The sequence below is a fragment of the Paraeggerthella hominis genome (genome assembly GCF_021044775.1).
Classification (GTDB): Bacteria; Actinomycetota; Coriobacteriia; order Coriobacteriales; family Eggerthellaceae; genus Paraeggerthella; species Paraeggerthella hominis.
Map to the genome: position 1 here is coordinate 57672 of NZ_JAJNOQ010000003.1, position 230686 is coordinate 288357.

The 230686-nt window shown below is 63.3% G+C and carries 183 protein-coding genes, 2 tRNA genes and 1 riboswitch (2 of these 186 only partly in view); of the genes, 145 read left to right on the top strand and 40 right to left on the bottom strand.

All coding sequences use genetic code 11. The features are described 5' to 3' along the window. From rpoB to glmM, 4 genes are all read left to right on the top strand, one after another. Positions 1–1406: the 3' portion of a DNA-directed RNA polymerase subunit beta gene (gene rpoB, locus LQE90_RS04170; protein ID WP_114567895.1), read on the top strand. Its footprint begins 2131 nt before the window's first position; the window shows 1406 of its 3537 coding nt (coding positions 2132–3537); its start codon lies off the left edge, out of view; the stop codon is at positions 1404–1406. After that, positions 1407–5813: a DNA-directed RNA polymerase subunit beta' gene (locus LQE90_RS04175; RefSeq protein WP_216528955.1), complete on the top strand. Its 4407-nt coding sequence runs from the start codon at positions 1407–1409 to the stop codon at positions 5811–5813. Between the two features lie 141 nt (positions 5814–5954). After that, positions 5955–6455, top strand: a complete 501-nt coding sequence (locus LQE90_RS04180; RefSeq protein ID WP_114567897.1) for a phosphoribosyl-ATP pyrophosphatase — start codon at positions 5955–5957, stop codon at positions 6453–6455. 108 nt (positions 6456–6563) lie between these two features. After that, positions 6564–7898 (top strand): phosphoglucosamine mutase, encoded by a 1335-nt coding sequence (gene glmM, locus LQE90_RS04185; protein ID WP_216528954.1) that lies wholly within the window; start codon positions 6564–6566, stop codon positions 7896–7898. 119 nt (positions 7899–8017) lie between these two features. On the opposite strand, the gene ppk1 is transcribed toward glmM, so the two are convergent. Both ppk1 and LQE90_RS04195 read right to left on the bottom strand, forming a co-directional pair. Further along, positions 8018–10642, bottom strand: a complete 2625-nt coding sequence (gene ppk1, locus LQE90_RS04190) for a polyphosphate kinase 1 (protein ID WP_439651865.1) — start codon at positions 10640–10642, stop codon at positions 8018–8020. 201 nt (positions 10643–10843) lie between these two features. After that, positions 10844–11767, bottom strand: coding sequence for a Ppx/GppA phosphatase family protein (locus tag LQE90_RS04195; RefSeq protein ID WP_216528952.1), 924 nt, complete (start codon positions 11765–11767; stop codon positions 10844–10846). A 228-nt stretch (positions 11768–11995) separates the two neighbouring features. Between LQE90_RS04195 and LQE90_RS04200 the strand changes: the two genes are divergently transcribed. The 18 genes from LQE90_RS04200 to lysS all read left to right on the top strand — a co-directional run bounded on the left by LQE90_RS04200 (position 11996) and on the right by lysS (position 34877). Continuing rightward, positions 11996–13738 carry a polyphosphate--AMP phosphotransferase gene (locus tag LQE90_RS04200; RefSeq protein WP_216528951.1) on the top strand — a complete coding sequence of 581 codons (1743 nt, stop codon included), beginning with the start codon at positions 11996–11998 and terminating at the stop codon, positions 13736–13738. A gap of 357 nt (positions 13739–14095) precedes the next feature. Further along, positions 14096–15346 (top strand): class B sortase, encoded by a 1251-nt coding sequence (gene srtB / locus LQE90_RS04205; protein ID WP_216528950.1) that lies wholly within the window; start codon positions 14096–14098, stop codon positions 15344–15346. Then, the gene (gene purF, locus LQE90_RS04210; protein WP_216528949.1) at positions 15343–16830 is read left to right on the top strand and encodes an amidophosphoribosyltransferase; all 1488 of its coding nucleotides are present in this window, start codon (positions 15343–15345) and stop codon (positions 16828–16830) included. The genes srtB and purF overlap by 4 nt, the downstream gene beginning before the upstream one ends. A gap of 23 nt (positions 16831–16853) precedes the next feature. Continuing rightward, on the top strand, positions 16854–18002 hold the full coding sequence (gene purM / locus LQE90_RS04215; protein WP_216528948.1) for a phosphoribosylformylglycinamidine cyclo-ligase: 1149 nt from the start codon (positions 16854–16856) through the stop codon (positions 18000–18002). A 10-nt stretch (positions 18003–18012) separates the two neighbouring features. Then, positions 18013–18624, top strand: coding sequence for a phosphoribosylglycinamide formyltransferase (gene purN, locus LQE90_RS04220; RefSeq protein WP_216528947.1), 612 nt, complete (start codon positions 18013–18015; stop codon positions 18622–18624). After that, complete coding sequence (locus LQE90_RS04225; protein WP_216528946.1) at positions 18621–19610, top strand: XdhC family protein; 990 nt, start codon at positions 18621–18623, stop codon at positions 19608–19610. The genes purN and LQE90_RS04225 overlap by 4 nt, the downstream gene beginning before the upstream one ends. Before the next feature lie 107 nt (positions 19611–19717). Continuing rightward, positions 19718–21286 (top strand): bifunctional phosphoribosylaminoimidazolecarboxamide formyltransferase/IMP cyclohydrolase, encoded by a 1569-nt coding sequence (gene purH / locus LQE90_RS04230; RefSeq protein ID WP_216528945.1) that lies wholly within the window; start codon positions 19718–19720, stop codon positions 21284–21286. Positions 21287–21527: 241 nt separating this feature from the next. Then, positions 21528–22355 carry a J domain-containing protein gene (locus tag LQE90_RS04235; protein WP_216528944.1) on the top strand — a complete coding sequence of 276 codons (828 nt, stop codon included), beginning with the start codon at positions 21528–21530 and terminating at the stop codon, positions 22353–22355. A gap of 123 nt (positions 22356–22478) precedes the next feature. Then, positions 22479–23627, top strand: a complete 1149-nt coding sequence (locus tag LQE90_RS04240; RefSeq protein ID WP_216528943.1) for an ATP-grasp domain-containing protein — start codon at positions 22479–22481, stop codon at positions 23625–23627. Between the two features lie 29 nt (positions 23628–23656). After that, on the top strand, positions 23657–24859 hold the full coding sequence (locus LQE90_RS04245; protein ID WP_225748768.1) for a lysylphosphatidylglycerol synthase transmembrane domain-containing protein: 1203 nt from the start codon (positions 23657–23659) through the stop codon (positions 24857–24859). A 141-nt stretch (positions 24860–25000) separates the two neighbouring features. Beyond that, positions 25001–26479: an extracellular solute-binding protein gene (locus tag LQE90_RS04250; protein ID WP_216528942.1), complete on the top strand. Its 1479-nt coding sequence runs from the start codon at positions 25001–25003 to the stop codon at positions 26477–26479. Positions 26480–26520: 41 nt separating this feature from the next. Next, positions 26521–29586: an EAL domain-containing protein gene (locus LQE90_RS04255; RefSeq protein ID WP_231088197.1), complete on the top strand. Its 3066-nt coding sequence runs from the start codon at positions 26521–26523 to the stop codon at positions 29584–29586. 108 nt (positions 29587–29694) lie between these two features. Next, positions 29695–30120 carry a PaaI family thioesterase gene (locus tag LQE90_RS04260; RefSeq protein ID WP_114567910.1) on the top strand — a complete coding sequence of 142 codons (426 nt, stop codon included), beginning with the start codon at positions 29695–29697 and terminating at the stop codon, positions 30118–30120. A 208-nt stretch (positions 30121–30328) separates the two neighbouring features. Next, positions 30329–30405 (top strand) — tRNA-Pro (locus LQE90_RS04265). Positions 30406–31247: 842 nt separating this feature from the next. Beyond that, the gene (locus LQE90_RS04270) at positions 31248–32090 is read left to right on the top strand and encodes a CpsD/CapB family tyrosine-protein kinase (RefSeq protein WP_216528941.1); all 843 of its coding nucleotides are present in this window, start codon (positions 31248–31250) and stop codon (positions 32088–32090) included. A 365-nt stretch (positions 32091–32455) separates the two neighbouring features. Then, positions 32456–32719, top strand: a complete 264-nt coding sequence (tatA, locus tag LQE90_RS04275; RefSeq protein WP_114567912.1) for a twin-arginine translocase TatA/TatE family subunit — start codon at positions 32456–32458, stop codon at positions 32717–32719. Between the two features lie 174 nt (positions 32720–32893). Continuing rightward, the gene (gene greA / locus LQE90_RS04280) at positions 32894–33364 is read left to right on the top strand and encodes a transcription elongation factor GreA (RefSeq protein WP_114567913.1); all 471 of its coding nucleotides are present in this window, start codon (positions 32894–32896) and stop codon (positions 33362–33364) included. 16 nt (positions 33365–33380) lie between these two features. After that, positions 33381–34877 (top strand): lysine--tRNA ligase, encoded by a 1497-nt coding sequence (lysS, locus tag LQE90_RS04285; RefSeq protein ID WP_216528940.1) that lies wholly within the window; start codon positions 33381–33383, stop codon positions 34875–34877. Between the two features lie 464 nt (positions 34878–35341). On the opposite strand, the gene LQE90_RS04290 is transcribed toward lysS, so the two are convergent. Next, positions 35342–36055: a hypothetical protein gene (locus LQE90_RS04290; RefSeq protein ID WP_231088198.1), complete on the bottom strand. Its 714-nt coding sequence runs from the start codon at positions 36053–36055 to the stop codon at positions 35342–35344. A 1097-nt stretch (positions 36056–37152) separates the two neighbouring features. Here LQE90_RS04290 and LQE90_RS04295 point away from each other — a divergent pair. The 9 genes from LQE90_RS04295 to LQE90_RS04335 all read left to right on the top strand — a co-directional run bounded on the left by LQE90_RS04295 (position 37153) and on the right by LQE90_RS04335 (position 46448). Beyond that, positions 37153–39717 carry an ATP-dependent Clp protease ATP-binding subunit gene (locus tag LQE90_RS04295; RefSeq protein ID WP_216528938.1) on the top strand — a complete coding sequence of 855 codons (2565 nt, stop codon included), beginning with the start codon at positions 37153–37155 and terminating at the stop codon, positions 39715–39717. 69 nt (positions 39718–39786) lie between these two features. Continuing rightward, the gene (ispD, locus tag LQE90_RS04300; protein WP_114567809.1) at positions 39787–40629 is read left to right on the top strand and encodes a 2-C-methyl-D-erythritol 4-phosphate cytidylyltransferase; all 843 of its coding nucleotides are present in this window, start codon (positions 39787–39789) and stop codon (positions 40627–40629) included. A gap of 40 nt (positions 40630–40669) precedes the next feature. After that, positions 40670–41176 carry a 2-C-methyl-D-erythritol 2,4-cyclodiphosphate synthase gene (gene ispF, locus LQE90_RS04305; protein ID WP_216528989.1) on the top strand — a complete coding sequence of 169 codons (507 nt, stop codon included), beginning with the start codon at positions 40670–40672 and terminating at the stop codon, positions 41174–41176. 72 nt (positions 41177–41248) lie between these two features. Continuing rightward, entirely contained in the window at positions 41249–41920 is a 672-nt protein-coding gene (gene cysE / locus LQE90_RS04310; RefSeq protein WP_225748773.1) for a serine O-acetyltransferase, read from the top strand. Next, a complete protein-coding gene (gene cysS / locus LQE90_RS04315; RefSeq protein WP_216528937.1) occupies positions 41917–43419 on the top strand; it encodes a cysteine--tRNA ligase in 1503 nt (500 codons plus the stop codon). The genes cysE and cysS overlap by 4 nt, the downstream gene beginning before the upstream one ends. Before the next feature lie 174 nt (positions 43420–43593). Further along, complete coding sequence (locus tag LQE90_RS04320) at positions 43594–44838, top strand: peptidase U32 family protein (RefSeq protein ID WP_216528936.1); 1245 nt, start codon at positions 43594–43596, stop codon at positions 44836–44838. A 118-nt stretch (positions 44839–44956) separates the two neighbouring features. After that, the gene (locus tag LQE90_RS04325; RefSeq protein ID WP_216528935.1) at positions 44957–45790 is read left to right on the top strand and encodes a TspO/MBR family protein; all 834 of its coding nucleotides are present in this window, start codon (positions 44957–44959) and stop codon (positions 45788–45790) included. A 103-nt stretch (positions 45791–45893) separates the two neighbouring features. Continuing rightward, entirely contained in the window at positions 45894–46193 is a 300-nt protein-coding gene (locus tag LQE90_RS04330; RefSeq protein ID WP_114567804.1) for a CDP-alcohol phosphatidyltransferase, read from the top strand. A 179-nt stretch (positions 46194–46372) separates the two neighbouring features. After that, positions 46373–46448 (top strand) — tRNA-Ala (locus tag LQE90_RS04335). Positions 46449–47307: 859 nt separating this feature from the next. On the opposite strand, the gene LQE90_RS04340 is transcribed toward LQE90_RS04335, so the two are convergent. Further along, entirely contained in the window at positions 47308–48153 is an 846-nt protein-coding gene (locus LQE90_RS04340; RefSeq protein ID WP_216528934.1) for an Mrp/NBP35 family ATP-binding protein, read from the bottom strand. Between the two features lie 142 nt (positions 48154–48295). Between LQE90_RS04340 and LQE90_RS04345 the strand changes: the two genes are divergently transcribed. The 4 genes from LQE90_RS04345 (at position 48296) to modD (ending at position 53350) form a co-directional block, all read left to right on the top strand. Next, positions 48296–49597: an amidohydrolase family protein gene (locus LQE90_RS04345; protein WP_216528933.1), complete on the top strand. Its 1302-nt coding sequence runs from the start codon at positions 48296–48298 to the stop codon at positions 49595–49597. A 254-nt stretch (positions 49598–49851) separates the two neighbouring features. Then, positions 49852–50463 (top strand): RNA polymerase sigma factor, encoded by a 612-nt coding sequence (locus tag LQE90_RS04350; protein WP_216528932.1) that lies wholly within the window; start codon positions 49852–49854, stop codon positions 50461–50463. After that, positions 50460–52076: a DUF4179 domain-containing protein gene (locus tag LQE90_RS04355; protein WP_216528931.1), complete on the top strand. Its 1617-nt coding sequence runs from the start codon at positions 50460–50462 to the stop codon at positions 52074–52076. The genes LQE90_RS04350 and LQE90_RS04355 overlap by 4 nt, the downstream gene beginning before the upstream one ends. 431 nt (positions 52077–52507) lie before the next feature. Next, positions 52508–53350: a ModD protein gene (gene modD / locus LQE90_RS04360; protein ID WP_216528930.1), complete on the top strand. Its 843-nt coding sequence runs from the start codon at positions 52508–52510 to the stop codon at positions 53348–53350. A 43-nt stretch (positions 53351–53393) separates the two neighbouring features. Here the strand turns inward: modD and LQE90_RS04365 are convergent, their stop codons facing one another. Then, positions 53394–53735 (bottom strand): hypothetical protein, encoded by a 342-nt coding sequence (locus LQE90_RS04365; RefSeq protein ID WP_216528929.1) that lies wholly within the window; start codon positions 53733–53735, stop codon positions 53394–53396. A gap of 317 nt (positions 53736–54052) precedes the next feature. On the opposite strand from LQE90_RS04365, the gene LQE90_RS04370 reads away from it, so the two are divergent. Next, positions 54053–56125, top strand: a complete 2073-nt coding sequence (locus tag LQE90_RS04370; RefSeq protein WP_216528987.1) for an elongation factor G — start codon at positions 54053–54055, stop codon at positions 56123–56125. Positions 56126–56274: 149 nt separating this feature from the next. On the opposite strand, the gene LQE90_RS04375 is transcribed toward LQE90_RS04370, so the two are convergent. Beyond that, a complete protein-coding gene (locus tag LQE90_RS04375) occupies positions 56275–59229 on the bottom strand; it encodes a prealbumin-like fold domain-containing protein (protein WP_216528928.1) in 2955 nt (984 codons plus the stop codon). A 474-nt stretch (positions 59230–59703) separates the two neighbouring features. On the opposite strand from LQE90_RS04375, the gene glmS reads away from it, so the two are divergent. The 16 genes from glmS (at position 59704) to LQE90_RS04455 (ending at position 78508) form a co-directional block, all read left to right on the top strand. Further along, the gene (glmS, locus tag LQE90_RS04380; RefSeq protein WP_216528927.1) at positions 59704–61533 is read left to right on the top strand and encodes a glutamine--fructose-6-phosphate transaminase (isomerizing); all 1830 of its coding nucleotides are present in this window, start codon (positions 59704–59706) and stop codon (positions 61531–61533) included. Between the two features lie 13 nt (positions 61534–61546). After that, positions 61547–62104, top strand: coding sequence for a holo-ACP synthase (acpS, locus tag LQE90_RS04385; RefSeq protein ID WP_231088199.1), 558 nt, complete (start codon positions 61547–61549; stop codon positions 62102–62104). Between the two features lie 584 nt (positions 62105–62688). Beyond that, the gene (locus LQE90_RS04390; protein ID WP_216528926.1) at positions 62689–63627 is read left to right on the top strand and encodes an NAD(P)H-hydrate dehydratase; all 939 of its coding nucleotides are present in this window, start codon (positions 62689–62691) and stop codon (positions 63625–63627) included. 48 nt (positions 63628–63675) lie between these two features. Next, on the top strand, positions 63676–64203 hold the full coding sequence (locus LQE90_RS04395) for an HdeD family acid-resistance protein (protein ID WP_114567792.1): 528 nt from the start codon (positions 63676–63678) through the stop codon (positions 64201–64203). A 115-nt stretch (positions 64204–64318) separates the two neighbouring features. Beyond that, entirely contained in the window at positions 64319–66478 is a 2160-nt protein-coding gene (ligA, locus tag LQE90_RS04400; protein WP_216528925.1) for an NAD-dependent DNA ligase LigA, read from the top strand. 179 nt (positions 66479–66657) lie between these two features. Further along, positions 66658–68307 carry an ABC transporter substrate-binding protein gene (locus LQE90_RS04405; protein WP_216528924.1) on the top strand — a complete coding sequence of 550 codons (1650 nt, stop codon included), beginning with the start codon at positions 66658–66660 and terminating at the stop codon, positions 68305–68307. Positions 68308–68323: 16 nt separating this feature from the next. Next, entirely contained in the window at positions 68324–69316 is a 993-nt protein-coding gene (locus LQE90_RS04410) for an ABC transporter permease (RefSeq protein WP_114567789.1), read from the top strand. Next, complete coding sequence (locus LQE90_RS04415) at positions 69309–70193, top strand: ABC transporter permease (protein WP_231088200.1); 885 nt, start codon at positions 69309–69311, stop codon at positions 70191–70193. The genes LQE90_RS04410 and LQE90_RS04415 overlap by 8 nt, the downstream gene beginning before the upstream one ends. Positions 70194–70210: 17 nt before the next feature. Beyond that, complete coding sequence (locus LQE90_RS04420) at positions 70211–71104, top strand: ATP-binding cassette domain-containing protein (protein ID WP_216528923.1); 894 nt, start codon at positions 70211–70213, stop codon at positions 71102–71104. Positions 71105–71231: 127 nt separating this feature from the next. After that, on the top strand, positions 71232–71837 hold the full coding sequence (locus LQE90_RS04425; RefSeq protein ID WP_216528922.1) for an ABC transporter ATP-binding protein: 606 nt from the start codon (positions 71232–71234) through the stop codon (positions 71835–71837). 257 nt (positions 71838–72094) lie between these two features. Beyond that, positions 72095–73003 (top strand): molybdate ABC transporter substrate-binding protein, encoded by a 909-nt coding sequence (locus LQE90_RS04430; RefSeq protein ID WP_114567786.1) that lies wholly within the window; start codon positions 72095–72097, stop codon positions 73001–73003. A 120-nt stretch (positions 73004–73123) separates the two neighbouring features. Continuing rightward, the gene (gene modB / locus LQE90_RS04435; RefSeq protein ID WP_216528921.1) at positions 73124–74500 is read left to right on the top strand and encodes a molybdate ABC transporter permease subunit; all 1377 of its coding nucleotides are present in this window, start codon (positions 73124–73126) and stop codon (positions 74498–74500) included. After that, a complete protein-coding gene (locus LQE90_RS04440) occupies positions 74497–75609 on the top strand; it encodes a sulfate/molybdate ABC transporter ATP-binding protein (protein WP_216528920.1) in 1113 nt (370 codons plus the stop codon). The genes modB and LQE90_RS04440 overlap by 4 nt, the downstream gene beginning before the upstream one ends. Before the next feature lie 155 nt (positions 75610–75764). After that, positions 75765–76766: a GTP 3',8-cyclase MoaA gene (moaA, locus tag LQE90_RS04445; RefSeq protein ID WP_216528919.1), complete on the top strand. Its 1002-nt coding sequence runs from the start codon at positions 75765–75767 to the stop codon at positions 76764–76766. A 116-nt stretch (positions 76767–76882) separates the two neighbouring features. Then, positions 76883–77380 carry a cyclic pyranopterin monophosphate synthase MoaC gene (moaC, locus tag LQE90_RS04450; protein ID WP_216528918.1) on the top strand — a complete coding sequence of 166 codons (498 nt, stop codon included), beginning with the start codon at positions 76883–76885 and terminating at the stop codon, positions 77378–77380. A gap of 207 nt (positions 77381–77587) precedes the next feature. Beyond that, positions 77588–78508 (top strand): diacylglycerol/lipid kinase family protein, encoded by a 921-nt coding sequence (locus LQE90_RS04455; protein WP_216528917.1) that lies wholly within the window; start codon positions 77588–77590, stop codon positions 78506–78508. A 111-nt stretch (positions 78509–78619) separates the two neighbouring features. Here LQE90_RS04455 and LQE90_RS04460 read toward each other — a convergent pair whose 3' ends face one another. Both LQE90_RS04460 and bfr read right to left on the bottom strand, forming a co-directional pair. Beyond that, the gene (locus LQE90_RS04460; RefSeq protein ID WP_114567780.1) at positions 78620–79786 is read right to left on the bottom strand and encodes a phosphoglycerate dehydrogenase; all 1167 of its coding nucleotides are present in this window, start codon (positions 79784–79786) and stop codon (positions 78620–78622) included. Between the two features lie 281 nt (positions 79787–80067). Next, positions 80068–80532, bottom strand: coding sequence for a bacterioferritin (gene bfr, locus LQE90_RS04465; protein ID WP_114567779.1), 465 nt, complete (start codon positions 80530–80532; stop codon positions 80068–80070). A gap of 236 nt (positions 80533–80768) precedes the next feature. Between bfr and LQE90_RS04470 the strand changes: the two genes are divergently transcribed. The 6 genes from LQE90_RS04470 (at position 80769) to LQE90_RS04495 (ending at position 85146) form a co-directional block, all read left to right on the top strand. After that, the gene (locus tag LQE90_RS04470; RefSeq protein ID WP_114567778.1) at positions 80769–81569 is read left to right on the top strand and encodes a YebC/PmpR family DNA-binding transcriptional regulator; all 801 of its coding nucleotides are present in this window, start codon (positions 80769–80771) and stop codon (positions 81567–81569) included. A 265-nt stretch (positions 81570–81834) separates the two neighbouring features. Beyond that, positions 81835–82458, top strand: coding sequence for a crossover junction endodeoxyribonuclease RuvC (gene ruvC / locus LQE90_RS04475; RefSeq protein ID WP_114567777.1), 624 nt, complete (start codon positions 81835–81837; stop codon positions 82456–82458). Then, positions 82455–83045: a Holliday junction branch migration protein RuvA gene (ruvA, locus tag LQE90_RS04480; RefSeq protein ID WP_216528916.1), complete on the top strand. Its 591-nt coding sequence runs from the start codon at positions 82455–82457 to the stop codon at positions 83043–83045. The genes ruvC and ruvA overlap by 4 nt, the downstream gene beginning before the upstream one ends. A gap of 39 nt (positions 83046–83084) precedes the next feature. Next, entirely contained in the window at positions 83085–84149 is a 1065-nt protein-coding gene (gene ruvB, locus LQE90_RS04485) for a Holliday junction branch migration DNA helicase RuvB (RefSeq protein ID WP_216528915.1), read from the top strand. A gap of 97 nt (positions 84150–84246) precedes the next feature. Then, positions 84247–84747, top strand: coding sequence for a hypothetical protein (locus LQE90_RS04490; RefSeq protein ID WP_216528914.1), 501 nt, complete (start codon positions 84247–84249; stop codon positions 84745–84747). Between the two features lie 195 nt (positions 84748–84942). Continuing rightward, positions 84943–85146 carry a cold-shock protein gene (locus LQE90_RS04495; protein ID WP_102375198.1) on the top strand — a complete coding sequence of 68 codons (204 nt, stop codon included), beginning with the start codon at positions 84943–84945 and terminating at the stop codon, positions 85144–85146. 164 nt (positions 85147–85310) lie between these two features. Here LQE90_RS04495 and queA read toward each other — a convergent pair whose 3' ends face one another. Continuing rightward, the gene (queA, locus tag LQE90_RS04500) at positions 85311–86396 is read right to left on the bottom strand and encodes a tRNA preQ1(34) S-adenosylmethionine ribosyltransferase-isomerase QueA (RefSeq protein ID WP_216528913.1); all 1086 of its coding nucleotides are present in this window, start codon (positions 86394–86396) and stop codon (positions 85311–85313) included. 128 nt (positions 86397–86524) lie between these two features. Further along, positions 86525–87328 carry an epoxyqueuosine reductase QueH gene (locus LQE90_RS04505; RefSeq protein WP_216528912.1) on the bottom strand — a complete coding sequence of 268 codons (804 nt, stop codon included), beginning with the start codon at positions 87326–87328 and terminating at the stop codon, positions 86525–86527. Between the two features lie 82 nt (positions 87329–87410). Here LQE90_RS04505 and LQE90_RS04510 point away from each other — a divergent pair, with 82 nt between their 5' ends. The 3 genes from LQE90_RS04510 (at position 87411) to secD (ending at position 92773) form a co-directional block, all read left to right on the top strand. Continuing rightward, positions 87411–88280: an HAD family hydrolase gene (locus tag LQE90_RS04510; RefSeq protein WP_216528911.1), complete on the top strand. Its 870-nt coding sequence runs from the start codon at positions 87411–87413 to the stop codon at positions 88278–88280. A 2-nt stretch (positions 88281–88282) separates the two neighbouring features. Continuing rightward, on the top strand, positions 88283–89428 hold the full coding sequence (tgt, locus tag LQE90_RS04515) for a tRNA guanosine(34) transglycosylase Tgt (RefSeq protein ID WP_216528910.1): 1146 nt from the start codon (positions 88283–88285) through the stop codon (positions 89426–89428). Positions 89429–90097: 669 nt separating this feature from the next. After that, positions 90098–92773 carry a protein translocase subunit SecD gene (secD, locus tag LQE90_RS04520; protein WP_216528909.1) on the top strand — a complete coding sequence of 892 codons (2676 nt, stop codon included), beginning with the start codon at positions 90098–90100 and terminating at the stop codon, positions 92771–92773. A gap of 41 nt (positions 92774–92814) precedes the next feature. Here the strand turns inward: secD and LQE90_RS04525 are convergent, their stop codons facing one another. After that, on the bottom strand, positions 92815–94245 hold the full coding sequence (locus LQE90_RS04525) for a helix-turn-helix domain-containing protein (RefSeq protein ID WP_216528908.1): 1431 nt from the start codon (positions 94243–94245) through the stop codon (positions 92815–92817). Between the two features lie 241 nt (positions 94246–94486). Here LQE90_RS04525 and LQE90_RS04530 point away from each other — a divergent pair, with 241 nt between their 5' ends. From LQE90_RS04530 to LQE90_RS04540, 3 genes are all read left to right on the top strand, one after another. Next, positions 94487–96241, top strand: coding sequence for an FAD-dependent oxidoreductase (locus LQE90_RS04530; protein WP_114566761.1), 1755 nt, complete (start codon positions 94487–94489; stop codon positions 96239–96241). A gap of 18 nt (positions 96242–96259) precedes the next feature. After that, complete coding sequence (locus tag LQE90_RS04535) at positions 96260–96685, top strand: cytochrome c3 family protein (RefSeq protein WP_231088201.1); 426 nt, start codon at positions 96260–96262, stop codon at positions 96683–96685. Between the two features lie 203 nt (positions 96686–96888). Beyond that, positions 96889–97212 carry a DUF1292 domain-containing protein gene (locus tag LQE90_RS04540; protein ID WP_114566763.1) on the top strand — a complete coding sequence of 108 codons (324 nt, stop codon included), beginning with the start codon at positions 96889–96891 and terminating at the stop codon, positions 97210–97212. Between the two features lie 38 nt (positions 97213–97250). Here LQE90_RS04540 and LQE90_RS04545 read toward each other — a convergent pair whose 3' ends face one another. The 6 genes from LQE90_RS04545 to LQE90_RS04570 all read right to left on the bottom strand — a co-directional run bounded on the left by LQE90_RS04545 (position 97251) and on the right by LQE90_RS04570 (position 101469). Beyond that, complete coding sequence (locus LQE90_RS04545; protein ID WP_114566764.1) at positions 97251–97445, bottom strand: hypothetical protein; 195 nt, start codon at positions 97443–97445, stop codon at positions 97251–97253. Positions 97446–97719: 274 nt separating this feature from the next. After that, positions 97720–98133, bottom strand: coding sequence for a pyridoxamine 5'-phosphate oxidase family protein (locus LQE90_RS04550; protein WP_216528906.1), 414 nt, complete (start codon positions 98131–98133; stop codon positions 97720–97722). A gap of 40 nt (positions 98134–98173) precedes the next feature. Beyond that, positions 98174–98974, bottom strand: coding sequence for an energy-coupling factor transporter transmembrane component T family protein (locus tag LQE90_RS04555; RefSeq protein WP_216528905.1), 801 nt, complete (start codon positions 98972–98974; stop codon positions 98174–98176). Beyond that, positions 98967–99932, bottom strand: coding sequence for an energy-coupling factor transporter ATPase (locus LQE90_RS04560; protein ID WP_216528904.1), 966 nt, complete (start codon positions 99930–99932; stop codon positions 98967–98969). Before LQE90_RS04560 ends, LQE90_RS04555 begins: the two co-directional genes overlap by 8 nt. Continuing rightward, entirely contained in the window at positions 99908–100729 is an 822-nt protein-coding gene (locus LQE90_RS04565) for an energy-coupling factor transporter ATPase (RefSeq protein ID WP_216528903.1), read from the bottom strand. Before LQE90_RS04565 ends, LQE90_RS04560 begins: the two co-directional genes overlap by 25 nt. 143 nt (positions 100730–100872) lie before the next feature. Then, positions 100873–101469 (bottom strand): ECF transporter S component, encoded by a 597-nt coding sequence (locus tag LQE90_RS04570; protein ID WP_216528902.1) that lies wholly within the window; start codon positions 101467–101469, stop codon positions 100873–100875. A gap of 138 nt (positions 101470–101607) precedes the next feature. After that, a riboswitch (FMN riboswitch) is annotated at positions 101608–101773 on the bottom strand. A 2-nt stretch (positions 101774–101775) separates the two neighbouring features. Between LQE90_RS04570 and LQE90_RS04575 the strand changes: the two genes are divergently transcribed. The 4 genes from LQE90_RS04575 to LQE90_RS04590 all read left to right on the top strand — a co-directional run bounded on the left by LQE90_RS04575 (position 101776) and on the right by LQE90_RS04590 (position 105925). Further along, on the top strand, positions 101776–102069 hold the full coding sequence (locus tag LQE90_RS04575) for a hypothetical protein (RefSeq protein ID WP_216528901.1): 294 nt from the start codon (positions 101776–101778) through the stop codon (positions 102067–102069). Positions 102070–102119: 50 nt separating this feature from the next. Continuing rightward, entirely contained in the window at positions 102120–102623 is a 504-nt protein-coding gene (locus tag LQE90_RS04580) for an L-2-amino-thiazoline-4-carboxylic acid hydrolase (protein WP_216528900.1), read from the top strand. 164 nt (positions 102624–102787) lie between these two features. Further along, positions 102788–104236 (top strand): alanine/glycine:cation symporter family protein, encoded by a 1449-nt coding sequence (locus LQE90_RS04585; RefSeq protein ID WP_216528899.1) that lies wholly within the window; start codon positions 102788–102790, stop codon positions 104234–104236. A 273-nt stretch (positions 104237–104509) separates the two neighbouring features. Further along, on the top strand, positions 104510–105925 hold the full coding sequence (locus tag LQE90_RS04590; protein WP_216528898.1) for an alanine/glycine:cation symporter family protein: 1416 nt from the start codon (positions 104510–104512) through the stop codon (positions 105923–105925). A 119-nt stretch (positions 105926–106044) separates the two neighbouring features. On the opposite strand, the gene LQE90_RS04595 is transcribed toward LQE90_RS04590, so the two are convergent. Next, entirely contained in the window at positions 106045–108849 is a 2805-nt protein-coding gene (locus LQE90_RS04595; protein WP_216528897.1) for a metallophosphoesterase, read from the bottom strand. A 926-nt stretch (positions 108850–109775) separates the two neighbouring features. Between LQE90_RS04595 and LQE90_RS04600 the strand changes: the two genes are divergently transcribed. Then, positions 109776–111065 carry an aminoacetone oxidase family FAD-binding enzyme gene (locus LQE90_RS04600; RefSeq protein ID WP_231088202.1) on the top strand — a complete coding sequence of 430 codons (1290 nt, stop codon included), beginning with the start codon at positions 109776–109778 and terminating at the stop codon, positions 111063–111065. Next, entirely contained in the window at positions 111058–112761 is a 1704-nt protein-coding gene (locus LQE90_RS04605) for an NAD(P)/FAD-dependent oxidoreductase (RefSeq protein WP_216528896.1), read from the top strand. Before LQE90_RS04600 ends, LQE90_RS04605 begins: the two co-directional genes overlap by 8 nt. 112 nt (positions 112762–112873) lie before the next feature. Here LQE90_RS04605 and LQE90_RS04610 read toward each other — a convergent pair whose 3' ends face one another. Then, a complete protein-coding gene (locus LQE90_RS04610; RefSeq protein WP_216528895.1) occupies positions 112874–113272 on the bottom strand; it encodes an MGMT family protein in 399 nt (132 codons plus the stop codon). A 137-nt stretch (positions 113273–113409) separates the two neighbouring features. Here LQE90_RS04610 and LQE90_RS04615 point away from each other — a divergent pair, with 137 nt between their 5' ends. The 32 genes from LQE90_RS04615 to LQE90_RS04770 all read left to right on the top strand — a co-directional run bounded on the left by LQE90_RS04615 (position 113410) and on the right by LQE90_RS04770 (position 151119). After that, complete coding sequence (locus tag LQE90_RS04615; RefSeq protein WP_216528894.1) at positions 113410–114918, top strand: efflux RND transporter periplasmic adaptor subunit; 1509 nt, start codon at positions 113410–113412, stop codon at positions 114916–114918. Between the two features lie 4 nt (positions 114919–114922). Then, on the top strand, positions 114923–115630 hold the full coding sequence (locus LQE90_RS04620) for an ABC transporter ATP-binding protein (protein ID WP_114566777.1): 708 nt from the start codon (positions 114923–114925) through the stop codon (positions 115628–115630). Next, positions 115627–116817 (top strand): ABC transporter permease, encoded by a 1191-nt coding sequence (locus LQE90_RS04625; RefSeq protein WP_216528893.1) that lies wholly within the window; start codon positions 115627–115629, stop codon positions 116815–116817. Before LQE90_RS04620 ends, LQE90_RS04625 begins: the two co-directional genes overlap by 4 nt. Positions 116818–116939: 122 nt before the next feature. After that, the gene (locus LQE90_RS04630; protein ID WP_114566779.1) at positions 116940–118082 is read left to right on the top strand and encodes an ABC transporter substrate-binding protein; all 1143 of its coding nucleotides are present in this window, start codon (positions 116940–116942) and stop codon (positions 118080–118082) included. A gap of 83 nt (positions 118083–118165) precedes the next feature. Then, entirely contained in the window at positions 118166–119176 is a 1011-nt protein-coding gene (locus LQE90_RS04635; RefSeq protein ID WP_216528892.1) for a FecCD family ABC transporter permease, read from the top strand. Continuing rightward, entirely contained in the window at positions 119169–119951 is a 783-nt protein-coding gene (locus LQE90_RS04640; RefSeq protein WP_181792550.1) for an ABC transporter ATP-binding protein, read from the top strand. The genes LQE90_RS04635 and LQE90_RS04640 overlap by 8 nt, the downstream gene beginning before the upstream one ends. Beyond that, positions 119948–121315, top strand: a complete 1368-nt coding sequence (locus LQE90_RS04645) for a nitrogenase component 1 (RefSeq protein ID WP_216528891.1) — start codon at positions 119948–119950, stop codon at positions 121313–121315. The genes LQE90_RS04640 and LQE90_RS04645 overlap by 4 nt, the downstream gene beginning before the upstream one ends. Positions 121316–121398: 83 nt before the next feature. Continuing rightward, positions 121399–122622 carry a nitrogenase component 1 gene (locus LQE90_RS04650; protein WP_216528890.1) on the top strand — a complete coding sequence of 408 codons (1224 nt, stop codon included), beginning with the start codon at positions 121399–121401 and terminating at the stop codon, positions 122620–122622. After that, positions 122619–123368 carry a nucleotide-binding protein gene (locus tag LQE90_RS04655; protein WP_216528889.1) on the top strand — a complete coding sequence of 250 codons (750 nt, stop codon included), beginning with the start codon at positions 122619–122621 and terminating at the stop codon, positions 123366–123368. The genes LQE90_RS04650 and LQE90_RS04655 overlap by 4 nt, the downstream gene beginning before the upstream one ends. Before the next feature lie 286 nt (positions 123369–123654). Beyond that, positions 123655–129234, top strand: a complete 5580-nt coding sequence (locus tag LQE90_RS04660) for a DUF4430 domain-containing protein (protein WP_231088203.1) — start codon at positions 123655–123657, stop codon at positions 129232–129234. Positions 129235–129460: 226 nt separating this feature from the next. Beyond that, positions 129461–130357 (top strand): energy-coupling factor transporter transmembrane component T, encoded by an 897-nt coding sequence (locus tag LQE90_RS04665; RefSeq protein WP_216528886.1) that lies wholly within the window; start codon positions 129461–129463, stop codon positions 130355–130357. Beyond that, positions 130345–131814 carry an ABC transporter ATP-binding protein gene (locus LQE90_RS04670; RefSeq protein WP_216528885.1) on the top strand — a complete coding sequence of 490 codons (1470 nt, stop codon included), beginning with the start codon at positions 130345–130347 and terminating at the stop codon, positions 131812–131814. The genes LQE90_RS04665 and LQE90_RS04670 overlap by 13 nt, the downstream gene beginning before the upstream one ends. Beyond that, complete coding sequence (locus LQE90_RS04675) at positions 131811–132545, top strand: ECF transporter S component (RefSeq protein WP_114566787.1); 735 nt, start codon at positions 131811–131813, stop codon at positions 132543–132545. The genes LQE90_RS04670 and LQE90_RS04675 overlap by 4 nt, the downstream gene beginning before the upstream one ends. A gap of 57 nt (positions 132546–132602) precedes the next feature. Further along, a complete protein-coding gene (locus LQE90_RS04680) occupies positions 132603–133211 on the top strand; it encodes an L-threonylcarbamoyladenylate synthase (protein WP_114566788.1) in 609 nt (202 codons plus the stop codon). A 129-nt stretch (positions 133212–133340) separates the two neighbouring features. Then, positions 133341–134324: an alpha/beta hydrolase gene (locus LQE90_RS04685; protein ID WP_114566789.1), complete on the top strand. Its 984-nt coding sequence runs from the start codon at positions 133341–133343 to the stop codon at positions 134322–134324. Further along, positions 134303–135799, top strand: coding sequence for a glycerol kinase GlpK (glpK, locus tag LQE90_RS04690; RefSeq protein WP_216528884.1), 1497 nt, complete (start codon positions 134303–134305; stop codon positions 135797–135799). The genes LQE90_RS04685 and glpK overlap by 22 nt, the downstream gene beginning before the upstream one ends. 16 nt (positions 135800–135815) lie before the next feature. Then, positions 135816–136256 carry a ribose 5-phosphate isomerase B gene (rpiB, locus tag LQE90_RS04695; protein ID WP_123192387.1) on the top strand — a complete coding sequence of 147 codons (441 nt, stop codon included), beginning with the start codon at positions 135816–135818 and terminating at the stop codon, positions 136254–136256. A 68-nt stretch (positions 136257–136324) separates the two neighbouring features. Next, positions 136325–137581 (top strand): serine hydroxymethyltransferase, encoded by a 1257-nt coding sequence (glyA, locus tag LQE90_RS04700; protein WP_216528883.1) that lies wholly within the window; start codon positions 136325–136327, stop codon positions 137579–137581. 12 nt (positions 137582–137593) lie between these two features. Beyond that, a complete protein-coding gene (gene upp / locus LQE90_RS04705; RefSeq protein ID WP_114566793.1) occupies positions 137594–138238 on the top strand; it encodes a uracil phosphoribosyltransferase in 645 nt (214 codons plus the stop codon). A gap of 178 nt (positions 138239–138416) precedes the next feature. Beyond that, entirely contained in the window at positions 138417–138878 is a 462-nt protein-coding gene (locus LQE90_RS04710) for a deoxycytidylate deaminase (protein WP_114566794.1), read from the top strand. Positions 138879–139117: 239 nt separating this feature from the next. Then, positions 139118–139399 (top strand): hypothetical protein, encoded by a 282-nt coding sequence (locus tag LQE90_RS04715; RefSeq protein ID WP_114566795.1) that lies wholly within the window; start codon positions 139118–139120, stop codon positions 139397–139399. 18 nt (positions 139400–139417) lie between these two features. Continuing rightward, the gene (gene atpB / locus LQE90_RS04720; protein WP_216528882.1) at positions 139418–140188 is read left to right on the top strand and encodes a F0F1 ATP synthase subunit A; all 771 of its coding nucleotides are present in this window, start codon (positions 139418–139420) and stop codon (positions 140186–140188) included. A gap of 123 nt (positions 140189–140311) precedes the next feature. Next, positions 140312–140530, top strand: a complete 219-nt coding sequence (gene atpE / locus LQE90_RS04725) for an ATP synthase F0 subunit C (protein WP_114566797.1) — start codon at positions 140312–140314, stop codon at positions 140528–140530. Between the two features lie 116 nt (positions 140531–140646). Beyond that, entirely contained in the window at positions 140647–141204 is a 558-nt protein-coding gene (gene atpF, locus LQE90_RS04730) for a F0F1 ATP synthase subunit B (protein ID WP_253288144.1), read from the top strand. Next, complete coding sequence (gene atpH, locus LQE90_RS04735; RefSeq protein WP_114566799.1) at positions 141194–141772, top strand: ATP synthase F1 subunit delta; 579 nt, start codon at positions 141194–141196, stop codon at positions 141770–141772. Before atpF ends, atpH begins: the two co-directional genes overlap by 11 nt. After that, positions 141766–143340, top strand: coding sequence for a F0F1 ATP synthase subunit alpha (gene atpA / locus LQE90_RS04740; protein WP_231088204.1), 1575 nt, complete (start codon positions 141766–141768; stop codon positions 143338–143340). Before atpH ends, atpA begins: the two co-directional genes overlap by 7 nt. A gap of 12 nt (positions 143341–143352) precedes the next feature. Beyond that, positions 143353–144258, top strand: a complete 906-nt coding sequence (gene atpG, locus LQE90_RS04745) for an ATP synthase F1 subunit gamma (RefSeq protein WP_114566801.1) — start codon at positions 143353–143355, stop codon at positions 144256–144258. Continuing rightward, positions 144259–145710: a F0F1 ATP synthase subunit beta gene (gene atpD, locus LQE90_RS04750; RefSeq protein WP_114566802.1), complete on the top strand. Its 1452-nt coding sequence runs from the start codon at positions 144259–144261 to the stop codon at positions 145708–145710. It abuts the gene before it with no gap. Further along, entirely contained in the window at positions 145711–146115 is a 405-nt protein-coding gene (gene atpC, locus LQE90_RS04755; protein WP_114566803.1) for an ATP synthase F1 subunit epsilon, read from the top strand. A gap of 269 nt (positions 146116–146384) precedes the next feature. After that, positions 146385–149846 carry a DNA polymerase III subunit alpha gene (gene dnaE / locus LQE90_RS04760; RefSeq protein ID WP_114566804.1) on the top strand — a complete coding sequence of 1154 codons (3462 nt, stop codon included), beginning with the start codon at positions 146385–146387 and terminating at the stop codon, positions 149844–149846. Between the two features lie 245 nt (positions 149847–150091). Beyond that, positions 150092–150883, top strand: coding sequence for a tRNA pseudouridine(38-40) synthase TruA (gene truA / locus LQE90_RS04765; RefSeq protein WP_231088205.1), 792 nt, complete (start codon positions 150092–150094; stop codon positions 150881–150883). Between the two features lie 38 nt (positions 150884–150921). After that, positions 150922–151119, top strand: coding sequence for a hypothetical protein (locus LQE90_RS04770; protein ID WP_216528880.1), 198 nt, complete (start codon positions 150922–150924; stop codon positions 151117–151119). Positions 151120–151170: 51 nt separating this feature from the next. Here the strand turns inward: LQE90_RS04770 and asnB are convergent, their stop codons facing one another. Then, positions 151171–153126 (bottom strand): asparagine synthase (glutamine-hydrolyzing), encoded by a 1956-nt coding sequence (gene asnB / locus LQE90_RS04775; protein ID WP_216528879.1) that lies wholly within the window; start codon positions 153124–153126, stop codon positions 151171–151173. Between the two features lie 206 nt (positions 153127–153332). On the opposite strand from asnB, the gene LQE90_RS12390 reads away from it, so the two are divergent. The 15 genes from LQE90_RS12390 (at position 153333) to LQE90_RS04850 (ending at position 175679) form a co-directional block, all read left to right on the top strand. Continuing rightward, entirely contained in the window at positions 153333–154025 is a 693-nt protein-coding gene (locus LQE90_RS12390; protein WP_305072021.1) for a TetR/AcrR family transcriptional regulator, read from the top strand. Between the two features lie 460 nt (positions 154026–154485). Further along, complete coding sequence (locus LQE90_RS04785) at positions 154486–156351, top strand: ABC transporter ATP-binding protein (protein ID WP_114566808.1); 1866 nt, start codon at positions 154486–154488, stop codon at positions 156349–156351. Continuing rightward, complete coding sequence (locus LQE90_RS04790) at positions 156335–158107, top strand: ABC transporter ATP-binding protein (protein WP_216528878.1); 1773 nt, start codon at positions 156335–156337, stop codon at positions 158105–158107. The genes LQE90_RS04785 and LQE90_RS04790 overlap by 17 nt, the downstream gene beginning before the upstream one ends. A 23-nt stretch (positions 158108–158130) precedes the next feature. Next, positions 158131–159120 carry a helix-turn-helix domain-containing protein gene (locus LQE90_RS12505; protein ID WP_216528877.1) on the top strand — a complete coding sequence of 330 codons (990 nt, stop codon included), beginning with the start codon at positions 158131–158133 and terminating at the stop codon, positions 159118–159120. Positions 159121–159249: 129 nt separating this feature from the next. Beyond that, entirely contained in the window at positions 159250–159861 is a 612-nt protein-coding gene (locus LQE90_RS04800; RefSeq protein ID WP_216528876.1) for an MptD family putative ECF transporter S component, read from the top strand. Positions 159862–159910: 49 nt separating this feature from the next. Continuing rightward, the gene (locus LQE90_RS04805) at positions 159911–160645 is read left to right on the top strand and encodes an energy-coupling factor transporter transmembrane component T (protein ID WP_216528875.1); all 735 of its coding nucleotides are present in this window, start codon (positions 159911–159913) and stop codon (positions 160643–160645) included. Further along, positions 160642–162231 carry an ABC transporter ATP-binding protein gene (locus tag LQE90_RS04810; RefSeq protein WP_216528874.1) on the top strand — a complete coding sequence of 530 codons (1590 nt, stop codon included), beginning with the start codon at positions 160642–160644 and terminating at the stop codon, positions 162229–162231. The genes LQE90_RS04805 and LQE90_RS04810 overlap by 4 nt, the downstream gene beginning before the upstream one ends. Before the next feature lie 463 nt (positions 162232–162694). Next, positions 162695–163354: a Crp/Fnr family transcriptional regulator gene (locus LQE90_RS04815; protein WP_216528873.1), complete on the top strand. Its 660-nt coding sequence runs from the start codon at positions 162695–162697 to the stop codon at positions 163352–163354. Between the two features lie 386 nt (positions 163355–163740). Next, positions 163741–164373 carry a ubiquinol-cytochrome c reductase iron-sulfur subunit N-terminal domain-containing protein gene (locus LQE90_RS04820; RefSeq protein WP_216528872.1) on the top strand — a complete coding sequence of 211 codons (633 nt, stop codon included), beginning with the start codon at positions 163741–163743 and terminating at the stop codon, positions 164371–164373. A 152-nt stretch (positions 164374–164525) separates the two neighbouring features. Then, entirely contained in the window at positions 164526–168455 is a 3930-nt protein-coding gene (locus tag LQE90_RS04825; RefSeq protein ID WP_216528871.1) for an MBG domain-containing protein, read from the top strand. 95 nt (positions 168456–168550) lie between these two features. Further along, positions 168551–169663, top strand: a complete 1113-nt coding sequence (locus LQE90_RS04830) for a substrate-binding domain-containing protein (protein ID WP_216528870.1) — start codon at positions 168551–168553, stop codon at positions 169661–169663. Between the two features lie 3 nt (positions 169664–169666). Continuing rightward, positions 169667–170914 carry an ABC transporter permease gene (locus LQE90_RS04835; RefSeq protein ID WP_216528869.1) on the top strand — a complete coding sequence of 416 codons (1248 nt, stop codon included), beginning with the start codon at positions 169667–169669 and terminating at the stop codon, positions 170912–170914. Beyond that, complete coding sequence (locus LQE90_RS04840) at positions 170902–171501, top strand: ATP-binding cassette domain-containing protein (protein WP_216528868.1); 600 nt, start codon at positions 170902–170904, stop codon at positions 171499–171501. Before LQE90_RS04835 ends, LQE90_RS04840 begins: the two co-directional genes overlap by 13 nt. Beyond that, a complete protein-coding gene (locus LQE90_RS04845) occupies positions 171498–171707 on the top strand; it encodes a nitrate ABC transporter ATPase (protein WP_114566820.1) in 210 nt (69 codons plus the stop codon). The genes LQE90_RS04840 and LQE90_RS04845 overlap by 4 nt, the downstream gene beginning before the upstream one ends. A 9-nt stretch (positions 171708–171716) precedes the next feature. Then, entirely contained in the window at positions 171717–175679 is a 3963-nt protein-coding gene (locus LQE90_RS04850) for an acyl-CoA dehydratase activase (protein ID WP_216528867.1), read from the top strand. A gap of 86 nt (positions 175680–175765) precedes the next feature. Here the strand turns inward: LQE90_RS04850 and LQE90_RS04855 are convergent, their stop codons facing one another. Together LQE90_RS04855 and LQE90_RS04860 are read right to left on the bottom strand one after the other, a co-directional pair. Continuing rightward, the gene (locus LQE90_RS04855) at positions 175766–178201 is read right to left on the bottom strand and encodes an FtsX-like permease family protein (RefSeq protein ID WP_216528866.1); all 2436 of its coding nucleotides are present in this window, start codon (positions 178199–178201) and stop codon (positions 175766–175768) included. A gap of 7 nt (positions 178202–178208) precedes the next feature. Beyond that, positions 178209–179018 carry an ABC transporter ATP-binding protein gene (locus LQE90_RS04860; RefSeq protein ID WP_123192363.1) on the bottom strand — a complete coding sequence of 270 codons (810 nt, stop codon included), beginning with the start codon at positions 179016–179018 and terminating at the stop codon, positions 178209–178211. A gap of 377 nt (positions 179019–179395) precedes the next feature. Here LQE90_RS04860 and LQE90_RS04865 point away from each other — a divergent pair, with 377 nt between their 5' ends. Next, the gene (locus LQE90_RS04865; RefSeq protein ID WP_231088206.1) at positions 179396–180184 is read left to right on the top strand and encodes a rhomboid family intramembrane serine protease; all 789 of its coding nucleotides are present in this window, start codon (positions 179396–179398) and stop codon (positions 180182–180184) included. A gap of 90 nt (positions 180185–180274) precedes the next feature. Here the strand turns inward: LQE90_RS04865 and LQE90_RS04870 are convergent, their stop codons facing one another. Genes LQE90_RS04870 through LQE90_RS04880 form a run of 3 tightly spaced genes read right to left on the bottom strand, consistent with a single transcriptional unit; the run spans position 180275 to position 183281 of the window. Continuing rightward, positions 180275–180931 (bottom strand): DUF6320 domain-containing protein, encoded by a 657-nt coding sequence (locus LQE90_RS04870; protein ID WP_114566824.1) that lies wholly within the window; start codon positions 180929–180931, stop codon positions 180275–180277. Further along, entirely contained in the window at positions 180928–182289 is a 1362-nt protein-coding gene (locus tag LQE90_RS04875; RefSeq protein ID WP_114566825.1) for a phthiocerol/phthiodiolone dimycocerosyl transferase family protein, read from the bottom strand. Before LQE90_RS04875 ends, LQE90_RS04870 begins: the two co-directional genes overlap by 4 nt. Further along, positions 182262–183281 (bottom strand): alpha/beta hydrolase, encoded by a 1020-nt coding sequence (locus LQE90_RS04880; RefSeq protein ID WP_114566871.1) that lies wholly within the window; start codon positions 183279–183281, stop codon positions 182262–182264. Before LQE90_RS04880 ends, LQE90_RS04875 begins: the two co-directional genes overlap by 28 nt. Positions 183282–183700: 419 nt before the next feature. Between LQE90_RS04880 and LQE90_RS04885 the strand changes: the two genes are divergently transcribed. From LQE90_RS04885 to LQE90_RS04905, 5 genes are all read left to right on the top strand, one after another. Continuing rightward, positions 183701–184123, top strand: a complete 423-nt coding sequence (locus tag LQE90_RS04885; protein ID WP_114566826.1) for a 6-pyruvoyl trahydropterin synthase family protein — start codon at positions 183701–183703, stop codon at positions 184121–184123. Between the two features lie 303 nt (positions 184124–184426). Further along, entirely contained in the window at positions 184427–184822 is a 396-nt protein-coding gene (locus LQE90_RS04890; RefSeq protein ID WP_181792559.1) for a metal-dependent transcriptional regulator, read from the top strand. Positions 184823–184931: 109 nt separating this feature from the next. Beyond that, the gene (locus LQE90_RS04895; protein WP_216528865.1) at positions 184932–185477 is read left to right on the top strand and encodes an FmdE family protein; all 546 of its coding nucleotides are present in this window, start codon (positions 184932–184934) and stop codon (positions 185475–185477) included. Beyond that, positions 185474–186604 (top strand): FecCD family ABC transporter permease, encoded by a 1131-nt coding sequence (locus tag LQE90_RS04900; RefSeq protein WP_231088207.1) that lies wholly within the window; start codon positions 185474–185476, stop codon positions 186602–186604. The genes LQE90_RS04895 and LQE90_RS04900 overlap by 4 nt, the downstream gene beginning before the upstream one ends. Then, the gene (locus tag LQE90_RS04905; protein ID WP_225748826.1) at positions 186601–187476 is read left to right on the top strand and encodes an ABC transporter ATP-binding protein; all 876 of its coding nucleotides are present in this window, start codon (positions 186601–186603) and stop codon (positions 187474–187476) included. The genes LQE90_RS04900 and LQE90_RS04905 overlap by 4 nt, the downstream gene beginning before the upstream one ends. A 275-nt stretch (positions 187477–187751) precedes the next feature. On the opposite strand, the gene LQE90_RS04910 is transcribed toward LQE90_RS04905, so the two are convergent. Continuing rightward, positions 187752–188897, bottom strand: a complete 1146-nt coding sequence (locus tag LQE90_RS04910; RefSeq protein ID WP_216529995.1) for an ABC transporter substrate-binding protein — start codon at positions 188895–188897, stop codon at positions 187752–187754. A 265-nt stretch (positions 188898–189162) separates the two neighbouring features. Between LQE90_RS04910 and feoB the strand changes: the two genes are divergently transcribed. The 5 genes from feoB (at position 189163) to LQE90_RS04935 (ending at position 195744) form a co-directional block, all read left to right on the top strand. Further along, positions 189163–191751, top strand: coding sequence for a ferrous iron transport protein B (feoB, locus tag LQE90_RS04915; protein ID WP_216529994.1), 2589 nt, complete (start codon positions 189163–189165; stop codon positions 191749–191751). A 118-nt stretch (positions 191752–191869) separates the two neighbouring features. After that, positions 191870–192580 (top strand): response regulator transcription factor, encoded by a 711-nt coding sequence (locus tag LQE90_RS04920; protein ID WP_231088208.1) that lies wholly within the window; start codon positions 191870–191872, stop codon positions 192578–192580. 495 nt (positions 192581–193075) lie between these two features. Continuing rightward, positions 193076–193999 (top strand): ABC transporter ATP-binding protein, encoded by a 924-nt coding sequence (locus LQE90_RS04925; RefSeq protein ID WP_216529993.1) that lies wholly within the window; start codon positions 193076–193078, stop codon positions 193997–193999. After that, the gene (locus tag LQE90_RS04930) at positions 193990–194766 is read left to right on the top strand and encodes an ABC transporter permease (RefSeq protein WP_114566832.1); all 777 of its coding nucleotides are present in this window, start codon (positions 193990–193992) and stop codon (positions 194764–194766) included. The genes LQE90_RS04925 and LQE90_RS04930 overlap by 10 nt, the downstream gene beginning before the upstream one ends. Positions 194767–194781: 15 nt before the next feature. Next, positions 194782–195744 (top strand): sensor histidine kinase, encoded by a 963-nt coding sequence (locus LQE90_RS04935; RefSeq protein ID WP_216529992.1) that lies wholly within the window; start codon positions 194782–194784, stop codon positions 195742–195744. Here the strand turns inward: LQE90_RS04935 and LQE90_RS04940 are convergent. Next, the gene (locus LQE90_RS04940) at positions 195630–196742 is read right to left on the bottom strand and encodes a helix-turn-helix domain-containing protein (RefSeq protein ID WP_231088209.1); all 1113 of its coding nucleotides are present in this window, start codon (positions 196740–196742) and stop codon (positions 195630–195632) included. The genes LQE90_RS04935 and LQE90_RS04940 overlap by 115 nt on opposite strands. A gap of 150 nt (positions 196743–196892) precedes the next feature. Here LQE90_RS04940 and LQE90_RS04945 point away from each other — a divergent pair, with 150 nt between their 5' ends. Then, the gene (locus LQE90_RS04945; protein WP_216529990.1) at positions 196893–198308 is read left to right on the top strand and encodes an MATE family efflux transporter; all 1416 of its coding nucleotides are present in this window, start codon (positions 196893–196895) and stop codon (positions 198306–198308) included. 143 nt (positions 198309–198451) lie between these two features. On the opposite strand, the gene LQE90_RS04950 is transcribed toward LQE90_RS04945, so the two are convergent. Beyond that, the gene (locus LQE90_RS04950) at positions 198452–199360 is read right to left on the bottom strand and encodes an NAD(P)/FAD-dependent oxidoreductase (RefSeq protein WP_216529989.1); all 909 of its coding nucleotides are present in this window, start codon (positions 199358–199360) and stop codon (positions 198452–198454) included. 245 nt (positions 199361–199605) lie between these two features. Between LQE90_RS04950 and thrH the strand changes: the two genes are divergently transcribed. Further along, a complete protein-coding gene (thrH, locus tag LQE90_RS04955; protein ID WP_231088210.1) occupies positions 199606–200271 on the top strand; it encodes a bifunctional phosphoserine phosphatase/homoserine phosphotransferase ThrH in 666 nt (221 codons plus the stop codon). Here thrH and LQE90_RS04960 read toward each other — a convergent pair. The 5 genes from LQE90_RS04960 to LQE90_RS04980 all read right to left on the bottom strand — a co-directional run bounded on the left by LQE90_RS04960 (position 200252) and on the right by LQE90_RS04980 (position 205778). Beyond that, the gene (locus tag LQE90_RS04960; RefSeq protein WP_231088215.1) at positions 200252–202201 is read right to left on the bottom strand and encodes a heavy metal translocating P-type ATPase; all 1950 of its coding nucleotides are present in this window, start codon (positions 202199–202201) and stop codon (positions 200252–200254) included. The two genes, thrH and LQE90_RS04960, sit on opposite strands and share 20 nt — an antisense overlap. A gap of 617 nt (positions 202202–202818) precedes the next feature. Beyond that, positions 202819–203094, bottom strand: coding sequence for a metal-sensing transcriptional repressor (locus LQE90_RS04965; protein WP_114566838.1), 276 nt, complete (start codon positions 203092–203094; stop codon positions 202819–202821). Then, complete coding sequence (locus tag LQE90_RS04970) at positions 203091–204338, bottom strand: MFS transporter (protein WP_216529987.1); 1248 nt, start codon at positions 204336–204338, stop codon at positions 203091–203093. The genes LQE90_RS04965 and LQE90_RS04970 overlap by 4 nt, the downstream gene beginning before the upstream one ends. A 209-nt stretch (positions 204339–204547) precedes the next feature. Beyond that, entirely contained in the window at positions 204548–204970 is a 423-nt protein-coding gene (locus tag LQE90_RS04975; RefSeq protein ID WP_114566840.1) for a flavodoxin, read from the bottom strand. A gap of 115 nt (positions 204971–205085) precedes the next feature. Further along, on the bottom strand, positions 205086–205778 hold the full coding sequence (locus LQE90_RS04980) for a DUF3793 family protein (protein ID WP_216529986.1): 693 nt from the start codon (positions 205776–205778) through the stop codon (positions 205086–205088). Between the two features lie 368 nt (positions 205779–206146). On the opposite strand from LQE90_RS04980, the gene LQE90_RS04985 reads away from it, so the two are divergent. Together LQE90_RS04985 and acs are read left to right on the top strand one after the other, a co-directional pair. Then, positions 206147–206797: a hypothetical protein gene (locus LQE90_RS04985; RefSeq protein WP_216529985.1), complete on the top strand. Its 651-nt coding sequence runs from the start codon at positions 206147–206149 to the stop codon at positions 206795–206797. Between the two features lie 28 nt (positions 206798–206825). Next, the gene (gene acs, locus LQE90_RS04990) at positions 206826–208820 is read left to right on the top strand and encodes an acetate--CoA ligase (protein WP_216529984.1); all 1995 of its coding nucleotides are present in this window, start codon (positions 206826–206828) and stop codon (positions 208818–208820) included. A gap of 166 nt (positions 208821–208986) precedes the next feature. Here the strand turns inward: acs and LQE90_RS04995 are convergent, their stop codons facing one another. Continuing rightward, positions 208987–209805, bottom strand: a complete 819-nt coding sequence (locus LQE90_RS04995) for a MerR family transcriptional regulator (protein WP_216529983.1) — start codon at positions 209803–209805, stop codon at positions 208987–208989. A gap of 290 nt (positions 209806–210095) precedes the next feature. On the opposite strand from LQE90_RS04995, the gene LQE90_RS05000 reads away from it, so the two are divergent. Together LQE90_RS05000 and LQE90_RS05005 are read left to right on the top strand one after the other, a co-directional pair. Next, a complete protein-coding gene (locus tag LQE90_RS05000) occupies positions 210096–210839 on the top strand; it encodes a MarR family transcriptional regulator (RefSeq protein ID WP_114566845.1) in 744 nt (247 codons plus the stop codon). Next, positions 210826–211581: a GNAT family N-acetyltransferase gene (locus tag LQE90_RS05005; protein ID WP_147269863.1), complete on the top strand. Its 756-nt coding sequence runs from the start codon at positions 210826–210828 to the stop codon at positions 211579–211581. Before LQE90_RS05000 ends, LQE90_RS05005 begins: the two co-directional genes overlap by 14 nt. 21 nt (positions 211582–211602) lie before the next feature. Here the strand turns inward: LQE90_RS05005 and LQE90_RS05010 are convergent, their stop codons facing one another. Then, positions 211603–212628, bottom strand: a complete 1026-nt coding sequence (locus LQE90_RS05010) for an LCP family protein (protein ID WP_114566847.1) — start codon at positions 212626–212628, stop codon at positions 211603–211605. A gap of 378 nt (positions 212629–213006) precedes the next feature. Between LQE90_RS05010 and LQE90_RS05015 the strand changes: the two genes are divergently transcribed. From LQE90_RS05015 to LQE90_RS05035, 5 genes are all read left to right on the top strand, one after another. Next, positions 213007–214389 carry a sodium-dependent transporter gene (locus tag LQE90_RS05015; protein ID WP_216529982.1) on the top strand — a complete coding sequence of 461 codons (1383 nt, stop codon included), beginning with the start codon at positions 213007–213009 and terminating at the stop codon, positions 214387–214389. Positions 214390–214692: 303 nt separating this feature from the next. Beyond that, positions 214693–215757 carry a redox-regulated ATPase YchF gene (gene ychF / locus LQE90_RS05020; protein WP_114566855.1) on the top strand — a complete coding sequence of 355 codons (1065 nt, stop codon included), beginning with the start codon at positions 214693–214695 and terminating at the stop codon, positions 215755–215757. A gap of 87 nt (positions 215758–215844) precedes the next feature. Next, on the top strand, positions 215845–216972 hold the full coding sequence (locus LQE90_RS05025; RefSeq protein WP_216529767.1) for an aldo/keto reductase: 1128 nt from the start codon (positions 215845–215847) through the stop codon (positions 216970–216972). Positions 216973–216981: 9 nt separating this feature from the next. Further along, a complete protein-coding gene (larE, locus tag LQE90_RS05030; protein WP_231088211.1) occupies positions 216982–218241 on the top strand; it encodes an ATP-dependent sacrificial sulfur transferase LarE in 1260 nt (419 codons plus the stop codon). A 99-nt stretch (positions 218242–218340) separates the two neighbouring features. Next, positions 218341–219654 (top strand): amidohydrolase family protein, encoded by a 1314-nt coding sequence (locus LQE90_RS05035; RefSeq protein WP_216529768.1) that lies wholly within the window; start codon positions 218341–218343, stop codon positions 219652–219654. A gap of 48 nt (positions 219655–219702) precedes the next feature. Here LQE90_RS05035 and LQE90_RS05040 read toward each other — a convergent pair whose 3' ends face one another. Both LQE90_RS05040 and LQE90_RS05045 read right to left on the bottom strand, forming a co-directional pair. After that, positions 219703–220464, bottom strand: coding sequence for a DUF1918 domain-containing protein (locus LQE90_RS05040; protein WP_216529769.1), 762 nt, complete (start codon positions 220462–220464; stop codon positions 219703–219705). Beyond that, positions 220454–220909 (bottom strand): RNA polymerase sigma factor, encoded by a 456-nt coding sequence (locus LQE90_RS05045; RefSeq protein WP_231088212.1) that lies wholly within the window; start codon positions 220907–220909, stop codon positions 220454–220456. Before LQE90_RS05045 ends, LQE90_RS05040 begins: the two co-directional genes overlap by 11 nt. A 290-nt stretch (positions 220910–221199) precedes the next feature. On the opposite strand from LQE90_RS05045, the gene LQE90_RS05050 reads away from it, so the two are divergent. Next, the gene (locus LQE90_RS05050) at positions 221200–223221 is read left to right on the top strand and encodes a RecQ family ATP-dependent DNA helicase (protein WP_216529771.1); all 2022 of its coding nucleotides are present in this window, start codon (positions 221200–221202) and stop codon (positions 223219–223221) included. Positions 223222–223358: 137 nt separating this feature from the next. After that, positions 223359–224057 carry a pirin family protein gene (locus LQE90_RS05055; protein WP_216529772.1) on the top strand — a complete coding sequence of 233 codons (699 nt, stop codon included), beginning with the start codon at positions 223359–223361 and terminating at the stop codon, positions 224055–224057. Positions 224058–224131: 74 nt separating this feature from the next. Here LQE90_RS05055 and LQE90_RS05060 read toward each other — a convergent pair whose 3' ends face one another. From LQE90_RS05060 to LQE90_RS05070, 3 genes are read right to left on the bottom strand one after another with little or no spacing between them, the layout of a single operon-like run. Continuing rightward, entirely contained in the window at positions 224132–225172 is a 1041-nt protein-coding gene (locus LQE90_RS05060; protein ID WP_216529773.1) for a DUF4097 domain-containing protein, read from the bottom strand. After that, positions 225159–225797: a DUF1700 domain-containing protein gene (locus LQE90_RS05065; RefSeq protein ID WP_216529774.1), complete on the bottom strand. Its 639-nt coding sequence runs from the start codon at positions 225795–225797 to the stop codon at positions 225159–225161. The genes LQE90_RS05060 and LQE90_RS05065 overlap by 14 nt, the downstream gene beginning before the upstream one ends. After that, positions 225794–226108, bottom strand: coding sequence for a PadR family transcriptional regulator (locus LQE90_RS05070; RefSeq protein ID WP_114566865.1), 315 nt, complete (start codon positions 226106–226108; stop codon positions 225794–225796). The genes LQE90_RS05065 and LQE90_RS05070 overlap by 4 nt, the downstream gene beginning before the upstream one ends. Before the next feature lie 659 nt (positions 226109–226767). Between LQE90_RS05070 and gatC the strand changes: the two genes are divergently transcribed. The 4 genes from gatC to LQE90_RS05090 all read left to right on the top strand — a co-directional run. Further along, positions 226768–227079 carry an Asp-tRNA(Asn)/Glu-tRNA(Gln) amidotransferase subunit GatC gene (gene gatC, locus LQE90_RS05075; protein ID WP_114568032.1) on the top strand — a complete coding sequence of 104 codons (312 nt, stop codon included), beginning with the start codon at positions 226768–226770 and terminating at the stop codon, positions 227077–227079. Further along, the gene (gene gatA / locus LQE90_RS05080) at positions 227079–228704 is read left to right on the top strand and encodes an Asp-tRNA(Asn)/Glu-tRNA(Gln) amidotransferase subunit GatA (RefSeq protein WP_216529775.1); all 1626 of its coding nucleotides are present in this window, start codon (positions 227079–227081) and stop codon (positions 228702–228704) included. Before gatC ends, gatA begins: the two co-directional genes overlap by 1 nt. 2 nt (positions 228705–228706) lie before the next feature. Then, entirely contained in the window at positions 228707–230281 is a 1575-nt protein-coding gene (gene gatB / locus LQE90_RS05085; RefSeq protein WP_216529776.1) for an Asp-tRNA(Asn)/Glu-tRNA(Gln) amidotransferase subunit GatB, read from the top strand. Positions 230282–230344: 63 nt separating this feature from the next. Beyond that, positions 230345–230686, top strand: partial view of an alanine/glycine:cation symporter family protein gene (locus LQE90_RS05090; RefSeq protein WP_114568029.1) — the 5' portion only. Its footprint extends 1173 nt past the window's final position; 342 of the gene's 1515 nt are visible here — the first part of the coding sequence; its start codon is at positions 230345–230347; the stop codon falls past the right edge of the window.

A 230686-nucleotide genomic window follows, 5' to 3' on the forward strand; every position in this document is an offset into this window, starting at 1 on the left:
AGGACCTGCTCACGTCCATCCACATCTCCGAGTACGAGGTGGATGCCCGCGACACGAAGCTGGGACCCGAGGAGATCACCCGCGAAATCCCGAACATCTCCGACGACATGATCGGCGACCTGGACGCCGACGGCATCATCCGCGTGGGCGCCGAGGTGTTCCCGGGCGACGTGCTGGTGGGCAAGGTCACGCCGAAGGGCGAAACCGAGCTCACGGCCGAGGAGCGCCTGCTGCGCGCCATCTTCGGCGAGAAGGCCCGCGAAGTCCGCGACACGTCGCTCAAGGTGCCTCACGGCTCCGGCGGCCGCGTCATCGGCATGAGCCGCTTCAGCCGCGACGCCGGCGACGAGCTGGCTCCGGGCGTGAACGAGCTCGTCCGCATCTACGTGGCTCAGAAGCGCAAGGTGCAGCAGGGCGACAAGCTGTCCGGCCGTCACGGCAACAAGGGCGTTATCTCCCGCGTGCTGCCGGTCGAGGACATGCCGTACCTCGCCGACGGCACCCCCATCGACGTCATCCTGAACCCCCTGGGCGTTCCGTCCCGAATGAACGTGGGCCAGCTGCTTGAGAACCACCTGGGCTGGGCCGCGAAGTGGGGCTGGTCCGACGAGGAGGAGACCGAGGAGGTCGTGGAGGGCCCGATGCACGTGGCCACGCCCGTCTTCGACGGCGCTACGGAGAAGGAGATCTCCGACGCCATCGAGAAGGCGAACCGCAACCTGATCAACTACAACCATTACAAGTACGGCGAGAAGGCCCGCGACGAGTTCGTGCCGCAGCTTTCCCGCACCGGCAAGACCTGGCTCTACGACGGCCGCACGGGCGAGAAGTTCCGCGAGCCCATCACGGTTGGCCAGAGCTACATCCTGAAGCTGGGCCACATGGTGGACGACAAGATCCACGCGCGTTCGACCGGCCCCTACAGCCTGATCACGCAGCAGCCTCTGGGCGGCAAGGCCCAGTTCGGCGGCCAGCGCTTCGGCGAGATGGAAGTGTGGGCGCTGTACGCGTACGGCGCTTCCAACGTGCTCCAGGAGATCTTGACCGTGAAGTCCGACGACACCGCCGGCCGCGTCAAGTCCTACGAGTCCATCGTCAAGGGTGAGAACATCCCGGCTGCCGAGGTGCCCGAGAGCTTCAAGGTTCTGGTCAAGGAAATGAAGTCGCTCTGCTTGAACGTGGAGCTTGAGGGTCACGACCACCAGACGATCGACGTCACCAAGGACATCGATCGCCAGGATGACGGCGACCGTGCGCTGTACGAGGCCATCGCGGCCGACGCGCGCAAGACGGAAGAGGACGACGCGGCGAACGCTCTCGACAGCATTGCCGCTGAGCTGGGAGAATTGATGGGCGAAAGCAACAACGACACGAACGACCTCATCGGTGAAGGAGAGGAGCGATAAATGACGACGGAATTCGACGTTAACAATTTCGACGCTTTGCGTATCTCTCTGGCCAATGCCGAGGACGTGCGCAGCTGGTCGCGCGGCGAGGTCAAGAAGCCCGAGACGATCAACTACCGCACGCTCAAGCCGGAGAAAGACGGCCTGTTCTGCGAGAAGATCTTCGGCCCCACGAAGGACTGGGAGTGCGCGTGCGGCAAGTACAAGCGCGTCCGCTTCAAGGGCATCGTCTGCGAGCGCTGCGGCGTGGAGGTCACGCGCAGCAAGGTTCGCCGCGAGCGCATGGGCCACATCGAGCTGGCCGCGCCCGTGAGCCATATCTGGTACTTCAAGGGCAGCCCGAGCCGTCTGGGCTACCTGCTGGACATCCCGCCGAAGGAGCTGGAGAAGGTTCTGTACTTCGCCTCCTCCATCATCACGTCGGTTGACAAGGAAGCTCGCGAGGAGGACGCCGACGAGCTGCGCGACGAGCTGGCCGCCGACCTTGAAGAGCTGGACGCCGAGCGCGATCGCCTCGTCGAGGCCACGCGCCGCCTGTCCGTGGACTACGTGCCCGAGGACGACGATTTCGTCGACGACATCGACGAGGACGAGCGCATGACCGCTGAGGAGGTCGACGAGGAGATCGCCGACATCTACGAGGAGTTCAACGAGCGCAAGTCGCTGCGTCAGGACGCCTTCGACGCCTTCATGAAGGTCGAGCCGAAGCAGCTCGTGCCGGACGAGGCCCTGTATCGCGAGATGCGCCTCAACTACCGCGACTACTTCACGGGCGGCATGGGCGCCGAGTCCGTGCGCGACCTGCTGGACGCCATGGACCTTGCGGCCGTGTCCGAAGAGCTGCGCGACACCATCGCCAACGGCAAGGGTCAGAAGCGCGCCAAGGCCATCAAGCGCCTCAAGGTGGTCGACGCGTTCCTCAAGTCCGAGAACAAGCCGTCCGACATGATCCTGGACGTTATCCCGGTCATCCCGCCCGACCTGCGCCCCATGGTGCAGCTCGACGGCGGCCGCTTCGCCACGTCGGACTTGAACGACCTGTACCGTCGCGTCATCAACCGCAACAACCGTCTCAAGCGCCTGCTGGACCTGGGCGCTCCCGAGATCATCGTCAACAACGAGAAGCGCATGCTGCAGGAGGCCGTCGACAGCCTGTTCGACAACGGCCGCCGCGGCCGCCCCGTCACGGGCCCGGGCAACCGCCCGCTGAAGTCGCTGTCCGACATGCTCAAGGGCAAGCAGGGCCGCTTCCGTCAGAACCTGCTGGGCAAGCGCGTCGACTACTCCGGCCGTTCGGTTATCGTCGTCGGCCCGCAGCTCAAGCTGCACCAGTGCGGCCTGCCGTCGCAGATGGCGCTCGAGCTGTTCAAGCCCTTCGTAATGAAGCGCCTGGTGGAGCTTGAGTACGCCGCCAACATCAAGGCTGCGAAGCGCGCTGTCGACCGTGGCGCCAGCTACGTGTGGGACGTGCTGGAAGAAGTCATCACCGAGCATCCGGTGCTGCTGAACCGCGCGCCAACCCTGCACCGTCTGGGCATCCAGGCGTTCGAGCCGGTGTTGGTCGAGGGCAAGGCCATCAAGCTGCACCCGCTGGTCTGCACCGCCTTCAACGCCGACTTCGACGGCGACCAGATGGCCGTGCACGTGCCCTTGGGCGCCGAGGCCCAGGCCGAGGCCCGCGTGCTCATGCTGTCCGCCAACAACATCAAATCCCCGGCTCACGGCCGTCCGCTGACCGTGCCGACGCAGGACATGATCATCGGCCTGTACTACCTCACGGCCGCTCGCGACGGCTTCGAGGGCGAGGGACGCGCGTTCATCGACTTCGCTGACGCGCTGAACGCCTACGACGCTCGCGCCGATCTTGACCTGCAGGCCAAGATCTGGGTGCGCCTGAGCAAGGACACCCAGGTGGCAACGGCTTTCGGCAAGTTCGAAGAGCACAAGGCCGGCGAGCGCATCGAAACCACCATCGGTCGTATCACGTTCAACAACGTGCTGCCCGACAGCTACCCCTTCTTGAACTACGAAATGAACAAGAAGGAGATCAGCCGTCTGGTGGAGGACGTCTGCAGCCGCTACGAGCTGTCGAAGGTGCCCGCCATCCTCGACGGCCTGAAGGACGCAGGCTTCCACTACGCCACGCGCGCTGGCGTTACCGTTTCGGTGTACGACGCCACCGTGCCGCCGCAGAAGGGCGAGATCCTGGCTGCTGCCGACGCGAAGGTCGCGGCTATCGACGAGGACTACGAGATGGGCCTCATGAGCCCCGACGAGCGCCACAAGCAGGTCGTCGACATCTGGAACGAAGCCAACGAGGCGGTCGGCGACGCGATGGCCGAGAACTTCGACAAGTTCAACCCCATCTACATGATGGCGTTCTCCGGTGCACGAGGCAACATCAAGCAGATCCGCCAGCTGGCCGGTATGCGTGGCCTCATGTCCGACCCGAAGGGCGAGATCATCGACCGACCCATTAAGGCGAACTTCCGCGAGGGCCTGTCGGTGTTGGAGTACTTCATCTCCACGCACGGTGCTCGTAAGGGTCTGGCTGACACGGCTCTGCGTACCGCCGACTCGGGTTACCTGACCCGTCGTCTGGTGGACGTGGCGCAAGACGTCATCATCCGCGAGATCGACTGCGGCACCACCGACGGCGTGCCCTATCCGCTGCACAACGACAAGGGCGAGGTGGACGAGAACCTGATCGGCCGCTGCCTGCTCGAAGACGTGAAGGGCGCCGACGGCACCGTTATCCTTGCTGCGGGCGAGTACATGACCAGCATGGACCAGCTGCGCGCCATGGACGCTGCGGGTGTCGAGGAACTGATCATCCGCACGGTCATGACCTGCCATGCCGACCAGGGCGTATGCCAGAAGTGCTACGGTTGGGACCTTGCTACGGCGCGTCCGGTGAACATCGGCACGGCGGTGGGCATCATCGCCGCCCAGTCCATTGGCGAGCCGGGCACCCAGCTTACCATGCGTACGTTCCACACCGGCGGCGTCGCAGGCGAGGACATCACGCACGGTCTGCCTCGTGTTCAGGAGCTTTTCGAGGCGCGCAAGCCGAAGGGTCTTGCCGTGCTGGCCGAGATCTCCGGTACGTTGCAGATCTCGGGCGACAAGCAGTTCAAGACGCTGACCATTCATGACCAGCAGGGCAACTTCCGCGAGTACGTGGTAAGCGCCCGCGCCCAGATGCTTCCGGGCGTGAGCGACGGCTGCCAGGTCAAGGTGGGCCAGCAGCTGACGAAGGGTTCCGTGAACCCGCACGACCTGCTGCGCCTGACCGACCCGAACACCACGCTGCGCTACATCGTGAGCCAGGTCCAGGGCGTGTACGTGTCCCAGGGCGTTGACATCAACGACAAGCACATCGAGGTCATCGCGCGCCAGATGCTGCGCAAGGTGGCCGTGCTCGACGCGGGCGATTCCGAGCTTTTGCCGGGTCGCCAGGTCAACCGCTTCGAGTTCGAAGGCGTTGCCAACGCGCTTATCGCCGAAGGCAAGGAGCCGCCCGTGGGCCAGCCGCTGCTGCTGGGCATCACGAAGGCTTCGCTGGCCACGGATTCGTTCCTGTCCGCCGCATCGTTCCAGGAGACCACGAAGGTTCTCACGGACGCTGCCATCGAGGGCAAGATCGACCATTTGGCCGGCCTGAAGGAGAACGTCATCATCGGCAAGCCGATCCCGGCGGGCACGGGCCTGACGCGCTACCGCGAAGTGGGCCTTACCTACAAGGGCCGTCCGGTTTCCGGCGTGGCGGGCGAGACGCTTCCCGACTTCGCTCCGGATGCGTTGCGCGAGATCGAGGAGCTGCTGCCGCAGCCGCAGGATTGGTCGCTTGACGGCGACGGCTACCTCAACATGGGCTCGAATTACGGCAGCTACTACAGCGGCCTGTCGCTGGGCCATCGCGGTCCGCAGCTGTCCGACGAGGATGCGCGTCTGTACATCTACGACGACCTGGGCGTGTCCCAGCGCTGGGCCAACAAGTTCAGCGAGGCCGGCATCGAGACGGTGGCCGATTTGGTGGGCCACACCGAAGAGGACCTGCTGCGCATCGAGGGCATTGGCGTGAAGGCCATCGAAGAGCTGAAGGAGGGCTTGGAGGAGCGCGGTTTGACGCACGTGATCGAGGACGATCTGGCGGCTACGAGCGACGACATGTCCCAGCTGCTCGACATGGTGTTCAGCCCGGACGACACCGTCCTCATCGGCGGCGACGAGCCTGCCACCTTCAACACCGAAGGCGAGGACATGCTGGGCGAGGCTTTGCCGCCTCGTTCCTACCAGCGCAACCTGGAGGAATTGGATGCGCTGCTGGGTTCCGTGGGCTCGCTGGGCTTCGGCCTGACGGGCAAGGAGGAAGAGGAAGCCTCCAACGCGGACGACGCGGAGTAACAGCTGCAAGGGGCGCGCTCAGGCGCGCCCCTTTTGCATAGGCCCGTGCTCGGGTTGGGAGATGCAGCGTTTCGGCGCTGCAGCGCGCTGCGCATGCCCCGCGACCGAGCATGTCGGCGAATCGTCGAGAAAGGTTGCCCAGTGTCACATAAGACCTACATTCCGGCTGGCGAAACGCCGCCGGCTTCCCCTATAGGCGCAACGCTCGAGTCTTTGAGCGGCGCCATCGCCGCGCGGCGCGAGGCGGGGGAGGAAAGCTACACGCACCGCTTGCTTTCCGGTTCCGTCGACGACGTGCTGAAAAAGATCATGGAAGAGGCGGGCGAAGTTGCGCTCGCGGCCAAAGACGTGGAGTCTTGGGCATGCTCGTCGCTGGCTGCTGCGCTGGCATGCCAGGCGGATTCGGCGCAGGAAGAGGAGGCGACGTCGCTTGACGTGGACCTTCCGACGGAGTATTCCGACGCCGTCGACCATCTGCGCTACGAAGCGGCCGACGTGGTGTACCATCTGTTCGTTCTGCTTGAACGCTACGGCATCGACCTGGACGAATTTGCAGCCGAACTCAACAACCGCATGACGGACGAGGAGCGCCCGTGCGGCGGCGTTCGCCTGCACGAAGCGTTCGTGAAAAGGGGAAAGTAAACGGTCCCGACGGCCTTGCGGCTATCGAAGCGGTCCGGCGGCGCGGGCTTCCGACCTCCGACCTTGCTGACCTTTGCTGAACCTGTTGGACTAGAGAGGGACATCATCATGGCACGACTATTCGGAACCGATGGCGTTCGCGGCATCGCCAATACGGAACTCACGTGCGACCTGGCTTTCAAGCTGGGGCAAGCCGCCGTGGCGTTTCAGGGGAAGACCATTTTGATCGGCAAGGACACCCGCTTGTCGGGCGACATGCTGGAGTCGTCCGTTGCTGCGGGCGTCATGTCGATGGGCGGCACGGCGCTGTTAGCGGGGATCATCCCCACGCCCGCCATCGCGCTGCTGGTGCGCGAGCTGCACTGCGACGGCGGCGTGGTCATTTCCGCTTCCCACAATCCGCCGGAGTACAACGGCATCAAGCTGTTCGACGCCCAGGGCTTCAAGCTGCCCGATGCGGTGGAGGACGACATCGAGGCGTTCGTGGTGCGCGGCGGCGCGGCGGCTGAGGAGCTGCCGGCGGGCGATGCCGTGGGCGTTTCGCTGCCGGTCGAGGATGCGTGCGAGCTCTACATCGCCCACGCCGTGTCCACGGTGACGCGCGACGGGATTGACCTGGCGGGCTTGAAGGTGGCCCTTGACGTGGGGCATGGGGCTTCGTGCATGACCAGCGCCGAGGCGCTGCGCCGTTTGGGCGCCGACGTGGTGGTCGTCAACGAGGACTTCGACGGAACCGACATCAACGTGCAGTGCGGATCGACGCATCTGGGTCCCGTGCGCGATCTGGTGGCCGAGATCGGAGCCGATGTGGGCATCGCGCATGATGGCGACGCCGACCGCGTCATGTTGGTGGACGCGCGGGGCAACGAGATCGACGGCGACGTGGTGGAAACGGTGTGCGCCATCGATCTGAAGCAGCGCGGCCTGCTGCCCGGCAACACGGCCGTGTCCACGGTCATGTGCAACCTGGGCCTCACGCATGCGCTGCGCGATGCGGGCATCGAGCTTATCCAGACGAAGGTGGGCGACCGCTACGTGTTGGAGGCCATGCGCGAAGGCGGGTTCGTCGTCGGCGGCGAGCAGAGCGGCCACATGATCTTCCTCGAGCACAACTCTACGGGCGACGGCTTGGTGACGGCGCTTCAGTTCTTGGCCGCCTGCAAGCGTGCCGGGAAATCCGTCGAAGAGGCCGCCTCCGTCATGACGCGCTTCCCGCAGACCCTCATCAACGTGAAGGTGCAAGACAAGCATGCCGTGGACGACAACGACGCCGTGCAGGCCGCCGTCCGCGCCGCCGAAGACGCCCTGGGCGATTCCGGGCGCGTGTTGCTGCGACCTTCCGGCACCGAGCCGGTGGTGCGCGTGATGGTGGAGGCTGCAAGCGCTGAAGACGCCGAACGCCATGCGGCGGCGATCGCCGCGGTGGTCGAGCGCGAGGTGTAGCGCTTTTTGTTGCTGCGAAAAGAAACCCGCCTGGCGGGTTTCTTTTTTAGCGCGCCGAGCATGACGCGCGTTTCCAACGGATGAAAGTCCCGAGCGCCGCGCTCGGCAGCGGGAGGCGGCTACTTTCTCACGAACAGGCTGAGGAAGCGCACGAGCAGGCTCGGCTTCTTCTTGTCGGGCGCTGTCGCGGCTACGATCTCCTGATGGGAGGCCGACTCGTCGCCCTCGTTTGCGGGCGGCTCTATCGCATCCGCTTCGAGCGCTTCCGCCTGTGCCGCTTCGTCGGCTGCGGCCGCGGCCGCCTCGACCTGCTCCTCGGCTTTGACCGCTCGCACCGCCTCGGCGGCCTGGGCAGCAGCGCGCGCCGCCGCCTCGGCGGCGAGTTCGGCGGCCTTGTTCGCGGCAGCTGCGATGACCTCGGCTTCCCGGGCTGACGCCTGCGCGTCGGGCATGGTGGGAACTGCGGGATGCTCGTCGTCTTCCGCGAGCGCGGCGGTTTGGCGGCTGGGGGCCGCATCGGGCGCGGACTCGTCCCGCGCCGCCATCCTGCGGCGGCTCGCATCGCGCGCCGCTTCGTCCTCGGCCGCTTCCAATCGGCGTTTCTGCGCCTGCTTGATGAAGAACTCCTGCGACTCGAACAGCGCGGTCTCGCTGTTGTCGTCCTGCTTGGCAAACGAGCCGAGCGCCGTGTAGCTTTTATCGGGCAGCAGTTCGCGCAGCTTCGCCGTGTCCGCCATGCTGACGTCCAGGTATCCCAGGATCTGCTCGCGCAGCTCTTCGTCGAGCACGGGCCATGCGATCTCGATGCGCTTGTCCATGTTGCGCGTCATGAGGTCGGCGCTCGACAGGTACAGCTTCATGTTGTCGCGCGGGCCGAACCCGTAGATGCGGCTGTGCTCGAGCAGGCGCCCTACGATGGACACCACGCGCACGTTCTCGGTAAATCCCTCAAGCCCGGGCACGATACACGAGATGCCGCGCACGAACAGGGTGACCGGAACGCCCGCCTGCGACGCCTCGACCACTTTCTCGATCACGTCTTTGTCGGTGACGGAGTTGGTCTTGAAGAACAGGCCGCACGGCTCGCCTGCGCGAGCGCGCTCCATTTCCCGGTCGATGCCGGCAAGGATCATCGGCTTGATCTGCAGCGGGGCAACCCACATGATGTCGTAGTTGTCCGACGTGTTCTCAAGCGCCATGTTGCGGAAGAACTCGGTGGCGTCGCGGCCGAACGTCTCGTCGGTGGTGATGAACGCCAGGTCGGTGTAGAGCTTCGCCGTCTTCTCGTTGTAGTTGCCGGTGCCCAGCTGGGTGATGTGCTGCAGGCCGTGCTCGGTTTGGCGGGTGATGCAGCAGATCTTCGAGTGCACCTTGAAGTCGCGGAACCCGTAGATCACCTTGCATCCGGCCTGTTCGAAGCGCTGCGACCACTCGATGTTGTTGCTCTCGTCGAACCGCGCGCGCAGTTCGAACAGCGCCGTCACCTCCTTGCCGTTCTCGGCTGCCGCGATGAGCGCTTCGGCCAGGTGGGATTGGCTTGCCAGGCGGTACAGCGTGATCTTGATGGAAATGACGCTTGGGTCGTTGGCGGCCTCGCGCAGAAGTTGCACGAACGCGTCCATCGTCTCGTACGGGTAGGACAGCAGCACTTCCTTTTCGGTTACCTGGTCGATGACCGGGCGGTTGCGGTCAAGGCATCCCGGCCACTGCGGCGTGAAGGGCACGTTCGTCATCTTGGCGCGTTCCTTCTCGGGCAGGCGGCTGCCCAGCCCCCAGGTGAAGCTCATGTCAAGCGGCACCGACGTGACGAATGCCTGGTGAGATTTCAGTCCCAAGCGCTTGAGCAGCAGCTTTTCCAGGGTTGACGAAAGGGGTCGCTCGCTTTCGAGGCGCACGGGAGCCAGGCGCGCACGCTTCTTGAGGATGCGCTTCATGTGCTCGCGGTAGTCCTCGTCGCTTTCGTCGGTGCCTTCGGTGGCGTCAAGGTCGGCGTTGCGCGTCACGCAGATCACGTTGGTGTGCTTGACGGCGTACATGCTGAAAATCTCGGACGCCACCATCTCGATGGCGTGCTCCAGCAAGATGAACTGCAGCCCGTCGCCCGGCAGCTCGATGACGCGCGCGCATTGCTTCGGCATGGGCACCAGTCCCAGCGTCACGCCTTCGGCTCCAAGGTTTTTCGCCTTGTCGGGCTTGGCCGCCTTGTCCGCGCCCTTCGCCTTCGCGGTTTTCTTGCCCAGGTTGATCTCCTCGTTCAGGCGCACCACAACGTACAAGGCTCCGTTTTCAAGATGCGGAAACGGGTGACGCGTGTTGATGATCTGCGGAGACAGAAACGGCAGGACGTTTTGCTGAACGTGGCGCGACAGGAAGGCGCGCTGGTCGTCGGTGAGGTCTTCAGGGCGCAGATGGCATACGCGGCGCTCACGCAGCAGGCGGCGAACCTCCTCGAAGGTCCGTTCCTGGATGGGGTAGAGCTCGCGGCAGCGCGCGTAGATCGCGTCGAGCTGCTCGGCGGGCGTCATGTTCGACTTCGAGTCGATGATGTGCTTTTTCACCAGGGCCAGGTCGGTCAGGCTGCCCACGCGCACCATGAAGAACTCCTGCAGGTTGCTCCAGAAGATGGAGATGAAGTTCAGCCGCTCGAGCAGCGGCACCGTTTCATCGGCTCCCTGGTCGAGCACGCGCTCGTTGAACGTGAGCCACGACAGCTCGCGGTTCTGCAGGTAGGGCGCCGCCTGCATGCGCTCGCCCGCAACGCCGTCCGCGGCGGATGCATGGGCGGCTGGCTCCTGGTGGTCGGGAACGGCCGGGCTTGTCTTCGGATGGCCCGCACCCTGCTTGGGGGTGGTTTCGATCGACGGCTTCTTGCTTGCTTCCATGAGCTTCCCTTCCCGTACGTTCCGTCAACGTGCGCTGATGCGCGTGATGGCGAATCGGTTCCTTTAGAGCAGCATGCGTTCGATCAGGTATCCTTCGCGAACGCCGTATTTGCAGATTTCCAGGCGCTGCGCGCCGAAGGCGTCGAACAGCGCATGGAGAATGATGCAGCCCGGTACTAACGTATGCACGCGCTCGGCAGAGGCTTTGAGCGCGGCATGGGCAAATGCGTCGGGGTCGATACGGCACCACTTCAGTATCGCATGAATATCGTCGCGCGTCATGGTTTTGGGCCGGGTTGCCGAGCCTGTGGCTTGTTGCAGCATCTTGGCGGCGGCGCGCGTGCTGCCGCCGATGCCGTACAGGGTGTCCGCTCGGTACGCCTCAGGGTGCGGCAGCTTGTCCAGATGGTCGCGCAGCGCGCGTTCGATGGCGCGCATCTCGGGGTCTGCGGGCAGGATGGCGCGCACGTAGCGCGCGAACGACGAGAGCGACCCTTGCCCCAAGCTGACGTTGTCGAAGTCGCGGCCGTCCTCGATGCGTGTGAGCTCGGTCGACCCGCCGCCGATATCCACCAGGGTTCCGCGGACGACCGATCGATCGCAGGTGGCCCCCACGAATCCCAGGTGGGCTTCGTCTTGCGCGGAAAGCAGGGATATGGGCAGCCCGGTGCGCTCCTCGATCTCGGCTACGGCCTGGTTGCAGTTCGAGGCGTTGCGCAGCACGGCGGTGGCGAACACCTCGAGCTTTTTGCAATCGAAGTACCGCGAGCGCTTCGCGTGGCCCTTGAGCACGTTGACGGCCCGGTCGATGCCCGCCTGGGTGAACGCGCCGTCAACGACGTAGGCGGAAAGGCCGGCCATCACCTTGTCGTTGATGAGGCTTTTGAAATCCTTGTTCGTGTACGTTTCCCGGCGGTCGTCCTTCACTTCGTATATGACGAGGCGAATAGAGTTCGATCCGAGGTCAATTACTCCGTAGTTGGGCATGATGGCTTCTTCGTGGGTCGTTCGGCCGCTGCGGCAGGCGCCGCGTAAGCGACGTCGTGCGCCGCGCCGCGCTGGTTGGTCATTGATTCCATTGTAGGCAAACCGTGGCTGGTCGCAAAGCGCGCTCGCGAACCCGGCACCAAGATTTTACCTTGAGTTGATGCAGCGGAACGGCCCGATTTCCCGCTGTGCTATGATGGGGTGCACCCCCGGAGAAAGGATGCGCGCATGCTGGAGACCGTCGATTTCTCGCTGGAAGCCCTGCCGAAGGATGAGTACAAGCTGCGTCGCGACCAGCTCATGGACCGGCTTGTGGTGCTGCAGCAGCAAGCGCGCACGCAGGGCGTGGGCCTCGTGGTCTTGTTCGAGGGTTGGGACGGGGCGGGCAAGGGCAGTCGCATCTCCGATCTCCTCTATCATTTGGACGCACGCGCGACCAGCGTGCACGTCACGGAAAACCTTGACGTCAAGGCTGCGCGGACCTTTGCGGGCGCACCGTACGGCGTCACGGGATTCTACCCGATCATGCAGGAGTTCTGGCAATCGCTCGGCATGCGCGGCACCACCACGTTCTACGACCGCGGCTGGTACACCGCCGCAGTCCAGCACATGCTGTACGCCGAATACGGAAGCCTGACCATGGCTCAGGCTGAAAAGGCCACGGGCAAGCGCAAGGCCGTGGCTGCCGCCATGGCCGAGGCGCGCGACGAGCGTCACATCAGCGCGCTGCGCCGCCACCTTACGTCGGCGGCCGACTTCGAGCGCCAGCTGGTGGACGACGGCTATCTGGTGGTGAAGTTCTTCGTGCACGTGACCAAGGAGGCGCAGAAGAAGCGCCTGACGCGCTTGCACGACGATCCCGCCACGCGCTGGCGGGTGAGCGAGGAGAAGCTTGCGCGCATAGGAAACTACGAGGAGGCCTACCGCCTGTACGACAACCTGCTGGAAGGCAGCGACTTCGCGTACGCTCCCTGGCATCTGGTCAACGGGGAGGACAAGCGTCGCGCGAACCTGCAGATAGCCGAAACGCTGGCGGACGCGCTGTCCGGCGCGCTTGCCGCGCAGCCCAACGCCGAAGCTGTGGCGGCGGCAGCGAAGGCGCAAGCCAATTCGGCGGGCGCTTTGGAGGAGGCCCCTCTGTTCGGCCGCGCGCCGGAAGAGGAGGCCCGCATCTTGGCTGCCGCGCAGAAAGAGGCTGACGAGGCTCGCGCCCGCGCTCCTCGCGCCTCGCGGTTTCGCCAGGTGGACGACCCTCCCGCGCTCGATCGGGTCGACCATGGCCTCGCGCTGGATCCGATGGCCTACAAGGAGCAGCTCAAAGCCCAGCAAGATCGTTTGAACAGGTTGGAAATGGAGATGTACCAAAAGCGCATCCCGCTCATGCTCATGTACGAAGGATGGGATGCGGCGGGCAAGGGCGGCAACATCAAGCGCGTCGCCCAGGCGCTCGATGCGCGCGCCTACACCATTTTCCCCAGCCCGGCTCCCACGAAGCCCGAACTGCTGCACCCGCATCTGTGGCGGTACTGGACGCGTCTGCCGAAGGCGGGGCACGTGGGCATCTACGACCGCAGCTGGTACGGGCGCGTGCTGGTCGAGCGCGTAGAGGGGTTCGCTTCGCCCGCCGAATGGACGCGCGCGTACGACGAGATCAACGAGTTCGAGCAGGAGCTCGTGCGCTGGGGCGCCATCCTGCTCAAGTTCTGGGTTGACGTGAGCCCGGAAGAGCAGCTGCGCCGCTTCCATGAAAGGCAGAACGATCCGGCCAAGCAATGGAAGATCACCGACGAAGATTGGCGCAACCGCGACAAGCATCCGCAGTATCAAGCTGCGGTCGAGGACATGTTCCGGCTGACTTCGACCCCCTTCGCTCCGTGGATCGTTCTGGAAAGCGACGACAAGCGTCATGCGCGCGTAAAGGCGCTCAAAATTATCAACGACGCTCTGGAAGCTCGCTTGCGCGAAGCCTGAGATCGCGTTACTATGGTCTGCAGCCATTAACGCCGATTGCGCGCTTTCGCGCGCTTGATTTAAGGGGAAGACATGACTCTGTTTGGAATGACCGTGCCCATGGAGGCCATCTGGGTCGTCGTTGCGATCATCGTGCTTATCATCGTCGTCTTCATTGCGAAGGGCTTTATCGACGAGATGAAGAAGTAGCTGACCGCGGGCGACGCCCGTAGTCGTGAAAATTGCGTTTTTGACTACATCGCGCCCTCGTTTCGGGGGCGTTTTGCTTATTATGGTAACGGTCTGGCAGCAGCGGGCGCGCCAAACGGTCGAGGACGATACAACGCCCGCGGTTCGACGTTCCTTCGAAAGGCGAACATGACCGACTATCGACAGTATCCCGATCCCGAGCCGCGCGGTCGTCACGCTCGTGCCCGGGTTCAGCAGGAAGCTGCGCATCAGCAGGCCGCAGGCCCCGGTGCCCGAAGGGCTCCGGCTCCCCAGCAGCCTGGCCAGGGGCAGTCGGCGCCGCAGTACCGGGCGCCGCGTCAGCAGGCTCCCCGTCAGCAGGCGCCGCGTCCGGCGCAGCCCTACGCGCAGCCGACGCAGCAGCAGGCTGCGTATCGGCCCCAACCTCAACCTCATCAGCAGGCATATCGTCCCGTGCAGCCCCAGGCGGGGCAGCAGGCGTACCGTCCGGCACCGGCTTCGTACGGATACGGCGGCGCCGGCAGGGGCCCGAACGGACCTGGGCCGAACGGCTCCGGGGCGAACGGGCGCAAGAAAAAGGGCGGGCCGTGGCGCGTGGTCTTCTGGATCGCGCTCGTGGTGTTCGTGGTGGCCCTGGCTGCCCTCGGCGCCATCGGATTCAGCTATTGGCAGGGCCAGCAGACGTACAAGGAAGTGGCCCAAGACGGCTTCAATCCGCCTGCGGACGTCGAAGGGACGTCGCTTGCCGACTTCACGGTGGATTGGGACGCGCTGAAGGCCATCAACCCCGATACGGTGGGCTGGATCTACGTGCCGGGCACGAACATCAACTACCCGATCGTGCACACGACCGACAACGAGAAGTACCTGACGCATGACTTCAAGGGTTCGGAGGGCTGGATCGCCACGTTCGGCGCTATTTTCCTGGCAGCCGAGAACGCCGGCGACTTCTCCGATGCGAACAACATCGTGTACGGGCATCACCTCAACGACGGATCCATGTTCGCGGCCATTGCCGGCATGGACGATCCGGCGGCGTTCAACGCCAGCCGCACCATCTACATCCTCACGCCGCAGGGCAACGTCAAGCTGACCACGTTCTCGCTCGTGCATTGCGCCGCCGACGACCCGCTTGCGCAAACCGCGTTCGCGTCCGAAGAGGAGCGCGTGGCCTACGTCCAGGACAAGATCGACCGTTCCGTGGTGAGCGTGTCCGACCTTCCCGCCGCTGCGGACATGAAGCAGACCTTCACGTTCGCCACGTGCGACAACCTGCCGACCGATGGTCGCTGGGTGCTGTTCGGCTACGTGGCCGACTCCACGATCGGGCCTGCGCCCGCCAACGCGGCCGAAGGCGGTTTGGCCGACCCCGACGCTGCGGCCGCCGTGGGCGACGTGTCGAAGGAGATCGCCTCATGAGCATGGCTGCGTTTCCGGGCGAGCGCCCCGATCGCCTTGAGGAGGAGTGCGCCGTATTCGGCGTGTTCGCTCCCGGCGAGGGCGAGGACGTTGCCCGTATGGCGTGCTTCGGCCTGCAGGCGCTTCAGCATCGCGGGCAGGAAAGCGCGGGCATTGCGGTGGGCGACGGCGAAACCGTTATGGTTGCCAAGGACTTGGGCCTGGTCACGCAGGTGTTCGACGAAGCGAGCCTGGCAGCGCTCGACGGGTTCGTAGCCGTGGGGCACGCCCGGTACTCCACAAGCGGCGCCGCGGCGTCGTGGGAGGCTGCGCAGCCGCATATCTCGGCCATCGACGAAGTGCTGATCGCGCTTGCGCACAACGGCACGCTCGTGAACACGAACGCGCTGCGCGCGCGCCTGGTGGGCGAGGGCGTGCAATTCCGCGCCGGCACCGACAGCGAAGTGGCTGCGAAGGCCATCGGGTGGGTCACGCAGGAAACGCACCATCTGCGCAACGGCATCCGCTACGCGATGGAGCATCTGGAGGGCGCGTACGCCATGGTGCTGGCCAGCCCCGACTCGCTGTACGCGTTTCGCGACCCGAACGGCATACGCCCCTTGTGCATCGGCCAGCTTCCCGACGGTCGCGGTTGGGCGGTGTCGAGCGAGACGTGCGGGCTGGACATCGTGGGCGCAACGTACCTGCGCGACGTGGAGCCGGGCGAGATCGTCCGCTTCAGCCGCGAGGGCATGCACTCCGAGCAGGGCGTACCCGCGGGCAAGCGCGCATCCTGCATATTCGAGTACGTGTACTTCGCGCGCCCGGATAGCGTGATCGACGGGCAGAGCGTCTACCAGGCGCGTCGCGCCATGGGGCGCATCCTGGCGCAGGAGGCGCCCGTCGAGGCCGATCTGGTGCTGGGCGTGCCCGACTCGGGCGTGCCTTCCGCCATGGGGTTTTCGCAGCAAAGCGGCATCCCGTATTCGGACGGCATCGTGAAGAACCGCTACGTGGGCCGCACGTTCATCGAGCCGACTCAGGCCATGCGCCAGTTGGGCATTCGCCTGAAGCTGAACCCGCTGCCCTCGGTTATCCGCGGTCAGCGCCTGGTGGTCATCGACGACAGCATCGTGCGCGGCAACACGTCGAAGAAGCTGGTGGAGATGCTGCGCGAAGCGGGCGCTGCGGAAGTGCACCTGCGCATCGTGAGCCCCGAGGTTCTGTGGCCGTGCTTCTACGGCATCGACACCGACACGCGCGATCAGCTGATCGCCGCCAACATGACGCTTGACGAGATGCGCTCTTGGATCGGGGCCGACTCGCTGGCGTTCATATCGCTGCAGGGTTTGCGGGACGCGTTGCCCGACGTGCGCGAGCAGGGTTTCTGCGAAGCGTGCTTCTCGGGGGACTATCCTGTGGCCATTCCCGAATCATTGTCCAAAAAGAGCTTCATGACGAAGAAGGATTTCGCAGAAGCGTACGATAACGAGGCGTCCGTCTGAAGGGCGGCAAGAAGGAGCTTGAGATGACCGAGAGAATCACCGTGAACGCGAACCAGAACGAGGACGGCCCCCAGATGCCCAGCTGGATGGACGAGGATGCGGTCACGTACGCGCAGGCCGGCGTCGATACGGCGGAAGGCGCGCGCGCCGTGGAGGCTATCAAGGGCGTCGTGCACGACACGTACCGTCCCGAGGTGGTGGGCGACATCGGCGGCTTCGGCGGCCTGTTCTCCATCGCGGCGGCCAAGGACATGGTCGATCCGCTGCTGGTGAGCGGCACCGACGGCGTGGGCACGAAGCTTAAGGTGGCCCAGCTGGCCGGCAAGCACGACACCGTGGGTATCGACCTGGTGGCCATGTGCGCCAACGACATTCTGGCCACGGGCGCCGAGCCGCTGTTCTTCCTGGACTACGTGGCTATCGGCAAGCTGAACGCCGAGAACATGGCCGAGATCGTGGCGGGCATCGGCGAAGGCTGCAAGCAGGCCGGCTGCGCGCTCATCGGCGGCGAGATGGCCGAGCATCCCGGCGTGATGGATCCGGACGACTACGACCTGTCCGGCTTCTGCGTAGGCGTGGTGGACCGCGTGAAGATGCTCGATCCGGCGGCCGTGCGCGAAGGCGACGTGCTGATCGGCCTGGCGTCGAGCGGCCTGCACTCCAACGGCTACTCGCTGGCGCGCAAGGTGTGCGTGGAGGGCAAGACCCACTACGAGCTGCGCATCGAGCGCGATGAGCTGGGCGGAGCCAGCCTGCAGGACGCGCTCTTGGCGCCGACGCGCATCTACGTGAAGCCGGTGCGCGCCGTGCTGGACGCCTGCCCGAACGCGGTGCGCGCGCTTGCGCACATCACGGGCGGCGGCATCACCGAGAACCTGAACCGCGCGCTGCCGGAGAACGTGGACGCGCAGGTCGACCTGGGCACGTGGCCGGTGCCTCCCATCGCGAAGTTCGTGTGCGAGGCGGCGCATCTGGACGAGTCCGAGGCGCTCAAGACCTTCAACATGGGCCTGGGCCTGGTGCTCATCGTAGACCCGGAGCGCGCCGACGAGGTGGAGGCCGCGCTGGCCGAAGCCGGCGAGCGGACCTATCGCGTGGGACGCGTCGTGTCCGGCGCGGCCGAGGTTCGCTACGCGAACGACGGCGCGCTGTACGGCTACGAGGCGGAATAGGAGAACTCGCATGACCACGCCGCTTACGATAGGCGTGCTGCTGAGCGGCAGCGGCACGAACCTGCAAGCTATCATCGATGCCGTGCGCGACGGGTTGCCGGTGAACGTCGCGTGCGTGGTGTCGTCGCGTCCCGACGCGTACGGCATCGAGCGCGCGAAGGCCGCGGGCATCCCGACCGTCGTGCTCAACCGCGACGTGTACGCCGATCCGCTGGCTGCCGATGCGCGCATCGTGGACGAGCTGCGTGCGGCGGGCGCGGAATACGTGGTCATGGCCGGCTACATGCGCAAGGTTACGCCGGTCATGCTGGACGCGTTCCCGGATCGCGTGCTCAACCTGCATCCGGCGCTCCTGCCTGCGTTCAAGGGCGCGCACGCCATCCAGGACGCCTACGATGCGGGCGTGAAGGTGACGGGCGTGACCGTGCATTTCGCGAACGAGGACTACGACAAGGGCCCCATCGTGGCGCAGCGCGCCGTCGAAGTGCGCGAAGGCGACGCGCTGGAGGATCTGGAGGCGCGCATCCATGAGGTGGAGCACGTCATCTATCCCGAGGTGCTGCGCCAGATCGCCGAGGGCCGCGTGACGGTGGGCGAGGACAGGAAGGTGCATATCGCATGATGAGGGACGTGCTCGCTGCGGTGGCGGCTGATCTGCGGGCGGGCCGCACGCCCGTCCTGTCCGCCGACGACTTCCCGTGCTTTTCGGCGGAGGCCCTTGCGGGCAACCAGCATGTCGATCCGTCGTACGCGGACGTGATCGCGCGCAGCTTGGGCGAAGCCGACGCCGTCGTGTTCGAACGCGCCGTGCGCGCCATCGACGAAGGCGACCTTGCCTGGGTAGGCTTCAAGGTGGTCTACGATGCACAGCAGGCCCAGGCCAACACCGACAACGAGGTGACGAAGAAGTACGGCGACCAAGGTTCCGCCGACGGCGAGCCGCTCGTGTTCTTCTGCAACGATGCGAAGGAGATCGTGGCGGCGCGCCCGCATTCCGCACGCGATGCGTTTCAGATGAAGGACGTCACGCGCGGGCCTTCGATGCACAACGAGCAGTTCGAAGGCCTCACCTGGCTTTCCGTCCCGCTGTTCGAGCAGGTGCGCGTGTGGTTGCTGGGCGCGTCGGACGCGGCCAGCGAAGTCGCGGCGCTGGCCGCGCACGTGGGCTTTCGCGTGACGGTGGTCGACTACGACCCCGCGTACGTGAGCGAAGCCCGCTTCCCGGACGCCGAGCGCATCGTCCTTCCCGGCGGCAGCTTCGATGCGCTGGACCAGTTGTCCTGCACGTCGGCGGACTACGTGTGCGTGCTCACGCGCGGCCACATGTTCGACCCCGAGGCCTGCGTGTGGGCGGCCAAGCACGGCGCGCATTACGTGGGCATGATGGGGTGCGCTGGCAAGAACGATCGCGTGCACGAGCTGGTTTTGGCGGCGGGCGCCACCGAGGACGACTGGGCGCGCGTCAAGCGCCCCATCGGCTTGAAGTTCGGGGCGAAGACGCCCGCCGAATTGGCGATAGCGATCGTCGGCGAGCTGGTGGACGTACGCTACCGGCAACGGTACAGTGAAGAAGCCCGCGCCAAGCACGAAAGCAGCTTGGGCAGGTAGATAGAGCGCCGGAGGCAATGCCGGTGCAGGGCAATAGGGCCCGCAGCGTCGAGTTGTTTCGTCGTTCGCAAGGCGGCGGAACCCAAAAGGAAAGGATGTAAGACCATATGAGCAATCCGAAGGTCAAGCGCGTTTTGATGTCCGTTACGGACAAGGCGGGCGTCGTCGATTTCGCCCGCGTCCTCGTGGAGGAGTTCGGAGCGGAGGTCATCTCCACGGGCGGCACGGCCCGCGTCATCGCGGAGGCCGGCGTGCCGGTCACGCCGATCGACGACGTGACGCAGTTCCCGGAGATGATGGACGGACGCGTGAAGACGCTGCACCCGCGCGTGCACGGCGGTCTGCTGGCCAAGCGCGACAACGAGGCCCACATGGCCCAGGCGGCCGAGCACGGCATCCAGATGATCGATATGGTGGTCGTGAACCTGTACGCCTTCGAGAAGACGGTGGCCGGCGGCGCCGACTTCGCAACCTGCATCGAGAACATCGACATCGGCGGCCCGTCCATGCTGCGCTCCGCCGCCAAGAACTTCGAGAGCGTGGCCGTGGTCACGCGCCCGGAAACCTACGACGACATCTTGGCCGAGATGCGCGCCAACGACGGTGCCACCACGCGCGATACGCGCGCGAAGCTGGCGCTCGACGTGTTCCGCACGACGGCCGCCTACGACGGCGCCATCGCCGCCTGGATGGGCGAGCAGCTCGAAGGCGACCAGAAGTACCCGGCCGCCCGCGCCCTCAACCTGACCAAGGTGCAGGACCTGCGCTACGGCGAGAACCCGCATCAGTCCGCCGCGTTCTACCGTCGCGACAGCTACGCGGGTGCCGAGCACAGCCTGGCCCACGCCAAGCAGCACCAGGGCAAGGAGCTTTCGTACAACAACTACCTGGACCTGGACGCCGCCTGGACGGCCGTGCGCGAGTTCGACGAGCCCGCGTGCGTCATCGTGAAGCACCTTACGCCGTGCGGCGTGTGCCAGGACGCCGACCTGGTGGCCGCGTACCAACGCGCGCATGCGTGCGACCCGGTCAGCGCGTACGGCGGCGTCATGGCGTTCAACCGTCCGGTCACGTCCGACGTGGTGGTTGCCATCTTCGAGAACAAGCAGTTCGTCGAGGCCATCGTGGCGCCCGAGTTCGCGGGCGACGCGCTGGACATGTACAGTGCCAAGAAGAACGCGCGTCTCCTGTCCACGGGCGGCGTGAACAAGGCCGGCGGGGAAGTGGAGTACCGCTCCGTCGAGGGCGGCCTGCTCGTGCAGGATTCCGACGGCGTGCTGGAGGATCCGGCTGCGTTCACGGTTCCCACGAAGCGCCAGCCTACCGACGAGGAAATGGCCGAGCTGCTGTTCGCTTGGAACGTGTGCAAGTCGGTCAAGTCCAACGCCATCGCGCTTACCAAGAACCATGCCACGGTGGGCGTGGGCGGCGGCCAGCCCAACCGCGTGAACTCCGCGCGCATCGCCGTCGAGCAGGCGGGCGAGCAGGCGAAGGGCTCCGTGGCCGCGTCGGACGCGTTCTTCCCGTTCCGCGACGGCCTTGACGCTTTGGCCGAGGCCGGCGTGACGGCCATTATCGAGCCGGGCGGATCCATCCGCGACGACGAGGTGATCGCCGCCGCTGACGAGCACGGCATCGCGCTCGTGTTCACCGGCCATCGCCACTTCAGGCACTAAGCCGGCAGCTGGCGCGCGGCCGAAGCCCGCAGCGCCCCCCAAGCACGCTTGATCGAAAAGCTGGATCCGCTTGTCGGGTCCAGCTTTTTTTGCAGGAAGGGCAACGGCCGCCTTTTCGCATCGATGCCGTAGCCGCGAACGTGTGAGCGTTTCGGGTATGGTTATGTTCCTTCCTTGTCGTAAAAGGAACATACTCGCACCGGGGGCGCAACGCGCAATGCGCTTCGGTATAGTGGGCGGCATGAAGAAATCTCAAGCGTTGAACATACTGAACCTGAGCGAGGGGGCTACCAACGACGAGGTCAAAGCCTCGCATCGCAAGCTGGTCATCGCCCATCACCCGGACAAATTTTCGCTTGATTCCGCCGAGCGCGCCGAAGCGGAAGAGCTGACCAAGCAGATCAACGAAGCGCGCGACGTGCTGCTCAACCGCTCGTGGACGCCGGAGTTCGACCCGCGTCGCGACCCGCGCCCCTATGCGGGCAACCCGTACGCGCATCCTACGGCGAACCCGTACGGATCGCCCCAGCAGGTCGAATGGGACCCGTTCGCGGATTGGCCGTTCGGGCAGGGTTCGTCGCAAGGGCAGGGCCGCACCACCTACGTATGGACCTCGTGGGACGGCGCCCGCTCCGCCGGCGAGGGCGCGCCCGGCGGCGTGCCGTTCGATCCATTCGACCCGTTTGCGCCGTTCAGGGCATCGGCTCCTCAGAAAACGCCGGAACAGGTGCGCGATGAGACGCGCCAAAGCATCAAGAAGGAAGGCGCCGTCGTGGCGGCGAAAGCGGCGGCTTTGGCGGTGCTGAGCTTGGCGGGGTCTCCTGCCACCGGGCTGTTCGTGTACGTGGTGGCGTCGTTCGTCTACGGGCTGTGGAAGCGTTTGGGCAGCTGTTTGATCGGCTTTTTCATTCCTATCGCGCTCGTGCTTGCGCCGTTCGTGTTCATGATCGCGCCGCGGCAAGGTGCGGTGACGATAGGGCTGGGCCTTGCGTTTGCGTTTGCGGTTCTTTTCGACATCACGAACGCGCGCGACCTTGTGCGCGTCTATCGTGCCGCCGGTCGGGAGTAGGGCTGCCGGGCGCGGCCGCGCCCATGCTATACTGTTTGTTTGTCGCCGCGCGGTGTTTGCGCCGGCGGATGCGCGAAGCGCTTCGCATGCTCGAAGCGCACCGATGAAGGAGGATTCGAAGCAATGATAGTGCTTGACGAGCCGTATGCATCAGAACCGCTGCTTGCGTGGATGGAGTCTTCGCAGCATCCCGTGCTCGACAACGAATTCGCGCGCACGACAGCCGCGGGCCGTGCGTTGAACCTGGTGTCGGCAGACGAAGCCGTGCGCCGTATTGATGCAGGCGAGCGCGTGTACACCAATTCCGAAAACGCCTTGGCGTGGATCGTCGAGAACGCGCATAACGAAAGCCTGTCGCGCGCTATCGGGCTGTTCAAGGACAAAGCCGCTATGCGGCAGGTTCTGGCTGCCCTCGACCCCGATCTGTTCTTCAAAACCTGCTCGGTTGACGAGCTGTTCAAGCTGGACTTCTCGAAGCTGGAAGCGCCGTTCGTGCTGAAGCCGTCCGTCGGATTCTGCAGCATGGGCGTGTACGCCATCCAAGATCGCGAAGACTGGGAGCGCGCGCTTGCCGACATTCAGCGCAACGCGTCCACCTGGCACGACATGTACCCCGAAAGCGTCATCGGGTCCGGATCGTTCATCTTGGAGGGCTACATCGAGGGGACCGAGTACGCGCTCGACGCGTACTTCGACGCCACCGGCGCGGCGCATATCCTCAACGTCTTGCGCCACGACTTCGTTTCAGCCGAGGACACGTCCGACCGCATGTACGTGACGAGCGCGCCTATCGTGCGCGAAACGTCCGCGCTGTTCACGCAATGGCTTGACCGCGTGAACGCGCTTGTGGGAGCGCGCAATTTCCCCGTGCATGTAGAGGTGCGCGTTCTCGACGGGCACGTGTGCCCCATCGAGTTCAACCCGCTTCGTTTCGCGGGTTTGGGCGGCACCGACGTCAGCTGGCACGGCTACGGGTATCGCACGTACGAGGCGTTCCTGGAAGATGCGCGCCCTGATTTCGACCGCGCGTTCGAGGGCAAGGACGATAAAGTGTACACGATGTCGCTGCTCAATCCGCCGGCCGACGCTACGGGGGACGAGCGGTTCGACTACGATGCGTTCCTCAGCCGTTTCTCCCATGTGCTCGAGATGCGGCCGTTCGACGTTCGACGCGTGGGCAATTACGGCTTCCTGTTCTTGGAGACGGATGCGGAATCGGCAGACGAGCTCGACTTCCTCATGCACTCCGACCTCAAGGAATTCCTCCGCTAGGCGGAGGCGTTCGGGGCGCGGGCAAGGCTGTGAAGCTCAACATCAGAAACCTGCTCATCGGGCTTGTTATCGTCATCGTGCTCGCGGTGGTGCTTTTGCGCGGCGATCAGCTGGTCGAGCTGGTGGAAACCATCAAGAAGGGCGCGGCCATCCCGCTGATCGCCGCGCTGTGCACTCAGCTGGGAAAGTACTTCGCGCAGAGCTTCGCGTATTCGTATGCGTTCGAAGCGGTTGACGAGCGCATGGATCCGCGCTCGACGCTGCCTTTGGTGTTCGGGACGTTTTTCATGAACACGATCGCGCCGTCGCTCAACCTGGCCGGTACGACGCTGGTGGTGGACGATGCGCGTCAGCGCGGCATTGCCCCGGGCAAGGCGACCAGCGCGGCGTTGCTCATGCAGATCACCATCGATTCGGGATTCGCCACCATCATGCTGATAGGCTTCGCCATACTGGCCGCCACGGTGGGCTTGTCGCCTTTGTGGTTCCTGCTCGGGCTGCTTGTCATCGCGCTGGTGGGGGCCATGATCACCATCTTAGTACTGGGCCGCAAGCGTCCGGCGCTCGTGCTGCGCGTGCTGCGGCCCATTGAGCGGTTGGTCAACCGCATTCTCGCCCGCTTCAAGAAAGGGCCGCTCGACCCGTGGGTGGAGCGTACCGTGTGCTCGTTTTCCGACGCGGCGGGCCTTATCGCGCACAATCCCAAGACCACGGCGAAATCCTTCGGGTGCTCCATTGCCGCAAGCGCGTGCGAGCTTGCCTGCTTCAGCTTGGTGGGCGTTGGGTTCGGCGTAACGGTTCCCGAAGCGCTCATCTGCGGCTATGTGGTGGCAACGCTGTTCGCTATGATCTCGATCACGCCGCAGGGCGTAGGCGTGGTGGAAGCTGCCGTGGTGGTGGCGTTCACGTCTTTCGGGGCGACTGCGGCGGCGGGGCTGTCCATTGCGCTCGTCTATCGCGGCATCGTGTTCTGGATGCCGTTTCTTATCGGCGCGATACTCATTCAAACAACCAAGACGTTCAAACGCGATGCCAAGCAGATGCTTAACGATCCGGATGCTGCCGGCCGCTTGTCGGGAGTGTCGGCGGTGGCGCGGCATCTTGACGAGCAGCGGGCTCCCTTGGACGTCGATCAGCCGTTGTGCGACCGTGACCACGAGCAAGCGGCCGTTCCCCGTGCTTCGGCGGCTCCGCGCGATGCGAAGCCTCCGAAAGCGCCGCGGGACTCGTAAGGGCCTGCCGCCAACCCAAAGCTTCCTGCCGTCTCGGCGCGTTCGCAAGTTCGTCGGCCGCAGCTCCGCTTCATGACTTAGAATGTTCTGAAACGTACGCATAGGTGCGGGGTGGTTGTGCGCGATGCAGAGGGGGAGCGGATGAGTGCGAAAAAGACGCTGAGGCAGGCTGCTGCGCTTGCTCTTGCGGGAATGCTGACCTTGGCGGGCTGCTCGGGCTCGGGCGCGGCTGCGTCGGGCAAAGACGCTTCTTCGCTGCTCGATCCCGCCGACCCCGTGCAGATCGAGCTGTGGACGTACTACAACGGAACCCAGCAGCAGGCGTTCGAATCGCTTGTCGACGAGTTCAACGCGACCCAGGGCAAAAGCGTGGGCGTGGTGGTTACCAGTTCCAGCCAGGGCGGCGTAAACGATTTGGCCGCAGCGGTGACCGGGTCGGCGCAGGAGCTTGTCGGGTATGCCGATATGCCCGACGCGTTCCTTTCGTATCCCGATACGGCTTCGCTTGTCGATAGCTTCGGGCGCGTGGCCGATCTTTCCGGATACCTGACCGACGAGCAGAAGGATCGGTACGTCGAGGCGTTTTTGGCCGAAGGGGATCTGGACGGCACGGGTTCTCTGAAGGTGTTTCCCGTGGCGAAATCAACCGAGACGTTTCAGATGAACCTGACCGATTGGCGGGTGTTCGCCGATGCAACGGGCAGCACGCTCGACGAGCTTGCCACCGTCGAGGGGATCGTGACGGTGTCGCAGCGCTATTACGAATGGACCGATGCGCAAACCCCGGACGTGCCGAACGACGGACGTGCGTTCTTCGGCCGAGATGCTTTGACGAATTACCTGGTCACCGGTGCGAAGCAGTTGGGTCACGAAGTGCTTTCCGTTCGTGACGGACGCATCGAGCTCGATCTTGATCGCGCTACGATGAAGGCGTTGTGGGACAACTACTACGTGCCCATGGTGCAAGGTTGGTTCTCTTCCGAAGGCAAGTTCCGCTCAGACGCCGTCAAGACCGGCGACCTGCTCAGTTACGTGGGGTCGTCCTCGTCGGTCGTGTATTTTCCCCAGACCGTGACGGTTGACGATCAGACCAGCTATCCCATCGAGGTGATAGCCTTGCCTGCTCCCACGTTCGAAAACGGCGTTCCGTGCGCCCCTCAGCAGGGTGCGGGCTTCGTGGTGACGAAGGCCGACGAGCGTACGGAGTGCGCGTGCGTCGAGTTTCTCACCTGGTTCACGGCCAAGGAGCAGAACGCCGGGTTCGCCGTGAAAGCGGGGTATCTGCCCGTGACCAAAGAGGCGATCGAGCCGGAGTTCTTGAAGGACGTCGCTCTGTCGCTGGGGGATTCTTCCCGCAACTACGCTGAGACCCTGCCCGCTGCGCTCGAGACCATGGACGCGGGGCTGTATCGGACGTTCCCGACTCCGAAGGGCAACGAAGCTCGTTCGGTGCTGGGCAAATCGCTGTTCGACCGGGCAGCGCAGGATCGGGCCGCCGTGCGCGCCCAGATCGAGGCGGGCGCCGATCCCGCCCAGGCCGTCGCCGCGTTTTTGGACGAATCGGTTTTCGACGCTTGGCTGGCTGATTTGAAGATGCAATTGGAAGCCGTCGTGGCATAGCGCCCGAGGGTGAGGATGTTGAAGGATAGAGCTACGAGGGCATGACGCTGGGCATGAAACAGGTGAAGGGCGCGCGGAAGGGCTTGACGTTCAAGGCCCTTGTCGCGCTGCCTTTCTGCATCGTGCTTATTTTGCAGGGCGTCATGAGCGCTGCGATTCTGTCCGGGAGTCGCGTGTTCGTCCAGATGGACGACGCTGCGTACGATCTGTTCTCGGAGCGCGTGGCCAGTCGGGCAAGCTACCTCGAAGGCGACATGGTCCTTCGCTGGTCGGACTTCGGCTCGACGCCCGACGTTGTGGCCGATCGTGTTGACGAGGTGCTGGCACAGCGCGGAGCTTCGGTGTCCGATATCGTTCCGGGTTCGGACGTGGCCTTGTCCATTATCGATTCGATGGCCGACGATCTGGTGTCTTTCATCCGGCACAACGAGGTGAGCGGCGCCTACTTCGTGCTGGCGAACGGCGGGGCGGAGGGAGAGGCCGCCGATGCTCGCACGGCGCTCTACATTCGCGATTCGAACCCGAAGGTCAACGCCGAAGGCGGCTCGGACCTCATGGTTGCATCGTGTCCGATCAGCGTGGGGCGCACTATGGAGATAGCCCTGGACAGCCAGTGGTCGGCAACGTTTCCGCTGGCTGCCGAAGGCAATCAGCGCAGCGCCTTCTACTACGAGCCCCTCCGTGCCGCCCAAAAGCATCCCGATGCAGAGACAAGCGATCTGGGGTACTGGGGCCGACCGGTTGATCTTGGCTGGGCGGGCACGCCTTCGGTGACGTACAGCGTGCCGATTCGAACCGCTTCGGGGGAATTGTGCGGAGTGCTGGGCGTTGAGATACGCCTGGATCGCATCGAGTCGTTTTTTCCGTATCGCGACCTGAACGAGCGAGGCGACGGCTCGTACCTGCTCACAACCGTGCAAGCCGCCGACTCCGAGCGCAGCGCCGGCGTGGAGCCCTTGCCGGACAAACCGCGCGCGTACGAAGTGCTGGCTACAAGCGGGGCGACGCAAAGCCTGTACGTCGAAAACGGCTCCATCGAGGCTTTTCTGGACAACCAGGCTCGCATGGTGGTCGATCCGGCTTTCGACTCGGCAGACCCGGACAAGCGCGCCGTGGCATCCGCGATGGAGCTGGCGCTGTACGACAGCACGTCTCCGTTCGCCTCCGACCGATGGGTGCTTGTGGGGATTGCTCCCGAAGAAGGGCTGTTCTCGGCTTCGCATGCGCTTTCCGAAAGCTTGTTCCGGTCGTTTCTCGTTGCCTTCGTCGTGGGCCTGATCGTGGCCGTGCTGGTGGCGTGGTTGTCGTCATCGCGTTTGCGCAACCTTATGAAAGAGGTTCGCGCAACCGGTCCTGAAGAGCCCATTTCGTTCACGCCTACCGGCATTGTCGAGGTGGACGAGCTTTCCGACGCGATCGAGTCGTTGGGAACCCAGGTTGCTTCGGCGTCTTCGCGCCTGTCCCAGATACTGCAGCTTTCCGATCGCAGCATCGGCGCGTTCGAGTACAACGCCATCCTGGAAACGGTCAGCTATACCGAGGGGTTGTTCTCTACGCTGTCCATCTTGGAGTGCCCCGAAGCGACGCGCTTCTGCGTGGGGCGCGCGGGCTCGGGCACCATGTCGGCGGATGATTTCGATCGGTTCATGGATTGGTACCGCGTGCGCGTCGAGCGCGAGGGGGACGATCGCTACCTGTTCTTCGACGAGCGCGGCACCACGTGGGTGCGCTTGGTCGTTTTGATGGATGAGGATCGCGGCGTGATGTACGGGCTGGTGGAAGACGTGACGCACGAGATTCGAACGCGTCGCCGCTTGGAGCATGAACGCGATCACGACATTCTGACCGGGTTGCTGAACCGCCGCGCGTTCGAGCAGCAGGTGACCGAGCTTTTGCGGGGCCGCAAGAGGCTCGGAGCCATGCTCATGCTCGACTTGGACAACCTCAAGTTCGTTAACGACACGTACGGGCACGATTGGGGCGACCAGTACATCAAGGCAGCTGCGCGCGCTGTGGAGTCGGTGTTCGGCAACAAGGGCCCTTGCTCGCGCGTGTCCGGCGACGAGTTCCTGGCGTTCGTCGACGTCTGTTCGGACCGAGCCGATGTCGAAGCGCTGTTCGCCGACCTGTGCCGTGCGTTCGACGAGAGCGTGCTGGTTGCTCCTGACGGGAAGGCGCTTAAAGTGCGCGCCTCCATGGGCGCTGCGTTCTGCCCCGATGACGCCACTGCCTACGCGCGCCTTCGCGAGTACGCCGACTTCGCCATGTACCTGGCGAAGAACAGCCGAAAAGGCGAGCTGTTCACGTTCGATCGCGCCAGCTACGACGAGAAGTCGTTCATCGTGAACACCGGCGAGGACTTGAACCGCCTGTTCGACGAGCAGCTTGTGGATTACCATTTCCAGCCGATCGTGGATGCTCGGGCCGGCGAGGTCATTGCCTTCGAGGCGCTTATGCGCCCCCAGCTGGAGTCCATTTCCACGCCGGATCGCGTGTTGGCGCTGGCGCGTTCGCAGTCGAAGCTTCACCATGTCGAGCGCATGACGTTTCTGGGAGCTTTGGATGCGTTCTCGCAGCGCTACGTAGGTCAAGGGTCTTTGCTGTTCGTGAACAGCATCGCCACGCAGCGCCTGTCCTCTGAAGACGAGCTGTTCTTGATCGAGCGTTACGGCGGCATGCTCAGGCACCTGGTCATCGAAATCATCGAAAGCGATTACAGTCGCGAAATGGCCGTGTACAAAGAAGCGCTGGCGCGGCGTTTGGGCGCCCGCCTTGCCGTGGACGATTTCGGCAGCGGATACAACGGGGAGACGTCCCTGCTGGACTACCACGTTGACTTCGTGAAGCTTGACGCATGCATCGTTCGAGGAATCGACTGCCAGAAGGACCAGCAGGACATTGCCCGCAATCTGGTGGGATACGCTCATGACCGCGGCATCCGCGTGATTGCCGAAGGGGTGGAGACCGAAACGGAGCTGCGTGCCGTGCTCGATCTGGGCGTTGACTACCTGCAAGGGTACCTGATCGCGCGTCCCGAGCCGCATCCTCGTGACATTCCGGACGAGGTCAAGCGCTTCATTAGGTCGTGTTCCGAGGGCGCTCGGTAAGGCCGGACGGCTTCGCGGGACTGGCCGGGGATGCTTTGGCGTTGGACGGGTATACTAAGGCTCGAACATGGTGGATCCGCGCGGAGCGGATCAGTAAGGAGGAGCCTTATGGCCTTGACCGATACCCTGCATATCGAGGCGACCGATGTCTGCGAAACCCGCGTTGAAGCGGTAATGCCCATCACGCCGGACCTGTACCAGCCGCATGGCTACCTGCACGGCGGGGCGACCATCGCCTTGCTTGAAACGGTGGCGAGCATCGGAACCGAGCAGAACACCGATTTCGATAACGAGCGTCCTTTCGGCATCGACGTGCATGTGCGTCATCGCAAGAGCGGGAAGAACGGCGTGCTGCGCGGCGTGGCCGAGCTTGACCGTCAGGAGCCTTCGAGCGCGGGCGGAGTCAAGCAGTATTGGAACGTGGTTGCGTACGACGAGGACGGCGACGTGGTGTCCGACGGCGTGATCATGACGAAGATCGTGCCGCTTGCGCGTCTTGCTCAGAAGGAGCAGGAGCGCGCCGCCGCGCGCTGACGACGGGGTCTGCACCGCGATCGTGGGCTTTTCCCGTTGGGCGGCGCGCTGCCGTCGTTGTCCGAAGCGGCCGTGAGGCTGCGGGAGAGGCGGCTGAAAGCGAGTCCGAGAAACGGGCGGGAAAATTCTGACGGAAATTCGGGTCATTTTTCCTTTTGCTTTTCGATTCGTTGTGCTATCATATCCGTCGCTGCTTGAAGCAGTACTTCGGGTTGTGGCTCAGCTTGGTAGAGCGCTGCGTTCGGGACGCAGAGGCCGCAGGTTCAAATCCTGTCAACCCGACCAGAACTTGCAGGTCAGTCGTTCGCGGCTGACCTTTTTGCATTTGGGGGAATGCCAACTTGGGGGAGTTGGCGAATTCGGCACCCCAGCCCCCGCGCACGGGCGCGGCGTGCGAGGCGGGCTTGCGGTGCGGCGGGCGCGGCGTGCGAGGTGGGCGTACGCGGCGGGCGTGCGGTGCCGGGGGCGGCGCAGCGCGATGCGACGCGCGCGATCGAGCCGCGGGACGGAGCCGGCCTTTCGCTGCGGCGTCGCGAAAGGCCGGGTTCCCATCGAGAGGCCGTATTCTGGTAGCGCTCTTGGTGTCCGCCAAGGCCTTGCGCACGAAAAACCGCCCTCGCTGGCAGGTTCTGACGGTTAGGGGTTGCCGAGCCGGCCGCCCTCTTCGCCGCTGCCGGACCCGTTTTGCGTTTCGCCTGGCCATGGCTCCTAGCTGCCGAGTTGCGTTTCCCCGGGCGCCCATCCTGCCGGGTCGAACGACCCCAAACCGTCAAAACCTGCCAGCGAGGGCGGTTTTTCGCGCGCGGCCGATGGGGGAATGGGGCGGATCGGCGGCCCGGGGGCTTCGACGGCGTAGAACTGGGGCTGCGGGCGCGTCCCGCAACTCGGAGCCGAGCTGCTGCCCGTCCGCAACGCGGGGCCGAGCCGCCGCCCGTCCGGGTCGCCGCCTCGTCGAGCGCGAGAGTCGGGGCTGCCGACGGTCGCAAAGATCTTCCGAGCGGTTTTCCTTTGACGTGAGCCGTCGAGGGGTCTATCTTCTACTCAAGTTAGAATAAGTGAACTTACGGTGCCCTGCTTGACGCGAGGAGCCGGGGCCAATGCAGCACGGCTGAACAAAGGAGCGACTTGTGGCCAGGAAAAAGAAATCCGCATCCAACGCGCTCGAAGTGCAGAACGCGGCGAAGACGCTCTTCGCGAACATTCGCTTCATGTCGCCCGACTCTCCGATACGGTCCATCGTGATTACCAGCTCGGTGCCGAACGAGGGCAAGTCGACGTGCTCGATCGAGCTTGCGCGCGCCATTGCCACATCGGGCAAGACCGTGCTGCTGGTGGAGGCCGACATGCGCCGGCGGGCCTTGGCCGACGCTCTTGGGGTGCGTCCTCCTGCAGGCGTGTACGCGGTGCTGACCGACGCCGTGCCGCTTTCGCGGGCCGTGGCCGCCACGCCCACGCCGAACCTGTACTTCCTGGACGTCGAGCCGAACATCCCGAACCCGGCCGACATCGTCTCGTCGAAACGCTATGCCAAGCTGGTGTCCCTTCTTGAGGAAAGCTACGATTACGTGGTGTTCGACACTCCGCCGGTGGGTACGTTCGTCGATGCAGCCATCCTGTCCACGTTGGCGGATGGCACGGTGATAGTGGTAAGGCCGAATCTGGCAACGCGTGCCGAACTGGTGGAAGCTTGCGAGCAGCTGCAAAAAGCCGATGCCAACATCCTGGGCATCTGCGCTACGTTCTGCGAAGGGACCGACTCCGAATACTATTACGCTTACTACACCAACGACGGCGAGCGCGTGAAGCGCGGCGATGATGCGGGCGCGACGCAGGGCCGTACTGCCGCCGATCGGCTGGAGCGCATCCAGGGGATTTCGCGATCTTCCGCAGAGGCCGAACGGCTGCGTGCGTCTTTGAACGGTGCTTCGCGGGCAGCTTCCTCGCGTTTTCGGAGTCGCGGCGATCGGTAGGGCGTTAAGGCGGCCACCTGCGAACCCTTTGCCGGGGCGCCTCTTCGTCAGTGCATACTATGGCGACTGCAAGGCAATTTCTCGCAAAATCGGGAAGCATGCTTCTCATGCTGGTGCATTTGCGGTAATATACCCAGAGTTGTCCGACGGTATCGCTTATACGAACCTCAGACGACGGCATGGCTTGGCTGCGAACCGCTTTGGGATGCGGGTCGCGATTCCAAGCCACGTCATCCCAGGTATGGAGCTTGGAAGGGATGTGCTTTTCTGCAACATCCCTTTTTTGCATAGGTACATCACCCTGACGAGCAGGGTGGGGCGGGGTCGTAAGGCGCGGCCTTTGCACGAGCAATTTGGAGGAACGTATGAAAATTTTGGGAATGGGGATGCCGGAGCTTCTCATCATCCTTGCGGTGATTTTGCTCATCTTCGGCCCGAAGAACCTTCCGAAGCTTGGCAGCGCGCTTGGCAAAACCGTCAAGAACCTTCGCGACGGCATGGGCAGCAAGTCCATCGAGGACGCCGACGATGAGGAAGAAATCATCGAAGAGGTAGTGGAAGAGCAGCCGGCCAAGAAGACGACGACGGCTCGGAAGACCACCACCGCCGCTAAGAAAAAGGCCGAATAGCTCAACAGTTTTGTTCGGTATGCGGTATGTGCAGGTCTGGCCTCGCACATACCGCTTTTTTCATATCAGTGCGGAAACACCGAAGCCGCGCATTTCATCACAGCGAAAAATATAAGGAAGCACGCTTGAAAGCACGAGCGTGCCTGTTTTTGTAATTGGGACAGGTGAGAAAACATGGCAGACGGAAACTTCATTCTTACACAAGAAGGCAAGGACAACCTCGAAAAAGAGCTGCACTACCTTGAGACCGAGAAGCGCGCCGAGATCGGCGAGCGCATCAAGGTTGCTCGCGAGTTCGGCGACATCTCCGAGAACTCCGAGTACGACGACGCGAAGAACGAGCAGGGCATGATGGAGGCGCGCATCGCCGAGATCAGCCGAATCCTCTCCGAGGCGACCGTGGTCAACACGCCGAAGCGCTCTTCGCGCGTGAACATCGGCTCGGTGGTGACGGTCACCATGGGCGGTCGCGAGCGCGTGTTCACGATCGTCGGCGGCGCGGAAAGCGATGCCGCCGCCGGCAAGATCAGCAACGAGTCTCCCGTGGGCGCCGCGCTGCTGGGCCGCAAGAAGGGCGATGTGGTGGAAACGACGGGCCCGACCGGCCGCCAGGTCACCATCACCATTGAGAAGATCGATCACTAAGATAAAGGAACCGCAGATGAGCGACACCACCGACCAGATCATCGAAGACGACCCCATTGAAGTGCGCCGCGCGAAGCGAGCGGCTCTCATCGCTGCGGGCAAGAACCCCTACGGCCACGCGTTCGAGTACACGCATCATTTGACCGATCTTGTCCAGCAGTACGCCGACCTTGAAGACGGCGCTTCCACCGAGGACGAGGTGGACGTGGCCGGTCGCGTCATGGCCAAGCGCGATCAGGGGAAGCTTGCGTTTTTGGAGCTGCGCGACTCGACGGGCGACATCCAGCTGTTCTGCCGCATCAACGTCTTGGGCGAGGATGCGTTCGCGGAGCTCAAGGATCTGGACGTGGGCGACTGGATCGGCGTGCACGGAACCATGATGCGCACCAAGCGCGGGCAGCTGTCCGTGGCCGTGCAGTCGTTCGAGCTTTTGAGCAAGAGCCTGCGCCCGCTGCCGGAGAAGTTCCACGGTCTGGCCGACAAGGAGACGCGCTACCGTCAGCGTTACGTCGACCTGGTCATGAATCCCGAGGTCAAAGAGACGTTCGAGAAGCGCTTCAAGATCGTGGCGGCCATTCGCCGCTACATGGAGGACCAGGGCTTCTACGAGGTCGAGACCCCGTTTCTGCATCCCATTCTGGGCGGTGCGAACGCCAAGCCGTTCGTCACGCATTTCAACGCGCTCGATCGCGATTACTATCTGCGCATCGCTACCGAGCTGCCCCTCAAGCGTTTGCTGGTGGGCGGATTCGAGAAGGTGTTCGAGATCGGCCGTCAGTTCCGCAACGAGGGCATGGATCCGTTTCATAACCCCGAGTTCACCACGATGGAGGCCTATCAGGCGTTCTCCGACCTCAACGGCATGATGGAACTCACGCAGGGCTACATTCAGGCTGCTGCGATGGCCGCATGCGGCACCATGCAGGTGACGTACCAGGGCCAGGAGATCGACCTGTCGGGCGACTGGCCGCGCAGGTCCATGATCGAGCTTGCCACCGAAGGGGCGGGCGAGCCGGTGAACTTCGACCGCACGCTTGAAGAGCTGGTGGCTATTCTGGAGAAGAACGGCGGGCACGCCGATGCGGCTTGGGGCAAGGGCAAGCTGATCGCCGAGATCTTCGAGGCCGTGGCCGAAGAGAAGCTTATCCAGCCGACGTTCGTGATCGATCACCCGCTCGAGGTGTCTCCTTTGGCCAAGAAGAAGGCCGACGACGAGAACCTGACCGAGCGCTTCGAGCTGTTCATCTGCGGGCACGAGTACGCGAACGCCTTCGGCGAGCTGAACGACCCGGTTGATCAGGCCGAGCGTTTCAAGGCGCAGGTGGCTGCAAAGGATCTGGGCGACGACGAGGCCATGGGCTACGACGACGACTACGTGCGCGCCCTCGAGTACGGCATGCCGCCGGCGGGCGGCGTGGGCGTGGGCATCGACCGCTTGGTCATGCTGCTGTCCGACGCTCCGTCGATTCGCGACGTGCTGCTGTTCCCGCACATGAGGGACGAAGCGAAGTAGAACCTGCATGCGAGGGCGCTCCGAAAGGGCGCCCTCGCTGCTTGTGCGGGTTCAAAGGCGCTGGCGTGTTGGCGGCCCCTCGCTTGGACAGCCGGACGCGCGCCGGGCGATGGCGCTTTCGGGCCGACGAGGCGGCTATGCGGGACTTCGCCTGCGTTCGGGCCGTCAGCGCACGAAAAAACGCGATCGCTGGCAGGTTCTGACGGTTTGAGGTCGTCGTTTCGGCCCTTCGTTTCGCAAGCCGCAAACACTTCAGTATCGTGCCTGGTCAGAAGCCCGATCGAAAATGAAGTTGGGGAAGGGCAGCGTGAGGCGCGCGCTCGGCAACCTCAAACCGTCAAAACCTGCCAGCAAGGGCGGTTTTTCGCGCGCAACGTGCCAGCCGCAATCGCTTTGCTTGCGACGTTGCTCCGAGCTTTGTCGGCTGCGCTGCGTGAGTTGTACGGTCGGAAGCGTTTCTGGCGTTACGCGAAAAGCCCCTTTTGACTGAGCAACTGCCGACGAAGTTCAAGCTGCTTGAGCGAATAGTCGGAGCAAGCGGGTCGTATCCGCGCTCCTAAGTGGCCGGCCAGAATACGTGCGAAGCGGTTGTATTCTTGGTAGTTTGCCACCTGGCGCCAAGTGGCGGTCACCACGGTCAGGCCGAGTGCTTCGAGCGCGTTGCGTCGGGACGCATCCTCGGCGATGCGCTTCGCGCCGGTATGGCAGAGGGTGCTGTCGTATTCGACCGCCACGCCCCTGTCTCGCCAAAGCAGGTCGCATCGAAAAGAGGAGCGGCTGGTTGTCCAGTTGCTGTGCTGCGGAATCGCTACGGTAGCGTTCATGGCGGGATGCTCCAACTTGCTTCCCCCGTACAGATAGGGAAGCGTTAGCAGTTCGGCGAGGGTCGATTCGCGCGGAGAAGCCGATCCGCCCAAAACGTGAGGAAGTGCCCGGCGGGCTGCTTTCGTTCCATGCAGGTATCCTGCGTTGTCTAGGTACGAGGCCAGCTTTCTCGGATTGGTCAAAGGGGGCCTGTTCCTGATTCCGTAGGGGTGCTGCTTGTCGGGGGCGAACGTGCCGCAGAACTCGTACCCCAAATGGACTGCGAGGGGAAAGCCGATCGCCGACGCCATGTGCACGAAAGTCAGTTCGGGGCAGGTGACGAAAACCGGTTCGTCGAATCCAGGGAAGAACACGGCCCTTAACGATCTTTCCGGTAGGGATTGCGCACGGTGAACGATGAGGGCCGAACTGGCTTTCCTGTTTTCCCGAGCAAGAACGTGGACGGGCAGGGACAATGTGCCGCCGCGAACGAGCGCATGCGTTCGCATATCGGAGCCGTGCGGAGCTTTCTCGGGCACGGTCGTGCTGCGGCATACGCTGCGCGCCGATCCGACGTCGCTGAGTTCGGATCGCCAGAATTCAAGGGCCGATGTATGGGTTAGGATGGTTTTCATGGTGTGAGTTTAGCACCACATAATACCAGGTCAATAGCTATTTTATGGTTTAGATTCCTGCTGGATTCGCGCTAAATTTCTGTTGGATTTCAGCTAGATCCGCGCTAGATCCGCGCTAGGTTTTTGCTAGATCCGTGTCAGACTCGCGCAACGTTTCCGCTAGATTCCTGCTGGATTTCGTTGCGAGCTGGAAGCTGCGCGCAAAAAACGGCGACCGCTGGCAGGTTCTGACGGTTTGGGGTCGTCGTTTCGGCTCTTCGTTTTGCAAGCTGCGAGCGCTTCGGTATCGCGCCTGGTCAGAAGCCCGGTCGAAAGTGGCGCCGGGGAAAGGCTGCCCATAGCGCGCGTTCGGCAACCTCAAACCGTCAGAACCTGCCAGCGAAGGCGGTTTTTCGTGCGCAACGTGCCGCCTGCAAGGGCAGCGGGGCTTCCTGCTCGTGGTGGCTTCGTTGCTGCGGCGCCTCGCACGCATGCCCGCACGCCCGCAGCGGCATCGGTGCCTGCTCGCATCGCCCGCCCGTCCGCGCCGCCGTCACCCGCCCGCGCCCGCCCGCCCACATTCGCGGCTCGCATCGCACGCCCGCCCGCACCCGCCACCCGCGGTTGTTCGCGCCCGCAACGCGCTGCGAGACGCCTTGGCAAATGCGGGCGTCTCGGGATAATCCGGCGGTTCGTGCACGTGGCGCGAAAGGTCGTGATACGATGGATCCCGTCGCCTCAACGGCTCGACTTGTGGAGCCGCCGTGTGCGGCGTCCAGGTGAATTGGCACTCGATCAGTGCGAGTGCTAACATGGACGAGTAACACTGAAGTATCGCCGCGAGAATCGAGGCTTACATGTCATTCGAGAAGTTCACGGACAAGGCGCGCAAGGTGCTCGTCCTAGCCCAGGACGAAGCGCGCTCGCTCCATCAGCCCTATGTGGGGACCGAGCACATCCTTCTTGGCCTTATCCAGGAGAAAGACGGCTTGGCTGCTCAGGCGCTCGATCGCCTGAACGTCAAGTACGACGCCGTGGTGCAGGCTATCCGCCAGGTGGTCGCCATCGACGAGGACACCGACGTGTCCGGGCACCTGTCCTTCACGCCGCGCGTGAAGCGCGTGCTGGAGAACTCCCTGCGCGAAGCCATGCAGATGGGGCAATCCTACATATCGACCGAGCACTTGCTGCTGGGCATCGTTCGCGAAGGCGACGGCACGGCGCTCGAAGTGCTCACGCGCCTGGGCGTGGCGGGCGACGACGTGCGCGCAGCCCTCAACGACCTGGTGGGGCAGAGCCCGGTGTACGCCGGTCGCAACCCCTTCGACCCGAACGGCGGCACGTCGGACAGCGTGCTCAAGGAGTTCGGCACCGACTTGACGCAGAAGGCGCGCGATGGCAAGCTCGACCCCGTCATCGGTCGCGCCGGCGAGATCGAGCGCGTGATGCAGGTGCTCAGCCGTCGCCAGAAGAACAACCCGTTGCTCATCGGCGAGCCGGGCGTGGGCAAGACCGCTGTGGCCGAGGGCTTGGCCCAGCTTATCGTGTCGAATCAAGTTCCCGATATCCTGCGCGGCAAGCGCCTGTTCACGCTGGACGTGTCCGCGCTTGTTGCCGGGTCCAAGTACCGCGGCGAGTTCGAGGAGCGCCTGAAGAAGTGCATCAAGGAAGTGATGGACGCGGGCGACATCATCCTGTTCATCGACGAGATGCACACGCTTATCGGCGCGGGTTCGGCCGAGGGCTCCATCGACGCCGCCGCCATCTTGAAGCCGCCGTTGTCGCGCGGCGAGATCCAGGTTGTCGGCGCCACCACCATCGACGAGTACCGCAAACACCTGGAGAAGGACTCCGCTTTGGAGCGTCGCTTCCAGCCCATCACGGTGGGCGAGCCGAACGAGGAGCAGGCGCTGCGCATCATGGAGGGCCTGCGCGATCGCTACGAAGCGCACCATCAGGTCCACTTCACCGACGAAGCCCTGCAAGCTGCCGTCAGCTTGGCGGGCCGCTACATCCAGGATCGCTACCTGCCCGACAAGGCTATCGACGTGCTGGACGAGGCGGGCGCGCGCATGCGCATCCGCAACATGACCCTGCCCAAAGAGCTGCGCGATCTGGACGAAGAGCTGCGCAAGCTTCGCGGCGAAAAGGACGCGGCTATCGGCGCGCAGGATTTCGAGCGTGCGGCGCAGCTGCGCGACCAGGAATCCGACCTCAAGAAGAAGCGCGAAGAGGCCGAAAAGCAGTGGGAGGAAGACGCGCAGAAGTCCGTCCATCAGGTGACCGTCGAGGATATCGCCGACGTGGTCTCCATGACGACGGGCGTGCCCGTGTCGAACCTCACGGAGGCCGAGACCGAGAAGCTGCTGCGCATGGAAGGCGTGCTGCACGAGCGCGTCATCGGCCAGGAGGAAGCGGTCACGGCGCTGTCGAAAGCCATCCGTCGTTCGCGCAGCGGCCTCAAGGACCCGAAGCGTCCGGCCGGTTCGTTCATCTTCCTGGGCCCTTCGGGCGTGGGCAAAACGGAGCTTTCCAAGGCGCTCGCCGAGTTCCTGTTCAATTCCGAGGACGCGCTCCTGTCCTTCGACATGTCGGAGTACATGGAGAAGCACAGCGTGTCGCGCCTGGTGGGCAGCCCTCCGGGCTATGTCGGCTTCGACGAGGGCGGCCAGCTGACGAAGGCCGTGCGCCAGCGTCCCTACTCGGTGGTGCTGTTCGACGAGATCGAGAAGGCTCACCCCGACGTGTTCAACATCCTGCTTCAAATTCTGGAGGAGGGTCGCTTGACCGACGCGCAGGGTCGCACGGTGGACTTCCGCAACACGGTCATCATCATGACGTCGAACGTGGGCGCGCGCGAAATCGCGCAGCCTACCACGTTGGGCTTCTCCACCGAAGAGCAGGCGGGCCTGTCCGACAAGGAGATCAAGAGCCGCGTCATGGCCGAGATGAAGAAGCTGTTCAGGCCTGAATTCTTGAACCGCATCGACGAGATCATCGTGTTCAAGTCCTTGAACGACGAGCAGATCGCCGAAATCGTCAAGCTCATGGTGGCCGACCTGCGCGAGCGCTTGATCGACCAGAACATGTCCATCAACTTGAGCGACGCCGCATGCCGGCTCGTCGCGAAAGAGGGGACCGATGCGGCGTACGGCGCTCGCCCCTTGCGCCGCGCCATCCAGCGCTTGCTGGAAGACCCCCTGTCCGAGGAAATCCTCGAGGGCAAGTGGACCAGCGGTTCGGTGATCGACGTGGACGCGGTCGACGGCGAGCTGGTGTTCACGTCGGGTTCCGGGTCTATCCCCGCGCCGCGGAAACGTGATAGCATAGCAAGAGACGCAGAATTGCTGCTGACGAACTACGACTTGGGCCATGCCGGCGTGTCCGGCGGCGGGTCCCTGTCCGGCGATGCAGCTGATTAACAAGATTCCGGCGGTCGAATGGCCGCCGGAACTGTATGATGCCACGAACGACCTATAAGAAGGAACGGTATGACCAAGACCATCGACCCCGTATTCTCCTCGGAGGTTCTGAAATCTCCGGAGCTTGCCTTCGACCACTTCGACTTCGATGCGATCTCGCAGGCGATGGGAGGCCTTAAAGGGGAGGTCGACAAGAACCCGCAAACCGCGGCCATCATACTGGCCGGCGGCACGGGCGACCGCTTCGGCAAAGAGGGCGGCAAGCAGCTGGTGGAGATTGCCGGCAAGCCTATTCTTACCTGGTCGGCCGAGGCGTTCGACGCGGTGGGCGACATCGGGCTCATCGTTATCGTGTGCCCGGAGGAGCGTTGCAGCGAATACCTCAAGCGCGCCATCGACCCGTTCCCGTTCGTGACGCCCGTGGTGGTGGCCCCTGCGGGTCCCAGCCGCCAGGAGTCGGCGTTTTCGGGCTTGGAGTACGTGCCCGACGACTACGGTTACGTCATCCTGCATGACGGCGCGCGGCCCCTCATCACGCCGGAGCTCATCTCGCACACCATCAACACGCTCAAGGGGAACATCGAGTCGGATGGCGCCGTGGTGGCGCATCCGGCGGTCGACACGCTCAAGGTGGTCGAAAACGGCGTCATCATGGGAACGCCCGATCGTCGCGTGTTCTGGAACGCGCAGACGCCGCAGGTGTTCCGCGCGGGCATCTACCGGCGCGCCCACGCGTCGGCGCTGTCCGACGGGTTCATGGGCACGGACGATTCGTCGCTCATCGAGCGTCTGGGCGGCAAGGTGCTCGTGGTCGAAGGAAAGCGCGACAACATCAAGCTGACCGTGCCCGAGGACTACCTGATGCTGGTAGCGGCGGTGCGGGCCATGTACATGAAGGGGATGGAAGAATAGTGGCGGGCGCGACGACTTTTCCGGAGGTCCGTTCATGAGCATGTCCTGCAGCGACAATCCGTTGACGAACCTGCGCATCGGGCAGGGCTACGACGTGCATGCGTTCGCCGAGGGTCGCAAACTGATTTTGGGGGGCGTGGACATTCCGCATGGTCGGGGGCTTTTGGGCCATTCGGATGCCGACGTGCTGGCGCATGCGATCTCTGACGCGCTCTTGGGCGGCGTGCGCGGCGGGGATATCGGAAAGCTGTTCCCCGATACCGATCCCGCTTACAAGAACGCCGATTCCCTCAAGCTTTTGGAAGCCGTGGCGGCGTTCGTGCGCGATCGCGGCTACGAGATCCTTGACGTGGACAGCGTGATAGCGGCGCAGGCCCCGAAGCTTTCGCCGTATCGCGACCAAATGCGCCAGAACCTTGCGCAGGCTATGGGGGTTTCGGTCGACAGCGTGGGCGTGAAGGCCACCACGACCGAGCGTTTGGGTTTCGAAGGCCGTGAAGAGGGCATATCCGCTACCGCAGTCTGTTTGCTCTGTCGATGTCGTTAGGGGTCGGCTGCCCCGAATTGCAGCCGGCACGCTTCGCTATGCTACAATTCCACATCGACAGTTAGGGTATTCATGAACATATTCAAAACCATTGGCGAGGACATCCGAGCGGTCAAGGACCGCGACCCCGCAGCTCAGAACTCGTTCGTCATCTGGCTGACGTACCCGGGTCTTCATGCCCGCTGGTCCCATGTGGTCGAACATTGGCTGTGGAACCACGGGCTGAAAAGCCTCGCTCGCATATCGTCGCAGTTCACGCGCTTTATGACCGGTGTGGAAATTCACCCGGCGGCCGTGATAGGCCGACGCTTCTTCATCGACCACGCCATGGGGGTCATCATCGGTGAAACCACGATCATCGGCGACGATTGCACGCTGTACCAGGGCGTCACGCTGGGCGGTACCGGCAAGGAAACCGGAAAGCGCCATCCTACGCTGGGAAACAACGTGCTGGTGGGCGTGGGTGCGGCGGTGCTCGGCAACATCACCATAGGCGACGGCTCGAAAGTGGGCGGCGGCGCCGTGGTGGTGAACGACGTGCCGCCGAACTCCACGGTGGTCGGCATTCCCGGTCGCGTGGTGGTGCGCGACGGGCACCGCGTTGAAAGCGAAGCGAAGGATGCGGCGCAGCACAAGGAGAACCTGCCCGATCCCATCGAGGAGCGGTGTGCGAACCAATGCGAGCGTATCGAGGCGCTCGAACGCAGGCTGAAGGAACTTGAGGAGCAGAAGGGGCGCTCATGATCAAACTCTACAACACCAAAGCGCGCGAAAAGGTGCCGTTCGAATCGCGCGAGCGCGGCAAAGTGGGCATGTACGTGTGCGGGCCCACGGTGTACAACTACATCCACATCGGCAACGCGCGTACGTTTATCAGCTTCGACGTCATCCGTCGTTACTTCATGTGGCGCGGCTTCGACGTGACGTTCGTTCAGAACGTCACCGACGTCGACGACAAGATCATCGCGAAGGCGAACGAGGAAGGGCGCGAGGCGTCTGCCGTGGCGGCCGAGTACACGGCTGCGTTCATCGAGGACATGCGCAAGGCGAACGTGCTCGATCCCGACATTCGGCCGAAGGCGACCGAAGAGATCCCGGCCATGATCGAGCTTATCCAGGAGCTGATCGACGGCGACCATGCGTACGAAGTGGACGGCGACGTGTACTTCGCCGTGCGGTCGTTCCCCGCGTACGGCCAGCTGTCGGGCCGTAACGTCGACGAGATGGAATGCGGCCACCGCGAGCTGCGCGCTGACGGCAAGGGCATCGAGGATCGCAAGCGCGATCCGCTCGACTTCGCGCTGTGGAAGGCGGCGAAGCCCGGCGAGCCTTCGTGGGAGTCGCCTTGGGGCCAGGGCCGTCCCGGTTGGCATATCGAATGCTCGGCCATGTCGCGCAGGTACCTAGGACTGCCGTTCGACATTCACGGCGGCGGCGCCGATCTGGTGTTTCCGCATCACGAGAACGAATGCGCGCAAAGCGAAGCGGCGTGCGGCTGCACGTTCGCGAACTACTGGATGCACGGCGGCATGCTGCAGATCAACGCCGAGAAGATGAGCAAGTCGCTGGGCAACTTCATGCTGCTGCGCGACGTGCTGGAAACGACGCGCCCCGAAGTGCTGCGCTTCCTTATGCTGCAGACGCATTACCGCAGCCCCTTGGATTTCTCCGACGAGCGCTTGGCCGAGGCCGAAGCGGCGCTCGGACGCATCGAGAACGCGGTTCGCAATCTGGATTGGCAGCTTGAGAACGTGGAGGACGTTCCGTCGCCGCTCGATACGCGCGAGCTGATGAAGCGCGCGAAAGAGGCCAAGATCTCGTTCATCTTGGCCATGGACGACGATTTCAATACGTGCCGCGCCCTGGGCGAGGTGTTCGACCTGGTGGCCGACGTGAACGCGCAGGTTACGGGCAAAACGCTCTCGCTTTCCGATGTGCCCATCGTGCGCGAGGTGCGCGATACCATCGTGGAACTGGTGGGCGTGTTCGGCATCGACGTGGCGGCGGCTGCCGACTGCGACGAGTCCGACGCGTATCCCGCCGAGGTTGTTCCCTTGGCGGCGGACGTGGCCGGTTACGTTGGCTCGGATGCGTCCGAGGCCGTGGAAGCGCTGCTGGCGGCTCGCACGGAGGCGCGTGCGGCCAAGGACTGGGGTCGTGCCGACGCCGTTCGAGACGGCCTGTGCGCCCTTGGGTTCGTTATCGAGGACACCCCGCAGGGGCCGCGGGTTTCTCTGGCTTAGGCTGTCTGTAGATTTGCCGGCTGACGAGGCCGGATGACGTTACGGGGTCGTGCAGCATCGGCTCCGTCGCTTGATCGCCGCTTTCGCGCGCTTGCCGTGCGTTCGGCGATGCATCGCGGCGGTTTCGGGCGCTGCACGGCCTTTTGCTCGCTTACGAACAACGAGGTTTCGACTATGCTTGGTCAAAATCGTACTCCCGAGTTGCTTGCCCCCGCTGGAGGGCGCGCGCAGCTGGAGGCTGCCGTGCGCTTCGGCGCGGACGCGGTGTACTTAGCTGCCGATCGGTTCGGGATGCGTCAGCGTGCCGAGAACTTCGCGCTATCCGATATCCCCGACGCGGTCGCGTTCGCGCACGTTGCGGGTTCTCGCGTGTTCGTGACCATGAACACGCTCATGCATGCAGACGATTTGGCGGCGTTGCCGGAATACCTCGAGGCGCTTGCCGCCGCACAGGTGGACGCGTTCATCGTGAGCGACTTGGGGGCGTTTCGCCTTGCGCAGAGGCATGCGCCCAGCGTGGCGCTGCACGTGAGCACGCAGGCTTCCGTAGCCAATGCCGAAGCGGCGCGCGTTTGGCATGAGCTGGGGGCGTCGCGCGTGGTGTGCGCGCGGGAAATGAGCGTGGAGGACATTGCGCGCATGTGCGCCGATGCGCCGCGCGAGCTGGAGATCGAGGCGTTCGTGCACGGGGCCATGTGCATGGCGGTGTCCGGTCGTTGTCTGATCAGCTCGGTCATGGCGGGGCGCTCGGGCAACAAGGGGCACTGCACGCAGCCGTGTCGCTGGAGCTACGCGTTGGTGGAGGAGAAGCGCCCGGGCGAGTACTATCCCATCGAGGAGGACGTGCGCGGCTCCTACGTCATGAACGCGCAGGACCTCAACATGCTGGCGCATCTGGACGACCTGGCTTCCGCGGGCGTGGATTCGTTCAAGATCGAGGGACGCAACAAGCGGGCGTTCTACGTGGCCTCGGTGGTGCACGCGTACCGCTCGGTGCTCGACGGGGCCGATCCGGCCGAGGTTGCTTCGGAGCTGCTTGCCATTTCCCATCGCCCGTACGGCACGGGGTTCTATTACGGCGACGCCGAGCAGGCGCCCGACCGCGACGGCTACCTGAAGGAATGCCTGCACGCGGGCACGGTCGAGTCGTGCGAGCCCGCCGGAGAAGGACTGTGGCGCGTGCGCGCGACCTGTCGGAACCGGTTCTGCGAAGGCGACTGCTTGGAGGTCCTCTCGCCTCGTCGGCCGGTGGGCTTCGTGTCGGCGCGAAACCTTGCGTGGGTTCCTCGGCCCGACGAGGACGATCCTTGCCCGGCGCCCGTGCCGGTGGCCGTTGCGAACCGCGCTGCCGAGTCTTATGCGTTCTTGGTCGAGGCCGAGCTTCGGCCGGGCGACTTCCTGCGCATCCGCATGAGCTGAGCGTACCGAAGCGATCCCTTATCGAGAGGGTCCCGTTACGCTTGTCGCGCCTGCTTGGGGCTATGCTGAGGTATCGATCCTCAGCAGCTTCAATGCTCCTAGAAAAGCGAGGTGCACCATGTCCGGTCGTGCGTATCGTGCTTCAACCGCATCCGTCGCCACGCGTCGTTCGTCCGCCGTCGAATCGGGCGGGCATCGCGGCCGCCTAACGCCCGAGACAGTGGTTATGTGGACTGCGTACGTGCTTACCGTTGCGGGAAACGTGGCCATAGAGGCCGGGCGGCTTGGGGGTGTTACGTCGGCGACGGTTGCGTACGGGGTGTTCGCCTGGTTCACACCGGCGGGCTACGTGTTTTCCATCTGGTCCTTGATCTATGTGGCGCTGATCGTGTGGCTGGTTTCCTACACCAAAGGCGCTTCCGCCCGACGTAGGCTCTTCACGCCGACGGCCGGCTTGTTCGTTGCGAGCAGCGTTTTGAACGTGCTCTGGCTGGTGCTGTGGCATTTCCAGATGATCGCTGCTTCCTTCGTCGTTATTCTGATCGACTGGTTTGTTCTGGCGGCGCTGTATTTGACCGTCAGGCGGGGGACCGATTCTCTTGCTGGCTGGGTTCCCGTTTCCATCTATACGGCATGGGTGACGGTTGCGACGTTGTCGAATCTGGCTATCGTGGTCACACGGGCGGTTGGAGGGGGCGTTCCGCTTTTGAACGGGTTGTCCGTCGTAGTGTTGACGGCGGGCGTTGTTTCCCTGGGTCTTTTCATGTGGGCGAAGTTTGGCGATGTGACGTTTCAGCTGGTGTTTCTATGGGCTCTGGTGGGCGTTGGCGTGCATGTGCTCGAGGTGTCGTCGGTGACGGCTGTGGCCGTATGGGTCCTCTGCGCTCTTGGCGGGCTGCCAATGCTTGTGTCTTTCGCGAAGTCGCGCAGCGCGTCGCGCGGGCGAGCCTAGGCGTTTCTTCGATTCGCGGACAGCTAATATTTGTTTTTCGACGAAACGCCCCGCGCTTCTTGCTATGATAAGCGCAAGGTAATCCCGGACGAAAGGGGTTGTTATGGGAACGAAAGCAGCGGAGGCGCTCGACGTATCCTTTGACGAGCTGCCGAACTACCTGCACGCGAAGCATTCCGTGTACATGGAGGTCGGCAGCGCAACGTACTACCTTACCGACGTGAACGACCGGTACTGGCGCGCTCAGGCTACCGATCGGCTCAACGACAAGGGGCACTATGTCGACGCGAGCGACCTGGTGCCTACGGTGAGCGAGTTCTTGACGCTTCCTTTTGCGGACGGGAAATCGATCGCCGACTTGTTTGACGAAGCGACATTCTACGCGTCCGAGAAAACCGAATAGCAAAGCCGAAAGGCGGTCGATCGAACGGCCGCCTTTCTTTTTTGCGCGCGAGGCACAGTGCGGCTGCTTGAGGGCGCTCGAAAGTGCTCGAGGGTGCTTGTGCCCATGCTCAAAAATTTTTTCAAAAAACCGCTTGACCCTCGATCTGATTCGGGTATACTAGTCCTCGCACTTTTGAAGGGGCCTTAGCTCAGCTGGGAGAGCGCATGGCTGGCAGCCATGAGGTCAGGGGTTCGATCCCCCTAGGCTCCACCATTAATTACGCAGGTCAGGCAGTGATTGTCTGGCCTGCTTTTTTATGTTTGGGGAAATATCACAAATGTGGGTCCCCCCATGAATTTTCACCGTACGTTCTCGTGAGCGGCGCGATGCGCACGGGACACGGGGTACAGCACGATATACGGCGATCGGCCTGTGGGGCACGCCGCGTCGCGCATGCGTATGGACTGCGAAATGGAACCGAGTTTTTTCGCGGTGCCGCGAAAGCTCGACCTTCTGTCAAAACGAGCGAGTTTTGCTGGTGAATTAACGTCTACAAGGAACTTGCGCACGAAAAACCGCCTTCGCTGGCAGGTTTTGACGGTTAGGGGTTGCCGAGCCGGCCATACTCTTCGCCGCCGCCGGACCCGTTTTGCGTTTTGCCTGATCATGGATCCTAGCTGCTGAATTGCATTTTCCCGGGCGCCCGTCCCGCCGGATCAAACGACCTCAAACCGTCAGAACCTGCCAGCGAAGGCGTTTTTTCGCGCGCTGCCGATGGGAATGGGGCGAAACGGCGACCCGGAGGGCGGTTGCGGCGCGGATCGACAGCCCGGGGAGCCGCAGCGCGGGTCGGCGACTCGGGAGCGACTGCAGCACGTCCGCGGTTCAGGGGCGACTACGGCACGTCCGCGACCCGGGGGCGGCTGCGGCGCGGCCCGGCGGCCCGGGGGGCGGCCGCGGGGCGCGTCCGCGACCCGGGGGCGGCTGCGGGGCAGGGCTGGGTCGCTCCTGCCCAATGGGCCCGCGCTTCTCCCTCAAAACCAAGAAGGCCTCCCCGAACGCTTGCAGCAACGTCCGAGGAGGTCTTCGTCGAGGTTGGGGAGGGGTGTCTAGCGATGCCTTGCCGGGTTCTCTATTCCGCGGCGCAGGCCTGCTCGATTTGGGCGATGATGGGGTCGAGCGCTCCGTCCACGTCGTAATCCTCCACGCGGCCGGCATCGCACAGGCGCGCGAACGCCGGATCGATGGGCAGGGTGGCGTAGGCGGGGATGTCGTAGCGCTCTGCCACGACGGAGCCCTGGGGCTCGCCGAAGATATGATGCTCCTTGTCGCAGTTGTCGCACTTGAAGTAGGCCATGTTCTCCACCAGGCCCAGCAGCTCGACGTTCATGTCGTGAGCCAGGTTCACGGCCTTGCCCACGATCATGGCCACAAGCTCCTGCGGGGCCGACACGGTGACGATACCGTCAACCGGCAGCGACTGGAACACGGTGAGCAGCACGTCGGAGGTTCCCGGAGGCATATCGACGAACAGGTAGTCGATCTCGCCCCAGTTCGTTTCGCTGTAGAACTGGCGGATGGCGTTGCTGACCACGGGTCCGCGCCATGCTACCGGCACATCGTCTTTCGGAAGCATGAGGTTGGTGGACATGACCTTGATGCCGCTTTGCGTCTGCGACGGCAGGATGCCGTCGGCGTCGGCTGCCAGGGGGTTGGTGATGCCGAACGTCTTGGGAATGGAAGGGCCGGTGACGTCTGCGTCCAGAATGCCCACGTTGAATCCGCGCTTCTGCATTTGGCTGGCCAGCAGGCTGGTCACGAGCGACTTGCCCACGCCGCCTTTGCCGGATACGACGCCGATGACGTGCTTGATGTTGCTGCGGGAGTTGGTTTCGATGGTGGAGGGACCTTGGGCCGTGCGATCGCCGCAACCGGACACGCCGCAGCTGCCGCACTCATGCGAACATTCTTCTGCCATGACTTCCTTCTTTCTGGGTTTTCAACGCCCGTCTGCGGCGGGCGCGTCTCTCGTCGTACCGCGCATGATAGCATAAGCTGAAGCAACGAAACGGATAGAAAGCGGGCTACGCACGATGCGGTCCGCGAAAGAAAGGGCGCGCATGCTGTTTGCAAATATCAATCTACTCGACGATAACCTGGACTTTCGCGAAAATCAATGGGTGGGTGTTGCGGACGGGCGCATTACCTACTTGGGCGACACGCCGCCCGAGTCCGCCGCCGCCCAAGCATTCGGCGAAGTGTATGACGGCCGCGAAAAGCTCTTGCTTCCCGCGCTGTATAATGCGCATGCGCACGCGCCCATGACGCTGCTGCGCGGCTACGCGGAGAACCTTCCCTTGCAGGCGTGGCTCAACGACGCGGTGTTTCCGTTCGAGGCCAAGATCACCCCGCAAGATTGCTACTGGGGCACGCTGTTGGCATGCGCCGAAATGGTGCGCTACGGCGTGGTGAGCTTTTCGGACATGTACTACCACATGCAGGAGGGCGCTCGCGCCGCCATTGATGCGGGCATCAAGATGAACCTGAGCGACTCGCTGATCGCGTTCGGCGACGTGGGGCTGGACGATTTGCCGCTGCAGTCGCAGCTCATCGACCTGATCGCGAATTTCCAAGGCGCGGCCGACGGGCGCATCGTGGTGGATTGCAACATCCACGCCGAGTATACGTCGAACCCGCGGGCGGTCTCCGACATGGCCGAGTTCGCGCGCGAGCACGGGCTTCGCTTGCAGGTGCATGTGTCGGAAACGCAGCTGGAGCACGAGGAGTGCAAGCAGCGCCACGGCGGCCTGACGCCCGTGCGCTACTTCGAGAGCCTGGGCGTGCTGGACGGCCCGGTGACCGCGGCCCACTGCGTATGGGTGGACGACGGGGACATCGACGTGTTGGCGGCCAAGGGCGTGCACGTGGCCGTCAATCCCGCGTCCAACATGAAGCTGGGCAGCGGCTTCGCCCCCGTCCCCAAGATGCTCGAGCGCGGGGTGAGCGTGTGCCTGGGCACCGACGGTATGGCCTCGAACAACAACCACGACATGTTCCAGGACCTGTACCTGCTGGCCCTGCTGTACAAGGGGTCGACGCAGGACCCGGCGGCGGTCTCGCCCAAGCAGGCGCTCGCCGCCGCCACGCGCGCGGGCGCGCTCTCGCAGGGGCGCGAGGACTGCGGCCTGGTGGCCGAAGGGGCGCGGGCCGACCTGTGCGTGCTCGACGCGTCGGGCCCGTCCTGGGCGCCCATGACCGACCCGCTCTCGAACGCGGTGTACGCGGGCCATGGTGCCGACGTGTGCCTGACCATGTGCGACGGGCGCGTGGTGTACCGCGACGGCGCGTGGCCCACGATCGACGTCGAGCGCGCCAAGGCCGAGGTGTCCGCGCGCACGAAGCGCATCATCGGGGAGTTGTAGAAAAAGGTTCTGATCAGGTACTTCTATTTCTTGTGCTTTAAGGGGTTCTGGCTGCTGGCCGGACGGTTCGGCTCCGAAATCCATAGGGGAGGGCTTTCGTGCGAAGGCCCTCCTTTTTCATTGCGGGCCGGTTCCGAGCGCGCCGCATTCTTCGCGTATTCGCCCTTTTTCGAGAAACCGGGCAAAAGCGCGTAACGTTTTTTCCGGCCGGGCCGTCTAATGATGAAACGGCCGAAGATGAGGAGGACGCGCTTTTGGAAGATTTGATGCAACGAGCCCGAAAAGGCGACAGCGAGGCGTTCGTCGCGCTGTTCGAGCGAAGCAGGCCTGTGCTATGGCGAGCGGTCTTGGCGGTGCTTGGGAATGAGTGCGATGCGGCCGATGCGCTGCAAGAGGTGGCCGTCAAATCCTGGCAGGCCATCCCTCGATTCGAAGGGCGCAGCAAAGTGGAAACCTGGTTCATGCGCATCGCGTTGAGGGTTTCCTTCGATATGCGCGACAAGCGAAGCCGCGAAGCCCCTTACGCTCCCGAGGCGTTTCAGACCGATGCGCCCTCAAGCCGCGACGACCGCGAGAGGGGCGGGGCCGATACGGTTCCTCTTGACGACTTTCGCGTGATCGCCGGGGGAAAGCACCGAGCCGACCGGGACGAAGCGATGGACGTGCGCCGCGCGATCGCCCAGCTTCCCCCTGACGATCGCCTGGTGCTCACGTTGTTCTACCTTGACGATTTTCCCACGCAGCAGATTGCGACCATGTTGAACGTGTCGGTTGGCGCAGTGCGCGCGCGGCTGGCGCGTGCACGCTCTCGATTCAAGGACGCGTACTGCGGAAACGACAACCAGAAAGCGGAGGTGGCCCGATGACGCACCCTATGAACAACGATGATGAACTGCGCCGCCTGCTGGCGCGCGGCATGAACGACCCGATGCCCCCCGAGGCCCGTGCCAAGCTTGAGCGCACGTACGCCTCGCTCGATTCCATCCCCCAGATGTCGGCGGTATCCGGGACGGCTGCGGGTTCGAATGCGTCGGCAAGTGAGGACGAGGCCGTGCATCCGGTTACGGGAAAGCGTCTGACCAGGCGCGGCTTTGTGGTGACTGCGGCCGCTGTTGCGGCGGCGGCCATGCTGGGCGGCGCGGCGTATGCGGGATCCCGTTTGCTGCAGATGCAGCCGGGCGACGCCTTGTTTTTCCAGGGCGGCAAGAACCTGCCCGTGTACAGTAGCTTGCAGAAGGGGGTTTCCAGCTTGCAGGCCGATGTGGGGCAGACGGCGGAAGTGGAAGGCGTGCGCGTGACGCTGGACTCCGTGTCGTGCGATCGCAGCATCGTGAACCTGTTCTTCACGCTTGAAAAAGACGGCGGCTTCGACTTGTCGGAGTTGTCGAACTACCAGGGTTCCCAGGAAAACGACTGGTCGAAGCTGCAGAACTTGGCTCCACGTTTTGGATACGAGCTGACGAGCAACGGCGAAACTTTGGGCACCGGCTCCGTTAACCAGCTTGACGCGTACATGGAGGACGGCAAGGTGAAGGTCATGCAGCGCATCGTGCCGGAGTCTACGCTGCCCGACCAGGTGGACGTCGTACTGAAAGGCTGGGCTCCTTGGAGCGCGGATGCCGAAAGCGGTACGGCGAACTTCTCGATGGACGCCGGCTTGGGTTTGAGCACGGTCGACCAGCCGCGCGAGCTGGGGTCGCAGGATTTGACGTTCTCCACGAGCGCAGGCGAGAAGACCATGGGCATCAAGCGCTTCACGTCGTCCGAGCTGGGCACGGTGATGGTGGTTCGCAACGACGAGGTGGAAACTACCGAGGAGAGCGGTCGGCCCCTGTACCGCGTGCCGGATAGCGCGCTGGCGCCCGGCATGCTCAAGGTGGCCGATGACCGGGGCAACGTATTGGTGCCGGTGGGAGCGGGCGATGGAGGGGGCATCGATTCGGCGGGGGACTACGTGGTGGAGTACGCGAACCTTTCCCCCGATGCGAAGAGCGTCACGTTCACGCCTATGTTGAACGCGGTGGATTGGGAGTCCCTCTCCGTTGACGAGCGCAAGGCGCTCGACGACGGGAACTCGCAGCAGATCGACGTTTCGCAGATAGGCGCGAAGCTGCCCACGAGCGAATACGGCGGCTACGAGCTGGCCGGCTGGGACGTGAAGGATAGGACGGTGAGCATCACGCTCAAGCCTTACGGCTGGCAGGCCATGGGCGGCTATATGGAGCTTATTCCCGAAGAAGATGCAACGCCCCTGGTGAGCACGTGGACGAATCCTGAAACCGGCGAGACAGGGCAAGGCTACCACTCGGCCATCGTGTGGAGGAAGCGCGATTACTTGACGGGCGAACTGGTGCAGATGACGTCGTATTATGCGGCGAGCGACGAAGAGCTGCGCGGGTTGACGAGCTACGGCTATCGCAGCGCGTTCGGTGAATACCGCGAGGAGTCGGATGCGGCGCAGACCGTGTCGTTCGCTTAAAGGTTCGCCGGTTGGCAACGCTTGCTTCGAGGTTGCCGAGCGCAGCGCATGGTCGCTGCGCTCGGCGGTTCCGGGCGTAGCCGCGTCGACTCTTGCTTGGCGGCCTGCACTCAGGAGGTGGGCGCGAATTGGCACGCGGTTCCGGTTGCGCTCGAAACTGTCACGGGTCTTCATTCGCGCCCGCATTTCGCGCGCCTGCTTTCCGCCTCGCATTCATGCTGGCTCGTCGGCAAGCGCGGGCGAGCCCCCGCGGCGCTGCGGAAAGTTCAGCTAGGCGAACGGGCGGAAAAGCACTATTCTGGATTGGTGATAATTCTGCAGCGGTCAAGCCGCCTGCCGTCTGCCGCGCGTCGCTCGTCGTCTGCTGCGCGGGCGTTGCGCGGCTTGGTTTGCGCTGGTGATCGAACATGTCGATGGAGGGAGCCGGTTCTATGCTGAGGATGCCCGATGCGCGAATCGATGGGTTCATTGCCGAGGACGTGCCGTACGTCGATTTGACGTGCGCCGTGCTGGGCATTGGCGACGAGTCGGGGGAGATGGACTACTTCACGCGCGAGGATTGCGTGCTGGCCGGCGTCGGAGTGGCCACGCGCATCATGGCGAAGCTGGGCTGCCAGGTGGTTTCGGCTGCGGCCGACGGGGATCGCGTGGCGGCTGGCGAGACGTTCATGACCGTGCGCGGTCGCTCGGCGGACTTGCATGCGGCATGGAAGGTGTGCCTCAACGTGTTCGACCATCTGTCGGCCGTAGCCACGAAGACGCGCGCTATGGTGGATGCCGCGCATGCGGAAAACCCTCGCTGCGAGGTGCTGACCACGCGCAAGAGCATGCCGGGTGCGAAGGATCTGCTGACCGAGGCCGTCATGGCGGGCGGCGCGTTCCCTCATCGGCTGGGGCTGTCCGAAACGGTGCTCGTGTTCGAGCATCACCTTACGTTCTTCGGCGGATTCGACGCGTTCGTCGAGCAGCTGTCGACCATCAAAGCCCGCTGCATCGAGAAGAAGCTGTTCGTAGAGGCGAATGCCGAGCAAGCGCGCACGTTGGCGCGCGCCGGGGTGGACGGCCTGCAGCTGGACAAGATCCCGACGGACGAGCTGGCCTTGCTGGTTCAGGAGCTGCGCCGGATTGACCCGCGCTGCACGCTCGTCGCAGCGGGAGGCGTGAATCCCCGCAACGCCGGCGCGTATGCTGCGACGGGCGTTGACGGGTTGGCTACGACCGCGCCGTTTTCGGCAAAGCCGCTCGATATGAGCGTGCGTATGCGCGCGGTGTGAGAGCGTCCGGTCTCGCCGTCGGAGCGTCCAGTCGCGTGCAGGGCTATTTGCCCAGGATCTTCTTGATGCCCTTCCCGGCGATGACGGCTCCGCCTCCTATGGCGACCAAGCCGGGGCCGGGCAAAACGAGCATGGGGACTCCCAGCAGCATGATCGCGCCGCCGACGACCGTTTGCACCGCGCCTCCTATGGGGTTGGGCTTGCTGGCGGCGGTCCCGTCTGCGCCTATGACCGTTGCCGAAGCGGCAGGGGCTGCGGGCTTCTTCGCCGCCTGCTTTCCGAACGACGGCGTCACGAAGCGATCGTGGCTGGAAGGCGTCTGACCTGCGTTGTCGCGTGCGCTGGCAACGGGGCTGACGTCGATGATGGGTGCGTGCTTGCTCATACGTCCTCGCTTGCGGTCGGCGGGCTGAACCCGCGGTGTGGTTTCCTCGATTATACGGGGCGCGTTTTCGCTCGGCATCCGATATTGCTTCTCTTCGCGGCATTGTCATCGTTCGGTAACGAATTCTTTGCGACTTCTTCAAAGGTCTGCGGTCATTATCTGCTCGCGACCGGCGCTTGCATGCGATACACTGATGGCAGCGGTTTTCGCGCATCGAGCGCGAGAGTGAAGTAGGCATGTAAGGCTCGACTGTGGTTCGCGCCTGGGAATTCATGGCGAAGGCGCAGGATCACGCAACACGAAAGTTGGTGGTCAACATGGCAGCTCCTGCTACCGAACACGTGCGCAACATTGTGCTGGTGGGCCAAGACGGCGCCGGCAAGACGTCGCTCGCCGAAGCGATGCTGCACGTCAGCGGTCGTACGCCCCGCATGGGCACGACGCACGACGGGAAATCCTACCTCGATTACGACGATGAGGAGATCCGGCGCAAATTCACCATCGGCACGTCCATCGCTCCCGTTCCGTACAAGGATTACAAGATCAACCTGCTGGACACTTCGGGGCACCCGGATTTCATCGGCGACACGTTGGCTACCATGCAAGCCGCTGAGATGGCCTTGTTCGTGGTGGATGCCGTGGCGGGACCGCAGGTCATGACCACCAAACTGTGGCGCGAGGCCGAGGACATGCGTCTTTCCCGCACCGTGTTCATCAATCATATCGATCGCGAGAACGCCGACTTCGACACCGCTATGGCGCTTCTGCATGCGCGCTTCGGGTCGCGTTTGGGCCCGGTGACCATCCCCATCGGCGTCGATGCGGACTTCAAGGGCGTCATCGACGTCATTCGCATGAAGGCGCGCTATTTCGACGAGGGCAGCGACGCGGAGCGCGTCGAGGACATCCCCGCCGATTACGCCGATGCGGTCCAGGCGGCGCGCGACAAGCTGTGCGACCTGGTGGCAGAGGCCGACGACGAGCTGATGATGAAGTACCTGGACGGCGAAGAGCAGCTTACGCAGGCGGAGTTGGAGCAGCTGCTGGACAAGGCTATCGCGCAAGAGCTGTTCATTCCCGTGTTCGTGGGATCCACCATCATCAAGCAGGGCATACAGGGCGTCATGGAAGACATCGCCACCTACTTTCCCCATCCGCGCCATCATGGCCGCTTCCGCTTGGCCAACGGCGAGGAAACGTTCGTGGACGAGACGGGCGAGCCTGCCGGATTCGTGTTCAAGACGGTATCGGATCCGTTCGTCGGTCGCTTGAGCTTCTTCAAGGTCATATCCGGCGTGCTCGAGCCGGGCATGGAGCTGGTGAACGCCCGCACGGGGAAGAAGGATCGGCTGGGTCACCTGTACGTCATGATGGGCAAGGAAGCCACGGACGTGAAGAGCGCGAAGGCGGGCGACATCATCGTGGTTCCGAAGCTGACGGACACGCGCGCCGGAGACACGCTGTCGAAGTCGGGCTCCGTGGCTATCGATCCCTTGCCGCTTCCCATTCCGCAGTACCCGGTTGCCATCGAGGCCGTCAACAAGAAGGACGAGGACAAGCTGGGCGCGTTCCTGACGCGCGCCGTCGAAAACGACCCCACGCTGCGCGTGAGCCGCAACGAGGAGACGCACCAGACCGTCGTGACCGCTATGGGCGATGCCCAGGTGGACACGTTGCTGGCCCGACTCAAGGAGCAGACGGGCGTCGAGGCGAAGCTGGTGCCCGTCCGCATTCCGTATCGCGAGACCATCTGCAAGGTTGCCGAAGCGCAGGGCCGTCACAAGAAGCAAACGGGCGGTGCCGGTCAGTTCGGCGATTGCTGGCTGCGCTTGGAGCCGAATCCCGGCGGCGGCTACGAGTTCTTGGACGAGATCGTGGGCGGCAAGATTCCGCGCGGGTTCATCCCGGCGGTCGACAAGGGCGTGCAAGACGCGATGACCGAGGGCTTCTTGGCCGGGTATCCCATGGTCGATGTCAAGTGCGCTGTGTTCGACGGCTCCTACCATGCGGTCGACTCCAACGAAATGGCTTTCAAGACCGCAGCGCGCATAGGCTTCCGCGCGGCATGCGAGAAAGCCTCTCCCATTCTGCTCGAGCCGATGGCCACGCTTGATGTGACCGTGACGGAGGAGTACGCCGGACCCGTCATGGGCGATATCTCCACGCGCCGCGGGCGCATCGTGGGCACCGACTCCAACGATGCGGGAGAGACGGTCATCATGGTGCGCGTGCCGTACGCCGAGGTGGTTACGTACACGAAGGATCTGCGCTCGATCACGCGCGGATCGGGGTCGTACTCCATCGAGCTGGAAGGATACGAGCCCGCGCCCGCCGAAGTGACGAAGAAGCTGGTCGAAGCGTATCAGGAAGCAAGGGCCGCAGGGAACTAGCATCGTTTGCGAGGTGCGTTTGCAAGGTCTGAGGCGCGCCGCCCGTTCGTTCGGGCGGCGCGCTTTTTCATGTGTTGAACCCGCGCTGCGCCAAGGTTTGCTCGACGTTGGGCTTGGCAGCTTCCGGGGCGCGTGCGGCGGCTGCGGGATCAGGCGCATCGGGTTCCCGCTCGGACGGAAGGCCCTGCAGCTTTTTTGAACGATGCGACTGCCAGGAAGGCCGCGGCGGCTATGATGCCCGTGATCGAGAGCGCTGCGGATTGCGCACCGTCCCCGGTTTCGGCGATAGCGGGTTCGGGCTGATCGTCAGGCAGGGGACTGTCGGCAAGGTCTAAGCGCGCTTCCACCAGGGGCGTCTCTTGATCTTGGTACGCAAGCTCCACGGGGTGCTTGGCCTCGTCAATCTGGTAGCCCTTCGGGGCTCGGATTTCGACCGCTTCGTAGCGGCCGAGCGGCAAGGGCGCGGTGGTTGCCGCTCCCGAATCGTCGGTGAGCAGCGTGGCCGCTACGTCTTCGGCTCGCAAAAGCACCGACCCGTCGGCGGCGACGATGTCGTGCGCTGCGCGAATCTCGTACAGCGCTTCGGCAAGCGGCTCTTTGCTGACGGCATCGGTTTTCGCGATGGTTATGCAGCCTTGGGCCGACTGGTTCGGGAACTGGACTTCTGCATGGACGCACGGCTGCGACGGGTCGCCGTAGGCAAGCTCGACCCGCAGGGGCTCGGTTGCGCGGACGTAGCCTTGCGGCGCCTGCGTTTCGATGATCTCGTACGCGCTCAGATGAAGCCCTGTTGCGCATGCCGAACCACTGTCGTCCGAGATCAGCGTTGCAACCGTTTCTCCTTGGGATACACGCGTGGTTCCGCCGGCGCTGACCACGTCTTGAGCGGCGCGCACTTCCCAGCTGATGCCGGGTCGGGCTAGGGGCAGCCCTGTTGCGGCATCGGTCTTGCGAAGGGTCAGGCAAGCCGTTTGGGGCTTGTTCTCGATCGCGACGACCAGGGGGTCTTTCGGATCGTGCCCGTTTCCGGCAGCGAGAGAGAACGGCACGGGATTTGCGTCCAGCACGTAGCCGTACGGCGGTGTGATTTCCTGCACCCAGTACGTTTCTCCGCCGTTGAGCTTTCCGGGCAGCAGGCAGCTGCCCGATTCGTCGGTGGCGAACTCGGTTTCGGCCTTCGCGTCGCCATCGCTATCGGCATTGAAGGGCACTGCATTGCCGAAGCGGTCCAGGATTCGAAACACGGTGCGTCCGGCTATCGTTCGGCCCGTATCCGCATCGCGTTTCACCACCTTCAGAAACGTCCCGGTATCGTTTTCGACCGTGTAGGAGTAGGTGCGCCCGTGATCCGCCACGGTGACGGGGAACGCGGGGGCGGCCTGGTATCCGGCGGGTGTGGTGGCAGGGTCTTCCTGCACAAGGTACGTGCCGAAGGGCAGCGCCCCCGCCTGTTCGGGGTCTTTCGCGTGCGCGGTGGCGGCGAGGCCTTGGTCGTCGGTGACGATGCGCGCTGCAACTTGCCCGCTTGCCTTGTGCACGATATCGAACGCCACGCCTTTGAGCGGGCGCTTCTCGGCCTTGTCTCCTGTGGTTCCTTCGCCGGCGCCTACCTTGAGGATGGCGATGTCTCCGCGAATTACCCGATCGGGTACTTCGGCGGCGTGAAACAGCGCGTCGAGCGGCTTGTCGCCCGATGCCGTGATCGGGCAGGCGAAGGCCGGCGATTCGGAAAGCAGGTACCCTTGCGGTGCCGAGACCTCGCGAACCACGAGGGTTCCCAGCGGCAGCCCCGATCCGGCGCCGTTCGACGGAAGCAAAGCGGGGTCGATACGCGCAACGCCTTGCTCGTCGGCGACGGCCGTGAGGGTGAGCGTGGGCGAGAGCCCCGATGCGGCGGCTTCTTCCGGCGTTGCGAACACGCCGGCAAAATGCTCAACTTGGAAAACCGCTCCGGCAAGGGTCGCATCGCCCTGTGCCTGCGAGGTCCCCGATTCCGCATCGATCTTTAGTGCGACGGGCTCGACAAGGGCAAGCTGCGGTTCGTCGACGACCCTTGCAAGGGGAGCCTTGCCGTCGAGGCAGCTTTTCACGCTTAGCGCAACGGGATAGCTTTGCGCATTCAGGGCGTAGCCTTTCGGTGCCGAAACCTCTTTGATCCAATATGATCCGGGCCATAGGGTTGCTTCGCTTTGCCCGAAACCGTTTGCGTCCGTTACGATGGTCTGCACCTGGTTGGTGCAAGCGGGGTCATCGTATACGCCGTACACGGCGCCGGAAAGGGCGTAGCAGGGGTTTTCGTTCGTTACCGCGGGTGCTGACGACGTCTTTTGCAGGCCGATGGATCCGGTCAAAGGAGGCTCCCAGCTGTTTGCGTAAGAGGTTTTGCCCCCTTCGACAACGATGGTCTGATCCGATTCGTCCAGGGCGTAGCCGGGCGATGCCGCGGTTTCCACCAGCCGGTATCGACCGAGGGGAACGTCGGCTGCCGTCGCTTTTCCCTTGGCATCGGTGGTCAGGGAGGCGCATGCCGAGCCGTCGGCGGCAACTAATTGGTACCGGGCTCCTTCGACGGACGCCTCGGGCACCGCGTTTTCGTACGCCGGGTTTCCGTGCTTTTGAAGTTCGACCGATCCGTGCAGGTAGATAGTGAATTCTCCGACGTTCTGCGCGCCTAGGGGCGAGTAGTGGTTCGGGTACATGCCCGCGTCCGAGCAGTCGATGGCGATCGCATAGCCGCCGTTGCCAAGGCGCGTTCCCGTGAACGGGTAGTGCCCCGGAAGCGGGGTTCCGTACATCGGGCCCGACGTGCAGTGCCCCGTGGCTTCGATTCCGTATTGCGGGAAGCGCACGACGAACGTGTTGCCTCCCATCGGCCCGTCGATTTCGGGGTTCGTGCATTCGACGTAGCAGGTGCCGTTGATGGTCGAGGGCGCGGCGTGCGCCGGTTGCGGCGCGCAGCAGGGAAGGCTTACGATCAGGGCTATGCCTAGTGCTGCGAGAAACCAAATGAGCGCTCCTCGGTCGGATGCTTCGGAGCGAAAGGGCTTCAGCTGTTCGAAGCCCTTTCCGCTTTCCGCACGGTTGTTTGCGCGACGCCGATCCATGGCCGTTCCCTTTCTCGCCGATGGCGGCACCAGCGCGATGCCGTGGCTCCATCATAGCGAGGCGTTCTAGCAGGTTCATGACGTGCGTCTAGCGAAAAACCACGCGGTTGTGCGCTGCCTCCAGCGCGCATGCAGTACGGTTCTTGCGCGGGGCCTGCGCGTATCTAGCGCGTTTCCGCCCCGATCCTTCCGCCGTTCTAGCAGAATTCTAGCGCGGATCAAGCGCGCGCTTCTCATCAGGTGAAACGACCTTGCAAAGCGGCCGGACGGAACGCGCGAAGCGGCGGTGGAGACGTGTCGCGCGCTTCGGCAAAGATGCGTTTATTGAGCAAATTCGCAACAACGCCGGACGCTCGCAGCTTTGGGCCGACCCCTTGAATTACAATAGCGCACGTCAAAAACGTCTTCGAGCCGCGCTCGAATCCCGATCGCGCGGCGTTTTCCGAATGACCCGCGTGCGTTAGGAGCATCGTCATGTGCGGAATCGTTGGATATACGGGGCGTCGTCCCGTTCAGGACATTCTCATCGAGGGGCTTTCGCGGCTCGAGTACCGCGGCTACGATTCGGCCGGCGTGGCCATCGAGCAAGACGGCAAGCTCGAAGTCGTTCATCGCAAGGGCAAGGTAAGCAGTTTGGCCCACACGCTCGGGCATTTCGATTTCACCGGCACCTGCGGTATCGGGCACACGCGTTGGGCTACGCACGGACGTCCGAGCGAAGCGAACGCGCATCCGCACACGTCGTGCAATGGTCGCATCGCGGTGGTGCACAACGGTATTATCGAGAACTTCGCCGAGTTGCGCGAAGAGCTGGAGGGGTTGGGCCACGTTTTCACCAGTCAGACCGATACCGAGGTCATTCCGCATTTAGTGGAGGAGGCGTATCGCGAAAGCCACGACCTCATGCAGGCCGTGCGCGAGGCTGCAGAGCGCCTGATCGGCGCGTACGCTATCGCGGTGGTCAGCTCCGACGAGCCGGGAACGCTCGTGGTGTCGCGCAAAGACTCGCCGCTGGTGGTGGGGCTTGCCGGCGACGGCGCGTACGTGGCCAGCGACATCATCGCCGTGATCGACGCGACGCGCGACGTGGCGGTGCTTTCGGACGGCGACATCGCCAAGCTGACGCCGGAATCCTCCGAGTTCTTCAACGTTCGCGGCGAGCGATTCCAGCCTGAGATCACGCATGTGGACTGGGACGTCGACGTGGCGGAAAAGGGCGGCTATCCCGACTTCATGCTCAAGGAAATCCACGAGCAGCCGCGCGTCATCCGCGACACGTTGGCGGGCCGCCTGGTCAACGGCGCGCTGGCTATCGACGAGCTTGATCTGTCCGTTGAAGAACTCAACTTGATCGACCGCGTGTACGTCATTGCGTGCGGCACGTCGTACCATGCCGGGCTGATCGCGAAGAACCTGATCGAGGGCTGGGCGCGCATCCCGACGGAGGTCGAGGTTGCCAGCGAGTTCCGCTATCGCAACCCCATCATCACGCCGACTACGCTGGTGGTTGCCGTGTCGCAGTCGGGCGAGACGGCCGACACGCTGGCCGCCATTCGCGACGCCCGCGTGAAGGGCGCGCGTGTGTTCGGCATTACCAACGTGGTGGGTTCGCCCGTTGCCCGCGAAAGCGACGGCGTGATCTACACGAAGGCGAACAAGGAGATCGCGGTGGCGTCCACGAAGTCCTTCTTGGGGCAGGTGGTGTCGCTGACGCTTCTGGCAATGCTGTTGGCCCAGGTGAAGGGCAAGCTCAAGATGAACCAAGTGCGTCTTCTGTTCCGCGAGCTAGCCGACACCGCCGATCAGGTCGAGCGCATCTTGGCCGACACGTCCGCTATCGACGAGGCGGCGCGCGCGTGCAAGGACGCGGCCAGCGCGCTGTTCGTGGGACGCGGCATGGGCGCCGCCATCAGCTACGAAGGCGCGCTCAAGCTCAAGGAGATCAGCTACCTGCACGCCGAGGCGTATCCGGCGGGCGAGATGAAACACGGCCCCATCGCGCTTCTCGACGAGGGCTTTCCCGTTATTGCCGTAGCTACGAAAAGCCCGGTCTACGACAAGCTGATCTCCAACTTGCAGGAAAGCAAGGCGCGCGGGGCCATGGTGGTGGCCATCGCCACCGAGGGCGACCAGGAGATCAAGCAGCACGCCGATCATGTCATCTACATCCCGAAGGTGCGCGATGCGTTTTCCGCCATCACCGCCAGCGTGCCGCTGCAGCTGTTCGCGCGCGCCATCGCCGTCGAGCGAGGATGCGATGTGGACCAGCCGCGCAACTTGGCGAAGAGCGTGACCGTTGAATAGGGAAGGGGAGTTCGTGGAGCAGGGAAAACGCGTGGATTCGTCCGATGCCGCCGGCATGTTCGATGCCGTGGAGGGCGCGGTCGGTTTGGGCATGGACATTGTGGAGATCGCTCGAATGCGGACGATCCTGCAGCGCACTCCCAGCTTCCGTACGCGCGTGTTCTCTGAGGACGAGCGCGCCTATTGCGACGCGACGGCTGCGCCCGAGGTGCATTACGCCACGCGCTTCGCGGCCAAGGAGGCCGTGGTGAAGGCGCTTGGCACGGGGTTCTCCCAGGGCATCGGCGTGCGCGACATCGAGGTGCGGCGCAACGCGAAGGGCCGTCCCTACGTGGTGCTGTCGGGTCGTGCGAAGGAGGTGGCGCGCGAGCAGGGCGTTCGCGAGCTTCCGTTGTCGCTGTCCTACACGCATACCGACGCGGTAGCTTGCGCGATGGCCATCACCGAGGATTCCGTGCGCGCGCAAGAGGAGCGCGTGAACCCCATGGAAGAGCTGGCGAAGCAGTTCAAGGAAGCGCGCAGCATGCTCGACGAGCTGGACGCGCCGAAGAAGGCCGACCCCGCCTCGTAGACGGGCTGCTTGGGGTGCGGATGCGGGCGTGGGCGCGGTCGCATGCGGCTTGACCGGGCGCTTCTGGCCTTGCTTGAAGATGTGCGGCAACCGGGTTCGCGCGCGGCGGCCGACGTTGGGCGCCGCGCGCGCCGTCGGACTCGATTTCGCGTCCAGCGAGCGCTGCCGAGGTCGATCTTGGGTCCAGCGAGCGTCGCTGGGATCGATCTGCGCCCAACGAGCGCTGCGGGGATCGATCTGCGCACGAAAAACCGCCCTCGCTGGCAGGTTTTTGCGTTTAGAAGTCGTTGAGTCGGGCCTCGCTTTCGTTGGCGTTCGCCGCGTTTCTCATTTTCCCTGGTCATAGCGTTGGGCTGCTGTGCTGCGTCTTCGCGGGCGTTCGTCCGGTCGGATCAAACGACCGCAAACCGTCAAAACCTGCCAGCGAAGGCGGTTTTTCGTGCGCGGGGGTGCGGCTCGCGCTTGTGCGCGCGGGCATGGAGCGCCACTTGTGCGCAGAGGCGTCGCTCGCGCTTGCACGTGCGGGACGTCGTTTCCGCTTGGAGTATACTGGCGGCATGAAACGTCTTGGAAAGGCGGTCGCTATGGACGATGTGCGTACCTATACCCCGGAAGAGCTGGCCGCGCTGCTCCCGTTGCCGGCCGATGACGCGAACAAGTACTCGCGCGGCAAGCTGGTGGCCGTGGTGGGAAGCGCGCGCTATCCCGGTGCGGCATGTTTGGCGTCGTGCGCGTCCGAGCGCATGGGCGCCGGTTACACCGAAACGTTCACTGACGAGGCGGCTGCGAACCTGGTGCGCGCCGCTAGCTACTCGCTTGTCGTGCGCTCGCGCGCGGCGTTGCAGTCGGGAGCCTTGGCGCCGTCTCGTCCGGGGAAGCCGTGCGCGTACGCAGTGGGCAGCGGCTTCGATGTGCAGGACGCGGAATCGACGCGTCTGGTTCATCTGCTGCTCAAGCACGCGGAGGCGCCCGTGCTGGTGGACGGCGGCGGGCTTGACGCGCTTTCGTCTGCGAAGGGTCGCCGGCTGCTCAAGCGGCGCTTCGTTCGAGGGCTTCCCACCGTGGTCACGCCGCATGCGGGAGAAGCCGCGCGCTTGGCCGCGCCGCTCGACCTGCCCACAGACGATCTGTGCGCGCTGGCGCGCTTGATCGCGCTTTCGTACGGCGTGATCGCCTTGGTGAAAGGCCCGATCACCTATATTTCAGACGGCGATCGGGTGGCGTGCATGCGCGAAGGCACGCCTGCTTTGGCGAAAGCGGGAACGGGCGATGTGCTGGCAGGCATGGCGGGCGCGCTTCTGGCGCAGGGGTTGGACGCGTTCGACGCAAGCGTGCTGGCCGCGTCGCTGCATGCCCGCGCCGCCCGGATTGCCGAGGCACGTTTGACGTCGGTGTGCGTTGTCGCGCAGGACGTTGTCGCGGCCATTCCGCAGGCTGTCGCGTCGCTCGCCGAATCAGGCGCGCAACAGTGCGAAAACGGTCTTCTGACAGTGACTCCGCTGCATGCGAGTGCGCTACAATGAATCGAGCGACGCCGTTGGGGCGTCGGAACGCTTGTGAAGGAGCCATCCATGGATACGACGAAAAAGCATGATTGGGGCCTGGTTGTCGCAGGTATCATGCTCATAGCATGCGCGTTCTTTTTCCTGCTTGCACCGGGTTTGACGCTTGTGACCATCACGGCCATCGCGGGTGCGGCGTTTCTCGTGTCCGGCGTGTTCGACATCATCAGCTACATCAGGTTCCATAAGGCCATGAACTTGTCGGGGTGGGTGATTGCCTATGCCGTGCTGGACATCTTGATCGGTTTGATGTTCTTGCTGCATCCGCTGGCCTTCGCCTCGGTCATCCCGTGGATTATGGGCGCGTTTTTCCTGGCATTCGGCGTGTTCGAGGTTGTCGGTGCGTTCAAGATCCGCAAAAGCGGCGTTCCCCTGTGGGGTTGGATGGCGTTCTCCGGCCTGGTGAGCGTGCTGTGCGGCTTGACGTTTTTCTTCTCGCCGGCTTCGTTCAGCGTGTTCTTGTCCGTGTTCGTCCTGATGCGCGGCGTGTCGATGATCTTCTACGGATGGAATGCTGGCAAGGCTATGATGGCATAAGGTTGCCGGCGTTCGCTGCGGGCGCGCATGGTAGAATCTCATATCGATACCAACGAAGGCCCCGAACTCATCGGGGCCTTCTTCCCGAATAGCGGCGAAGGCGGGAGAAGCGACCATGGCAGACGAACAGCAAACCCTGCTCGACGAGCGTGCGCTCGCGGAAGCGACCAGCGATCCGGCGGCGCGCGTGGAGGCGCTGCGGCACGAAATCGAGCATCATACTTATTTATACTACGCCAACGATGCGCCCGAGATATCCGATGCGGCGTTCGACTCGCTCATGCGCGAACTGCGCGAGCTGGAGGCGGCGCATCCTGACCTGATCGACCCCGCAAGCCCCACGCAGCGCGTGGGCGGCTACGTGGGCGACCAGTTCGCTCCCGTGCGCCATGCGCGCAGGATGTACTCGCTCGACAACGCCATGGACTTGGAAGAGTTGGACGCGTGGCTCGACCGCGTGGTCGAGGCGTTCGGCCGCATGGTGCCGGTGTGCTGCGAGCTCAAGATCGACGGATCGTCCATAGCCCTTACGTACGAAGGCGCGCGTCTGGTGCGCGCGGCGACGCGCGGCGACGGCACGACGGGCGAGGACGTGACCGCCAACATGCGCACGGTCAAGGACGTGCCGCTGCGCTTGCGCGAGCAGGGCATGGCGGGCTTGGTCGATCCGGACGGCTCCGTCGAGCTGCGCGGAGAGGTGTACATGCCGAAGTCGAGTTTCCAGTCCCTGAACGCGGCGGCCGAGGCTAACGGCAAGCAGGCGTTCGCCAATCCCCGCAACGCCGCTGCCGGCAGCTTGCGCCAAAAAGACCCCTCCATCACGGCTCATCGCGATCTGTCGACGTTCGTCTACGCGGTTGCCGACGAGCGCGGACTGCACGCCGCAGGGCAATGGGAGCTGCTGCAGTGGCTGCGCGAAGCCGGCTTCCACGTCAATCCCGACGTCGAGCTGTGCCAGACGGCTCAGGCGGTGCATGCGTTCTGCGAACGCGCGCTCGAACGGCGCGAGGAGCTGCCGTACGAGATCGACGGCGTGGTGGTCAAGGTGAACTCCTTCTCGCAGCAGGAATCGATGGGCTACACGGCGCGCGCGCCGCGGTGGGCTATCGCGTTCAAGTTCCCGCCCGAGGAAAAGACCACGCTTTTGCGTGACATCACCGTGCAGGTGGGGCGTACCGGCAAGCTTACGCCGGTGGCCGAGCTGGACCCGGTGGTCGTGGCCGGATCGACCGTTGCCCGAGCCACGCTCCATAACGAAGACGAGGTTCAGCGCAAGGACGTGCGCGTGGGCGATACCGTTATCATCCGCAAGGCGGGCGACGTCATTCCCGAGGTTCTAGGTCCCGTGCTGTCCCTCCGCCCGACCGACGCTGCGCCGTGGTGCATGCCGACCTCGTGCCCGAGTTGCGCAAGCCCTGTCATTCGCGAAGAGGGCGAGGTGGATTTCCGCTGCATTTCCATCGATTGCCCGGCGCAGGCTTTGGAGCGCCTGCTCCATTGGGCGAGCCGCGGGGCTATGGACATCGACGGCATGGGCGAGGAGATCGTGTCGCGCCTGGTGGAGAGCGGGCGCTTGACCGACGTTGCCGATTACTACACGCTGGACGAGGTGGAGCTTTCGCTTTTGGACATGGGTCGCGTCAATAAAGACGGCGATCCCATTCGGCTGGGATCGACCGTGGCGAAGAAGCTGGTGGCCGCTATCGACGAAAGTCGGACGCGCCCCTTCGCGCGCGCGTTGTTCGGCTTGGGCATCCGCCACGTGGGCAAGACCATCGCCGAGCTGCTGGCTGCTGCGTATCCGAGCGCCGATGCGCTTATGAAGGCCACCGAAGAGGACCTGGCCGCCATCGACGGCGTGGGCCCGAAGATCGCGCGGAGCGCGTACCTGTTTTTGCGCACGCCCGACAACGTGGCCGTGATCGAGCGTTTGCGCAAGCATGGCGTGGCGCTGAAGGACGAAGCCGCTGCTGCTGGCGATCAGCTGCCCCAAACGCTTGCGGGCTTGACGTTCGTGCTGACGGGGTCGCTTGTGGAAAGCGGGATGACGCGCGACGAGGCGGGCGGCGCTCTGAAAGCGCGCGGCGCCAAGGTGTCGAGCAGCGTGTCGAAGAAGACCAGCTTCGTGGTGGCTGGCGAGGCGGCTGGCAGCAAGTACGACAAGGCGGTTTCCCTGGGCGTTCCCATCTTGGACGAAGCGGCGCTGCTGCGCATTCTGGAAACGGGGGAGGCGCCCGCCGCTGCGATCGGCGCAACCGACGCGATCGACGCGTAGGGTCCTGCGGGTCGCCTTGCCGTTCGCGGCGGGAAGCGCGCGCCTACCGAGGAAGTTACGATATGAAAGTCCGTAACACCCGGTACCCGTTTTGCATGCTATAGTGTGTTACGCAAATAGAAACCGTAACACTACAAGTGTGCGGGAAGCTACGCGCTTTGTTCGCATGGGAGGTTTTCATGAACGGTATTACCCGAAGGGATTTCGCGAAGGCATCGGCGGCTGGCGTTGCCGCGCTTTCGCTGGGCGGCCTGCTTGCTTCGTGTGCATCCGACAACAACGCGGCGTCCAAGCCCGAAGCCGGCGCCGACGGCGCAACGGCTCCGAAGAACCAGGTGGTGGTGTCCATGACCACGGGATCGGAGCCGGCGGCGGGATTCGATCCGCTGGTGTCCTGGGGCTGCGGCGAGCATGTGCACGAGCCGCTGATCCAATCCACGCTCATCACCACGAACGCCGATCTGGAGTTCGTGAACGACGTAGCCACGTCGTACGAATGCGCTCAGGATGGCATGACGTGGACGTTCAAGATTCGCGACGACATCAAATTCACCGACGGCACGCCGCTCAAGGCGTCCGATGTCGCCTTCACCATCAACGGCATCTTGAACTCCGATGCGTCGGAATGCGACTTGTCCATGGTGAAGGCCGCCGAAGCGCCCGATGACACCACCGTGGTGATCAACATGGCCAAGCCGTTCAATGCGCTGCTGTACACGCTGGCGGTGGTCGGCATTGTGCCCGAGCACGCGTACGGTAAAGAGTACGGAGCCAACCCTATTGGCAGCGGCCGCTACATGCTGGAGCAGTGGGACAAGGGCCAGCAGGTCATTCTCAAGGCGAACCCCGACTACTACGGGGAGGCTCCGCGCATGGAGCGCGTGGTGGCGGTGTTCATGGAAGAGGATGCGTCGCTTGCCGCTGCCAAGTCCGGCCAGGTGGACGTGGCGTACACCTCTGCGACGTTCGCGGCGAACCAGCCGAGCGGCTACGATTTGCTGAACTGCAAGTCCGTCGATTCCCGTGGCATCTCGCTTCCCGTAACGGCTCCGGGCGGCACGAAGAAGGACGAGAAGGGCGAGTACGCCGTGGGCAACGCGGTCACGAGCGATCTGGCCGTGCGTCGGGCCATCAACTACGGCGTCGACCGCGACAAGATGATCGATGCCGTGCTCGGAGGCTTCGGCACGGTGGCGTACAGCGTCGGCGACGGCATGCCGTGGTCGTCGCCCGATATGAAGTGCGCGACCGATCGGGACAAGGCCAAGAAGTTGCTCGACGATGCCGGCTGGGCCGCCGGTTCTGACGGCATACGCGCGAAGGACGGTACGCGCGCGGCGTTCGATCTGTACTACTCGGCCAGCGACACGGTGCGCCAGGCGATCGCGTCAGAGTTTGCCAACCAGATGAAGGAGCTGGGCATCGAGGTGTCTGTCAAGGGCGTGAGCTGGGACGATTTGTACCCGCATCAGTTCAGCGACCCCGTGGTGTGGGGATGGGGCACGAACGCACCCACCGAGATCTACAACCTGTTCTATTCCAAGGGCACGGGGAACTACGCCTGCTACCAGAGCGCTACGACCGACCGTTATCTGGATGAAGCGCTTGCTCAGCCGCGCGTCGAAGACTCCTACGAATTCTGGAAGAAAGCCCAATGGGACGGCAGCGAAGGCTTCGCGCCGCAGGGCGAGGCTCCGTGGGTGTGGTTCGCCAACATCGACCACTTGTATTTCGCGAAGGACAACCTCAAAGTGGCCGAGCAGAAGCCGCATCCGCACGGTCATGGATGGTCGCTCGTGAACAACGTCGACCAGTGGGCGTGGATGTAGCGTATAGTATTCGTTCATGCCCCGGTTCATCTTTCGGAACATAGCGAAGTTCGTCTTGCTCATGATTGCGGTGAGCCTCGTAACGTTCGTCCTGGTAAGCGTATCGCCGGTTGATCCGGTGCAGGCGAACGTGGGCCAGGCCGCCTATATCAACATGAGCGAGGCGAAGCGTGCGCAGTTGGCGGAGTACTGGGGCGTGAACACGCCTTTGTGGGAGCGGTACGCGAACTGGGCGTCCGACTTCCTGCGCGGCGATATGGGCACGTCCCTGCGCTACAACGCGCCGGTGGCCGACGTCATCGGCACGCGCGCGCTGAATTCGCTTGCGCTCATGGCAACTGCTTGGGCGGTCAGCGGGGTGCTGGGGTTCGCCTTGGGCATTTTGGCGGGCGTGAACCGCGGCAAGCTGGTCGACCGGGTGGTGAAGGGGTACTGCTTTTTGCTGGCGTCCGTGCCGACGTTCTGGCTCGGCCTGGTGTTTCTTATCGTGTTTTCCGTGTGGCTGGGGTGGTTCCCGTTCGGCTTCTCGGTTCCCATCGGCGTGTCTGCGGCGGACGTGACCTTTGCCGACGCGCTTCATCATCTGGCGCTTCCCGCCCTCACGCTGTCGGTGGTGGGCGTGGCCAACATCGCGCTGCACACGCGCGAGAAGACCATCGACGTTTTGGAAAGCGACTACGTGCGCTTCGCTCGAGCGCGCGGCCTTTCCACGTGGGGCGCCGTTCGCCGGCATGGCTTGCGCAACCTGGCGCTTCCCGCCCTGACCTTGCAGTTCGCGTCGATTTCCGAGATATTCGGCGGGTCGGTGCTGGTGGAGCAGGTGTTCTCTTATCCGGGGCTGGGCCAGGCGGCCGTGACGGCCGGCCTGGGCGGCGACGTGGCCCTGCTGGCCGGGATCGCGCTTTTCTCGGCGGCGTTCGTGTTCGGCGGCAATTTGATTGCCAACGTCTTGTACGGCGTGGTCGATCCGCGCATGCGACGTTCGGAGAAAAGGGGGTCCCGTGTCTGATCTGGCTCGCATAGCCGGTGAAGCGCCGGCGCCCGTGCTCTATCGGCCTCGCAAGGCGCGCGTGGGCAATCGGAGGCTGACGCTGGCGGCGTTCGCGGTGGCCGTGGCTGCGCTTGCGGCCATCGTGGCGGCGGGCCTTGCGGTGACCGGCTCCGCCATGGACACCGATTTCGCGCTCAAGAACCTTGCGCCTAGCTGGGAGCATCCGTTCGGCACCGATTGGATGGGCCGCGACATGCTGCTGCGCACGTTGGCGGGCCTGTCGACCAGCGTGCTCGTGGGCTTGCTGGCTGCGGGCGTCTCGTCGGTGATCGCGCTGGTTCTGGGCGCGGCCGCCGCGCTGGGCGGCAAGAAGGTGGACGCTGTCGTCACCTGGCTTATCGACCTGATGATGGGCGTGCCGCACATCGTGCTGCTCATCTTGATATCGTTTGCGCTCGGCAAGGGCTTTTGGGGCGTGACCATCGGCGTCGCGATCACGCACTGGCCGAGTTTGGCTCGCGTCGTGCGCGCGGAGATCCTGCAATGCAAGGAATCGACGTTCGTGGCTGCAGCGCGCAAGCTGGGGCAAAGCCCTGCGCGCATCGCCGTGAAGCACATGCTTCCCTACGTGCTGCCGCAGTTCTTGGTGGGGCTTATCCTTTTGTTTCCCCATGCCATCCTGCATGAGGCAGCCATTACGTTCCTCGGATTCGGACTGCCGCCTGAGCAGCCTGCCATCGGCGTGATCCTCAGCGAATCGATGGGCTACCTTTCGGCCGGCATGTGGTGGCTGGCGGTGTTTCCGGGCTTGGCGCTGATCGCGACCGTGCTGCTGTTCGACGTGGCGGGCTCGAACCTGCGCAAGCTGGTCGACCCGCACAGTTCGCAGGAATAGGGGGGCGACGAGCGACTATGGAGCACGAGCTGACGCAACATGCCGATGCGCAGACCCACCATCATCACGCGCATGCGGAAGCGTCCCGGCACGATCACGGGCACCACCTGCTGCAAGTGGAAGACCTGAGCATCGGGTTTCGGATGTACGAAGAGGACGTTTCGTTCTTTCGAGCGAAGCAGCGCGAGGTCGAGGTCATTCGAAGCCTGAGCATTTCGGTGCACGTGGGGGAGATCGTGGCCGTGGTGGGTGCGTCGGGGTCGGGCAAGACGCTCTTGGCCGATGCGGTGTTGGGGCTGTTCGAGCCGAACGCCACCGTGCGCGGCCGCATCTGGTTCGACGGCCAGCTGCAAAGCGCGTCCGCGCTCGCGCATGTGCGCGGGCGCGGGATTTCCCTGGTTCCCCAAAGCGTGAATTACCTGGATCCGCTTATGAAGGTGGGCAAGCAGGTGGAAGGGTTTGCCCGGACGGGCGCAGCGCGGTCCGAGCGCCGCCGCAGGCGCGAAGAGCTGTTCGAGCGGTACGGCCTTTCCGCGGAGGTTGCGAACCTGTATCCCTTCGAGCTGTCCGGGGGCATGGCGCGCCGCGTGCTTCTGTGCTGCGCGCTCATGGACGATCCGCGCGTCATCATCGCCGACGAACCGACGCCTGGTCTTGATTTGGACCTAGCCGTTCGCGCGCTCGACGATTTCCGCGCTTTCGCCGATGCGGGCGGCGGCGTCATGCTCATCACGCACGACATCGAGCTGGCTTTGCGCGTGGCCGACCGCGTGGCGGTGTTTCGCGACGGGACGGTGGTGGAGGAGACGGCGGTTGCGAACTTCGCTTCGCCCGACTTGCTGCAGCACGAGTTCAGCCGTGCGCTTTGGCGCGCGTTGCCGGAGCACGGTTTTGAAGAGGGTGAGGTTTGATGCTGGCGATTCGCTCGAATGCGGACCGGAGCCGGTGCCGATACGGGAAGGCCGAGGACGCGGCGGGGCTTCGCTCCGTCGTTTGCACGACGGCATGCGCGACGCTTGCGATGGACGGAGGCGCGCCATGCTAGAGGCCTGCGGCATTTCCTATGCGTATCCCGGGACCGCCCGATTGCTGTACGAGGGGTTCGACTTGGCGGTTGCGCCTGATGAGCGCGTAGCCTTGTCGGCTCCTTCCGGATTCGGGAAGACGACGCTGTGCCGGTTGCTGGCCGGGTTCGAGCAACCGCAGGCTGGCCGGATCTTGGTGGACGGCAACCCGTTGCCCGATCGCGGGGCCAGCCCCGTGCAGATGATCTGGCAGCACCCGGAAACGGCTGTGGACCCGCGCATGCGCATGCGGAAAACACTTGAAGAAGCGGGTCCTGTATCCGAAGATCTCCTTGACGACCTGGGCATCCAGCGTCGTTGGCTTTCCCGGTTTCCTCATGAGCTTTCGGGCGGGGAGCTGCAGCGGTTCTGCATTGCCCGCGCGCTGGCGGTGCATCCGCGTTACCTGATCGCCGACGAGGTGTCTACTATGCTCGATGCCGTGACGCAGGCTCAGATCTGGCGCTTTTTGGTGAACGAGACGAAGCGCCGGGGCATAGGCCTGGTGTTCGTATCCCATTCGCCGGCGCTTACCGACCGCATTGCTACGCGCGTGGTGGATTTGACCGGGCGAAATTGATGGGTCGGGCAAAGCTCTGTCGGCCGAAAATCCGGGGGCTTGGCCGCTATGCAGCCTGGTGACCTGCTTGGTTTGCCTATCGCTTCCTCTGATCTTTTTAGAGAACATTTCCAATTGACTATATCTTCTTTTAAGAATAATATAAGGAACAGTCTCGGGTCTGCGACTGATTCCGTACGGTAGCTGCGGCTGCCGCTTGCTTGGCAGGCGCGGTGGATCCGGGGGATAGTCAAGAGAAGGCGCGAGAAAGGGATTTCATGAAGAAGCATACCCGCATCATGCTTGCGGCGGCGTGCGCGTTCGCCATGGTGGGCGCGTTCGCCCTCTTCGGCTGTTCGTCCGAGCCGAAGGCCGAAGAGCCTCAGAACGCGGAAAACCAATCCAACGCAGAATCGCACGAGGCCGTTGAGCTGCAGATATTCGCGGCGAACTCGCTGTCGAAGGCCATGGAAGAGGTTCAGGCCCTGTACAAGCAGGACCACGGCTGGGTTTCTTTCGCCGACACCCAGTACGAGGCTTCCGGTACGCTGAACGAAATGCTGGGAGCCGGTTCGTATGCCGACGTGTTGATTACGGCATCGAAGGCCACCATGGATACGGCCGTGAATTCCAACTACGTTGACGCGGCGACCCGCTTCGACATGTTCACTAACGAGTTGGTGCTGGTTACGGGCGAAAACAATGCCGCCGTCTCCGACATCAAGCTGGAAGATCTTTCGGCCGGGACCTACACGCTGGCCGTAGGCGACGCCAACGTTCCGGCGGGCAACTATGCCAAGCAGGCGCTGTCCACCACCGAACCGCCTTGCTGGATCAGCGCCGATGGCGCCGTCGGCAAGGAATCTTCCGGCAAGGAGGGCACCTTCGAGGGCACGCCGCTTGCAGGCAAGGTCACCGAGGGGTCCTCGGTGGGCAACGTGTGCTCGTACGCCAATTCCGGCGACGTGGATCTGGCTATGGTGTACAGCTCGGACGTATACCGCTTCGGCGGCGTGAAGATCGTGGGCACGGTTCCTGCGGATACGCACAAGAAGATCCTGTACCCTGCGGCGATCTGCGCCGATTCCAAGAATCCTGCAGCTGCTCAGGAGTTCTTGGACTGGGCCTTCACCAACGAGGGCGCCATCAAGATATGGCAGGAATGGGGCTTCGAGCTGGCAGCCTAGCGGACTCGCCAAGCTGGGGGCGCATGCAACTTTACAAGAAGGATGGGAGGGCCGGGTCTTCCCATCCTTCTTCTTTGTGGTACGATCGCGAAATCCGTGCGACGTGAAAGTGGGATCAAGATGGGAAAACGCATAGGCGCCTTCTTGCTGGCGGCGGTTTTGGCCTTCGGCGTTGCAGGCCCTTCCGTCGCGTTTTGCGACGAGCCTGCGGATGGCGGTTCGTCGGTCGAAACGTCGTCGGATACTGGAGGCGTGGTCGTTTCGGCTGAAGGCGAGTCCGCTCTGATCGAGGGCGCGACGTTCGCCGTCGACCAGTTTTCCCGCGCTCAGAAGGGCTCGAACCGCGAATTGGAAGGACGCTACCTGGGCTACAGCTACTATCAGGGAAGCTCTGCGGATTACGCGGTTGCCGTAGCCTCCGAGGAATACGTCGTGGTGTACGTCCCGCCGTCTGCGCACGGGCTGTGCGACGTTGCCGACCCTGCGTCCCAAAGTCAGCTGCGGGAGTACTTTCTTGCGCTTGACAAGGCCGCCCTCAACGGCGGCGTTGTGATGAGCGCCGACGTTCCCTGGCATTTCACGGACAAGCCCAGCTTCACGGTGGGCGGCATCGTGTACAGCTTCGCCGTCGAGGTCGGCACGGGAAAGTACTACGTCACGGCTATCGGCGAGGACGGTTCCGACGTGGTGTCGACGGCGGTGGACGGGCTGGTTCGCCCGACGCACGTCGACTTTCTCAAGATCGTCGAACCCGGTGCCGTCGACATAGCTCCGCCCGCAACGGGCGTGGCGTCGCTCGTCGAGTTTCTGCGCGGCATAGACTTGTCGCCGCTGTGGGTCACGCTCAAGACCACCGGCACGGCTATCGTGTTCATCTTCGTGCTGGGGCTTGCCGCGGCGTACTTCAGCCTGCGCATCCCGAAGCGCGCGCAGGACATCGCCGACGCCGTGTTCACCATTCCCATGGTGCTGCCGCCTACGGTGTGCGGCTTTCTCCTGCTGCTGGCGCTTGGAAAGAACACGGCGCTGGGACAGTGGTTCATCGACATAGGGTTCCCGCTTATCTTCAGCTGGCCGGCAACGGTCATCGCGGCGGTCGTGGTGGCGTTTCCCCTGATGTACCGCAGCGCTCGCGGTGCCTTCGAAAGCCTTGATCGAAACATGCTGGATGCCGCGCGCACGCTCGGCTGGTCCAATCGCAAGATATTCTTCAAGCTCATGATGCCGCTTTCATGGTCGTCCATCGCGGCGGGGACGGTGCTCTCGTTCGCCCGCGCTTTGGGCGAGTTCGGCGCCACGTTGTTCTTGGCCGGCAATTACGTTGGCGTTACGCGCACGGTGCCCATCGCCATCTACTTCGAGTGGATGAGCGGCAACGTGGACGTGGCGCTGTTCTGGACGTGCGTCATTTTGGTATTCAGCTTCGTGGTCATCCTGTTCATCAACTTGTGGGGACGGCGCACGACGAAGTATCGGCGAGGAGTTGATGCGCTATGAGCCTTGAGGTTGATATCAAGAAGAAGTTCTCGTCGTTTCAGCTGGACGTGGCGTTCGAGGCGGGCGACGAGACGTTGGGCTTTCTGGGGGCGTCGGGATGCGGGAAGAGCCTGACCATGCGCTGCATTGCGGGCATCGAAACTCCTGATGAGGGACGTATCGTGGTGAACGGGCAAGTGTTCTTCGATTCCGAGCGCAACATCAATTTGAAGCCTCAGGCGCGCAAAACGGCCCTGCTGTTCCAGAACTACATGCTGTTTCCCAATCTGACCGTGGCGGGCAACGTGGGCGCGGGCATCGGGCGGGACGTGCCGAAGGCCGATCGGGCGGCGCGCGTTGCCTCGGAGCTCAAGCGCTTCGGGCTGGAAGGGTTCGAGACCCGCTACCCTGCGCAGTTGTCCGGCGGCCAGCAGCAGCGCGTGGCGTTGGCCCGCATGCTGGCCGCGCGACCGGGCATTCTCATGCTGGACGAGCCGTTTTCCGCCTTGGACGCGCACCTGAAGAGCGTGCTCGAGCAGAACCTGGTCAGCCTGTTCGACGCGTTCCACGGAACCGTGCTGTACGTGAGCCACGACATCGACGAGGCGCTGCGCTTCTGCGACCGCATCGCTGTGGTGGAGTCGGGGTGCATCGTGGAGATGGGGACGGGCGATGACCTGGTCAATCGTCCGCAATCGACGGCAGGCATCAAGCTTTCCGGCTGCAAGAACGCCACGCCGGCGGAGCGCGCGGGCTCGCATCGGGTATGGCTGCCCAAGTGGGGCATCGAGGTTGACACGCAAGACGAGGTGCCGCAAAACGTGGAGACGCTTGGCGTGCGCGCGTTCTTCCTCGAACGGGCGGAGGGGCCGGGCCCCAATGCGTACCGGGTGCGGGTCGACCGAGTGAGCGATTCGCGCTTCGAGCGAACGGCGCTGCTGGGATTTCTCGATCGAGACGATCGGGCCGTGCCTACGGTGAAGCGTACCGACGATGAGATGAAGTACCTGCACCAGCACCTGTTCTGGCGCGTGGACAAGCTGACCGTTGCCGCGGACAAGCTGCCGCGCGAAGGCGACGAGCTATGGATGCGCATTCCGTCCGACAGGGTGTACCTGGTGGAGAAATAGGACGACGGAGCCTCCCGAAGCGGGAGGTTTCGTTTTCTCGGACGCGCGATCGGTTGCGATCGGGCTTCTGTGGTGCGATTGCGAAAGAAGTTCGACTCATAATGCTGGATCATGTCCTATACTATATCCTCAGACGAGAAGGGAGCGTGGTCTCCATGAAGGATACCCATGGTCGTACCATCGATTACTTGAGGATATCGCTGACGGATCGCTGTAATTTCCGTTGCATTTACTGCATGCCCGAAAAGGGCGTTCAGTCGCTTGCCCACGAGGACATCCTGCGCATCGAGGAGATAGAGCAGGCGGTGCGCGTGGCGGCCGGAATGGGCATCAGGAGCATCCGCTTGACCGGCGGAGAGCCGCTTGTTCGTCTGGGCGTGGCTGATTTGATTCGCGCTATTTCCGATACGCCCGGCATTGAGAACGTGTCCATGACCACGAACGGCGTCTTGCTGCCCAAGATGGCGGACGAGCTGAAGAATGCGGGATTGTCGCGCGTGAACATTTCCCTGGACACGCTCGATCCCGACCAGTTCCGCCAGGTCACGCGCCGAGGCGAGCTCCAGCAGACGCTCGACGGCATCGATGCGGCTTTGGAGGCTGGGTTCAATCCCGTCAAGATCAACGCGGTGGCCGTGCGCAGCTTGGACCAGGACTACCTGGCTTTCGCGAAGCTTTCGATCGATCGGCCGCTGCACGTTCGCTTTATCGAGTACATGCCCGTCGGCGAAAGCTCTGGCGGCCACGGGTGCGGTTGGGGCAAAGAGGACGTGGTTCCAAGCGAAGAGCTGTTCGACATCATCAACGAGCGTGCTCGTGCTGCGGGCATGGACGAATTGGTTCCTGCCGGCACCGATCGCCCGCTTGGATGGGGTCCCGCGCGCTACTTCGAGTTTCCGAACGCGCAGGGTACGGTGGGCTTCATCAGCCCCTTGTCGCGCCACTTCTGCAGCGAGTGCAACCGCCTGCGCCTGACGGCTGATGGCAAGCTTCGTCCGTGCCTGTTCTCGGACGACGAGTACGATTTGCGCACCGCGCTGCGCGAGGGCGGCGAAGCCGAGCAGCGCGCCGTGTTCGCGCGCGCGTTGGGGGCGAAGCCCGACGAGCACCACGACAAGGTGGGCACCGAAAGGGGCATGAGCCAAATTGGCGGGTAGCGGCTTTCGGCAATCCGCGGATTGCCGAGCCGTGTTTTCCGTTCGCCCTTCTTGCAGGCTTGCGAGTGCCAGCCTGCGGTTTTCAACCTGTGAGTTCACGAACCAAGGAGCACCTTATGACCGATCAGCACCTCACCCATATTGACGAGAACGGCGCCGTGCGCATGGTTGACGTGTCGCAGAAAGCCGACACCGAGCGCGTTGCCGTGGCGGAGGGGTTCATCGCCATGCAGCCTGAAACGCTTGCGCTCATCGTCGAGGGCAAGGCTGCGAAGGGCGACGTGCTGGCGTGTGCGCGCGTGGCCGGCGTGATGGCCTCGAAGCGCACGAGCGACCTTATTCCCATGTGCCATCCGCTCAACATCACGAAGGCGAAGGTTGAGTGCGCCCCCGTAGCCGAAGGGGAGCGCGCAGACGGGATTGTGGGCGTTCACGTGACGACCACCTGCGGCGTTACCGGAAAGACGGGGATCGAGATGGAGGCGCTGACCGCGGCCAGCGTGGCGTGCCTTACGATCTACGACATGTGCAAGGCCGTCGATCGCGGCATGGAGATCATGGACGTGCGCCTGCTCAAGAAAGACGGCGGCAAAACCGGTCTGTGGGAGCGCTAAGGTTTCGCGCGGGACCGCATAGGGCGCACAGGACTTGCCAGGTGCGTGGAGGCGGGGTCGAGCATTGCTGCTCGGCCCCGATTGTCGGCCGGGTTTGGGATTGAACGCATCTGCCCGGCGGCTTCTTTGCCGAGGGATCCCTTTCGCCTATAATGCGAAACCTATCGGGGCGCTATGCCCCTGCTTTTCGGGAATGGAAGGATCTTCATGTCGCCATCCGAGGGAACAATTCTGCTGATCGCGAATCCTGCGGCGCAAAACGGCAACGGAGCGGCGGCTGCCGACCGGGCGGCTGCCGCCTTGCGTGCGCAGCTGGGCGAGGATCGGGTGGTTCTTGCTCGCACGGCGGGTCCGCGACATGCGTCCGAGATTGCCGAGCGTGCCGAGGGTTGTTCGACCGTGGTCGCATTGGGCGGAGACGGCGTTATCCACGAAGTAGCCGGCGGGTTGCTTCGAAGGCCGCTCGATCGTCGCCCTGCGCTGGGGGTTGTTCCCGTGGGGTCGGGCAACGACTACGCGCGCACGTTGGGCATGTCGCACAAGGTTGACGAGGCGTGCGCGCAGGTGCTGGCGGCGCAGGCTCGTCCGGTGGACGTGGGGCGTGTGAACGACGATTGGTTCCTTGAAACGCTTTCGTTCGGATTGGATGCCGCCATCGCTCACGATACGGTGGATCGTCGCGTGCGCACGGGGCGGACGGGCGCGCTCCTCTATATGGAAAGCGGCGTCGACCAGCTGCTGCACCATCTTGATCTATACCGGTATCGCGCTTCTTTCGACGGAGGCAAGGCTGTCGACTCGCAATCCATCATGTTCGCCGTGCAGATCGGGCCGTATTACGGTAGCGGATTCAAGATTTGCCCGGATGCGCTTGTCGATGACGGGTTCTTGGACGTTTGCATTGCGCATCCTCCCGTGAGCGTTGCGCGCGCTCTGTGCATCTTCATGCGCGCCAAGGATGGCAAGCATGTGGGGTTCAAGCAGGTCGAGCTGCGGCGCTGTCGCACGTTGCGCGTGGAATTCGACCAGGCGCCGCCCGCTCAGGTGGACGGCGAGCGCCTGAGCGGGCGCACGTTCGACATCTCCGTGGACCGAGGCGCCTTGCATGTGCTGATGCCCATGGCGTGAAGCCGGGCGGTCCGCGCCCGCAGCATCAGATCGGCCGGCCCCGCAAGGTTCGCGGAGCCGGCCGATGGCGCTTTGGCGAGTTCTTTGATGCGACGGCGAATAGGCGAGGCGCTACTTCACCACGCGGACGCGACGGACGCCCTCGATGGCGGCCAGCTTCTCGACGGCGGCGTCGGGAGCGGCGGCGTTCAGGTCGAGCAGGGTGTAGGCGGCTTCGCCTCGCGCTTTGTTCGTCAGGTTGTCGATGTTGACGCCGGCATCGCCGAACACGTTCGTGATCTGGCTGATCATGTTCGGCACGTTCGCGTGCAGCACGGCCACGCGGCCGCCCTCGGCCGGGCAGGGACCCATGTCGCAGGCCGGGTAGTTCACCGAGTTCACGATGTTGCCGTTTTCCAGGTAGTCCATCGTTTGGCGCACGGCCATGACGGCGCAGTTGTCCTCGGCTTCGGCGGTCGAGGCGCCCAGGTGCGGCAGCACGATGGCGCGCTCCATCTTCATGACGGCGGGGTTGGCGAAGTCGGTGACGTAGGCGCCCACCTTGCCTGCGGCGAGCGCGGCGGCCATGGCCTCGTCGTTCACCAGCGTGTCGCGCGAGAAGTTCAGGAACACCGCGCCGTCTTTCATGAGCGAGCAGGCGCGTTCGTCGATCATGCCGATGGTGCCTTCTATGGCGGGCACGTGGATGGTGATGTAATCGCACTCGCGCAGCAGGTCGTCCAGGTTCGTTACGTGGCGCACCGAGCTGGACAGACGCCAAGCTGCGCCTACCGATACGTACGGGTCGTATCCGTACACGTCCATTCCCAGGTCGATGGCTGCGTTCGCCACCAGAGCGCCGATGGCCCCCAAGCCGATGACGCCCAGCTTCTTGCCCTGGATCTCGCGTCCGGCGAACGCCTTCTTCGCCTTTTCGGCGGCTTTGCCGATATTGGGATCGTCCGCATTGTCGCGGCACCAGGCGATGCCGTCCACAACGCCGCGGCTGCCCAGCAGCATGCCGCACAGCACCAGCTCCTTTACGGCGTTCGCATTGGCGCCGGGGGTGTTGAACACCACGATGCCCTCTTCGGCGCAGCGGTCGAGCGGGATGTTGTTGACGCCGGCTCCCGCGCGGGCGATTGCCAGCAACTCTTGCGGGAACTCCATGTCGTGCATGGCCGCGCTGCGAACCAGGACGCCTGCGGCCTGGGACAGGTCGTCGGTCAGGGCGTAGTCGTCGGTCAAAAGGTCGGTTCCGTAGGCGGAAATGTTGTTCAGGCAGTGGATGTGGCGCATGGCGTCTCCTTCGAAAGGTGAAGCGCGGCGGCTTCATCGCCCGACCGCCGCAGTTTTGGCACAATGGTTTCATACTGCGTTCGGCGTTTGCCGTTGTCAACAAAAACCATGCGTACGTCACTTTAGGCCGGTGGAGTGGTTGCTGGGAAGCCAGCGCGGCTCGGATTGCGGGGCGCTCGAACCCCATGCAGCAAGGCGGGAACGCTGCGCTCGCGCGAGCAGCCGCCGACCCCGCGAGGGATGGGCGGCTGCTCGCACTGCTTGGCGGTTTGCCCGCGGCTCTAGTTTTGCGTGGAAAGGAAGATCTGCAAGGACATCTGCTCTATCTGGTCTTGAAGGTCTTCAAGTTCGTCAACGTGGCTGTCTTCGTCCTGCAGAATGGACATCAGCATGTCGCGCGTGGCGTAGTCGAGCACCTGCCCGGCAAGCACGATGGCTTCGTTGTAGTCCCGCACCGTGTCGATTTCCGCTGCATGGTCGTTGTCGATTTGCTGGGGGACGGTTGCGCCGATCTTGATCTCGTTGAGGTTGGACACGATGGGCGTCCCTTCAAGAAACAGGATGCGTCCGATGAGCATTTCCGCATGCTTCATTTCCGCGATGGCTCGTTTCTCGAAACGTGCGTGCAGCTTTTCGTAGCCCCAGTCCTCGCACATTTCGGCATGGACCATGTACTGGTTGACTGCGGTCAGCTCTCCGGCGAGCAAGTCATTCAACGCTTGGATGAGTTCTTGGTTTCCCTTCACGGCGGTGCTCCTTCCGTTGATGTTGCCGGGGGTCGTCGAAAACCCTCGTCTTTAACGATTGTATGGACTCGGCTAGCGTCTGCGGGCATGCGTTCGGTATCGTAGGCGTGCTGTGGCCATCTTGATACCGATCGATATTTTCAACCGTGTTTTTGAAAACCCTGCAAATGCGAACAGGGGATAAGGCGTGTGTGCTAGAATAAGCGGCTGGTATTGCAACATCGGAAGGGACGCATATGTCAGGGCATTCTAAATGGGCAACTACAAAGCATCGCAAGGCTGCGCAGGACGCTAAGCGCTCGGCCTTGTTCTCCAAGCTGTCGCGCAACATCACGGTGGCGGCCAAGGAGGGTGGCGACCCGAACCCCGACAACAACGCGTCGCTTGCTGCCGCCATTGAAAAGGCCAAAGGCTACTCTTTGCCGAAGGACAAGATCAAGGTCGCTATCGACAAGGCCTTCGGTTCGGGCAAAGATTCCGCCAACTACGAGACGGTTGTCTACGAGGGCTACGGCCCGTGTGGCGTGGCCGTCTACTGCGAAGCGCTGACCGACAACCGCAACCGTACGGCTGCCGATGTGCGCGCGGCGTTCAGCCATTCCGGCGGCAACCTGGGCACCTCGGGCTCGGTGGCGTTCATGTTCGAGCGCAAGGGCCAGATCATGGTGGCGAAAGAGGTCGAGACCGGCGATAAGAAGAATCCCGTGAGGCCCAACGGCGCTGCAGCCGACGAGGAAGAGTTCATGTTGGCCGTGGCCGAGGCCGGCGGTGACGACTACGAGGATGCCGAGGACGAGTGGATCGTCTACACGGGTCCGACCGATCTCATGGCCGTGAAGAAGGCTTTGGAAGAGGCTGGCGTCGTCACGAAGGGCGCCGAGCTGACCATGGAGCCCACCACGCCTGCGGCGGTGAGCGTGTCCGACGCGAAGAAGGTCATGCGCTTGGTGGACAAGCTGGAAGAGCTCGAGGATCTTCAGAACGTCTACCATGCTATGGACATCACCGAAGAGATTGCCGCCGCGCTCGACGAATAACGCACGCAGCATACGATCAAAGCCGCCGCGATCAGAGCATCTGCGGCGGCTTTTTTGTTTTCCAGGTCGAGGTTCGACCGCGTGGAAACGCTGCTGCGTCTAGGATGCGACGACGTTCGACGGGTTGTGCGCTTGTCGAGTCAACCTTGATATTTTCCCTCGGTTCGTCTCGTTTTGTGATAGGATGGGAACGAACATACGTTTGTACTATATAACGATGCGCTTGCGGCCGCGTAGCTGCGCAAGCGTGGTGGGAAAGGGTCAAATGACGCAGGTGCAGCGAACGATTCTCGGTATCGATCCCGGTTTGGCCAACACCGGCTGGGGAATCGTGTCTCAGTGCGGGGCGCGTCTTTCCTGCGTCGCGTACGGCTGCATCTCCACTTCGAAGGATATGCCGCTGGCGCATCGCCTCATGAAGATACATCGCCAGATGGGCGCCGTTATCGCCCGTTTCGAGCCAACGTGCGCGGGCGTGGAAACGGTATGGTTCGGCTCGAACACCCAAAGCGCGTTCGCCACGGGTCAGGCGCGCGGGGCTGCATTGGTTGCATGCGCCGAGCGAGATCTTCGGGTGGGGGAGTTTTCTCCCAGCCAGATAAAGCTTGCCGTCGTGGGAACGGGCTCTGCTGACAAAGACCAGGTGCAGTACATGGTGCGTCAGCTTTTGGCGCTTGAGGCCGTTCCTCGTCCCGACCACGCAGCCGATGCGCTGGCTGCTGCGATCTGCTTTACCACTCATGAGGGTTTTGCGGATCGCGCGCGATCCGCGCAGGCGGCGGGTCGCATCGCTTCGCTTCGGCAGGATCGCGAAAGCTGCCCGACGCGTGCAGCGGATGTTGCCCCGGCACGGTTTTCCGTGCCATCTTCCGGAAAGGAGACGGCATGATCGCATTTTTGAAGGGCACGCTTGCCGGAAAGACTACGACGACGGCGTATATCGAGGTGAGCGGCGTTGGATACGCCGTGGGAATGTCCCAGGCAAGCTTGTCGAAGCTGCCGGAAGCGGGGTCTGCGGTTGAGGTGCATACGTACCTGCAGGTTCGCGACGACGGGCTTTCGCTGTTCGGATTCCTCTCCCTTGAGGAGAAGGCGCTGTTCGAGCGCTTGATCAGCGTGAGCGGCGTGGGACCGAAGGTCGCCTTGGCGGCTCTTTCGTCGTTTACGCCGTCCGGGCTGGTTTCCGCCATCTCGGCGCAGGACGTAGCGGCGGTTCAGCGGATTCCCGGCGTGGGGAAGAAGACGGCTTCCCGCATTATCCTCGAACTCAAGGGATCTCTCGATCAGGGATTGGCGGGGCTTTTCGACGAAAACGAGGCTGCGCCGGTTCAGGCCGAGAGCCTGAAGGGCGCGCACGAGGCGCTTCTGTCCATGGGCTTTACGGCGGCGGAAGCTGATCTTGCGTTGAAGGGATCGCCCGAAGGTGCCGACGAGGGCAGGCTGTTACAATACGCGTTGAAGCGTTTGGGCGCGTAAAGAAGCGCGCGACTACCGGTGCAAGGCGGAATGGACGGCATGACACGCGAAGATATCGAAATAGAGGGCCTGGTGTTCTCGGCCGAAGACGCGACCGCGCACGGTGCGCCGCGCACGGTCGCGCCTGATCTGACGGAAGACGATCTGGCGCTCGATCGCAGCCTGAGGCCGAAGCGCTTGGGTGATTACCTGGGGCAAACGAAGGTCAAAGAATCTCTTGCCATTTTGATCGAAGCGGCGCAGGCGCGCGGTGACGTGGTCGACCACATCCTGTTCTCGGGGCCTCCGGGCTTGGGGAAAACGACGCTGGCGACGGTGGTCGCCAACGAGTTGGGCGCGAACATCAAGACGACGAGCGGTCCTGCCATCGAGCGTACGGGCGATCTGGCGGCCATACTGACGAACCTCGAAGAGGGCGACGTCCTGTTCATCGACGAAATACACCGCCTGAACCGCATGGTCGAAGAAGTTCTGTACCCTGCTTTGGAGGACTTCGCGCTCGACATCGTGGTGGGGAAGGGTCCCGCTGCGCGTTCGATTCGCCTGGATCTTCCTCGATTCACGCTGGTGGGCGCTACCACGCGTACCGGGCTGCTGACCGGTCCTTTGCGGGATCGTTTCGGCATCGTGTTCCGGCTTCAGTATTACACGCCCGCAGAACTGGGTTCCATCGTGCAGCGTTCCGCGTCTATTTTGGGGGTCGACATCGCGCAAGACGGTGCGCTGGAAATCGCTCGTCGCAGCCGAGGGACCCCACGTTTGGCGAACCGCCTGCTCAAGCGCGTACGCGATTGGGCGCAGGTTCGCGGCGACGGCATGATCGACGAGGACGTCGCTGCGCAGGCTTTGAGCTTTTTCGAGGTGGATGCCTTGGGCTTGGATGCGGTGGACAACCGTATTCTGGAGTTACTCGCGGTGCAGTTCGGAGGTCGTCCCGTGGGACTCACCACGCTGGCCTCGGCGTTGTCGGAAGACCCCGATACGCTTGAAGACGTGTACGAGCCGTTTCTTATGCAGCAAGGCCTTATGATCCGCACGCCGAAAGGCCGTCAGGCTACGGAGCGAGCGTATCATCATATTGGAGTGCCCGCTCCGACTGCTTGACGGATGCGGATTGGAGCGCGAAGCCGGTTTGCAACCGACGGGGCCGCCGACGCGACCTGCCGGGTGCGCCGCCCCTTCGCTTTGAAAGGATGCCGCTATGCTTGAGCAAGACTATCTGATGCGCATTATCCTGCAGTTCGCAGAGATCGTCCGTCGCAGCTGGACGAAGGCGAAGGACGAGCACGACCCCAAGCGAGCTGCTGATATGTTGGAGGATGCCGTAGGCCAAGCCACCGATATGGACGGGGCGGCTTTGCTCTCGCTCGCTCCCGAGTCCATTGCGTCGGTGATGCAGATATCGGGAGTCGACCCGCGGGTCACCGAGTACATCGCCCGCAGCTTGCTTCTGGCTTCGGGCTATCTGCGCGAAGCCGGCGAGTTCGAGCTTGCCGCCGTGCGCGAGGGGCAGGCGCGCGCCATAGCCGCCGAATACGGCTTCGAGCTGCCAGCCAGTCCCGAGGATCTGGCGTTGCTCATGGACGAGGTCGATGCCGAGTTGGCGCAGGCTGCGGAGCCGTCTTTGGCCACCATGGGGTTCGAGGGTCCTGCCGAGCTGGCGGATCCGCTTGTCGAGAAGGCGAACGGGCAGCGGGAATAATTCGAACGGAGCGCTTGTATTTGCTCGTTTGATCAACGAAACGGTAAAAAAGGCGCTAAAAGAAGATTCCCAGACCTTTTCACTGTTCCATAGCGTATAGTAGACACGTGCCCTCGAGGTGAGGGCGAGTGTTGCGGCCATGCAGCACACAGTGTTACCTTCTCGAGGGATCGGGAAGAGGAAAGAGGATTTAAAATGGCGGAAGGTACTGTTAAGTGGTTCAACCCCGAAAAAGGCTATGGCTTCATCTCCCAGAATGATGGCGAAGACCTCTTCGTGCATTTCTCTGAGATCAAGATGGACGGCTTCAAGACCCTTGACGAAGGTGCTGCAGTGCAGTTCGACGTCACGACCGGTCAGAACGGCAAGCTCCAGGCCAGCAACGTGACGAAGGCATAAGCAGACTAACTTATAGAATGCTGAAATGGCCCCGCAAGATGCGGGGCCATTTTTTTGCGTTTGATCGGACTGGGCGACGTTTGCAGACTGGCGTGCGGCGCCCGAACCGCCAATGGAGGACGGACCGCGTCGCTGGAGCGTGCGGTCCGTCGAACTCGTGCCTGTTATTGGATGAACATAGCGTCGCCGAACGAAAGCAAGCGATAGCGCTCGGCGATGGCGTGTTCGTATGCCGCCATGACGTTTTCGCGCGAGGAGAAGGCGGATACTAACATCATGAGCGTGGATTTCGGTACGTGAAAATTCGTGACCAGGGCGTCTACCACGTGGAACTCGGATCCCGGCAGCAGGTAGAGCGAGGTTGCCTCTCGCTCGCGCGGCGTAACGGCACCGGTCTGCGGGTTCCAGGCGCTTTCCAAGCTGCGGACGCTGGTGGTTCCCACGGCTACGACGCGCCCGCCTTGGCGACGCGTTTCGGCGATAGCCTCTACCGTGCGCTCGGGGACCGTGTAGAATTCGGTATGGATGACGTGTTGCGCGGGGTCGTCCTCGTCGACGGTGCGAAACGTGTCCAGCCCTACTTCGAGTTCGACGGTTTCCCAGCGAACGCCCTGCTCTTTCAAGCGTTTGATGAGCTCCGGCGTGAAATGCAGGCCGGCGGTAGGGGCGGCTGCCGAGCTCTCGCGGCGGGAGTAGACGGTCTGGTACAGCTCTTCGTCTCCGGCGTAGTTCTTGATGTAAGGAGGCAGGGGCGTGTGTCCTACGGCATGCAGCGCCTCGTCAAGGGAAGGCAACGTCGTGGTCAGGCGGGCGAGGCGCTCGCCTTTCTGAGCGCCTTCGGCCCAGTCGACGATTTCTGCGGAAAGCGCGACGTTGCCATCCGGATCAAGGAAGTCGACCACGGCGCCCGTGCCCGGTTTCAAACGCTTTCCCGGGCGCACCAGGACCTCCCAAAGCGCGCTCGCGTTCGTGCGTGGTTCGCGTCCCGTTATCTCGCGCAAAAGGAACACCTCGGCGGCGCCTCCGGTTCCGCGCTTGGCGCCCAGCAGGCGGGCGGGCATGACGCGCGTTTCGTTCGCCACGAGCAAATCGCCCGGTCGCAAGTATTCGGCGATGTCGCGGAAGATGCGGTCTTCCAACGCCCCGGTTGCGCGATCCATGACGAGCATGCGGCATCCGTCGCGTTCGACGGCGGGTTCTTGAGCGATCAGCTCGGGAGGCAGATTGTAGTCGAAATCGGAAGTTTTCATGCGTGCGGTTCCTTCGCGGCGTTCGTGTAGGCGTCGATGCGTGGTTCAGAGCATCTTATTATAGGCGTTGTTCCGGCTTGGCAGTCTGCTTTCGCCAAGGGTTCATGCGGTGCGCTTTTGCGCGCAAGCTACTGCGAGGCGTCCTTTTCCTGCGTGCGCAGCGCCTTCAGGACGGCTCGTTTTCGAGCTTGCTTTTCATCGTAGGCCAGCCGTTCCGCTCGTTTTGCCGTTCTCTCGGCTTCAGCAGCCTCCCGTTCTGCCGCATGCGCTGCGCGATCGGCTTCCCGGGCGGCTTCGCGTGCGGCTTTCCGTTCGGATCGTTCGGCCTCCGCTTCGGCTGCTGAGAAACGACAGCCGCAGTAGTTTTGACGATACATGCCCGCCTCGCGGCTTCTGCGCGTGGCTTCGTCGTAATAGGGACGAAAGTCGCGAAACACCGCGCTTACGCCGAAGCGTGCGGCGGCGCTCGAAAGCTCTTCGTGAATGATCTCGGTGTACTGGTACGGGCTTACGGAAAGCGTCGTGCCGATGCCGTCGAATCCGTGCGCTGCGGCAGCAAGCGCGGTTTCCTCGAAACGCAAGCGGTAGCATGCGCGGCAGCGCTCCATGCGGCGGGCGGGGTCGATGGCAAGGGGAAGGGGCCTGGCTCCGTCCGACGAAGCGGCAAGGCGCTCGCGTGCTTCCGAGAGAGCTTCTTCGCCGATCCGTCCAGCCGATGCTTCCCATGCGCACGGCGCGCGAAGACCCTTCATGACCGCGACGTCCTCTTCTTTGGCCCATGCGAGCAGTGCGTCCAAGCGCCGGCTGTATTCTGCATCCGGCGCTATGTTCGAGTTCGCGTAATATATGGTAAGGTCGTGTCCTGCTTCGTGCAGCAAGCGAACGGGCTCGAGCGAACACGGGCCGCAGCAGGCGTGAAGTAGTAGTTTCATCGGGTTTCAGAGCTCCTTCGCAAACGTGGCTTATACTACCACGCTAGGCATTCATCCATCATTTGAGCAAAGGAATTTCGCAATGGCGAACCGTTTTTACCGTGCGATCTGCTTCGATCTTGACGGAACCCTGCTCCCTATGGAGCTTGACGGGTTCATGCAGGCGTACTTTCAGTCGCTTGGCGCGTACGTGGCACGCTTCGGCGTGGCTCCCCAGGATTTTTCCGCCGGCATGAAGGCCGGTATCAAGGCCATGGCCGCTCATGACGATGCTCGCCCCAACTCCGATGCGTTTTGGGAAGGGTTCCTTGCTTGCGTCGATCGAGGCGCGGCGGATTGGGAAGGGGAGTTGGCGGCGTATTACGATCGCGAGTTCGGTGCGATCGGCAACGGCGTGATTCCCAGCCCTGCAGCGGCGCGCGCGGTGAACACGCTTGCGGCCAAGGGCTACCCGCTGGCTTTGACCACCATGCCCATGTTTCCCCGCCGCGCGGTGGAATGGCGGTTGGAATGGGCCGGCGTGGATCCCGCCTTGTTCTCGCGCATCACCTCGTTCGAGAACTCGACGTCCGTGAAGCCGAAGCTGGCGTACTACGCCGAGAACCTGGCCGCTCTTGGGGTGTCTGGAAACGATGTGCTCATGGTGGGCAACAACACGAAAGAGGATTTGGCGTTCATGGGCTTGGGGGCCGATGCGTTCTTGGTGACCGATCTGCTGCTCGACCCGATCGGATTCGACGTGAGCTCCGTTCGAAACGGAACGCTCGAGGCGTTCGCCGATTGGGCGGAGTCCTTGCCCGTTTGCGCCGATCCTGCAACGGGGATAGAAGCGGGGCTTGTTTCGATGGCTGCGCGGGATGAAGCGCTTGCCTCGAACGGTTGCCCCGATGCGCTTGCGGCCGACGCGGCCGTTTCTGCGGCGGGCTTTTCGATCAACGGAGTGGAGGGATAGTCGTGTCGCTGTTCGATTGCACGTGCGAAGCGACGAGCGGCCACGCTCGCGCGCTTACGTACGAAACGGCCCATGGATCGTTTCAGACCCCCATGTTCATGCCCGTGGGTACGAGCGCTACGGTGAAGGGCGTCACCGTTGGCCAGCTGAACGATCTGAAATCCCAGGTGGTGCTGGCCAACACGTACCATTTGTCCTTGCGTCCCGGTGCGGACGTGGTGGAAGAGGCTGGCGGCGTGCACGGGTTCTCGCACTACGACGGCCCGATGCTCACCGATTCGGGCGGGTTCCAGGTGTTCAGCTTGGCCGACACGGTGAAGCTTGACGACGACGGCCTGACGTTTCGCTCCATCTACGACGGGTCGAAGGTGCGATGGACGCCCGAGACGAACATGGCCATCCAAGAGCAGCTTGGCGCCGACATCGCGATGCAGCTTGACCAGTGCGCACCGTATCCGGCCGAGAAAGCCTTTGTAGCGAAGGCAGTGGACCTGTCGGCCAAGTGGGCGCGTCGCTGCCTGGCGGCGCACCAGCGCGCTGACCAGACGCTGTTCGGCATCGTGCAGGGCGGGATGCACTTGGATTTGCGTTTGGACTCCATTCGTCTGCTGCGCGAGATCGAGGACGAAAGCCTGGCGGCTGGCGGCCGTCGCTTCGGGGGCTTCGGGATAGGCGGTTACTCGGTGGGCGAGGACCACGAAGTCATGTTCGAGACGCTAGGCGACGTCGCACGAGCGTGTCCTGAAGATCGACCGCGGTACCTTATGGGCGTGGGAAATCCCACCACGCTCGTGCGCGCCGTGCGCGAAGGCGTGGACATGTTCGATTGCGTGCTGCCCACGCGCACCGCGCGCATGGGCACGGCGTTCTCCAGCACGGGCCGCATGAACATGCGCAATGCGAAGTTCACGCGCGATTTCGGCCCGCTCGATCCCACGTGCACGTGTCCGACCTGCCAGAACCATAGCCGTTCGTATATACGTCATCTGGTCAAGCAGAACGAGATGCTGGGCGGTATCCTGCTGTCCATCCACAACCTGCATTACTTGCTGGATCTCATGCGCCGCGCGCGCGAGGCGGTGCTGGCCGATTCCTACGAGGAATTCTACGGGGAGTGGATGGCAAGCCCGGCGGCGAAAGACTACTGAGTTTCGGCATCGGTCGTTTCGGTTGTTTTGTGCGACGCTCGTGCGCTGGCGTTGAACCAGCTGCGCGGTTTGCGTATAATAGGGTCGAGCCGCAGGGAGCTGCTAACTCCCCACGGCTCTCGAATCGCTTCGGCGGTTTGGCTTTTTGTTTAGGGCTCCCTATCCTTTCGGACTGGGAGCTTCTCTATTATTACCGCGACGAGCGCGATAACGCTGGAGATCAGCTCGACGGCCGCCGTAATCAAAGCCAAATCGGTCATGGCGTCCACCTCCTCCCGTTTTTCCCTTCGTCGGGGGCATGGGTGGAAAGGGGCGTGGAGCCTCGCCGCCTGGTGATCCGTCCTTCCATGATAGCGGCTCGGCCTAGCGCGCAGATGGCGTGCGTCCAGCGCGGAGCTCGCGCGCTTCTTCGCGGTTCCGGCGCGGATCTAGCGCGAACCTAGCGCGGATCTAGCACGTTTCCGAAGCGGTTCTATTCGGATTCCGCTCGATTTCTCGACCAACTCTATCGTGGTTCTTCACGTTGCGTTTTCTCGGTTTAACCTTTATCAGGAATAAAAGGCCTCCGGTATCGCTTGCCCTGGTTTTGTGGCACAATAGGGCAGTTATCGTGCGGGGCGATCGAGCCTCGTTCCAGCGTATCTGAGATTACGAACTAGGGAGCGTCACATGGCGGCAGCGCAGAAGGCGAAAAAGAAGCAATCCGGGTCGGTGAACCGGCGCAACGTTTGGTTGCTGGTCGTTACCACGTTGCTGGTTGTCGGCTCGATCTTTATGTTCACGCCGCCCCAGGAAAAAATCAACCAAGGCCTGGACATTCAAGGCGGCCTGTCCGTGGTTCTTACCGCGAAGGGCGCCGACGGCGCTCAAGTAACCGCCGACGAAATGGAGAAGTCGCGCGCCATCATCGAAAGCCGCGTGAACGCTCTCGGCGCGTCCGAGTCGGTGGTGCAGGTACAGGGAACCGACCAGATCCTCGTTCAGATTCCAGGTCTCACGAACACCGAGGATGCGCTCAACACCATCGGCAAGACCGGCAAGTTGGAGTTCGCGCGCCTCGATTCCTTTACGGATGCCGACGTCAAATCGAAAATCGAAAGCGGGCAGTACGGCTCTGAAGGAACTGTGACCGACGCTTTGGGAAACTCCTTCCCCTCGGGTAAAACCGAGCACCTTAAAGTGGCCGAAGGGACGTACACGCCGCTCGTGACCGGCGCCGACATTACGAACGTTTCCGTTGAGAAGAATGGAGAGACGGCGGTCGACTATGCCGTGCTCGTGAAACTCAACGGTGAGGGGACCGCCGCGTTCGCCGACGCCACGAAGGATCTTGCGCCCACGAGGGGCAGGATCGTTATCATCTTGGATGGTGAGGTGCAGTCCGCTCCGGCTGTGAACGATGAGATCCCCAACGGCGAGGTCAAGATCACAGGCAACTACACCCTCGACGACGCGAAGAGCCTGCAGACCGTGCTCGAAAGCGGGTCCTTGCCGGTGAGCTTCGAATACGCGCAGAGCCAGGTAGTCGGCCCGACGCTCGGGCAGGATGCGCTCCACTCCGGCGTGCTGGTCGCGCTGATCGGCTTGGCCGTGGTCATGCTGTACCTGCTGTTCTTCTACCGGGGCCTGGGCTTCATCACGGCGGGCGCCATGGTGGTGTTCGCGGTGCTGTACCTGGGCATTTTGGCGACGCTTTCCCATTTCGGCCTGTTCAGCCTGTCGCTTGCCGGCATTGCGGGCATCGTGCTGACCATCGGCATGGCCGCCGACTCGTCCATTCTTACCATGGAGCGCTTCCGCGAGGAGATTCGCATGGGACGCAGCGTGCGCGCGGCGTCCATCACCGGCGTGAAGCACGCCATCGTCACGTCCATCGATGCCGACCTGGTTACGCTGGTGTCGGCTCTTTCGCTGTTCTTCCTGGCAAGCGCCTCGGTCAAGGGCTTCGGCTTGACGCTTGCCCTGGGCATCGCGTGCGACATCCTTATGATGATGCTGTTCAAGGCGCCGCTTATCCGCGTGCTTGCGCCGCGCGTTATCGCGAAGCATCCCGGTTTCTGGGGCATCAAGGACAGCCAGCAGGCGGCGAGCGACTACGCTGCGCTGGCATCTGCGGAGGGGACGACCGTAGCCGAGGCCGAGCTGGGCGAGGCTATCGACCCCGCCGCTTCCGAGCAGGCGGCGGAACGCTCTGCTGGAGAAGCGGGCGAGGCGGCGGCTGCGAAGGCTCGCAAGCCGCGCGGCAAGTTCATCAAGCATGACATCAACTTCCTGGGCCACCGCAAGGTGTTCCTCACGGTGGCTGCCGTGCTGGTGTGCGCGTCGCTCGCCGTGGTGGGCGTGAAGGGCCTTAGCTTCGGCATCGAGTTCGTGGGCGGCACGTCGGTTTCGTTCCATAACACCGGGCAGGTGTCTATCGATCAGATGCGCGGCGCCTTCAACGATGCGGGCGAGCCCGATGCCGTCATCCAGACCACCAACGCCGACGGAGACGAAGGCTTCCTGGTGCGCACTACCACCACGAGCGCCGAAGAAGCCACGTCGCGCGCGAACCAGGTTGCCGATAAGCTGGGGCTTTCCACCGATAGCTTCGAGGTGACCACTATCGGGCCGGACTGGGGCGCGAGCGTCATCCAGTCTTCGCTTATCGCGTTCCTCGTTTCCATCGTGCTCATCATCATCTACATCGCCATTCGCTTCGAGTACAAGATGGGCGTGACGGCCATCGTGGCCCTTCTGCATGACCTGGTGCTGGTCATGGGCATTTACGCGCTGGTCGGGCGCGAGGTCAATCCGAATACCATCGCAGCGCTCCTTACTATTTTGGGTTACTCGCTCTACGACACGGTGGTCGTGTTCCACCGCATCAACGACAACATGAAGTCCGACGACGTCAAGTGCACGTTCATGACGATGGCGAACCATTCCATCAACCAGGTGCTCGTGCGTACCGTCAACACGACGTTGACCTCGCTTATTCCGGTGCTGGCCATGCTCTTCTTCGGCGGCGAGACGTTGAAGGACTTCGCATTCGCCATGTCCATCGGCTTGATCTGCGGGTCGTACTCCTCGATTGCCGTGGCGGCCCCGCTGTACGCCATGTGGAAGACGCGTGAGCCGCGCTACGCCAAGCTGGTGAAGAAGTTCGGTCCCGAGGTCGGTCGATACGAGTTCGGCAACCCGAACGCCATGGCGGAAGGCGCTTCGCCCAAGAAGGCTGCGAAGGCTGCTGGCGCCGCTTCCGCTTCGACGGCGAAGACCGGTTCGAATCACGGCTCGAATGCTGGCAAGACGCAGCACAAGCCGCCCAAGGCGCAGCGCAAGAAGCGTCCCGACAAGAAGTAACGTAAACGGCCCCGGACACCGGGGCCGTTTCCTTGCGGGGCCTAAAGTCCCATCAGTTCGAAGAGCTCTTCTCGGCTATGCACTCCAAGCTTTTTGTATACGTGCCTGATGTGGGATTTCGCAGTTCCGTTTGCGATAGTCATTTCGGTGGCTATTTCGTTGGCGGTCTTTTGCTTCAGGAGCAGTTCGAGCACCTCGTGTTCGCGAGCGCCCAAATTGCATTGGGCGGAAATCTGCGTGATGCGTGCAACCTGCTCGCTTGGCAGATCCCCTTCGTTCCTTGTCCGATCGGGGTCGAACAAGGCGATCAGCTGTTTGGGTATGAATCCGTTTCGAATGCACAGAAGCATGGCTGAAAGGACGGCTAGCACCGAGGATAGCACCACGACGTCGTGCGAAAGCGCAGAGCCGAACATCGCCCACGCGGAAACGGCTCTGCCAAGAATGCACCCGCCGAAGTATCCGATCATGAGAAGGGAGAACGTTTGGTATGCGCGGGAATCAAACTTCTCAGTGATGGCGCATAGGAGCACGACTGCGTATGCGAGAAACAGCAGTATGCCAACGAGCGCAAGATCGAATGTAACTACTGGATTGAGATCCAGGAACGAAGCCGACAGGGTTGCGGTCACGATGATGGGCACGGCGATGTTGAGCAACGATAAGGTGGTGAGCCGCTTGAAGGAGAGCATCAATACGCCTACTAGCAAAAAGGGTATCAATATGGCGATTGCGGAAAACGCGAGGGAAAAGTGTTCGAGTCCGGCGAAGGAGAGCGACACCATGAACGCGTAACTGAACAAAAGCGTGGAGATGGTGATATGGATGGGTGCGTGACCCTGCGACTCCTTCACGAGCTGATCGGGTGGCGCTTTTCGCAAGAGGGCCATGCGCTTTGTAAGTGTGAAAGCGGCTATTCCAAGCAGCGCCACCAGGCTGCATGCAACTCGTGGCGTGTCCATGCCGACGATGAACCACAGGATGATCGATCCGGCGAAGGCGGAGAACATGATGTTCCAAATGACGGTAGCCGCGCTGTTGTGCGCGTATACCCATAGCCAGCACACGGCCATGACGGAAAGGTAAATTCCGAACAGGCCTCCTCCTATTACGGTAACCAGCAAAGACGATACGCGTACCATTGTTGGAAACAGAGCGAACGCGAGAATGCTGACTAGCACGCATGCGCTCGAGATCCAAATGACGGAAGGCTTTGCAAAGACGGGTCGATCGCTTTTGGAGAGGGCGAGCAGTATGAAGGAAGTAATTGCGCCCAGAAGGCAGGTGACGTCTGAGAACGATAACTCTTCGGGGGAAACGTGCGCGAGCGCGGGGGTGTAGTGCGTGTACGACACCAGGGCGATCATGCACGACGTTCCAACGAACAGCCCGTCCGCGCTCGCTTTCTTTCGCGTGGTCGCTACGGCGCTCCGCACTTTCGCGAAGACGTCTAGGCGTCTTTCGTTTCCCATATGCGTTCCCCTCCCAAAGCTCCCCATCACGACAGTATCCCATAACGCACGATCGCGGTAGAGATAAATCGCTAACCCCTTCAAGGGTTAGCGAGGGTTAGCGGTTCAGGTTAGCAAAATGCCCGCAGTGCTGTGAAGTTACCGATTTCTTAACCTCTCCTTGAACACGTAGGATCGGTTGCGAGCCGATCGCTCGATACAAGGGGTCGGTTAAAGGGATGGATCAAGGAAAGGGGACGTCATGTTGAACAGGGAAAGCATGCGTGGTCAAGGAATGTCTCGTCGCGGATTTCTAACCGGAGCTGCGATGGTCGGAGCTGGGGCAGCATTCGGGCTTGCCGGCTGCAGCGGTGGGGCGTCGGAGTCCGAATCGAAGGCTCCCGCTGATCATGCGAATGCGGCTGCGGCTCCTGAGGCCGGGCAGCCTGCATTCCTCACGCCACCTGACCCCATTGCCGAAAGCGAGATAGCCGAGACGATCGATTGCGATATCGTTATCTGCGGTGCGGGCATCTGCGGGTTGCCTGCCGCTATGCTTGCGGCCGAGAGCGGCGCGAACGTGCATGTGGTGGAAAAAGGAAGCACGTACGGCTTGTTCCGCTTGTGCACTGCCGGCTTCAACTCCGATGTGCAGACGAAGTTGGGGTTGACCACCGATCGCAAGGAGTTCGTCACTTCGACATGGGCCATCACCAATGGAGTGCAGGGCCGGACGTCGGCTTACGGTCTGTGGTTCGATAACTCCGGTCCCTACATCAACTGGCTCGAGAAGATCTTCAACGAGAAGGGCTACCAGCTGATTCCCGCCGCATCGCTCGACTACAAGATCACGAACGACGGCATTGGCATGCCGGGCGCAAGCCCCCTGTGGCAGGCGTTCGCCCAGATGATTTTCTTCGCGCAGAAAGACGGCGGATTCTTCGCTACGGGTGATCCTGTGGACTGGACGGGCGTTATGGAGGCATACGCTTCCGAAAAGGGAGCAACTTTCCATTACAACACTCCTGCCGTTCAGCTTGTCCGAGACAGCGACGGACGGTGCACGGGCGTTATCGCCGAGAACGAGTCGGGCGAGTACGTGAAGTACAACGCTTCGAAGGGCGTGCTGCTGGCTACGGGCGATATGGCGGCTGACCGGGAAATGATGGCGCATTACAACGTGTCGCTGAAAAAGATCGTTCGCTACAACATCAATACCAACGACACGGGCGACGGCCAGAAGATGGGCATGTGGATCGGGGCGGACATGGACGAGTTCGCTTGCGGCGATCTGTGGCCGTTTGCAGCTGTCATGATGGACGGGACGCTGCCCACTACGTTCGACGGCACCCATTTCTATGCAGGCGTTGCCAACTTGCCTGTGCTCATGGTCGATGGAGCCGGCCGACGCCTCATGGCTGAGAATCTGCCGTTCCAGTCGCCCTCCATTCCCAAGCTGACGTGTACGCCGGATGGCTGCGCGTGGAGCATTTGGGATAGCGCTTGGAAAGAGAAGTTTCCTGAGGGTGGCTACATGGTGGAGGACTATACCGCCTCGAACACCCAAGAAGAAGTGGATAAGAACGTTGCGAACGGCATTACGTTCAAGTTCGACACCATCGAAGAGTTGGCCGAGCATTGCGGATTCGACAAGGACATCTTCATGGCCACGTTCGCGCGCTACAACGAGCTGTGCGCAGCTGGCGAAGATCTTGACTTTTACAAGGATCCGCTGTGGATGAACCCCATTGACACGCCGCCGTACTACGCCTCGAAGCACTGTTCGTCGATGACTTCGACGCGTGGCGGACTCAAGAACGACGAGCGGCAGCGCGTTCTCGACAAGAAGGGCATGCCTATTCCGGGTTTGTACGTTGCCGGCAACACCGCCGGATCGTTCTACGGCAACGTGTATCCTCCCAACGTGATGGGCTCTGGCATCGGACATGGCCAGTGCTTTGCGTGGCTGGCCGTCAAGGATATTCTGGGCCTCGATTACATTCATGCAAACATCTAGGAAGAGAAGGTGCTGAACGTGAAAAAAGGGAAGCTGCTGAAGGTTTTGGCGCCCGTGATGCTTGCTGCTTCTCTGGCGGTGGCATTAGGGGGATGTGCGCCGAAGGCAGGCGACGATCAGGGCGCTGCGGAGGCGACGTATCCGACGGGTTCATTGAAAGCCGTGCATGTGGAAGGCCAGCTGGACGGAGTCGAATCGTTCGACAACAAGGTGTGCTTGAGCTGCCATACGCGCGACACCATCAACGCGGCGAACGAGAACTACCAGGGTATCGAAGGGTTCAATCCTCATAAAGCGCACTTGGCTGCCGGGGATTGCGTCACATGTCATTCGGTGGACGGCACGTCGACGATGGCCTGCAACGAATGCCATGATGCTCCGTTGCCCGAAGGATGGCAAAGCGCCGAGCGCGGGTCAGGCCCGTTGCATAGCTTGACGAAGTAACAACCCCTTGTTGCACGGACGTCCCCTTCCCTCCCTGGGCGTTCGATGCAAAGGAAGGTCCCCTGGCAGGGGACCTTCCTTTGCGGTGTGCCGCCCGTCCAGCCGTCTGGCGCTTGTCTGTCGTTGCCGGCTCGAACGCGCGCGGTGCAAGGTGCTTGTGGTACCCTAGCGCCAATGAACATGCGAGGAGCAAGGAGTCCGCGATGCGCGAAGGAAGCGCCCCTAACTTTTGTCCGCCGGTGGAGGAGGGCATCGCCATCGTGCTCGAAGACGAGACTGGCGAGCAGACGGAGCTGGAGTTTCTGGGTCTGATTCTGCACGAAGGCCGAAGCTACGGGTTCTTTTTCCCGATCAGCGAGGACGAGCCGGCCGGCTCGTCGGGCGAGGTTGTTTTACTGGAAGTGACGGAGCTCGACGAGGAAGGCCAGCCCGCGGCTTTCGAACTTGTCGAGGACGAGGCGGTAGCCTCCGAGGTGTACGAGGACTTCAGAGCGGCGACGAAGGACCTGTACGATTTTGCAGATTAAAGTAAAAACGGCGCGGGGAGCAATCCCCGCGCCGTCGTTTAGCGTCCGAGCAGATCCCATCCTTGCGGTGGTTTGATGCGGTCGGATTGCGCGATGGCCGCAAGATACATCACTTCGTGGTGGATGGCTTTTTCAAGACGGCAGACTTCCTCTTCCGTGTTTGCAAGCTCGAAGATCTTCGAAGCGCTGCCCTTGATGGCTTCCATGAGCGCATCGTAGTCGTTTACATCCATGGTTCTCAACCTCTTGCTCTAACGGGGGAGCGGGGCTTTTTATACTCTGACCTCGCAACACTCAATTCTATTGACGGGTCGTGAACTACAGTGTACGACTTTCGTTTCACCCAGCGCTAGCCTTCCTTCGGCGTACGGAATACTTCACCAAAAACGCAAGGAGGGCCACAGCTCCGGCATATTCGCGTAGCAAGCGCGAAAGCGGCGCAGCGTGGCGGGTGGACTTCCGGTCGCCGCCGCGCGTGCTGCACCGCTTTCGATTGCGTTGCCGAGCTTAGAACTCGACGGGATTCCAGCTGCCGTCGATGTCGCACACCCATGCTTCGGGGTTCGTCACAGTGAAGAACGTGAGCGTCTCGTCTTCGGGTCCATCGTAGCTTTCGCCGAGTCCGGTCATGTGCTCGAACCCGGCACGGCGCACCTCGCTGTTCGCGCGGTCTTCCAAATCGGCTTGCCCGCGCATGATGACCCAGCCGCTTCCCGGCTTCCAGGCGCTCAGCTCGAACTTCGGATTGGCCTTCAGTTCTCGGTACACGTCTTTGGTGGTTGCGGTGCAGAACCAAATGCAGCCGTCCTGGATGGCGGCGAAGCTGAAGGGCCGCACGTGCGGCTGGTCGCCGTCGCACGTGGCCAGATACCAGGCGGGCACGCTCGTTAGGTAGTCGACGATGGTTTCGTTTCCGTTCATGGGGCGTTCCTCTCTTCAGTGGGGGCTGTTGCCAGTTCGGCTAGTTCGGTATGAAATTGGTTGCAATGACGCACGCCAGCATGAGCAGAATTGCTCCCGTGCCTCGTGCGTCAAGCTGCGAGTACGCAAGCGGATGCAGGCGCGTCCGCCCGGTCCCCCCGTGGTAGCAGCGCGCGTCCATGCCCGAGGAAAGCGTTTCCGCATGGCGAAACGCGCTGGTGAACAGGGGAACCATAAGGGAGGCCAGCATGCGCACCTTCCCCTTGGAAAACGTTGCCCCGCGGCTGATCTGCGCGCGGTAGACGGTTTGCAGCTCAAAAGTGAACTGCGGCAGGAATCGAAGCGCAATGCCCATCATCATGGAAAGCTCGTGGGCCGGCACTCCGATGCGCGCGAAAGGGTGCAGCAGGTACTCGAAAGCGTCGGTGATATCGAGCGTGGTCGTGGTCAGCGTAAGAAGGCTCATGCCCAGCAGCAGCAAGAGGAGCCGGCACGCGATGAACGCAGCCTGCCAGATACCTGCCTCGCTGATGCGGAAGATCCACCACTCGAACAGCACCTGCCCGCCCTGCACGAAGAACACGTTCAGCAGCGCGGTGATGACCACGATGAACGCCAGCGGCGCGATGGACTTGAACGCCGATCGAAGCGGGATGCCCGCCAACGCGAAGAATCCGAACACGAACGCGGCGCATACGGCAAGCCCCCAGAAGTTTCCCACGTTCGCAACGAAGACCACCGCCATGAGGGCAAGCGAAAGCAGCAGTTTGGCGCGCGGGTCCATGCGGTGAACGGGGCTTGTTCCCGGCCAGTAGCGTCCGATGACCGCGATGTCAGGCATGGCGAGCCTCCGCTTCGTACAGCGCCATCAGGTCGTCGGCAAGCGATTCCACGTTGTACAACTGGCGGGGCAGGTCAAGACCCAGCGAGCGCAGCTCGGCTGCAAGCTTGTGCGGGGCCGGCGCGTCCAGCCCGATGGCGCGCAGCTCGTCGCCTTGCGCGAACACCTCGGCCGGCGTGCCTAGCGCGAACTGCCTGCCTTCGTTCAGCACGAGGATTCGATCGGAGAAACGGGCCAGGTCGTCCATGTTGTGCGACACCATCACAACGGTGAGCCCTCCGGCGTGCAGCTCGTTTATGAGGGCGAGGAACTCCTCGCGCGCCACGGGATCGAGCCCCGCGACCGGCTCGTCGAGCACCAGCACCTGCGGCTCCATGGCCAAAACCCCGGCGAACGCCACGCGCCGCTGCTGTCCTCCGGAAAGCTCGAAGGGGCTTTTGTCTCCCACGACGTCCGGGTCCAAGCGCACGCTCTCCAGGGCGGCGCGCACGCGCGTCCGCACCTCTTCGTCGGGCACGCCCAGGTTTCGCGGCCCGAACGCCACGTCCTCGTTGACGGTGGCGGCGAACAGCTGATGCTCGGGGTACTGGAACACCAGGCCCACCTTGCCGCGGCACGCCTGTGCCTCCCGCTTGTCGGCCAGGTCTTTCCCATCAAGGAGCACGCGTCCGCGCGTGGGACTCACCAGCCCGTTCATGTGCTGGATGAGCGTGCTCTTCCCGCTTCCGGTGTGGCCGGCCACGCCAAGGAATTCCCCGTCTTCCAGGGAGAAGTTGATGTCGCGAAGCGCCCATACGGCATTGGGATCCGTTCCCCAGGCGGCTTTGCCGTGGGTTTCAAGCGAGGGCGCCTCTTCTATCACGCCGGCTTCCCGTCGCTTCTTCAGGCGGCGCTTGTGCTTTTCTTGACGGTCGGGGTCGGAATACGAGTAGCTTACGCCTTCGAAAGCAATGCGCATAGCTCCTCCTTCAAGGCTTCGGTTTCAACATGCATGCCTACGGGCACGCCGCGCTGCTTGAGCGCAAGCGAAAGCGCGGCGGCGAACGGTACGTCGAGGTTCAGGCTTTCCAGCAGCTCTGCTCGTACGAGTACTTCTTGAGGGGTTCCGTCGCAGGCGACGCGGCCGTTCTCCAGCACGATGACGCGATCCGCCTGAGCCGCTTCCTCCATGAAATGCGTGATCATGACGATGGTCATGCCGCGATCGTGCAGTTCGTGGCACACGCGCATAAGGCCCTTGCGTCCGCGCGGATCAAGCATGGCGGTCGCCTCGTCGAGCACCAGGATGTCCGGCTCCATGGCCAAGACGCCCGCGATGGCTACGCGCTGCTTCTGCCCGCCCGACAGCGCCGCGGTCTCGCGCTTGTCGTAGCCCTGCAGACCCACGTCCGCCAGCGCGTCCGCTACGCGCCGGCGCAGCTCCTCGGTGGGCACGCCCAGGTTTTCCGGCCCGAACGCCACGTCGTTTTCGATGAGGCTGGCAACCAGCTGGTCGTCGGGGTTCTGAAACACCATGCCTGCGTTGCTTCGGATGAAATACGTTGCATGCTCGTCGCGCGTGTCGCGGCCAAGCACGGTGACGCTGCCCTCGTCGGGGGTTAGAAGCGCGTTCACGTGCTTGGCTAGCGTCGATTTGCCCGACCCGTTTCCGCCGAGAACGCACACGAACTCGCCTTGCTGAATGCGCGCGTCCACGCCGTCGAGCACGAACGCCTCTCCGTCGTATGTGAATCCCACCTTGGAGAACTCGATCATAAGCAGCGGTCCTTCTTTCCTTTTTGTCGCGAGTGCGGTTGCCGGGCGGTGCCCTTTTCCGTGCTTCGGCTTGAGCTCGTCGGCGGTCAAAACTTGCGGCCGCCGACGGCTGGTCTGCTGAAAAGCCCTGGGAAAAGAAGGGTTTAACGCCCCTTGACCTGCTTTTTCTTCGGGGTGATCAGGTTGGAGATGCTTTTGTACACGATCAAGGTCAAAACGGCGTTCAGCGCGCCCTTCACCAAATTGAACGGGGCAAGGACGGGGATGATCATGGCGATCACCGCATCAAGCGGAACGCCCAGCCACGCCGGCGTGATGATCAGGTTGCCCACGATGGCCATGAGCGTTGCAGCAAGGACGGACAGGACAAGGCCTAGCACGCCGCCCTTGAACGACCGCGTTTTGCGGTATACGATGGCTGCGGGCAAGATGAAGCCGGTGACTACCAGGATGTTCATGAGCGCACCCGAAAAGTCGGCGAACAAGATGCCGTGGATCACGGCGCCCACGATGCCGACCGACAATCCGGCTGCGGGGCCGAACGCGAATCCGCATACCATGGCCGGCATGGCGGAGGCATCGTATTTCAGCCAGGTCACGCCGGGTAGCAGCGGAAATTCGACGAACGAAAGCAGTACGCCGATCGCGCACAGCAGCGCCATCGTGACCAATTGGCGGGTTTCCCATTTGTTCGTGTTGGTGAATGCGGGCGCGTGAGCGTCTTTGTTGTTGGCTGCCATGGCAACCCCTTTCTTTCCAGGCCGATTGCGTGCGGGTCAGGTTTTCCGGCCAAAAAAGAAAACAAGCCCGTATGAATTCCTTCCATACAGGCTTGTTGGGTCCGCCGATGCAAAGCGCGCGTGCGCTGCGTTCGCGGATCTCTGCCTCTTCCATCCGGACTATACCGTTGGTCCCGGGATCTCACCGGAATCAGCCTGCACAGCATGGCGCCACGCAGGGTCGCGGACTCTCGGCTTGCTGCAGCGCGAAGCTGCGGGCCGAATTACCGCCAGTGAGGAATTGCACCTCGCCCTGAAACAGAATCCATGGCGCACATTGTAACCACCTCGCTGATCTGTGGCAAGCGTTTCTCACGGAATGCGGACAGGATCGAATTTTTGTGGCGTTGCGGCGCCCGGCGTTGTGACGCCGGGTGCTGGACGCTGGGCGTTGGACATCGGGCGCTGGACGGGATCGAAAGCGCTTCCGTGAACGCATTGTCGCCCGAAACGTACGGTTTCTCGGCGAAAACCGTACGTTTCGGGCGACAATGCGCGGCGGGGCGGGTTGACCTGCTGCTGGGCCGTTCTTTTGCCTGCTGGCGGATTGCTCCCGTATAATGCCGGTACGCGAAAACATGGCGCACGCCATGGGGAACGAAGGGGGAGCAATGGGACAGAGCGGGGTCGTGAACGAGCCGCTGATCAAAAACCCGCTGGTGAAGGCTATTCGGGAGTTGCTGGAGCACCGCGCGCTTTGGCTGTACCTGCTTACGGACGAGGCCGCGAAGGCCGGCGCCGATCCGGCGACGTTCGCGCCGGCAGCGGTCAAGCGCTGCGGCTTGTTTCAGGGGGCGGAGTTGGTTGCAAAGGGCGGCGGCACGCATAGTTTGAAGAGCCTCAAGAAGGGGCTGTTCGGCAAGCCGGCCCAGATGGTGTTCGAGATGGACGTCAAAGACGTGCAGGACGATCGGTTCGAGCTGGAATTTCATTACTGCCCGCTGGTGAAGGCGTGGCAGAAGCAGGGTTGCACCGACGAGGAGATTTCCAACCTGTGCGATTGGGCCATGTGCGGCGATCGCGGCATCGGCGAGGCGTACGGCTGCGAGCTGGACCTGCCCAAGACCATCGCGCGCGGCGACGATGTGTGCCACCTGATCTACCATCGGAGGTAGGCCCGTCCTCGACGAGCTGGGGCGATTCGGCAGATCGCCGGTTTCGTGAACCTAGCGTGCGAAGCGCGGCATCGATGCGATGTTTCGCACGCTAGGTTACAGTTTGTGTATACCCGACGGGAATTTTCCTTCGCCGGTTCGTGCGGGGGTACAATAGCGAAATTATGTTTGAGATTCTCAACACCATCGACAGCTTTGTATGGGGCCCGGCCATGATCGCGCTCCTTTTGGGCTCGCATCTGTTCTTTACGGTGAAGACGGGCTTCATCCAGCGTAAACTGCCCCAGGCCATCAAGCTCTCGCTCACCTCGGATCCCGAGGGCAAAGGCGACATCAGCCACTTCGGCGCGCTCGCAACGGCGCTGGCGGCCACCATCGGCACGGGCTCCATCGTGGGCGTGGCCACGGCTATCCTGGCGGGCGGCCCAGGTGCCGTGTTCTGGATGTGGATCACGGGCGTGTTCGGCATCGCCACCAAGTATGCGGAAGTGTACGCGGCGGTGAAGTACCGCGTGAAGGACCATAACGGTGCCATGCTGGGCGGCGCCATGTACATTTGGGAACGCGCGTTTCGTCGCAATGACAAGGGCGAACTGGATCCCGGCCCCGGCGGGCGCACTCCCTGGTGGGCGAAGCTGGGCGCGGTCGCGTTCGCGGCGTTCGCGGCCATTGCCGCCATCGGCACCGGATCGGCCGTGCAGGCGTCGGCTATGGCCGGCATCATCACCTCGAACGTCGCGGTTCCCGCATGGGCTGTGGGCGTGGTGATCGTGATCCTGGTTTCGGTGGTCATCTTCGGCGGCGTGGAATCCATATCCAAAGTCTGCGAGAAGCTGGTTCCCTTCATGGCCGTGGCGTATGCCGGCGGATGCATCGTCATCCTCGTGCTCAACGGCCCGCTTCTGGGTCAGGCGCTCGGTCTTATCCTCGAGTGCGCGTTCACTCCGAAGGCCGCGTTCGGCGGCGCCGTGGGCAGCGGCATCATGGTCGCCTTGCAGTTCGGCTGCGCGCGCGGCCTGTTCTCCAACGAATCCGGCCTGGGCTCCGCGCCCATCGTGGCGGCAGCGGCTTCCACGCGCAACCCTGCTCAGCAGGCGCTTGTTGCCATGACCGGCACGTTTTGGTCCACTGTCGTGATCTGCGCGCTGACCGGCATCGTGCTGGTGTCCACCATGCTCGCGCATCCCGACATCGCCTCCGACATCTTGGAGAATCCCACGTTGTACTCGGGCGCCCAGCTGGCAAGCGAGGCGTTCTCGAAGATCCCCTACATCGGAACGCCTATTCTGGTGCTGGGCATGGTGGCGTTCAGCTACACCACCATCCTGGGTTGGTCGTACTACGGCAGCCGCTGCATCACGTACCTGTTCGGGCGCTACGCTATTCGTCCGTATCAGGTGGTGTACGTGGCCGTGGCGTTTTTGGGAGCTATCGGCGTAGGCGACGTCGTCTGGCTGATCAGTGATATCGGCAACGCGCTCATGGCCATTCCCAATATCGTGGTGGTTCTCATGCTGTCCGGCATGGTCGCTCGGGAGACGCGGCACTACATTTACGACGGCAATCTCGACGAAGCCGACGACGCTCCTATCCCGCAGCTGGAAGGGAAGTAGGGCTCGCCCGCTCGTCCGCGGATGCGCGTTTTCGCTCGTCCCCCCTGCCCGCGGCGCCGTTCGCTGACAATTTCGCATTTGGTATCAAGCTGCAACGTGCTGCCTCGTTATAATCCGGGTACTTTAGCGTGCGAAAGTGCCCATACCGAAACGGCTTCCATCGTTCTCGCCATGCGCCGATGATGCCCAGCGCTTTGCCGGGGCGGTGCAACCTGCTTCGGTATAGACTCTTCGCCTGCTTTCGTACACAAGGAAAGAGAGAGGGGTTGGGGTATGGACATCGTTCAGCTTATCAGCGACATCGATGCGTTCGTGTGGGGCCCGCCGATGATCATTCTGCTGCTGGGTTCTCACCTGTTCCTGACGTTTCGCACGGGATTCATCCAGCGCAAGCTGCCGACGGCCATCAAGCTGTCGGTGACGAAGGATCCGGACGCACCGGGGGATATCAGCCAGTTCGGTGCGTTGACCACGGCGCTTTCGGCCACCATCGGCACGGGCAACATCGTGGGCGTGGGCACCGCCATCCTGGCGGGCGGTCCGGGCGCGGTGCTGTGGATGTGGCTTACGGGCGTGTTCGGCATGGCTACCAAGTATTCCGAGACGTACGCAGCCGTGAAGTACCGCGTGAAGGACCATAACGGCAACATGCTGGGCGGAGCGATGTACGCGTGGCGCCGTGCGTTCGAGAAGGACGGGAAGACGCCCTGGTACGGCGTGCTGGGGGCGGGTGCCTTCGCCCTGTTCGCCGCTGTGGCTTCGTTCGGCATTGGATCCGCGGTCCAGTCCAGCGCGATGACGGGCATTATCACCTCGAACGCTCCCGGCGTTCCCGCGTGGGGCATCGGGTTGGCTATCGTCATCATGGTGTCGCTCGTCATCTTCGGCGGCATCAAGATCATCTCCAAGGTATGCGAGAAGCTGGTTCCGTTCATGGCTATCGCGTACGCATGGGGCTGTATCGTGATCATTGGAATGAACTGGGAATACGTGTGGCCCGCCATCTGCTTGATCTTCGAATGCGCCTTCACGCCGAAGGCTGCGTTCGGCGGCGCCGTGGGCAGCGGCCTTATGATGGCGCTGCAGTTCGGTTGCGCGCGCGGCCTGTTCTCCAACGAGTCCGGCCTGGGTTCCGCGCCCATCGTGGCCTCGGCCGCGTCCACGCGCAACCCGGCACGCCAGGCGCTCGTGTCCATGACCGGTACGTTCTGGGACACGGTGGTCATCTGCGCTTTGACGGGCATCGTGCTGGTTTCCACGATGATCGCGAACCCCGGCATCATGGAGAGCGGTCAGGTTTCCGCTGGCGCCGACCTGACAAGCGCGGCGTTCGCGTCGATTCCCTACATCGGCACGCCTATCCTGGTGATCGGCATGATCCTGTTCGCATACACCACCATCCTGGGTTGGTCGTACTACGGCAACCGCTGCGTCACGTACCTGTTCGGCAAGCACGCCATTCGCCCGTACCAGGTGCTCTACGTAGCCGTGGCGTTCTTGGGCGCCATCGGCATCGGCGATTTGGTGTGGACCATCTCGGACATCACCAACGCGCTCATGGCCGTTCCGAACATCATCGTCGTGCTGTTGCTTTCGGGGCTGATCGCTCGCGAGACCAAGCATTACGTGTGGGAGAAAAACCTCGACGAGGCGGACGATACCGAGATTCCCGTGCTCGAGAGCAAGTAGCTTGCAGCTTGCACGGTGCTCGTCTCGACAACGCACCGAACAGCCCGGCGCCGTATTGACGCTGGGCTGTTCTTTTTTTGCGGGGGTCGCGAGTTTGCCTTGCGCGGGAAGCGAGCCGGCTAGTCGTCTTCTTCCTCGCCTTTCTTGAGCTTTGCCGCCGCGCCGCCGAGCGCGCCGAGGGCCGCGATGGCCGCCGCTCCCGCGACTGCGCCCCAGGACGCGTCGCCGGTTCGGACGGTTTTCGCCGGGTTGCCGATCGTTGTGCTGCCGCCGCTGCCGGTGCCGCCCGATCCGCCGGTGCCGCCCTGGCCGCTTCCGCCGCTGCCGGATCCTCCTCCCGGCTCGGAGTCGTTGCCCGGCTTTTCGGGGGCGAACGCCGCGGTTAAGGTTGTCGTTGCCGAGGCGTAGCCGGCTGCGTAGGCTAGCGTGTACGTCCCTGCCGCAGCGGGCGTGAACTGCCAGGTCGGCGCCGAGCCTTCGGTGCTGCCGGTCGCTTTTTGCGCTTCGACGTTTTCAAGGGCGACGGGGTTGCCGTCGGGATCGGTCACGAAAGGCGTTGCCTGCATCGTCGATCCGTTGACGTCCTCGAACGATACGGAGGGTATGGCGTACGGTTCTCCTACCGTGGCTTTCCCCAGGTCAGATGCGGTTGGCGCTTGTATCGGGGAAGCGGGGACGGCGGAGGCTGCGTACAGCGTTGCGACATGGTCCTCGGTTGCGACGCCGGGGCTTAGGCGCGCGAACGCCACGCGTCCGACCATCGCATGCTCGGGTTCGCCTTGCGCGTTCGTGTCGGCGCCCAAAAACCAGCGCAACGGCGCGCCGCCGCTTACGCTGGGCGGGGGCAGGGTTCCCGGATTGGCGAACTGCGAAGCAAGCGTTCCGTTCGCGTACAGCTTCATCTCGACGCCGTCGTACGTTGCCACGACATGCGTCCAGGCAAGCGTGTCGACATAGGCGCTGGTCGATTTCCACCCGCCGCCTTCGGGCGACGTGTAGTAATGCAAGCTGGGACGGCTGCCGTTGGGGTCGGAGCTGCTCGACGGGTAGTACTCCAGATTTTGCCCGCGGGATTGCCCCGACGAGAACAGCTCGAAGTAGCTGGAGGGCTCTTCGTCGAACCGGAACAGCACTTCCAGGGTGCATCCGGTGCCGATGCGCGCATAGTCCTCGCTCGTGAACGCGTACGCTGCCGCGGCGGCGCCTCCGAATACGCCGACCTGCTTGTTGAACAGGGGGTCGGAAGTTAGCTCCAATGCTCCGAACTCCTTGAGCGCATGGGGCGCGGCAGAGAGGTCGTCGGCCGATCCTTGCGCGAAATCCACGGACAAGAGCGGGTCCTCAAGGGGCGTCACCTCGCGCTCCTTCGTCCTGAACTCGGTCTGGCCGATAAGCGCTTCCTTGCCGTATGCATTGCGGGCGTAGGCCTTGAGCGTGTACGCGGTGTTCTCTGCCAGAGCCGCGCCGATAAGCGGGCGAACGAACTCGTCTGCGCGGTTTTGGCTTGCTTTGTAGTACTCGGACATGAACCGCGCATCGTACAGGGGCGTGTCGGAATCCGCCTCGAAAACTTCGACGCGATAACACAGGACGATATCGTTGTCCAAGCCGGTCGCGTCCGCGTGCACCTTGTTCGCGGTGATGGCGAAGGACGCTCCCGACGAGGTCAGGGTGTCGTCGCTCGGTACCCTGACGGCGGCGTCGGCCTCTACCGTAGGGGGAAGGCTGCGCGCTTCCATGGCGGCAGACGTATAGACCTTGGTGCTTTGGTCGTTCGGGCTGAACGACCACGGCTCGCCAAGGCATGCGCCTTCGCGGAAATCCATGCGGTAGACGGTCACGACATGGGTTGCCGGATCGATGTCCACCAGCTCGCACTGGTTGGCGTCGTCTCCGTCGGCGGGGTGCCCGTACAAAAGGCTCCCCCCGCTGTAGTCGCCGTTGTTGTGCCCTTCGTCCTGGCCTCCCTTCGTCCAGAAGTTGTTGGCGAACGTGGCGGTTTGAATAAGGGTGCAGCCGTCGTCTTGGTAGATCGACCGCGGGTCGGCCATGGGGATGTGCGTGTGCCCTGAAAAGTGAACGATCTGGGGATACGCCGCTGCGATTTCATGGTAAAAGGCCATGTCGTTGCCCGTTCGGTCGGACTTGTTGGTGCCGAACTGGCCGTTCCAGCTGCCGCCCGTGCTGTACCAGACCGTGTTGCCGAAGGGATGATGGGTCAACATGAAGATGGGCTTGTTCGCGTCTTCCGCCTGCGCGGCGGCCAGGCGTTCGCGAATCCAGTCCTGCCGGTCGCCGTACCAGCTGTTGTCGTAGCCGCCCGGATGGGATGAGAGCGCCAGCACGTGGTAGCCGCCGCTTCCGCCCACGATGAAATCGCAGTCGGTTTGGCCCTCGTTCGCGCCTCCCGGAATCTGGAACGATCCCGCTACGGTCAGCTTGGAGGAAAGAAAATCCTTGAAGGCGGCTTGGGCGTTCTCCTTGTTTCCTTGCCAGCTGTAGTATTCGTGGTTGCCCATTACGATCCCGACGGGCTTGCGCGCGTTCGCGTTGAGGAGCGAGGCCAGCTCATCGTACTGCGCGGGCGTGCCGGTGTCCGCCGAATCGCCCACGAAGAAGTGGGCTGCCACATCGGGCGCGGCGGCGTAGATCCCGGAAAACGCAGCGGGGATCTTCTGCGCGTAGGAGTTGCGGGCCTCGGCGCCTACGTGCGTGTCGCTGTGCACGGTGAAGCGCACGTGCCCGTCCTGCAGCGCGGGCCAAGCTTGGCCGGGGGCCGGGCTGAACGCTGCGTCGGCGTGCTGATCGGGGAACACGAGCATGCCTCCCGCAAGGGACACGCCGGCTACGGCTGCTAGCTTGAGGAACGATCGACGCGACACGCCGATCGTGCTCGCTTCGAAAAAGGATGACGCGTGTTCCATGGAAAGCCCTTCTGCTCGAATGGTTGGTTGGCGCTTGCCCGGTTGGGCCGCGACGGCGGGGCGCAGGTGCGCTCGGCGTGGAAAAGGTTGCCGAGCGGAAGTATAGGAGCGCCGCGAAAAGAGCGGGTACGGTGCAGGTAAGGACCGGGTACGCATGCGGTAAGGTTTGCGTAAGAGGCGAAACGCCCAGATGGCGAAGCCGCAAGGTGCTCGAGTTCCCAGGCGGCGAACCGCCCGCATGCCCGCGCGCTCGGGATCCGAAGGAGTGATCCGGTCGAGCTTCCAGGCCCGAAACAACCCCTTCGCGTTCCGGGGTCGCCGCGTTCCTTCTCGCGCACCTGCTCCCATTTCCCGCGCTCCCGGTTTTGCAGGGGGCTCTATGTTGAACCGGAATCGGCACATGCTGACGTACGTTGTCTTTTCGAGCGGTCGGACTGCGATCGGTCGTGATGGGCCCCGGTGGTCGGGCGGCGCCGCTGGTTCGCCGCCAGGATTTTCTCGGCGCCGCCAGCGCCCCTAGCTGCCCGATTTTTACAGCAATGTTGCGCACCGTCTCGCATCTTCAAAAGCCTCGTCCTTGTGAACTGGGATAATGGAATACGGCTCTTGGAGGGAAGGCGATGAAGAGATCCTGCGCCTCGAAAAACGCAACATTGCGTGCAAAATCGAGCAGAAAGTGTAGCGCCGTCCTCAACGCAGGCGGGCGCATGTCGATGGCGGTTCGGCGGCGGGTGTCTTTCTTGACCGTTGCCGCCGCGCCGCCGCGCTGCCGAGCGCGCCGAGGGCTGTGCCGCGCCGCCGCGCTGCCGGGCGCACCGAGGGTCGAGCCGGCTGCTGTCCCCGCGTCGTTTACCTGCTGCGAGGATCCTGCGATAAGCGGTTGCGCTGCGGCGGGGCTCGCCTCGCCTTGCGGTATCATGGCCGGTATGAAGAAACTTGCCATCATAGGAGGCGGCGCGGCGGGGCTCGCGGCCGCTGTTGAAACCGTCCGCGCTCTGCGCGCTCGAGGCGTTGCCCCCGGATCCGTGGAGACGACGGTGTACGAAGCCAGCGACCGCGTCGGTCGATCCATTCTGGCAACCGGCAATGGCCGCTGCAACTTCTCGAATGCTTGCATCGACGTTGCCGCATACCGCAATCCGACGTTCGTCTCGCAGGCTTTGGCCGAGCTTGAGGCCGATCCCGAACCTGAATTAGAATCGCATGAGGACCCCGTTCACAACCTGTTCGCCGACTTGGGCCTGCTCTGGCGCGAAGAGGGCGAGGGGCGTCTGTATCCTTTGGCGAACAAGGCGACCAGCGTGTTGGACGTGCTGCGCTCGGCTGCGCAGGATGCGGGGGTGCATCTGGCGTGCGATTGCGTTGCCAAACGCGTCGAGGCGCCGCAGCGCGCTGGCGATCGGTTCCATATTCGGTTTGCGGACGGCGCGGTGCGGCATGCCGATGCCGTGATCGTGGCCGTTGGCGGCAGGGCGATCGAGGAGATCGAGCTGCCGGAAGGGCTGTCATGCGTGAGCGGTCGTCCCGTGCTGGGCCCGCTGCGCACGGATACCGCCCTGGTGAAGCCGCTCAACAACGTTCGCGTTCGCTGCTGCGTTTCGCTGGTGGGCGCGGACGGCGCCGAGAAGACTCGCGAATCCGGCGAGGTGCTGTTCCGCGATTACGGCGTGTCGGGCATCGCCGTGTTCAACCTGTCGCGCTTCGCCCATCCGGGCGACAAGCTGCGCATCGACCTGCTTCCCCAAATTGCGCCCGAAAAGGCGGAGGGCCTTCTGCTCGATCGCGCCGCCCGCTTGCGTTTGGCCGGTCGCCCGTGCTCGGCCGATGCGCTTGTGCGGGGCATGCTGCTGCCCGCGGTGGCCCATGCCGTGTTGAAGGAGGCGGGACTGCGCCCTGAAGACCCGTTCGCCAAGAAGGATGCGCCGAAGCTGGCGCATGTTCTCAAGGGGTTGCCCCTGGTGGTGCGCGGTATTGGCGATGCTCGCCAGTGCCAAGTGACGCGCGGGGGTCTTGCCGTCGACGCGTTCGATCCGCGCACGATGGGAGCGCGCCGCATACCGGGCTTCTTCGCGGCGGGAGAGGCGCTGGACGTGGATGCGCCCTGCGGCGGGTACAACTTGCATTGGGCGTGGGCGAGCGGCATGCTGGCAGCCCGCGCGGCAGCCAACGAACTGGCGGTCGACGCCGGTCGAGCGAAGGGAGCAGGCCGTGCTTGAGGTTTCGAACGTGAGGCTTCCGCTTGATGCGGGTGTCGCCGGGTCGAAGGGCGACGCGCTCGTTCGCGTTGCCGCGGCGGATGCGCTGGGCGTGCGGGATGGGGACGTGGATTCGGTTCGCGTCCTCAAGCGCAGCGTGGATGCGCGCAAGAAGCGGGATGTGCACTTCGTGGCGACGCTTGGCGTGGAGCTTTCCGATCCTTCGATGGAGCAGCGCGTCCTTGCGCAAGCCTGCTCGCGGGCGGGCGCGGGAGCTTCCCCTGGCACTCATGTGAAGCGTCACGAGCCTTATGCGGCGCTTGCCGTTCCGGAACTCGGGCCGACGTTCGAGGCGAGCGGCGAGCCGCGCCCCGTGGTGGTAGGCGCGGGTCCGGCGGGCCTGTTCTGCGCGCTGTACCTGGCGCGGGCCGGCTTGCGGCCCCTTCTGCTGGAGCGCGGGGCGGACGTGGACGAGCGGCTTGCGACGATCGCGGCGTTCGACGCGGGCGCGGATTTGGACCCGCAGACGAACATCCAGTTCGGAGAGGGCGGCGCCGGCACGTTTTCCGATGGGAAGCTGACCACGAACATCAAGAACCCCCTGGCGCGCCACGTGCTTCGCTGGTTTGCGGACGCCGGCGCGCCCGAGGAAATCCTGTGGCAGGCCAAACCCCATATTGGTACCGATCTGCTGGTGGACGTGGTGCGCGAGCTGCGCAGCCAGATCGTCGCGGCGGGCGGCGAGGTGCGCTTCCACGCGCAGCTGACGGGCTTGCATTTCCAGGACGGGGCCCTTGCGGCGGTGGACGTGCTCGAATCGGGAAGGAGCGCGCGCGTGCCTGCGCGGCGCGTGGTGCTGGCGTGCGGGCATTCGGCGCGCGACACCTTCGAGGTCGTGCATGCTGCGGGCGTGAAGATGGAGCAGAAGCCCTTTTCGGTGGGCGTGCGCATCGAGCATCCTCAAGTGGCGGTGGATCGCGCTCAGTACGGTGATGCCGCAACTCATCCGGCACTCGGCCCGGCGGACTACAAGCTGGCCGTTCATCTGCCCGATGGACGGAGCGTCTACACGTTCTGCATGTGCCCGGGCGGCCAGGTGGTATGCGCGGCAAGCGAGCCGGACAGCGTGGTGGTGAACGGCATGAGCCGGTTCGCGCGCGACGGGGAGAATGCGAACAGCGCGCTGCTGGTGGGCGTGGGCCCGCAGGACTTCGAAGGGGATCATCCCCTTGCGGGCGTGAAGCTGCAGCGGGATATGGAGCGCGCGGCGTATCGGGCGGCGTGCGCCGCGGGCGGCGATCCGTATCAGGCGCCCGCTCAAACCGTAGGGGATTTCCTTGCGGGCCGCTCGGCGGGTCCCGGTTCGTCGGTGCGCCCCACGTACGCGCGCGGCGTGGCGTGGTGCGACTTGCGGGAGTGCCTGCCGGAGTTCGTTGCAGATGCGATTGCGTCCGCGCTGCCGGTGCTGGACCGCAAGCTCGCGGGATTCGCAGATCGGGATGCCGTTATGACCGGCGTGGAAACGCGCAGCTCAAGCCCGGTTCGCATCGTGCGCGGCGAAGGCTGCGAGGCGCTTCTGGCCGAAGAGTCCTCCATGGACGGCGGGACGGGCCTTTATCCGTGCGGGGAGGGGGCGGGTTACGCGGGAGGCATCATGAGCGCTGCATGCGACGGTTTGCGAGTTGCCCAGTTCGTGGCTCGGGCGTTCGCCCGTTGACGCTACTGCAGGTGCCCATTCGCGCCCAGACGTTCGGAGGCCGCTGCATTCCGCTCGCTCGAAGCGAGCGTCCAAGTCGGGTCGACGCTTGCTCGGCATCGAAGCGCGGCTTCTATTCTCCCAGCTCGGCTTTCCAATCGAAATCGGCGGGAGGGCGGGTGGGCTCTCCGTCGGCGCCGGCATCTTGCATGCGGCCGTCCCATTGGCAGGCTTTCATGTTCACGCGCCCGTCGTCTTCGAATTCGACGCCTTCGGCTGCCAGCATGCTTCGCTGCTCGTCGGGGCCTCCGAAAACGAAGCCCTTGCACAGGCTTCCGTCTTTGAACACCACGCGATGGCAGGGAATGCACGCGGGATCGGCCCCGGGCTCGGGGTTCGCCCGCAAGGCGTAACCTACGTAGCGAGCCGATCGCGGGGCTCCGATCAGCTGACCCACTTGGCCGTATGAGGCAACCTTGCCGCGCGGGATGTGGCGCACCGTGTCGAACACTTTGTTGGAGAAATCTCCCATGAAACCACTTTCTTTTTGCCCAAGACGCCGTTTCGCGCTTCTTTTTTCCGCGGTGATCGCGTATTCTGTATCAAATTATACTGTAGCGAGAAGGTATTGCGCGAAGACGTCTTGCTTCGCGCGTAGGGAGGTTCGCGATGAAACACGGCAATCGCCAAGACGGGAACAGTGCTTTCGTTCCCGCGGGTTCGTTCGGCGCAGACGATACTGCGGCGTTCGTTCCCGCTTCGCCTCAGACCACGGCCGTGCTGCCGCCGCTGCCCGATGCTCTCGTCGACGCCGACGCGCTTTCCGACATGCAGGCGTTCAATGACCTCAAGGCTAAGCGCAAGAAGCAGCGCAAGCGGAAGATCATCATCGGCGTGTCGGTGGCCGTGCTTGCGGTCGTAGTTTTGATGGGCGCGCTTGCTTGGTACGTTGCCGATCAAACGGCCAAGGCGCTTGAGAGCATGGCCCCTCAAACCGTCCCGATCGAGCAGGGGACGTTCGTCGATACCGTTACCGCTTCAGGAAGCCTGCAGCCCATTTCGTCTGTGAGCGCTACGCCTGAGGTGGACGGTATCGTAGGAGAGGTGTTCGTTTCCGAAGGCGATCGCGTTGAAGCCGGCCAAACGCTGTTCACGGTAGTGAACGCCGAACTGGACAAGGCGGTTTCCCAAGCTGCGCGCGGCATCGAGGAAGCGCGCAACGGCGTGGCGCAAGCGCAAAACGCCGTGAACGAAGCGTACCGCGCGAAAGCGGCCGGGCAGCAGGCGGTGGCCGATGCGCGCGCACAGGCTCAGGCGCTCGCCGATGCCCAGGCCAGCGCGGCGCCGGGCGCGACCGCTCCGTCTTCTCCGCAGGCTCCGGCCGCGGCTCCCACGTTCGACGAAGGCGGAGCGGACTCCGCCATCAGGCAGGCCGAGATTGCGCTCAACAGCGCGAACCTTGCGTTGCAGAGCGCTCAAACCACCTATGACGAAGCCGTCGCGCGCGCCGACAAGCGCACCGTTACCTCGTCGATCGCCGGAAGCGTGGTAGCCGTGAACATCGAGCCCGGCAAGGCGCTGGGATCCACTTCGGCGGCGAACCCCGTGTCTCCCGTGCAGATAGCCGATCTGTCGCAGATGACCGTTTCCATCAACGTCAACGAGATAGACATCCTCAAGGTGAGCGCCGACCAGACGGCGCAGGTCACGTTCACGGCGGCACCCGACCTCACCTTGCCTGCAACCGTGGTGAAGATCGCTACCACCTCGGCGGGCGCGGGCGACGCGTCGGCTGGCGCCTCGTACGGAGGCGGCGGGGCCGTCACCTACGCGGTCAAGCTGCTGATCGCGCAGCCCGATCCTCGCTTGAAGCCGGGCATGACCGCGAAGGCCACCATCACCACCACGACGATCGAGGATGCCCTCAAGGTTCCCATTTCGGCCGTGCAGTCGGACAGCTCGGGCAAGAGCTTCGTGATGGTGGTCACCGATCCCGAAACGCAGGCCGTCGAGCAGCGCTCGGTGGAAGTGGTCGCGTCCGACGGGTTGACGTCGGTGGTGAAAGGTCGGGTCAAAGCTGGGGAAAACGTGGTCATCGGATCCTTGGCGCCTGCGGGCGATCAAGGGGCTTCGAGCGCGGCGCCCGGCGTTTCCGCCGACGCCGTGGCGATAGGATAGCGCCATGAGCTTCGTGGTAGAGGCCGTTGACCTGCATCGCATATACGAGAGCGCTTCGGGTCTCACCCATGCCCTGCGCGGCGTGTCGCTCTCGGTCGAGAAAGGCGAGTTCCTTGCCATCATGGGACCTTCGGGCTCGGGCAAGTCGACGCTCATGAACCTGCTCGGCTGTCTGGACACGCCCACGCGCGGGCGCTATCTGCTGGAAGGCGTCGACGTGGCGGCGTATCGCGAGGACGAGCTGGCCGAGATTCGGGCGACGCGTTTGGGCTTCGTGTTCCAGTCGTTCAACCTGCTGCCGCGCGCTACGGTCATGCGCAACGTCATGCTGCCGCTTGTGTACACGGCCTGCCCGCGCAAGGAGCGCGCCGCCCGCGCGCATGCGGCGCTGCGCAGCGTTTCGCTTGATCAAAGGCTGTACGACCATCGCAGCAACGAGCTGTCCGGCGGCCAGATGCAGCGCGTGGCCATCGCGCGCGCCCTGGTGAACGACCCGGCGCTCATCTTAGCCGACGAACCTACCGGCAACCTGGACACTGCAACGGGGGACATGGTGCTCGAGACGTTCAAGAGCCTGCGCGACCAGGGGAAGACCATCGTCCTCATCACGCACGAACCCGACGTGGCCGCGCATGCGGACCGCGTGGTTCACATCAGGGACGGCAAGCTCTACGACGGCCCGCATGTCAGCTTGGCGGGAGGTGCACGATGAAGATCGGGGATTTGTTCTACGAAACCTGGCATGCCCTGTCGGCCAACAAGGGGCGCTCGTTCCTTACCATCTTGGGCATCGTGATCGGCATCGCCGCGGTCATCGCCATGACCTCGCTCATAGCGGGGGTCCAGAACATGCTCATGGGCGAGCTTGGGTTCAGCCAGGCCCGGCAGGTTTCCATCGGCGCCTATGCGCCTCAGGGCGTGACCTTCGACGATCTGGACAAGCTTGCTTCCGGCATGCCGGAATACGAAACCATTACGGGCGCATCTTACTCGTCTACCGAAGTTGCGAAATCGGACGGCAAGAAGACTCCCGCGAACATCGTGGGCGTGCGGCCCGACTACTTCGAGGTGACCGGCTCGAAGCTCAAGGAGGGACGCTTCTTCACTGCGAGCGAAGAGGCGGGCGCAGCGCGCCTCGTGGTGATCGACAGCAGCTCCATCAGGGATCTTTTCGGCAGCGCCGACGTGCAGGCCGTGGGCAAGTCCGTTCGGCTGGGAAACGATGACTACACGGTGGTGGGCGTGCTCGACACCACGTCGTTCATGTCGGGCGGCATGACCATGTACCTGCCGTACACCACGGCGCAGACGCGTACCGGCGCGGGCGGCGGGGTATCGCAGATTATCGGAGCCGCTCGGGAAGGCACCGACATGGACCGGCTTGTCGAGACTACCCAAGATTACGTTGCACGGTACTTCAATTTGCAGAAAAGCGACGTGTACGTGACCTCGCTCGATTCCATCATCAAGCAGATGGAAACCATGATGTCGGCGTTTTCGCTGCTCATGGGGTCGGTTGCTTCGATATCGCTGTTCGTGGGAGGCATCGGCATCATGAACATGATGCTGACGAACGTGACCGAGCGCATACGCGAGATCGGGCTGCGCAAATCGTTGGGCGCGCGTCGCCACGACGTCACGATGCAGTTCTTGCTGGAAGCCGTTGCGCTGTGCGTTACGGGCGGCTTATTCGGCATCGTATTCGGGTTTTTGGCGGCGTGGGGCCTGGGCAGCGTGATCGGCGTGGTTCAGCCCGGCATGGCCGTTGCGCCCGTGCTGGCGCCTCAGGTGGTTTTGGGCGCGGTGGGCGTGTGCGTGCTCATAGGCGTGGTGTTCGGCTACTACCCGGCTCGGCGCGCCGCAAAGCTCGATCCCGTGGAGTCGCTGCGGTACCAGTAGCGCAGGGTGTTGCGGGTCGAATCGACGCACTTTCCCAGAATTGACTAGCGCATCTGGACAACGACCGGATATTAGGATAATCTCAAGAAGTTAACTATAGCTAACTTTTAGGAGGTTGTCGTATGCCCAAGCGCATAGTGCAGCTGTCTCTTCTGGCTGCTGCGGTAGGCTTGTTCGCTACGGGGTGCTCTGCGCCCCAGGATCCAGCTGCTGAAAACAGCGGCGAAAAAGAGCCGATAGTCGTCGTTGACCAAAACGGGGAAGAGCAGCAACTGCCCGGATCTATCGATCGCTTCGTTACCACGGCGTTGCCGCTTCCCAGCGTGTACGCCGTTACGGGCGAGCCGCTTGACAAGCTGGTCGGAATGCACCCCGGTTCAGCGAGCGCCATCAAAGATTCCGTGATGGCCGCTATGTACCCCGACCTGCTTGACGTTCCCAGCAGCTTCGTTCAGGGCGACGAGATCAACGTCGAAGAGCTGCTTGCCCTCAAGCCCGATGCCGTGATGTATTGGGCCGAGTACGGCAACCAACGCGACGCCATGAAAGCCGCAGGGATTCCCATCGTTGGCGTGAAGACCCAAGGCGACGGAGACGCCCTGGTGACCTTCGATTCATGGGTCGAGATCATGGGCCGCATGTTCGGGAGCACGGGCAAGACGGATGCCGTTGTCGACTACGGCAAGCGCGTGAAGGAGGAGGTCGCGCAGAAGACGGCCTCTATCGACGAGAAGGACAAGCCCCGGACGCTTTTCCTGTTCAATCACGATGACAAGAAGATCACCACATCTGCCCAAGGCCACTACGGGCAGGGGTGGATCGACGCAGCCGGAGGCGTGAACGTTGCCTCGGAGCTGTCGGGCACGCCCGCTATCAGCATGGAGCAGATTTACGAATGGAACCCCGACGTTATCATCATCACCACGTTTTCCCAAACCATGCCCGAGGATCTATACAACAACACGGTTCCCGGACAGGATTGGAGTAACGTGAAGGCGGTGCGCGAGGGCCGCGTGTACAAAGAGCCTATCGGAGTTTATCGCTGGTTCCCTCCTTCGGGTGACGCTCCGCTCATGTTGAAGTGGATGTCCGAAACGCTGTACCCGGATCTGTTCGACTACGACATGGAAGCCGAGATCAAGGCGTACTACAACGAGTTCTATTCTTACGATATATCTGACGACCAGGTAAAAGGCGTTCTTTCCTCCAATCCGGAAGCCGCTCGCGGTGCTGATTGGCAGTACAAGAGCAGCAACACCAAATAGCTGACCATGCGATTCGGGATGCCCGCTGATGCTTCCGGCAGATGCAGGGCATCCCTTTTTGCGCAACGTTTGCAAGGAGTTCAATGAAGTTCAAATCTATTCGCTACCAGCGATTGATGCAAGGGGCCCTGATCGGCGTTTTGCTTGCGTCGGCAGCGCTGGCCTTGTGCCTCGGGCGCTATGGCATTCCGCTTGACGAGCTGCTCTCCGTTTTGGCAGGGCAACCCGTGGCGAACGAGACGACCTACACCGTGCTGTTCTCTATCAGGATCCCGCGGCTTTTTATGGCCATGATCGTTGGAGCGGGGCTGTCGGTTGCCGGATTGTCGTTGCAGGCGATGTTCGGGAACCCTTTGGTTAGCTCCGATATCTTGGGCGTATCGGCTGCCGCCGGCTTCGGTGCCGCTCTGGGCATCTTGCTGGTTGGCGATTCGCTTGCGGTCCAGGTGATGGCCATCCTGTTTGGATTTGCGGGCATAACCTGCACGTACGGCATGAGCCGCAGAAGAGGCAGGAGCACCGTTCTCACGCTGGTGCTGTCGGGCGTTATCGTGGGCGCGGTGTTCCAGGCGCTCGTTTCGTTGGTCAAGTTTGTGGCCGATCCGCAAAACACGCTGCCGGCGATCACGTATTGGCTGATGGGAAGTCTTGCGGGAACGTCTGTTACCGACGTGATTACCGTTGGGCCCGCCATCATCGCCGGCATCGGCGTTCTGTGGTGCCTTCGGTGGAAACTCAACGTGCTCTCTTTGCCTGAAGACGAAGCCGTGTCTTTGGGGGTGAACGTGAAGCGTTTGCGCCTTGTCGTCATTTCGGCGGCTACGGTCATCGCCGCTCTTACCGTTTCGATATGCGGCATAGTGACGTTCGTGGGGCTGGCCGTTCCTCACTTTGCTCGCATGCTGACCGGGAACGACCATAAGTTTCTTTTGCCCGCATGCGTTCTGGTCGGCGCGGTTTTCATGGTCCTCATCGACACGGGCGCGCGTGCGGCAACGCCAGCCGAGATACCGCTGTCTATTCTGACGGCTATCGTGGGAGCGCCGTTCTTCGCGGTCCTCTTGCGGCGAACCGGGGGTGCTTGGAGTGATTAGGGCTAAATCGGTGGCGTTTTGCTATGCGGGCGGAAGCCCTTTGTTCCAGGATGTTTCGTTCGAAGTTCCGGCTGGCAGCGTTTTGGCGGTCTTGGGTTCGAACGGCGTGGGGAAGACGACGCTTTTGCGTTGCCTTATGCGGTTTCTCTCTCCTACGGAAGGGGAGTTCTTTCTTGGCGATCGGCCGGTACGCGACGTGTCTGCGGCTGATTTTTGGAAGGAAATCAGCTACGTCCCGCAAGCTCGCAGCATGGTGTTCAGCCATACCGTGCTCGATCTTGTGGTCATGGGGCGCTCGTCGTACGTTGCTTTCGGAAGAACGCCTTCGAAGAACGACTACCTTCGTGCGGAAGGTTTGCTCGAGAGCATGGGCATCGCCTCGCTTGCGCGGCGCTCGTGCCATCAGCTTTCGGGCGGGCAGCTGCAGATGGTCCTTATTGCTCGGGCGTTGGTGAAGGAGCCTTCTGTGCTGATCATGGACGAGCCTGAATCGAACTTGGACATGCGCAATCAGATCCACGTTCTTGACCTGGTAGAGCGCTTGGCGTCAAAGGACGGCCTTTCCATCGTCATGAATACCCACTATCCGGCGCATGCCCTGCGCGTTGCCGACCAGGCTTTGCTGATCGGACGCGAGGGACATGCTTGCGGGCCGGTCAAAGACATGCTGAACCGCCGGAGCATTTCCCAGTATTACGGCGTCGACGCGCAGTTGCTCTCCTGCGTTGAGGACGGGCGCGCGTACGATGCCGTTATTCCCTTGAGGAGGACATGATGAAAGCCCCTTGCCTCGATGCGCAGTCGCTGCCCCCGAAGGGTATTCCTATTACGGAGATCAAGGTTGATTCCGAAGGGAAGCCTCTCTTGCTCAACAAAGGATCCGATCTGTGCTTTTACTCGCCTGCGACGGGAGGATACGGCATTCCTCGCGTTGCATGCCTGGTGCCCGGAAGCCATGTTCTGTTCGTTGCCCCTCAGGGCTGCGGCCGGCACGGGTTGGTGGCGGCGTATCTTCACGGGCGCGATCGCGCGAGGATCCATGCCTTGCATGTTCAAGATGAGGCGGTGTCGCTTGGATCGCATCTGGACCAAGTGGCGAATGCCGCGCGCTTCATCGTGGATCGATATGCGCCCAGTGCCCTTACCATTGTGTACAGCTGCATCGACGATCTGCTGGGTTCGGATTTCGATCTGATCGCTTCGGACGTGCAGGATGCTTGCGGGCTGCCGGTGCAGGTTTCGGCTATGAACCCCATCAGAAGCGAAGGATCCCTGCCGCCGTTGCCTCGGGCGTTGCGCACGGTTTACAGCTTTTTGGAACCCTCGAAGCAGGGCGACGTTTCCTCGTCTTCTTCGGGGGCGGACGGCCAGCCTGCGATTCTGAACTTGTGCGGCATCTTCTCGAACGTGCATCCGTCTTCGGAGGCCCATGCTGTGCTTGCTCGGGCGGGCTATAGATTGGCGAACGTGGCCGATTGCGCAACCTACGAGGAGTTCCAGGCGCTTTCGGCGTCCCGCTTGAACTTGGTTGCGCATGACGCGGCGGCGATCGCGTGCGATTCTTTGCACGATCGTCTGGGCATGGAGAGCCTTCGCTTTCCTCTTCATGTGCTGCCCTCCTTGGTGGCTCGAAGCTACGAACGCCTTGAGAAGAAGCTGGAGGTCGCGCTTTCCTGGCAGCAAGCGCGCGACCAGGCCATGGCGGAGATCGGGTTGCTTGCTTCCCGCTTGAAGGGTCTGCGCGTTTCCGTGGGCTCGTCCCACTTGGCAAGCCCTTTTGAGCTGGCTCGGTTTTTGACGGAGTGCGGGATGAGGGTCGAGTCGGTGTATGCGAACGCTCTTTCGCGCACGTGCATGGAGCAGCTTTCGTGGTTGCAGCAAAAGGCCCCTCAGATCGTCGTGCTGCCGCCCGAGTCGAGACGCGCTCTGTTCATGCACGAAACGGCTCCTGAAGTGGATGTGGCGGTGGGACTGGATGCTGCGTACTACTCGAATTGCACGCGGTACGCCGATATAGGATTCGAATTGCCGCTGTTCGGCTTTCAGGGCGGTGTCGAGCTGTTGCGCATGCTGGTGCGCCCTTGCGAGGTATCCGATGGGTTCGAGGCTGCTCTGACCAGCAGCAGCCTTGTGGTGTAGGAGCGTCGGGCATGCTTGTCGCATTGTGCGAATGCGTGCGCGGCGACGTTTGTTCCAGGGCGGGCGCCCAAGAAGGAGAGCACATGGACGGGCTTCATTATTTCGACGTTCTGCCGGCCTTTGCCCCCGACTATTCGGGAGCGGTGTCGGTTCTGTACGATTTGCAGGGAACCATTGTGGTGAACGGAGCAAGCGGGTGTCTTGCCAATTGCGCTGGCTACGATGAGCCGCGCTACTTCGAAAAAACCTCGCTCGTGCTTTCGAGCGGGCTGCGGGATGTTCGGGCCGTATTCGGGGATGAGGAGTTCCTGGAGGAAACGCTTCCCCTCATAGAGGGGCTGCAAGGTTCTCGATACCTCGCCTTGCTCGCCAGCCCAGCAGCGGCGATTATCGGCACGGACCATAAAGCGGTTGCTGCGGCTTTGGAGGATCGGCTGTCTTTGCCTTGCTTCGCGTTCGAAACCACGGGCATGACCGCCTACGATCGCGGTGCGAGCATGGTGATGATGGAGCTGTGCAGGCGCTACGCGAAGCCGGCTCCTCGAAGCGTCGCCCCGTCTGCGAACATCTTAGGGGCGATACCGCTTGATCTTTGGGGACCCGATCAGCTTGTCGTTTTACGTGAAGACGTGGAGAGGGAGGGCTACCGAGTGATCTGCACGCTTGGCATGGACTATTCGTTCGAAGACGTCGAGCGTCTTGCGGAGGCGCACGTCAACGTGGTTGTTTCGGTGGCTGCCCTTGCGTCGGCCCGCTGGCTTGAGCAAGCGTTCGGCACGCCTTGGACGTGCGCCTTGCCCGTGGGGCCTTGCCGTGCGGGATGGATGGCTCCCGATGGCTTTCAGGCGTCTTCCGATTCTTGGAAAGCGCAGTTCTCGGCAAAGCCTTTGGGCGGCGTCGGGAATCCGTGCGAACCGGCATGCGGCGTGAAGGTGCTGATTGTCGGCCAGCAAGTATGGGCCAACGCCTTTCGCGCCGGGCTGATGCGAGAAGTTTCGGGCGCTGACTGCACGGTGGCCAGCTTCTTCGGCATGGACGACGAGCTGATGCTCGAGGGCGACCGGTCGTTTTCAAGCGAAGGTGAATTTTGCGAGCACGTTGTTGATCGCGGGTACGACGTGGTGATAGGCGATCCATTGTTTCAGGAGGCCATTCCTTGCGAGGTGGCATACGTGGGCGTTCCCCACGTTGCGGTTTCCAGCCGCTTGTATTGGACGAATCCGGCGCCCGCCGTGGGACCGGACGCCCTTTCTGCGGCGCTCGCGACGATAGAGCATACTATGGTGCGGAAGAAGGCGAGTCGGTGAAGAAGATAGCATTTTACGGCAAAGGCGGTATAGGGAAGTCGACCACGACGTCGAACGTTTCCGCCGCCCTTGCAGAGCAGGGCTTCACGGTCATGCAGATAGGATGCGACCCCAAGTCGGATTCGACGAAGAACCTGACGGAGGGCGTTCGCATCCTTACGGTTTTGGATGCCATCAAGGAAAAAGGCGGGCACGTGAAGCTGGAGGATATCGTGGTCCGCAGCGATACGGGGGTGCTGTGCGTTGAGGCGGGCGGTCCTCCTCCGGGTATCGGGTGCGCGGGCCGGGGCATCATCGCGGCGTTCGAGCGCCTTGACGAGCTGAAGGCGTTCCAGACCTACGAGCCTGATTTCGTGCTGTACGACGTGTTGGGCGACGTGGTGTGCGGAGGGTTCGCCATGCCCATACGCGGCGGCTATGCCGAAGACGTGTACATCGTGACATCGGGGGAGATGATGGCTTTGTATGCTGCGGACAACATAAACCGAGCCGTAGCGGCGTACCGGAACAAGGGCTACGCTCGGGTGCGCGGCGTTATCCTGAACGAGCGAAACGTGAAGGACGAGCGCGCTACGGTGGAGGCTGCCTGTGCGGAGATGGGCACTTCCCTGGTTGCTTCTTTGCCTCGAAGTCCGGAGGTTCAGCAAGCTGAAGAGCTTCGCAAGACCGTTGTGGCGGCGCTTCCTGACTCGGCAATGGCCGAGCGCTATCGCAGCCTTGCTCGGATGCTTTTGGAAAGCTGCTAGCTTGCGCGTTCGCGAAGGAATGCCGACGAATCCTTCTGCCCCTTCTCCTGTCGCCTGCGTGGTAGAATACCGCGAAGCATATATTGGCAAAGATGGTTGCGCCAAGCGCGGCGCGAGCGAACGTGCGGATCATGTTCGTTTGGGGAAATGCGGGTGAGAATCCTGCGCTATACCAGTAACCGTAAACGTTGATGGCCGGACGACATGCAGGCATGCGTTCGAGCCAGATGAGGCGAAGTCGGAACACCCATCCATCGCAGCAAGCCCTGGAAGAGAGGTGCCGACGATGATCGGTCTTCAGTTGGCGCGCGTGGGTACGCGCTCCGTTCGAGAGAGGTCGAACACGCCTTTGTCAGCCGTTTCGGTTGCAAGCGTTTCGGAGAGATTTCTAGCTGTACTTCTGGCCGTGGCCCTGGTCGTGTCCCTGGTTCCCGGCATCGCCTGGGCGCAGCCGGGCGGTGCACACGTTTCGGTTGCTGAAGAGCGCGCTCTTGCCGGGTCTGGCGAATCGAGCGAGGGCGGTTCGACTGGGCCGATGGATTCGCTGGGCTCGGCGGACCGCACCGAGACCCTTTCGAATGCCGAAGCGGGCGAGCCTTCCGAGACCGCAGGAGGGTCGACGGTCGATCGCGAGCTGGCTGGCGACGCGGTTCCCTCCGAGAACGCGTTGTCGAACGAGGATGGAAGCATCCAGCCCAGTGCTCTGGACTCTTTGGAGGAAACCGCATCGTCGGACTCTTCCGAACCCTCTTCCTCCCGGGCTGTTTCAAACGTCGACGGCGTACGCGTCAAAACCGCATCGGGTATGAACCTCCCCTCCAAGTTGGGCGCGGGTTTGGAGATCAAGGCATGGGCGTTCGTCGAAGAAGAGGATCCTTGGGGTTGGGGTACGGAAGAGGTTGAAGTCAGCGATTACGCTGGTATTTCGTTTCAGTGGTATCGGGGCGGTACGCAGGTTTCGTATGCACCAAACGCTTTAAGCTACAAGAATTACGCTCCGATTGATGGGGCAAATGCTCGGACGTACCTTTTGGCCGACGCCGACGCCGGCTCGTTCCTCGCCGTCAAGGTCACCTTGGCCAACGGCGTCGAAAAGTGGTCTTCTTCGTCAACTCCCAAGGTCACAGACGGCAAGGCAGACCTTGCATCGGTCGAGATCGAAGGTACGGCCAAGCAAGGTAACGCCCTTACGGCCATTGCGCATGATGCCGCGAGCGGAACTGCCGTGGAATCGGGCGTCGCGTATCGTTGGTTGGTCGGGGATGCGGTTGACGGCGAGTTCCACGAGCTTTCCGGAGCGCGGGGATCTTCGCTCGAGCTTACACCGTCAGAAGTTGGCAAGTACGTCAAGGTGGAGGCGTCGTCTCGCAACGAGGTCGTCTCTCCAGCGGTCGGTGCGGTGGTCGCGGCCGGTTCTGCGGAGAACGAGGCTCGCGTGGCCGCTGCGATCACGGCTCTCGAAAAAGATGGCTTGCGCGGGTACTATCCGAATCCGAAGTACGGTACGGACTCCAATCTCAACCGCATGATTGAATCGCGCCTGTCCGAACTCGGGTTCGACGGCGTGTCGACGCGCGTTTCGGCTGCGGCGTTCTCGGGAGTCGACCCGAAGCAGCAAGGCTCCGTCGATGTTTCCGAAGGTTCGGATAACGGCGCGATCACGTATTTCTTCCTGGCTCCCGATGCAAAGACGGTTTCGTTCGATTATTCGGTGTTGCGGCAGTTCAAACCTACCTATGCATTGACGTTTGGCGATGCGACGGGGTTCTATACGCCTTCGCGTGCATCGTCTTTGGCATGGGACGATGCTCGGGTTCTTGCGTATCTGGAAGGCCAAGCTGCTAACGTCTCCCTTGACGAGGGCATCAAGACGGGCTCGATACCCGCGTCGGTCCTCAAGGTAGGTCTTCCTACGGAGGTGCGCGTCGGATCCGCCAAGACGGCGACGATTAGCTGGTCGTCGTCTGATTCGGCGGTCGCGAAGATCGCGAACGGTTTTGACGGCGATTACAACCAGACTGCGACGGCGGTATTCTCGCATACGGCGGTTCCTCGGTCGGTTACGTTGACGGCGACGTACGAGTTGCAGGTTCCCGGTTACGGAAGCGGCCCCGGTGTTTCGTATCGAACGACTTTCGATACGGTGGTCGAGCAAAAATCGGGCGCTGAAGTCGATGATATCAAGAAGCAGCTTGCGAACGTGCTGAAACGGGCGAAGGTTGTCGATGCGGCATCGGGCGGCAGCGTTCAGGCGAGTGCTGTTGACGGCGATGTGAAGTTTTCGACACCGCGTTCGCTGGGCGTGGACGGCAAGGTGTACAAGCTATCCTACGTTTCAAGCGACGAGGATTTCTTGAAGGTCAACGGATACCGAGGCGTCGTGACGCGCTCCCTTGAAGGGGAGCCTATCCGTACGGTTGAGGTTTCAGCGAGTTTGACCTACGATGGCGTGACCGTCTCGAGGGAGCTGGGGGCCTATACGCTCAAGCCCGTGTCTTCTGACGAGCTGGAACAGGCCGTCGGATTCATGAACGACGTTGCAGCGGCGTACGGCCAGGCGCTTTTGGGGCAGAATGCTTCCGCTGACCAGGTGACGGTCGACCTCGATACGTTCATGGAGGTTAGTCGTGCAGCCGACGGCTCTCTTGCATGGGCTCGCTCTATTGACCAGATGACGGACCAGGGCATTGTCCCGGACGATATTCCCGGATACGACCCGATGGGTAGCCAAAAGTGGCGTACGTTCAGGTCGTCGGACGCCGGTGTGCTTGAAGATGAGATTCTGCGCGTCAACCGTCCTGACTACGATCGCCGCGTTGCGGTCGATTCGGTGCTCACCTACAAAGCGTACGAATCCCTGGCGGCTGCACATCCGGAAAACCGTGACCTGCAGTCGCTTGTGAAGCGGCCTGTTCAGGCGGAGTTCACGGTGGCGGGAACGAAGGGCCAGACGGATCCCTTCGTCACGGCGACGTGCTCCATCATAGGCATGGACAAGCACGGCAATCGTCAGACGTGGGCGGCAGCTGAGCCGTTCACGCTGGACAACGGCTCGAAGGCGTCCGGTTTGACCGAGGCGTTGCTGACTAAGACGGGGATTTCCGCCAACATCGATAGAAAATGGGGTTGGTACCTCGAATCCGTCACGTCTCCTTACGATGCGGGCCAGAATCTCAGCTGGGACCAGGCTACGGGCAGGTTCTGGCAGATGTTCGTCAATGGTTCGGCTGCGACGGCGGGCGCCAACGGGTACGAGCTGAAGCCCGGCGACAGCGTAATCTGGTGTTATTCCGCCGAAGGGGAAGAGGCTCCTGTCGACCAGCTTTCGGCCACGTGCTCGGTTGTTGGCGTGGATGCTGACGGAGCTGTGCAGACCTGGGCTGCCGATGCGACGTACGCGATGCCGAAGGGAGCCACGGCGGCCGATCTGTCCGAGCGGCTGTTTGCGGACGCGGGTCTTAAGACTGATATCGCAACTTCATGGGGCTGGTATTTGAAATCCATAACGTCGCCTTACAATGCGGGCCAGAATCTCGGCTGGGACCAGGCTACGGGCAGGTTCTGGCAGCTGTTCGTCAATGGCGAGGTCGCCCAGGAGGGCGCGAATGGGATCACGCTGCAAGCTGGCGATCGAGTGGTTTGGTACTACTCCGCAGATGGCGCCGTGCTGCCCAGCAGTGTTGCCGCCTCGTGCGAAGTCGTAGGCATGGACGTTTCCGGCAATCCTCAGGTGTGGGCGGCTTCCTCTCGCTATGCCATGGTGGAGGGTGCCACGATGGCCGACCTGAGTGATCAGATGTTCGTAAAAACGGGCTTAAAGGCCATGGTCGACACTTCCCAGAGTTGGTATCTACAGAGCTTGGTCTCGCCTTACGACGGCCGCACGCTCGGCTGGGACCAAGCCACGGGCAGGTTTTGGCAGCTGTTCGTGAACGGCGAAGTCGCTCAGAAGGGTGCGGGCGAAATCAAGATTGAGTCCGGCGACCAGGTGGTCTGGTACTACTCGGCATGGGGTTCGTCTCTGCCGACCGCAGGCGAGGTCGTCATCAAGCCCAGTGCCTCGCGGCCCAGCTACGACTCCTTTTGGCCACAGTTCGGAGCCGGGTCGGCTCTGACCAACGTCATCACGCCCGCCGAGTCGGCCGATTTGCTTTGGTCCTTCGACTACAAGACCGTGACCTCGGCTGAAGGGGTGTCGGATCCGCTGGTTGTCAACGGCGATATCTATCTGGTGTCGGGCGGTATTCTCATGAAGATAGATGCCGCAACGGGAAGACCTACGGCATCGGCCACCGTCGGAAGCGCGAACCGCTATTTCTGCCGTCCGGCGTACGCCGATGGCTTGATTGTGGTCCCTACTGACGACGGTCGCTTGGCTGCGTTTACCGCCGACGCACTTGTGTGCGTGTGGCGTACCGAATCGCTTGGCACATCGGATGGTTCTGTCAGCTATCAGGCGCTCTCCACGCTCACGGTGAACGGGGGCTATGCGTACGCCGGGTTTACGCAGCCGGGAGCCGCGAACTCCACGGGCACGGCGGGCGCGCTTGTGTGCGTGCGCATGAGTGACGGAAAGCTGATGTGGGCGAACAAGGGTGTCACGTCGAGCAGCGGAAAGCCCGAGGGCTACTATTGGGCGGGTGCTGCTGCATCCGGATCGGATATCGTGATCGGCGACGAATCGGGGGCAGTCGTTTTGATCGAGGGGGATACGGGCAAGGTGAAGTCTTCGGTCTCGCTTGGCGCCCCGTGTCGCTCGACCATTGTATCGGTTGGCGATGGGAGAACGTTGCTGGCCGTGACGAGCGACGGCGTGCTGTATAAGATCGTTCGCGAGGGCGATGCGCTCTCGGTTGCGGGCCGCGTTTCGTTTGCTCGATCCTCCACATCGACGCCCGTCGTATCGAACGGCACGGTGTTCGTGTGTGGTGCGGACGCCGACGGCTACGGGACGCTGTCCTTGATCGATCTGGCCGGCATGCGCGTCGATCGCACGGTGGTCGGCGGTCTTGGCGCGGCGCAGGGTTCCCCGCTAGTGTCGATCCAGGGCGACGGCACGTATGCGTACTTCACGTGCAACGGGTTGCCGGGCGGCGTGTACGCGTACCGGGTGGGCGATGCCGCCGCATACGCTTTGTACACGCCTGCGGGACCGCAGCAGAACTACTGCACGGCATCCGTCATTGCGGACGAGGAGGGCAATCTGTACTACACCAACGATGCCGGCGTTCTGTTCGCACTCAAGGGCCGGGCTGGCTTTCGGGTGACGTTCGATTCCATGGGCGGGTCTTTCGTGCCTTCTGGCATGGCGGTCAAGGACAAGCCCATCGTGCAGCCGGCTGATCCGTCGCGCGACGGGTACTCGTTCGGCGGATGGTTCGTAGATTCCGCGTGTACGCGAACCTGGGATTTCGAAACGCCGGTCGATGGCGATATGACGTTGTACGCCCGATGGGTCGCGAACGCTCGCCCGGGCGGTGTTGGTGGATCGGGAGACGAGTCAAATGGGACGTCGGGTTCCTTCTGGGCATCTTCCGGGGCGCCGGGTGCGGCCCATGCTCCGCTTGTGCGGCAATCATCTGGCAAAGTTGGCGGGCGGACCGACAAGGTTGCCAAGGAGGCCTCGTCCCCGAACGGGGAGTCCGGTCCAGGGAGCACTCGGGTGGCGGAACCGAACGGCGAGGACGCTGCGGGCGTGGCTCGTAACGGCGTGTACGTGAGCGCTGTCGGCGGCCTGGCCGAGAAGGAGCATGGGGGAGGAAGCGGCTGGAAGTACTCGGTTAACGGCGAGGTTCTCATGATGGCGTGCGACAAGTACGCGCTGAACGATGGGGATGTCGTTTCGTGGTTCTACGTGACGGGTTGAGTTGCTGATTTTCTGCCGGGCGTCTTTTCTTCTTCGTTGAAGGGGCGCCCGGCTTCGTGTGCTATCCTAGCTGCTTCGGATGAGGGCGGCTCGGCGATCGAAAGGCGAGGTGGGGCATTGTTCAGTCGGAAGGTTTCGATCATTCTTGCGATCATCGCATTGGTTTCTGCGGTGCTTCTGGTCATCTCGCTGTTCTTCACGGTGGGCAAGTAAGGGTGCGAGCCTGGTGAAAAGCACGGCGTTCGACCTGTTCCATCCCGTGGTCGCGTTGGCGTACTTCGCCATCCTGCTCGTCATGAGCATGGCGGCGATGCAGCCCGTGTACCTTCTGGTGTCGCTTGCGGCTGCGCTGGCTCTTGGCGCGGTGCTGCGCGGCGTTCGCGCCGTCGCTCGCTCCCTCGCATGGCAGCTTCCCCTTGTGGCGATCGTCGCGCTGGCGAACCCGCTGTTCTCGGCTTCCGGGTCCACGGAGCTGTTTCGCATCGGAGCGCGGGCGTTCTACCTGGAAAGCTTCGTGTACGGCGCATGCATGGGCGTGATGCTGGCAAGCGTGCTGCTCACGTTCTCGAACGCTTCGCGCGTGTTGACGTCCGACAAGATCATGGCTTTGTTCGGCGGTGTCGTGCCCACGGTCGGGCTCATGATGTCCATGACGGCGCGCTTGGTGCCCCAGTTCGTTCGGCGCGGAGGCGATATCGAAGGCGTCGCGCGCGCATGCACGGCCGCCCGTCCGGTTGCGACGACGTCGCCCGATTCGACGAAGGGCGCGGGCCGTCGCCTTCGCTTTCGCGAGCATATACGATTGACCTCGGTCCTTATGGGGTGGAGCATGGAGGATTCGCTCGAAACCGCCGACGCCATGAAAGCGCGCGGCTGGGGCACCGCGCCGAAGCGCACCACCTATGCGCGCTTCCGCTTCCGCCGCCTTGACGCATGCGCGCTCGCGTTCCTCATGGTGGTTGGCGCGAGCGCGGCCGTTGCCGCCTGGGCGGCGTGCGCCCAGTTCAGGTTCTACCCGTTCATCGCCGGCTTCGCCTCGTGGTGGAGCTACGCACCCTACGTACTGTTCGCGGCTTTGCCGCTGGTCATGGAAGCAAGGGAGCGGATTGTATGGAGGTTGTGACCGATCGGCCCGCCGTCGAGGCGCGCGGGTTCTCCTTTTCGTATCCCGATGCCGCGGCATCGATCGGGCCGCTTGATTGGCGGGTGTCCGAAGGGGCGTTCCAGCTGCTGGTCGGAGCGACCGGCAGCGGAAAGACCACGCTGTTGCGCTGCTTGAAGCAGGCTATCTCGCCCGTTGGGGCGAAGGACGGGGCGTTCGAGGCGTTCGGCGTTCCCGTCGAGGACATGGACGCGTTCGCGGCGGCTTCGCGCGTGGGCTACGTTGCCCAAAGCCCCGAGAACCAGATCGTGTGCGACGCCGTGTGGCACGAGCTTGCCTTCGGGCTGGAAAACTTGGGCGTTTCGCAGGACCAGATGCGCCGTCGCGTGGCCGAGGTCGCGCATTTCTTCGGCATCGAGCCGTGGTTCCGGCGTCAGGTGTCCGAGCTTTCGGGAGGCCAGAAGCAGATGCTCACGCTGGCCAGCGTCCTTGCCATGCAGCCCCGGCTGCTGCTGCTCGACGAGCCGACGGCCCAGCTTGACCCGGTGGCGGAGAAGAACTTCCTGCACGCGCTTTTCCGCGTGAACCGCGAGTTGGGAATCACGGTGGTGGTTGCCACGCATGCGCCTGAATCCATGGCCTCGTACGCCACCGATGCCGTGGAGCTGCGCGACGGCCGGATCGAGGAGGTTTCGCTCGATCGTTTCGCGGCGCGGCCGCTTCGCCTTCCGGATGCTGGACGCGCCGTCGAAGCGGGGCGCCCGGCGCGCGCGGCCGATTCTGCCGTGGCGCTGAACGACGTGCGCTGCCGTTACGGGCGCGACGCCGATTGGGTGCTGCGCGGCATGGACTTGAACGTGCGTCCGGGGCGCGTGCATGCGCTGGTGGGAGGGAACGGCAGCGGGAAGTCGACGCTGCTGCGCCTGGTCGCCGGCGTGCTGAAGCCCGAACGGGGCAGCGTGATCAACCGCCTGTCATCCCGTCAGGCGCTTCTTCCGCAGGATCCGAAATCCCTGTTCGCGTGCGACAGCGTGGACGAAGAGCTGCGGGAGTGGCAAGGTTCGTGCGGATTCTCCGACGGCGACGTGTCCGCCGCGCTCGAGCGGTTCGGGCTGACGTCCTGCGCGGCAAGCCATCCGTACGACCTGTCGGGCGGGCAGCAGCAAAAGCTTGCGCTGGCCAAGCTTTTGCTGACCGATCCCGACTTGCTGCTGCTCGACGAGCCCACGAAAGGCCTTGACGCGCCGTCGAAGGCCGCGGTGGCTGAAGCGGTGCTCGATCGGGTTCGGGCGGGCGCGACGGTGCTTATGGCCACGCACGATTTGACCTTTGCGGCCCTTGTTGCCGACGAGGTCACCATGCTGTTCGACGGCGAGGATGCCTGTACGGAGCCTGCCGGTTCGTTTTTCGAGGGGAACTTGTTCTACCGACCTTCCGAGGACGCGTTCGCGCGCCTGTACGAAGGAGGGTCGCGATGAGCGCTTCGAAAGGGAAGGCGCATCGGGTGTTGGCGGCGCTCGAGGTTCCGGCCCTGGTCGCCGTTCCCTGCGCGCTCGCCGCGTGCGCATATTTCGGCATCGAGCAGGGGGCGCTTTTGACGGTTGCGGTCGCCTGCGTTGCGGTCGCGGTGTTCTTCGCGGGGTTCGAGACGTCTCGTCCGCCGCTTCGCCAGGTCATGCCCACGGTAGTGCTGGCTGCGCTGGCGGCTGCGGGCCGCATCCTGTTCGCGCCCGTCCCCGACTTCAAGCCGGTTTCGGCCATTTGCATCCTTGCAGGGGCCGTGTTCGGTCGGCGCAGCGGCTTTCTGGTAGGCGCGCTGGCTGCGCTCGTGTCCAACTTCTTCTTCGGGCAAGGACCGTGGACGCCGTGGCAGATGTACGCGTGGGGCCTGGTCGGGTACGTGGCCGGCGTGCTGGCCGATCGGGGCTGGCTCGATCGGACGGCCGTGCTGTGCGCCTACGGGTTCGTTTCCTCTTTGGCGTACGGGCTCATCCTCAACAGCTGGTACGTTGTGGGCTTCGTCCATCCCGTGACGCTTCCCGCCGTGGCGGTCGCTTTCGCCGCTGCGCTTCCCTTCGACGTCACGCACGGCGTTGCCACGGTTGTGTTTCTGCTGGCGCTCTATGCGCCCTGGCGCAAGAAGCTTGAGCGCATCAAGCGCAAATACGCCCTGGTGGACGCTGGTTTCAGCACGTCTCGTCCATCGTGATACAATGCAAGCTTCCCTAAGCGGCGGCTTCACCCTGAACAGCAAGGAAGTGTTTCCATGGCTCGAGGAACTGGCTCTTTCGACGATGCGGTTGCAGCGTTGCGGCGCGCAGACGCGATCGTCTTTCCCACGGACACGGTGTACGGGCTGGGCGTTGCCGTTGATGCGGCGCGCACGCCGGAGGTGCTCTATCGTTTGAAGGAGCGCGACCGCGGCAAGCCCATCGCATGGCTGGTCGGCGGTGCGGACGATCTCGACCGGTACGGCGAAGGCGTTCCCGATCTAGCCCGTACGCTCGCGCGAATGTACTGGCCGGGCCCGCTCACCCTGATCGTGAAGGCGGCCGAGTGCGTCCCCGAAGCGTTCCGATCCGCCGAGGGGACCATCGGCTTGCGCATGCCCGACAACTCGGTTGCGCTCGAGCTCATCGCTCAGGTCGGATGCCCTCTTGCCACTACGTCCGCGAATCTGTCGGGTTGCGCGTCGCCGTGCTCGTATGAGGCCATCGACCCTGCCTTGGCCGCGCGTGTGCGCGTGATCGTGGCGGACGAGAGCGACGCCGACAAAAGCGGCCTTGCCTCGACCGTCCTCGACTGCACGCGCGATCTGCCCGTCGTGGTGCGCGAAGGAGCCGTCACCGCCAAGGACGTTCGGAGCCTTCTTTAATCCGGGCATGTCTGCAACCTTGCGCCCCGTGCGCTTCGATCCTCGTTTCCGCCCGCGCGAAACCCGGTCTTCACCCTTCTTGTTGCAGGATGGGTATAATGGAGGAAACTCCTGGGGAGGGGATACAGCATGGGAATCGAAACGACCGTCACGCCCGTGGGCTTTCTTTCGAACGACGAAACGTCCACCATCAAGGGCCTGGTCTGGAAAGCTTCCGAAACAAGGGGAAGCGCGCGCGTCGTCTCCTCTCCGCGCGGCATCGTGCAGATCGTGCACGGCATGGCCGAGCACGTGGAGCGCTACGACGAGTTCGCGCGCTACCTGGTAAGCCGCGGCTACGTGGTGTGCGCCGCCGACCACATCGGGCACGGCAAAAGCGCTCCCGATGCGGAAAGCCTGGGGCACATGCCCGTCGACGGCAAGGAAATCCTGATCGAGGACGTGCACGAGCTGCGCAAAACCGTCACCGCGCGCTACTCCCGTCAAACGCCCTACATCCTGTTCGGGCATTCCATGGGCAGCTTCATCGCCCGCGCCTACCTGGCGCGCCATGGCGAAGGCGTGGCGGCCGCCGTGCTGTGCGGCACCGGCCAGCAGCCGTACCTTCTCTCGAAAGCTGGCAACGCCTTGGCCCGGCTGATCGCGCGGTCGAAGGGGCCGCAGTACCGCAGCGCGTTTCTCGACGGCATGGGGGCGGGCGGCTTCGCCAAGAAGATCCGCAACCCCCGCACGCCTTACGACTGGCTGTCCACCGATCCCGCCGTCGTCGACGCCTTCCTGGCGGACGAGCTGTGCGGCGCCATGTTCTCGGTCGGCGCCTACGCCACGCTCACCGACCTCACGGGCGAGGTGGTCACCATGGCCTGCGCGTCGAAGGTTCCGAAAGATCTGCCCGTGCTGTTCGTCGCTGGCGCGCAAGACCCGGTGGGCGCGTGCGGCAAGGGCGTGCAGGCGGCCGCCGACCTGCTGCGCCGCGCGGGCGTCGAGGACGTGACGGCGACGTTGTACGAGGGCATGCGCCACGAGATACTGAACGAGCCCGGTCGGGCGCAGGTTTATGCCGAAGTAGCCGATTGGATGGAGGAGCACGCATGCGATCAACCTACGTCGTAGCGCTCGATCAAGGAACCACCTCGTCGCGCGCTATGCTCATCGACGGGCAGGGCGCCGTCGTCGATGCGGTGCAGAACTCGTTTCCCCAGTTGTACCCGCAGCCCGGTTGGGTGGAACACGATCCGCGGGATATTCTGTCGTCGCAGCTGGGGGCGTTCACCGAACTGCTCGTGTCGAACAACTTGGGTCCAGGCGACATCGCCTGCATCGGGATCACGAACCAGCGAGAAACCACGGTGGTGTGGAATCGCGAAACGGGAGAGCCGGTGTTCAACGCCATCGTGTGGCAATGCCGCCGCACGGCCCCCATCATCGACGAGCTGTGCGCCGACGCCGAGGTTGCGCGCGAGATCACGCGCAAGACCGGCCTGGTTCCCGATGCGTACTTCTCTGCAAGCAAGGTGAAATGGATCTTGGACAACGTGCCCGGCGCCCGCGAGGACGCCCGGGCCGGCAAGCTTGCTTTCGGCACGGTGGACAGCTGGCTTATCTGGGTGCTGACGCAGGGGCGGGTTCACGCCACCGACGTGACGAACGCCAGCCGCACCATGCTCTTCGACATCCACGAGATGCGCTGGGATCCCTGGCTGCTCGACCTGTTCGACGTGCCGGCCTCGATGCTTCCCGAGGTTCGTCCCTCTTCGGGCGACTTCGGCCGCACGGCCAACGCCGGCATTGCTCCGGGCATCCCCATCTGCGGCGTAGCGGGCGACCAGCAGGCGGCGCTCTTCGGCCAGTGCTGCTTCGAGCCCGGCCAGGCGAAGAACACGTACGGCACCGGGTGCTTTCTGCTCATGCACACGGGCGGCGAAGCGTGCGCGTCCTCGCACAACCTGATCACCACGGTTGCAGCGTCCGCGCCCGGAGCGCCGGGCCCCGAGTACGCGCTCGAAGGCAGCGTGTTCATGGCGGGCGCGCTCATGCAGTGGCTGCGCGACGAGCTGGGGCTGATCGAGAACGTGGGGGAGACCGCGGCTTTGGCGCGCAGCGTCGACAACACGGGCGGCGTCTACATCGTGCCCGCCTTCACCGGGCTGGGCGCTCCGTACTGGGACGCCGATGCGCGCGGGGCGGTGTACGGGCTTACGCGCGGAACCACGCGGGCCCATTTCGTGCGTGCCGCGCTCGAATCCCTGGCCTATCAGGTGCACGATCTTGCGGTGGCCATGGAGGCCGACGCGGGCGTGCCCCTTTCCGTGCTCAACGTGGACGGCGGGGCCTCTGCGAACGATTTTCTCATGCAATTCCAGTCCGATGTGTTGCGCACGCCGCTGCGTCGACCGCAGAATGCGGAGACGACGGCGTTGGGCGCGGCTTACCTGGCCGGCTTGGCCGTCGGATTCTGGAGCGGAACTGAAGAGCTGCGCGGCTTGCGCGCGTCCGACAAGCGCTACGAGCCGTGCATCGAGGATGCGCGCCATGCGGTTTTGCTGGAGGGCTGGGCCAAGGCCGTCCGCCGCACGATGATGAATTAACGAAAGGGCTTACTACATGAAGATCAGCATCGCAAGCGATCACGCGGGATTCGAGCAGAAGCAGCAGCTCGTGGACTACCTGGCCTCGCAGGGCCATGACGTCATCGACCGCGGCCCCGACACCGACGACCGCGTCGACTATCCCGATTACGCGGCGCTCGTCGCGCATGACGTCGTCGACGGCTTGGCCGAGCGCGGCGTGCTCGTATGCGGAACCGGCATCGGCATGGCCGTCGCCGCGAACAAGGTGGCGGGCGTCCGAGCCGCCAACATCGTGTCCCCCGAGTTCGCCGCGCTGTGCCGCGAGCACAACGATGCGAACGTCATCACGCTGTCCGGTCGCTTCGTCGAGCCGGGCGTCAACCAGGCGATCCTCGACGCGTTCCTGTCCACCGCGTTCGGCGGCGGGCGCCATGCGGGTCGCGTGGAAAAGATCGCCGCTCTCGAGATCGGCTAGCTTGGCTGGATCTTACGCACGCCCGTTGTGCTAGCATAGCCCCGAAACAGCCCAGCGAAAGGAATACCATGGCTCTTTCCTACGTATCCCAAACCGATCCCGTCGTTGCGGACGCGCTCCGTCAAGAGCTTGCCCGCGAACGCGATTCCGTGGAGCTCATCGCGTCGGAGAACTTCACGTCTCCTGCCGTTATGGAGGCCGTGGGCAGCGTGCTCACGAACAAGTACGCCGAAGGCTACCCGCGCAAGCGCTACTACGGCGGCTGCGAGAAGGTCGACATCGTCGAGGACCTGGCGCGCGACCGCGCCTGCGAGTTGTTCGGCTGCCGGTTCGCCAACGTCCAGCCCCATTCCGGCGCGAACGCGAACCTTGCCGCATACTTCTCCATCATCAAGCCGGGCGACACCATCCTGGGCATGAGCTTGGACCAGGGCGGCCACCTTACGCACGGCAGCCCGGTGAACTTCTCGGGTCGCCTGTACCACGTGGAAGCGTACGGCGTCGATTCCGAAACCGAGACCATTGACTACGACGCCCTTGAGGCCAAGGCCAAGGAATGCCGTCCCCAGGTGATCGTCGGCGGCGCGAGCGCCTATCCGCGCGTCATCGATTTCGAGCGCATGGCCGCCATCGCCCACGAGGTGGGGGCGTACTTCATGGTGGACATGGCCCACATCGCCGGCCTGGTTGCCACGGGCGCGCATCCCAGCCCCGTGCCTCATGCCGACATCGTGACCTCCACCAGCCATAAGACGCTGCGCGGCCCGCGTGGCGGCTTCATCCTGACCAACGACGAGGAGCTGTACAAAAAGATCAACAGCGCCGTGTTCCCCGGTGCGCAGGGCGGCCCGCTCATGCACGTGATCGCCGGCAAGGCCGTGGCCTTCGGCGAGGCGCTGGCCCCTTCGTTCGCCGCGTACATCGACCAGGTGGTGGAGAACGCGCGCGTGCTCGGCCAGGGCATGATGGACGGCGGCTTGCGCCTGGTGTCCGGCGGCACCGACAACCATCTGTGCCTGGTCGATCTGACCGCGGCCGACGTCACGGGCAAGGACGCCGAGAAGCTGCTCGAAGGCGTTGGCTTGACGGTGAACAAGAACTCCATCCCCAACGAGCCGCGCAGCCCCTTCGTCACGAGCGGCATCCGCGTGGGCAGCGCTGCGGCCACCACGCGCGGCTTCACCGCCGACGATTTCTATCAGGTGGGCCAGCTTATCGCCGCAACCGTGTTCAACGCGGGCGACGAGGGCAAGCTCGTCGACATTCGCACGAAGGTGGAGGCCATGCTGGCCGCCCATCCGCTGTACCCGGAACTTACCTACTAGGAGCATTGATTCATGGCGAAAGAATACGAACGCGTCACCATCGTGGACCATCCGATGGTGCAGCATAAGCTGTCCATCCTGCGCGACAAGGAAACGTCGTCCAAGCAGTTCCGCGAACTGGTCAAGGAGCTGGCCCTGTTCGAGGGGTACGAAGCTACGCGCGACCTCCCGCTTTCGGAGGTGGAGGTGGAAACGCCCATCTGCACGGCCACCTGCCATGCTATCAGCGGCAAGAAGCTTGCGATCGTTCCCATCCTGCGCGCCGGCCTTGGCATGGTCGACGGCGTGCTCGACCTGGTTCCCGCTGCCCGCGTGGGGCATTTGGGCATGTACCGCAACGAGGAGACCCACAAGCCGGTGGCGTATTACGCGAAGCTGCCGGAGGATATCGCCGAGCGCAACGTCATCGTGGTCGATCCCATGCTGGCCACGGGCGGGTCGGCCGCGGCGGCGGTGGAGTACCTGCGCTCCATCGGCGTGACCGGCACCATCAAGGTCATGGTCATCGTGGCCGCGCCGGTCGGCATCGAGTGTCTGCTTGCAGCCGACGACGACGTGCATGTGTTCACGTGCGCCGTCGACGCCGAGCTCAACGAGGCGGCGTACATCGTTCCGGGTCTTGGAGACGCGGGCGACCGCATCTTCGGCACCAAGTAACGTTCCGCCGTCCTGCCGGACGGCGGAACTGCTCGACGCTGCGAAGCGCCGATGCGCCCGACCTCGCCCCTTTTTCGCTTACCCTCACGTGCAAAAGCACGCTCGGCCGCAAAACGGGGCGATCTCGGACACCTCGACGCTTCTCGCTGACTTTGCTGGACCAGGAAGGATGAAAACCATGACCGAGCCGCTCGATCATCGTCCCAGCTGGGACGAGTACTTCATGAAGCTTGCCAACGAGGTGGCAACCCGCACCACGTGCCTGCGTCGCGGGGTGGGGGCCGTCATCGTGAAGGATCGCCGCATCCTGGCCACGGGATACAACGGGGTCCCCACCGGCATGCGCCATTGCGCGGAAACCGGATGCCTGCGCCAGCAGCTCGGCGTTCCCAGCGGGCAGCGCCACGAGATCTGCCGCGGCCTGCATGCCGAGCAGAACGCCATCATCCAGGCTGCTCGCTACGGCATCAACATCACGGGCGCATCCATCTACATCACCACGCAGCCGTGCGTGGTGTGCGCGAAAATGCTCATCAACGCGGGCATCGAAGAGATCGTGTACCAGAATCCGTATCCCGACGAGCTGGCCATGTCCATGCTCGAAGAGGCGGGCATGCAGCTTCGCATTTTCGAAGGCTAAAAGATCCCCGGCGGCTTGAGCTGTCGGGGATCCTCCTCATCTGCGTCTGAAGAATATTCAGTTTCGCCTACCGCTGACGCTTGATTTATGCATTTTTTTAGCCGGTTTATGCTTCCGCCCACCAAAAAATTGTAGGTTTCTGTTACCTTATCGTAAGAGGAGCAGGAAATTCCGTTATCATGCATAGCGGTTTTAATTGGTAGGATGCGCAAGCGTGCGCGTGAGTGGGAAAGCGGGTTATGGTAGGAGCGATTGTTCTGGGGGCGTTGTCGGGAATCGCGGGCTTTTTGCCTTTGATCTTCGGACTTCGTATGACAAAGCGGGTCACCAAAACCAGTAATTTGGGGCACATGGGCATTCTGCTGCTCAGTGTATTCGCTTCGTTCCTCATCTTGTTCGCCACCGTCATGGCCTGCATCGTATTCGCTCGCGAGCTTGTGCTTTCGTTTGCTTTGGCCGAGGTGCTGGCGCTGAGCGTCGCAGCTATCGGCTTCGGTGTGGTGAAGTTGGTCCGGAAGTAGAACGGAAAGGTTAGTTACGTGAATCCACTTGAAATCCTTGCGCAGGATGCTGTCCACCTTCAGCACTCGTTCGACTCGACGTTCGTGTTCGGGGGAGTGACGCAGTACACCCTGTACATGATCCTGTGCTTCATCATCACCCTGGTGGTGGTGCTGACGGTGGGAAGGCGTCTCACGCTGGTTCCCAAGAGCAAGTTCGCCAACATGGTCGAGTACGGCTACGAGTTCGTGAAGAAGGATATGGGCGAGGGCGCTATCGGTCATGGCTACAAGAAGCACCTGCCGTTCCTGGCTACGATGTTCTTCTTCATCTTGGTCTGCAACTTCGTGGGCCTTATCCCGGGATCGAAGGCCGCTACCGGATCGATCAGCATCACGTGGGCGCTGGCCGCCATTTCGTTCGTGTACTTCAACTACTGGGGCATCAAGGCTCATGGCGGCTGGGGCTACATCAAGTCCATCGCGCCGTCCGGTCTGCCGAAGGTCATGGTCCCGGTCATCTGGTTCTTCGAGTTCATCTCCCTCGTGCTGCGCGTGCTCACGCTGGCTGTGCGACTCTACGGCAACATGTTCGCCGGTCACATGGTTCTGGGTATTTTCGCGCTGGCTACGAGCGTGTTCATCAGCGCCGGCTTGCAGGGCGACTTCCTGTTCTTCTTGCCACCGGTCGGCTGGATGGCGCTGCTCATCGCCATGTACGCGCTCGAGGTTCTGGTTGCGTTTCTGCAGGCGTACGTGTTCACCACGCTGTCGGCTGTGTACATCAGCCTGGCAACGAGCGAGCACTAGGCCCGCAAGCCGCCCGTTCGCGCGGCGTTCTCATTCGGTTACTTGGTCGGCCCGGATGGCCGGCTAGGGAATAAAGCAGGAGGTTTCGGGGAGGTCTCGAAACCGTGTAAAAGGAGGAACCAAGTGGAAATCGCTCTCGTACTCTCGGCTCTTAAAGTCGTCGGCTACGGCCTTGGCGCCATCGGCCCTGGCATCGGTATCGGCATCGCCTGCTACGGCTGCTGCGTTGCGACCGCTCGCCAGCCCGAACTGCAGGGTCGTATGTTTACGAACTTCATCATCGGTGCAGCTCTCGCCGAGGCTCTTGCCCTCATCGGCCTTGTTGTCGCCTTCATCATGTAACCAGGCCTTATTCGGAACCAATAGCCGGATACGGGCTCAAAGGAGGTTACGTAGTGAAAGTTAGAGCGAAAAAAGCAACGGCCCTTTCGGGTTCTGCCGTGCTCGCCGCGGGCAGCATGACGTTTGCTTTCCCTGCGCTCGCGTTCGCCAGCGAAGGGGAGAGCGCTGCGGGTATCAGCGCGATTCTGCCGAACATGGTGGAATTCGTCCCGATGCTCATCGCCTTCCTGGTGCTGTGGTTCGTGCTTGCCAAGTTCGGCTGGCCGAAGTTCAACGACATGCTCGAGAAGCGCGAGCAGACCATCAAGGAGTCCCTTGAGAAGTCTGAGCAGGCGCGCATCGAGAGCGAACGCGTGCTGGAAGAGTACAAGTCCCAGCTGGAAGATGCGAAGAGCCAGGCTGCTCAGATCGTTGCCGACGCGAAGAAGACCGGCGAGGCTGTGAAGGCGGACATCACCGCCAAGGCGCAGTCCGAGGCCACCGTCATGATCGAGAAGGCGCATGCCGCCATCGAGGCTGACAAGAAGGCCGCTATCTCCGAGCTTCAGGGTTCGGTCGCCGATCTGTCCGTTGCCGTTGCGTCCCGCCTGATCGGCGAGGATCTGGGCGACGACGAGCATCGTAAGATCATCGAGCGCTACGTGAACGAGGCGGGCAGTTTCAATGCCAACTAACCGCCATGTTCAAAGGGAAAAGGTCGCGACGTATGCGTCGGTCCTCTTGGAGGGCGCGTACGTTGCAGGCGGCCAAGACGCCGTCCTGGAAGTTCGCGACCAAGCTGAGCGCATTGTTCGTATCGTGCGTTCGAACATGGATCTCTCCGATGCCTTGGAGGACAGCTCCTATACGCCCGAGCAGAGGAATGAGCTTGCGCGCAGGGTGTTTGCGCAGGCGAATCCCGTCCTCGTCGATGTTCTGGCCGTTATGGCAGAGCGCGGGGACTTCGCGTTGCTGTCGCGCGTATGGGTTAGCTATGGAGAGGCGCTCGAACGCAAGTTGAACGTCTCCGTCGTCGACGTCACGACCGTCGTCGAACTGGACGATCATCTGCGCGAGGTCATTGTAAAGAAAACGCAAGCCGACCTGGGGACGAACGTGGTGCTGCGAGAGCACATCGACCCGTCTCTGCTCGGCGGCATATTGATGAGTGCAAACGGCAAGCGAATCGACGCCAGCGTCAAGTCGCAGTTGGAAAGCGCTCGCAACGTGCTCAAACTATCAACAGATGGAGGTGAATGCTAGTGACTGAAATCACCGCACAGTCTATTGACGATGCACTGCGCAAGCAGCTTGATGCGTTGAACACGAGCGTCGAATCTCGCGAGGTGGGTACCGTCATCCAGGTGGGCGACGGCATCGCGCGCGTCGACGGCCTGAAAGACGCCATGGCGGGCGAGCTCCTCGAATTCGTGGGTTCCAACGGCCAGACCGTGTACGGTATGGCTCAGAACCTCGAAGAGGACGAAGTCGGCGCCGTGCTGCTTGGTGACGTCACCGCAATCAAGGAAAACGACCAGGTCAAGACCACCGGTCGTATCGTGGAGATCCCGTCGGGCAAGGGTATGCTCGGCCGCGTGGTGAACCCGCTCGGCATGCCTATCGACGGCAAGGGCCCCATCAAGGCCGACGGCATGCGCCCGGTCGAGTTCAAGGCCCCCGGCGTTATTCAGCGCCAGCCCGTTGAGGAGCCGATGCAGACCGGTATCCTGGCTATCGACTCGATGATCCCCGTTGGCCGCGGCCAGCGCGAGCTGATCATCGGCGACCGCCAGACCGGCAAGACGTCCATTGCGGTTGATGCCATCATCAACCAAAAGGGCAAGGACATGATCTGCATCTACGTCGCTATCGGCCAGAAGGCGTCCACGGTCGCCGGCCTGGTGGAGACGCTGGAGCGCCACGGCGCCATGGAGTACACGATCATCGTGAACGCCTCGGCTTCCGACTCCGCTCCGCTGCAGTACATCGCCCCCATGGCGGGTGCCGCCATCGGCGAGTACTTCATGTACAACGGCGAGGACGGCAAGCCGGCTTCCGCCGACAACCCGGGCCGTCACGTGCTGTGCATCTACGACGACCTGTCCAAGCAGGCTGTGGCTTATCGTCAGATGTCGCTGACGCTGCGCCGCCCGCCGGGACGCGAGGCGTACCCGGGCGACATCTTCTACCTGCACTCTCGCTTGCTCGAGCGCGCGGTCAAGATGTCCGACGAGTACGGCGCGGGCTCCCTCACGGCTCTGCCCGTGATCGAGACGCAGGCTGGCGACGTGTCCGCCTACATCCCGACCAACGTCATCTCCATCACCGACGGTCAGATCTTCCTGTCCACCGACCTGTTCTTCCAGGGCCAGCGCCCCGCTGTCAACGTCGGCATTTCCGTGTCGCGCGTTGGTGGTTCCGCGCAGGTCAAGGCTATGAAGCAGGTTGCCGGTACGCTGCGTCTCGACCTGGCCGCCTATCGCGAGCTTCAGGCGTTCACGCAGTTCGGCAGCGACCTGGACAAGGCCACGCTGGACCAGCTGAACCGCGGTGCTCACATGACCGAGCTCTTGAAGCAGGGTCGTTACGTGCCGATGCCCGTCATGGACCAGGCCATCGCCATCTACTCGGGTGCGCGCGGCTACCTTGACGACATCCCGGTGTGCGACGTCGTCCGCTTCCGCGGCGAGCTGCTCGACTACATCCACGCCTCCAAGGCGGAGATCGTCGCGGCTCTCGAGAAGGAGCAGAAGTTCACCGATGCCATCGAAACCGACCTGAACGCTGCGATCGAGGCTTTCAAGCTGCAGTTCGCACCCACGGCTTCCTAAGGCAGGTAGACTATGCCCAACCTTCACGACATAGAACGGCGTATCAGCTCCGTCTCCTCGACGAAGCAGATCACGCGCACCATGGAGATGGTGGCGGCTGCGAAGATCCGTCGCGCCGGAGAGCGCGTCGCGGCTTCCACGCCTTACGCTGACTCCATGGTCGAAATGTTGGCCAACGTTGCCAAGCGTGTAGGTGGCTCTGAAAACGCGCTGCTGCGCAAGCACGACGAGGTCAAGAACGTGCTCGTAGTGGTCGTCGTGTCCGACCGCGGTCTGGCCGGCGGCTTCAACAGCAATGTGCTGCGGCACGTCGATCGCCTCATGAAGGACAAGCAGGCGGCGGGCGCGACCGTCGAGGTCGTCGCCTGCGGCAAGAAGGCCGTCGGGTACTACACCTACCGCAAGGTGCAGCCGGTGCTTTCGTTCGCGGATCTGTCCGCCGATCCTACGGTGGAAGAGGCTGCTTCGGTTGCCACTTTCGCCATCGACGGCTACGTGAACGGTGACATCGACGAGGTTATCGTCGTGTACAACCACGCGAAGAACGCTGCCGAGCAGCAGCTTCGCCAGGAGCTCGTGCTGCCCGTCGACACGGAGAAGCTCAAGGCCGAACTGGCTGACGACGGCGTAGCGGCCGACAGTGAAGCGAAGCCCGAGGGCGACGTGATCTTCGAGCCGAGCGCCGAGGCCGTTCTCGACCAGCTTCTGCCGGCTTACGTGCGCACGACGCTCTACCATGCGCTTATCGACTCGGCTGCTGCCGAGCAGGGCGCGCGTCGCAACGCCATGATGTCGGCGACGGAAAACGCTACCGAAATGGTCGAAACGTTGACCAGACTGTATAACCGCGTACGCCAGGGCGCTATCACGACCGAGATTTCGGAAATCGTCGGTGGCGCAGCGGCTTTGGAGGATTAAATGGCTGAACACATGTTTACTAAGGAGGAGATCGAAGCCAGCAAAGGCGCTACCGGACGCATCGTGCGTATCGTCGGCCCTGTTGTTGACGTCGAATTTCCTCCCGATCAGCTGCCGGCGATTTACAACGCGCTGACGGTTGATGCGAAGACCCCGGCGGGCGAGATCCATCTCGTCCTCGAGGTCGAAACCCACCTGCCGGGCAACCTTGTCCGTTCGGTGGCTATGAGCTCGACGGACGGTCTTGTCCGCGGCGTCGAGGTGACCGATACGGGCCATCCGATCATGATGCCCGTCGGCCCCGAAACGCTTGGTCGCATTTGGAACGTCATGGGCGAGCCCGTCGACGAGAAGCCGATGCCCGAGGTGTCCGGCTACATGCCGATTCACCGTCCGGCTCCGGACTACGACGAGCTTTCCACGACGACCGAGATCTTCGAGACCGGCATCAAGGCCATCGACCTGGTCGAGCCCTTCGTCAAGGGCGGCAAGACGGGTCTGTTCGGCGGCGCTGGCGTCGGCAAGACCGTTATCATCCAGGAGCTCATCAACAACCTGGCCCAGGAGCACGGCGGCACGTCGGTCTTCACGGGCGTAGGCGAGCGTACTCGCGAGGGTACCGACCTGTACCTCGAGATGAGCGACTCGGGCGTTATCAACAAGACCTGCCTGGTGTACGGTCAGATGAACGAGCCCCCGGGAGCGCGTCTGCGCGTCGGTCTGGCCGGCCTGACCGAGGCCGAGTACTTCCGCGACCAGGGCCAGGACGTTCTGCTGTTCGTGGACAACATCTTCCGCTTTACGCAGGCCGGTTCCGAAGTGTCCGCACTTCTGGGCCGCATGCCGTCCGCCGTTGGTTACCAGCCCACGCTGGCTACCGAGATGGGCGACCTGCAGGAGCGCATCACGTCCACGTCCACCGGCTCCATCACGTCGGTGCAGGCCGTGTACGTGCCCGCTGACGACTTGACCGACCCCGCGCCGGCCACGACGTTCACGCACCTCGATGCCAAGACGGTTCTGTCCCGTTCGATCTCCGAGCTGGGCATCTACCCGGCTGTCGACCCGCTGGAGTCCACCTCCCGCGCGCTCGACCCGCAGATCGTCGGCGACGAGCACTACCGCGTAGCCGTCGGCATCCAGGAGCTGCTGCAGAACTACAAGGACCTGCAGGACATCATCGCCATCCTTGGTATGGACGAGCTGTCCGAGGACCAGAAGAAGATCGTGAACCGCGCTCGTAAGGCGCAGCAGTTCTTCGGTCAGTGCTTCCACGTGGCCGAGCAGTTCACGGGCCTGCCGGGCAAGTACGTCAAGCTTGAGGACACCATCCGCTCCTTCGCCGCCATTCTCGACGGCGAGTGCGACGAGATCCCCGAGCAGTGCTTCCGCATGAAGGGCTCCATCGAGGACGTGTACGCTGCGTACGAAGCGATGAAGAAGGACGCGTAAATGGCTGGATTCATGTGCGACATCGTGACGCCGGTGGCGAAGCTGGTCTCTGAAGAGGCCGAGTTCGTCGTCGTGCCCGGCGTCGAAGGCGAGATGGGCTTTCTGCGCGGACATGCGCCGCTCGTGTCGGTGCTCGCCGACGGCGTGGCGCGCGTGACGGGAGCCTCTGACAAAGAGGTTAGGCACTACGCGCTGCAGGGCGGCTACGTGGAGGTTACGGACGATAAGGTTATCGTCTTGGCTGACCGTGCGCTTCCTGTTGCCGAGATCGATGCCGCGCAGGTGCGCGAGCAGCTGGCAGCCATCGAGGCCGAGCTTGCGGGCTTGGCCGAGGGGGATGCCGCCAAAACGACGCTTCATGCCGACAAGGCGTGGTGCGACGTGCAGCTGAAAGCTGTCAGCTAGGTCGCTCAAGGCGAACCTGCGACGTGCGGCTTGAGGTCGCTTGGCAACGCAACGGCTGAAAGCCGCCATCGAAGCAAGACGCAAGCCCCCGATCCGTTAGGGTCGGGGGCTTTTGCATGCGGGGCGGGCCGTGCCCGTGCGATGCGAGGGCGCTCTTCGGCTTGCCCCTTGCGAAAATCCATGGTTTGTTCGAACATCTTTTCGCGCAATGCTGGTATCATGGCTACCAATAAATCCAGCGCATCCCTATCTGATTTGAGGCATAAGCTATGGCATTCGTCCACTTGCACAACCACACCGAATACTCGCTGCTTGACGGCGCGACGCATGTGAAGGACATGGTCAAACGCGCAGCTGAGCTGGGCATGCCTGCCGTGGCGATCTCCGACCACGGCGTGATGTCCGGCGTGCCCGAGCTGTGCGACGCGTGCGACGCGGTCGAGAAGGAAACGGGCATCCGCGTCAAGCCCATCTACGGCTGCGAGGTGTACTTCACAACCGACGAAGAGCTGCGCAAAGACGTCAAGCCGAAGCTCTACCACCTGCTGCTGCTGTCCAAGACCAACGAGGGCTACCACAACCTGCTTCGTCTGGTCAGCGAGTCGCACGTCGACAACTTCTACTACAAGCCGCGCACGACCTTCAGCATGTTGCAGAAGTACGGCAAGGGCATCATCGGCTCGTCCGCCTGTATCGCGGGCATCATCCCCAAGCTGCTCGACAACAACCAGTTCGACGAGGCGCTGGAGTGGGCGCACAAGCTGGCCAGCTGCTTCGATCCGGGCGACTTCTACATCGAGCTGCAGAACCAGGGCATCATGACCGACGCCGGCCTTACGCAGACGCAGCTCAACCATCAGCTGACGAAGCTGGCTCAGGCTGCGGGCCTCAAGACCATCGCCACGAACGACTTCCACTACTTGACGCGCGAGGACGCACGCGCGCAGGACATCATGCTGTGCATCGGCACGGGCAGCGCCATGAACGACGCGAACCGCATGCGCTTCGAGAACGATCAGTTCTACATGAAGACCGAAGAGGAAATGCGCGAAGCGCTCAAGGACTTCCCCGAGGCGTGCGACAACACGGTGGAGCTGGCGGCCAAGTGCGACGTGGTGCTCGAACGCGATTCGGTTCTGCCGCGCTTCCCGCTGCCCGAAGGGGAAACCGAGGACAGCTGGTTTCGCACGCGCGTCCAGGAAGGCCTGATCAAGCGCTACGGGGATCCGGTGCCGCAGGAGGCGCAAGAGCGCGCCGACTACGAGATGGGCATCATCATCCAGCAGGGATTCCCGGCGTACTTCCTGATCGTGCAGGAGTACATCGAGTGGGCTCGCAGCCAGGGCATCGGCGTTGGCCCGGGCCGTGGATCGGCCGCAGGTGCCATCGTGGCGTACGCCATGGGCATCACCGACTTGGACCCGCTTTCCAACGGCCTGCTGTTCGAGCGATTCCTTTCGCCCGAACGCGTGGAGATGCCCGATATCGACGTCGACTTCGAGGATGAACGTCGCCAAGAGGTCATCGAGCACATCAAGGAAGTGTACGGCGAGGATCACGTAGCCGGCGTTATCACCTTCGGCAAGCTGCAGGCGAAAAACGCCGTGCGCGACGCCGCGCGCGTGCTGGACTACCCGTACAGCACGGGCGACAAGATCACGAAGATGATCGGCGACGAGCTGGGCATCACCATCGACAAGGCGCTCGAGACGAACCCCGACCTCAAGAAGGCGTACGAGACCGAAGAGGACGTGAAGGCCGTTATCGACGCGGCCAAGTCCATCGAAGGCCACGTGCGCGGCGAGGGCGTGCACGCGTGCGCCACCATCATCTGCCGCGACCCCATGAGCGAGCACGTGCCCATGAAGCGCGATACCAAGGGCGGCGGCATCATCACGCAGTACGACGGTCATTACACGCCTGACCTGGGCTTGCTGAAGATGGACTTCTTGGGCCTGCGCACCCTGGGCGTGCTGTCGCGCGCGTGCCGCAACATCGAGGCGCGCTTTGGCACCAAGGTGATCCCCGAGGAGATTCCCATCGACGACGAGCGCGCGTTCGTGCTCATGCAGTCGGGCAACATGGACGGCTTGTTCCAGGTGGAGGGCGCGCTGTACGTGGGCTTGTTCGCGCGGCTCCCACCGAAGCGCTTCTCGGACATCGTCGCCTCGATCGCGCTCAACCGTCCGGGCCCGTTGGAATCCGGCATGGTGGACGACTACGTGAAGGTGGCAAGCGGCAAGACGCAGATTCACTACTACGACGAGCGTTTGCGCCCCATCTTGGAGGAAACGTACGGCACCATGGTCTACCAAGAGCAGATCATGCAGATCTCCATGGCCATGAGCGGCTTTTCCGCCGGTAAAGCCGACAAGCTGCGCAAGGCAATGGGCAAGAAGAAGCTCGACGTCATGCGCGGGTTGCAGGAAGACTGGAACAACGGCGCGGTGGAGAACGGCTACTCGCTTGAGATCGCCAAGCAGATCTGGGAAGACGCCGAGAAGTTCGCTAAGTACGCGTTCAATAAGTCGCACTCGGCCGCATACGCTATCTTGGTTATGCGTACCGCGTATTTGAAGGCGCACTATCCGAACGACTTCATGGCGGCCGTTCTGTCCAGCTACATGGGCAACACCGATCGCTTGATTCGCTATATCTCCAGCTGCAACCACAACGGCACGCCGGTGCTGCCTCCCGACATCAACTCGTCGAACGCCGAGTTCACGCCGGTTGAAGAGGGCATTCGCTTCGGCCTGGTCGGCGTGCGCGGCGTGGGGCGCAACGTTGCCGACGAGATCATCGCCGAGCGCGAGGCGAACGGCCCGTACACGTCGCTGCACGACTTCGTGAACCGTTTGGACGCGAAGTGCTACAACCGAAAGACGCTCGAAGCGCTCATCAAGGGCGGGGCGTTCGATTCGACGGGCTACACGCGCAAGCAGCTCATGTACTTCGTGGACGAGACGCCGCTTCTGGAAAGCGCGTCGAAGCGTCAGAAGGACCGCGAGCGCGGGCAGGTGTCGATGTTCGACCTGTTCGGCGACGACCCCGACTCGGGCTTCGAGGAAGAGGTTCCCGCTCCGGACGGAGTGGAGTGGCCGAAGCGCCAGCTGTTGACGTTCGAGAAGGAGATCATGAAGATCTACGTCTCGGACCATCCGCTGCGTCCGTACGAGAACTACATCGCCCGCATGACGAAGTTCCAGCTGGGCGATCTGGCCGAGCGCACGAAGGAGATCAAGTCGGCCGTGTTCATCGGCATGATCTCGTCCGTGGTGACGAAGCTGACGAAGCGCGGAACGAAGATGGCCACGTTCTCGTTGGAGGATACGACGGGCCATGTGGAGTGCATCTGCTTCAAGTACGACGAGAACGCCGAGGCGATTCAGGAAGACGCTATCGTCAAGGTAAAAGGCAAGTTCGAGCACAGCGACCGCGGCAACCAGATCATGGCGTTCGAGGTGGAGGCGCTGGAGCTGAGCGAGGACGACGCGCGTCCCTCGCACCTGGAACTGCGCGTGCCGATGGCCGACTTCGACCAGTCGAAGTCCTTGCGGTTGAACCGCATTTTGAAGTCGTATCCCGGTCGCGACGGCGTGGTGCTGTTCGTTCAGCAAAACGACGGGCACAAGTTCCGCGCCGAACTGCCCATAACCGTGGACTCGAACAGCCCCATTATGAAGTCGGAGCTGCAAGAGCTGTTCGGCGCGCAGGTGTGGAGGGCGTCGTAAGGCCGCAGAGCGCGTTGCCCAGTCGCTCGGCGGCCTTGGGTTCGCACGGACAGCCCGCTGGCCGTCCGGCTCGTGCGGAACTCGCTTGACGTGCAGCGTGCCCTGTGGGCCGACTGCGCGGCGGTGATTGACGATTTGGCAAGGGAGGGCGGTTGCGCTTGGTCGCGCGGCCGCCTTCGTTTATGATGGGTGCTATGAATACGACTACTTCTTTCCAACAATCTTGTTCTTCAGAGACCTGCGGTGTGCCCGGTGCGTTCGTGAAGCCCCAGCTCGACCATACGCTGGCGCTGACGCTGTCGTACAACGGCGCTCCGTTTTGCGGGTTTGCCCGCCAGCCGGGCAAACTGACGGTGCAGGGCAATCTGGAGGAGGCGTTGTGCCTGCTGTTCAGGCGCGACGTGGAAACCACCTGTGCGGGGCGCACCGACTCGGGCGTGCACGCGCTGGGCCAGGTGGTGAGCTTCGACGTGAGCGACGAGGATTTGAACGGGCGGTCGCTCTTCTCGCTGCGCCGGTCGCTGAACGCGCTTACGCACGACGGCATCACCGTGCGCGAGGTAGAGCCCAAAAAGCCCGGGTTCTCGGCTCGCTTCGACGCGCGAGCGCGCGAGTACCATTACCATCTGTGCGTGGACAGCACGGCCCCCATCTTCATGAAGGATTTCTCGTGGTTCGTGCCCGGCGGGTTGGACATGTCCGCCATGGAGGCGGGCGCTCGTCATTTGCTGGGGGAGCACGACTTCAAGAGCTTCTGCATGACGGCTTCCGCGGTGGACAAGCCGACGCATCGCAATGTTCGCGAAATCTCGTTTCACCCCGAAACGTTCATGGGCGAGAACATCATCACCATCAAGGTGGTGGGAAACGCGTTCCTCCATTCCATGGTGCGCACGATCGTGGGCACGCTGGTAACCGTGGGGCGCGGCCAGCGCGATGCCGATTGGGTGGGCGAGGTTCTAGCGGCGTGCGATCGGCGTGCGGCGGGGGAGAACGCCCCTGCTCAGGGCCTCGTGTTCTGGCGCGTTATCTACTAAGGAAGTACGGGAACCTTTCAGTCGCAAGGCGGTGCAGCATGTTCGAGAACAAGAAGCCCTCGCCCGCGGCGCGCGCTGCCGACGAGGGAAAGGCGCACCGGGCGGTCGATCCCGCTGCGCGGCACGATGCGTTCGCGCGGTTTCGCCGTCTGTACGAAAGCCGCGATGGCGGCCTGTGCGTGTTCGAGGACGAGCACGGCCATCTGGTGGCCGTCGATGCGTCCAAGCTGGTGTAAAACGTAAGGCCCGCCGGCTGTGCTCGGCGGGTCTTACGTTTTTTCGACTCGCTAGGCGGCGGGCTTGTCCGGGATGCTCCGATCCACGAAGTAGATCTTGTACCACATGAGGAACATGTAGACGATCCAGATCTTGCGGGAGCGGTCGGCTCCGGCCTTGTGCTCGTCGAGCAGCTTCACCAGTTCGTCGGTGTTGAAGAACGTGCTTGCAAGCTCGCCGGTGAACCATTCCTTGATCTGGTTGTAGTAGCGCTCCTGGCGCAGCCAGTTCACCACGGGCACGGGAAAGCCCAGCTTCTCCTTCTGCGCCCAGTCCTTCGGGATGGCGCGCTCGGACGCTTCGCGCAGCGTGAGCTTCGTTTGCTCGCCGTTTGCTTTCAGGCGCGTGGGAATGGTGCGCGATACGTCGAACACCTGCGTGTCCAGGAAGGGCACGCGGCTTTCCAGCGAATGCGCCATCGACATCTTGTCCGTTTTCAGCAAGATGTCGCCTACCAGCCAAAAGTGCAGGTCAACGTATTGCATACGCGTAGTCTCGTCAAGGTTTTCGACCTCGGCGTACACCGGGGCGGTCAGCTTCTGCGGCGAGCACGCTTGCACGGGCCGGCGCAGAAGGCGCTCGCGCTCCTCGGGGCTGAAGGCCACACCGTTCGCGTTGGTGTAGTACCAGTCCTCGACGGTCTCGCTTGCGCGCTCCAGGTAGTTCGCGCCGCGGACGCCCAGCGCCCGTGCAGCTTTCGACGCGCCGCGCAGCAGGCCCTTCGGCGCCCAGGACAGCTTCGCGTTGGCGAACGGGGTCTGGTAGATGCGGTACCCGCCGAAGAACTCGTCGGCTCCTTCGCCCGACAGCACGGCCTTCACCTTTTTAGCGGCCTCTTGATCGACGAAGTAGAGCGCCACGGCGCTCGGATCGGCCGAAGGCTCGTCCATGTGCCATTGCACGCGCGGAAGGCTTGCCCAGTACTCCTCCTCGGAGATGTGCTTCGAGTTGTTCTCGATCTTGAGCTCGTCGGCCAGCTCGCGAGCCCAGGTGATCTCGTCGCGCTCGCCCTCGTATTCGGCGAAGCCCACGGTGAACGTTTTGATGTCCGGGTTTTCCTTGGCCAGGCACGCGGCCATGTAGCTGGAATCGATGCCGGAGGACAGGAACGATCCCACCTCCACGTCCGCCACGTTGTGGTAGCGCACCGACTCGCGCATGGCGGCGTCGATGGCGTCCACGGTGTCCTGGCGGCTGCGGTTCTCGTCGAATTCGTAGGTGGGCCGCCAGTAGCGGCGCATGGCGATGGAGCCGTCCGCGCGCACGGTCATGCAGTGCGCGGGCGGAAGCTTGAAGATTCCCTTGAAGAACGTCTCGTCCAGAGCCGAGAACTGGAAGCACAGGTACTGCTCAAGCGCCTCCTCGTTGAGCTCGCGCTGGTAAGCGGGATGCTCGAGGATACATTTGATCTCGGACGCGAAGACGAACCGGCCTTCTTGTACGGTGTAGTAAAGCGGCTTGATGCCGAAGAAATCGCGCGCGCAGAACAGCTCGCGCGTCGTGCGGTTCCAAATGGCGAACGCGAACATGCCGCGCAGGCGGTCGAGTACGCTTTCGCCCCAGGCGAGGTAGCCGGTGAGCAGCACCTCGGTGTCGGAGTTCGTCTTGAACGTCCAGCCTTCGGATTCCAGCTCGGCGCGCAGGTCGCGGTAGTTGTAGATCTCGCCGTTGAACACGATGGCGAAGTCGCCCTTCGCCGCGGCGGCTTCGGGCCCGGCGATGGGGGATCCGTCGCTTGCAAGGGCGGGGGACGTGACGGCGGCGTCATGCTCGGCGGTGGCGCGCACCATGGGCTGGTTGCCCCCCGCAAGGTCGATGAGGGACAAGCGCCGATGCCCGAGCGCGATGCCCTGGTCGAGGTACTGGCCCTCGCCGTCGGGACCGCGATGCGCCATGACGTTGCACATGGCTTTCAGGATGGGCGCGTCAGCCTCGTTCGCCCCGGTGAACCCGCAGATTCCGCACATAGTGAATGCTCCTTCGTTTCGGTACCCGACCATGATAGAGGAAAGCCGGCGTTGTCCCAAGCGCCAGGCGTCCATCACGCCAAAACCGCAGATTTGCCGCGGTGTTCGGGCGCGCCCGGCAAGCAGGCGCTGGCTTGGGAGCGCCGTGGACGGCAGCCGGCTCCGGTCGGGTGCGTTCGGTTCGGATGCGCTATCATGGTGGCCACGTGAAAAGATGGGACGGGCTGCCGATGGTGACGATGGATGGACGGGCAACGGCGAAGGCGACGGAGCATGCCGCACCGCCTGCTCGCGCGCGTATTCTGAACTGCGCGGTGAGGGAGTTTTTGGACAAAGGGTTCGCCGAGGCGTCGCTTCGCTCGATCGCTGCTGCGGCGAGCGTGACCACGGGCGCCATCTACGGGCACTTTTCCAGCAAAGAGGCGTTGTTCGACGCGCTGGTTGGACCTGCGGGAAACGAGCTGTATCGGCGCTACGCAACCATGCAGGAGCAGTTTTACACCTTGCCCGAAGACCGCCAGACCCTTCAAGGCATGCAGGGGTTCGAGCAGGTCCTGATCCATGACATGCTGGACTACGTGTACGATCATCAAGATGAGTTCGTGCTGATTCTGACAAAAGCGGCGGGTACGGCATGGGAGGGATATCTTGACAGGTTCGTCGAGCTTGAGCGGGAGAGCACCCATCGCTACGTTCGCATGATGCGCGCACGTGGGAAGACCATCGCGGACATCGAGCCTGCTACGGCGCGCATTCTGGCAAGCATGTTCTTCCGGGGCTATTTCGAACCGCTTGTCGGCGGCATGAAGCGCGACGAAGCGCATGCCTTCATCGCGTCGCTCGAGCGGTTTTTCCACGCGGGCTACGTCGAGCTCATTGCGACGCGCGAACTTGGGTAGAGGGTTGGCTCCAGATCCAGAAAAGACGAAAGCCCGCAAGAGGGGGGACCTTGCGGGCTTCGCTGCGATGGCTGGCCAGACGAGAGAAAACCACCATCGCTCGGTAAAGCAAAGAGGAGAAGTCGTCAAAGGGAGCGTCGATGCTTTTTCGGGAATCAGGAAAGGCATCACCTTCATTTGACATTTGTTAGTTTAGGCTAACTTTTAGGAAAAGTCGAGCGGCGGCTTTCAATAGGCGAGGGATTCACCGTTTCTTCACAAGTGCGCTGCGCGCGAAAGGAAGCGGGGATGGACGGCGGGCTTTCTGCTGCGGCGTGCATGCTGGCCGGGGCGCCCGCAAAACGAGCGAGGGTCGAAGATCGGACGGAACGAAGAGGCTCAAATTCTAGTAGCGTTGCCATATAACAGTGTTATACTCCTGAAAGTAAACCATAGATAACTTTTAGGAAAGGGGCTGTGTATGGACGTTGGGAACGAGGCCGCAGCGGGCGGTGCGGTTTCGACCGAGCATCATGCCTCGAAGGCGTCGAGCGAGCGCAAGGGCGGCCTGCAGGGGTCGAACCCGATTTCCCTGCTGCTTGACTGGGCTGGCGGCGTGAATCGAGCGCGCTTTGCGCTATCGGTGGTGTTGGCGGTAGTGGGCGTGGCCGGTAGCATCGTGCCGTACTACGCTGCCGGCCAGATGATCGTGGGCGTGCTGGGCGGCGTGCGCGAGTTCGGCTTCTACCTTGGCTGGTGCGGCGTGGCCGCCGCGGGCTATGCGCTGCATATCGTGTTCCACTACGCCTCGACCACGGTGTCGCACGTTTCGGCGTTCTCTACCATCTCGATGATTCGTCGTCGGATAGCCGATAAGCTGACGCGCGTGCCGTTGGGCTACGTGTTGGACACTCCTTCGGGCAAGCTCAAGAACATCATGGTGGAGAAAACCGACAGCATAGAGCCCACGCTTGCCCATCTTGTCCCGGAGATGACGTCGAACCTGCTTGTTCCGTTGGCGGTGGTCGTGTTCATGTTCGTGCTCGATTGGCGCATGGCGCTTGTGGCGCTGATTACGCTGCCGGTCGGGCTTGTGGGATACCTGGGCATGATGAAGGATTATGCCGTGTGGTACAACAAAACGGTCAAGGCGGGGGAGGATATGAACTCGGCATCGGTCGAGTACGTTAACGGCATCGAGGTGATCAAGGCTTTCGGGCAATCGGCCAGCTCGTACGAGAAGTTCTCCCAGGCGGTGGACCGCTACTCTCGCTCGTTCATCGATTGGATGAGCCACGTGCAGGTATTCCAAGACCTGGGCCTTTCCATTTGGCCGGCCACGCTGGTGACGGTTCTGCCGGTGGGTTGCCTGTTCGTTATGCAGGGCACGCTCGATCCGGCGACGTTCGTCGTGCTGGCGGTGCTGTCGCTGTCCATTTTCCCGCCTTTGTACGCGGCCATGAACTTCATCGATACGCTTGCGCAAATCGGCACCGTGGTCGAACAGATTTCCTCGGTTGTCTACCAGCCCGAACAGCGTCGTCGCGACACGCCCGCACGTGTGGAGGGCTCCCGTATCGAGCTTGACGACGTGCGGTTCTCCTACGGTCGCGAAGAGGTGATACGCGGAGCGAGCCTGGTTATCGAACCGGCGCAGGTGACGGCGCTCGTTGGGCCGTCGGGTTCGGGGAAGTCGACGCTCGCGCGCCTGATTGCGGGCTTTTGGGATGCGGGCGAAGGACGGGTTGCAATAGGCGGCGCGCGGATCAACGACATGACGGCTTCCCAGTTGAGCGGGTGCGTTTCGTTTGTCGAGCAGGACAGCTACCTGTTCGACGATACGGTCATGAACAACATTCGCAGGGGACGGCCGGGCGCGACCGATGCGGACGTGGTGGCCGTGGCGAAAGCGAGCGGATGCCACGAGTTCATCGAAGGCCTTGAGAACGGCTACGAAACCGTGGTCGGCGGTGCGGGCGGTCACTTGTCGGGCGGCGAACGCCAGCGCATCGCCATTGCGCGTGCGATGCTCAAGGATGCGCCGGTGGTCATTCTCGATGAAGCGACGGCGTATACAGATCCCGAAAACGAAGCCGTCATCGAGCAAGCGGTAGGCCAGCTTGTGGCGGGCAAGACTCTCGTTGTTGTGGCGCACCGGCTTTCGACTATCGTCGACGCCGACAAAATCGTGGTGGTAAACGATGGGCGCATCGAGGCCGAGGGAACGCATGCCCAGCTCATGGAATCATGTGCGCTGTACGCCGGCATGTACAACGCGCATATCGACGCCAAAGACGCAACGCTTGCCGAGTCGGACAAGGGAGATCAGCATGTTGTCAACGTTTAAGAAGTACTTCGCCTTCGGGGGCAGCTACGTTGCCTACCTGAAGCGCGGAATGGTGTGGTCGGTGCTCAACTCGTTCTTCGAAGCATGGCAGATGATGGCGCTTGCCGTGGTGCTGCTCGCGTTGGCGGACGGAGCCGTGACGGAGTCCACGCTGTGGACGTCGCTGCTCATCATGCTGGGGAGCATCGTCGGATGCTTCGTCACGATGCATTTCAAGAGCAGGAATTTCTGCAAGGGGAACTTCTCCATGACGGGCGAGAAGCGTACGCAGATCGGCGATCGCATGCGCTACCTTCCCATGGGCTACTTCAACGAGAACAGCCTGGGCGACATCGCGTCGACCATGACCAACACGCTCGACGACGTGCAGAACGCGGGCGGCCAGGTGTACATGAACGTCATTTCGGGATTTGTGTTCTCGGCGATCGTCGCGGTGATGCTGGTGTTCTTCGATTGGCGCCTTGGGCTGGTGGTCGTGGCCACGATTGCTGTTTTTCTGCTGGTCAACGCCTGGATGCAGCGCGCGGCGCGCAACGTGTCCGGCCGACGCGTGGCGGCTCAGAGCGCTATCGTGGGCGCTGTTTTGGAATACGTTCAGGGAATGAGCGTGGTGCGCGCGTTTTCGCTGACGGGGGACGCGGAGCGGCGCCTTGACGCGGCTATCTCCGAATGCGAGCGCATGAACGTGGCGATAGAGCTGCGCTTCATGGGGTTCGCCATTTTGCAGGCGCTGGTAACGAAGACGTCAAGCGTGGCGATGTGCCTGGCATCCGCGTGGTTCTGGATTCAGGGGACCATGGATGCAGGCGTGTGCCTGGTGGCCATCGTCGCGTCGTTCATGGTGTACGGGAAGCTGGAAGCCTCGGGCTTGTTCGCCAGCCTGCTGCGCCAGATCGACATTTGCATGGACAAGGTGAACGACATGATAGCCACGCCGGCCATGAGCGAAGGCGCGGGCGTCTCGTGCGCGCGCAACCTTGACATCGAGGTGCAGGACGTTTCGTTCGGGTACGGCGATCGTACGGTGATCGACCGGGTCTCCCTGGCCATTCCTCAGAACACCACGTGCGCCATCGTGGGGCCGTCGGGGTCGGGCAAGACCACGCTCACCCAGTTGATCGCACGATTCTGGGATGTTGACCAGGGGCGCATCACGCTTGGCGGCACCGATGTGCGCGATTGGAAGGTGGACGACCTGCTTGCCAATTTCTCGATGGTGTTTCAGGGCGTGTACCTGTTCGACGATACCGTCGAGAACAATATCAGGTTCGGTCGCCCGAACGCTTCGCGCGCGGAGGTCGAGGAGGCTGCTCGGAAAGCATGCTGCCACGAGTTCATCGAGAGGCTGCCCCAGGGGTACGAGACGCGTTTGGGGGAGGGCGGCGCTACCGTGTCGGGCGGCGAGCGGCAGCGCATCTCCATTGCGCGCGCCATCTTGAAGGACGCTCCCATTGTCATCTTGGACGAGGCTACGGCCAACGTGGACCCGGAGAACGAGCGCGACTTGCAACGGGCGGTGGAAGCGCTCACGCGCAACAGGACCGTTATCATGATCGCCCACCGGTTGAAGACCGTTCGCAATGCCGATCAAATCATCGTGCTTGACCGGGGACGTGTTGCGCAGCGCGGTACGCACGACGAGCTGATTCGCCAGCGGGGCATCTACGCCGACTTCGTGGGCATGCGCGAGAAGGCGATCGGCTGGAAGCTGGGCGGCGCGTCGAGCGGCGTGCCTGCGACTGCTTCGGGCTCGTAGCGCACGGCAGGAGGCGGTCGGCCGTGCTCGCTACCGAATACGGGCTTGTGCGCGAAGACGGCGCAGCGGACGCCCGCGCGAAGACGCTGTCTTCGCAATTTGCTCGAAGCGCGGTGGACGTTGTCGTGCCTTTAGCCCCCGACCTAGGGTCGGGTTACTATCGGCGTCTATCCCCGTGCTCGGGGATAGACGTGTACGTGGGCGATGTGACGTTTCGCGAAGACGTCGCCTTGGTTGAGCGCGCAGTGCGCGAGACGTTCTCGCTCACCTTCTGTCTTTCGGGCGAGCTCGAGTGGCGGAAGGTGGGCGAGCGCGGCGGGGTGCGACTCGAGCGCGGCGATTGCTGCGTGTACCGCAACGGCGCATTCGCGTTCGAGAACCGCTACGAGGCGAGCAGGCGTTCGTTCGGCATGGGGATAGACCTGCATCCCGGTCGATTCGGGTCGGTGATGCGCCGTCTTGCGGACAGAGGCTTCGTCGCCGATTGTCGAGAACCGTCTTCTTGCGTGAAGAAGGTTCGGCCTTCGCGTTCGATCGAGCCTCTCGTGCACGATCTTCTGAGCTGTTCGTACTCCCATGATCTGAAGGCGCTGTATCTTGAGGGGAAGGTGCTCGAGATCGTTTCGGCGCTTCTGAGCGAGGTTGTGCCCGAAGCAGGATCGGACGGCGGTGCGTGCAGGCCGGCGTTGGCCGAGGTCGACGCTTTGGAGCGCGTGCGCCGCGCGTTGGACGAGCGGTGCTTCGAGCATGTTTCCGTTGCCGAGTTGGCCAAGCTGTCGCTCATGAGCGAATCACGGCTTCGCAGCGAGTTCAAGTTGCGTTACGGGACGTCCGTCCATCAGTACCTGCTGGACCGGCGCATGGTTCGAGCGTGCGAACTGCTTGAACGCGGTTACCGGGTCAAGGACTCCGCCGCGATGGCGGGATACAGCAACATCAGCCACTTCGGCGACCAGTTCAAGCGAAGGTGCGGCATGACACCGGGCGAGTACGCTCGGCGCTTCCGGGAATAACCTGTCGTTTCAAGCGTTTCGGAGTACGGAAAAAGCGTTTTCGGGGAGAAACGAGGAGGCCCTTTCGTTATTGTTAGTTTTAGTTAACTAACAAGCGGCACGTCCGCGTATCGACGATGGGAGAATGCGATGGAGAGCGCGACGCAGGAAAAGAAAAAACTTGGAATCAAGGACTTCGCCCTCATGGGCATTTTCGGGGCGGTCATGTTCGCCCTGGCCATGGTTCTTATGATGGTGACCGGCGTGACCCCTGTCGTGTACTTGTTCTACCCGGCCGTGTTCGCGTTCGCAAGCGGCCCGCTTTTCATGCTTGTCGCGGTGAAGGTGCGCACGTTCGGGGCGTTTCTCGTTCCGTCGGCGGTCATGGGGGTTCTCCTGGGACTCATGGGGGCTCAGACGCTGCTGATTACCGTGATCGTATTCGGCCTGATTGCCGAGGCCATAACCAATTCCGGCTCGTATCGCGACTTCAAGCGCATAGCGATTGCGTACGTCGTGCTCATGCTGGGATTCTACGCAGGGGACATCGCTCCTATCTATGTATTCACCGATTGGTACATCCAGCAGGCGACCGGCGGAGCTGCCGGCGTTGACATGACGTACCTCAACGAACTGATCGGTACCGCGAAAAGCTGGTTGGGAATCGCGTCGGTCATCGCTTGCGTCGTTGGCGCTGCGGCGGGAGTGGTTGTCGGGCGCAAGATACTGAGGAAGCACTTCGTAAAGGCCGGCTTGGTGTAGCCGCTCGTCCAAAAGGGCGATTGCGGAATCCCGAAGATAGGAGCGTTTGGTGGATCAGTCTTTCGTCTTGGCGAGCCCCGCCTGCATCAGGTACATCGATCCGCGCGTGAAGCTCGTGCACGTTGCGATTGCCGGTGTTTTGCTGTTCGTGGTGCGGTCTACCGGGGGAATCTTGCTCAGCGATGCGTTCATGGTCGTCGCGCTGCTGTTCTTCGGATTGTACGGCTGCGCCGCGAGGCTGATTGCCGTTACGGGCGCGTTGCTGGCGACTTCGCTTCTGCTTGCGAGCGTTCCCGGTGCGGTTGCGGCTGCGGCGGGCATGTCCGTTTTCATATTCTTCAAGTTCACGCCCCTTGCCGGCGTGTACTTCATGATGACGAAAAGCGTCAGCCCGAGCGAATTGGCGAACGCGCTCGAACGGCTCAGGCTGCCGCGCGCCCTTACCATCACGCTTGCCGTGACGCTTCGCTTCCTTCCCACGATCGGGCAGGAAGTGGGGGCCATGCGCGACTCCATGAGGATACGCAACATTCCCTTGACGGTTCTCAACGTGCTCAAAGCTCCCTTGACCATGATGGAGTTCGTTATGGTTCCTCTTATGATGCGGTTCGTCAAGGTTGCCGAGGAGCTTGCTGCCGCGGCTTGCGTACGCGGTATCGAACGTCCGGGCGTCAGGGGATCCCTGCTTGAGATGCGGCTGCGTTTCAGGGATTTCGCGTACCTTGGTGCGGTGGTGGGTTGCGCTGCGTTTCTAGCATGCTTCGAAAGCAGGATGATTTCATGAACATCGTTGAAATGGAGCACGTGAGCTTTTCCTATCAAGGTGCGCAGGGCGCAGCCTTGCACGATGTTGCCCTATCGGTTCGCGAAGGCGAGTTCGTGCTGGCCACCGGACGCAGCGGATGCGGAAAAACCACGCTTACGCGGCTGATGAACGGCTTGATCCCTCATTTCTTCCCGGGCAACCTGTCGGGCAAGGTGTTGGTGGGGGGAAGGGACGTACGCCAGCTTGCCACGTACGAATTGGCCGCCACGGTAGGGTCGGTGTTCCAGGATCCTCGATCGCAGTTCTTTACGACGAACACGGTGTCCGAGGTGGCGTTTGGCTGCGAGAACCTGGGCTTACCTTCCGACAGGATCGCATCGCAGGTCGAGGGTGCCTTCGCCGATTTCGCCATCGAGCATTTGAGGAACCGGAGCATCTTCGATCTTTCAAGCGGCGAGAAGCAGAAGGTGGCGCTTGCGTCTACGTACGCAATGGAGCCCAACCTGTTCGTCCTTGACGAGCCGTCCGCCAATCTTGACGTTCGGGCTACGCTCATGTTGGCCGACGTTTTGGCGGAACTGAAGAGGCGCGGGCGCACCGTCGTGGTGTCTGAGCATCGCCTGTACTACCTTATGGAGCTTGCCGATCGAGTGGTGTTCATGGAGGATGGGAGGATCGTGGACCAATGGACGCCCTCCCGGGCTCGTTCCCTTTCGCGGGACGAGCTGATGCGTCGTGGGCTTCGATTGTTCGATCTTGACGATGTGGCGCCTGCGCGCGCTGATTCGGCAGCGGCGGACGGCAGGGCGGGGCGTGCGGCGGGCGATGACGGCGCCGCGCCTGCATCTGCGGATCGGCGGGTGCAGGCGGATGTGCCCGTGTCGCCGCTTTTGCACGTGCGCGACGTGCGGCTGTCTTTTGGCGAGCGCGCTGTGTTGTGCGGCGTGGAATTCGATGCAGGAGGGCATGCGGGCGCCCGCTGCGCGCAGCGGGCGGAGGTTATCGGCATAACCGGGCCCAACGGGGCGGGAAAGACCACGCTCGCGCGTTGCCTTTGCGGTCTTTCGCGCCGCTGCCGCGGAACTGTAGAGCTTGACGGGCGTATGCTTCGTCGCCGGGCGCGCTCCCGCTCGATGTACTTCGTCATGCAAGATGCGGATTACCAACTGTTCACCGAAAGCGTCGAGGACGAGTTGCGCCTTGGCAACGAGGACGACGGGACCCTTGACGAACGGGTGCGCGACGTGCTTGAGCGGTTGGGGATGGCGTCGCTGCGAGGCGTTCATCCGATGGCGCTTTCGGGCGGGCAGAAGCAGCGCGTGACCATTGCATCCGCCGCTGTGAGCCCCGCGCGCGTTCTGCTTTTCGACGAACCGACAAGCGGGCTTGACGGCCACAGCATGCGCAGCGTGTGCGATATCGTGCGCGACCTTGCTTCTCGGGGGCGGCTCGTGTTCGTAATCTCCCATGATCTCGAGTTTTTGGCGGGAGCGTGCGATCGGATCATCCACGTGCGCGACGGGGAAGTGACTGACGACTTTCTTCTGGTTGGACAAAACGTCGCTCGACTTCGGTCGTTGCTGTTTCGCGGCGCCTCTGCTTGATCGGGCGCGGAAGATTCGGCGCGTCGTGCGACGAGCACCGAGTTTTGCTGCGGCCGATAGTGATAGAGATGACTTGCGCGCAAAAACCTGCCCTCGCTGGCAGGTTTTTGCGTTTAGGGGTCGTTGAGTCGGGCGTTGTTTCGGGCGTCGCTTCGCTTGCTTTTCGTTTTGCCTGGTCACGAAGCTGGGCTGCTGCGCCGTGCGTTTGCGAGTGCTCGCTCGGTTGGATCAAACGACCCCAAACCGTCAAAACCTGCCAGCGAGGGCGGTTTTTCGCGCGCAAGTCCTGTTCGCGCGGGGAAGGGGCACCCGTTCGCGCTTCGAACCCCTTGTTGCTCGGCTGCGATTCGGCATGTTTCGAAAATAGTAACCTTTAGCTAACAATTGAGGTATGATGGAGCATGGACATGATGAACGGATGGGGGGCGAGGCAAGCTGAACGTGTGGTGAAGGAGGGCGAAAGATGGCGGATCCGATTGACGTGCGACCTTTGAGCGAGTCTCCCGTGTTTGCCGGCATACCGCTGGAAGAGCGTGCGTCTTTGATTGCGGATGCGAAGGGCATGCTGCGCCGGTACCCTGGCGGCAGTTTGGTGCGCCGAGCGGGCGACGGGCTTGATTTCTACCCGGTGGTCGTGTCCGGCCGCGTGCAAGCTTCTTTGCCGCAGGGCGGGCTGGACCGCATCGTGTCCCTATTCGGCCCAGGCGATTCGTTCGCCGAGGCCGTCGCCTCGTCTTTGCGGCGCTGTCCCGTTGACATTCGCGCGCTTGAGGACACGGTGCTGCTGTGCATTCCCGCTGCCGGGCTTCGTGCCTGCTCCCATGCGTGGGCATCGACTTTGCATGGAAACCTCATGAGCGAGATGTCGAAGAAGGTGCTGGTCCTCAGTCGCAGCCTTGCGGTCTTGAGCGAGCCGCGCCTGTCCGATCGCGTTCTGGCGTATCTGGACACGCTGCCGCGCAATGCGGACGGGAGCGTGACCGTTCCGTTCGGGCGCAGGGAATGGGCGGCGTGCCTGCGCGTGGCGGACAAGTCGCTGATCCGCGAGCTCAAGGTCATGCAGGATGACGGCGTCATCGAGGTGGACGGCCGCACGGTTCGCGTGCTGCGGCAAGCTCGCTAGAGGGGGCGCCGGCCCCAGCTCGTCGGCTGCAAATCGCCTTTCCCATTCTTGGCGGGCATACCTTCTCAAAAAAAGTTATACAAAGGTAACATAGATCACTGACAAGGGGATTTCGCACTGCGTATACTGCGCTCATGCGGATTGCCGAATGCCTGCCAACAACAGGTGGGCGAGGGTTGACGTGCTGCGCCGAGGGATGGTTCCGGTCGGGCGGTGCGATGGAGCTGCAGGGCGAGACCTTGCAGCTTTTAAAATACCCTGAAGTTAGCCTTGGCTAATTAAATACGGCAACCGCGCATGAAGGTCCCCCGTGGAGCGGGCGGAGCGCATGCCGCCCGCTTGCGAACGCGAAGCGATAGAGCCAGTTCAGTGAAAGGATAGGCAACATGACCGAGATACGCGAAGGCATGCAGGATGCGTCCTTGTCACGCCGCGACTTCCTCAAGGCGGCAGCAGGCGCCGTCGTTGTCGCAGCGGCGGCGGGCGTGGCGCTGCCGGACATCAACGCGAGCAAGGCGTTTGCGGCAAGCGCGGCGCCGCTGTCGGGCGCTTATGCGGCACCGGGCACTTACACGGTGACGGCGAACTTGTACGTGGACAAGCGCGATTCGCCTATCGGCAAGAACGCGTACGTCACGAATCCGGGAAACCCGCCCTTCAACAAGCCCACTTCGCCCGTTGCGAACAATGCGACGCTCGTGGTGGCCGAGGGCGGTGCGAAGCTCTTGACCGTACCCATTGTGAACAGCTCGTTCGGCGTATTGGAGATCGCCTCGGCCTCGCAAGACGGCCTGGTGCGCATCACCGAGAAGAAGATGGGGAAGTGGGTCATGCCGAACTTCCTGTGGTCTTCTCCTTACGACGAGCGTGTTGTCTCGCTGACGTTCGACGTGACGAACTTCGCCGGCGGCTCGGCGGTCGCGACGTTCGGCCCTTCGGCTGAGTACGCATCGTTTCCCCTGTACAAGGGACGCAAGACTTGGGATCTGCATCTTGTTGCCGATTTGGGCGCTGCGTAACGTTCCCTATGCGCTGAAGCCGGCTGCTGCATCTGCGGCAGCCGGCTTTTCGAGGTTCCGTGACAGGTGCGCTTGGCGCTGGAGGCGCTGCGCGAACGGCCTGCATCGCGGTTGATCGCACGTTGCATGAAACAGAAACGAGGAATGAAACCATGAAGAACAAGGTGAACAGAGCAAGCGATTCGCTTGCGGGCACCGTTCTTGCCGTGCTCTTGGTCGCTGCGTTGGTTCTGTCGCAGACGCCGGCCGGTTTTGCGTACGCATCTGCGCTCGGGCTGGCGGACGCGCCGGCGCATGCGCAAGGCGCAGAGGCTGCCGACGCTGCCGAAGGCGGCGCCCTTGGCGGCGAGGTCGAAGACGCGGCTGCGGCGCCGCTTGCGGAGCGCAGCGGGGAAGCGGACGATGCGGCGCGCAGGTCGCTCGACCGGGTTGACTCGCCGGACGGGAGCGCATCTGCGAAGGAGGCTACGTCTTCTTCTGAAGAGCGCGCACCGGACGCCGTCGAAAAGCCGGCATCGACAAACGCGGAAGGCGAATCCCGGGAAGGGGGTGCGGGCCTTGCCGTCGTCGAAGGCAGTGCTTCCGGCGAGCAGGCGGGGCCGCAAGGCGAAGGCTCCGAACCGTCGCGGGCCGCGCTTGGCAGCGCGCAAGGCGAAGGCTACGTTGCCCCTCAGGGCGCGAGCAGCGCCGAGCTTGCCGCGGGAACCTATACGGTTTCCGCCAACGTGTCCATGATGACGCCGATGGGCATTCGCGGGTATGCGACCAATCCCGCGAACCCTGAAGGAATCGGCGGCCAGATGGGCGTTCCTGCTGCGGCCGTGACGAACGGCAGCACGTTGGTCGTGGCGGCCGACGGAACTAGAACGCTCACGTTTACGCTGATCAACCCCGTGTTCACGGTGCAAGCCGCAGGGTCTTCCCCCAGTGCTTCCGTGGTGGAGGCCACGCGGGTTCCCATCGAGCTGAAAAGCGACGACAGCCAGTACAACGACGATCTGGCCAGCGCCGGCATCACGTCGCGCATTTCCACGGTTACGGTGGAGCTGAAGGACTGGAGCGGAACGTACACGCTCCAGGGCTGCACGGAGTACGCCACCACGTTGAGAAAGTCGTTCAACATCGACCTGGACTTGACGGTTGATCTTGCCAACGCCGTGCGCGTTGTCGAGGGAGATTTCTCGAAGACGTTCGTTGACGACGAGGCGCGCGTGTCGGTGACGGTAAACGTGGAGGAGGGTTCGTCGGCGTTCGAATCGATCCAGTCCGCCGAGCTTTCGGCGCAGCTCGTCGAAGATGAAGGACGCCGCTCGGCGGTGAAGCCCGCGCTCGGTCGGCAGTATCAGAAGGCTCCCGACTTCAGCTTGCTGGACGTGCGCCTGATTTCGGGCGGCGCGGATATTGCGGTTGACGACAAGGTGAAGTTCTCCGTTTCGCTGCCGGGCGAAAGCGGTTCCGAGGTGTTCTTGCACAAGGGCGCATCCCTGACTGCTCTTCCGGCTGCGCAGGCGGACGGCTCCCTGACGTTCGACAGCGCGCGGCTGGGATCGTTCGTGGTGACTTCGGCTCCAGGAGAGGCGAACGTTCGGTGGCTTCGGTCGTACACGTACGCCGACGGTGCTTCGGGCACGTCGGCAACGTGGGTGACCAACGGCTACAACGAAGCCGTGAACAACGACGCGTTGGATATGGACAAAGAAGAAGTCTTGTCGAATTTGTACGAAAGGTTGTACTTGCCCTTCGTGGGCGCCGTGGGCGCTCGCGCGCATGACGGAGCCGCGGTCGATCAGGCGTTGGAGCTGGTGAAAGAGTCGTCCGGCTTCAGCGATCCCGCCATCGAGGGTCTGTACGCGATGGGACTCCATGTCGACATGACCTCTTTGGGAAGCAACCGAGTGCCCCTGGCGGCCGGGTTCGTGTCGACGGCCGGCAACGGCAACTGCGGCTTGAGCGGCACGCTTCCGGTAAGCGGCAAGAACGTGGCGATCTATCTGGTGGAAGGAACGGCGGACAAGCTGACCAGCGCGACCAAGGTCGACGCGGCTATCGGCGGCGGCACGGCGTTCTTCGACATCCTTCCCGTTGACGGCAACGCCGTTGCGAACCTTGACGGGCTGGACGGCAGGTTGCTCAACGGCGCGTACCTTCTGAACGGGCACAAGGACTGGATGAACTCGGAAAACGTGGCGTACTACGTGGCGGTGGCCGAGGCTCCTGCGAAGATCGAGAAGCCGACCCCTGCCCAGGGCCTGGTGTACAACGGGCAGGAGCAAACAGGCGTCGCTCCGGGCGAAGGCTATCGCGTTTCCCTGACAGGTTCGGCCGTTGATGCCGGCTCCTATACCGCGCTGGTCACGCTCGAGGACGGCTATACGTGGGCGGACGGGTCGAAGGGCGCTGCGACGCTTGCATGGACCATCGGGAAAGCGCAGCTGACCGCCGCGTACCGCAGTGAAACGGTCGCTGCGAACGAGGCTCCGCGACTGTCCGTGGACGTGTCCGGGTTCGTGAACGGGGAGACGGCGGCCTCGGCGAAGGGCTTCGCCGCGCCGACGGTTTCCGCCCCGGCGTCTTTGGAAGCGGGTGTAGCGTACAACCTGACGCCTGTGGGCGGCGCGGCTGCGAACTACGCGTTTTCCTACCGCAGCGGCGTGCTGACGGTTGCCGAAGCGCAGGCTCCGGCGCTTGCGCCCGGCACGTACGCAGTGACGGCGAACCTGTTCGTTCCCTCGTCTGAAAACGACATTTTGCATCTGACGGCCTACATGACCAATCCCAAGAACCCAATGGAGCCCGAGGGAAGCCCGAACTTCGGGATTCCCACCGACCCGATGTCCGACAACGCGAAGCTCGTGGTCAAGGAGGACGGTACGAAGCTACTCGAACTGGAGCTGCCGAATCCGGCGTTCACCCTGATCGATTTCGGAACGCCGGCGAGCGGCGCGCAGGTGCTCGGCATCGAGCGCGACGGCAAGCCGTACGGCGCCAACGCACAGGGCCGCATCGTCAAAGCCGTTGTCAAGCTGGACGGCAACGATCCCGTCTTGACGTTTCCCGGGAGCCACGTGTATGCAGCTCCCTTGCGTCTGGATAAAACGTGGGGCCTGTCGCTGGCCGTGGACTACGCCAGCGCCGTGAAGCTGTCCGACAGCACCGACCTGGCCGTTCCGGGCGACAACGGAGGCTCTGCAGGAGGCGGTTCCGGCGGGGCGGGCTCTGGTGGGGAATCCTCTGGCAATGGCGGCGGATCCGCAAGCGCGGGCGGCTCCGGCAGCGCGAGCAGCGGCTCGGGCAACGCCGCCAGCGGCGGGGACGTTCGGCGCGGCACGCTGGCCGCCGGCACCTACACGGTGTCCGCCAATATCTGGCTGAGCAGGCAAGACACGGGGCTTCCGTTGAATCCGCATCTGACCAGCGGGGATTTCCCGCCCATGAACCCGGTGGCGCGCAACGCCGTCCTGACCGTCGATGCTGCCGGGCGCGCTGCGGTGCAGGTTCCCATCGTCATTCAGTCGAGGATCATGACGGTGAACGCCATCAGCGGCTTGCGTATCGTGGACTCCAGCTCGAACGGCGGCGGCCTGTCTTCGATCACGGTCGACCTGGGCGTGCTGGAAGACGCCGCTTCGGTGGTCTCGCGATCGTGCACGGTGGACGTTACCATCGGGGATATGGCCATGGCTATCGGCGGATCCATCTTCGGCGGCGAGCGCAACCATACGTATCCGGCTACGTTCCAAATGAACCTCTCCGGCGTGCCCGCTTCGGGCGGCGGCTCGATTCCCGCTGCGGCCCTGGCCGTGATGAACGGCTCGGCGTCGGGCGATGCGGCGGCCAATGCCGAAAAGGCTACCGCCGAAGCTCTGGCTGCGGCCGAGGACAAGGCTGCGCGCGCCAAGGCCAAGGGCGTTGCGACGAAGTCGAACCCGGCGCAAGCCGAATCCGACAGCGCTTCGACTGGCGATCCGGCTCTTGTGATCGGTTTGGGCGCGCTGGCCACGTTGGCCGTGGCCGGAGCGGCGGCGGGCACGTTCGCCTACCGCAGGAAGCGCGTGCCTTCGAAGGCTAAGGCCCGCTTCTAGCGTGCACGACTGAATGCGAGCCCGTCCGCCAGTCGCGTCGTGCGGACGGGCTCGCAGCTCTTTATTTGAAGGAACGACCCGGAAACGAGGTAGGCATGAATCTGACAAGGCGCGCGTTCTGCGCGTTTGCGAGCACGGCCGTAGCAACGGCGGCCGTGGGTTTGGCGGGCTGCTCGTCGAGCGGCCCCGATCAAGGCGATACGGCGCTCGGCACGGTCGACCTGGTTGCGCAGCCCGAAAGCCGCGATCTCATGGGCAGTCCCGATGCGTGCACTGCGCGCGTCGGCTTGATCATGGGCCCGCCATCCATGGGCCTTTCGCAGTTCATCGTGGCGGCGCGAGCCGGCAAGACGTTCAACGACTTCCAGTTCGAGCTGAGCGGCGTGGACTACGTGGGCCTTTCCGCCGCGTTCAACCAGGGCAGCTACGATATGTGCACGCTGCCGTCCAATATCGGCCCCATCCTGTACAACAACAAGGAGCTAAAGAACGACTACCAGGTAATAAGCGTCAACAACCTGGGCGTGCTCTACGGCATCACCACCGATCCGTCGGTGGCTGCCGTGGAAGACCTTGCGGGTCGCACGGTGTACAGCTACGGCGAAGGCGGCACGCCCGAGTACACGATCGAGGCGTTGCTGGGCAAGATGGGCAAGGCGGGGTCGTTCAACCTTGAGTTCAAGTCGTCGCCGTTCGAAGTGCTGAACCTTTTGCAGGACGAACCGAACTGCGCGGCCATCCTTCCGCAGCCGTTCGTGTCGCTTTCGAAGCTCATGGTGGACCCCCTGTACGCGCCTATCGACATCACCAAGGAATGGGATGCGGCGTTTGCCGACACGGGGAGCCAGGCCGTTACCACGACCACGATCGTGAATCGGAAGTTTCTCGAAGAGCACGAGCAAGCCGTGATCGAGTACCTGCGGATGGCGGGACAATCGGTGGCGTGGTCGCTCGAGAACATGTCGGCCGCGGCCGCTCTGCAAGAGGAGCTGGGGACGTTTCTGAACAACGCCGTGGCGCTGGACGCTATGCCCCAGATCAGCATGGTGAGCTTGACGGGAACCGACATGCGCACGGCGCTTTCGGGCTTTCTCGAGGAGCTGTACCGCTCGAACCCCGACTCGATTGGCGGCAAGGTTCCAGACGACGGGTTCTACTACCTGCCTCCCGTGGGCCAGCTTGACGATGCGGGCAGCGCGGGCGCGTAGGCTATGGGCGAACGGCGAGCGAAAGAGCTGCTGAGGCGGCTGGGCGTGCGCATCGGGCGGGCGCGCGAAACGCGTGATACGGGCGAGGCCCCGCGCATGCAGGTGGCTCAGATAGCGCAGAAGCTGGGTATGCCCGAGGACAAGGTTGCGCAGGTTGTGCAGATGGTCAGGGAAAACGGCATGGACGACTCCCAGATGGGCTTCATGATGAGAACGGCCGTGTCCCGCGGCGTCGGCAGAGATCGGATCATGCAGATGATGACCTCCATGGGCGTTTCTTGCCAGCAGGTGGTGCGCGTCATGCAGGCGCAAAGCCTCATGGACGACGAGGAAGCGCAACTTGTTTTGGAAGAGGAACGCGCCGGGCGGGAGCGCGTCGTTGCCGCCCGAGGCGCGTCAAGGCGCATCGCGGGGGCGAAAAAGGCGCTGATCGTGCTGTTCTGGCTGGTCGTATGGGAGGTGCTCGATCGGGCGGTGGACAACCGCTTGGTTCTGGCCGGTCCTGTTCGGGTGCTAGAGGCGTTGGCGGAGCAGGTGGCGAAGCCCGACTTCTGGCTGATCTGCGGAGCTTCCACGGCGCGTATCGCCGCAGGGTTTCTCCTGTCGTTTTCCGTAGGGCTGCTGTTGGCTTTATTGGCGTACCGTGTGGCCATCGTACGCGACTTCATCGATCCCGTGATGTCGCTTCTGCGCACCATTCCCGTTATCTCGTTCATCATCATGCTGCTCATCTGGGTGGGCAACCAGGCGTTGACCGTGTACCTGGCGTTCTTGATCGTGCTGCCGCTGGTCTACACGTCCACGCTTGCCGGGTTCGAGAGCGTGGACCGGCACCTGCTGGAGATGGCGCGGGTGTTCAAGCTGCCCAGATGGCGCACGTTCATGTACGTGTACCGCCCTGCGTTCATGCCGTTTCTGGTGGCAAGTTCCCGCATATCGCTGGGAATGAGCTGGAAAAGCGGCATCATGGCCGAGGTTCTGGCCGTGCCCAAGCCCTCTATCGGCAAAGAGATGAGCCTGGCGCGCACGTACCTGGACACGCCCGATCTGTTCGCGTGGACGGTGATGGTCATGGTGCTGAGCTTGGCGTTCGAGAAGGCGTTCATGGCGCTGCTGAAGCGCGCCGGACGTCCGCTGGGCGGCTTTTTGGGCGTGCGCGACGACGAGCGCGAAGGGCGCGTCCGACGCGGGCGGCGCGACGAGGGCGGCGCGAGCGACGCGGGAAAGGGCGATGCCGCATGGACATCGTGATGGAGCGCGTGGACAAGTCGTTCGGAGACGCGCGCGTGCTGGCGGGCGTGACGTGCACGCTTTCCGAAGGCGGCGTGTACTGCCTGATGGGGCCTTCGGGCGCGGGCAAGACCACCTTGCTGCGCGTGCTGCTGGGCCTTGAGCGCGCCGACGCGGGGCGCATCGAGGGCGCGCCTTCCGGCGCGGTTTCGGCGATGTTTCAGGAGGATCGCCTGTGCGAGACGCTGACGGCCGTGGAGAACGTGGCGTTGGTGCTGCCCGCGCGGGCCAGCCGACGCCAGATCCGCTGCATGCTGGAGAAGATCCTTCCCGCGGATTGCCTGAAGCGCCCGGTGATGCAGCTTTCGGGCGGCATGCGCCGACGCGTTTCGCTGGCAAGGGCGGTTGCCTATCCCGGCAGCGCGATCGTGCTGGACGAGCCGTTCACCGGGCTCGATGGGCAAACCAAGCGCGCGGTCATCGAGTTCTTGCTGGCCGAGCGGCGCGGACGCACGCTTTTGGCGTCAACGCACAGCGACGAGGACGTGGCGCTTCTGGGCGCCCGAAAAATCATGTTAGCCGATATAACGAAGGGGGCTGCGCGATGATAGACGCGACGAAGACCATGAAGCAGACGGTGCTGGACGAGCCTTTGTTCGGGGAGTTCCTGGTGTCGAAGGGGTTTCCGTTTTCGCTGGACAACCCTATAGCCGACCTGGTGACGTTTGCTGACGTGGTGCAGGTGCGCCAGCTGGACGAGCGCGCGTTTCTAGCCGAGTACGAGCGGTATCGCGTGCGCGCGAAGGGGGAATAGGGGGCGGGCATGTACACCGTTGGCATCGACATCGGCGCATCGTCGGTGAAACTCGTGGCGCTTACGGACGCTGAGGAGCTTGCGTGGCGCGAAAGCCGCCTGCATCGCGGGGCCGCGCTCGCGTGCCTGCGCGATATGCTGGCCGTTTTGGCGTCCAAGCTGCCGGAGAGCGAGTGCGCGGGCTGGGCCGCCGCCGGATCGGGGGCGGCGGCGCTGCGGGGCATCGATCCCGCTTGCCTTATGCTGGAAGAAGTGCCGGCGGTGTGCCAAGGCGCGCAGTTTCTGGCGCCCGAGGCGCGCTCGGTCATCGAGATAGGCGGGCAGTCGGCGCTGTTCGTTACGGGCGTCGGGTCGGGGCAGGTGCCTCAGTTCGCCATGAACGAAAGCTGCGCGGCGGGCACGGGGTCGTTTTTCGAGGACCAGATGGAGCGATTGGGGCTTGCCCTGGAGGAGTACTCGGATCTGGTGGAGGGCGCGGTTTCGGTGCCGCGCATCTCCGGGCGCTGCGCGGTGTTCGCAAAAACCGACATCATCCATCACCAGCAGGAGGGCGCGTCGGTGCAGGACATTCTGCTGGGTCTGTGCTTCGCCATGGTGAAAAGCTACAAGGCCACCATCGTGCGCGGGCTGCCCGTGGCGCGCCCGGTGGCGCTTTCCGGCGGCGTTTTGGCGAACCGCGGGGTGGTTCGGGCGGTGCGCGAGGTGTTCGAGCTTGGAGAAGGCGAGCTTTTGCACGCGCCCGACCATCTGTTTTTCCAAGCGGCGGGCGCGGCGCGCGAGGCCCGGGCGCAAGGCGGGCGCACGCTTTCCGGCAAAGACGGCTGCCGCCCCCTTGCGATAGGCGATCTTGCCGCGCGGTTGGCTGAGCATACGGTCGTCGACGACCTGCCCCGGCTGCGCGCGCTGCCGTCCGTGCCGGTCGAGGCGAGGCCCGGGTTTCGGCTGCGCCCGCGGCCCTGGTCGGCTTTGACGGGCGAGCCGGTGGACTGCGCGCTGGGAATCGACGTGGGGTCCACGTCGACGAACCTGGTGCTGCTGGACGCACGGGGCGCGTTGCTGGACGCGCAGTACCTGCGCACGCGCGGCGACGCGCGACGGGCGGTGCGCGAGGGCTTGGACTCGCTTGCGAAGCGCCTGGGCTCCGCCGTTCGCGTGACGGCCGTGGGCGTGACGGGTTCGGGGCGCAGCATGATCGGGAAGATGGTTGGCGCCGATGCCGTACGCGACGAGATCACTGCGCAAGCGCGCGCGGCCGTGGCTGCCGACGCGCGGGTTGACACCGTGTTCGAGATAGGGGGCCAGGACTCCAAGTACGTCAGCTTGAAGGACGGGCGGGTGGCCGATTTCCAAATGAACAAGATATGCGCGGCGGGCACCGGGTCGTTCGTCGAGGAGCAGGCTGCGCGCCTGGGCATCGAGCTTGCCGACTACGGGCCGCTGGCGCTGTCCTCGAAGGCACCTATTGACCTGGGGGAACGCTGTACGGTGTTCGTGGAAACAGCCATCAACGCGGCTTTGGCGAAAGGTGCGTCGACGGCCGATGTGGCGGCGGGCCTGTGCTTGTCGGTGGTGCGCAACTACCTGCATCGCGTGGTGGGAACCAAGCCGGTGGGCGCCCATGTGGTGCTGCAGGGCGGCGTGGCCTACAACCCCGGCATCGTGGCCGCGTTCAAGGCGCACCTGGGCGACGCCCTTTCGGTGTCGCCGTGGTTCGCCGTGTCGGGCGCGGTGGGCGCGGCCTTGCTCGCGCAGGAGGCCGGGGCGGAGGCCACGGCGTTTCGCGGGTTCGACCTGACGCGCGCGCCGCAGGCTTCGAGGGCCGTCGACCGCGCGTCCGTCGAGGAGAATCGTCGGTTCTTTCGCAAGGTCGACGAGTTGTTCTTGGAGGGGTACGACGCCCGTATCGATCCGCCCAAGCAAACGGTGGGCATTCCGCGCTGCCTTATGCTGCACAAGCTGTTTCCCCTGGCAAACGCGTTCTTCAAGCAGTTGGGCTACAACGTGCTGCTGTCCGATGCGACCGACGAGGAAACGGTGCGCCTCTCCCAGCAGACGGCTCAAGGGGAGACATGCTATCCCGTGAAGCTCGTCCACGGCCATCTGGAGCAGTTGGCGCGGCGCGGCGTGGACTACGTGTTCATGCCGGCGGTGCGCGCGATTCGCCACGTCTCTTCCAAGGTTGCGCACAACTACGCGTGCCCCTACATGCAGTCGGCGCCGATGCTGGCGGCCAAGGAGCTTGACTTCGAGGGCCGCGGCATTCGCCTTTTGAGCCCGGTACTGGACATGGATTTCGGGCAGCAGGCCGTTGCCGAAGCGCTGCTGGGCGTGGGCGTGCAGCTGGGAAAGGAGCCGCGCGAAACCGCCCGCGCCATGCTGGCGGGCGGTTTCGCGGTGCAGGAGTTCACGCGCAAGACCGAAGAGCTGGGAGAGCAGCTGCTGGGTTCGCTCGGCCCCGACGAGCGCGTGCTCGTGCTGATCACTCGCAACTACGGCATTGTCGATCCGGCGCTCAACATGGGCATTCCCGATGCGCTCCTGGACCGTGGCCGGAAGGTGATCACGGTGAGCCACCTGCATGCGCATGACGTGGACGTGTCGCAGGATCATCCGGGGCTGTACTGGCCGTTCGGGCAGCATATCGTGTCGGGCGCGAAGCTGGTGCGCCGCGATCCGCGCCTCTTCGCGGTGTACCTGACCAATCACGGGTGCGGCCCGGACACCATGGTGAGCCACCTGTTTCGCGAGGAGATGGGCGACAAGCCCTACCTGCATATCGAGACCGACGAGCATTCTTCGCAGGTGGGGGTCGTGACGCGCATCGAGGCGTTTTTGAACGCGATCGACCACTACGAGCCGCGCGACGAGCGCGCGCTTCCCCTGGCGGGCCGTCCGTACGAGGCGCTGCACGAGACGCTCGACGCGCAGCGGGTTGTTGCGCTGCCGTCGTTCGGGGCGTGGGGGCCCCTGATGGGCGGATGGCTGGAGAGGCGCGGCCTGCGCGTGGAATTGCTGGAACCCGACGACGCGGCTGTGGCCGCCGGACGTGCGCGCAGCGCTTCGAAGGAGTATCTGTCGTTCACGGCGCTGTTGGGGATGTCGTTGCGGGCGGCTGCGAAAGCCTCGGCGGAACGTGCCGGTGCGAGCGGCTTGCAGCTGCTGCTGCCTTCGACGGAAGGCGCCGAGGCCGACGGGCAGTACGACCGCGTGATCCGCGCCGTCTTGGACGAGGAAGGGGCGGCCGACGCGAAGCTGGTTGCGCCGATCCTCGATCAGCTGCCTTGGTCGATGCCCGATCCCGAGGGCTTCTTCCTGCATCTTTTGGCCGGCGACGTAGCCTACGCGGCCGACCAGGACGATCGTCAAGAGGTGCTGGACGGGTTCCTGCGCGATGGCGTGACGTTCGAGCGCGTATGCGCCGCGGCCCGCCGAGCGGGGACTGCGGCCGAAGGGGGTTCGCGCCGCGCCCGCAAAACGCTTGCGCTGGTGGGCGAGTGGCCTTTGGTGTATGCCGATCAGCTGACGGGCGGACGCTGGGAGGGCCTTGAACGCGCAGGGTATCGCCTGGTGCGCATGCCGCTGTCCGAGTACCTGTGGTTTCTGTGGCGCGATGCGCGTCAGCCCGACGAGCTGCTGGCGGCCTTCGCCGCGCAGATGGCCGAAGTGCATCGTTCGTTGGGCTGCGCCTCGCCGTTTTGCGCCAGCTTGGACGACCTGCGGATTGCGGCTGACGAGGCGCTGGGGGGCTATCGAGGCGCGAACGGAAGGTACCGAGCGGCTAAGGCGCGCTTGGCGGCGCGTGAGGCGGACGGCGTGATAGCGGTGTCGTCGATGTACGAGAACACCGGCATCGTGCTCAAGCTGCTCGACGATGCCGACGACCTTGCGGCTCCCGTGCTGCACGTGTCGTTCGACGGCGCGCTTGACCAGGGCATCGACGAGCGCTTGCGGTCGTTTCTCTACTACGTGTGAGGAGCGGCTGCGAAACGCGCGGCTTCCCGGGCTGACCTCAGTCCTGCGACCGGCGGCGGGATCCAGGCCCCGCCGCCGGTCGGGGCTTACTCCTGCGCTTTGAGCGCCAGGGCAAGCGGGACGCGCTTGATGCGCCTGGTGTGCAGAAACGCCACGACGGCGTACGTGGCAACGCCGATTGCCGCGATAAGCGCCAGGCGGTCGGCGGGCGCGTACGCCTCCATGTTGCCCCCGTATCCCGCGAGGGCAGCTCTGATCAGCGTCGATATACCCAGGACAACCAGGGGCAGGGATGCAAGGAGCGAGGCGATCACCACGGTTGTGATGGAATGCAGGTACAGCTTGTTGATCTCGCGGTTTCGGTAGCCGAACACCTTCATGTACGAAATGCTGCGCGCGCTTCGATCCAGCACCGTTTTCGTGAGCAGGTACATGAGCACCAGGTAGACAAGCGTGGCCGCTGCCGTCATCATGTCCATCACATGGCCCATCGAGTCTTGCATCTGGGCGCTGATCTTGTCCATGTCGGCAGGGGCAAGATCGCTTGCCAGATAGCGTTCGTCCAGGTTGAGGCTTTCGTTCGACACGTATCCGTTGAAATAGCCGGCATCGTTGCCGAACAGCTCGTTGAAGTCCTCGATGCTCAAGAACACCGCCATGCACGAGGAGCTGCCCCAAAGCGAGCTGGGGGTCAGCTCGTAGGCTGCGCCGTCGAACTTGTTCGAGAACGTTTGCGGCTCTCCGGGTTTCAGCCCGCATTTCTGCGCCAATCCGCGTCCTACGGCCACCTTTCCCTCGCCGACGTCGACGTCGTTCCAGTAGCGGGATCCTTCCGCGATGCCGTACACGACGACCTCTTCGTTCCCCTGTGTCAAGCGGGCGGTTTCCAGGCGCCCTGCGGCGAACTTCTCGGCCTGCTCGATGACGCTGCGGTCGTTCGGCTTCACGTTGACGGGGTGGGCTCCTTCCTGCACCGTCGAAGCTTTTTGCGCGAGCGCGGCAAGCTCGATCGGGTCCATGGCTTCAAGTTGGGACTGCTCGGTTGCGGCCAGCGCGGTCGCGGCTGCGAACGCCTCGCGCTCGTCGTCGGTCGCGTCGATTTCGAGCGGCGCCTTGAGCAGGTACTGGTGCTCGGCCACCAGATCGTTGCGCAGGGAATCGGCGTAGTGCTCGATGGTGGGCATCATGCACAGCCCGAACAACAGCAGCATGCTGGCGAACGCGATCCCCACGAACAGCGTGGCGAAGTGCGAAAGGTTGCGCAGGAACACGCGCAGCCTGAACCGCGCCGAAAAGCCAAGGCGCTCGGGAAGCTTCAGGGTTGCGCGCATGCCGGCCTTCGCCGTTTCGCGCCGTAGGAACATGAGCGGCGTGCAGCGCATCTTGCGCGCCAGCCCGACGGACGTGATTGCCATGAGCAGGAAAAACGGGATGACGGTGGTCAATCCGAAGGCGCGCCAGCTCCAGGCGGCAACGTAGGGCGGCAGGCTGTAGCTGTTGTAGTACAGGCCTTTCATGGGGTCGACCATGACGGTGTATCCCAGTACGTTGCCCGCCACGGCCGCCGCCAGGCCTACCAAGCAAGGCAGCGCCAGGTAATGCGCGATCAGCTCGCGTTTGCGGTATCCCGAAGCCAGAAGCGTGCCGATGACGGCGCTCTCTTCGTCGATGGCGGCCGAGGTCAGCACCACGAACACGAACGCCATGATGACGATGAGCAGAAACAGCATGGTCTCCCAGGTGACCTGATCGCCCGCCACGTCTTCGGCGGCGTAGGTGATCCCTTGGTTCGACGCGGCGTCCACCAGATCGGTCAGCAGGGCTCCGTGGCTGGCCAGCGCATCGGCGATGTCCTGCTCGGCGTCGATGCGCTCGGGCAGGGGCAAGGCGCGGTCGTCGAACAGGAAGGAGTAGACGTGGGAAACGCTCGCGCCTTCGAAGGACGCGAACGCGGCTCGGTCCACAACGGCGGTGCCGAACGTGAGCGTGTTCATGACGAAATCGGAGTTCTTTTCGAAAAGAGCCGCGTAGTCGGGAAGCGTCATGATGCCCGACACGGTCAGATCCCGCCCGCCCACGCGCACCGTATCGCCCGTTTCGATGCGGGCATGCTCCGCGAAGGTCCGATCGAGCGCGATCTCGTCGGCTCCCTGCGGGGCTTCGCCCTGCGCGTAGGCGGCCTCGTTGAAGCCGTTGCGGTTGAGGTGCACGCGCACCGTGGCGCTCGGTGCGTCGTCGCGCTCGAGCGGCAGGTCGTAGCTGAAGTTCTCGTGCACGGACGCGCCCAGGTCCTCGACGGCCGCAAGCGCTTCGGCGGGCGCTTCCCGGCTTGTTGTGAAGCGCCCGTCCTCGACGGCGTAGGCGTCGCGCATGCCGTCGGTGATGCGCTCGATGCTGCTGGCTGCTGCAAGGAAGCCGGACACGAGCGTGATGGAGATGGTCATGAGCAGGAAGATGCCCAGGTACCTGCCGAAGTTGTGCCTGAGCTCGCGCGGAAGGCGGCGGACAAGAGGGGTTGCCATGGCGCGCCTACCATTCCAGATCGCGCGCAGCGAGCACCTGCTGGTTGCGCGCGTCTTCGGCCAGGACCCCGTCGCGCAGCCGTAGGACGCGATGGGCCATGTGCCTGATAGCGTCGTTGTGCGTGACGATGACGATGGTGCAGCCGTAGTCGCGGTTGACCCGTTCCATCAACTCAAGTATCTCTTTCGAGGTTTGATAGTCCAACGCGCCCGTCGGCTCGTCGCACAGCAGCAGGCGAGGGTTTTTCACGAGCGCGCGCCCGATCGCGCAACGCTGCTGCTGCCCGCCCGATATCTGGCGCGGGAACTTTCCGCGATGGTCCCATAGCCCCAGCGAATGCAGCAGGTCGTCAAGGGGAAGCGGGCTTGCGCTGAGATGGCGGCACACCTCGATGTTCTCGCGCACGGTCAGGTCGGGGATCAGATTGTAGAACTGGAACACGAATCCCAGCTCGCGTCGGCGGTACTCGCCAAGCTCCTTGTCGGAAAGGCCGGTCAGCTCAACGCCTCCCACGCGGATGGAGCCCGAGTCGGCCGGCTCCAGCCCGCCTACCAGGTTGAGGAACGTGGACTTTCCCGAGCCCGAAGGCCCGAGCAGCGCGCATACGGCGCCCTGTTCGATGGTCGTGGCAATGTCCGAGAGCACGGTGGCGCGCGCTTCGCCTTCTCCGTAGTGCTTGCAAAGGCCGTCGACCGACAGGAAGACGGGGTCGATCGCCGGGCGTTCGCGGCGTTCGTCGGAGTCGGCGTCTTGCGCCTTGCGGTTTTCGTGGGGGTCGTGCTTCTTCGGGGGGAAGAAGGCTGCTTGGTTGGACATGGGTTCTCGTTTCCCTGCGTGAGCGGCTTATAAGTTTACTAAGGCTAACATTTACCACAACGGAGGGGGAAACACAACGACAAGGGGGAATACGGGCGCGCGCAGCGCCTTGCTCGGCCGAGGAGGGCTCTGCGGCGCGGTGGAGGGCGGCGCGGGTCGGGCGGGTTGCGGGCCGCGCGCTCGGAAGGCGGTGCGATCGAGCGAGCTTCGTCGCGTGCCGGGGAGGCGGCGCGGGTCGGGCGGGGACCGCGCGCGGCGCGCAGCGGTGAAACCGTGTTTTTGCCTCAACGGAAACGCGAAGGCTGCGTTGTCGCGCAAGCGACGTGGTAGGATTTCCCCTGAACCATGATCGAATTGCCGCATGCGAGGAGCAGCCAGTGCCGGAAAACCAGAACAACGTGCCGAACCCGACCAAAACCGTGATCGACGACGAGCAGTTGAAGCGGATGCTCAATCAAAGCGAGCCGTCCTTTTTCGAGCGAAACCGGTTTCGCATGGTCACGCTTATCCTGATCGTCCTCAACGTGATCGTGTTCGCGGTGGAGGCGGTGCTTTCGGGGTTCCGCGTGAACGTGTCGACGTCGGTGCTCGTGCAGATGGGCGCCATGTACGCGCCGTGGATGCAGTCGGCGGCCGACCTGTACCGGTTCGTGACGCCGATGTTCTTGCACATGGACCTCATGCACCTGGGGTTCAACATGGTTGCGCTCTACAGCGTGGGCGAAGTGCTCGAACGCGTGCTGGGCAAAGGGAACTTCCTGGCGCTGTACTTCATCGGCGGCATCACGGGCAACGCGGTGTCCTACGCCGCCGACGTGTTCCTAGGCGGTGGCTCGACGGTGAGCGCCGGCGCTTCTACCAGCGTGTTCGGCCTGTTCGTGGCCGTAGCCCTGCTGGGTTTGCTGCACAAGGGGAATCGCTCGATGTTCGCGCAGTACAGCAAGGGCATGCTGGGCATCATCGCGGTGAACGTCGCGTACACGTTCTTGGTGCCGGGAATCTCCGTGAGCGGGCACTTGGGCGGCGCGCTGGGCGGCCTGGTGGCCATGTTCATGGTGCCGGCGAAAAGCCTGCGCGTGCCCACCGTCGCGCGGGTGGCCGTGGGGGTTCTGTGGGTGGCTTCGCTGGTTTGGCTGCTGGCATCGCAGGGGCTGCTTTCCTTGTAGGGCGCGCACTGGCTTTCGGGAGGGTTTGCCCGACGTTCGCCGGCATGCGCCGACGTTCGCCGACGCCCGGAGGCGCGGCTTGCCGCCGCGCTATGCCAGGAACAGCTTGCGAACCTCGTCCATCAGCTGCTTTCGCATGAACACGAGCAGTCCCAGCAAGAACACGCTTGCTGCGAGCGCGCTCGAAAGCGCGGGGATCTCCCAGGTGGTAAGCCCCAGCGCGATGAGCGCAAGGGGAACCAGCCCCAGCACCACGTCGAAGAGCAGGTACTTCGCGTACCCGGCCACGAACGTGTCTTTGAACACGGCCACGAGCACCGTGTCGAACACCAGCGCCACCAGGCATATTCCCGGTATGACGAACGTGGTGACCAGCGTGTTTCCCGTGACCAGAAACCATGCTGCCGCAATGCCCAGCAAAATGAGGAAGTAGCGTACCACCACGCGCAAAAAGTCCGGCGAATGCGCAAGGATGTTGCGTACGAACAGGTAGTTCACCACCAACGCCACGCACACCGAAACCACGATGTCGCCCGGAAGCGACAGCATTCGTCCCAGAAACGCCATCACCAAAAGGCATGCTCCGCTCACGAAGGCCAAGACGCCAAGGGCCATGGCTCCCGACTTGCGCACTTCGTTTCGCGGAAACGCCGACGGCGTTGCCGTTCCGGCAAGCTCGGCTTGGCACAAGGGACAGCGATCGAGGTCGCCGGTGAATTCGACGCGGCACTTCTCGCAACGTCTCACGGTCGTTCCCTTTCTCCTTCGGGTGCGCCGTCGTCGGCGCCTTCTTCATGTGCGGGAACCTGGCCGCCCCATCGTTTGACCGAAGTCTCCAGTTTGGTTTCCAGGCGGTCCTCGGCTACTTCTTCGCTTGTTTTGTTGATGTTGACGTACCCTTCGATGCCCTGGTCCGAGAAGTACCGGCAGAAGTTCTTGATCACGTCGGGGTTCGAGTACGTGGTGGATATGCCGATGCTCAGATCGTCTCCGAACGAGCACACCATGAAGTTGAGCCCGACGGTGGAGGTCAGCACGTTGACGTTGCGGATGAACGGGGCCAGGCGCTCGTCGACGCCGATAGCTCCCAGGCTTGATACGGTCGTCGTGGTTTCGCGCTCAACCATGCGGTCTGCCAGTTCGAGCGCGATGTCCTTCACGAACAGCGGGGCGAAGCGCAGGGCCGGGTGCTTTTCGAGCGCGATCATGCGGTTCATCCGCGGTTTGAGGTTTTCTGCCTCGGTCGCCACCTTCAGCTGGTCCTGCACGCGGGCGGCTACGACTTCCACGGGTTCGTCCTGATCGCCGGGCGTGTAGGACACGAAAGCCAAGCCGAAGAAGTTCTTGGTGGTGGCCGATTCGAAGATTCTCCGAAGGTCCACGGGCACGTCGATGCGAATGGCGCGATGGCGGTCGCGACGCGGCATCTCCGCGCGAATGGCGCACATCACCGCTGCGATCACAAGCGACGTCAGGCTCACTCCGTGCGAGCGCGCCAGGTCGAGCACGCGCTGCATGGGCAGGTGGTATTCCATGAACGTGGGGTCGGCCTTGTCGCGCCAGCCGGACAGCCGGTAGATCTTCGGCGCGCGCGTGCCCGCGGCCTTGTCCCGCTCAAAGTACTTGTCGAAGCTGTCCTCGTGCTTTTGGTGGTCAGATCCGTCGTATTCGAACGGCACCCCCTCCACGCCGTAGCGCTTTTGAATGTAGACGTGCAGCAGCATCTTGAAGAAGCTCAAGGAGCCGCGCCCGTCGGAGACGATGTGGGAAACCTCCAAGTTGATGCGGTTTCGATAATAGCTGACGCGGAACAGGACGCTTTTCGCGTCGACGTGCAGGCCGAAGCAAATCGGAAGGTTCTCGCGGCTGATTTCGGGCGGCTTCGGCGCTTGCTCCAGGTAGTGCCAAAACATGCCGCTGCGCAGGCACACGTTGAACCCGGGGAACGTGTCGACCGTCTTGTCGAGCGCGCGCTGCAGCGCCTGCGGGTCGACGTCGTCGACCAGCTCGGCTGCGTAGCGGAACACCGTTTGCGCGGAGCTGCCGGCTTGGGATGAGTAGAACTTGCCTACGTTGTCTAGTCGGTACCAAGTATTCCGAGCCACGCCGGTTTGTCCTCTCGCTTCAGGTCGGTGCCGTCAAGGAAGTGCCCGATGATCCGGTAGGTGTCTCTGACCGCGCCGACCACCGAAGGATACAGCAGGTACCCGTGCACGGCGTCGAGCACGCGGTAGCACTGCACGCTGCCGCCCTCCAGCTCCAAGCGCGCCGCGTATGCCTCGCCCTCGTCGCGCAGCGGGCAGTACTCGGCTGTGACCACCAGGGTGCGCGGCTGGTCCGAAAGGTCGGGATCGAGCAGCGGCGCGAAGTAGGGGTTGGCGTAATCGGTCGGCGACGAACGGTACAGCTCCATGTACCCGCGTATGTCGCGCCAGGTGAGCAGGTAGTCCTCGCCGTTTTCGCGCACCGAGTCGAACCATGAGGTTCGCGGGTCGTGATCGTCGTAGGTGACGGGGTAGAGCAGCACCTGCGTAGGCGGGCGAAACGCGCCGCGGTCGCGCGCCATGAGCGATACGACGGCGGCTAGATTTCCCCCTGCGCTGTCGCCGAGCAGCACGATGCGACGGGGATCGACGTCGGGCAGCAGCTTTCCCGCGAACAGCTGGCGCGTCACTTCGTAGCAGTCCTCGGAGGCCTGCGGGAATCGGTGCTCGGGCGCGCGCCGGTAGTCCACCGACACCACGCGCCGCTCGAGTTTGAGCGCCATGGTGGAGCAAGCGTCGGCGTAGAAGTCCACGTCGCCGTTGACCCAGCCGCCTCCATGGAAGAACAGGATGGTGCCGCGCCAGTCTTCGGACACCTTGAAGCCCGAAGCAAGCGAGAAGTCGATGTCGAGCGGCGTGAAGATGCGCAGGGGCACGCGGTAGCCGTCCGGCATGACGGCGAAGGCGTCGTCGACGCGGCAGCGGGGATTGGGTATGGCCAGCTTGGCGCTGAGGTCCTCGGCGGCGCGCTGCGCCTTGTAGAACTCTTTGATGTCGGGCCTGATCCGCGTGGCGGCTCGATAGGCTGCCAGGATGGCCTTGTTCATGGGCATGGTTCGTCGTCCTTTCGCGGAGACGGTGCCGCCCGGCGCGGTTGGCGCGGATCGGGCGGCGCGGCGGCGCGCCGCGTCGGTTCGTCTGAGCATCGTAGCACAAGCTTCGCGCGCGGGGCCTTTCGGAGCGAAGCCGACACATCGCTGCGGCGCATCGCCGCCCGGAATGCACCCGCCAGCCTTCGCCTTCGCCCGCGCTTGCCCGGCCGAATCCGCACGGGCGGCCGGGTGCGGGCGCGGGCGACGGCGGGCGAGGGGGCGGTTGCGCGGACCGCTCGAAACCTGTACGTTTCGAGCGGCGATGACGTACTTGCGCGCCGCGGGGGCCGATTCGCCGCGCGCTTTGCTATGATGGCGAAAAACGATGATTCGCCGCGCCCGATCGAAGGGCGACGGCTGCATGAGACGAGGAGCGTGCTATGTACGGACTCAAAACGGAGGCGAGTTTCGATTCCGCCCATTTCCTGACCGATTACTATGGCAAGTGCGAGAACCTGCACGGCCATCGGTGGCGCACGGTGGTCTACCTGGAAACCGGCGAGCTCCAAACCGAAGGGACCATGCGCGACATGGTGCTGGACTTCGGCGTGTTCAAACGCGCGGTGCGCGATCTGGCGGAAGAGCTCGACCACACCTTCCTCGTGGAGGAGGGCTCGCTTGGCGAGGCCACGTTGGCCGCGCTCGCCGCAGAGGGCTTCAGCTTGACTGTGCTGCCGTTTCGCACTACGGCCGAGAACCTGGCGCGCTACGTTTGCGAACGCTTGACTGAGCAGGGCCTGCCCGTTTCGCAGGTGGACATGTACGAGACTCCGAACAACTGCGCCGTGTACCGCGCGCGCTGATGCGACCGCGAACGGCAACGCGCGAACCTTCCCGAAGAGCCTCCGAATCCAGATGTGAAGAAATTGTATACCTAGGTTAACTCCCCTTGTCGGCACGTATAAGTTCACCTAAGATAACTCACATCGAACGAGGCGCTGCCTTATCGATTGCGAATCCGCTGACCCGGCGGCAGAGGCTCCTCTCGTCTGGCCGACTGCCGCATCATGCAAGCGGAGGGAAGATCCCCCCTTCTTCCCTCCGCTTTTCTTGTTTTGACTGGATTCGGGCATAGGGGGAGGGGAAGGAGGCGGGTCGTGGAGCGAATGTCCATGTCCGGCGAAGATTACCTGGAGGCTATCGTCGAGCTGAGCGGTCCCGAGCGGGCCGTCGTGCGCTCGGTTGACCTAGCCGACGCGCTATCGGTTTCCAAAGCGTCGGTGAGCAAGGCGGTGATCGTGCTCAAACGTGAAGGCTATGTCGACCAGCAGCCTTACGGCGGCATCACCCTGACCGAGAAGGGGATGGCGTACGGCACCTCCGTGCTCGACCGCCATAAGCTTCTTCTGGCGTTCTTGACAAAGGTCATCGGCATCGATGAGGACGTCGCAGACGAGGAAGCCTGCAAGATGGAGCATGCCATTAGCGACGAGTCCTTCGAGCGTTGGGTCGCCTACGCTGACAGCATTGGCCTGAAGTGCTCCGAAAGGCCGCATTCGTAGCAGCACGGGTCCGCTTCTCTACCGTCCGCAGATTGAGAGTGTTACGAAATTGAATTCCGTGTTACGATGCGCGGCGAAACGGTTGCACATCGTACGGAAGGAATATGTCATGCTGGACGAAACGTGGTGGACGCGGGCGGCGTCGTTTCATGGGCACACGTGCCCGGGGCTCGCTATAGGATTCAAAGCGTGCGAAGGGGCCATTGCGGAGCTGGGACTCGATGCGGCGAGGCTTCCCGCCGTTGACGAGGAGATCGTGTGCGTGACCGAGAACGATGCGTGCGGCGTGGATGCCGTGCAGGTTGTTCTGGGCTGCACGTACGGCAAGTCGAACCTGATTCCCCGATTGCGCGGCAAGATGGCGTTCTCGTTCTTCGTGCGCGGCACCGACCGCGCCGTGCGCCTTGTGTTCACGGCCCGATCCGGCGAGAGAAGCCGCGACGAATTTCAATCGTACATCCTGAGCACGCCGTACGACCAGCTGTTCGACGTGGGGCTGCCCTCGTACGGTCTTCCGGAACCTGCGCGGCTGTTCGCGTCGCAGGAGTGCGCGGTGTGCGGCGAATCGACGGCCGAGTACGGCTTGCGCGTGCAGCAGGGCGCTTTGGTGTGCCGCGATTGCTACGACGCGTACGCGCGGGAGGGAATCTGGTGATTCGGTCCCTGATGGCTGCCGAAGGCGATGCGGGCGTTTCGGCTTCGGCTTCGGCAGCTTCGGCTTCGGCGGCCTCGGCGCGCGGTTCGGGAAGGGCGGCGCATGCTCAGGCGCGCATCGAGCGACGGAACTGGCTGGTTGTCGCCGTGCTTGTTGCCGTGTGCGTCGCGGTTTCTCTGTGCGCGCTCGCAAGCGGCGCTTCCGACATGAACCCGCTTGCCAGCGCGCAGGCGCTGTTGGGGATCGGGTCCGCGCAGGACGTCATGACCGTGCGATCCATTCGTCTGCCGCGCGTGCTGTGCGCTATCGTTTCCGGCGCCGGCCTGGCGCTGGCGGGAGCCGTGCTGCAAAGCGTTCTGGAGAATCCGCTCGCATCCGCATCGACCGTGGGGATTTCCCAGGGAGCTGCCTTCGGCGCCACGTTGGCCCTTCTTGTGGTGGCTCCTGTTGTGGCGGGCGCTTCCACGGGGATCGGCATGGGCGCCGTCGCCCTGTTCGCGTTCGCTGGCGCCTTGGCGTCGAGCGCGGTGGTGCTGCTGTTCTCGCGGCTGGGGTCTTCCAGCCCGGAGAGCATCGTGCTCGTGGGCGTTGCGCTTTCGGCTTTGTGGGCGGGCGCGTCGACCATCATCCAGTATTTTTCAGACGATCTTGCCCTGACGAAAGTGATCTTTTGGCAGTTCGGCGATCTGGGCCGTGCAACGTGGTCTCAAATCGGCTTCATGGCCCTGGTGGGTGCTGCGTGCGCGCTGTACTTTTTCGCGAATCGCTGGAACTACAATGCGTTGCAAAACGGCGGCCAGGTTGCGGGCGGCTTGGGCGTGAACGTGGTGCGTTGCCGCGTGCTGGGCGTTGTGGCGTCTACGGTCATGGCGGCGGCGATGGTGTCGTTCGTGGGGCTTGTCAACTTCATCGGGCTCATTGCCCCTCATATTGCTCGCCGTCTTGTGGGCAACGACTACCGCTTCCTGCTGCCGGCATCGCTTGTCCTGGGGTCGATCATCATGCTGGCCAGCGACCTTGCGGCGCGCATGGTCATATCGCCCGTGGTGCTCCCCATTGGCGCCATCACGTCGTTTCTGGGCGCGCCGCTGTTTTTGTACCTGCTGTACAAGGGGTGCAAGCGATGAGGTGCGAGCAGTTGGGGAAGGGCGATCCTGCCGTGAGCGTCGAGGAGGCGCGGGCACTGCTCCAGGAGGTGTTCGACGCTCCTGCGGCCGATTCGCGAATCCCCGAGCGCCCCGTGCTGTCCGCCGAGGCGGTGGCGTATGCGTACCCCGCTGCCGAAAAGCCGGTGTTTCGCGGCATCGACGTGCAGGCGACCGCGGGGTCGATGCTGGCCATCCTGGGAAACAACGGAGCAGGGAAGTCTACGCTGCTCAACGTTTTGGCGGGCATCGTTCGCCCGAGCGAGGGGTCGGTGAAGGTCGATGGTCGCGACGTCGCGTCGCTCGGCCGCCGCGACGTCGCCCGCCGCATTGCCTTGGTTGCGCAGCAGCAGCGTATCCCTCACTTGAGCGTGTACGACCAGGTGCTGTTGGGGCGAAAGCCGCATGTTTCGTGGTCGTTGTCCGATCGCGATCGCCGGGTGGTGTCCGCTATGATCGAGCGTCTGGGGCTTGAGCGATTCGCCGCGCGCTATCTTGACGAGCTGTCCGGAGGCGAGCGTCAGAAGGTGTTCATCGCCCGTGCGCTTGCGCAGGAGCCGAAGGTTTTGCTGCTCGACGAGCCCACGAGCGCGCTCGATCCGAAGAACCAGCTGGAGGTTTTGGGCATCGTGCGCGACGTGACCGCTTCGGAGTCCATCGCTTCGGTGCTGGTGATCCACGACATCAACCTGGCATTGCGATTCTGCGATCGTTTTTTACTGGTGCGCGATGGCTGCGTGGTGGCGTACGGCGACCGCGAGGCGGTGACCGACGAGGCTCTGTCGGCCACGTACGACGTGGGCTTCAAGGTGGACGCGGTGGGCGACGTTCCGGTAGCCGTGCCGCTTGGCTGACGGCGCGGCGCAACGGGTGCTCGCTATCGTTCGCGGTCGCAAGGCGCGCCCGCTTTCATTGTCGATCCAAAAACACGTTTTCGGGGCCGAAAACGTGTTTTTGGATCGACAATTCCCGGAGCCGACCGCGAACGAGCGAGGTGACGGGTGCCGCCGTCCCGTTGCGCGGGCGCGCAACGGGACGTTCGGGTGCTCGACGCCGAGGTCGAGCACCCGAACGCACGAATGCGGGAGGTTGCGCGGCTGCTCCGTAGCCCTGCGGCCGTGCTCGGGCGCTACAGGTTTGCCAGATCGATCTGCTTGAATTCGCACCCTTCGGCGGCAAGGTCGCTCGAAAGCCTGGCTCCCAAGAAGAACTCCGTGATCTCGTCGAGCTTTTGCGTGGGATCGATGTCGGCGAACTGCGCGGGGTAGACGGTTGCTCCTACTTGGTAGCAGTTTGCCAAGGCCAGCTCGATGTTGGTGGCGTAGAAGCGATAGGCGATGAGCGTGCTCACCTTGCCGTCCTGCACCGCCTTGAGCGCGGAGAAGTAGGAGGGATTGGCTTCGTAGTCCTCTTTCACGAGCGGCAGGTTCCCGCTTTCGACGAACACGTAGTCGGGCTGTGCGCTGGAGATGGCTTCGAGGTCGATGTCGAAAGCTCCGCTCGCGCCGTTCACATCGGCGACGTTTTTCACGTTGGTCGCCTGGAAGGGCGGGAAGTTCGCTTCCGTTCCCGCGAAGCCGTGCCCGCCGCGGAAGCTGATGCCGGCTGCGTACGCCGTTTTGACCTGGTCGGCGGGAAGGTTGGCCGTGCGCTTCTCGAGGTCTGCGCGCGTGTCCTCCATGTAGCGGACGATGTCCGCCGCGCGCTCCTGCTTGCCAACGATGCCTCCAACCAGGTTGACGTTGTCGTAGAACGCCTGGTCGAACACCACGTTGCTCAAGGTCAGGCATACTACGGGAACGCCGGTCCTTTCTTGGAGGGCGTCGGCGGCGTCTTTGTCGATCGAGGCGAACACGACATCGGGCGCCGCTTGCATGATGGCTTCCTCGTTCGGGGTGGTTCCCTTCGACCCTCCGTCGCCGATGACGGGCAGGTTCTTGAACGTTTCGTGGTTGACGTGGCGATAGCTGCAGGTGACGTTGTCCTTCAGCTCGGACTGCTCCACGCCGACCACCTTGTCTGCGGCGTTCAGATACGAGATCAGCCGCAGCGAGCTCGATCCGATGCCTATGAGGCGTTGCGCTTCGGCAGGGACTTCGACGCTGCGACCGAGCATGTCGGTAACCGTGACGGTTTGCGAAGTTGCCGGAGGATCCTGCTGTGCGCTCTCGGTTTGTCCGGCGCCGCATCCTCCTAGGCATAGGATGCTGATCGCGGCGGCCAGCAGCACCGCGGCGATCAGCCGAAGCCGTTTCGTCGTTTTCAGTTGGGGCATGTTGATTCCTTTCGTTTAGGCCTCCCTCTTGCGCGATGGTAACACGGAATAGAAATTCGTAACATCATATTAATACTAAATCGGAATTCGTAACACCAAGAAGAGCGAGCGGTTGCGGGCGTTGCGCTGCTCATGCGTGCTCGACGTTTGCCTCGGGCAACTTTCTGTGCCCCAAGGCGCCCGTTTCGCGGTACCATGGTTGCGAGCAAAAGACGAGAGACGGCGGCTCGGCGGGGGATTCGCCGCAGCCGCGCAAGGAGACGCATTGGGCACCCTGAACAACCTGCCCATTGGGAAGGCCGCCACGGTGGTGGGGGTTGGCGGCGAAGGATCGCTTCGCCAGCACTTCCTGGACATGGGCATTATTCCGCAAGTCGACATCGCCATGGTGAAGCATGCTCCCATGGGCGATCCCGTGGAGGTGCGCGTCCACGGCTACGAGCTGACGCTGCGTTTGGACGATGCGCAGAAGATCGAGATCGACGATGTGCGCGAAGCCAGCGAACCTCGCCGGGAGCCGCTTGCGCGGCGCCCCTTGCCTCACCCGGGTTTGGGCGAGGGCGGGAAGTTCCACGACAAGGCCGCCGAAAGCCCGCTGCCCGAAGGAACGCCGCTCACCTTCGCTCTCGTGGGAAACCAAAACTGCGGCAAAACAACCCTGTTCAATCAGCTGACCGGCGCGAACCAGCACGTGGGCAACTTCCCTGGGGTGACGGTCGACCGCAAGGACGGCGTGGTCAAGGGGCATCCCGAGGCGTTGGTAACGGATCTTCCGGGCATCTACTCGATGTCGCCCCACTCGAGCGAAGAGGTGGTTACCAGGCGGTTTTTGCTGGAGGATCGTCCGCGCGGCATCATCAACATCGTGGACGCCACCAATATCGAGCGCAACCTGTACCTGACCATGCAGCTGCTCGAGCTGGACATACCCATGGTGCTGGCCCTTAACATGATGGACGAGATGGAGGGCAACGGCGGCACTGTCCTGGTGAACGAGATGGAAGAGCTGCTGGGCATTCCAGTGGTTCCCATTTCGGCGTCCAAGAACGCGGGCATCGAGGAGCTGGTGGAGCACGCGCTGCATGTGGCGCGTTTCCAGGAGCCGCCTGTTCGCCAGGACTTCTGCGCGGCTGACGAGCATGGCGGCGCCGTGCACCGCTGCCTGCACGGCATCATGGCGCTGATCGACGACCATGCCGAGCGCGCGGGCATTCCGCCGCGGTTCGCCGCCAGCAAGCTGGCGGAGGGCGACGCGCTTGTTTTGGAGAAGCTGCATTTGGATCAAAACGAGAAGGACATGCTCGACCACATCGTGGCCCAAATGGAGGCTGAACGCGGTCTCGACCGCGCGGCGGCTATCGCCGACATGCGTTTTTGCTTCATCGGGCGCGTGTGCGAAGACACGGTGGTCAGGCCGCACGAGAGCCGCGAGCATGCGCGCAGCATGCTTGTCGATCGCGTGCTGACCGGCACCTATACGGCCATACCCGCCTTCGCGGCCATCATGGCGCTTGTGTTCTGGCTTACGTTCGACGTGGTGGGCGCCTGGCTTTCGGAGGTTCTGGACGCCGGCATCGGGTGGCTTACCGACGTGACCGCCGCCGCGCTGACTGCCGCCCAGGTGAACGAGGGGCTGCGATCGCTTGTCATCGACGGCGTGTTCAACGGGGTGGGAAGCGTGCTCAGCTTCCTGCCGATTATCGTCACGCTGTTCTTCTTCCTGTCGCTTCTTGAAGATTCCGGCTACATGGCGCGCGTGGCGTTCGTCATGGACAAGCTGTTGCGCAAGATAGGCCTGTCGGGGCGCAGCATCGTGCCCATGCTGATCGGATTCGGGTGCACGGTTCCGGCCGTGATGGCGTCGCGCACGCTGCCGTCCGAACGGGATCGCAAGATGACCATCCTGCTCACTCCGTATATGAGCTGTTCGGCTAAGCTGCCCATTTACGCGTTCTTCACGGCGGCGTTCTTCCCGACGAGCGGGGCCTTGGTGATGGTGGGCCTGTATTTCGGCGGCATTGCGGTGGGCGTGCTGGTGGCGCTGGCGTTGCGCCGCACGTTGTTCTCGGGCGAGGCCGTGCCGTTCGTCATGGAGCTGCCGAACTACCGCATGCCCAGCGCGCGCAGCGTCGGTCAGCTGCTGTGGGAGAAGGCGAAGGATTTCCTGGAGCGCGCCTTCACGGTCATTTTCGTGGCGACCATCGTCATCTGGTTCTTGCAGACGTTCGACTTCGGCTTGAACATGGTGGCGAGCTCCGAGGACAGCATGCTGGCCGTGGTGGCCGGCTGGATCGCCCCGGTGTTCGCGCCGCTCGGATTCGGGGATTGGCGGATTTCGACGGCGCTCGTCACCGGCTTCATGGCCAAGGAAAGCGTCGTGTCCACGCTGTCCATCCTGTTCGGCAACACGGCGAGCCTGGTTGCCGTCATGAGCTCCGTGGCCGCGTTGGCTTTGCTGGTGTTCTGCCTGCTGTACACGCCGTGCGTGGCGGCGGTGGCGGCGGTGAAGCGCGAACTGGGCGGGAAGTGGGCGCTCGGCGTGGTGTTCGGCCAGTTGGCGGTGGCGTGGGTTGCCGCGTTCGTCGTGCACGGCGTGGGAACGCTTGCGGTGGACGCCGGAGAGAACGCGTGGACGCTGGCGGTGGGCGCGCTGGTGGCGGTGCTCGTCGTGCTGGCTTTGGCGCGCATGCGCTCGCGCCGCGCGAAGGGAAGCGGATGCGGGTTGTCGTGCGATGGCTGCGAAGGCTGCGCGCAGGTGCCGGTGCCGCGCGCGGCTGACGGGGACGGCGGGTCGTTCGGATCCGAGCCTGCGCGCGCCGATGCGCAGCGTGACGATCGGGCGCGAAGGCGCTAGAGCTTCAACGAAGGTGAAACGGGCGGCATCGAGGCTGCCCGCCGCCCTGCCGCGTCGAGCCGTTCGCGCGGGCGGCCATGCGAACGCGTGCTTGGGAATACGGGAGGATTGACTGCTGATGGTCGAGATGGACGGTGCGGCGTTGGGCTGCATTCTCGTGGTGGAGGACGACCCCGACATCAACGCGCTGCTGGGCACCGTCATGACGCGGGCCGGCTATCGCGCGGTGCATGCGTATTCGGGCACCGAGGCGCGGCTTCATCTGGAGCGCGAAGCGTTCGACCTGGTTTTGCTGGACATGATGCTGCCGGGCATGGACGGCCCGGAGCTGATCGCGTTCATGCGCGCCGACCGGAGGCTGAAGACGCCCGTCATCGTAGTGTCGGCAAAGGCGGGGCTGTCCGACAAGGTGGACATGCTGGCCCAGGGCGCCGACGACTACCTGGTGAAGCCGTTTCAGCCCGAAGAACTGGTCGCGCGCGTGCAGGCCGTGCTGCGGCGCGCGGGCGCCGCGTTGCCAGCAGAGCGCGAGGAGTCGTACTCGTTCAAGAACCTGCGCCTCGATGCGGCTACGCGCCGGGTGTTTCTCGGTGGCGAGGAGGTGGCGCTGACCGCGCACGAGTTCGATATTCTGCACGTGCTTATGCAGGCGCCCGACAAGGTGTTTTCGCGCGAGCTGCTGTACGAGCTGGTATGGAAGAGCGGCTACTACGGCGAGGACAACACGGTCAACGTGCACGTGAGCAACATCCGCAAGAAACTTGCCGCCGTCGAGCCGGATGAAGAGTACGTCAAAACCGTTTGGGGCATCGGTTTCAAGCTGTCGTGAGCCTTTCGGGGGTCCGGACGGGGCTGGTGGGATTGACGGAGGCGAACGCCTCAATTTGCCACGGAGGTTTCCAGGTTCTGTCAAAACGGACGAGTTTTGCGGGGATTTTTCGCCTCTTGCAGGCAGGTTGCCAAGGGGCGTTTTTCATCATGCCTGTTCAGAGGCTTGCGCGTTGCATTTATCCTGACTTGAGGATCAGCAAAACTCGTTCGTTTTGACAGAACCTCGATGAAGAGGGTGTGGCGAAGCGACGACGGGAACAGGATGTGACGGGACGAGTGCGTGGTTCGTCGGGCTCGGGCGGCTCGGCGGGTTCGACGGCGCGTCGGCCTCCTGCCGAAAGCTCGACGTGCGATCGCATCTTTATTCTTTCTTTATCCTTTCTTGAGGACTTATTTCACGTCGGGGCGGTAAGGTTCTCTCGTGCGATGGCGAACCGAGATCGACGAGGTCCGCCCATTGCGAAGCGACGATGAGGAAAGGCAAGCGGAAACCATGGAATCGGTTATCGAGACAAGAGGGCTGACGAAGCGCTACGGCGACGTTCGCGCGCTCGAGGATGTGAGCGTCATCGTGCGCCGCGGCGAGGTGTTCGGCCTGGTGGGAGACAACGGAGCCGGTAAATCGACTCTGTTCAAGCTGCTGTGCGGCCTTGCGTTTCCCACCGAGGGCGAACTGCGCCTGCTCGGCGCGAGCGCGCCGCGCAACCTTGAGCGGCAGCGGGCGCGCATCGGGGTCGTCATCGAGCAGCCCGGCTTCTATCCGGCCTTGAGCGTGGAGAAGAACCTGGAATGCTGCCGCATCCGCAGGGGCGTTCCCGGCAGGGACGCGGTTTCGCGCGTGCTCGACACCGTGGGGCTGTCGTACGCGAAGGACCGTGCGTGCCGCGACCTGTCGATGGGCATGAAACAGCGGCTGGGCCTGGCCATGGCGTTGCTGGGGGAGCCGGAGGTGCTTATTTTGGACGAGCCGACGAACGGGCTCGATCCCAGCGGCATCGTCGAGATGCGCGTTCTTCTGCAAAGGCTCAATCGGGAAAAGGGCATCACCGTGGTGGTGTCGAGCCATCATCTGGCCGAGCTTGAGCAGATGGCCACGGTCTACGCGTTTTTGAGCAAGGGCCGGCTTTTGGAGCAGGTGGGCGCCGAGGAGCTTCGTGTGCGCTGCGCCGACTGCATAGACATCGCCGTGTCGGACACCCCGCGCTACGCGGTTCTTTTGGAAACCGAGCTGCACCACGACCGCTACCAGGTTCTTCCTGACTCCACGGTTCGCATTCTCGATCCGCAGCACGGCATCGAGGCGTTCAGCGCGCTGGCGAGCGCGCACGGCATGGGCGTTTCCAAGCTGGAACGTCGAAAGATGTCGCTTGAGCAGTACTATCTGGAAATGAAGGAGCGGGGGGCAACATGCTGCTGAACTATATGAAAAGCGAGTGGTACCGCATTGCGCGGAGCAAGGAAGGATACCTGCTCGTGGGCGTTTTGTGCGCGATCGTGCTGGCTGCGAACGTGCTTCTGGCCGTCATGGCCGGCACGCCCGACTTCCCGTACGCCACCGCGCGTTTTTCACTCAGCAACGTGATCATGTCGCTGGGGGCGTTGTTTCTCATGGCCGGGCTGCTGGTTTGGCTGTTGTTCGGCGACGATCGCAAGAACGGCACGCTCAAAAACGAGATAGCCCAAGGGCTTGCGCGGCGCGACCTGTTCGCAGGTAAGTGCCTGGTGTCGATTGCGTGGGGCTTGATGGGGCTGGCGGTCATCCTGATCGTGTACGTTGGCAGCGCGGCGCTGCTTCTGGAAGGCCCCGTTTTAGAACCTGCGACGCACCTGGTCAAAGGCGTGCTCTCGGCTTTGCCGTTCACGGTGGCGTGCGTGGTGCTGGCAGTTGCCGCGTGCATCGTCTCGCCGAAGCCCGCCAACGCGTTTATGATATGGTTGACCGTCGTGTGCCTGGTTCCCATGGCGCTCGACGCGGTGGGCCGCGTGGTCGAGCCGGTGGCCGTGCTTGCCAGCTGGATGCCGTACAACTTCTTCGCGAACGAGGTGCTCATCAACATGAGCGGCGCGGCGGAGTTCTTATGGGATACGCCGCAAGGCTTGGCGAAGTGCCTGATCTCCGGGTTCGCGGGCATCGCGGCGTTCTCGGCGGCGGGCTTGTGGCGCATTGGAAAAACGGAACTGTAGCGGAAGGGGGAGGGCATGCCGAACGGGGCGTTCGCTATCTCGCTGCTGCTCGCGCTGGGCGCGGCGGCATGGTTCGGCATGCGCTGCTTCGCGCTCAAGCGGTCGCTGCGTCGCGCCGATCGCGAGCTGCGCGATATCGTGGAGCATCTGGAGGACAACCGCATCGTGAAGATGCCGTGTCCCGACCGCGACCTGGAAGCCTTCCTGCGCACCGTGAACCGCGCGCTTGACGGCATCCGCCGCCAGTCGGTGCTCTACGCGCGTCGCGAGGTTCAGCTGAAAGAGCAGATCGAGCGTATAAGCCACGACTTGCGCACGCCGCTCACTTCGATCCAGGGCTACTTGGCGCTTGTCGATGCGGGACCTTTGAGCGAAGAGGATCGCGCGGCGCTTGCCACGGTCGAGCGCAAGGCGGAATCGCTGCAGCGCCTGATCGCGCAATTCTACGAGCTTTCGCGCGTGCGCGGCGAGGGGTTTTCCCTGGAGCTTGCAAAGGTGGACGCGGCAAGGCTGCTGCGCGAATCGATCGCGGGACAGTACCGGTTGCTGGAGAGGCGGGGGACGAGCGTGCGCGCGTCCATCCCGGACGGCCCGCTTTTCGCGCGCGCGAACGCCGATGCCGTGGAGCGCGTGTTCGCGAACCTGGTGCACAATGCCGGCAAGTACGCGGCAAGCTGCTTTGTCGTGGACGCGGCGTACGCGCGCGAAGGATCGGCGCCGTGCGGCGGCTGGGTGACGGTGTCGTTTGCCAACGATGCCGAAGGCATCGACGAGCACCAGGTTGCGCGCTTGTTCGAGCCGTTTTACACGGTCGACTCCGCCCGATCCCAGGAAAGCTCCGGATTGGGGCTTTCGATCGCGCGTCACCTGGTGGAGCGTATGGGCGGCGCGCTTGATGCGCGCGTCGAAGCGCGGGACGCGTCGACGTGGATCGTGTTCGAGGCTAGATTGCCCGCTTGTCCAAGCGATTCTCGGTAGACGCTCGGGGTGGCGCCGTAAATGCGCGCGAACAGCTCGGCCAGCCGTTCGGGACGATAGCCCACGGTTGCGGCAGCTTGCGCGACGGACGCGCCGCTCGAGGCGAGCAGTTCGGCCGCGCGTGCGCACCGTTTTCGCTGACGGTATTCGACGATGGTGCACCCGTAGGCTTGCTTGAATGCTCGACGCAGCTTCGTTTGCCCCATGCACGCGATGCGCGTCAGTTCAAGGGCGCTGACGGGATCGGCCAGCCGTTCGTCGAGGCGTTTCCGAACGCGTTCGATCGCGCGGGCGTCTTCGCGCGAAAGCGCGCTTGCGAACGGGCTTCTTGCTTCGTCGATGCCCGACCGCGCGGCTAGGCTGCGCGACTTGTCCACCACAAGGGCCACCGCCTCCTCCACCTTGCTTCGATAGAACAGCCGTGCCGATGCCCCCGTGCCGCGGTACGCTTCGATTTGCTTCATCAGCACGATCATCTCGGAAAAATCGGTCAGTCCGTCAATGCTTGCGAACGCATCTTCGGCGGAAAAGGACTCTCCGCGGTATATCGCGCCCAGGTAGCGTTCGTAAAAGGGCGGCGTCAGCATGATGCCCACGCTGTGCAGAAGCTGGCCTGCTTTGTGGGAGGAGTTCCAGGAGCATCCTTTGGTGGCGTGCCCCTCCAAGTACGGGGCTTTTACGACGAGCCCCGTGTCCTGCCTGACGTACGATCCTGCTTGCAGGTAGCTCACCGACACGAGTCGCGGATGAAGGCAGTGCTGCTGAAAATCTCGGCGAAATCTCATCGAGGTAACCGATACGGCGAAATCCCGATTCGCGTACACCCAATAGTAGCCGGATGCCTGGTCTTCGGGCGCGTAAAAGAAGCGCCCTTCGCGCAGCGGCGTAGCGTGCCCGTCGGCGCTCGTGTGCGGAACTTCGCGCATGTTCAGGTCGCGTACGCAGGGCAGCACGATGTCTTGCATGATATTGAACGTAGAGCCTTCCTGTCGATTCAACGCGACCTCCTTGCGATTCGACGCGTTTGCTCTCTTGCGCTTGCGCGTTGCTTGCATGACTCATAAGTTAGATAAAGTTAACATAAAAGGAGGAACGTGCGGCATCGCATGCCGTCGTTCGCAATAGTCACACGTTCCGAAGGAGACGCCATGACTCGTCAGCAAGAAAAGCGCGCCGTTATGCTTGAGCAATCGCCCGGAAGGCTGATGGCGTCGTTGAGCCTTCCGGGCATCGTCGGCATGCTCGTCATAGGCTTGTACACGTTCGTCGATGCCATATACGCCGGTCAGCTTATCGGCGTGGACGCCATGGGCGCCGTTTCGGTGGCGTATCCGTTCACGTTCGTCAGCTCTGGCCTGGCGGCCATGATCGGCATGGGGTCGGCTTCGGTGCTCTCTCGCGCCATCGGCGCGTGCGACCAGCGAACCATCGAAAAGGTCATGGGAAACCTTGTGGTTGCTAGCGTGGGATTTTCCCTGGTCATCACGGTGATCGGCGTCGTGTTCACGCGGCCGTTGCTGATGCTGACGGGCGTTGAGGGCCCGATGCTCGACATGGCCGTGTCCTACCTGCGCATTCTTTTCATGGGAAGCCTGTTCGTCAACTTCGCGCAAAGCTCGAACATGGTCATGCGCGGCGAAGGCGAGCTTGTTCGCGCTATGGCCATCATGGGCGGCGGTGCGGTTCTGAACATGGTGTTGGCTCCGTTGTTCATCCTTGCCTTGCGCGATCAGGGGCTGGGCATCGAAGGAGCGGGCATTGCCACCGTGCTTTCCCAGGTTGTTCTGGGAGGGGTCATGCTGTGGTGGTTCGTCAAGCGCGAGAAAACGGCGCGTATCGGACGGTTGGCCATTGATCGAGACGTTATGTCCGAAGTTCTGAAGGTGGGCGTGTCGGCTTTTCTCATGCAGGTGCTGACGCTGGTTCAGCAGGCCGTCGTGTACCGAGCCGCAGCTGAATGGGGCGGACCTGAATGGCAGGTGCTTTTCGGCGCCGCCATGCGCATCCAGGCGTTCGCCTTCATTCCCCTGTGGGGCATGAGCAACGGCTACCAGCCGGCGGTTGGAACGAACTTCGGCGCGGGAAGGTACGACCGCGTGCGCAAGGTGACGGCGGCTTTCTGTTTGGGATCGACGGGCTTGGCCTTGGTGTTCTGGGTTCCCGCCATGCTGGCTCCGCACGCGGCGCTTTCGCTTTTCATTACCGACCCGGCCATCGTGGCCATGGGCGCACAGGATTTCCGCATCCTGTTCTTCCCGTACGTTGCCATGGGGGCTATGGTCATGGGCATTACGCTGCTGCAGGCCGTTGGGCAGGGAGGCAAGGCGACCGTCCTTGCGCTGGCGCGCCCCATCCTTCTGTTCATTCCGCTGGTGCTGGCCGTTCCCCGCATTGCCGGTCTGGGCATTCACGGCGTGTGGCTGGCCTGCATGCTGACCGACTCCCTGTTGGCGGTGGCTACGGTCATCGTGATGGTCTCGACGCTTCGCCGGATAGGATCGGGCGCTCGGCCTGCTGGCGCATGCGAGGCGCCGCCTGATAACGAGGGTCTTGCGCAAGCGTAGGGCCTTGCGGGACGGACGGGTCGGGCGGGACGCAAGGCGTTGCGAGCGCCTCGCGCCGCTCGGCTCGGCTCGGACTCCGCTCGGCTCGGCTCGGACTCCGCTCGGCTCGCCCGCCCTTCGTTTGCGAGCGAGCGGCGGGCGCGCTAGCGTGAAGCGGCGTTGACGGCGGCCACGGCTCCGTCAGCTACGGCGGTGGCCACCTGCCGCACCTGCTTCACGCGAATGTCGCCGGCGGCGTACACGCCGGGCAGCGCGGTTTCCATGCGCTCGTTCGTGGGGATGTACCCGTCTTGCAGTACCAGCTGGTCCGCGTAGAGCTGGGTGTTGGGGGCGCAGCCCGCGTATACGAACACTCCGCAGCCGGGATCTTCGATTGTGCGCGTGCTGCCGTCTGCGAGCGATACGAGGTCGATCGCCTCCACGCGGTCGGCGCCGTGCAGGGCACCGACGGCCGTGAAAGGGATCACTTCGATCGCGGGGGTTGCTGCCACCTTGCGGCGGAATTCGTCGACGCAGGCAAGTTCGCGCTCCACGCACACGATGCGAACGCGATGCGCGAAGCGCGCGAGGAACAGCGCTTCTTTGACCGCTCCGTCCGCGCCTCCGATGACGTAGACGCTCTTTCCGCGATAGGCGGCCCCGTCGCGCGCGGCGTTGAGTCCGCAGCCCTTTCCCGTCAGCTCGACTTCGCCGGGCACGTCCAAGACGCGCGGCGTACCGCCGTTTGCCAGCACGATGCGCGGCGCGCGGTAGACGTCCGTGCCGGTGCTGATCGTTTTGATCTCGTCGGCAAGCGCAACGCGTCGAACCTGCTGGTACGCGATGTCGACGCCCGCCGCGATCGCCTGGTCTTGCAGCCTCCGCGCGAACGCGGCGCCGGATTCCGCTTCGGGCATTCCGGCGTAATGGGTGACGGTCGATACGCTTCCGATGATGCCGCCCACCGACTCCCGCTCCAGCACAAGCGTCTTGAGGCCGCGGCTGACTGCGTAGATGCCGGCGCTGATGCCCGCTGGTCCCGCTCCTACGATGACGATGTCGTAATCGTGCATGATGATGCCTCCTTCGCATGGCGTTTCGTCCATTGTAGGCGCGCGTGCTTCCGGGGTGCCCGCACCTTTGCTTATCTGCCTATAACGATGCGTTATGGATGCGGTCGGGGTGCGGTGGCTGCTTCGCAGGCGCTTGGCTCGCAAGTCCCTGCCGATCCGCGGGCGGCGCTTGTCGCGTCGGCAGCGCCCGGAAAAGCGGCCCGCACGTCTGCTTTTCGCGCAGGCGGCGCAGGTTAGCCGCTATCATGGGCTTGTTGAGAAACCCGACTGCCGACGGCATCCGTCGCTCTATCAGGAGGAAGGCCCTTATGAACCTGGTTTGCTTGGATTTGGAAGGCGTGCTGGTCCCGGAAATTTGGATCGCGTTCGCAAAGGAGACCGGCATCCCGGAACTCGAGCGCACCACGCGCGATGAGCCCGATTACGACAAGCTGATGGCGTACCGCCTGAACATCCTGCGCGAGCACGGCTTGGGCCTCAAGGAGATCCAGGAGACCATCGCGCGCATCGATCCGCTTCCGGGCGCCAAGGAATTCCTGGACGAGCTGCGCGCCACAACGCAGGCTATCATCATCAGCGACACGTTTACGCAGTTCGCGATGCCTCTCATGGCGAAGCTGGGCTGGCCTACGCTGTTCTGCAACGAGCTCGAGGTTGCCGAAAGCGGCGAGATCACCGGCTTTCGCATGCGCTGCGAGCAGTCGAAGCTGACCACGGTGCGCGCGTTGCAATCGTGCGGGTTCGACACCATCGCCGCAGGCGACAGCTTCAACGACTTGGGCATGATCAAGGCCGGCAAAGCGGGCTTCCTGTTCAAGAGCCCCGATTCCATCAAGGCCGACAATCCCGAGCTGCCGGCCTTCGACGAATACGACGACCTGTTGGCGGCCATCAAGGCAGCGCTGGTTTAGCGTCGCCGTCTTCAAGCGGGCGGCGCGCTGTTCTCGGCGTACCGCCCGCCTTCCATGAGAGCAGCGTGGCCGAGTTCGCAATGACCACGATCGATCCTGCGTTGTGCACGAGCGCCCCCACAACGGGATCGAGCACGCCCGTCATGGCCAGGGCGATTGCGATGAAGTTGAGGGTCATCGAGAACGTCATGTTCAGCTTGATGGCGGTCATCATACGGCGAGAAATCGCAAGCAAGTGGGGAAGGGCTGCGATGTCGTCGTGCACGAGCGCTATGTCGGCGGCGTCCACGGCGATGTCGCTGCCCGTTCCCCCCATGGCAATGCCCACGGTTGCGCGCTTGAGCGCGGGCGCGTCGTTGATGCCGTCGCCCACCATGCATACGGGCTCGCCCGCCGCCTCAAGGCGCTCGATGGCGGCGGTTTTGCTTTCGGGCAGGCAGTTGGCGCTCACGTTCTCGATGCCGACCTGCGCTGCTATGCGCCGTGCCGCTCGGTCGTGGTCTCCCGTCAGAAGGATGGGCTCGATGCCGAGCGCCCTGATGCCCTCGATGGTTTTGCGCGCCGTGTCCCGCACGGTGTCGGACAGGGCGACGAATCCCGCTGCGCGCCCGTTCACGGCGGCGAGCACCAAGGTGCATCCTTGGTCGGCGTGCGGCAGCGAGGACGTCTCGATCCCTTCGATGCCGAGAACTCCCTGTTCCAGCAAAAGCCCCCGGTTGCCGGCAAGCACATCGTTTTCTTGAACGGAAGCTCGAACGCCGCGCCCGGGGATCATCTGGAAGGTTGCGGGGGGCAGGGGGTCGGCTGCGCTCGCTTTGGTTGTCGCGTGCTCGCGCCACCCGCGTACCACCGCCTTGCCCAGGGGATGCTCGCTCATGCTTTCCGCTGAGGCAACCAAGGAGTACAGGCGATCGCCCCCGCTTACGGCGGTTACCTGCGGCTGTCCGTGAGTGAGCGTTCCCGTTTTGTCGAACGCCACTTTGCGCACCGTTGCCAGGCGTTCGAGCGCATCGCCTTCGCGCACAAGAATCCCGTGCTTGGTCACGTTGCCGATGGCCGCCATAATGGCGGTCGGCGTAGCCAGAACCAGAGCGCAAGGGCAGAATACGACCAGGATAGTGACCGCTCGGATGATCTCGCCCGTGACCATCCAGGTGCCGCCAGCGGCCGCCAACGCCACGACGACGATCCACGTAGCCCAGCGGTCGGCCAGCCGAACGATCTTGGCTTTGCCCGCGTCGGCAGATTCCACCAGGCTGATCATGCGGGCGAGCGAGCTGTCCTCGCCAACGCGCTCGGCGCGCATCTCGAACGCTCCGAATTGGTTCACCGTACCGCTTTTCACCTGGTCGCCCGGTGCTTTGTCCACGGGAAGCGGCTCGCCGGTCATCACCGATTCGTCAATGGAAGTGCAGCCGCTGATCACGGTGCCGTCGACCGCTACCGTTTCTCCTGGAAGCACGCGCACAACGTCTCCAGCCTGCACGTCTTGGGCGGGGACGGTGCGCACGTCGTCTCCGTGCACGATACGCGCCGTTCGCGGGGACAGTTTGACCAGGCCCTCGATGCCTGCCCGTGCTTTCGCTACCGTCAGCTCCTCCAAAAGCGCGCCAAGCTGCATGATGAGGGCGACTTCGCCCGCGGCGAAATTCTCGCCGATGGCCACCGCGGCGATGAGCGCCATGGAAACAAGGACGTCGGCTTTGACATCGAACTCGGTGACCAGGCCTATGACCGCGCCGATCACGATGGGCGCGCCGCATAAGACGATGGCGATCCATGCCGGATCGAAGGGGAGCAGTCCGGGCGCGAAGAAGCTGACGGCAAGCGCCAAGGCCGAAACCGCCAGCAAGACGATGTCTTTGCGGGTGCCGCCCGCATCCATGAGCTCTTCTACCTTTTCCAACGTCGGTATGCGCACCGCGACCATCTCCTTATACATATACCTATAGGGGTATATGTATAATAGCGCGCCGATAAAAATTATCCAAGGAAAACTTTTATGGTATGAAGCATGTTTCGCTGTCGTATAGGGGAGTAGCGGGGACCTTGCGCGCGAAAAACCGCTTTCGCTGGCAGGTTTTTGCGTTTAGGGGTTGTCGCATCCGTCCGGGTAGGCGTCTATGAACGCGCGCCGTGGAAGCCCAAAGCTATGACCAGGCAAAACGGAAAGCACGCTGTGCTTCAGCGAAGGGAAGGCTCGACCCGACGACCTCAAACCGTCAAAACCTGCCAGCGAAGGCGGTTTTTCGCGCGCAAGGTCCCCGCTGCGAGGTATGCGGCGGCCGAACCCGGGTCGACGACCCTGTCGTGCAGCCGCTCTCGGGTCGGCGACCTTGCCGTGCGGTCGCTCTCGGGTCGGCGACTCTGTCGTGCAGCCGAGCCCCGGCTTCAACTGCGCGGCAAGGCGAAGCGCGGCGGTCGGAAGCAACGGGGCGGGGCGTCGAAGCGACTCGCACGGTTTTTCGCGCGCGTAAAACGCCGAACGCTGCGAGCAGGTTGTGATCGCAGCGTTCGGCGTTGGGGCGCGGTGGCTCTTGCGCGCCGTCACTTCATGTTCGAAAAGCGCTCCACCGCTTTCGTGAAGCTTTCTATGGTCTTGTCGGCGTCGCCGTGCTCGATGCCGTCGCGTACGCAATGCTGGATGTGTCCCTCAAGAACTACCTGCCCGCACTTGTGAAGCGCCGATTTTGCGGCGTTGATCTGCGAAAGCACGTCTTCGCAAGGCACGTCTTGGTCCACCATGCGGTCGATGGCCTGCACCTGCCCGATGATTTTCTTCAGCCTGCGATGCAGGTTGTCGGCGTCCATGCACTGCTTCATGACGTTCCTTTCGACGGCGCCGCATGTCCCGTCGTTTGCGGCGCATGCTCGTATTGTACTGGAAAAGCGCAGCCGGCGCGTTCGGGCGCGACGCGGTAGCGCTTCTCGAACCGCAGGAAGAACGCCACCAGCAAACCGGCCGCCATAAGCGAGAACGGCACTCCCACAAGGCTCGGCCACGCGTATCCGGCTCCTGCGTTGAGCACGGCCTGCCCGATCATCGCCCCGAACGCGTTGCCCAGGTTGTACGCCACCTGCACGCACGCCGACCCGATCATCTCGCCGCCGCCGCGCCCGACGTTCACCATGAGCAGCTGTTGGGGGCTGGATACGAAGAACATGCCGAACGCGCACGCGAACATGAGCGCGGCGGACGACGGCTGCGTTCCCGAGAACAGGAAGATAAGCGCGAGCGTCGCGCAGCCCACGGTCTGCCCGATTGCCGACGTCTTTCCCGGCGTGGTTCGATCCGATACGCGCCCGCCCGCCAGCGACCCGATCACCATGCCCAGGCCCGCCAGCACCAAAAGCGCGGGAACCTGGAATGCGGGAAACCCTCCTACGTCGGTCAGCCAGGGCGAGACGTAGCTCCACCAGCAGAACACGCCCGTGTTTCCCAGCAGCACCGCGCCGATGACCAGCCAGGGGCCGGGTTTTTTCAGGAAGCGGAACTGGCCGGCAAGGCCCGCGTCGGGAATGGGATCGATGCGCGGGACGAAGCGCAGCACGAGTAGCAGCGACCCGACGGCCCAAACCGCGACGAAAAGAAACGCCGCGCGCCATGACAGCATGCCCGCCAAAAGCGTGCCGCCGGGCACGCCGAGCATGTTCGCCATCGTCTGGCCGAGCACCATGATGGAGACGGCCTGGCCCTCGCGCCCCGGGTCGGCCAGCTTTTTCGCCGCGATGGTGGCGGTGCCGAAGAACGCGCCGTGGGGGAGCCCCGAAACGAAGCGGGCCGCTGTGAGCGCTTCTGCACTGGGAGCTGCCGCCGCCGCAGCGTTGCCGACTACCATCAGCGCCACGAACAGGAGCAAAAGCCTTTTCGGGGGCACGCGCCTCCCGAACACCAGAAACAGCGTCCCTGCGCATACGCCCAAGGCGTACGAGGATATGAAGGTTCCGGCGTCCGGGACGCTGACGCCCAGGCCGGCCGCGGCGATGGGAAGGATGCCCATCATGACGAACTCGGAAAATCCCAAGGCGAACGATCCGGTGGCAAGGGCTATGAGGCTTCGTTTCATGGGTCGGTGCGGTCCTTTCGAGATCGAGCCGACCCAGTATGCCACCGCTGCTGCGGACAGCGCGGCGATTTTACCAGGATTGAACGCGGGTTCACAAAATGTGCGGACGTCGGGCGGGCGGCAGCCTAGCCCGCGTGCGCGGCAGCCGCAACCGCGCACGCGGGCTAGGGCTGCAACCGCCTCAGCCGCCCGCCCGACGACTCAAATCCCTATTCGCCCAGCACGTTGCCCACGCGCACGCATTCGGCGCTGGCTTCGTCGTCGGGGTAGTCCTTGGCGATGACGGAGTCCGCCACGATCAAGCCGGCTTCCTCGGCGCGATGCTCCCAAAGCTCCATCCATTCGCCGTCGTTCCAATCGTACGAGCCGAACAGCACCACCGTGCGACCGGCCAGCTTAGGCTCCACTTCCTCGTACATGGGAAGAAACTCGCCGTCCTCCAGCTCCTCGTCGCCCATAGCGGGGCATCCCAGGGCGAAGGCGTCGTAATCGGCCACGTGGGATGCGTGGAAGTCGGACGCTTGGAAGATGTCCGCCGTGCTTCCCTTCGCGCGCACGCCCTGCGCTATAAGGTCGGCCATGGCCTCGGTGTTTCCCGTTCCGCTCCAGAAAACGATTGCGATCTTGCTCATGTCATGCTCCTATCGGGTTGGTGTTCCTTCGCTGGTCGAGCGACGCGGACGCGTTGCCGAAACAAGCTGCGCGCCCGTGTCGCCCGACGCCTGCGTCGGGGTTCGGCACGTGGTTCTAGCCGGCGGCGCGAAACGCCTCTGCGGCGGGGAAGTCCTCGTCAAGCGAGGCGAGGCATTCCAGGGGAACCCCCTCGTCGAACAAGCACTCGTACACGGTGGTGCAGTTTTTGTAGCAGCAGAAGCATGCTTGGGCGTCGCGTTCCTGCGCGTACACCTTCCAGCAGCCGCTGCACAGGAAGTTCTCGCCGCGGTTCTCGATGAATCCCACCACGTCTTCGTAGGGGTAGCCCAAAAAGAACCCGATCTCGTGAGGGAACGAGCAGCAGCCGGTCAGCTGGCTTTTCACGTCCGTTCCGCAGATACGGCGGTGCAGGCGCTCTATGCATGTGGAAAGGCAGGAGGGGTCGTAGCCTTCCTTGCGCAGGTATGCCGCTACGTTTTCCTGCTGGATGCTCAGCTTGAGAAGATGGGGTCGGTACACGTATATAAGGGGGCCGGCCGGTCGTCGCGCCAGCACCTCGATGCGCACGCCGCACGGTGCCAGCTTGACGCGCGCGGTGCGAAGCGCCTTCGAGAAGCTGTCCTGGTACTCGTGCGGGTCCACCGGGTTCGGTCCGTTTCCGCGAATTCCCGGCACCGATTCGTCGCGGCAGGTGAACAGGTTGGCCGGCTTGAGCGCTGCCAGCACGGGGGTGCAATGGTGGATGAGCTTTCGCTCGAAGTCCAACCGGTAGTGCATGTCGTCCATAATATCCGTTCTACTCGGAAAAGTTAGATTAAGGTAACTTATAACGAACGAAGCGGTACGCGTCAAGGGATGCGTGCGAAAAAAGCTGCAAGATGCACTCGATTGCGCTGCGGCGGAGGGGGCCGCGCGCCAGCGACGCGGCGCGAAGGGGGCTTTTCGGCGTCGGCATCGTTTCGCATGCCCGTTCGCGGCAGGGAAGGAACCGGTCGCAGGCGGGTATCGGGGATGCCGGTTGACCTTGTAATTGTTGCAACCCCCAGGATGGACCCATGCCCGAAAGCGATGAACGCCCGTTTTGGTTTTCATCCGCTTCGTTTCCGTTACGAACCTGTCCAAGCAAGAGCAGCGAAGAAGAAGGAGGCAGAACCATGAAGGCAACCAATAAGAAGACAGCAGCGAAGAATGCTTCGGTCCGCTCGGCGGCGTCGGCATCGTATCCTGGCGCAGACGAGCTTGTGGCTCGGATCGGCCAGCTCCATGGGCAAGAGCTCCGCTGCGCCGTGCGAGGGCTTGACGAAGCCGAGCTTCTGGCGTTCGCGGCATCCGATCGGGTCAGCCGCGCCGCGCGCATCGCCGCCACGGCCGCGCTCGACGACGTCGACCTTTTGATCTCGCTTGCATGCGCCGACGTGGCGACGTTCGTCCGGCGCGACGCCTTGCGCCGCATCGAGGAAGTGCTCGACGGGGGTCCTGTCGCAGCTGAGAAGATCGAGCGCCTGCTGCCGTGCCTTGGCGATCCCGACCTGATCGCGTTCGCCGTGGCCCTGATGGACGAGAGCGGCTTCGACTGGTGCGCGCGCTGCGATCGCGGCGTTGGGCACGTGCTGTGCGCAGCCATGAGCGGATGCCGCTCCATCAACGAGTCCGTCCTGCTGGAAGACGCGTTCGCCCAGCTGGCGCACTGCCGCCCCGACTTGCGCGCCGACCTGCAGGCATGCACTCCGGAAAGCTTCATTCCCCGCACCGTGTACACCCCCATGATCGCGAGCGGCTCGCTGCTCGTCGACAACGTGGCGTAATCGACGAAAGAAAAGATAGGAGCCCGCTATGAGAAAGACGAACACGCGCAACGCCTTCATCAGGCAGATGCTCGAAAACGAGCGCCTTATCGAGGCATCCCCCGAGTTCAGCTACAAGGCCCTTGTCAAGAGCCGCCAGGATTACGACGAGCTGTACCGCCGATCCATCGAAGAGCCGGAGGCGTTCTGGGGCCAGATGGCGTCCGAGAACCTTGATTGGTACCGCGGCTGGGACGCAGTGGAGGAGTACGACTTCAGCTCGGACGAGCCTTTCGTCCGCTACTTCCGCGGCGGACAGATCAACGTGTCGTACAACTGCCTGGACCGCCATCTGGACGGCCCGCGCCGCAACAAGGCCGCGCTCATCTGGCAGGGGGAACCTTCGGAGGAAGTGGACGTCTACACCTACCAGCGCCTCCACCGCGAGGTTTGCAAGGCGGCCAACATGCTGTCCAGTTTGGGCGTGAAGCGCGGCGACCGCGTGGTGCTGTACCTGCCCATGGTGCCGCAGCTGGTCATCTCCATGCTGGCGTGCGCGCGCATCGGCGCCGTGCACTGCGTGGTGTTCAGCGGGCTTTCCGCCGAAGCGCTCAAAGACCGCATCGAAGACTCGGGCGCTACCGTGGTGATCACCGCGAACTACGGGTACCGTTCCGGCAAGATCCTGCACCTCAAGGACATCTGCGACAAGGCTGTGGAAGCATGCCCGCAGGTCAAGCACTGCGTGGTGGTGCGGCGCATCGAGAAGCGCACGGAAATGGCGGCCGATCGCGACGTGTGGTGGGACGACATCATGGCCGGCGAGGCTCCGTCGTTCGAGCCCGAGCGCATGGAGTCGAACGATCCGCTGTTCATCCTGTACACAAGCGGCAGCACGGCGAAGCCCAAGGGCATCGTCCACGGCAGCGGCGGGTACCTTCTGTACGCGACGCTCACCACGAAGTACTCGTTCGACCTGAAGGAGAACGACATCTTCTGGTGCACTGCCGACGCGGGCTGGATCACGGGCCATTCCTACCTGGTGTACGGGCCTTTGGCCAACGGCGCCACGGCGCTCATGTTCGAGGGCGTTCCCAACTATCCCAAGCCCGACCGGTACTGGGAAGTGGTCGAGAAGTTCGGCGTGAACGTTTTGTACACGGCCCCGACCGCCATTCGCTCCATGATGAAGGACGGCGAGCGCTGGGTGAACGAGCACGACATCAGCAGCTTGCGCTTGCTGGGGTCGGTAGGCGAGCCTATCACGTCGAAAGCGTGGCTGTGGTACTACTCGGCCATCGGCCAGGGCCGATGCCCCATCGCCGACACCTGGTGGCAGACCGAGACCGGCGGCGTCATGATCACCACGCTGCCCGGCGCCGTGGACATGAAGCCCGGATCCGCTGCGCTGCCGTTCTTCGGCATCGTGCCCAAGGTGGTGGGCGTCGACGGCGAGGAAACCGCGGCGGGAGAGTCGGGAAGCCTTATGATCGCGCGCCCGTGGCCTGGCATGATGCTGGGAGTGCACGGGAATCGCGACACGTTCAAGAACGTGTACTTCCCGGTGCCGGGCGCGTACTTGACCGGCGACGGAGCCTATCGCGACGAGGACGGGTACTTCTGGATCACGGGCCGCATCGACGACGTCATCAACGTGTCGGGCCATCGCATCGGCTCGGCCGAGATCGAAAGCGCGCTCGTGTCCTGCCTGCAGGTTGCCGAAGCCGCGGTGGTGGGCTACCCCCATCCGGTCAAAGGCGAGGGCATCTACGCGTACGTGACGGTCAAGGAGGGCGCGGTCATCAACGACGACTTGCGTGACGAACTGCGCAATCAAGTGCGCGAGGTCATCGGGCCTATCGCCACGCCCGACGTGATCCACTTCGCGAAGGCGCTGCCCAAGACCCGAAGCGGCAAGATCATGCGTCGTATCCTGCGCAAGATCGCCGCCAAGGAAACCGATAACCTGGGCGAGATATCGACGCTTTCCGAGCCGTCCGTCGTGGCGCAGCTCATCAAGGAAACCGGCCGCATGAGCGCCTAACCGGTCGATGGAATGGAAGAAGGGCCGCATCGAGGAAAGATGCGGCCCTTCTTTTGCGTTGCACCCGAATTTCAAGCTGCCCTTTGGTTCAAGGCTGCCGTGCGGGCGGGAGCCTCGCCGACCGGGGGCGCCGTTCGTTTCGCCCGCACGGCGCGCATGCGCGCCGTTACTCTTCTATCAAGGTGGATATGTGCAGAAGGTAGTCCTCGGGGGAATCCGAGGTCAGATACGAGTTCACGTCCATCTCGAAAATGGGCCCCGCCTGGGTGAACCCCTCTTCTTCGATGTAGGTCAGCAGGTCGGCGTAGGATTGCGCGACCGTACGAGGGCCTCCCTGATGCAGGATGACCGCATACGTCCCCTTGGGCTTGCGCAAGATGCGCCCGTCGAGCTTCTCGGGGTTTTTCGGCGGATCGATCCAGGTGATCAGCTTGGTGTAGCGAAACGCTTCAGCGTGCTCGGCGTCCGGGACGTCCACGATCCTTCCCAGGGGAAACGTGGCAACGCTCGCGGCGGTCCTGCAGAACCGCGCGTGCTCGCTGATGGCCTGGGCGTAGGTGTGCTCCGTGTGCGAGCACGCGATGTCGGTGGTGATGAAGCAAAGCTCGTCCCAGTTGGCAAGCGAGGGCTTGCTTTTGGGGAAGCGAAGCGCGCGCTGGGTGATGTAGCGCATCTTCTCCATCATGCCGATGCGCGCGTTCAGCACGTCGCGCTGGCGCTGCAGGCAATCGATGCGTTCTTGAATGCTTCCCAAGAACAGCTCGGTGGTGCGATGGTCCAGGTAATCGCGGATCTCCTTCGTCGACATGCCGGCGTCCATGAAGAAGCGGATGGCGTCGTAGAGGTACAGCTGCTCAAGCGAGTAGTACCGATAGCCGTTGTCGGCTATGATCTTGGGTTTTAGCAGGTCGATGCGGTCGTAGTGGATCAACAGCTCCCTGCTGATGTTGCACATGCGAGAGAATTCTCCCGACGAGAGCAGCATGGGCTGCCTCCTTTCGCGGGCGCGGCGCGGCGCCGGACGATCCTTGGTGCGGCACGGCGCGAGCGACCCGGCTCGAATCCGACCGTTGGTAAAAGGAAATATTAGCACGCGCGCGTACGCAATCGGTCGCGGAAACGGGCAGCGAGGGGAACGCGCCCGCAAGCGACCGTCAATCTTGCGTAAAAAGAGCCGGTACCTGTCAGAAAGTTCTTGATTTCCGACAGGTACCGGATTATTATGTGCTCCTGCATTATGAAAGGTACCTGTCAAACCTTCTGGGGGAGCGCGATATGGACGAGAATTCGAAGTGCTCCAATCACGGGGGCGAAGGCATCGAGGCGGCGGCGAATCGGATCGTCGACGAGCCTGCGCTCGACGCTAACGTGCTGCTCTACGAAAAGCTCGTCGCGCTTCAGCACCTGCTTATACGAAGACGGTTCTCGGTCGAAGGCGGAAGTCCTTTGGCTGATCCGACGCGCGGGCAGGGCAGGATCTTGGCGCTCCTGAAGGTGAAAGACGGCGTGAGTACGAAAGACATGTCCAACGTGCTCGACATCAGGACCTCGTCGCTCAACGAGCTTCTGGGAAAGCTCGAAGGCAAGGGCTACGTTTCCCGCGAGCAGTCGGAAGAAGACGGGCGCGTGATGGTGGTCAAGCTTACGGACAAGGGCCGGGCCGTCAAGCAGCCTTCCGCCAAGGAAGGCCCTGCGGATATGTTCGACTGCCTCGAGGAGTTCGAGAAGGAGCTGTTCGGCTCATACCTCGATCGCGTCGTGGCTGTGCTTGAAGACGAGATAGACGAATGCGAAGAAGGCGGCTTGGAAGCGGTTCGCCGTCAACGCGAAGAGGCGTTTCGAAGGTTGTTCGGCGAGGATGACCGATTCGATGCGGAAGAGGGGCTTCCCCACTTTGCGGCGTTCGGGGCGTTGGCTCATTTTGAAGGATTCGATTCGTTCGGCGGCAAACGGCGCGATGGTCGCGACGGCACCCGGCGCGGCGGTAGGCGAGGAGGCAGCATACATGAGGGAGCATAATAAAACGAACGTCCCGGACTCGAGGAGGAGCGTCGTGGTGGGCGCGTCCTCCGTTGCTCCGGCGAACGTGATCGATCCGTTTGCCGAAGGCGCCTTCTCCGGCGGCTTTTCCGAGGAGATGCGGGCCATGGCGTTCGGGCTGGTCTTGCAGCTTGGCGAGGACGACTCGGATCTGCGCGCCGCGAACGAAGACGGCGAGATCGTTGGGTCTGCGGCTACGTTTCGCCTCGCGCACCAAGAAGATATAGCCACCATCTGCGATTTCCGCTGCGCGCAGTCGGTCGAGTACTGGGGGCTCGCCCCGTCGGGCGATGCGTGCAGGCTGTTCCATGCCGAGACCGAGGCGTTCCTGCGCCGCACGCTCAACACCAGCGTGTTCTTCGCGCTGGTGGAGCAGGGCGGCGAGGTTGTCTCGATGTCCGGCCTGGAAGCTGCCGACCGCATTCCCACCATCAGCGCCCACGGCGGCGCCCAGCGCAGCGCTACCGTGGTTGCGTGCTACACGCCGCCGCAGCATCGCGGCAGGGGGTTCATGCGCCGCATGCTGTCGGCATGGACGTCCATGGCCCCTATGCTGGGCATCGACACCATCTACATGGAAACGCACAACGATTCGATGCGGCACCTGGCGCAATCGGCCGGCTACGAGCATGTGTCCGACAAGTACCGTCTGACCCTGCCCGTGGGCGAGCCGCTTGGCACCGACGCCGATTCTCAGGTGCGGTTGGTCGCCGCCTGCTAGCTTGGCGGGGCTTGCGCTCCGTTAGTTCAGCGCTATCGTGGCGGACGTGCTGACGGGGGCTCGGGGCGACTCCGATGCCGCGGCGTACGCCGCCGTTGCCTGCGCGGGGTCCTGCCCTGCGTCGACGGCGGTCATGAGCGCTTTCCAGTTCTCGGGGTCGGGTGTGACCAGCCACAACTGCGTTTCCTCGTCGATGCCTCCGGTGTACGGACCGCTGGTGGCGTGCACGGTGATCTGCGACCCATCGACAAGCTCGTCGGCCCACAGCGACTGCGTTTCAAGCGTCACGTTCGTGGTGACGAACCCCTGCAGGGCTCCAAGCAGGGTCTTGGTTTGCGAAGGGTCGGCGAACGCCAGCTGGATGAGGTTCACCATCATCTGCCGATCCACCACCTGGCGCATCATGTCCTGCTCCAGGTTGTAGTCGCCGTAGCTTGTGCGGGCGCGCGAAAGCGCCATCGCGCGCCATGGCGTCAGAGTCTGCTCACCCTCGGCGAACTGCTCGTTGGGGTAGTCCTTCGTGTAGAAGCTGTAGTCCAGGGCGTACGGCAGGTTCACGTTCAGGCCGCCGAAGTGCTCCACGATGCCTTGGAGCCCCTCGAACCCGATCACGACGTACTGCGTCACGTCCACGCCCGCGACGCTCGAAACCGCGGCGCACTGGGCTTCGGGGCCTTGGTCGCAGTACACCTGGTTGAGCTTCGACACGCCGCCGTCCGGCGCTACGTACTTGGTGTCGCGCGGAACGGTGACCAGCGATATCTGGTTGCGCTCGAAATCCAGGCGCATGAGCATCATGAGGTCCGCGCGCCCCGGGGCGTAGGCGCCCCAGGAGTCGTCGCCTATGACGAGTACGTACTGGGCGTCGGGGTGCTCCGGCTGGGCAAGCGGCGCATCGCGCACCGTTTGCGCGTCGAGCGCGTCGGTTGCGGTCTTGCTGTCGGGTTGCTGCGCGGCGGAGCACGAGCAGAGCAGCGCCGCCAAAAGCGCTCCCGCCAGCACGAGGATCGCCTTCCCGACAAGGCTCGTCTTTCCCGTTTTCGTCATGTCCACCCTCCCTTTGATGCTGCTGCATTGTCGCGTCTGCGCGCTCTATGGTAGCGCACGGCGGGTCTTGCGGGAAAGCGCTCTCTGGCCGAGCGGGAAAACCGCCCTAATCGAGCCGCGTCGCCATCTGCGGAAAGCCGTTGGGGCGCTTAAATCGCTCGCTCGCGGGGCATAGCCGTGCAATTTCGCAAAAAATCCTTTTCCCAGGTGGTTCTTGCGGCAAAACATGACCAGACGAAGGTCGTTTGCCGCTATAATTATGCACTTGGATCGCCGTGCTGGTAGGGAGAGACCGCAGGTGACGGCGTCCGAGTTCCCGCGAGCGAGATCGGTTGGCGGGAACCCCTGTCAATATTTGATCGACAATGGAGGAATCGAATGGCATCTACCGACGCGCCCGCGCGCTCTGCGTGGTCGGGCAAATGGGCGTTCATCCTGGCTGCGGCCGCTTCGGCCGTGGGCTTGGGAAACATGTGGCGCTTCCCGTACTTGGCCGCCCAATACGGAGGCGGCACCTTTTTGATCACGTACCTGGTGCTGGTGTTCACGTTCGGCGTATCGCTGCTGCTGCTTGAGACGGCGCTTGGCCGCAAGACCGGCCAATCCGCCATCGGCGCGTTCAAGAGCTTCGGCAAGAAGTACGCGTTCATCGGCATTTTGGCATCGGTGGTGCCGTTCATCATCACGCCGTACTACTGCATCATCGGCGGCTGGGTGACGAAGTACACTGCTGCGTACCTGATCAACGGCCCCGAGGCGCTTGCCGACGGCGGCGACTTCTTCACCGGGTTCATCACCAGCAACACCGAGAGCTTCCTGTGGATGCTGCTGTTCATGGCCGTCGTGTTCATCGTGGTGTCCCTGGGCGTGAAGGGCGGCATCGAGAAGGCCAACCTGGTCATGATGCCGGCGCTCATCATCATGGCCGTGGGCATTTCCATCTACACGCTCACCATGCCCGGCGCTCTTGAAGGCGCTCTGTACTACCTGGTGCCCGACTTCAGCAAGTTCTCTCCCGAACTGGTGATCGGCGCGCTCGGCCAGATGTTCTACAGTTTGTCGCTCGCCATGGGCATTATGATCACCTACGGCTCTTACCTGGACAAGAAGTCCAGCCTGACCTCGAGCGTCACGCGTATCGGCGGCTTCGATATCGGCGTGTCGTTCCTGGCCGGCCTCATGATCGTGCCCGCCGCGTTCGTGGCCATGGGCTCGGGCGAGGCCGTTGCGGAGAACTCCGGCCCGTCGCTTATGTTCGTCATCTTGCCCACCGTGTTCGCGGACATGGGCGGTGCTGCTACCATCATGGGCTTTCTGTTCTTCCTGCTGGTGCTGTTCGCGGCGCTGACCAGCGCTATTTCCCTTACCGAAACCTGCGTCTCCATCGTGCAGGACGGTGCCGGCTGGTCGCGCAAGAAGGCACTCATCACCGTTATCGGCGTGGTGGTCGCAGCGGGAATCTTCGTCAACTTGGGGTACAACGGCCTGTCGTTCATCGAGCCGTTGGGTCCGGGATCGAGCCTGCTCGACTTCTTCGACTTCATCTCCAACACGGTGATCATGCCTATCGTTGCGCTTCTTACCTGCGTCTTCGTTGGCTGGATCATCAAGCCGAAGACCATCATCGACGAAGTGGAGCTGACCGGTCCGTTCAAGATCAAGAATGCCTGGGCGTTCATGATCAAGTATGTCGCGCCGGTGCTGGTGGTCGTCATCCTGGTGGCGTTCGTCGCTCAAACGTTCGGGCTGATCAAGTTCTAGCGTCGCTTTGCGTTCGCCTGTCGCATGTTTTCGAAGCGCCCCGCATCGTCGGGGCGCTTCGTGCGTTGAGGTGCGGCGGGCCGCCAGCCCGCACGGGCACACGCCGGGAAACATTGTCGCCCCAAACGGACGCTTTGACGGCGAAAACCGTACGTTTGGGGCGACAATGCGGTTCGGCGCGGTTCGGCGCGCGAAGTTGCATGCGCTGATGGGTTGCGTGGGGTCTGTACGCGCAGGCGCACGGACCCTTTTCATTTGCTATCATGGTTCGATACGTTTCAAACGCTTGAGAAGGATTACTCCATGTCATTGTCCATCGGTATCGTCGGCCTGCCGAACGTCGGCAAGTCCACGTTGTTCACCGCTCTTACCAACAAGGGCGGCCTTGCTGCTAACTATCCCTTCGCCACCATCGAGCCCAACGTGGGCGTGGTGCCCGTGCCCGACGCGCGCCTGGACGCGCTGGCCAATATCGACCATCCTACGCGCATCGTGCCCGCCACCATCGAGTTCGTGGACATCGCGGGCCTGGTGGCCGGCGCCAGCCAAGGCGAGGGCCTTGGCAACCAGTTCCTTGCGAACATCCGCGAAACGGACGCCATCTGCGAGGTCGTGCGCTTCTTCGGCGACCCCGACGTGGTGCACGTTGCGGGCAAGGTGGATCCGCACAGCGACGTGGATACCATCAAGACCGAGCTCATGCTGGCCGACATGGCCACCATCGAGAAAGCGCTGCCGCGCCTGGAGAAGGAAGCGAAGCGCGACAAGGACGGCGCCAAGAAGGTCGAAGTGGCCAAGAAGGTGCTCGCGGGCCTGGACGAGGGGCATCGCGCGCGCACGCTGGGGCTTGACGAGGACGAGCAGGCCGCCATTTACGATTTGCACCTGCTGACCATGAAGCCCATGCTCTACATCGCCAACGTGGACGAGGACCAGCTGGACGCCGAACTGCCCGAGATCGACGGGTGCCGCCCCGTGCCGATCAGCGCGAAGGTGGAGGCGGACCTGGCCGAGCTGGATCCGGAGGAGGCGAAGGAGTACCTGGAGGCCATGGGCCTTGAGGAAAGCGGCCTGGCCCGTTTGGTGCGCGAAGCGTACAAGCTGCTGGGTTTGCAGTCGTACTTCACCACGGGCGTGCAGGAAACGCGCGCTTGGACTATCCCCATCGGCGCGAAGGCTCCGCAGGCCGCGGGCGTCATCCATACCGATTTCGAGCGAGGCTTCATCAAGGCCGAGACGGCCTCGTACGAGGACTACGTGGGCCTGGGCGGCGAAAAGGGCTGCCGCGACGCCGGCAAGCTGCGCCAAGAAGGCAAGGAGTACGTCGTCCAGGACGGCGACGTCATGCACTTCAAGTTCAACGTGTAAGCAGCGCGATGATGCGATAAGCTGCATAACAGCCTTTCGTCAGGCGTTATGCAGCTTTTTTATTGGGGGAACGTGCGGAGGACGAACATGCAGACGAGCGAAGAGTTGGCGCCGTTGGGCTTCGGGTTCATGCGGCTGCCGGAAACGGAACTTTCGGACGGGTCGAAGGAGATCGACATCGAGCAGGTCAAGGAGATGGTCGACCTGTTCATGGATGCGGGCTTCACGTACTTCGATACGGCGCGCGGCTACCATGGCGGCAGATCCGAGGCTGCGTTGCGCGCGGCGCTCGTCGAGCGCTATCCGCGCGAATCGTTCCAGATCGCCACGAAGCTGCCGGCGTGGCTGGCGAAGGACGCCGATCATGCGCGCGCCATGTTCGACAAGTCCTTGCGCGAAACCGGCGCGGGCTACTTCGATTACTTTCTGCTGCACAACCTGGGGGAGGACCGCACCGCCCAGTTCGACGAGTACGGTCTGTGGGACTTTCTTGCGCGGAAGAAGGAAGAGGGCCTGATTCGCAATCTGGGCTTCTCCATTCATGACAAAGCCGACGTGCTCGAAGAGGTTCTGGCCGCTCATCCGAACATGGATTTCGTGCAGGTGCAGATCAACTACGCCGATTGGGAAAGCCCGACCATCGAATCGCGCAAGTGCTACGAGGTTGCGCGCGCCCATGGCCTGCCCGTGGTGGTGATGGAGCCCATCAAGGGCGGATCGCTCGTGAAGCTTCCCGATGCGGCGGCAAACCTGCTGAGCGCGGCGCAGCCCGACGCGTCCCTGGCCTCGTGGGCATTGCGCTTCGCCGCGTCGCTGCCGGGCGTGGTTTCCGTTCTGTCCGGCATGTCCGCTCCCGACCAGGTGCGGGAGAACGTGCGGATCATGCGCGACGCCCGGCCGATGGCCAGCGAGGAGCGCGCGCTGCTCGATCAGGTGCGGGCTATTCTGGACGGCATCCCTACGGTGCCCTGCACGGATTGCCGGTACTGCCTGAAGAACTGCCCGCAGGACGTGCGCATTCCGGCGGCGCTCGCGTCGCTCAACATCCTGGCGCTTTACCATGACGAGTTCCGCGCCCAGGAAAACTACGATTGGAACGTGTCGGACGGCCTCGCGTCGTCGTGCATTGCGTGCGGCGCGTGCGAAGACGTGTGCCCGCAGCATATCCCCATCGTCGAGGAACTGGCGCGCGCGGCAGAGCTGTTCGAGCGCTAAAGGAGGAGCATGGCAGCGTACGACAACGAAAGCGCGTACGATAACGAGAGCGCTCGCCGCGGCGGACCCGTTGTCGTCGGGCCCGGGCAGCAGGCGGGCGTCGAGCCTTTGGAGGATTTTTTCGCGCGCACGCGGCGCGTAGCGGTGGCGTTTTCGGGTGGGTGCGATTCATCGTATTTGCTTGCCGCCGCATTGCGGGCCGGGTGCCAGGTGAAAGCGTACGGCGTGCGCACGGCGTTTCAGCCTGCGTTCGAAATCGAGGACGCGCTTCGCTTGACAGGCCAGCTCGGAGCCGATTTCGAGCTGATAGACGCCGACGTCCTGTCGCACGCCGACATCTGCGAAAACGCGCCTGATCGCTGCTATCGATGCAAGACGTTCATCTTCTCGACCATTCTCGAGCGCATGGCGCGCGACGGGTACGAGGTGCTGGTCGACGGCACGAACACCACCGATGATCCGGCGAACCGCCCCGGCTTCCGGGCGCTTGCGGAGCTGGGCGTGATCTCGCCCCTGCGTCGCGGCGGGCTGTCGAAAGACGACGTGCGCGCCGCCTCGCGGGAGCTTGGCCTGTTCACCGCCGACAAGCCGAGCTTTTCGTGCCTGGCCGTGCACGTGCCGAAAGGCGAGGCGTTGACGGCGGATTCCCTGCTGCGGGCTGCCGAGACGTCGGGTGCCGCCCGAATCATGGCCGACCGCCGCTCCGGGGCGAGCATGGAGCGCATTTTGGAGACCGAGCGCTTGACCTTGCGAAAAATGGGCGAAGGCGATTTGGACGCGCTTCGGATCATCTTGCAGGACCCCGATGTCATGTATGCCTACGAAGGCCCCTTCGATGAGACTGGCGTACGGGAGTGGCTCGATCGGCAGACGGCGCGCTATCGTACCGATGGTTTCGGGCTTTGGGCCGTGGTGCTCAAGGAGACGGATCGCATGATCGGACAGTGCGGGATCACGTTGCAGGAATATCGAGACGCCCAGGTCATGGAGGTGGGCTACCTGTTCATGAAAGCGTTCTGGCATCGGGGGTACGCGACCGAGGCAGCCATCGCTTGTCGCGACTACGCCTTCGACGCCTTGGGTGCTCGCGAGGTGTATTCTTTGATTCGCGACACGAATGAAGCGTCGCAGGCGGTTGCTCGCCGAAACGGCATGACCTCGCGTGCAACGGTGGTGAAGCACTACCGCGGGGTGCGCATGCCCCATGTGACGTTTTCCATCACGAGGGAAGAGCGCGATGCTTTGGCCGACCGCCGCGCCTCGCAGTAGCTGCGGCGCTTTCTCCGGCGTTGCCCCAGGCGCATACTGAACGGATCGATTCAAGCAGACGAGGATACGGCGCATGCGCGCCGTGGGAGGCGGCGCGCTATGGCATACGTGTTCACGCACGCAACGGTGCTCGACGGTACGGAAGGTATGGCTCCCTTGCCGAACATGACGGTGGTCGTGGACGACGCCGGGTGCATCGACAAGGTGGGACCTGCAGCCAGCACGGTGCCGCCTGCGGGCGCGGAGGAAATCGACCTGGCCGGCGCGTACCTCATGCCCGGCCTGATCAACGCGCATGTGCATCTGTGCGGGTCGGGCAAGCCGCTGAGCGCGGGCGGCGCGGGTCGCCTCATAGACGGCGTGGTGGGAAACCCGGTGGGCAGGTGGGCGCTTCGCCACGTCCTGCGAAGCCACGCGCAGCAGCAGCTGGCAAGCGGCGTGACCACGGTGCGCTCGGTGGGCGATCCGGGGTTCGCCGACGTGGAGGTGCGCGACGCCATCAACGCAGGCGCGTTCCCGGGACCGCGGCTGCTTGCGTCCGGCGTGGGCGTTACCGTGCCGGACGGTCACGGCGCGGGCCTGTTCGCCCATGTGGCGAGCACGCCCGAGCAGGCGCGCGAGATCGTGCGCACGTGCTTCGCGCACGCGTGCGACCACGTGAAGCTGTTCATCACGGGCGGCGTGTTCGACGCGGAGGTCGAAGGGGAGCCGGGCGTGCTGCGCATGCCGCCCGACATCGCCCGCGCGGCTGTGGACGAGGCTCACAAGCTGGGCATGCGCACCGCCGCGCACATCGAGAGCGCCGAAGGCGTGCGCGTGGGCCTGGAGGCGGGGGTGGACACCATCGAGCATGGCGCCGAGCTGGATGACGAGCTGATCGCCCTGTTCAAGCGCAACGGCGCTGGACGCGCATCTTCGCTTACCTGCACCGTATCTCCGGCGCTGCCGTTCGTGAAACTCTCGCCCGAAAAGACGAAATCGACCGAGGTCCAAAAGGTGAACGGCCGCATCGTTTACGAGGGTATCGTGCGCGCCGCCCAGCAGGCATTGGAGGCCGGCATCCCCGTGGGTTTGGGGACCGATTCGTCGTGCCCGTACATCACGCACTACGACATGTGGCGCGAGGTGGTGTACTTCGAGCGCATCGTAGGCGCTTCGCGGCAGACGGCGTTGCACGTTGCCACGCTGGGAAACGCGCGCATTCTGGGCCTGGGCGACGAGACCGGCTCGATCGAGCTCGGCAAGTCGGCCGACCTTATCGTGCTCGACCGCAATCCTCTTGAAAACCTGGAGGCGCTGCGGGATGTGCGCATGGTCATGGTTCGCGGCGCGCTCGACCGCCATCCGCGCGTGAAGCGCCTTTCGCAGCTGGATGCGGAACTGGACGGCTTTCTGCCGAAGGCGCAGGCGTAGCTTCCCGCACGTCGCCCTGCATGTGCGGGACGGCGTGCAGGGCTTCGCTCAGACGGCGCTGGCTACATAGAAGGATTCGTCTCCGTCGTAGCGCACGGCGTAGGGGTGGACGCCGTCGTCGTAGGCGAACACCGTGCAGCCCACGCGTTCCTGCGAATCGGTCCAGGCGCTGGCAACCTCGATCTGATCGCCGACCAGCGCAGGGTCTGCGGCCAGGGGAAGGCCGTCTTCGCCGGAGGCTATGCGCAGCTGCAATCCGTCGGACAGGACGACGTTCAGGTGGGGAGCGGCGTTCGCTGCAGGTCCGGCGCCGGTTTCGGGGGTCGGGACCGCATCGGCGCTGCGGGCGGCTTCGGCGCTCGACATGCTCGTTGCGCCGCCCTCGTTCGGCGCGGCGGCCTGCATGCCTTGCTGAGCCGTGCCGCTTACGCCCAGGGCGATTCCGCCGATTCCCACGGCAAGCACCAGGCAGGCCGCCGCAGGAACCGACACGTTCCAGACGCGCCTTGCCTTGCGGTACGATTCGGTGTTCGCTCCGTTTTTGCCGAGCACCACCGTTGCGGGGACGAATGCTCTGCCTGACGCGTCGCAGTCTTCCAGGTCGGAATGGGGCTCGCCGTCCACGTATTCGTGTTCGTGTTCGCTCTCGTCTTCGTCTTCGGGTGCTTCGCGGGCTGAGACGATGACTTCCAGCATGCGCTCTTCGACTTCGGCGCTCGGGGCCATCCGATCGAATGCGCGGAACAGGGCATCGTCCAACGCGGCATCGGGCTTGTCGGTTGACTCGTCAAGGCGCTCGTCATCGTTCATTCCGCTCACCTCCCAACAGGGTCTTGAGCAGCGCGCGGGCTTCGCTCAAGTGGCTGCGCACCGTGGAAGCCGGCGTGCCGGTGATCTCGGCGATCTCGGCAGTGCGGTATCCTTCGTAATAATGTAAGTACACGCAGGTCTTGTACTTTTCCGGCAGATCGAGCACCACGCGAAGCGTTTCGTCGCTTTCGGCATGGGCGCGGTCGTCCGGCATGTCTTCGGGAAGCTCTGCCAAGCGCTTTCGCGCCGCGCTTTTCAATATGTCGCGGCAGTGGTTCTGGGCGCACACGATGAGCCAAGCTTTCTCGTGCTCGTCGTCGTTGAACGTGCGGGGCTTGTCGAGCAGCTTGAGGAACACGGTTTGCGTCGCGTCTTCGGCGTCGGCGGAGCTGCCCAGGTACGAATAGCACAGGCGGTAGACCGTCTTCGCATGGCGGTGAAACACCGCGGCTATGTCGAGCTCGTTCGTCAGAGCTGTTTCCTTTCTGAATCTAACACGACGGGAACAAGGATTATGTCGGGATGGGATGCGATGTATCCAGTATAGCGGCAACCATGCGGTTTTCGACGATCGCCGTGCACCTGTTCTGCGGTCGGCGGAACCTGTAGAAACGATTCCGAGAACCGTCCGAAGGGGAGCGCCTTGCGGTAAGATTTTCCAAGGGCCGCATTCTTCGATGCTCTTGTTGCAGCTGCGCGCCCGTCCGCTTGCCGTCCAAGGAGGATGTTTCGAACATGATGCACGCAGCCGCCGCGCAAACGGCGCTCAAAAGCCATTTTGGGTACGAGTCGTTTCGGCCGGGGCAGCAGGGCGTCGTGGACGCCGTCCTATCCGGGCGCGACGCGCTTGCGGTCATGCCGACGGGCGCGGGAAAATCGGTGTGCTACCAGGTGCCGGGCATCGTGCTGGGCGGATTGACCCTGGTGGTAAGCCCGCTCGTGTCGCTCATGGGCGATCAGGTGCGCGCCCTTGTCGAGGCGGGAGTTCGGGGCGCGTACCTCAACTCCACGCTTACGCCGGGCCAGCAGGCAACCGTGCTGCGCCGCGCGCTCGAGGGCGCGTACCAAATCATGTACGTCGCGCCCGAGCGCTTGTCCGATCCCCGTTTCGTCGAGTTCGCGCGCGAGGCCCACATCCCGCTCGTTGCGGTGGACGAGGCTCACTGCGTGTCGCAATGGGGGCAGGACTTCCGCCCGTCGTATCTGACCGTGGGCGATTTCATCGCCCAGCTGCCGCAGCGGCCCGTTGTGGCGGCGTTCACCGCTACGGCTACGGCGCGCGTTCGCGCCGACATCGCGCGGCTGCTCGATCTACGCGATCCGTACGAGGAGGTAACCGGGTTCGATCGACCGAACCTTTCGTTTGGCGTGGAACGTTTGGAGCCGAAGCGCAAGCTTGCGCGCATCGCGGCGTACGTGCTCGATCACCCCTTGGACAGCGGCATCGTGTACTGCTCCACGCGCAAGGACGTGGACAAGGTGCATGCGGCCCTTCTTGAAGCCGGCGTGCGCGCCGTTCGCTATCACGCGGGGATGCCCGCGGCGGCCCGTGCCGAAAGCCAGCGCGCGTTCATCGTCGACGACGCGCCCGTGATGGTGGCCACCAACGCCTTCGGCATGGGCATCGACAAGTCGAACGTGCGCTACGTTATTCACCACAACATGCCCGGCAGCATCGAAGCGTACTATCAGGAAGCCGGCCGCGCCGGTCGCGACGGGGAGCCTTCCGAATGCCTGTTGTTCTGGAGCGACGGCGACGTGTCCACGTGCCGCTTTTTCATCGAGCAGGAATCGGGAAACAAGGAGCTTGCCCCGGAGGAGGCGGAAGCCGTGCGCGCCAGTCGGCGCCGCTTGCTCGAGGCCATGTGCGGGTACTGCCATACCACCGACTGCCTGCGCGCGTACATCCTGCGCTATTTCGGGGAGCAATCGTCGCAGGTTGTTCGTAACGTCAGCGAGGAGGGTCCTGGTGCTGAAGATTGCGGGGAAAGCCCGACGAAGCGGCCTTCGGTCCGTGAGGAGGGCTTGGAGCCGCAAGATTCGGCGCCAGAGCCCTCCGTAGCGTCGAGTTCTTCCGACTGCCGGCAGGCAGTCGGAGCCTGCTGCTCGAATTGCGCCGGCGCCTTCGAAGCCGTGGACGTGACCGCCACCGCGCGGGCCGTCATGCGTTGCGTGCAGGAGCTGCGCGGGCGTTTCGGCAAGGGTATGGTCGTCGACGTTCTGCGCGGATCGAAGGTGGCGAAAGTGCTCGAGATGCACCTGGACGAGGCTGCCAGCTACGGCACCGTGGACGCATCGGTTGCCCAGGTCAAAGAGATCATCGAGCTGTTGGCGGCGGGAGGGTACCTGTCCATCACCGAAGGTTCCTATCCCACGGTCGGCTTGGGGCCGCGAGCGCGCGAGGCGGCGGAGGACGGCTTCTCGCTGACCATGAAGCGCGTATCCCGCAAGTCCGAGCGAAGCCAAGGTCGAAGCGCGGGCGGCCGTGCGTTCGGATCGTCGGGCTCGTCGGCGCTCGGCGAGGTCGATTCGAGCTTGTTCGAACGTTTGCGCGCGCTGCGCAAGCGCTTGGCCGACGAAGCCGGCAAGCCTCCGTACATCGTGTTCTCCGATGCCGCGCTGCGCGACATGTGCGTCAAGAAGCCTGCGAACGACGAGGAGTTCCTTGAGGTCAGCGGCGTGGGCGCCACGAAGCTTGCCCGCTATGGCCAGGCGTTTCTGGCCGAGATCGCCTCTTGGGAGCGCGGAGAAGAGTAGGCTCTTTTCGGCGGGGAGAGCGCTCGATCGGCTGTGTCGGTCGAGCGCCGACTGTTGCCGCCCCGTCATGCATCCGCCATGCTGCGGCGATGTTCGCGCGCTATGATGAGCGAAACCCTCGACTGAAGGAGTTCGCCATGGTCAACGTCGTCAAGAGCGCGAGCATGGGCTCGGGCGAGCACGGATGGTTGCACAGCAGGTTCCACTTCTCGTTTGCCGAGTACTACAATCCCGACAACATGCGGTTCGGGGCGCTGCGCGTGCTCAACGACGACGTGTTCGACGCGTACGGCGGCTTCGACACCCACCCTCACGACAACATGGAGATACTCAGCTACGTGGTGCGGGGCGAGCTCACGCACCGGGACAGCCTGGGCAACGGGAACCGCTTGGGTCGTGGCGACGTGCAGTACATGAGCGCCGGCACGGGAATCCTGCACAGCGAATTCAACAAGACCGAGCACCCTTTGCGGTTCTTGCAGATATGGATTACGCCCGATGAGCAGAACCTCGATCCCGATTACGGGGATCGTCGCTTCGCCTGGGAGGATCGCGTGGGCACGTGGCTTCTTGTGGCGTCGGGGTCGCAGGACGGTCCCATTCGAGTGCACCAGGACGTGCGCATTTCGGTTTCCGCAATAGGCGAGGGCGAGGAGCTGCGCTACGACCTCGAGCCCGGTCGCCAGGCGTACCTCGTGCAGATCGAAGGCGAGGGCACGGTGAACGGATTCTCGCTTGAAGAGGGCGATGCCGCCGAGATCACCGCGGAGCGCGAGGTGGTCGTGCGGGCCATCGAGCCGTCGCATTACATCCTGCTCGATCTTGCAGCCGAGTAGGGGCGCCTGCTTGCTGTGCGGAGGAGGCCCGCAGCGGTTGCCGCGGGCCTCCTCCATGCTTTCGCGCAGGGGTTTTAGAGGGTCGGAGCCGCAGGCGCTTCGGGAGCCTTCGGTGCTTCGGGCGCTTCCGGGAAGGATGGCGGGTTCGAGGCGCTGCTTTCGCTGCCGCTCGCGCCGCCGCCGGAGAACGTGAGCGTCACGTCGCCGCTCGTCGTGTGGGCGCTCACGTGGCGCGAAGCCGTGGCGCTGCCCGCCGGAGCGTGCACGCTGCCGCTCGCCGACGAGGCTTCGATGGCGTACTCGCGATCCGATCCGACGAACGAGGCGCTTACGCTGCCGCTCACGGCATCGAACTTCGCGTCGACGGCGGACACGTTCGTTGCCAGGATGTCGCCGCTGCCTATATGCGCGTCGAGGGCGAGGGTGCTCACGCCCCGCAGCAGTTGGCTGCCGCTCGTGGTGTCGAGCTTCACGATTTCGGACGCCTCGATGTCGGAGAGATCCACGTTGCCGCTCATCGTGGTGGCGTTCAGCTGCGAGCACCGAGCGTTCGATATCAGCACGTTGCCGCTGGCCGTGCTCGTCGTGATGTCGTTGGCGACGAGGCGGGCGAGCTTGACGTCGCCGCTCGCGGTCTTCGCTGTGACGGAATCCAAGCCGTCCAGGCTCGTCATGTCCATGCTGCCGCTCATAAGGTCGACGTCGAGCGTGCCGACGTAGCTGCGCGGAACCTTTACGACGGTGGTATGGTCCTCGAACGATCCGATCATCATGATGCCGATGTACGATTCTCGCGACCCCTTGACGGTGATGGTGCCGCCGTCGTCCGTCACGTCGAAGCGCTTCTGTTCGTTCGTCCAGCACGTCACCTCGATGGCGTCGCCGTCGGTCGGCTCGATGCGCACGTTTTCACCCGCGTCGCGCAGGACGATGGCGGTATGGGGGTTTTCCGTTTCGGGGTCGAACGTCTTCGTGGCGGGGGTCCAGTCGCGGGACTCGGTCGAGAGGTTTACCGGGTCGAACCCGGCTGCCGCGAACGCGCCGAAGGAGATGGCGCAGCCGCTGACGACGAGGGTCGTTGCCACGATGAGCAACGTCTTCTTACCTTTGGACATGGGTTGCTCCTTCCGGTGCGGTCGGGTTGGCGTCGTTGTGCTGCAGCTTGATGAACAGGCTCTTTACCCAGCGGGCGAACGTGTGGGTGAGCCTGATGAGGCCCTTGCTGGCAGCGAGGACGCCGAACCAGGAGAACAGCCCTATGCCGGTGCCGGCAAGCCCGCAGCCGAAGATCCAGGCGCCCGAGATCGGGTATCCGGTGGTCGCGCACCAGGCGAGGCCGAACGCACCGATGGGCGCGCACAGCAGCAGTGCGATCACGGCGGCCCATAGCGCCACGACGACGCTCCAAATGGCCAGGTAGATGGAGAGCACCGTGATAGCGAACGCCAGCGCCAGCGTCACCCAGATGGGAGAGAACACGGCCAGCAGCACGATGTTGAGCGTGCGGCTGCCGGTGTTCGCCTTGGCGATGGCCTTCGGAATGGGCGGCGTTTCGGCGATGATCTGCGCTGCGATCGCGTCGACGGAGCCAAGCGCGGCTACGGCTTCGTGTTCGGTCATGCCGTCTTCGATCCTATCCTCGATGGCCTCCGTGTAAAAGTTGATCGACTGCTCCACTTCGTATGACGGCAGTTTGCCCAATGCTCGCCGCAGCTCGCGTGCGAATTCTGATTTGTTCATCGGTTTGCACCTCGTTTTACGTAGTCGTAGACGTTCATGACGTCATCCCATTCGTCCAGGAAGGTGTTCAGGTAGGCGGTGCCCTCCGGCGTGATCCGGTAGTACTTGCGCAAGCGCCCGTTGTGCTCGACTGCGTACACGGTCAGATATCCCGCTGCTTCCAATCGTTTGAGCAGGGGATACAGCGTCGATTCCGTGAGGTGTAGGCTTTCGGGAACGTCTTTGACTATCTGGTACCCGTAGGAATCCTGCCGATTGATCGACGCGAGCACGCAAACGTCGAGGAAGCCTCGCTTCAGTTGTGCATCCATTCGTATACCTCCTTTCGCCTTATACTATATGATACATAGTATAAGGCGTCAAGTGGTATGGAGGGCGTGTCGGAGCCGCTTTGTCCGGTGTCGGGGAGCGCGCTCGCCGGTATCGAGTCCCGTCCTTCGCCTTATCGGCGTCTTTTTCGCTGTCAATCGCCGCGGGAGCCGCGTCTCGGCGTGGGCGGGCGGGGCTTCCGCGGCGATTGGGTCTACGGATTTCATCCTCAAGCGAAGATGGTTCTTGAGAGCCTGGGCGCGAATCAAGCTTGCGATGCGCACTTTTGCCCTCAATGTTGCGCTCGGCTTGGTACGCCCCGATCCCGCCCCTGTGCGACCAGGTAAAATGTCCGCGGGGGTGCACGCTTCCAAGGGAGGGCGCGTCCAATGCGCGAACCATGCGCAACATTGAGGGCAAAACCGTGCAGAAAGCGTGACCATGGGCAGCGTCTGCACCCGCGCCCTTCACGCACGTCCCTTGCGCCCGCGCGTCTCCGCATGCCCCGCGCAGCCAAGAAATATCCAAGCGCATAGGGCGTATTTCGCCGCAGGGGCTGCGGGTTTGCTATTATGGTTCGGTTATGGTTTCACCTCTTCCACCCCCGTTGCCGCAAAGCGCGCGACGCGGGTGAAAACGAGAGAAGGAAAGAGCAAGCCCTATGACCCAGCATTTGACCGAACGCGACGTCCGCGACATCGCGGAGTACGCGCGCATCGGGCTTTCCGGTGACGAGGTGGCGCAGATGACCGTCGACCTCAACGCCATCGTGGACAGCCTGAAGCCCATCACCGAATACGACCTTTCCGGGGTCGAGCCCACCTTCCATCCCATCGGCGGCTTGTCCAACGTCATGCGCGAGGATGCCGAAGAGCCCGGCTTCTCGCAAGAGGTCGCGCTTGAGAACGCGCCCAAGCAGCAGGACGGCAGCTTCCTCATCCCGTCCATTTTGGGCGAAGGAGGCGATCGCTGATGACGCAAGCAAGCAACGTGTTCACCTGCATGAGCGTGCGCGCCATTCGGGAAGGTCTTGCCGCGAAGGAGTTCTCGGCGCGCGAGATCGCCGAGGCGTCGCTCGCTCGCGTGCGCGCGCTCGACGGCGCCACGCATGCGTACCTTGAAACCACGCAGCAGCTGGCCTTCGAGCAAGCCTCGAAAGTGGACGCCGCCGTGGCGGCCGGCAATCTGGCTGCGGCCGGCCCCCTCGCGGGCGTGCCGGTGGCGTTCAAGGACAACATGAACCTGGCGGGCACGCACACCACGTGCTCCTCGCGCATGCTGGCCAACTACGTGTCCCCGTACACCGCCACGTGCGCCGCGCGCACCATCGAAGCCGGCGGCATCCCGCTTGGCAAGCTCAACATGGACGAGTTCGCGTTCGGCTCCTCCACGGAGACCAGCGCATTCGGCGCCACCAAGAACCCCTGGGACCTCTCCCGCGTGCCGGGCGGCTCTTCGGGCGGAAGCGCGTCGGCCGTGGCTGCGGGCCTGGCCACCATCTCGCTCGGCAGCGACACGGGCGGCTCCATCCGCCAGCCCGGCAGCTTCTGCGGCATCGTGGCCGTCAAGCCCACGTACGGCGTGGTCTCGCGCTACGGCGTGGTGGCGTTCGGCAGCTCGCTCGACCAGGTAGGGCCGTTCGCGCGCTCGGTCGAGGACGCGGCGTACGCGCTGAACGCCATTTCCGGCCGCGACGCGCTCGACTGCACCAGCCAGGACGTGCGCACGGACTTCACCGCGAATCTGGCGGAGGGCGTGCGCGGCATGAAGATCGGCATCGTGCCGGCGTTCATGGACGCGCAGGGCTTGACGTCGGAAGTGAAGGCGAAGGTCGAGGAAGCGGCCGATCATCTGCGCGCGCTGGGCGCCGAGCTGATCGAGGTGGACCTGCCCAACGCGCAGGCCGCCATGAGCGCGTACTACGTGCTGGGCCCGTGCGAGGCGTTCAGCAACCTGGCGCGTTTCGATTCGGTGCGCTATGGCTACTGCGACCCGGACCATAAAGACCTGGGTGGCCAGTACGAGGCCAGCCGCGCGAAGGGCTTCGGTCCGGAAGCGCGCCGCCGCATCATGCTGGGCAGCTACTTGCTGTCCGCGGGCGTGTACGAGCAGTACTACTACCCGGCGCAGCAGGTCCGCACGCTCATCACGCAGGATTACGCACGCGCCTACGAGCAGGTCGATTGCATTCTCTCGCCTGTTGCCCCGCGCACGGCGTTCACGTTCGGCGAGGTGTCGGACCCCACGGAGATGTACCTGTCCGACATGTTCACCATCTCCATCAACATCGCCGGCAACGGCGGCATGAGCCTGCCGGTGGGGCTGGGCGCCGAAACGGGCCTGCCCGTCGGCGTGCAGTTGATCGCGCCGCCGTTCAAGGACGAGAACATGCTGCGCGTGGCCGCCGCGCTCGAAACGGTGTACGGGCCGGCTCCCGTGGCGCCGGACTTTACGGGCGAGGCTCCGGCTATCAAGACCGCTCCCGCGACCATCCCCGACGCCGCCGATGCGGTTCCGGGCGTCGATCTGCCGGGTTTGCTAACGGAGAAGGGCGCTGCCGACGGCGCTCCCTCGCAGGTGGAAAGGGCAGGTGAGTAGCCATGCGCAAGCTTGAAGAGGTCCTGCAGGATTGGGAGGCCGTCATCGGCCTTGAGATCCATGCCGAGCTCACCACGCTCGACACCAAGATGTTCTGCGGCTGCAAGCTGGAGTTCGGCGCCGAGCCGAACACCCACACGTGTCCCGTGTGCCTGGGGCTTCCCGGGGCGTTGCCGGTTCCCAACCGCTCCGCCATCGAGTCCATCGTGCTGGCGGGCCTGGCTACGAACTGCGACATCGAGAAGCACTCGATGTTCTACCGCAAGACGTACATGTACCCCGACATGTCCAAGAACTTCCAGACCACGCAGGGCCCCGTGGCCTTCTGCATGCGCGGGCATTTGGATTTGGACGTGGACGGCCCGGCTGCGAAGGAGCGCATCGACCTGGACGGGCTCGAGGTGGGCGAGAGCCGCGGCAACGTGACGCGCACGGCCGACGGTTACACCGCGCACGTGGGCATCACGCGCATCCACATGGAAGAGGACGCGGGCAAGATGGTGCACGTGGGCGGCGGCGAGGGCCGCATCGCCGGCGCTACGCATTCGCTGGTGGACTACAACCGCGCCGGCACGCCGCTGACCGAGCTGGTGACCGAGCCCGACCTGCGCACGCCCGAAGAGGCGCGCCTGTTCATGCAGAAGCTGCGCCAGATCTACCTGGCGCTCGGCATCTCGGACTGCTCGATGGAAGAGGGCAGCATGCGCTGTGACGGCAACGTGTCGCTGCGCCGTCGGGGCGCGAAGGAGTTCGGCGTGAAGACCGAGCTCAAGAACATGAACAGCTTCAAGAACCTCCACGACGGCTTGGCCTACGAAATCTGCCGCCAGGCCGAGGTGCTTGAAGAAGGCGGCCAGATCTACCAGGAGACGCGTCACTGGGATCCGTCCCAGAAGCGCACTATCGTCATGCGCGTGAAGGAGACGGCCGACGACTATCGTCTGTTCCCCGATCCCGATCTGGCTCCCTACGATCTGTCCGACGAGTGGATCGAGTCGGTGCGGGCGAAGCTGCCCGAGCTGCCCGCTCAGAAGGCAGCCCGTTTCGAGGACGCGTTCGGGCTCTCGGCCTACGATGCGCGCCATTTGGTGGATCACCGCGTCACAGCGAACTTCTTCGAGGAGTGCATGGAGGCGGCGGGCGCGGACGCAGGTAAGCTGGCGAAGCCCGTGGCGAACCTGGTCATCAACGATGTGACGGCGTATCTGAACGCGCACGAAGACGTTGATTTGGCATCCTCGCCGCTCACGCCCGCGCGCGCGATCGAGCTTGTGGGCTTGCAGGCTCAGGACGTCATCTCGTCCAAGCAGGCCAAGGAAGTGTTCGCAGCCGTGCTCGACGAGGACAAGGATCCGTTGGCCATCGTGGACGAGCGCGGCATGAAGCAGGTGTCGGACACGGGCGCCATCGAGGCTGTGGTGGACGCGGTTCTGGCTGCGAACCCCGACAAGGTGGAGCAGTATCGCGGCGGCAAGACCGGCCTCATCGGATTTTTCGTGGGCCAGTGCATGAAGGAGATGCGCGGCCAGGGCAATCCCAAGGTTATCAACGAACTGCTTGCAAGCAAGCTGGGCTAACGTGACGGGCCGTCGTTCTTCGGGGAGGAGCGACGGCCCGCGGACTTTTGAGAAAGGGGATGCATGGACATCAACGAAATGCTGGTGAATTTCACCGGCGAGGTAAGCGGGTACCTGTACACGTACATCCTGCTGATACTGCTCGTGTTCGTGGGCGTGTACTTCACCATTCGCACGAAGGGCGTGCAGATCCGTTACATCAAGGATATGTTCACGCAGTTGACGGAGAAGAAGCACGTTCAAGGGGAACGCTCCATCTCGTCGTTCCAGGCGCTGATGGTTTCCACTGCCAGCCGCGTGGGCACGGGCAACATCGCAGGCGTGGCCACGGCCATTGCCACGGGAGGCCCGGGCGCGGTGTTCTGGATGGGCTTGATGGCGATCATCGGCGCGGCTTCGGCGTTC

Coding starts and splice junctions, on each gene's coding strand:
- cysE (WP_225748773.1), top strand. CDS start 41,249: ATGAACATATTCAAAACCATTGGCGAGGACATCCGAGCGGTCAAGGAC.
- LQE90_RS04885 (WP_114566826.1), top strand. CDS start 183,701: ATGTACGGACTCAAAACGGAGGCGAGTTTCGATTCCGCCCATTTCCTG.
- rpiB (WP_123192387.1), top strand. CDS start 135,816: ATGAAGATCAGCATCGCAAGCGATCACGCGGGATTCGAGCAGAAGCAG.
- lysS (WP_216528940.1), top strand. CDS start 33,381: ATGAGCGACACCACCGACCAGATCATCGAAGACGACCCCATTGAAGTG.
- LQE90_RS04510 (WP_216528911.1), top strand. CDS start 87,411: ATGGCGAACCGTTTTTACCGTGCGATCTGCTTCGATCTTGACGGAACC.
- glyA (WP_216528883.1), top strand. CDS start 136,325: ATGGCTCTTTCCTACGTATCCCAAACCGATCCCGTCGTTGCGGACGCG.
- atpA (WP_231088204.1), top strand. CDS start 141,766: ATGCTAGTGACTGAAATCACCGCACAGTCTATTGACGATGCACTGCGC.
- LQE90_RS04375 (WP_216528928.1), bottom strand. CDS start 59,229: ATGGATCGGCGTCGCGCAAACAACCGTGCGGAAAGCGGAAAGGGCTTC.
- LQE90_RS04625 (WP_216528893.1), top strand. CDS start 115,627: ATGAAGATCGGGGATTTGTTCTACGAAACCTGGCATGCCCTGTCGGCC.
- LQE90_RS04345 (WP_216528933.1), top strand. CDS start 48,296: ATGCTGTTTGCAAATATCAATCTACTCGACGATAACCTGGACTTTCGC.
- glpK (WP_216528884.1), top strand. CDS start 134,303: ATGCGATCAACCTACGTCGTAGCGCTCGATCAAGGAACCACCTCGTCG.
- LQE90_RS04845 (WP_114566820.1), top strand. CDS start 171,498: ATGATAGACGCGACGAAGACCATGAAGCAGACGGTGCTGGACGAGCCT.
- LQE90_RS04800 (WP_216528876.1), top strand. CDS start 159,250: ATGGAGAGCGCGACGCAGGAAAAGAAAAAACTTGGAATCAAGGACTTC.
- purM (WP_216528948.1), top strand. CDS start 16,854: ATGACCGAGAGAATCACCGTGAACGCGAACCAGAACGAGGACGGCCCC.
- LQE90_RS04995 (WP_216529983.1), bottom strand. CDS start 209,805: ATGCTGCTCTCGTCGGGAGAATTCTCTCGCATGTGCAACATCAGCAGG.
- LQE90_RS04790 (WP_216528878.1), top strand. CDS start 156,335: ATGTTGTCAACGTTTAAGAAGTACTTCGCCTTCGGGGGCAGCTACGTT.
- LQE90_RS04505 (WP_216528912.1), bottom strand. CDS start 87,328: ATGAAACTACTACTTCACGCCTGCTGCGGCCCGTGTTCGCTCGAGCCC.
- LQE90_RS05060 (WP_216529773.1), bottom strand. CDS start 225,172: ATGTCCAAAGGTAAGAAGACGTTGCTCATCGTGGCAACGACCCTCGTC.
- LQE90_RS04925 (WP_216529993.1), top strand. CDS start 193,076: ATGGAATCGGTTATCGAGACAAGAGGGCTGACGAAGCGCTACGGCGAC.
- LQE90_RS04910 (WP_216529995.1), bottom strand. CDS start 188,897: ATGCCCCAACTGAAAACGACGAAACGGCTTCGGCTGATCGCCGCGGTG.
- LQE90_RS04420 (WP_216528923.1), top strand. CDS start 70,211: ATGGAGCACGAGCTGACGCAACATGCCGATGCGCAGACCCACCATCAT.
- LQE90_RS04830 (WP_216528870.1), top strand. CDS start 168,551: ATGAATCTGACAAGGCGCGCGTTCTGCGCGTTTGCGAGCACGGCCGTA.
- secD (WP_216528909.1), top strand. CDS start 90,098: ATGGCGGCAGCGCAGAAGGCGAAAAAGAAGCAATCCGGGTCGGTGAAC.
- LQE90_RS04960 (WP_231088215.1), bottom strand. CDS start 202,201: ATGGTCGCGGTGCGCATACCGACGTTGGAAAAGGTAGAAGAGCTCATG.
- LQE90_RS04630 (WP_114566779.1), top strand. CDS start 116,940: ATGCCCAAGCGCATAGTGCAGCTGTCTCTTCTGGCTGCTGCGGTAGGC.
- LQE90_RS04455 (WP_216528917.1), top strand. CDS start 77,588: ATGTCGCCATCCGAGGGAACAATTCTGCTGATCGCGAATCCTGCGGCG.
- ruvC (WP_114567777.1), top strand. CDS start 81,835: ATGACGCAGGTGCAGCGAACGATTCTCGGTATCGATCCCGGTTTGGCC.
- ligA (WP_216528925.1), top strand. CDS start 64,319: ATGGCAGACGAACAGCAAACCCTGCTCGACGAGCGTGCGCTCGCGGAA.
- LQE90_RS04980 (WP_216529986.1), bottom strand. CDS start 205,778: ATGGACGACATGCACTACCGGTTGGACTTCGAGCGAAAGCTCATCCAC.
- gatC (WP_114568032.1), top strand. CDS start 226,768: ATGACCCAGCATTTGACCGAACGCGACGTCCGCGACATCGCGGAGTAC.
- ispF (WP_216528989.1), top strand. CDS start 40,670: ATGTCCTGCAGCGACAATCCGTTGACGAACCTGCGCATCGGGCAGGGC.
- LQE90_RS04330 (WP_114567804.1), top strand. CDS start 45,894: ATGGGAACGAAAGCAGCGGAGGCGCTCGACGTATCCTTTGACGAGCTG.
- atpH (WP_114566799.1), top strand. CDS start 141,194: ATGCCAACTAACCGCCATGTTCAAAGGGAAAAGGTCGCGACGTATGCG.
- LQE90_RS04950 (WP_216529989.1), bottom strand. CDS start 199,360: ATGCACGATTACGACATCGTCATCGTAGGAGCGGGACCAGCGGGCATC.
- LQE90_RS04975 (WP_114566840.1), bottom strand. CDS start 204,970: ATGAGCAAGATCGCAATCGTTTTCTGGAGCGGAACGGGAAACACCGAG.
- LQE90_RS04560 (WP_216528904.1), bottom strand. CDS start 99,932: ATGCGCATTGCTTTCGAAGGCGTAAGCTACTCGTATTCCGACCCCGAC.
- LQE90_RS04370 (WP_216528987.1), top strand. CDS start 54,053: ATGGCAGCTCCTGCTACCGAACACGTGCGCAACATTGTGCTGGTGGGC.
- LQE90_RS04920 (WP_231088208.1), top strand. CDS start 191,870: ATGGTCGAGATGGACGGTGCGGCGTTGGGCTGCATTCTCGTGGTGGAG.
- LQE90_RS04325 (WP_216528935.1), top strand. CDS start 44,957: ATGTCCGGTCGTGCGTATCGTGCTTCAACCGCATCCGTCGCCACGCGT.
- ispD (WP_114567809.1), top strand. CDS start 39,787: ATGACCAAGACCATCGACCCCGTATTCTCCTCGGAGGTTCTGAAATCT.
- LQE90_RS04555 (WP_216528905.1), bottom strand. CDS start 98,974: ATGCCTGACATCGCGGTCATCGGACGCTACTGGCCGGGAACAAGCCCC.
- LQE90_RS04490 (WP_216528914.1), top strand. CDS start 84,247: ATGCTTGAGCAAGACTATCTGATGCGCATTATCCTGCAGTTCGCAGAG.
- LQE90_RS04815 (WP_216528873.1), top strand. CDS start 162,695: ATGGCGGATCCGATTGACGTGCGACCTTTGAGCGAGTCTCCCGTGTTT.
- LQE90_RS05015 (WP_216529982.1), top strand. CDS start 213,007: ATGGCATCTACCGACGCGCCCGCGCGCTCTGCGTGGTCGGGCAAATGG.
- LQE90_RS04200 (WP_216528951.1), top strand. CDS start 11,996: ATGCTGGAGACCGTCGATTTCTCGCTGGAAGCCCTGCCGAAGGATGAG.
- LQE90_RS04970 (WP_216529987.1), bottom strand. CDS start 204,338: ATGAAACGAAGCCTCATAGCCCTTGCCACCGGATCGTTCGCCTTGGGA.
- LQE90_RS04835 (WP_216528869.1), top strand. CDS start 169,667: ATGGGCGAACGGCGAGCGAAAGAGCTGCTGAGGCGGCTGGGCGTGCGC.
- LQE90_RS04685 (WP_114566789.1), top strand. CDS start 133,341: ATGGGAATCGAAACGACCGTCACGCCCGTGGGCTTTCTTTCGAACGAC.
- srtB (WP_216528950.1), top strand. CDS start 14,096: ATGACCGACTATCGACAGTATCCCGATCCCGAGCCGCGCGGTCGTCAC.
- ychF (WP_114566855.1), top strand. CDS start 214,693: ATGTCATTGTCCATCGGTATCGTCGGCCTGCCGAACGTCGGCAAGTCC.
- glmM (WP_216528954.1), top strand. CDS start 6,564: ATGGCACGACTATTCGGAACCGATGGCGTTCGCGGCATCGCCAATACG.
- LQE90_RS04425 (WP_216528922.1), top strand. CDS start 71,232: ATGCTAGAGGCCTGCGGCATTTCCTATGCGTATCCCGGGACCGCCCGA.
- LQE90_RS04635 (WP_216528892.1), top strand. CDS start 118,166: ATGAAGTTCAAATCTATTCGCTACCAGCGATTGATGCAAGGGGCCCTG.
- LQE90_RS04785 (WP_114566808.1), top strand. CDS start 154,486: ATGGACGTTGGGAACGAGGCCGCAGCGGGCGGTGCGGTTTCGACCGAG.
- LQE90_RS04650 (WP_216528890.1), top strand. CDS start 121,399: ATGGACGGGCTTCATTATTTCGACGTTCTGCCGGCCTTTGCCCCCGAC.
- LQE90_RS05040 (WP_216529769.1), bottom strand. CDS start 220,464: ATGAACGATGACGAGCGCCTTGACGAGTCAACCGACAAGCCCGATGCC.
- LQE90_RS04250 (WP_216528942.1), top strand. CDS start 25,001: ATGAGTGCGAAAAAGACGCTGAGGCAGGCTGCTGCGCTTGCTCTTGCG.
- LQE90_RS04860 (WP_123192363.1), bottom strand. CDS start 179,018: ATGTCCAACCAAGCAGCCTTCTTCCCCCCGAAGAAGCACGACCCCCAC.
- LQE90_RS04545 (WP_114566764.1), bottom strand. CDS start 97,445: ATGGATGTAAACGACTACGATGCGCTCATGGAAGCCATCAAGGGCAGC.
- LQE90_RS04295 (WP_216528938.1), top strand. CDS start 37,153: ATGTCATTCGAGAAGTTCACGGACAAGGCGCGCAAGGTGCTCGTCCTA.
- LQE90_RS04905 (WP_225748826.1), top strand. CDS start 186,601: ATGAGGTGCGAGCAGTTGGGGAAGGGCGATCCTGCCGTGAGCGTCGAG.
- modD (WP_216528930.1), top strand. CDS start 52,508: ATGCTGAGGATGCCCGATGCGCGAATCGATGGGTTCATTGCCGAGGAC.
- asnB (WP_216528879.1), bottom strand. CDS start 153,126: ATGTGCGGAATCTGCGGGTTCACCGGGGCGAACGAGGCTGACGCGCCC.
- LQE90_RS04550 (WP_216528906.1), bottom strand. CDS start 98,133: ATGAACGGAAACGAAACCATCGTCGACTACCTAACGAGCGTGCCCGCC.
- ruvB (WP_216528915.1), top strand. CDS start 83,085: ATGACACGCGAAGATATCGAAATAGAGGGCCTGGTGTTCTCGGCCGAA.
- LQE90_RS04810 (WP_216528874.1), top strand. CDS start 160,642: ATGAACATCGTTGAAATGGAGCACGTGAGCTTTTCCTATCAAGGTGCG.
- LQE90_RS04340 (WP_216528934.1), bottom strand. CDS start 48,153: ATGGCAGAAGAATGTTCGCATGAGTGCGGCAGCTGCGGCGTGTCCGGT.
- LQE90_RS04850 (WP_216528867.1), top strand. CDS start 171,717: ATGTACACCGTTGGCATCGACATCGGCGCATCGTCGGTGAAACTCGTG.
- larE (WP_231088211.1), top strand. CDS start 216,982: ATGGCAGCGTACGACAACGAAAGCGCGTACGATAACGAGAGCGCTCGC.
- atpG (WP_114566801.1), top strand. CDS start 143,353: ATGCCCAACCTTCACGACATAGAACGGCGTATCAGCTCCGTCTCCTCG.
- LQE90_RS04430 (WP_114567786.1), top strand. CDS start 72,095: ATGAAGAAGCATACCCGCATCATGCTTGCGGCGGCGTGCGCGTTCGCC.
- LQE90_RS04580 (WP_216528900.1), top strand. CDS start 102,120: ATGGGACAGAGCGGGGTCGTGAACGAGCCGCTGATCAAAAACCCGCTG.
- LQE90_RS04615 (WP_216528894.1), top strand. CDS start 113,410: ATGAAACACGGCAATCGCCAAGACGGGAACAGTGCTTTCGTTCCCGCG.
- LQE90_RS04390 (WP_216528926.1), top strand. CDS start 62,689: ATGGACGATGTGCGTACCTATACCCCGGAAGAGCTGGCCGCGCTGCTC.
- LQE90_RS05070 (WP_114566865.1), bottom strand. CDS start 226,108: ATGGATGCACAACTGAAGCGAGGCTTCCTCGACGTTTGCGTGCTCGCG.
- moaA (WP_216528919.1), top strand. CDS start 75,765: ATGAAGGATACCCATGGTCGTACCATCGATTACTTGAGGATATCGCTG.
- LQE90_RS04670 (WP_216528885.1), top strand. CDS start 130,345: ATGGAGGTTGTGACCGATCGGCCCGCCGTCGAGGCGCGCGGGTTCTCC.
- LQE90_RS05035 (WP_216529768.1), top strand. CDS start 218,341: ATGGCATACGTGTTCACGCACGCAACGGTGCTCGACGGTACGGAAGGT.
- LQE90_RS04405 (WP_216528924.1), top strand. CDS start 66,658: ATGAACGGTATTACCCGAAGGGATTTCGCGAAGGCATCGGCGGCTGGC.
- LQE90_RS04195 (WP_216528952.1), bottom strand. CDS start 11,767: ATGCCCAACTACGGAGTAATTGACCTCGGATCGAACTCTATTCGCCTC.
- atpF (WP_253288144.1), top strand. CDS start 140,647: ATGACGTTTGCTTTCCCTGCGCTCGCGTTCGCCAGCGAAGGGGAGAGC.
- LQE90_RS04460 (WP_114567780.1), bottom strand. CDS start 79,786: ATGCGCCACATCCACTGCCTGAACAACATTTCCGCCTACGGAACCGAC.
- LQE90_RS04585 (WP_216528899.1), top strand. CDS start 102,788: ATGTTTGAGATTCTCAACACCATCGACAGCTTTGTATGGGGCCCGGCC.
- greA (WP_114567913.1), top strand. CDS start 32,894: ATGGCAGACGGAAACTTCATTCTTACACAAGAAGGCAAGGACAACCTC.
- LQE90_RS05000 (WP_114566845.1), top strand. CDS start 210,096: ATGGACGAGAATTCGAAGTGCTCCAATCACGGGGGCGAAGGCATCGAG.
- upp (WP_114566793.1), top strand. CDS start 137,594: ATGGCGAAAGAATACGAACGCGTCACCATCGTGGACCATCCGATGGTG.
- atpD (WP_114566802.1), top strand. CDS start 144,259: ATGGCTGAACACATGTTTACTAAGGAGGAGATCGAAGCCAGCAAAGGC.
- LQE90_RS04320 (WP_216528936.1), top strand. CDS start 43,594: ATGCTTGGTCAAAATCGTACTCCCGAGTTGCTTGCCCCCGCTGGAGGG.
- LQE90_RS04540 (WP_114566763.1), top strand. CDS start 96,889: ATGCGCGAAGGAAGCGCCCCTAACTTTTGTCCGCCGGTGGAGGAGGGC.
- LQE90_RS04675 (WP_114566787.1), top strand. CDS start 131,811: ATGAGCGCTTCGAAAGGGAAGGCGCATCGGGTGTTGGCGGCGCTCGAG.
- LQE90_RS04565 (WP_216528903.1), bottom strand. CDS start 100,729: ATGATCGAGTTCTCCAAGGTGGGATTCACATACGACGGAGAGGCGTTC.
- LQE90_RS04240 (WP_216528943.1), top strand. CDS start 22,479: ATGATAGTGCTTGACGAGCCGTATGCATCAGAACCGCTGCTTGCGTGG.
- LQE90_RS04530 (WP_114566761.1), top strand. CDS start 94,487: ATGTTGAACAGGGAAAGCATGCGTGGTCAAGGAATGTCTCGTCGCGGA.
- queA (WP_216528913.1), bottom strand. CDS start 86,396: ATGAAAACTTCCGATTTCGACTACAATCTGCCTCCCGAGCTGATCGCT.
- LQE90_RS04410 (WP_114567789.1), top strand. CDS start 68,324: ATGCCCCGGTTCATCTTTCGGAACATAGCGAAGTTCGTCTTGCTCATG.
- LQE90_RS04255 (WP_231088197.1), top strand. CDS start 26,521: ATGACGCTGGGCATGAAACAGGTGAAGGGCGCGCGGAAGGGCTTGACG.
- LQE90_RS04590 (WP_216528898.1), top strand. CDS start 104,510: ATGGACATCGTTCAGCTTATCAGCGACATCGATGCGTTCGTGTGGGGC.
- LQE90_RS04225 (WP_216528946.1), top strand. CDS start 18,621: ATGATGAGGGACGTGCTCGCTGCGGTGGCGGCTGATCTGCGGGCGGGC.
- LQE90_RS04840 (WP_216528868.1), top strand. CDS start 170,902: ATGGACATCGTGATGGAGCGCGTGGACAAGTCGTTCGGAGACGCGCGC.
- LQE90_RS04660 (WP_231088203.1), top strand. CDS start 123,655: ATGATCGGTCTTCAGTTGGCGCGCGTGGGTACGCGCTCCGTTCGAGAG.
- LQE90_RS05025 (WP_216529767.1), top strand. CDS start 215,845: ATGCAGACGAGCGAAGAGTTGGCGCCGTTGGGCTTCGGGTTCATGCGG.
- LQE90_RS04570 (WP_216528902.1), bottom strand. CDS start 101,469: ATGGCAGCCAACAACAAAGACGCTCACGCGCCCGCATTCACCAACACG.
- LQE90_RS04365 (WP_216528929.1), bottom strand. CDS start 53,735: ATGAGCAAGCACGCACCCATCATCGACGTCAGCCCCGTTGCCAGCGCA.
- LQE90_RS04890 (WP_181792559.1), top strand. CDS start 184,427: ATGTCCATGTCCGGCGAAGATTACCTGGAGGCTATCGTCGAGCTGAGC.
- LQE90_RS04710 (WP_114566794.1), top strand. CDS start 138,417: ATGACCGAGCCGCTCGATCATCGTCCCAGCTGGGACGAGTACTTCATG.
- tatA (WP_114567912.1), top strand. CDS start 32,456: ATGAAAATTTTGGGAATGGGGATGCCGGAGCTTCTCATCATCCTTGCG.
- LQE90_RS04935 (WP_216529992.1), top strand. CDS start 194,782: ATGCCGAACGGGGCGTTCGCTATCTCGCTGCTGCTCGCGCTGGGCGCG.
- LQE90_RS04680 (WP_114566788.1), top strand. CDS start 132,603: ATGGCTCGAGGAACTGGCTCTTTCGACGATGCGGTTGCAGCGTTGCGG.
- LQE90_RS05065 (WP_216529774.1), bottom strand. CDS start 225,797: ATGAACAAATCAGAATTCGCACGCGAGCTGCGGCGAGCATTGGGCAAA.
- LQE90_RS04495 (WP_102375198.1), top strand. CDS start 84,943: ATGGCGGAAGGTACTGTTAAGTGGTTCAACCCCGAAAAAGGCTATGGC.
- LQE90_RS04260 (WP_114567910.1), top strand. CDS start 29,695: ATGGCCTTGACCGATACCCTGCATATCGAGGCGACCGATGTCTGCGAA.
- LQE90_RS05005 (WP_147269863.1), top strand. CDS start 210,826: ATGAGGGAGCATAATAAAACGAACGTCCCGGACTCGAGGAGGAGCGTC.
- LQE90_RS04820 (WP_216528872.1), top strand. CDS start 163,741: ATGACCGAGATACGCGAAGGCATGCAGGATGCGTCCTTGTCACGCCGC.
- gatA (WP_216529775.1), top strand. CDS start 227,079: ATGACGCAAGCAAGCAACGTGTTCACCTGCATGAGCGTGCGCGCCATT.
- LQE90_RS04175 (WP_216528955.1), top strand. CDS start 1,407: ATGACGACGGAATTCGACGTTAACAATTTCGACGCTTTGCGTATCTCT.
- LQE90_RS04235 (WP_216528944.1), top strand. CDS start 21,528: ATGAAGAAATCTCAAGCGTTGAACATACTGAACCTGAGCGAGGGGGCT.
- dnaE (WP_114566804.1), top strand. CDS start 146,385: ATGGCATTCGTCCACTTGCACAACCACACCGAATACTCGCTGCTTGAC.
- LQE90_RS04440 (WP_216528920.1), top strand. CDS start 74,497: ATGAGCCTTGAGGTTGATATCAAGAAGAAGTTCTCGTCGTTTCAGCTG.
- LQE90_RS04715 (WP_114566795.1), top strand. CDS start 139,118: ATGGTAGGAGCGATTGTTCTGGGGGCGTTGTCGGGAATCGCGGGCTTT.
- thrH (WP_231088210.1), top strand. CDS start 199,606: ATGGGCTTGTTGAGAAACCCGACTGCCGACGGCATCCGTCGCTCTATC.
- LQE90_RS05010 (WP_114566847.1), bottom strand. CDS start 212,628: ATGACGAAAACGGGAAAGACGAGCCTTGTCGGGAAGGCGATCCTCGTG.
- LQE90_RS04600 (WP_231088202.1), top strand. CDS start 109,776: ATGAAGAAACTTGCCATCATAGGAGGCGGCGCGGCGGGGCTCGCGGCC.
- LQE90_RS04825 (WP_216528871.1), top strand. CDS start 164,526: ATGAAGAACAAGGTGAACAGAGCAAGCGATTCGCTTGCGGGCACCGTT.
- acs (WP_216529984.1), top strand. CDS start 206,826: ATGAGAAAGACGAACACGCGCAACGCCTTCATCAGGCAGATGCTCGAA.
- LQE90_RS04895 (WP_216528865.1), top strand. CDS start 184,932: ATGCTGGACGAAACGTGGTGGACGCGGGCGGCGTCGTTTCATGGGCAC.
- modB (WP_216528921.1), top strand. CDS start 73,124: ATGGGAAAACGCATAGGCGCCTTCTTGCTGGCGGCGGTTTTGGCCTTC.
- LQE90_RS04575 (WP_216528901.1), top strand. CDS start 101,776: ATGGCGCACATTGTAACCACCTCGCTGATCTGTGGCAAGCGTTTCTCA.
- purF (WP_216528949.1), top strand. CDS start 15,343: ATGAGCATGGCTGCGTTTCCGGGCGAGCGCCCCGATCGCCTTGAGGAG.
- LQE90_RS04470 (WP_114567778.1), top strand. CDS start 80,769: ATGTCAGGGCATTCTAAATGGGCAACTACAAAGCATCGCAAGGCTGCG.
- LQE90_RS04355 (WP_216528931.1), top strand. CDS start 50,460: ATGACGCACCCTATGAACAACGATGATGAACTGCGCCGCCTGCTGGCG.
- LQE90_RS04985 (WP_216529985.1), top strand. CDS start 206,147: ATGAAGGCAACCAATAAGAAGACAGCAGCGAAGAATGCTTCGGTCCGC.
- LQE90_RS04965 (WP_114566838.1), bottom strand. CDS start 203,094: ATGAAGCAGTGCATGGACGCCGACAACCTGCATCGCAGGCTGAAGAAA.
- ppk1 (WP_439651865.1), bottom strand. CDS start 10,642: ATGCAGGCGGCGCCCTACCTGCAGAACCGCGAGCTGTCGTGGCTCACG.
- LQE90_RS04610 (WP_216528895.1), bottom strand. CDS start 113,272: ATGGGAGATTTCTCCAACAAAGTGTTCGACACGGTGCGCCACATCCCG.
- glmS (WP_216528927.1), top strand. CDS start 59,704: ATGTGCGGAATCGTTGGATATACGGGGCGTCGTCCCGTTCAGGACATT.
- LQE90_RS04645 (WP_216528891.1), top strand. CDS start 119,948: ATGATGAAAGCCCCTTGCCTCGATGCGCAGTCGCTGCCCCCGAAGGGT.
- cysS (WP_216528937.1), top strand. CDS start 41,917: ATGATCAAACTCTACAACACCAAAGCGCGCGAAAAGGTGCCGTTCGAA.
- LQE90_RS04945 (WP_216529990.1), top strand. CDS start 196,893: ATGACTCGTCAGCAAGAAAAGCGCGCCGTTATGCTTGAGCAATCGCCC.
- LQE90_RS04525 (WP_216528908.1), bottom strand. CDS start 94,245: ATGGGAAACGAAAGACGCCTAGACGTCTTCGCGAAAGTGCGGAGCGCC.
- ruvA (WP_216528916.1), top strand. CDS start 82,455: ATGATCGCATTTTTGAAGGGCACGCTTGCCGGAAAGACTACGACGACG.
- moaC (WP_216528918.1), top strand. CDS start 76,883: ATGACCGATCAGCACCTCACCCATATTGACGAGAACGGCGCCGTGCGC.
- purH (WP_216528945.1), top strand. CDS start 19,718: ATGAGCAATCCGAAGGTCAAGCGCGTTTTGATGTCCGTTACGGACAAG.
- purN (WP_216528947.1), top strand. CDS start 18,013: ATGACCACGCCGCTTACGATAGGCGTGCTGCTGAGCGGCAGCGGCACG.
- gatB (WP_216529776.1), top strand. CDS start 228,707: ATGCGCAAGCTTGAAGAGGTCCTGCAGGATTGGGAGGCCGTCATCGGC.
- LQE90_RS04880 (WP_114566871.1), bottom strand. CDS start 183,281: ATGCCCATGAACAAGGCCATCCTGGCAGCCTATCGAGCCGCCACGCGG.
- LQE90_RS04620 (WP_114566777.1), top strand. CDS start 114,923: ATGAGCTTCGTGGTAGAGGCCGTTGACCTGCATCGCATATACGAGAGC.
- LQE90_RS05055 (WP_216529772.1), top strand. CDS start 223,359: ATGGTCAACGTCGTCAAGAGCGCGAGCATGGGCTCGGGCGAGCACGGA.
- LQE90_RS04855 (WP_216528866.1), bottom strand. CDS start 178,201: ATGGCAACCCCTCTTGTCCGCCGCCTTCCGCGCGAGCTCAGGCACAAC.
- LQE90_RS04395 (WP_114567792.1), top strand. CDS start 63,676: ATGGATACGACGAAAAAGCATGATTGGGGCCTGGTTGTCGCAGGTATC.
- LQE90_RS04770 (WP_216528880.1), top strand. CDS start 150,922: ATGTTCGAGAACAAGAAGCCCTCGCCCGCGGCGCGCGCTGCCGACGAG.
- LQE90_RS04595 (WP_216528897.1), bottom strand. CDS start 108,849: ATGGAACACGCGTCATCCTTTTTCGAAGCGAGCACGATCGGCGTGTCG.
- atpC (WP_114566803.1), top strand. CDS start 145,711: ATGGCTGGATTCATGTGCGACATCGTGACGCCGGTGGCGAAGCTGGTC.
- LQE90_RS05050 (WP_216529771.1), top strand. CDS start 221,200: ATGATGCACGCAGCCGCCGCGCAAACGGCGCTCAAAAGCCATTTTGGG.
- LQE90_RS04930 (WP_114566832.1), top strand. CDS start 193,990: ATGCTGCTGAACTATATGAAAAGCGAGTGGTACCGCATTGCGCGGAGC.